Below are 171,022 nucleotides of genomic sequence, written 5' to 3'. Positions count from 1 at the left end.
GCCACCCCTTCGCCGAGAGGCCCACCGTTCATCGAGAGGCCCGGCGATTCGGGCCGAATTCGGCCCGAATCGCCGGGCCTCTCGATGAACGGTGGGCCTCTCGGCGAAGGGGTGGCTAGGTGCGGGCGTCGGTTGCGACGTTGACCGCGGGCATCACGTGATCGGCGTATGCCGCCAGGGTGTGCTCCTTGTCGTCGTGCTGCAGGTAGACCGCGAACTGGTCGACTCCCAGTTCGCGCAACTCCTCGACCCGCTTGATGTGCTCCTCGGGCGGTCCGATGATGCAGAACCGGTCGACGATCTCGTCCGGCACGAAGGTCGTGTGCGTGTTGCCCGCCCGGCCGTGCTGGTTGTAGTCGTAGCCCTCGCGTGCCTTGATGTAGTCGGTCAATGCCGTTGGCACACCGGAGGATTCGCCATACCGGCTGACGATGTCCGCGACGTGGTTGCCGACCATCCCACCGAACCAGCGGCACTGGTCGCGCGCGTGCTCGGCGGCTTCGGCGCTGCCGTCGGTGATGTATGCCGGTGCCGCCACACAGATCGTGATGTCGTCCGGATCCCGACCGGCGTCCCTGGCGGCGGACCGCACCGCCTCGACCATCCACGCGGTGATCTGCGGATCGGCGAGCTGCAGGATGTAGCCGTCCGCAACCTCACCGGTCAGCTTGAGCGCCTTCGGGCCGTATGCCGCGACCCAGACCTCGAGCTCCGACTTGCTCGCCCACGGCAGTCGAAGCGTGCTGTCGCCGTAGGCGACGGACTCGCCGGATGCCAGACCTCGTATGACGCCGACCGCGTCACGCAGCACCTTGAGCGTGCTGGGTCGACCGCCCTCCACCCGGACCGCGGAGTCGCCGCGGCCGATGCCACAGACTGTCCGGTTGCCGTACATCTCGTTGAGCGTGGCGAAGAGCGACGCGGTGACCGTCCAGTCACGAGTGGTGGGGTTGGTGACCATCGGCCCGACCATGACACGTCGGGTGTGGTCCAGGATCTGCCCGAAGATCGGGTAGGGGTCCTGCCACAGGATGTGACTGTCGAAGGTCCAGACGTGATCGAACCCGAGCCGGTCGGCTTGCACTGCCAGATCGACCACCCGCGCCGACGGGGGAGTGGTCTGCAGGACGATGCCGAAATCCATCAGATGAGGTACTGCGACAGGGAACGCTTGACGAACTGGCCGCGACCCGGCGATCCGGTGAATTCACCTGCGGTCAAGACGATTTCGCCGCGAGACAGCACCGTCTCGACCTTGCCGGTGAACTCCCACCCCTCGTAGACCGAGTAGTCGACGTTCATGTGATGGGTCTGCGCGGAGACCGTCTGCTTCGCCTCGGGGTCGTAGATCACGATGTCTGCGTCGGCGCCCGGCGCGACGACTCCCTTCTTCGGGTACATGCCGAACATTCGCGCCGGCGTGGCTGCGGAGATCTCGACCCAGCGGGCCAGGCTGATCTCGCCCTTGGTCACCCCCATGTGCAGCAGGTCCATCCGGTGCTCGACGCCGGGCAGGCCGTTGGGTATGGCGCGGAAGTCGTCCTTGCCCAGCTGTTTGTCGGGGACGAAACAGAAGGGACAGTGATCGGTCGCGACGACCGACAAGTCATTGGTGCGCAGCCCGCGCCAGAGCTTGGCCTGCTCCTCGGCCGGTCGCAGCGCGGGCGTGCAGACATACTTCGCACCTTCGAAATCCGGGCGTGCCAGATCGGATTCGTCGAGGAAGAGATATTGCGGGCAGGTCTCGCCGAAGACATTGCGGCCGGCGTCCCGAGCCTCGGTCACCACATCGACGGCGGCGCCGCTGGACAGGTGCACGAAGTAGAGCGGTGCCCCGGTGACATCGGCCATCTGGGTCGCGCGGTTGACCGCTTCCGCCTCCAGGGCGATCGGTCGGGTCAGCCCGTGGTACTTCGGCGCGGTGTGCCCGGCGGCGATCGCGCGCTGCACGATCTGGTCGATGGCCGTGCCGTTCTCGGCGTGCATCATGATCGTCGCGCCGTTGTCGCTGGCGCGGTACATCGCCTGGATGATCTGGTCGTCGGTGGACAGGAAGACGCCCGGGTATGCCATGAACAGCGTGAAGCTGGTGACGCCCTGGTCGACGAGGCCGTCCATCTCCTTCAGCGATGTCTCGTTGACGTCGGCCAGGATCGCGTGGAATCCGTAGTCGATGCAGGCCTTTCCCTCGGCCTTGGCGTGCCAGGTGTCCACCGCTTCCTGCAGCGACCCGCCCTTCTTCTGCACCGGGAAGTCGACGATCGTCGTGGTGCCACCCCAGGCAGCCGCGCGGGTGCCGGTCTCGAAGTCGTCGACGCTGAACGTTCCGCCGAACGGCATGTCCATGTGCGTGTGCACGTCGATGCCTCCTGGCAGGACGTACTTCCCGGATGCGTCGATGGTCCGGTCAGCGGTGACCCCGAGCGTCGCCGCTGTCCCTGGTGCGAGGACGGCCGAGACCGTCTCGCCGTCGATCAGGACATCGGCTGCCGCGGCACCCTGGGGTGAGACGACCCGGCCGCCGGTGATGAGTGTTGACGTCATACTGTGACTCCTTCTTCGTCCTCTTCGACTTCCAGTGCCGAATCGTCATACGAGACAGGTGCTTTCAGCAGTTTCATAAAGACCGTGTGCAGGATCGCACCGGCGACGAGGCCGATGATCCAGCCGTAGTCCGCGAGCGATTTCAGGAACGGGATGATGCCGTCGACCGGGAACGGGCCGGTCTTGTCGCCCTTGGCATTGACGTTGGAGTAGGAGCCACCACCGGCGAGGATCGCGGCGACCGCGAACGATGCGACGGCGATCCAGTTCCACCCGCCGCGGTACCAGTAGAGCCCGCGTCCGCGGGTGTAGAGATCACGGATCACCAGGTGCTTGCGGCGCACGAACCAGTAGTCGGCGAGCAGGATCCCCGCCACCGGCCCGAGGATCGCTCCGACGAAGTTGAGCCAGGTGAAGATGTAGATGTCCGGGTTGGACACCAGCTCCCACGGCATGATCAGCACCGAGAGCACGCAGGTGAGCAGTGCACCGCGCCGGAAGTTGATGCGCTTGGGGACGGCGTTGGCGAAGTCGTATGACGGGCTCACCAGGTTGGCCGCGATGTTCACCGCCAGGGTCGCGACCATGACGGTCGCGAGTGCGAGCAGGGTGCCGACCCAGTTGTCGATCCGTGCGGCGAGTTGGATCGGGTCCCAGATGACTTCGCCGTAGACCTTCTCCGACGCCGAGGTGACGAAGACCGACAGCAGCGCGAAGAACGTCATCGTGGTGGGCAGTCCATAGGTCTGCCCGAGCGCTTGTTGTTTCTGCGACCCGCCGAAGCGCGTGAAATCGGAGATGTTGAGCGACAACGTGGCCCAGAAGCCGATCATCCCCATCAGGGCGGGGCCGAACGCCTTCCAGAAGTCGCGGCCGTGCAGGGTGCCGGGCTGCGACAGGATGTCGCCGACGCCGCCGGCCTTGATCCACATGTAGATCAGCAGGGCGACCGCGGCGACCAGGACCACCGGAGCGGCCCAGTTCTCGAAGTGTTTCAGGGTGTCGATGCCACGGACGATGATCGCGATCTCCAGCAACCAGAAGACGAAGAAGCTGAGCCACTGGGTCCACGGGAAGTCGCCGATGTGCCCGGCGTTCGCCCATCCGTCGCCGAACATCTTGCCGGCCAGCAGGAAGATGCCCTCACCACCGATCCAGGTCTGCACGCCGAACCAGCAGGTCGCGGCGAGGGCGCGGATCAGTGCCGGCAGGTTGGCGCCGAAGATGCCGAACGACGAGCGTGCGAGCACCGGGAACGGTATGCCGTACTTCGTGCCGCCGTGACCGTTGAGCAGGATCGGGATCAGCACGATGACGTTCGCCAGCAGGATGATGAAAACCGCCTGTTGCCAGGACATCCCGGCGGCGACCAGACCCGAAGCGAGCAGCCACGACGGGATGTTGTGGCTCATCCCCACCCACAGCGCGGTGTAGTTGTAGGTGTGCCAGTTGCGCTCGGCCACCGGCACCGGCTTGAGGTCCTCGTTGGCCAGTCCCGGGTCGTTCAGGACCGACGTATCTCGCAACTCGACCCGTCCGTCTGGACTGGCTGCTTGACCGTCGCGGACAGCTGTCGACTCGATCGCCATACCCGGCTCCTAGGCAGTTGGAGAATGCCGGTCACGGTATCGGCGCTCGAACCGCTCGGACTCGTTCACCGTGTCACGCATCTTCCCGGCCACGTTCCGTCTTGTATCGGCATAGAACAGCCGCATGCGAGCGCCGGATCAGGAAGAGTAAAGGGAGCAGCGTCCGATGTGAGGTGTAGGTGACGTGCGCCCGAGACCGATGCGAGGCCGAGAGGTGTTCCGATGCAGCCGATGACACTCGGCGACGTGATCGAGCTGGCAGCCAGCCGGGAGGGACAGCCTGAGGTCATGCACGGGCATGACCAGCTCTCGGAGTCGGTGCGTTGGTGTCACGTCGGCGAGGTGCCGGACATCGGGACGATGCTCACCGGTGGCGAGGTCGTGCTCACGACCGGGGTGATGCTGACCAGTGACGAGGACCAGGTCGAGTATGTCGAGAAGATCGCCGCCGCAGGTGCGGCGGCGGTGTTCCTCGGAATCGGCCGAGCGTTCGACGACGTGCCGCGTGCCATGTTGCGCGCCTGCCGCTCTGCCGACCTACCGCTGGTGGTGATGTGGCGGCCGGTCGCCTTCGTGACGATCACCGAAGAGGTGCAGAGCGCGATCCTCGCACGGACCACGAGTCGGTCCGCGGTCTCGGAGAGCGTGCGAGACATGTTGCACCAATTGACGATTCAGCGAGCGCCGATGCAGGCGCTGGTGGATGAGATCGCCAGTTTCGCCGGGTGTCCGGTCGTGGTGGAGAACACCGCGAGGCAGGTGCAGTTGGCCGCCGGGGAAGCAGGGCTCCGGGAGGTGTTGCGGGACTGGACGCGACTGTCGCAATACATCTCCCGATTCGCCGACGACCGTGATGTGCACATCACGCCGGACGGGATCGTTGCCGCGACGCTGACCGAAGAGGGACGCCCATGGGGGTCGCTGATCCTCTTCGCACACGGCGAGCCGGAGGAGCGCTCCGAGGTGGTGGCCAGGTGCGGTGTCGAGGCGCTCAACCTGTACAAGCTCGTCTCACCCAGCACCGGTGACTGGCAGCGAGAGGCGCAAGAGGTGCTGCTGGCGGACCTGCTCGGCGGTCACGGCGGCACCGACCTGCTCGAATTGCGTGCGAGGGCTTCAGGGTTCAGGGTCCGGCACCGTCGGCTGACGCCGCTGGTGGTTCGACTCGCGCGCAGCCGGAGCGAATGCTCGATGCTCTTCGACCGGGCGCGGTCGGTGGCGGGCCGGTGCGGTGTCGACGCGCTCCTCGGGCCGATCGAGCACCGCACCATGCGGATCCTGGTTTCCTCCGACCCGTCCGACGATGCGACCAGCACCGTCGACGACTTCGGCCGACACCTGGCCGCCGAGTCCGACGGGCGGGTCATGCTCCTCGCAGCGGGCGATGCGGTGGAGGATCTGCGCGGCCTCGGGCAGTCGTTCGTGCGGGCTCGACAGACACTGAGCGCGGCGACCCGGCTCGGCCGGTGCGATCCGGTGGTGATCCGCCTGGCGGACCTCCGGCTCCCGGGGCTCGTCGAGGTGTTGGCGGTCAACCACGACGTCCAGGACTTCGTCGATCGTGAGCTCGGGCCGCTGTTGGACAGCCCGGAGCTCATCGACCTGTTGGAGAGCTACATCGCCGGCGGTCTCAACAAGTCCTCGACGGCCCACGCACATCACCTCTCGCGCCCGGCGGTCTACCGCAGGCTCGAGCAGATCACCGAACGGCTCACCATCGATCTGGATGACGTGCGTGCCGTCGCCGGCCTGTATGTCGCACTGCTCGCGCTGCGCGCTCGCGGCCGCTGACCCGTCTAGCTGGCCGAGTAGGGCGAGCCGCTAGGCGAGCCCGTATCGAGGCCCCGTTCGTCCTTTCGAGACGGTCGCTCGTGCCTCACGACCTCCTCAAGGACCTTTGTTCAAGCTGGTCGAGTAGGGCGAGCCCGGTCAAGCTGGTCGAGTAGGGCGAGCCGCTAGGCGAGCCCGTCTCGAGGCCCCGTTCGTCCTTTCGAGACGGTCGCTCGTGCCTCACGACCTCCTCAAGGACCTTTGTTCAAGCTGGTCGAGTAGGGCGAGCCCGGTCAAGCTGGTCGAGTAGGGCGAGCCGCTAGGCGAGCCCGTATCGAGGCCCCGTTCGTCCTTTCGAGACGGTCGCTCGTGCCTCACGACCTCCTCACGGACCTTTGTTCAAGCTGGTCGAGTAGGGCGAGCCCGGTCAAGCTGGTCGAGTAGGGCGAGCCGCTAGGCGAGCCCGTATCGAGACCCCGCCATACGCCTCACTTCTCGGTGATCGAGGTGTAGGTGTCCGGTCGGCGGTCGCGGTAGAACGCCCAGGTGGCCCGCTGCTCGCGGATCGCGTCGAGGTCGAGGTCGCGGACGAGCAACTCTTCGACCTGGTCGGAGGCGACGTCGCCGACGAACGCGCCACGCGGGTCGGCGAAGTATGACGTGCCGTAGAAGTCGTCATCACCCAGCGGCTCGATGCCGACCCGGTTGAGGGCACCGACGTAATACATGTTCGCGGCGGCCGCGGCGGTCTGCTCCAGCTTCCACAGGTGGTTGGACAACCCTCGCGAGGTGGCCGACGGGTTGAAGACGATCTCCGCGCCGGCCAGGCCGAGCCCGCGCCAGCCCTCCGGGAAGTGCCGGTCGTAACAGATGTAGACGCCGACCTTGCCGACCGCAGTCTCGAAGATCGGCCAGCCGTCGTTGGCGCCGGGGCGGAAGTAGAACTTCTCCCAGAAGCCGTGCAGCTGCGGGATGTGCGTCTTGCGGTACTTGCCGAGGTACTTGCCGTCGGCGTCGATCACCGCGGCTGCGTTGAAGAGCACACCCGGCTGCACCTCTTCGTAGATCGGCAGGATCATCACCTGGCCGGTCTCCTTGGCGACCGCGCTGAAGCGCTGCACGATCGGGCCGTCCGGAATGGCCTCGGCGTACTCGTACCAGGCCTTGTCCTGGACCTGGGCGAAGAACGGTCCCATGAACAGTTCCTGGAAGCAGATCACCTGGTTGCCCTGGCTCGCTGCCTGGTGCGCTGCCTCCTCGTGCGCGTCGAGCATTTTGTCCTTGTCCCCGCGCCAGTGGGTCTGGAACAGGGCGGCTTTGACAGTGGTCATGGGCAGGCTCCTCGATCGCCTCGGTCGATGTCGGCCCGACGCTAGTGCGGCGTGTTCGCGCGGTGACCCACCGTCATGTCACGAGAATCCGAAGTGGTGTTACACGGTGTCGAGGTCAGGGTCGACGAGGAGACGGCTTCGAAACGTCAATCGAGTTGGTGGGCGGCGATGTGGGCGAATAGACTGCGGGCAGCAGCGTTCGAGCCGTCATCAGCGGCGAGCTTCCGGAAGAACGGCGTTTCGCGCCCGGTAGAACCGGACGGGACGAGCCCGTCACAGCTCATGCAGAGCGGTTGTATGACGAGAAGCCTTTCGCCATACGACAAGCGAGGTGGTACCGCGGTGCCGGCCCGACGGGCAGGCGTCGTCCTCGAGCAGGACGAGCCGACCGCGAAAGAGAACCACCGCATGACCTACCCGAAGGTCGATCTGACCTCACCCGAACCGCATGGAGTTTCGTCGTCCGCGGACTTCCCGGCGATCGAGAAGGTCGTGCGGAAGTACTGGGATGACGACGACACGTTCCGCGCGTCCGTCGAGCAGCGCGACGCGGGCGAGAACGGCAGCAACGAGTTCGTCTTCTACGACGGACCGCCCTTCGCCAACGGCCTGCCGCACTACGGCCATCTGCTCACCGGCTACGTCAAGGACCTCATCCCGCGCTACCAGACGATGCGCGGCAAGCGGGTCGAGCGCCGCTTCGGCTGGGACACCCACGGGCTGCCGGCCGAGCTGGAGGCGATGAAGCAGCTCGGTCTGAAGACCAAGGACGAGATCCTCGAGATGGGGGTCGACAAGTTCAACGACGCCGCGCGCGCCTCGGTGCTGCGCTACACCGACGAGTGGCGTGAGTATGTCGAGCGGATGGGCCGTTGGGTCGACTTCGACAACGACTACAAGACGCTGAACCCCGACTTCATGGAGTCGGTGATCTGGGCGTTCAAGCAGCTCTACGACAAGGGGCTGATCTACGAGGGCTTCCGCGTGCTGCCCTACTGCTGGAACGACGAGACCCCGTTGTCCAACCACGAGCTGCGGATGGACGAGGACGTCTACCAGCAGCGGCAGGACCCGGCGGTGACCGTCGGATTCCGTTGCACCAGCAGCAAACTCGACGTTCTGCAGGGCGCCTACTTCCTCACCTGGACCACCACCCCGTGGACCTTGCCGTCCAACCTCGCGGTGATGGTCGGGCCGGATATCGAGTATGTCGTCGTCGAGACCGACGTGCCCACCGGCAGCGCGCAGCGGTATGTCGTGGCGCACGCGCGCGTCGCGGCATACGCCAAGGAGCTGTTCGGTGACGCCAAGGCGGACCCGGAGCCGCACATCGTCGCGCGGCTCACCGGGCGTGACCTGCTGGAGTCGGTCTACGCGCCGCCGTTCAGCTACTTCGCCGACCACGAGAACGCCTTCCGCGTCGTGCCGGCCGACTTCGTGACGACCACGGACGGCACCGGCCTGGTGCACAGCGCCGGCGCCTTCGGTGAGGACGACATGATCGTCACCGAGCGCGAGGGCATCGCACCGGTGATGCCGGTCGGACCCGACGGGCGTTTCACCTTCCCGGTCGCGGAATACGAAGGCATGCAGGTCTTCGATGCCAATCCGCACATCATCGACGACCTCAAGGCGGCGACGCGGGGCCTCGAGACGACCTCCGCTAGCGCTCCGGTCTCCTCGGCCACCTCGTCTGTGACGCCCGGCACGGTGCTGCTGCGCCGCGAGACCTACGAGCACTCCTACCCGCACTGCTGGCGGTGCCGGAACCCATTGATCTACAAGGGAGTCAGCTCCTGGTTCGTCAGCGTCACGTCCTTCAAGGACCGCATGCTCGCGCACAACCAGGAGATCAACTGGGTCCCGGAGAACGTCAAGGACGGTCAGTTCGGCAAGTGGCTGGCCAACGCCCGCGACTGGTCGATCACCCGCAACCGCTTCTGGGGAAGCCCGGTGCCGGTGTGGAAGTCCGACGACCCGGCATACCCGCGCCTCGACGTCTATGGCTCCTTCGAGGAGCTCGAGCGCGACTTCGGTGTCAAGGTCGACGACCTGCACCGCCCCGGCATCGACCAGTTGACGCGCCCGAATCCCGATGACCCGACAGGGAAGTCGACGATGCGCCGCGTCGAGGACGTGCTCGACGTGTGGTTCGACTCCGGGTCGATGCCCTACGGGCAGGTGCACTACCCCTTCGAGGACGCCGACTGGTTCGAGCACCACTTCCCGGCCGACTTCATCGTCGAATACATCGGGCAGACGCGCGGCTGGTTCTACATGCTGCACATCCTGTCCACGGCGCTCTTCGACAAGCCGGCGTTCAAGAACGTCATCTGCCACGGCATCGTGCTGGGCAGCGACGGGCAGAAGATGTCCAAGTCGCTGCGCAACTACCCGGATGTGTCCGAGGTCTTCGACCGCGACGGCGCCGACGCCATGCGGTGGTTCCTGATGAGCAGCCCGATCCTGCGCGGCGGCAACCTGATCGTCACCGAGCAGGGCATCCGCGACGGCGTGCGGCAGGTGCTGCTGCCGCTGTGGAGCAGCTGGTACTTCTTCAGCCTCTATGCGAATGCCGCTGGGGCAGAAGGACATTGGCGCACCGACTCGACCAATGTCATGGACCGCTACGTGCTGGCCAAGACCCGTGAGCTGGTCGAGGCGGTCCGGATGACGCTCGACGAGCTCGACGTGGCCGGGGCGTGCGACGCGGTGCAGGGCTTCCTCGACGTGCTGACCAACTGGTACATCCGCCGGTCGCGTGAGCGCTTCTGGGGGACGGCCGAGACCGAGGGCGACACTCAGGCCGCCTTCGACACGCTCTACACCGTGCTGGAGACCGTATGCCGCGTCGCGGCACCGTTGCTGCCCTTCGTCACCGAGCAGGTATGGCGCGGGCTGACCGGCGGCCGGTCGGTGCACCTGACCGACTGGCCGGTCGCGACCGACCTGCCCGCCGACACACAACTGGTCGAGGCGATGGACCGAGCTCACTCGATCTGCTCGACGACGTTGTCGGTGCGCAAGGCGCAGCAACTGCGTGTGCGGCTGCCGCTTGCGTCGCTGACCGTCGTGGTGGACGGCGCCGAGTCGCTGACCGACTTCACCGCGCTGATCGCCGACGAGGTCAACGTCCGCGACGTTCGACTGATCGATCTCGCCGAAGCCAGCGAGGCCGACTTCGGCATCGAGCAGAAGCTCACGGTCAACGCCCGCGCAGCGGGTCCGCGGCTGGGCAAGGACGTGCAGAAGGCCATCAAGGGCAGCAAGTCCGGTGATTGGTCCGTCGCCGACGACGGCACCGTCACCAGCGGCGGATTGGCTTTGCAGGAAGGCGAATTCACCCTCGAGTCGGTCGTCACCGATCAGTCGCGGGCCGACCAGGTGCCGGCGATGCTGCCCGGCGGCGGGTTCGTGGTCCTCGACACCGACGTCACTGAGGAGCTGCGGATCGAGGGCCTGGCCCGCGACATCATTCGCGCAGTGCAGCAGGCGCGCCGTTCGGCGGGACTGGACGTGAGCGACCGGATCAGCCTGGGCGTCACCGGCGACGATGACGCGTGGCAGGCGACGGTCACCCATCAGCAGCTGATCATGCGTGAGACGCTTGCCGTGCAGTTCGGTTCGGCCGGCGCGGGTCACGAGTTGCCCGATGCGGTCGAGGCGGATCTGGGCGGCGGCAAGCACGTGTCGATCTCGGTCAAGCGCGTCGAGCCGGCAGGCGAGGCGGCGAAGTGATGCGGGCGATGAAGGGGACGACGCTGTTGAAGGGGACGTCGAAATGAAGATAGCCAGCGGTGTGTTGCTACGGGCTGCGACCGGCGACGACCTGCAGGGCGTGATCGACGTCGGCCAGCAGACCTGGCCGGCGACCTATGGGCCGATCGCGGGCAAGGACTACGTCGCGATGGGCCTGGCGAAGTGGTGGACCGCTGACGCGACGATCCCCGCCATACGCGCTGGGCGGGTCACCGTCGCGGAGTACGACGGTGACATCGTCGGTATGACGTCGGTCGGCCCGCTGGACGGCAACGTGGCGTTGTGGAAGCTCTACGTGCTGCCGGAGTTCCAGAGCGCCGGCGTCGGCGGCATGCTGATGCGTGCCGCGATCGCCAAGGCCAAGGCCGACGGGTATGACGAGATGGTGCTGTCCTACCTGGACGGCAACGACAACGCCCGTGGCTTCTACGAGCACTACGGGTTCACCGAGACCGGGCGCGAGAGCACCGGTGGCGGCGTTCCCGACTCGGTCTGGATCCACCTCCCACTGAAGGATGATGAAACGCATGGCTAGTGGTCGTCCGGACGCAGCCGCTCGCGAGGCGGAGCGCAACCTGGAGTTGCGCAAGCGGCTGCGAGAGGTCGAGGCGGCCATCCTCGGGCGCACGCCGGAGTCGAGTCCCGAGCCGTCGCTGGAGCGGGTCCGCCGCATCATGGAGCTGCTCGGCGACCCGCAGCGGTCGTTCCCGGTCATCCACCTGACCGGCACCAACGGCAAGACGACCACCACGCGCACCATCGAGCGGATCGTGCGTGAGACAGGACTGTCCACCGGGCGCTTCACCTCGCCGCACCTGCACAACGTACGGGAGCGAATCGCGTTGAACGGCAGGTCGATCGACCCCGAGCGGTTCATTGCGACATACGACGACGTGCTGCCGTATGTCGAGCTGATCGACAACGAAGCACGCGAGGCGGGCGAGCCGACGACGACCTACTTCGAGATCCTTGTCGTGATGGCCTATGCCGCCTTCGCGGACGCACCTGTCGACGTCGCGATCGTCGAGGTCGGCCTCGGTGGCGAGTGGGATGCGACCAACGTCGCCGACGGTCAGGTCGCGGTCGTCACGCCGGTCTCGCTGGACCACACCCGGTTGCTCGGCTCGACGGTCGAGGAGATCACCCTGGAGAAGCGGGGCATCATCAAGCCGGGGTCGATCACCGTCGTGGGCGAGCAGGAGCCGGCGGTCGACGAGCTGATCGCCGAGCGTGTCGCCGAGGTGGGCGGTGCGGCCAAGCGCGAGACGATCGACTTCGAGGTGCTCGAGCGCGACCAGGCCGTCGGCGGCCAGCAGCTGACCGTGCAAGGACTCGCGGCCACCTACCCCGAGCTCTACGTCCCCCTCTTCGGCGAGCACCAGGCGCACAACGTCGCGACCGCTGTCGCCGCTGCCGAGGCATTTCTCGGCGGGGGAGAGCAGCCGCTGGACATCGACCTGTTGCGGGCCGCGCTGGCCGATCTCGACTCGCCGGGCCGGCTGGAGATTGTGCGGCGCTCGCCGACGGTGCTGGTCGACGGTGCGCACAACGCTGCCGGCATACGGGCGCTGCGCAATGCGATGAGCGACTCGTTCAACTTCGCGCGCCTGGTCGGTGTGCTGGCGATCTTCGCCGACAAGGACGCCGACGACATGTTGTCGACGCTTGAGCCGGTGCTGGATCACGTTGTGATCACCCGCAATTCGAGCCATCGCAGCATGCAGCCGGCTGCCCTGGGTGCCATCGCGGTGGAGATCTTCGGCGAGGAGCGGGTCGACATCGTCCCGAACCTGCCGGACGCCATCGATCGCGCGGCCGAGCTCTCCGACGAGGGTGGTGTCGCCGGTGGTGTGCTCGCGACCGGGTCCATCCAGACCGCCGCCGACGTGCGCGCGCTGCTCGGGGTGACGGACTCCTAAATGATCGGCACTGTTCTGATGTACGGAGTCGGCGACCGTATGACGCGCCGGTTCGCCGGCATGGTGGTCGGCTCGCAGAGCGTCGTGGTCTTCCTCGGCGCGCTCGTCGCCTGGGCGATCGCGAAGTCGCAACACGACACGGCCCACACGTCATACCTCGTCGTCGGGATCGTGCTCGCGGTCCTGTGCATCGTCGCCGCAGGCACGCTCAGGCGTCCGTGGGGTGTCACGTTGGGATGGATAGTCCAGATCGCTACAGTCCTGGCAGGTTTCGTCGTGCCGATGATGTTCCTGGTCGGCCTGATGTTCCTCGCCCTGTGGGTCACCGCACTCGTCCAGGGTCGCAAGATGGACGCCTTGACCACTCGCCGTGAGGAGAGTTCCGGATGACCTGGTTCGAAGCTGTGGTGCTCGGGATCGTGCAGGGCCTGACCGAGTTCCTGCCGATCTCGTCATCGGCGCACCAGCTCATCTTCGGCCGGTTGTTCTGGGACAACGACGGCGGCGGCTCGGCATTCACCGCCGTCAACCAGCTGGGCACCGAGACTGCGGTCATCGTCTATTTCTGGCGCGACATCGTGCAGATCATCAAGCAGTGGGCGCTGTCGGTCGCCGGCAAGGTGCCGCGCAGTGACCCGGACGCCCGGATGGGCTGGCTGGTCATCGTCGGCACCATCCCGATCGGCATCCTCGGCCTGGTGTTCAAGGACTTCATCGAGGGAGACCTGCGCAACCTGTGGGTCACGGCCAGCATGCTGCTGATCTTCGCGATCGTGATCGCGGTGGCCGACGCGACGGTCGACCACGACGAGCAGCACGGGCACGAGCAGGACGAGCAACACGGGCGCAAGACCCTCGACGACCTGACCGTCCGCGACGGCATCTTCTACGGCCTGTGGCAGGCGCTCGCGCTCATTCCGGGCGTATCCCGTTCCGGCGGAACGATTTCCGGTGGTCTGTTCATGGGCTACACCCGCAAGGCCGCGGCGCGCTATTCGTTCCTGCTCGCCATACCGGCGGTCGTGATCTCCGGCCTCTTCGAGCTGAAGGACATCCACGGCAGCGGGGGCGACGGCTGGGGCCAGATCGCGGTCGCGACGGTGCTGGCGTTCGGCGTCGGGTATGCCGTGATCGCGTGGTTCATGCGCTACATCTCGACCCACACGTTCCGGCCGTTCGTCTACTACCGGATCGCCCTCGCAGTCTTCCTCTTCGGCATGCTCGTCCTCGGCAAGATCGCGGCCTGACGCAACCCCGACACCCCGTCACTGGGCGAGGGGAGAGGCTGCGAGGAGGGGAGCGGCATACCGGCCGTTCGACCGAATGCGCCGTCCGATTGAATGGGCGTCATGGAACGCACCCTCGTCATTGTCAAGCCCGATGGATTCGCGCGCGGTCTGACCGGAGAGGTCCTGCGCCGCATCGAGGCGAAGGGCTACACGCTCGACACGCTGCAGATCATGACTCCCGACCGGGACCGGCTCGCCCAGCACTACGCCGAGCACGAGGGCAAGCCGTTCTACCAGCCGCTGGTCGACTTCATGGCGAGCGGTCCGGCGACCTTCGCGATCGTCACCGGTGAGCGCGTCATCGAGGGTTTCCGCGCACTCGCCGGCGCCACCGACCCGACCGCCGCGGCACCGGGCAGCATCCGGGGCGACCTCGGCCGCGACTGGGGGCTGGCCGTGCAGCAGAACATCGTGCACGGCTCGGATTCACCGGAGTCGGCCGAGCGCGAGATCGGCATCTGGTTCGGCGGTAGCGGTCGTTGAGCTCGTCCCCTTGTGGTCGTTGAGCCTGTCGAAGCGACGCGGTGACCTCGACGAGCTCGGCCACCACCACGCGGTAAGCTCCGCACTGGACGCAATAACTGCAGGGAAAGCCGGTGCGACTCCGGCGCTGACCCGCAACCGTGTGCAGGCCGGGACCTTGGTTCCGGTCGGCGAGCCGGAGCACCTGCGCGTCCGCGAGTGATCTCGTCGCGGCTCCGCGAGGTCAATCGACGGGACTTCGACGGGCCGCGCGATCTCGTGGAAGGTTCCCAAAAGCAATGACCACAACTCTTCGCGCACGTGCGGGTCTCACGGGCGCCATCGCGCTTGCGTGTGCCGGGCTGACCGGCATCGCCGCGCCGGCCCACGCGGCCACACCGACTGTCGACACCGGCGCGCATTTCCTCTCCGGCGAGTTGACTGCAGGCGGCGACCATCTGTCGATCAGTGCCGGCGGCAGCAGCTACCCCGACTACGGCCTGACCATCGACGCCGTGCTCGGACTCGACGCGGTGCAGACCGGTCAGTCCGCCGCGCAGCGGGCGGCGACATACATCACCAAGAACTCCGCGGCCTACACCACTGGCGGCACCGAGGGTGAGCAGTATGCCGGTGCGACTGCCAAGTTGCTGGTGTTCTCCCAGGCGCAGGGCCTGCCGACCAGCAAGATCGTGGCGGACCTGAAGGGGCTCGAGACCGACAACGGGCAGTTCAAGGACAAGTCGACCTACGGCGACTACTCCAACACGATGGGTCAGTCACTGGCGGTCGTCGGCTTGACCCGTGCCGGCCAGCCCGACACGAAGGCCGTTGATTTTCTGCTCAAGCAGCAGTGTGACGACGGTGGTTTCCGGATCACGTTCACCGGATCGTGCACCGGTGACACCGACGCGACCTCGCTGGCTGTGCAGGCGCTGAGCGCCGCCGGCGGCCACGACGCGCAGATCGACAAGGCCATCGGTTTCATCTCCGGCAAGCAGGAGGCCAACGGTGGCGTCGTGGAGCCCGGCGCGGAGAACGGCGGCCCCAACACCAACAGCACCGGCCTGGCAGCCGTGGCGTTCAGCCTGGCCGGCAAGACCACGCAGGCCGCGAAGGCCAAGTCGTATGTCGAGAGCCTGCAGTTCGGGTGCAGCGCGCCCGCGGAGCTGCGCGGCGGTTACGCGTTCGACGACAAGACGTTCGCCGAGCAGCGTGCGAAGGGCAGCAAGGCGACGGTGACCGATCAGGAGTTGCGGGCCACCCCGCAGGCGCTGTTGGCCATCAGCCAGCAGCCCTACCTGAAGATCACCGCCGGCGGCTCGGCTGCGGCGCCGGCGCTCGACTGCTCGGCAGCCCCGGCCCCGACACCGACGAGCAGCTCGACCGGCACTGCGACCGCCAGTGCGACCGCTTCGTCCACGACGACCGGGCCGGCAGTCATCACCGACGGCCCGTCCGACGGGGGCAACAACGGACTGCTGTTCGGCGGCGTCGCCGCGCTCGGTGGAGTCGCCCTGGCCGGTGCCGGCCTGCGTCGCCGACTGCGCTCGAACGACTGACCGTCACCCGAACCGAGCGGACACACAAACGCCGAGCGGACACGAAAATACGCGCGAAATCGCGCGGATTTCGTGTCCGCTCAGTGGCGTTCGTGTCCGCTCGGTGAGGAGTGGGTCTACTTGAGAGCGTCGTCGAGGCCGGCGATGGCCAGCTCGAGCAGGTGGGCGAGCTTGTCACGCTGCCCCGCGGGAAGGTGCGACAGCACGTCGGACTCCACCATGTCGGAGTGGCGGACCACCTGCCGGAACATCTCCCAGCCGTCCCGGGTGAGATGCACCAGGATCCGGGTGCGGTTGTCCTGGTCGGGCTCGCGTTCGATGAGGCCGCGCTCGGCCATCCGGTCCAGCCGGTGGGTCATCGACGACGGTGCGACAGCGGCGGTCTCGGCCAGCTGCGACGGGGTGGAGATGTGGTCGTCTGCTTCGGCGGCGAGGTGCCGGATGACTGCCCACTCCCCGGCGGTCAGGTCCAGGTCGGAGAGGTTCTGGGTGTACCACTGCGACAGTCGGCGGGCCAGCCCGTGCACCGCGGTGATGACACGCTGAACCTGCTCGTCGCCACCCGCCTCGACATACGCGGCGACCTCGGCTTCGTAGCGGCTTCGCTCGCTCTTCGCAGTCCGGCTCATCGCTTCCATTAGAGCGTATGACGTCCGCTGCGCGGAGCACGGCCTCCGGCGCCCGCTTCGATTAGGGGCGGGCCGGTACGTGCTGATAACCTGACCCTTGCCGTGAAACCGGCCGCGGACCAAGAGCGCCCTGGTGGACATGCCCAGGAGCACCGCGCAACCAAGAAGACGAACGGAGATCGCCCACTCATGCCTCTGGATACCGCCACCAAGGCGCAGATCATGACCGAATACGCGACCAAAGAGGGCGACACCGGTTCGCCCGAGGTGCAGATCGCGATGCTCACCCAGCGCATCACCGACCTCACCGAGCACTCCCGTCAGCACCCTCACGACCACCACAGCCGGCGCGGCCTGCTGCTCCTGGTCGGTAAGCGCAAGCGCATGCTGCGTTACCTCGAGGACGTCGACATCGAGCGCTACCGCTCGCTGATCAAGCGCCTCGGCCTGCGTCGCTGACGTTTGACCCACAAGACTTATGCCGACAAGGCGGTTACCCATCCGGTAACCGCCTTGTTGTCGTAGGCGGGTGTTTTCCGCCGGCCCGACAAGGATGCGGCCGACCCGCGGCATACACCCGTAGAAGAAGAGCACCGCGCACAACGACGATGTGCGGTCCGAAAAAGAACAGGAGGGCCCAATGGAGGGTCCAGAGATCACTTTCGCCGAAGCCGTCATCGACAACGGCAAGTTCGGCACCCGCACGGTCCGATTCGAGACCGGGCGGCTGGCCAAGCAGGCCGCCGGTGCGGTCGTCGCCTACCTGGACGACGAGACCACCTTGCTGTCGACCACTGCCGCGGGCAAGCAGCCCAAGGACCATTTCGACTTCTTCCCACTCACCGTCGACGTCGAGGAGCGGATGTATGCCGCGGGCAAGATCCCGGGCAGCTTCTTCCGTCGTGAAGGTCGTCCGTCGACCGACGCGATCCTGACCTGCCGGCTGATCGACCGCCCGCTGCGTCCGGCCTTCGTCAAGGGCCTGCGCAACGAGGTCCAGGTCGTCATCACCGTGCTGGCCCAGAACCCCGACCACCAGTACGACGTGCTCGCGATCAACGGCGCCTCGGCGTCGACGCAGATCTCGGGTCTGCCGTTCTCCGGTCCGATCGGCGCCACCCGCGTGTCGCTGATCGACGGCCAGTGGGTCGCGTTCCCCAACTACTCCGACGCGGAGCACTCGACGTTCGACATGGTCGTCGCCGGTCGCATCGTCGGTGACGACGTCGCGATCATGATGGTCGAGGCCGAGTCCAACGAGTCGACCTGGGACCTGGTCAAGAACCAGGGCAAGCAGGCGCCGACCGAGGAGATCGTCGCGCAGGGTCTGGAGGCCGCCAAGGGCTTCATCCGCGTGCTGTGCGAGGCGCAGAGCAAGCTGGCGAAGGAAGCCGCCAAGGAGGTCCAAGAGTTCCCGCTGTTCCTCGACTACGAGGACGACGTCTACTCCGCCATTGACGGCGCTGCGACCGAGAAGCTGCGTGGTCTGCTGTCCATCGCGGACAAGCAGGACCGTGAGTCCCAGCTCGACTCCTACAAGGAGGAGCTGAAGGCCGAATACGCTTCTGAGGGAATGCAGTTCGAGGGCCGGGAGAAGGAAGTCTCCGCGGCATACCGCGCGGTGCAGAAGAAGCTCGTGCGCGAGCGCATCCTGCGCGAGAAGGTCCGCATCGACGGCCGTGGCCTGGCGGACATCCGTGCGCTGTCGGCCGAGGTCGAGGTGCTCCCGCGGGTGCACGGTTCGGCGCTGTTCGAGCGCGGCGAGACCCAGATCATGGGTGTCACCACGCTGAACATGCTGCGCATGGAGCAGCAGTTGGACACGTTGTCGCCGGTGTCGCGCAAGCGCTACATGCACAACTACAACTTCCCGCCCTACTCCACCGGTGAGACCGGCCGCGTGGGTTCGCCCAAGCGCCGCGAGATCGGCCACGGTGCGCTCGCCGAGCGTGCCCTGATGCCGGTGCTGCCGACGCGTGAGGAGTTCCCCTACGCGATCCGCCAGGTGTCGGAGGCGTTGAGCTCCAACGGTTCGACGTCGATGGGTTCGGTCTGCGCCTCGACTCTCGCGCTGCTCAACGCCGGTGTGCCGCTGCGCGCACCGGTCGCCGGCATTGCGATGGGTCTGGTGTCCGCCGAGGTTGACGGCAAGACCGAATACGCTGCAATGACAGACATTCTCGGTGCCGAGGACGCGTTCGGCGACATGGACTTCAAGGTCGCCGGCACCCGTGAGTTCGTCACCGCGATCCAGCTGGACACCAAGCTCGACGGCATTCCCGCCGACGTGCTGGCCGGTGCGCTGACCCAGGCTCGCGACGCGCGCCTGCACATCCTGGACGTGATGCACGAGGCGATCGACGCTCCCGACGAGATGTCGCCCTACGCCCCGCGCGTCATCGCGGTGAAGATCCCTGTCGACAAGATCGGTGAGGTCATCGGCCCGAAGGGCAAGATGATCAACCAGATCCAGGAGGACACCGGCGCCGACCTGTCCATCGAGGACGACGGCACCGTCTACATCGGTGCCACCGACGGCCCGTCCGCCGAGGCTGCGCGTGCCGCGGTCAACGCGATCGCCAACCCGCAGATGCCCGAGGTGGGCGAGCGCTTCCTGGGCACCGTCGTGAAGACGACGACCTTCGGTGCGTTCGTCTCGCTACTGCCGGGCAAGGACGGCCTGCTGCACATCTCCGAGGTGCGCAAGCTGGTCGGCGGCAAGCGGATCGACGCTGTCGAGGACGTGCTGAAGATCGGCCAGAAGGTCCAGGTCGAGCTCAAGGAGATCGACCCGCGCGGCAAGCTGTCGCTCGCGGTCGTGCAGGAGAGCGGTGACGACGCCGCGGCCTCGGACGAGGGAGAGGCTCCTGCCGCTCCTGCGCCGGCCGAGTCGTCCGACGAGGAGAAGTCGGACCGCGAGCCGCGCAAGCGCAACCGCCGTCGCGGTGGTCGCGGTCGTGGCAAGGACAACGCCGAGGGCGGCGAGGAGTCGGGCAACGCCGACGCCGAGCCGGTCGCTGCGGAGGACTGATTTCGACCCCCAGGTGGCCGAGTAGCTCGTGAGGAACGAGCGAGCGTATCGAGGTCACTGAGGCGGCCCGGTCGGCGCATTGTGCGCCGGCCGGGCCGTTTCGCTTTTGCTGGACCTAACCTTCGACGGTCGAGGTTTAGGTGGGCTGGCGGCGACGTTGGGCGTTCCTAACCTTCGACGGTCGAGGTTTGTGGCGCCGCTAGGCTCGCCGGTATGACGACCCCGCTGCTGCTGACGTGTCCGGTGGGGTTGGAGGATCTCGTCCGTGGGGATCTGCGCGACCGCGACGGGGTGCGGTCAGAGCTGCTCGGACCGGGCGTGATCCGGTGCACCGACCCGGTGCAGCTGAACCAAGTGCCCGCGATGGTCGACCGGGTGAGTATTGCGCTGTCCGGGATCGATTCGGCGATCGACGCGGCCGGCTTCCTCGGCATCCAGCAACCGACCTTCCGTGTGCAGGCACAGGATCCGGCCGTCCGCTCCGACTGGATCGGGCGGCTCGCGGCACTGGGGTGGGTCAATGAGCCCGGCGACTGGATCCTGAACGTCGACACCGATGCCCAGGTGATCGACCTCGGGCCGTGGCACTGGTCGCGACGGATCGGACACTTGCGTCGGCTGCCGGCGACCACCCCCGGACCGGTGGCCGCCGGGTTGCTCCGGCTCGCCAAACTCCGGCCGGGGGACCGGCTGCTCGACCCGTGCGCCGGCGTCGGCACTGTGCCGATCGTCGATGCGCTGCTGCGCGGCGGCCCGTCATACAGCATCGATCAGGACCCGGAGTCGACCCGCATGGCCGCTGAGAACATCGCGAATGCCGGTGTGCAACAGGCTGTTTCGGTGCTCGAGGGAGACGCGGCCGACCTGCCGATCGACGACGGGAGCATCGATCGAGTGGTGAGCGACCTACCGTTCGGCAAGAGGATCGGCAGCAACGAGCTCAACAAGACCCTCTATCCGGCGATCCTGCGTGAGGTCGAGCGGGTGCTGACCGCAGACGGACGCTGCGTGCTGTTGTCCGACGACAAGCGCGTCTTCGTCGAATCCGTCGCACACGCAAGGGGTTTGAAGATCTCGGGGGAGAGAGTCATCCGGTACAACGGGGTGACCCCCACGGCCTACATCGTGCGGCGCAGCCGTCGGCCGAAGAGGGGACGGGCATGACCCGCCACCAGCACGCGCGAGGGGAGCGCATCCGCCTTGCTGAGTCTCCTGAGCGTGTCCGTCGGTGGGTTGCGAGTCGCGTCGGCGAGGTGGCGTCGGTTGTCGACTGCGTCGGCGGTATGTCGCCCGGGCCGGCCGCCCGACTCCGGACAACCTCGCGGACAACGGCTTTCGTGAAGGCCTGTGGCCCGGAGCTCAACCCGATGACGCCGGCCCTGCTGCGATCCGAGCTGCGGCTGCTCGCCGAATTCCCGTCCCATCGGAGCCTGCCGCGGCTTCTCGACACCTATGACGACGGTGAGTGGGTGGCCATGCTGCTCGAGGACCTGCCGGGCGAGTTGCCTCAGGTGCCGTGGTCGGCCGGCGACCTGGCGCGCGCCGGCGCTGTGCTGTCAGGGCTGCGGCCGGTGCTTGATGACATCAGTGCTGACGGTTTGGCACCGGCCAGCGAGTCGCCCCTGTTCAGCACCGGTTGGAAACTGCTTGCCGATCGGCTCGACTGGTTCGACCCGTGGTGGGCGGAGCATCACGTTCGCCTGGTGTCACACGCCGAGCGGGCCGTCGGCCTGATCACCGGAGAGACGCTGCTGCATTGGGACGTTCGCGCCGACAACCTGATATTCGGTGCGGACCGTGACGTGCTGATCGACTGGGGCCAGGCCCGCCGTGGCGCGCCATGGGTGGACCACGCGATGCTCGCGATGGACTGCGCGATGAGTGGCAGTGAGGTCTCGGCGCTGGAGTTCTTCGCACACGAACCGGCGCTCGCGGATCGCGACCCGTCCGACCTGGTGGCCCTGATGGCGGCCGTGGCGATGACGCTCCAGGCGCGATCGATGGACGACCCGCCGCCAGGGCTGCCGACGATGCCGGCGACCCGTGCTCGCTGGGCGGAGAACCTGCGCCGCGAACTCGAGACCGTCCTCTGACCGAGAGGCGTACAAAATGATCGAGAGGCGTACGAATTCGCCCCCGATATGTGGTCCTCTCGGTCGATTGGTGCTCCTCTCGATCATGGAGGGTTGGGGGCGGGGCAGCCGAGCTCACACCAGGTCGAGTTCGAGCGCCCGCAACACTGCGCGGGTCCGGTCACGCACGCCGAGCTTGGCCAGCACTGTTGACACGTGGTTCTTGACCGTGCCCGGCGCCAGATGCATCGCCGAGGCGATCTCCTTGTTGGAGAAGCCGCCGACCAGCATGCGCAACACCTCGCGCTCGCGCGTGGTCAAGTCGATGTGCACCGGCAGATCCGTTGGGGCCGTGGTGGTTTCGGCCGATCCGAGCCGGTCCAGCAGACGTTGGGTCACCGCGGACGACACCATTGACCCGCCGCCCGCGACAACCTCGACGGCAGCGACGAGGTCCTCCAAGGAGACGTCCTTGAGCAGATAGCCACGCGCACCGGCCCGCAGCGCCTGCAACACCTGCTCGTCGTCCTGGAACGTCGTCAGCACCAGGCACGGCGGCGGGTCGTCCTGCCGGGCCAGCTCGTGCAGCACGGCGATGCCGTCCAGCACCGGCATCCGCAGGTCCAGGAGTATGACGTCAGGCCGCTCGATCTCCAGCGCCTCCAACGCTTTCCGGCCGTCCGCGGCGGCCCCGACCACGTCGATCCGGTCGCTCAGCTGCAGCAGGCCGACAATGCCGTCGCGCACGATGGTCTGGTCGTCGACGACCAAGACCCGGATGGGGACGCCTGTCGTCATACCTGCTCCTTGGTGGTTGCCGGCTGATCGGCCGATGTGGGTCGAAGTGGTGCCGATGCCTGGACGATGAAGCCGCCGGTGGGCGCGCCGCGCCATACGACAGATCCGCCCAGCGCGTCGAAACGCTCTCGCATGCCACGCAATCCGTTGCCTTCCACCGCAGTCGGAGCGCCCGCACCGTTGTCACGGACGACGACGGTGAAGGTCTCGTCGGCGGTCTCGAGGGTCACCCAGGCATGGCCGGCAGCGCCGTGTCTGGCCGCGTTGGTCAGCGACTCCTGGACCAGTCGCACAGTGGCGTGGCGCAGCGCGTCCGGTGCGCTGTCGAGCAGCTCGGCGTCCGTGATCGACACCTGCATACCGGGCCACGCACGTGCGAGCTCGGTGAGCGACGACGCCTCGGCCGAGTCGGCGTCGCGCAACTCACTCACGACAGTGCGCACCTGGGCGAGCAGCTCCTTGCCCGTGCGATGAGCGCTGTCCAGGTAGTGCTGCGCCTCGGCGGGTGGCAGGTGGCGGGCGGCCTCGAGAGTGAGCGTGAGACCGGTCAGCCGGTGCCCGACGACATCGTGCAACTCCCGCGCGATCCGCAGCCGTTCTTCGGCCGCGCTGTGCTCGCGCAGTCTGGCCTGTGCCTCCCGCAGCGCGCGATTGGCCGCCTCGGACTCCGCTCGCGCGCGCTCCACGGCCGCGGTCTGCTCGACGCCGATCAGCACGAACGCCGCGACGATCAGCGTGAGCACGGCATACCAGGTGCAGGTCAGCACCGATGCCTGCCCGTTGACGAGCGCCATGAGTGCCGTGCTGGCGGGCAACAGGACCGCAATGGTGAGGATCGAGACACGCAACGGGACGAAACTGGCCCACACCGCGGTGGTGACGGCCAGCAGCATGATGCTGAAGCCGTATGTCGAGCCCAGCGCCGCGCCCGTGTATGCCGCCAGGACGAACAACCCCACCAGCAGGTAGGTGCGGGTGTCCCGCCGGAAGACGACGGGGGAGCCTGCCACCAGCAGAAAGATGAGTGCCACGAGCGCGACACAGACCCAGTAGACGATCCGGAATGGCGCGGGCAGGTCGGGCAGGCCGCCCAGGAAGAGCGGTGCCACCGCGAAGATCGCAATGGCAATCAGGCCATTGACGAACTGCAGCCGCTCCACCACTCGCACACTCCGACTCTAGGGCGCGATGGAGCGGCAGAACCGTGCCGAAGGTCATCCTGTGAACGCTTTCGACACCGGTTTCGCAGACCGCCTATGGTTACCGCCCGTGAGTTCCTTGCATCCTTCCTTCAAGCCGATGTTCGACGACGTCCTCGCCCGGAACCCGGGTGAGTCGGAGTTCCAACAAGCGGTGCACGAGGTCATGGAGAGCCTCACGCCGCTCGCGGACAAGCACTCCTACTACACGCAGTGGTCGATCCTGCAGCGCATCTGCGAGCCCGAGCGGCAGGTCATCTTCCGTGTCCCGTGGGTGGACGACAGCGGCGAGGTGCGGGTCAACCGCGGTTTCCGCGTCGAGTTCAACTCCGCGCTCGGCCCCTACAAGGGCGGCTTACGGTTCCACCCGAGTGTGAACCTGTCGATCGTGAAGTTCCTCGGCTTCGAGCAGATCTTCAAGAACGCCCTGACCGGCATGCCGATCGGTGGCGGCAAGGGTGGGTCCGACTTCGACCCCAAGGGCTGCAGCGACGCCGAGGTCATGCGCTTCTGCCAGTCGTTCATGACCGAGCTCTACCGGCACGTCGGCGAATACACCGACGTCCCGGCCGGTGACATCGGTGTCGGCGGCCGTGAGATCGGCTACCTCTTCGGTCAGTACAAGCGCATCACCAACCGCTACGAGTCGGGCGTGCTCACGGGCAAGGGGCTGTCGTGGGGCGGCTCGCAGGTGCGCACCGAGGCGACCGGCTACGGCACCGTCTTCTTCGCCCAGGAGATGCTCACCGCACAGGGCTCCTCGCTGGACGGCATGACCACCGTGATCTCCGGCAGCGGCAACGTCGCCATCTATGCGGTGGAGAAGGCCCAGCAGCTCGGCGCGAAGGTCATCGCGGTCTCCGACTCCGGGGGCTATGTCGTGGACGAGCAGGGCATCGACCTCGAGGTGCTGCAGGAGATCAAGGAGGTCCGTCGCGGGCGGATCTCGGAGTATGTCGACAAGGTCGGCAGCCGTGCCCGGTTCGTCTCCGACGGGTCGATCTGGGACGTGCCGTGCCAGGTCGCGCTGCCCTGTGCGACGCAGAACGAGCTCGACGAGACCGGCGCGAAGACGTTGGTGGCAAACGGTGTTCGGTTGATTGCCGAGGGCGCCAACATGCCGACGACTCCGGAGGCGGCGAGTGTGCTGCGCGACGCGAAGGTGCTTTTCGCGCCGGGCAAGGCCGCCAACGCCGGTGGTGTCGCAACCAGTGCGCTGGAGATGCAGCAGAACGCCAGCCGCGACTCCTGGAGCTTCGAGCGCACCGAGCAGCGGTTGCAGGAGATCATGCGAGACATCCACCGCACCTGCGTGACGCAGGCGGAGGCCGTCGGCCACCCCGGCGACTACGTCATCGGTGCCAACCTCGCGGGCTACATCAAGGTCGCCGACGCGATGGTGGCCCTCGGCGTCATCTGATCACCGTCATCTGATCACCTTCGTGCCGACAGGCCCCCGGTTCACCGACAGGCCCCTCGATTTGCGCCGATTTCGGCCGTAATCCGGGGCCTGTCGGCGATCGAGGGGCCTCTCGGCGTGGATGGTGGCACCCCTGCACTCCCTGCACTCCCTGCACTCCGCTCCTCCTCCGCTCTTGGCCCATGCCATTGGTCATGGGTGACATCCGTGCCCGGTGACACTGCCGGGCCGCGGCACACCCGGCGAGAGTGGCGGCCATGGAAACCATGGCAGTCATGCGCGGCGTCAGCCGCACCTTCCGCGGCGCGACCGCGGTCGACAACGTCGACCTGACGCTGCGACCGGGCGAGATCGTTGCGCTGCTCGGTCCGAACGGCGCGGGCAAATCCACTCTGCTGGACATGCTGCTCGGGCTGCGCGACCCCAGCTCCGGCTCCGTCCGTGTCTTCGGTATGTCGCCCACCTCGCGCCGGGCGCGTGCGCGGATGGGGGCGATGCTGCAGGACACCACCGGACCGGTCGGGCTGACCGTGGTCGAGACCGTGCGGCTGACCCAGCACCTCTATCCGCGCAGGGCCCCGCTGGCCGAGCTCCTCTCGCTGGTCGGGCTGGCGGACAAGGCGGACCGCCGCGTGGGGGAGTTGTCCGGCGGTGAGCGACAGCGGCTCTCACTGGCCCTGGCACTGGCCGGGACACCGCAGCTGCTGATCCTCGACGAGCCGACGGCCGCGCTCGACGTGGCCGGCCGCCGCAGCCTGCTGGGAACGATCCGGGAGCTGGCGGTGCAGGACCGCGCGATCGTGCTGGCCACCCACGACCTGCGGGAGGCACAGGCGGTCGCCGACCGCGTCGTCGTGTTGCACCACGGCCGGAAGATCGCCGACGCCGCCACTGCCGAGATCGTCGGCCGGGTCGGAGTGCGCCGGGTGCAGCTGCGCATCGCTTCCGGGGGGCTGTGGTTGGCGAATCAACCTGACATCTTTGATGTTTCGACCCTGCCCGATGGTCGCCTGGACTTCCTGTCCCGCGATCCGGAGGCATTGCTGGAGCGCCTCTTCCGCGGCGGCCACCGGGTCAGCGAGCTGAGCATCGCCGACGCGGATCTGGAGTCGGCGTTCGTCACCCTGACCGAGGAGCGGACGGCATGACCGATCTGGTGACCGGCACAACGACAACAACAGACGAGCAGCGTATGCCGCTGGGCTTCGCTGCCATGTTCGCGCTCTTCCGGGCCGAGTGGCGGGGTGGCTTCCGCAGCGGTTGGTTCTTCGGCCTGGTCGCGATGCCGATGGTGCTCTTCGTGCTCTTCGGCACGACAATCCGCGGTGACCTCGAAGGCGGCCTGCCTGTCGCGGCGATGCTGATGACGTCCTTCACCTGCTTCGGGGTCGTCAACCTGGCGATCTTCGCGGTGGGCGTGTCCGCGGCGGCACAGCGTGGCATGGGTTGGATCCGTCGACTGCGTGCCTCCGCGATGCCGCTGTGGTCCTTCTTCAGCGGCAAGGTGTTGCTCGGATTCGCAGCTGCGACAACGATTCTGGCGGGCAACACGCTGATAGCCCGGCTGGTGGGTGCCGACCTGCCGCTGGGGAGCCTGCTGCGGCTGTGGGCTGTCATTCTCTTCGGGACGCTGTGCCTGGCTCCCTTCGGCTTCGCGCTGGCCTACTGGGTGCGACCGGAAGCTGCGAACGTCATCGGCAACCTGATCTTCCTGCCGCTGTCCTACACGTCCGGGTTCGTCATGTCTCCCGACACGTTGCCGGGGCCGGTCGCGGCCGTTGCGGCATACCTGCCGACATCGCACTGGGGCAGCCTCGCGTGGGGTGCTGTCGCCACTCCGCATCAGGCTGCGGATTTCGGTGCGACGCTTGGCAATCCGGTGCATGACGTGCTGATCGTCCTGGGCTGGGCGGTCGCAGCATCGCTGGTCGCCGCTGCCGGATGGCGCCGGGACCTCGGCAGGGACCGGATCCGCGGCTGAGTAAGCACTGCGCCCTCACCGGGCGAGTGACCCGCCGACACGCGCCGCGCTGCCGAGTGCGGACGCCACCTGAGCGACGTTCGTCGCGACGAGTCCGGCGGTGACTCGGATGTGCGGCACCTGATCGTCCGTGCCGACCGTGACGTGGAAGGGCGAACCGGCAGCGGCACCAATGCCGTTCGCGGCCAGGCTCTGCAGTGCCGACACCTCGTGCAGCACTGGCACCCAGATGTTGATGCCGTCGTCGCCGCCCACCGTCACACCTTCGGCGGCCAACGCCTCGACCAGCTCCCGCCGCCGCGAGGAGTATGCCGCCCGCGCGGCCTGCACCTCTTGCAGACTCGCGGGATCGCTCAGCAACCGCACCAGCAGGCGCTGCAGCAGCCGGCTCGACCAGCCCTGGCCGAGCTGGCGACGCTCCTGCAGCGGTCCGACCAGCTGGGTCGGTCCGCCGATCGCGGCCAGCCGCAGGTCGGGCCCGTAGGCCTTGGAGAAGCTGCGGATGTGCAGCACTCGGTCGGGCAACAGCGTGCTCAGGCTGACCAGGGGAGTGGCCGCGATGCCGTCGAGCGAGTCGTCCTCGATGACGTGCACCGAGGTCGGCGCGATGATCTCGGCGAGCTCGCGAGCCCGCTGGGCCGTGAGCGAGACGCCGGTCGGGTTCTGCCCGCGGGGTTGCAGCACCACCAGCTCGGCTCCGTTGGTCAGCGCCGCGTGCAGGCTGGCCGGGACGAGACCGTGCGCGTCCAGCTCCACCGGGATCGGGCGCATCCCGTAGGACTCCAACAGGTCGAGAAACGGTGGGAACGCTGGGTTTTCGATGGCGACCCGGGTGCCGAAACCGCCCAGCTGAGCCAGGATCGCCGCCATCGCGTCGGTGGCGCCGTCGGTGATCGTGAGGCGCTCGGGGGAGCAGGGCCAGCTGCTGAGGACGATCTCGGCGAGCTCGGGCACGACCGGGTCGTCCAGATAACTGTGCATCGCGGGGCCGTCCCCGAGAGCACGCAGCGCGTTGCCCCAGGACGGCAGCAGTCGCTGGTCGGGCACTCCCGTCGACAGGTCGAGGGCGAAGCGCACCGGGTCGCCGACCGCGCGCCGGTAGCGGCCGTTCGGCCGGGCATCGGCGCGCTCGGCGATGAACGAGCCGTGGCGTCCCTGGGTGCGGATGGTGCCGGCCCGCCGCAGGATCGCCCACGCCGAACTCACCGTCGTCGGCGACAACTGCAGTCCGTCGGCCACCGAGCGGATCGGCGGCAGCCGCGCTCCGCGATCGACCGATCCGGCGGCCACGGCGCCGGCCACGGCATCGGCGAGGCCACGCGCGGTCGGCTCGGACAGGCGCTGGGAGAGTTCCTCGATCACTTTTGTGACACTACATAATTGCTATTGTGCGGGCAATGCGTGACACGTAATCTGCGTGGCATGGAACACGTGCAGCACTGGATCGACGGCCAACTCACCGCGGGGAAGTCCGACGCGACCGCGCCCATCCACAATCCGGCGACGGGAGAGCAGACCGCAGAGCTCGCGCTCGCCTCGACAGCGGACGTCGATGCGGTCGTCGCGTCGGCCCGCACCGCGGCCACCGCGTGGCGCAGCGCGTCGCTGGCGACACGCACCAAGGTGCTCTTCGCCTTCCGCCAGCTGCTCGCCGAGCATGCCGACGAGTTCGCGGCGATCGTCACCGCCGAGCACGGCAAGGTGCTGTCCGACGCCGCCGGTGAGGTCGCGCGCGGGCTGGAAAACGTCGAATACGCCTGTGGCGTAGCCGATCTGCTGAAGGGCGACTTCACCGAGCAGGCCTCCACAGGCGTCGACGTTTACTCGATCCGGCAGCCGGTCGGCGTGGTCGCCGGCATCACGCCGTTCAACTTCCCGTTGATGGTCCCGTTGTGGATGTGCGCGAGCGCGATCGCGTGCGGCAACGCGTTCATCCTCAAGCCGAGCGAGAAGGACCCCTCCGCGTCACTGCTGTTGGCGCGGCTGTGGCAGCAGGCAGGTCTGCCCGACGGCGTTTTCAGCGTGCTGCAGGGCGACAAGGTCGCGGTCGACGGTCTGTTGCAGCACCCGCAGGTCGACGCGGTCAGCTTCGTCGGCTCGACGCCGATCGCGCGCTACATCTACGAGACGGGCACCAAGGCGGGCAAGCGCGTGCAGGCGCTCGGCGGCGCGAAGAACCACATGATGGTGCTGCCCGACGCGGACATCGACGTCGCGGCGGATGCCGCGGTGTCGGCGGCTTACGGCGCCGCCGGCGAGCGCTGTATGGCGATCTCGGTCGTCGTTGCCGTCGGTGCTGTCGCCGACCCTCTGATCGACGCGATCAAGACCAGGATCCCGGGGCTGCGCATCGGACCGGGAGATCAGGACGGCACCGACATGGGTCCGCTAATCACCGCTCAGCATCGCGAGAAGGTCGTCGACTACATCGATCGCGGCGAGCGCGAAGGCGCCACCGTCGTGGTCGACGGGCGCGGAAACTCCAGTGAGAGAGGCTATTTCCTCGGGTGCACACTGCTCGACGACGTGGAGCCGGACAACGTCGCCTACACCGACGAGATCTTCGGCCCGGTGCTGTCGATCGTCCGCGTCGACACCTATGAAGAGGCCCTCGCCCTGATCAACGATCACCCGTTCGCCAACGGCACCGCGATCTTCACCCGTGACGGTGGCGCGGCGCGACGTTTCCAGTTCGACGTCCAGGTCGGCATGGTCGGCGTCAACGTGCCGATCCCGGTGCCGGTCGGCTACTACTCGTTCGGCGGCTGGAAGTCCTCGCTCTTCGGCGACACCCACATGTACGGACCGGAGGGCATCAACTTCTGGACGCGGCGCAAGGTGGTCACCAGTCGGTGGCCGGACCCGGGCAGCTCCAAGATCGACCTCGGCTTCCCCACGAACGGCGACCACTGACATGACCACCGAAACCAGCGCTGACGCTGCCGCTGCACAGCGGGTCAAGGACGACGACCGCAACCACGTCTTCCACTCCTGGAGCGCACAGGCACACGTCGACGTGCTGCCCATCGCGGGCGGATCCGGTTCGTACTTCTGGGATTACGACGGCAACCGCTATCTGGACTTCTCCTCACAGCTGGTCAACCTCAACATCGGGCACGGCCACCCCAAGGTCGTTGCCGCCATCCAGGAGCAGGCCGCGAAGCTGGCGACGATCGCCCCTGCGATGGGCAGCGACGTGCGCGGTCAGGCGGCACGAATGATCGCCGAGCGTGCACCGGGCGACCTCGACCGGGTGTTCTTTACCAATGGCGGTGCCGACGCCAACGAGCACGCCATCCGGATGGCCCGGCTGCAGACCGGACGGCCGACAATCCTGTCGGCATACCGCAGCTATCACGGTGCGACCGGTGGTGCGATCGCGCTGACCGGTGACCCGCGGCGCTGGGCGAACGAAGCGACCGGGCAGTCCGTGGCGCACTTCTTCGGCCCCTACCCCTACCGGTCGGCGTTCCACAGTGCGACCGAGCAGGAGGAGTCCGAGCGTGCGTTGCAGCACCTGCGCGACGTCGTGCAGTTGCAGGGTCCGGACACGATCGCGGCGATCATCCAGGAGTCGGTGGTGGGCACCAACGGCATCCTCGTCCCGCCGCCCGGTTACCTGGCCGGGGTGCGCGAATTGTGCGACGAATACGGCATATTGCTCATCGCCGACGAGGTGATGGCCGGTTTCGGGCGGTGCGGTGAGTGGTTCGGCATACAGCACTGGGACGTCGTGCCCGACCTGATCACCTTCGCGAAGGGCATCAACTCCGGTTACGTCCCGTTGGGCGGTGTCGTGCTCGGGCCGAAGACCTACGAGCGGTTCGCCGATCGGCCCTACCCGGGTGGGCTGACCTACTCGGGGCACCCGCTGGCCTGTGCCGCAGCGGTCGCGTCGATGCAGGCCTTCGAGGACGAGGGGATCCTGGACAACGTGCGCAAGCTCGGCGAGACCGTCGTCGAGCCGCGGCTGCAGGAGCTCAAGGCGAAGCATGCGAGCGTCGGGGACGTGCGCGGGTTGGGGTTGTTCTGGGCGATCGAGCTGGTCAAGGACAAGGAGACCCGTGAACCGCTGGTGCCCTTCAACGCAGCCGGCGACGCTGCCGCGCCGATGGGTGCCTTCGCCGCCGCGTGCAAGAAGGGCGGCCTCTGGCCGTTCACGCACATGAACCGCACGCACGTCGTCCCGCCGTGCACGATCAGCGAGGACGAGCTCGTCGCCGGCCTCGACATCATCGACGCGGCGCTCGAGGTCGCAGAGCAGCACGCCGGATCCTGAGCATTCGCAACAGGATCGAGCGGACCGCGCCCTGACCGACCGGGGCGCGGTAGGCGTGGCGATCTCCAGCTGCTGTCGATCGCATTGCGCGCCCGCCAGTCGATGACCCTGTGGATGACGCTGTGCGCCGACTATGCGCAGTGTGCTTGACTCCCTGACGCTTCGATCAGTCAATCAGGGGAGTTTCGATGAGCAAGCGAGTCCGTGCAGCAGCAGTGGGGATCGGTGCCGTGCTGGCACTGGCCGGTTGTGGGTCCGGCGGGTCCGCCGGTCCGGCATCGCAGGCCGGTGGTGGGTCGGCTACACCGGCTGCGGCATCGAGCACGGCCGACTCCGCTGGCGCGGTGTCGGTGGCACAGGCGCAGAAGATCCTGCGTGCCTACGACACTGCCAACAACGCCGCCATCAAGGCGGCCAAGAGCCCGGCGTATGACGAGAAGGCGTGGCGGTCCGCCGACGCCGGCCCCACGCTCGCGGGCGATGTCTTCAGCACGCGGCTGGCGAAGCACAGTCACGACAAGTCCGACTCGAAACCCTTCACCCACACCGTGACTCGCGCCTACGGCAGCACGACGCGTAGTTCGGACGGGCAGGCACCCTGGCTGCTGGTGACTGGGATCATCCCCTCCGTCGGCGACGACGGGAAGCCGCAGGACTTCGCGTCCGTCTTCGTCAAGGAGCCCGCCGGATGGCGCATGTGGGCAAGTCTGGGCGGCGACCTGACGTCGCTTCCTGAGCCTCCGAGCACGGTGCAGTCACTGACGGCTCCGCAGCGTCAGGCAGCCGCGAACGGCATCGCGGCGCTCGGCCGCGCCGTCGGCACCGGCTCGGTGGACGGGATCGGAAAGGGTTCGGTGATCACGGACTACCGCACGGCGTTGCACAAGGGTTTGCGCGACACCATCATGACGGTCTCCTCGAGGCCGTGGGGGACGCCGGTGGACACCGACCTCTCGACGGCGACGGTCGTGGGGACGCCGGCGGCTCATCTGCTCCGGGTCGGCGGGAAAACGCTCGGTCTGGTGTCCTTCGAGAACACCATCACCTACGAGACGGACGACGGCTCGGCCAGCATCGTCCTCGACGCGGACCATGCAGCTGTCGAGGGCGGTGACACCAAGCCGAAGAAGCTGGCGAAGCGACGCACCTATCAGACGATGCTCGTCACGATCGCCGACGACGGCAAGCCGACCATCGTCGGCTCCAACGACGGCCTACTCGCCAAGGCGTAGCCGGGCGACCTCCCGCGCGACGTTGGCGTTGGCCTGATGGGTCCACGCCGCCCGCGCGTGCGTCGTTCGATAGACCTCGGGGCGGTCGACGAGTGCCTCGAGGATCTGTCGGCGCCCTGTCGCGTATGCCGCGTCCGGCACATGCGCGTACTCGTCGCGCACCTGTCGGCAATATTCGTCGAAGCGCTCCGGCGGCGCCGCGAGGATGGCCAGGTCGGCATCGGTGAAGACGTCGGCGAGGGACCCCGGCAGCTGCGTGCCGTGGTCGATGGTCAGCAGGATGAGCTGCTCGACGGTGTGACTGTCGGAGGACGCAACACCCAACGACGACAACATCTTTCGGGCTAGGGCTGCACTGTCGCGTTCGGGGCCGCCGGGGTCGACGTGCACGTCATACACCGCGTCGTGCAGCCAGGCGGCGACCCGGGCGATGCAGGTGTCGCGCGGCTGCAGCCTGGTTGCGTCGGCGAGTGTGTCGATCGCGGACAGCATCTCGGTGAGGTGTTGCCGGGTGTGATAGCTGCGGTGCGGTTCGTCCCATCGGGCCAGCAGGGTGATCCCTTCGCGGCGTGCGGCCGGCGGATCGACCGACGGTGCGAGGTGGCTGAGGCCGGCGACCCAGTCGTCGAGCAGTTGCGCATCGGACATGCGTCAATCGTGCTGTTTGCCGAAGCGGTCCGCCAGTCGGGGATCGCTGAGCCACCAGGGCTGGTCCGGCGGCGGTGCTTCGGCAACGACTGCCTCGTCGAGCGCACCGCCGGCCGCCCCGGAGACACGGCGCTGCGCATCGGCTCGGTCCAACTCGGCGTCCGCGTCCCGCGCATCCTCCGCGTCGCTGCGCATCCACTCGATGAAGACTGCAGCGATCATCGGGATGCCGATCGCCTCCGCCACGGCGAGCAGGGTGCCGCCAGCATACTTCTGGTCCAGTGTGTGGCTGAGGCCGCCGCGCAGCGCGTCGGCCGCGGGTGAGAAGCCCGGGAAGTGCGGCAACAGAAGGGAATTCGCGGTCATCACCAGGACGCCGGGCACCGCATCGGCGACGCCGTCGAGGAACGCCAGGAAGGTCCGGATCGGCGGAGTCGCCCAGGCCGGCAACAGATCGTCACCGAGGGTCGGCAGCACATACAGCAGGCCGACGATCAGCAGCTGCAGGATCAGCAGGGTGCCGACCGTCGTGGAGTGGACGGCGCGGTCGCCATACGGCGTGAAGAAGATCGCCAGGATGCCGACCAGGTCGAGCAGGAAGCTGACCGTCGGGAAGGTCAGCACCCGCGCGATCCGGGACTTCAGTGCCCGGTGAAGGGCGGTGTCGGTGCTTCCGTGCACCGCAGCGAGCAGCCGCAACGGGTCGCCGATCGCCAGGGCGACTGGAGTGACCGTGCCGAGCACGCCGACCTGCGCCGCGAACATCCACAGGAACGTCTGCCGATAGACGCCGACGGCCCCGCAGGTGACGTAGACCAGCGTGCCCACACCGAGCACGAGGTATGACGCGACGCGCCACCACGGCCAGCGCACGCCTCGCCGCCGGCCGAGGACCAACAACCAGAGGTAGGGGACCGCGACGAGGAGGGCGAGGACGATGCCGACGGCGTCGAACCGCCAGGCCGTCAGCCACCGGGATACGTCGAAGGGCTCAGCGGCCAGACCGGTCACGGGACCAGTGTCACCGGCCAACCACAACGTCCGCTGAAGGCGCGGAGCCACGATGAAATCGTGCGATGTAGCTGATCGAAGCGTGGACGGGCGGTCGCGATGCTCGCGTGCGCACTAGCCTGGCCGGGTGACTACTTCGCTGTCCGTAGCTGTCATCGGTGCCGCCGGCCGCATGGGCTCGGCGGCCTGCACCGCGATCGAGGAGGCGCCCGATCTGTCCCTGGTCGGTCGGTATGACGCCGGCGACGACCTGGGGGACCTCGGTGGCGCCCAGGTGGCGGTCGACTTCACCGTGCCGGACGCATCGCCGGCCAACGTGCGGCACTGCGTCGAGCACGGAGTGCATGCGGTGGTCGGCACCACCGGCTGGAACGCCGAGCGCCTGGCGGACCTCGAGCAGCTGCTGGCCGAGCACGACTCCGTCGGAGTGCTCATCGCACCGAATTTCGCGATCGGTGCGTTGCTGATGATGTCGTTCGCGCGGCAGGCGGCGCGCTTCTACGAATCGGTCGAGATCGTCGAGACGCATCACCCCGACAAGGTCGACGCACCGTCCGGGACCGCTGCGCGCACGGCCGCGATGATCGCGGCGGTCCGCGCCGAGGCAGGTCTCGGCCCGGTGCCCGACGCGACCAAGAGTGATCCCGACGGCGCGCGCGGCGCGGACGTCGACGGCATCCGGGTGCACGCCCAACGGATGCGGGGACGTGTTGCGCACCAGGAGGTTTCGTTCGGTGGCGAGGGGGAGGCGCTGACCGTGCGGCACGATTCGTTCGACCGGATCAGCTTCATGCCCGGTGTGCTGAGCGGCGTCCGCGCCATACCCGAACACCCCGGACTGACAGTCGGTTTGGAGCATTTCCTCGGGCTCGACTGATCGGCCTTCGGGCTTGTGCTTGGGTGGATGGATGACGACCTCCACCGACACCGTGACACTGACCGTCATCCGCAACGACTCCGGCAGCGGTCCCGGCCGCATCCTCGACTGGGCCGAGAGCGAGGGCGTGCCGGTCGACCTGATCAAAGCTGACGAGGGTGACGAGATCCCCTCTTCCGCAGACGATCTGGACGCGGTGATCATGCTCGGTGGCGGCTTCCTGCCGGATGCGGACGACGAGCACCCGTGGCTGCCGGCCGAGCGCGCGCTGGTCCGACAGTGCCTCGACCGGCAGGTCCCCGTGCTCGGCATCTGCCTGGGTGCTCAGCTGCTGGCGCATGTCGGCGGTGGTGAGGTGCAGGGCGACTACGGCATGCCGGAGAAGGGCGTCACCGAGCTGACGCCTCAACCCGATGTCGCGGATGACGTTCTCTTTCAAGAGTTCTCGGCGCCCACGGTCGGCATCGAGAGCCACCGTGATCAGATCACGAAGCTGCCAGACGGTGCCCGCCGGCTGATGTCGAGCGTGCGCTGCCGCAACCAGGCGTTCCGCCTCGGTGACCGGGCATGGGCGACGCAGTGGCACCCCGAGTCCAGCGCCGCCCGGGTCGCCAAGTGGGAAGACGGCAAGCTGCGCGATCTCGGATTCGACCCCGCCGAGATCAAGCAGGTGGCTCAGGAGCACGACGAGCAGCTGGAAACCACATGGCGTGCGTTCTTCGGTCGTTTCTTGAACGTCGTCCGCACGGCCGGAGTTCGTTGAGCGCCATACGCGAACTCCCGAGTGACGGTCCGTTGACCGAGTGACGGCGTCATTGCGCCGTCACTCGTCGAGGAAGCCGTCATTGGGCGATAGACGGACGGACGGGGGTCAGCGGATCACGATGACCCGGAGGGTGCGTGGACCATGGACGCCCTCGACACGGGACAGCTCGATGTCGCTGGTCGCGCTGGGTCCGCTGATCCAGGTCAGCGGTCGGCCCGCCTGGACCGAATCTGCCAGTGCCGCAACGGCTTCGGGCACATCGTTGACCAGTTGGTCGGCGTGCACGACGCACACGTGTAGGTCGGGCACGAGCGACAGTGCGCGCCGGCCCTGGCCGGCGTCGTGGTCGAGCACGATGGTGCCGGGCACCGCAATGCCGACCGTCGCGCCGGTCACCACGGCGTCGATCCGGTCCAGCGCGCTCGCGGTCAGGCCGTCGTCCGTCACCTGAGTGGCCGTGACGTCCGAGAGCCAATCCTGCGGGATGCCTTCGGGGACCACGACGTCCGCACAGCCCTTCAGCACATCGGCGACCGCTGCCGCAAGACCGGAGGCCGCGACGACCTGCACCTCGGCCTGGTAGTCGGCGACCCGCTCGACGAAGAGCTCGACGAGGGCGTCGACATCTGGTGTCGGTGGCACGCTTGGCGGCGTGGGCAAGGGGTAGTCCGCTTTGTCCACAGTCTGATTCGCGCGGCGGATCCGGTCCAGGATCTCCTCGCGCGCGCTGCTTGTCGGCGTCGTGCTCATGGCCGGCCCACCTGCTCGGAGTGGGTGCGCGCCCACCACTGACGGAACGTCTCGCGGGGCGGGCTCGGCGCGTCACGCGAGTCGGTCCATGCGCGCAGCGGACCCGGCATCGGCCAGGGCAGTGCCCCGATCGGCCTGCCGCGCAACGCTTTCGCGGCCAGTGTTACACCCTGCTGGGCCAGCGCCAGGCGACTGGACTTGCCCAGCACCCACTGCCCGCCGCGCATACTCGCGCCCTCGGCGCTCGGCACACCGCCGCGGTGCTCGTCGACGACTCGGGTGCGCATCGCCACCAGCATCCGCGGGATGTCGATCCGCACCGGGCACGCGTCGAAGCAGGCGCCGCACAGGCTGGAGGCGAAGGGCAACGACTGGTCGAGTTTGGTTGCGGTGCCGCGCAATGCGGGTGTCAGCACCGCCCCGATCGGGCCGGGGTAGACCGAGCCGTAGGCGTGCCCGCCGACCTGTTCGTAGACCGGGCAGACGTTGAGGCACGCAGAGCACCGGATGCAGCGCAACGCCGTCCGGGTCTCCTCGGACTCCAGCACCGCGCTCCGCCCGTTGTCGACGAGCACGACGTGCACGTCCTGCGGCCCGTCGTCGTCGGTGGCACCGGTCCACATCGAGGTGTAGGGATTCATCCGCTCGGCAGTGCTGGACCGGGGGAGCAGCTGCAGGAAGACATCCAGGTCGGACCAGGTGGGCAGCACCTTCTCGATCCCGACCACCGAGATCAGCGTCTCGGGAAGTGTCAGGCACATGCGACCGTTGCCCTCGGATTCGAGCACCACCAGGGTGCCGGTGTCGGCGATCGCGAAGTTGGCCCCAGAGATCGCGACCTTCGCCCGCAGGAACTTCTCCCGCAGGTGCAGGCGTGCTGCATCGGCCAGCGCGGCCGGATCGTCGGTCAGCCCCTTCGGCGCCGGGCGGCCGACCTGCGCCATACGGCGCTCGAAGATCTCGCGAATCTCCTTGCGTCCCTTGTGGATCGCCGGCACCAGGATGTGCGACGGCCAGTCGTCGCCCAGCTGCACGATCAGCTCGGCAAGGTCGGTCTCCCAGGCGTGTACACCGGCCGCCTCCAGCGCTTCGTTGAGGCCGATCTCCTGCGTGGCCATCGACTTGACCTTGACGACCTCCTCCTCGCCGGTGTCGCGGACCAGGTCGGTGACCAGCCGACAGGCCTCGTCGGCGTCGCGGGCCCAGTGCACGGTTGCGCCGGCGGCGGTGAGCTTCTCCTCGAGTTGCAGCAGGTAGTCGTCCAGTTGCGCGAGCGTGTGGTCCTTGATCCGTGCTGCGCGCAGCCGGAGGTCCTCCCACTCGGGCACCTCGGCGACCGCCGCGGCTCGCTTCTCCCGGATGGTGTGCGTGGCGTGGTGCAGGTTGCGGCGCTGCTGGTCGTTGCCCAGCTCGCGCTCGGCGGCGTCGGGGAAGGGCGGCATACCGAGGAAGAGCTCGGTGGTCACGCCGACCGGGTTTGTGGTCGTCATCGGACGTCCTCCCTCGTGCCGGCGAGCACCTCGGCCAGGTGGATCGGGCGGGCGACCGGACCCTGGCCGACGCCGCTGGTCCGACCGCGTCGTCCGAGCAGGCCACCGATCTGCGCCAGGCACGAATTGTCGCTCGCGACAACGTATTCGGCGTGTGTGCTCTGCACGTTGTCGACCTTCCGGGTGCCCATCGCCACCGACACCTCGGAGTTCTTGACTGCGAACGTCCCGCCGAAACCGCAGCACTCCTCGGCGTCGGGGAGCTCGACCAGGTCGATGCCTTCGACGGCACGCAGCAACCGCAGCGGCCGGTCGCCCACGCGCAGCATGCGCAGCGAATGGCAGGTCGGGTGATAGGTGACCCGGTGCGGGAAATACGCGCCGACGTCGGTGACCTGCAGGACGTCGACGAGGTATTCGCTCAGCTCGTGTACCCGGGGCGCCAGCTCCGTCACGGCCCGTTGCAGACCGGGGTCGCCGGCGCGGTGGGCGAGCGTTTCGTATTGCTCGCGCACCGACCCGACGCACGAGCCGGAGGGCGCCACGATCGCGTCATACGAGCCGAAGGTGTCGACGAAATTGCGCACGAGGGGGATCGCCTCGTCGGCGTAACCGGTGTTGGTGAACATCTGGCCGCAGCACGTCTGGCGCTCCGGGAAGCGCACGTCAACGCCGAGCCGCTCCAGCAGTTGCACTGTCGCCTTCGGAGTGTCGGGCCACATCGTGTCGTTGAAGCAAGTCGCGAACAGCGCAACGGAGTCGGTCATTCGACGAGTTTGGCACGCAATCGGTCGATCTGCGGCTGGGTCCAACCGACGCTGCGCAACCAGCCCGCGACGGATCCGTAGTCGGCGTCGATCGCCTCGAGCACCCGGGTGATGGTCTCCGGCCGGGAGTGGTGGGCCGTCATCGGGATGTCGCGCAAGTTGTCGGAGTAGCCGGGCAACGACACCAGCCGTTGCACGATCCGCTCCGTGCGCTCGGTGCTCGCGGTGTAGTCGACCACGATCTCGTCCCGAGGGACGCCGGCGACGCTCAACGCCATCGCGGTGATGGTGCCGGTGCGGTCCTTGCCCGCCGCGCAATGGACGACGGTGGCGCCCTCGCTGGTCGCGATGACGTCGAGCGCGGCCGCGACCGAGTCGGGCCGGCGGGCCAGGTAACCCAGATAGTGGCTGGCTCGTGGGTTGGCGTTGCGCTGGGGCTCGTCGGCGTCGTGCCAGGGCAGCACCAGCACGTCACGTGCGTCGATGTCCTTGTCGTCCGGGAAGAGCGAATGATGGTGGTGCGTCACCGAATCCACCTCGCGCAGTGGCCCGGGCCCGGTGATCTTCAACTCGACGTCGCTGCGCAGGTCGACGACGTCGGTCACGCCGTGCTCGTCGAGGAGGGTGTTGATGTCGGACGGCGTCAGGTCCTGCAGATTGTCCGAACGCAGCAGGCGATCCGGCTGCACGCTGCCGCCGTCGGCGGTCGGCAGGCCACCCAGGTCGCGCATGTTCACGACGCCGTCGAGGTCGATCCAGGAAGGGGTAGTCGTCACCCCTCCACCGTAGAACGTCAGCCGATGCCGGCCGCGCGCAGCAGTGCCGCCGTCGCGGCTGCAGCGACCACCACGACGAGGAAGGGTGCGCGCAGCAGCAGACACACGATGGCGACCGCCAGGCCGGCGGCGCGCGCGTCGATCGCGAACGCTCCGCTGCCGGAGGTGAAGGTCTGCACCGCGATCAGCGCGGCGAGCAGGGCGACCGGCAGGTAGTGCATGACCCGGTCGGTGAGCGGGTGGTCCAGCACGGCCTGCGGCACGACATACCCGGCGTACTTGATGACGAACGACAGCGCGCTCGCGAGCAGCACGGTGGTCCAGAGGTTCATATTTTCTCCGCCGAGCTGATCGAGCGGTCCGGCAGGAAGCCGGCCACAACGGCGGCCAGCGCCGCGACGAGCACCGGTATGCCGGAGCCGGCGTGCGGCGACACCACCAACGCGATGACTCCGGCACCGACCGCCACCAGCTGGGAACGCCGGGTGGTCAGCCGTGACCGGACCAGGGCGCAGAACGCCGCCGGCGCAGCCGCGTCGAGACCGAACCGCGCGGGGTCACCCATCGCGTTCCCCAGGATCGCGCCGACGGCCGACATGGTGCCCCACAGGACGTAGACCGAGATGCCGGTCCACCAGAAGCCGACCCGGGACAGGTCGCGGTTCGGCTGGGTGATCGACACCGCCGTCGACTCGTCGATCGTCAGTTGCGCCGCGAGCGCCCGGCGCCACCCGGTCACCTGCAGCAGCTTGCTGACCTGCAGCCCGTAGAACCCGTTCCGCAGGCCGAGCAGGGTTGACGTGCCGACGGCACTCGCGCCCGTGCCACCTGCGCCGAGGACGCCGATGAGTGCGAACTGCGAGCCGCCGCTGAAGAGCAGCAGGGACAACAGCACCGACTGCCAGATGTTCAGCCCGGCGGCGACTGCGAGTGCGCCGTAGCTGATGCCGTAGGCGCCGGTCGCCACCCCGACCCAGATCCCCTTGCGGGCGACGGACCTGGCTGCCTGCGCGGCGGTGGGGGAGGCGCTGTCGGCTGCCCGAGCGGCTTCGTCGGTCACGTCGCTTGGTCGGTCATGTTGCTCGCTTGCTCAGGTCGTTTCGGTGGCTACGCGGGAGCGTCGGAGTCGGCCAGTGACGCGGTCAGCCGCACCTCGCGTGCGGTCCGGCCGTCGGCCGCGATGACCCGATCACGCCACGCGCCGTCCGGCTGGAGGCCGGACGATGCGACGAAGGCACGGGTGGCCTCGTCCTGCGCCAGCAGCCACACCGTGACCTCCTGGAAGTCGCCGGCGCGCAGGGTGTCGACGGCGGCATTGAGCAGCCGGGAGCCGTGTCCCGCACCGCGGCGATCGGGGGCGACCCCGAAGGTGTAGATCTCGCCGACGGTCTCGGTGGGGGTGTCGGCGATGTCGCCCGTGGGAGCGGCCGGCCCCTCGGCGTGCTCGACCGGGCCGATCGCGGCGAAGCCGACGACGGTGTCACCGGCCGTGGCCACCAGCAGGCGGTGCAGCGGGGACGGGGGCTCCTTCAGCGACTGGCGCCACGACCCCTCGAACGCGGCCGGCGTGAAGGCATCGCGGACCTCCGCATCGACCAGTGAGCCGTAGGCGTCGCGCCATATGGCTGCCTGCACGTGTGCCACCGCGGGCACGTCGTTGCTGCGGGCCGTTCGGACCGCTGCGTCGCTGGTGGGGGGAGTCATGCGACCAGCTTTCCACCAGCTCGGAACGTCCCGACAACCGGCCGCTCTCGCGTCCCCGGGACGGATCTGAGAAGCTTCCGTCGTTGTGAGCCTGTTGAAGTCCACCGGTGTGCGCCATCGCCGCCCTCGGTTCCACCCACTCACCGTGGCGACCGTCGAGCGGCTGACCGAGCGTGCCGTCGCAGTCACCTTCGATGTCCCTGACGACTTGCGCGAGATCTTCGCCTTCGAGCCGGGGCAGCATCTGACGCTGCGCGCCGAGATAAACGGCGCCGACGTCCGCCGGTCCTACTCCATCTGTATGTCGCGCGCCCAGGCCGCCGTTGACGGCCGGTTGCGGATCGCCTCCAACGAGGTCGACGGTGGCGCGATGTCGGCCTGGCTGAACCGCGTGGTGCGTCCCGGTGACCAGATCGACGTCCTGGCGCCGCTGGGCGACTTCGTCTGCCCGCCGGTCGACACCGAGCGGGAGTTGGTCGCGGTCGCTGCCGGGTCGGGCATCACGCCGGTGATCTCGCTGGTCCGCACGATCCTGGAGGAGGAGCCGGGCTCGCAGGTGACGCTCATCTTCGGCAACCGCACTCCCGAGACCATGATGTTCCGGGAGGAACTGCACTGGCTCGCGGACAACTGCGCTGCCAGGTTCGACCTGATCGAGGTCTTCTCCCGGGCCCCCGAGGCTGCCGCGGATCCGCTACTCACCGGCCGGATCGACGGTGAGAAAGTGCGCCAGATCCTGCGCCGAGCAGGCGTGGCCGTCCCGGAGGTGGACGGGTGGTTCCTCTGCGGCCCGATCGGCATGATTGACGACGTGCGCACGGCGATCGTTGCGGACGGAGCCGACCCGGCGACGGTGCAGCACGAGGAGTTCTTCCAGGATCCGCTCCCGGACGCCTGATCCGCTGCTGCGCGGACGCGACGGCCGACTCGGTGTCAGTCGAAAAGCGTTGTGGCAGAGTCGGTTTCGAAGAATGCGCGCACGAGCGGTCGGTGCGCCGGGATGATCGGCAGGCGTGCCGCCTCCGCCGCGGTGAACCACGCCGACTCGGTGACTTCGTCCGAGACGCCGGCCGTGCCGTTGACGATGTGTGCACGGAAGCAGACCCCGAAGATCGCGCGCCGACGGCCGTCGGGATAGACGATCACGATGTCGGGCCGGCTGTATGCCGCCAGCACCGAGTCAACGGCGACCTCCAGCCCAGTCTCCTCGCGGGCCTCCCGGACGGCGGTCTCCGACCAGGTCTCACCGATCTCGGCGCCGCCACCCGGCAGACACCACAGGCCGTTGTCCTCCCGCCGGGTCAACAGCAACCGGTCACCGTCGCCGATGGCACAGGTCGCCCCGGCCTTGATCTCGGTGGCACCGGCCTCGGCCGATGCGGCGATGCGCGGACCGACCTCGACCTGCGCGCGCGGCTTGCGCCGCTCGTAGATCACCACGGTCCAGCCGTCGTGCGGCTCGCGGGACGCCTCGCGCCATACGGGGGAGTCGGTGAACGGCCAGCCCGGGAAGACCGTGTCGCCGTCGGGCTCCAGCGGGATCTCGGACAACACCATTCGGTCGGCGTATGGCGCGAAGAGCGCCCAGATCTGCGCCCCGCCGGTGACGAAGAAGTCCTCGTCACCGGCCAGGAAGAGCGCCTCGTCGACGGAGTGCGCGACCTCGACGCCCTCGGCGGACCAGTCGCGGTCGCGGGTGAGCACGATGTGCCGCCGGCCCGGCAGCAGGCCGTGCGACTCGAAGGTGCGCCGGCCCATCACCATCGGGTGGCCCATGGTGGCGGCCTTGAAGCCCTTCTGCTCCCCGGGGACGCGCCACGGCATCGTGCCGTCCTTGCCGACCACGCCGTTGCGCGCGACGGCGGCGATGAAGCTGATAGTCATGCGGGGGTGCTCATACGGCGATCGGCGCCTTGATGGAGGGCTGTGCAACGTAATCGTCGAGCGTGATGTCCGGCAGGTCGAACGCGTCGATCTCGCGGATCTCGGGATTGAGCCGCAGCGTCGGCAACGGGCCGGGCTCGCGGGTGAGCTGCAGCCGTGCCTGGTCGAGGTGGTTGAGGTAGAGGTGCGCATCGCCCATCGTGTGCACGAACTCGCCCGGCACCAGGTCGGTCACCTGCGCCACCATCGCCGTGAGCAGCGCGTAGGACGCGATATTGAACGGGACACCCAGGAAGATGTCGGCGGAGCGTTGGTAGAGCTGGCAGGACAGCGACCGGCGACCGTTGGCGGTCTCGGCACCGACGTAGAACTGGAACATCGTGTGGCACGGGGGTAGTGCCATGTCATCGACGTCCGCGACGTTCCAGGCCGAGACGATGTGCCGACGGGAGTCGGGGTTGCTGCGCAGTCCGTCGATCAGCCGGGTGATCTGGTCGATCGTGCCGCCGTCCGGCGTCGGCCAGGACCGCCACTGGTGGCCGTAGATCGGGCCGAGGTCGCCGTGCTCGTCGGCCCACTCGTCCCAGATGGAGATCTTGCGGTCGTGCAGCCACTGCACGTTGGTGTCGCCGCGCAGGAACCACAGCAGCTCGCCGATGATCGAGCGCAGGTGCAGCTTCTTGGTGGTCAGCGCAGGAAAGCCCGCGGCCAGGTCGAAGCGCATCTGGTGCCCGAAGACCGACAGCGTGCCGGTGCCCGTGCGGTCGTCCTTGCGAGTGCCTTCGGCGATGACCCGATCGAGGAGGTCGAGGTACTGCTTCACGGCGTCAGACGCTATCAGCGTGGTCCGACAGACTGGTGCTGGTCGAGGCCGCAGAGCTGGTTGAGCCTGTCGAAACCCTGACCTCGACAAGCTCGGCCAGCTAGGTCGACTCGAGGCACTCGACATACAACGTGGACGGTCGTTACAGATTGTGACCTAGATCACATTGGGCACCTGTAACGCTTTCGTGGCCCGCACGATGTAACCGTTGATCGCGTCGTCACCCGGACCCCCGAGCGGGTGACGACGCGATCTATCATTTCAGGCACCGATGCAGCCGCCGAGCTCGTCGCTTCTGTGCCGATCCAGCCGGAGGATTTGCTGCCGTAGCGCCGCCCCGGCATACATTTTGAAGGTGCTGTTCGCCACCCGGAAGGTCTGCGTGCACCGTCCACCGTCGCCGCTAGCCTTGACGCCATGACGCAGCCTTCCAGCAACCCTTTCGGCACGATGATCACCGCAATGGTCACGCCCATGCATGACGACGGGTCGCTGGACCTGGACGGCGCTCAGAAGCTCGCGGCGCGGCTGGTGGACCAGGGCAACGACGGTGTTCTGGTCAACGGCACCACCGGAGAGTCCGCGACCACCACCGACGAGGAGAACAACGACCTCGTCCGCGCCGTCGCCGAGGCCGTCGGCGACCGGGCCGTCGTCATGGCCGGCGTCGGCACCAACGACACGGCGCACTCGGTCGCCGCTGCGCGCAACATGGCGGCCGCGGGTGCGACGGCCGCGCTCATCGTGACGCCCTACTACAACAAGCCGCCGCAGGCCGGCGTCCTCGAGCACTACCGCACGGTCGCCGAGGCCACGGACCTGCCGGCGATGGCCTACGACATACCCGGACGCACCGCGACGGCGCTCGCCCCGGACACCATCCGCGCGCTCGCGGAGATCCCGAACATCAAGGCGCTCAAGGACGCCAAGGGCGATCTGGCGACCAGTGCGCCGCTGATGGTCGAGACCGGTCTGCTGTGGTATTCCGGTGACGACGCGCTCAACCTGCCCTGGCTGGCGCTCGGCGCCACCGGCATGGTCAGTACTGTCGGCAATGTCGCCAGTGAACGACTGGTCGCCCTGTTGCGCGCTGTGGTGGCGGGGGACCTGCCGGCGGCACGTGCCATCAACCACGACCTCGGCCCGGTCATCGCGGCGGTCATGAACGTGACCCAGGGGACCATCCAGGCCAAGGCCGCTCTGCGCCTCATGGGCGTGCTCGACTCCGACTTCTGCCGGCTCCCATTGGTGCCGGCGCCGCAAGACCATCGTGCGATCCTGCGCGATGCACTCTCGAAGCAAGGACTGATGTGAGCCATCCCCACCCCGAACTCCAAGATCCTCCCGCGCTGCCCCGCGGCGGTGTGCGCGTAGTCCCGCTCGGCGGGCTCGGCGAGGTCGGCCGCAACATGACGGTCGTGGAGTATGACGGGAGGCTGCTCATCGTCGACTGCGGTGTGCTCTTCCCCGAGGACCACCCGGGCGTCGACCTGATCCTGCCGGACTTCGAGTACATCAAGGACCGGTTGGACGACATCGAGGCGATCGTGCTGACGCACGGTCACGAGGACCACATCGGTGCCGTGCCCTACCTGCTGCGCCTCAAGTCGGACATCCCGCTGATCGGGTCCACGCTGACCCTGGCACTGGTCGAGGCCAAGCTCAAGGAGCACCGGATCAAGCCCTACACCCTCGCGGTGAAGGAGGGCGGCAACGAGAAGCTCGGGGCGTTCGACTGTGACTTCATCGCGGTCAACCACTCGATCCCGGACGCGCTCGCCGTCTTCGTCAAGACCGGCGGCGGCAACCTGCTGATCACCGGCGACTTCAAGATGGACCAGCTGCCGTTGGACGGACGGATCACCGACCTGCGAGCCTTCGCCAAGGCGGGGGAGGAGGGCGTCGATCTCTTCCTGACCGACTCCACCAACGCCGAGGTGCCGGGCTTCACCACCCCCGAGCGCAACATCGCTCCCGCGATCGAGCGCGTCTTCCAGCACGCGTCGCGGCGGATCATCGTGGCGTGCTTCTCCTCGCACGTGCACCGCGTGCAGCAGGTGCTGGATGCCGCCGCGCTGCACAAGCGCAAGGTCGCCTTCGTCGGCCGGTCGATGCTGCGCAACATGGGAATTGCGGCCGAGCTGGGCTATCTGAACGTGCCCGACGGTGTGCTGGTCGACCTGAAGAAGATCGACAACTTCGCCGACAACCAGATCGTGCTGGTCTCGACCGGATCCCAGGGTGAGCCGATGGCCGCGCTGTCCCGGATGGCCGGCGGTGACCACAACACCATCGAGATCGGCCCCGGCGACACCGTGCTGATGGCGTCGTCGCTGATCCCCGGCAACGAGAACGCCGTCTACCGGGTCATCAACGGACTCATGCGACGCGGCGCGAGCGTCATACACAAGGGGAACGCTCTGGTGCACGTCTCCGGGCACGCCAGCGCCGGTGAGCTGCTCTACTGCTACAACATCGTCAAGCCGCGCAACGTCATGCCGATCCACGGCGAATGGCGCCACCTGGTCGCCAACGGCGACCTGGCCGTCGCGACCGGTGTGCCCGCCGAGCGGGTGCTGCTCGCCGAGGACGGCGTCGTCGTCGACCTGGTCGACGGGCGCGCGGACATCGTCGGTGCGGTGCCCTGCGGATATGTGTATGTCGACGGCTCCCTCGTCGGCACGACCGACGAGACGATGCTCAAGGACCGCCGCATCCTGCGCGACGAGGGTTTCGTGACGATCATCGTGGTGCGCGACGCCGACACCGGCAAGATCGTCAGCGGCCCGGAGATCCAGACCCGTGGCTTCGCCGAGGACGACGAGGTCTTCGACAAGGTGCGCCCCAAGCTGGAGGCCGCGCTCGAGGAGGCCCGCGAGAAGGGCATCAGCGACACCTACCAGTTGCAGCAGGTCATTCGCCGTGCCGTCGGTGGGTTCGTCGGCGGCAAGCTGCGCCGTCGGCCGATGATCATCCCGATCGTCATCGACGCGTGATGGGCCGGGGCGGCGAATAACTCGCGACTGTCGCGAGTTATTCGCCCCGATCGCTGGTTCCGAGCGAACAACTCGCGACAGTAGCGGCTTCGTCCGCCCAGCCCGTCGGGTCGTCACCGGGCGGGACCATCGCCAGGGAGAACCACAGCACCAGTGGGCCCCACCAGGACAACTCGGCGTCGGTCAGCCGGCATACCGACCGATAGCCCTCGAGGAAGGTCTCCCGGACCTGCGGCGTGACCGGACCCCAGTCGTGGAATCTCGTGCCCAGCAGCACCGCCGACCGCGCGAGCTCAACGATGCGGTGCTCGATGGCCGCGTCCTCGAAGTCCAGGACGGCAGCGACATCCCGGTCGTTCATCAGCAGGTTGGCCGCGCGGAAGTCACCGTGCACGAGTTGCGCGGGCCGGCCGGGTGCCGGGAGTTCGTTGACCTGTCGTTCGAGCGCAGCCAGCGCACCCGATGGCAGGTGTGGGTGGTCGTGTCCGAGCCAGTCGCCGATCCGGTCCGGCAGCGGACGGTCCGGGGGAGCAAGCTCCGGGATCTTCGCTGAGTCGTATGCCGCCAAGGCCTCGTGCAGCCGCGCGAGCATCGCACCCGCCGCAGCGACCTGGCCAGGATCGGCGACATCGAGCCATTCGCCCCGCAGCTGCCGCTGCACGCCCAGCGACACACCATCGACCTCGACCTGACGTCGATGGTCCTGGGCGGGAATCGGCGCGGACACCGGCAGGCCGTGCTCGTCGAGCCGGCCGGTCAGCTCCGCGAGAGCCGCGAGGCGAGCGAACCGGTGCCGCGCGATCGACCACTTGGCGAGCAGCGGCCCCTCCGACGTCCGGATCCACGCAAGCGCGTTCGCGAAACTGAGCACGATCCGTTCGCACGAGGTCACCTCAATGCCCCAGTGGCGACTCAGCGTCGCGGTCACCCAGTCACTTGCGGCCTCGGTGGTCGCGAATCCGAAGCGCTCGTCGAGCGCGGCTCCCGGGTCGGTGGACTCCCAGAGCATCTCGACGCTCGGTGAGTTCGTTGTCGTCATACGACCAGCATCACATCGCAGCAGCACATCGCGCGGGGTACGACGAAGGCCCCGCCCCACCGAGTGGTGGAACGGGGCCTTCGGGTTGTCAGCGCCGAGTAGGCGGTGACGGACGATCAGATCAAGCCGGCAGGTTCAGGTGCTGGCCGACGAAGATCAGGTTGGCGTTGTTCACGGTGCCCTTGTTGGCCGCGAACAGTGCCTGCCAGCCGCCCTTGACGTTGTAGCTCTGTGCGAGCTCGCTCAGGGTGTCGCCGGACTTCACCGTGACGGTCTTGCCCGAGAGGGCGACCTTCGGCGCGGTGTAGACCTTCTTGGGCGCCGTGTAAGTCTTCTTGGGCGCGGTGTAGGTCTTCTTCGGGGCCGTGTAGGTCTTCTTCGGAGCCTGCGCACGCTCGTTGGAACGCGAAACCTTGGGGGTCGTGTTCTTCGGCGCGGTGTAGGTCTTCTTCGGAGCCGGCTTCGGGGCCGGGGCCGGGTTCACGTTCGGCGAACCGCCGCCCTGGGTCAGGCCAGCGCGCACCGAGCAGACCGGCCAGGCGCCGGGACCCTGGGAAGCCAGGACCTTCTCGGCGACCGAGATCTGGGCCGACTTGGACGCCATGTTGGCGTTCGACGCGTAGGCGCCACCGCCGAAGGCGATCCAGGTCGAGTGGGTGAACTGCAGGCCACCGTAGAAACCGTTGCCCGTGTTGATCGACCAGTTGCCACCGCTCTCGCAGGCAGCGACGCGGTCCCACGTGGAGACCGAGGCTGCGTGAGCGTCACCAGCGGTGGCGACGCCGGCAGCGGCAAGGGCTGCGGCGGCGGCAACCCCGATGCCGACGGCGCGGGTCTTGTTGCTGAAGTTCTTGCTGAGGTCCATTGATTCCTCTCCTGACGTGCGCATACGGGGTTAGCTGTCGGGTCGGGCTGTCAGGTGCCCGGCAGGTTTTTGGCCTGCTCTCACCCCAAGACCGCTGTCACGGCCAAATTGGGTTCCCCATCCTCGTCGTGCCTCCGGGACCGTCCCGGATCTTGGTGACTGCTCGACGAGGTTGTGCGCAGCAAGTCACAGGCAGGGGGCGAAGTCATGCCGGGTTGCAAGACTTCGTCGATGGAAGGTTCTTCGCCAGGGGGACGAAATTTCAACCACCGATCGTCGAAGGTACGTGGTCGAAGGACGATTGCCAAGTTGAAACGTGACCATTTCGTGACTTTTTTTTGAAGTGTCGCGAGAGTCACACGAATCGTGTTGCATGCGTCACAGGAATCACATCCACCACATGCGTCAGGCGTCCCTGTGTGGTGAGAATACGACTGTGCCCCAACTGGATCCGATGCCTCGCCGCGTATGGCGTGCCGAAGCAAGCACGGTCTGCTGGTGGGTGCTGGCCGTGCTGCAGGCGTGCGTAGGCCTTGCGGCCGCGGCGCGGTGGGCGGACCTTACCTGGTTGGTGCCGTCGCTGCAGGCCCTTTTCCCGATCGTTGGAATTGCAGCGGTCGTGACGCTCGTGGCCGCTGTCGCACTGCGGTTCCGCTGGCTGGCCGTAGGCGCCCTCCTCGTCGCCATACCGCCGCTGGTGCTGGGCGCCGGAGCGTTGCGCAGCGACACCGTCCCGGCCGGCCCGCACGACGAGACCGTCATGACGATCAACCTGGAGTATGGCGGCGCCGACCCCGGCCGCGTCGTTGCAGCGGTGCGGGAGCAGCACGTCGACACCCTGGTGCTGGAGGAGTGCACACCGCAGGAGTTGGCGGCGCTGCGCCGCCACGGACTCGGTGCGGCCCTGCCGCACCAGGCCGGCCGCGCCGCACCGGGCATCCGGGGGACGGTGGTCCGCAGCACCCACCGCGTGCATCTGGTGTCCGAGAACGCGGCGGGCCGCTTCCCGAGCAGTCCCGACGTCAGGGTGCACACGCAGCGCGGCACCTACCGGCTGCGCGCGGTGCACATGCCGGCCCCGCTGCCGGAGATCGTCGGCGACTGGCGCGCTGCGCTGCACGAGTTGGCCAGGTGGCGTGCGCAGCGACCTGCTGGGCAGCCGCTCGTCCTCGCCGGCGATTTCAACGCCTCCTCGGCCATGCCCGCCTTCCGGCAGGTGGCCGACGGGTTGACACAGAGCAGCCGCGCGACCGGATCCGGCTGGCGCCGGACGTGGCCGAACGACAGCTGGCTGCCGCCCTTCATCCAGCTGGATCACGTGCTCAGCCGAGGCTTCGGTGTGGTTGCCGACGGAACGGTGCAGGTGCCCGGCACCGATCACCTGGCCTACTGGACCCGGTTGCGGATGCTCACCAGGGCAGCGGCTCACTGAGGTCGCGCGGATCGGCCGGAGCCGACCAGCCGTCCGGCGTGTGCACGTAGGACAGCGCCGGACCCTGCTCGACCAGGCGGCGGACCGCGCAGACCAGCCGCTGGACGTGCTCGGCGGTCGTGGCCAGGCCCAGGCTCGCCCGGACAGCGGTGGCACCGGCGCCGAGCAGGGAGTCACACAGCAGGTGCGCGCAGAACCGACCGTCTCGCACCGCGATGCCGTGCTCGTCGGCCAGCACCTGCGAGACCAGCGAGGGTTCGTAGCCGTCGACCGTGAAGGTCACCACGCCGACGTTCGGCCGATCGCCGAGCGCGCCGACGACCTGGACACCGTCGATCGCAGCCAGCCCGGCCCTCAACGTCGAGTAGAGGTTCGCCTCGTGTGCCGCGATGACCGCGCGGTGTTCCCGCAAGGTGGCGCATGCGGCGGCGATCGCGATCGCCCCGGCCGCGTTGGGTGTCCCGCCCTCGTGGCGTGCCGGTCCGGTCTGCCAGTCGGTGCGTTCCGCTGTCACCGCAGCAGTCGCACCGCCCGCGGGCAGGTATGGCGCTGCGGCGTCCAGCCAGTCGCGGCGGCCGGCGAGCACGCCTGCGCCATACGGGGCATAGAGCTTGTGCCCGGAGAACGCGATCCAGTCGACGCCGAGGGTGTCCAGGTCGATCGGGACGTGCGGTGCGAACTGTGCGGCGTCCAGCACGGTGCGGGCACCGAACTCCCGCGCCACGTCGGCCAACTCGGCCACCGGCCAGATCTCGCCTGTCACGTTGCAGGCGCCGGTGATCACGACGAGCTTCTCGCGACCGGATGACACGTCGGCGGATGCGGCGAGCGCGGTGCGCAACAGGTCGACCGCGTCGCTGGTGCCGGTCGGGACCGGCAGTCGGGTGGTGTTCGCGGCCGGCCAGGGGAGCAGGGCTGCGTGGTGCGCGGATGCCCAGGCGAAGACGTGCGTCTCGGCCGGCAGGCAGTGCCCCAGCAGGCGCAGCGCGTCGGTGGTGTTGCGGGTGAAGACGACCTCGTCGCCCGGGCGGGCGCCGATGAAACCGGCGACCTCGGCGCGTGCCGCCTCGAACCAGCCGGTGGTGACCCGGCTGGCGTATCCCGCGCCGCGGTGGACCGAGCCGTAGCGCCGCTGGGCGTGCTCGACCGCCTCGGCGACCGCGACCAGTGCCGGTGCGGTCGCGCCGTGGTCGAAGTTGGCGTAGTCGGTGACGGTGCGGTGCACGGTGGGCACGCCCAGTTGCGCGGAGACGGTGCTCGGCACACCGTCGGTGAACCGCGGGGCACGCCGCGGTCCGGGGGCCGGCACCGCCGACGGTCGGGTGCTGGTGCGGGATGCACTTGGGGATGCAGCGGCGGACGTGCTGGTGCCGGTGGTGTCGTGCTGGGGTTCGATGCTGACAGTGCTCAACGGGCGCTCCTCGGCCGATCAGGGATCGACGAGAGCTGGTGCAGAGCCGATCCGCGCTTGCCGACACGTTGTCGCGCCGGCCCGGTCGTCACCCGGAGCACCCCACCGCGGTGGAGGGTTGCCGCTCAGCAAGCCGGGGCTTCGCGCTGAGTCTCATGACCTGCTGGCAAATATAGAGGTATGGCGGGAGTCGCCGCCAACATTGTCCGAGTCGTGGAAAGCAGGCGACCGCCCACCTGGCCGGCCACTGTCCGGTCAGTGTCCGACCGATCGAGAGGCGTACAAAACGACCGAGTGGAGCACGAAACAGGGTCGGATTTGTACGCCTCTCGGTCCGGATGTGCGCCTTTCGGTCAAGTGGCAACGGAAGGCGCCACCGCGGGTCGGAACAACGTAGGCGCAGGGCGGGAGCAGTCGCTCGGCGGCGTGTTTCCTATGGGACAGGAGTGACAGTCGCGTACGGTGTTTTCGTGGCTACCCGTCCGTCCTCGTCGACAACGACCGTTCGCGCGACCCGCAGCAAGTCCGGATCGAAGGCGTCCGGTTCGCGCTCGCGTCCCGCGTCGGGGCGCACTTCGACGCGGCCGCCGGCCAAGAAGGCCACCGGTGCGAAGTCACGGACCGGTGGCAAACCGGCCGGAGGCGGTCTGCCCTTCCCGTTACGCGCGGCGCGCGGCACCTGGATGGGTGTCGCCCATGTGGCGGGAGGTGCTGCCCGTCGGGTCGGACACTCCACCAGCGAGTTGGAGCCTGAGCTGCGCCGTGACGGTCTCGGCTTCGCGCTGATCGCGGCGGCCGTCGTCGTCGCTGCCCGCGAGTGGTGGGGCCTCACCGGCAACGCCGGTGCCGTCATACACGCGATCGTTGCCGGGACCTTCGGGCTCGGCGCCCTCGTGCTGCCGTTGGTGCTCGTGCTGATCGGCGTGCACCTGATGCGCTCGCCGCGCGGCGACCAGGGCACCAACCGGGTGATGGTCGGGCTCGCGCTCTTCGCGATCGCGGTGTGCGGGATCACCAGCATCGCCAAGGGTGTTCCGCAGCCCAGCGAGACCGAGCAGTTGCGCGGCGCCGGCGGCATCATCGGCTTCCTGGCCAGCAGTCCGGTCGTCGCTGCGGTCCACACCGTCGGCGCGATGGCACTGCTGATCATCCTGTTGGTCTTCAGCGTGCTGGTGATGACCGCGACCCCGGTCACGATGATCCCTGAACGCCTCGCCCTGCTGCGTGATCGACTCTTCGCCCGCGGCGGTGCCTATGACGACGAGGACGCCACCGTCGACGCCGTCGCGCAGGACCTGCACGGCGACCAGATCGACGGCGGCAAGCGCAAGCGGCGCCGCAGCACCAAGACGCACGACAACACCGACCCGAGTCTGGACGGTGACGAGCCCTTCGAGCAGGCGGCGACCGTCGCGCCGCGGCGGACCAAGAGCGGCCGGGTGCTGCGACCCGGTGAGAAGGACCCGGGCACCGACGACGTCTATGACGTCGACGGCGACAAGTCGAACGGTGGCACGGCTGCCGGGGGCAAGACGGGCGGCGTCACGAAATCGACCGCCGGGCAGCCGGATCGCGCCGGCGACGCCCCGATGCCGTTGCCGGGCACGACCGGCACACCGCCGGAGTCGATCTCGACCGCACCGGGGCTGCAAGCCCCGCCGACGACGCCGTTGCCCCAGCGGGTCGAGCAGTTGCAGCTGGCCGGGGACGTCACCTACACGTTGCCCGCCAACGACGTGCTGCGGCCGGGCACCCCGCCGAAGGCACGCTCGGCGGCCAACGACCGGGTCGTCGAGGCGCTGACCCAGACGCTCGACTCCTTCAACGTCGACGCTCAGGTCAGTGGCTTCACCCGCGGACCGACGGTCACCCGTTACGAGGTCGAGCTCGGTCAGGGCACCAAGGTCGAGCGCGTCACCGCCCTGTCCAAGAACATCGCGTATGCCGTGGCATCCGCCGACGTCCGGATCCTGTCTCCGATCCCCGGCAAGTCCGCGATCGGCATCGAGATCCCCAACACCGACCGCGAGAAGGTCAGCCTGGGTGACGTGCTGCGTAGCGGCGCGGCACACGGCAACCCGCACCCGATGGTGATGGGCGTCGGCAAGGACGTCGAGGGCGGCTACGTCGTCGCGAACCTCGCGAAGATGCCGCACATGCTGGTGGCCGGTGCCACCGGCGCCGGTAAGTCGTCCTTCGTCAACTCGATGATCACCTCGATCATGATGCGGGCGACCCCCGACGAGGTCCGGATGGTGCTGGTCGACCCCAAGCGCGTCGAACTCACGGCATACGAAGGCATTCCGCACCTCATCACCCCGATCATCACCAACCCGAAGAAGGCCGCGGAGGCGCTGCAGTGGGTCGTGCGCGAGATGGACACCAGGTATGACGACCTGGCTGCGTTCGGCTTCAAGCACATCGACGACTTCAACAAGGCGGTGCGCGCCGGCAAGCTGACCCCGCCGCCGGGGTCGGAGCGGGTCATGCAGACCTACCCCTACCTCCTGGTGATCGTCGACGAGCTCGCCGACCTGATGATGGTCGCTCCGCGTGACGTCGAGGAGTCGATCGTCCGCATCACCCAGCTGGCGCGTGCGGCCGGCATCCACCTGGTGCTGGCGACGCAGCGCCCGTCGGTCGATGTCGTCACCGGTCTGATCAAGGCCAACGTGCCCAGTCGGCTGGCGTTCGCGACATCCTCGCTCGCCGACTCGCGGGTCGTGCTCGACCAGCCCGGTGCCGAGAAGCTGATCGGCCAGGGCGACGCGTTGTTCCTGCCGATGGGCGCGTCCAAGCCGATGCGCGTGCAGGGCGCGTGGGTGACCGAAACCGAAGTGCAAGAGGTGGTTTCACACGTCCGGGGGCAGTTGAAGCCGCACTACCGCGAGGACGTGCAGGTCACTGCTCCCAAGAAGGAGATCGACGAGGACATCGGCGACGACCTCGACCTGCTGCTGCAGGCGGCCGAGCTGGTCGTCAACAGCCAGTTCGGGTCGACGTCGATGCTGCAGCGCAAGCTGCGGGTCGGTTTCGCCAAGGCCGGTCGCCTGATGGACCTGATGGAGAGCCGCGGCATCGTCGGCCCGTCGGAGGGGTCGAAGGCGCGCGACGTGCTGGTCAAGCCCGACGAGCTGCCGACCACGCTTGCCCTGCTGCGGGGTGAGGACCCGCCCGGTGCCGAGCAGCCGTATGACGCTGCGGCGGACGGCGATCCGGGCGAGTCGGACGGCAGTGAGGACGCGTGGCAACTCACCGACCGGCAGGTCTGACCCCCGCGCCACGCGGCAACCTGCTGCAGCAACTGCGGGCACTGCCGTGTGCGGTGCTGCTGGTGGTGCAGCTGCTCGGGATCCTGGTCTACCCGTTCACCTCGGAGTCGTCGGCCGGTCGCACGCTCTTCTCGTTGGTCCAGTTGGTCGTGCTGGGCCTGGCGGTCGCCGCCGTGCGGCTCACCCCGGCGCTCACCTGGATATCGATGTCCATCGGTGCGCCTGCCGTCATACTCACCGTGCTGACGGCGGTGTTGCCCGACAACGGTCCGATCGCGCTGCTGTCCGATTGCACTCATGCGATCTTCTACTTCTATACGGCATACGCGTTGATCCGCTACATGTTCGCGGACAACTTCGTCACCCGCGACGAATTGTTCGCAACCGGAGCGTGTTTCACGGTCGTCGCATGGGCGTTCGCCTACACCTACGGCATCGTGCAGACGATCTGGGGGACCGGGCAGTTCGTGTCCGGCAGCGACCACGAGCTGCACTGGGTGGAGCTGCTCTTCCTGTCGTTCACCACGATGACCAACACGGGGCTGTCCGACATCGCGCCCGGTGGCGGGCACGCACGGTCGGTGATGATGCTGGAGCAGCTCGCAGGCGTGAACTATGTTGCGCTGGTGGTGGCACGGCTCATGGGGCTGACGCTGGCCCGGTTCCAGCGGAAGCGGGACACGACCGGTCACGAAGAGCGGACAGTGACGGCAAGCGACAGCGGCGAGCAAGCAAAGCCAGCGATAGGGGCGAGCGATGAGTGACGACAACGACAGCACGCAGGAGATCCCGCGCGATCCGGACCGTTATTCGCCTGCTGGGCAACAGGATTCGGGTGCGCCGCGGCGTGATCGCAGCGACGACACGGCGGTCCTCGGGCATCCGCGCGGGGCCGCGTCACCTGCCGGCGGCGAGGGGCAGGGGGCCCGCCAGTTGCCGGGGTCGGGGCAGGCGCCGGGGGCCGGGCAGAGTCCGGCACCGGGCAGCTACCCACCGCCCGGGGGTGGCTATCGTCCGGCGGCCGACCGGCCCGGCGCGCCGGCGGCGCCATACGGTCAAGCCGGGCAGCCGGCACCGGCTGCATCCTGGGGCGGAGCACCGATGCTGCCCACCGATCGGGGTTCGGGCGGGTTCCCGGCAGCGATCATCGGCGCAGTGGTGGCGACCCTGATCGCTGCCGTGACCGCCTTCGGCGCCCATCAGATCCTCACCGACCACTCGAGCATCGACAGTCGGAAGCTGCCGGGATTCGTGACCTACCGCATGTACATGCTGCCGTGGCCCGCCCACGGCGGCGATCTGACGACGGCGTTCGTGGTGGGCGCGCTCATCGTGCTGGTGGTGACCTTGCTGCTGATGATGGCTGCGACGATGTCGACGCGAGCGGGCACCGGCGGCTTCGCAGTCTTCCTCGCCGGCTGGATGGCGACGGTGATCGCCGGCGGGATCGCCCGCCCGGTCGCCGGTGTGATCACGGCGAACGGGTCCACGCCGGACGGGGTATGGCAGAACGACCTGAGCATCGGCGTGCAGTGGGGCGTGCTCTTCGGCTGGATCGCGGCCCTGGTGCTGGTGATCGTGCACGCCATGCGCCGCAAGGGCGGCGTGGGTAGAGCTGCCTGACAGGCGCTTCGCGTCTGACGTGCAACTCTGCCCAGATCCGTACCTGCTCCATTTCTGACTGACGGCAGCTCCATTTCTGACTGACGGCAGCCGTTCAGCCGGGTCGGTGTCATGGTCCTGCAGGAAGTGCGCTGGGGCGCACGTGTTGCTGGTCCTTAATCCGTCCGGGAGGGTATCCACTGTCCTGGTCCTGCAGATGGTGCGGGAGATCGCCGCACTTTGTGCCGGACCTGGCGTCTGTAGCTGACCTCGCGGGTCATCCACATCCCGCCATCCGGTGTGCGACCGTCCACAGCTATGTCGAGTCTGGCTTCCCGACCTGTCGAGCTCGCCTGAATCGTCTTCGTATGACGCAAGAGTCAGTTCGGGCCCAACACGTTGTCGTCGGCCGGCCGCGAGTGTATGGCGCGAGCCGACGTGCGATCGCCCGCGATCTCGCCGCAGTTCACGACGGAGTGGTCCACCGGTTGGCGCTGGCCGAGCACGGGATAGATCGGTTCGCGGTCCGCAACGAGGTCAACGCCGGGCGCTGGTTCAAGGTCGGCCGGCATACCGTCGCCGTCCGGTCACCGGAGTTGAGTGAGCCTGCGCAGTGGTGGCGCGCGGTGTGGGAGAGCGGCTCTGGGGCGCGGTTGGACGGCGCCGGCGCGCTCCTCGCTGCGGGCATGACGGGTTATACGGCGTCGGTGATCGATGTGACATTGCCCAAGACGAGTCACACCCACTCGGTGGAGCGCGTTCGCCTGCACCTGCCGCGAGTGCCCGACCCGGTCTCCGGTGCCGGCATCCCGAAGGTCGCGCCAGACATCGCGACGATCCACGCAGCACAATGGGCGATCAGCGACCGGCAGGCTGCGCTGGTGGTCTGCCTGCCGCTACAGCAACGCCTCACCACGCCAGCGCGGATGTTGTTGGCATGGCGTGGGATTCGCCGTTCGGCTCGACGGAAGTTCCTCAACGAGGTCATCGCCGATGTCGCGGACGGCGCGCACTCGCTGGGTGAGCTCGACTTCACCCGGATGGCACGCAAAGTGGGGCTGCCGCCGCCGTCGCACCAGTCCTTGCGTGAGGGACCCGACGGCCGGATCTATCTAGACATCTCGTGGGCCGACGTTGGATTGGTGGTCGAGATCGACGGCGGACATCACGCGTTGGCGCTCAATCCGATCGATGACGCGCTGCGGCAGAACGACCGCGTCGCTGCTGGTGAGCACGTGCTTCGGGTGCCGGTCATCGGACTACGGCTCGAGTCGCAACGGTTCATGCTGCAGATTCGCCACACCTATGACGTGCTGCTTGCCGAAACCCGCCAGTCGGGGCGCCGCGCCTGAGCAGGACACGTCTCAACGCCCTGCAGGAGGTGCGGTGGGGCGCACCTGTTGCTGGACATAGTTGCTCGATCCGGCTTGCGCGCGCCGGGCCTGCATATGGTGCGGAGAAGGACCGCACGATCTGCGGGTCGCAGGGCCGGTGTGGTGGATGTATGGCGGGGTCCGTGTCACGGTCCTGCGGGAGGTGCGGTGGGGCGCACGTCCTGCTGGTCGTAATTCCTCGGCAGAGGTTCCCGGTTGCGGGTCCTGCAGATGGTGCGGAGCGTCGGCGCACGATCTGCAGGTCGCAGGTCGCAGGTCGCAGAGCCGCGCAGCGAAATGACTCGACCCGCGACCCGGCCCCGATCCGACTCAGCCGTCGAGCTCCTCGATGGTGGCCACACTCGGGCCACGCTTCTGCTGCAGGTCACGCGCCACCGCCTCAGCGTCACGCAGCACACGCAGCACGTTGCCACCGGCGACCTTGGCGAGGTCCTCGTCCGACCAACCGAGGTCGGCCAGGGCCGCGAAGAGCTTCGGGTATGACGACACGTCGCCCATGCCCTCGGGCAGCACCGACACACCGTCGTAGTCGCCGCCCACACCGATGTGATCGATGCCGGCGACCTCGCGAATGTGCACGAAGTGCGCGATGACGTCGTCGAGGGTGGCGACCGGCTGAGGATGCTCCTGCGCCCAGTCGGCGGAGAACTTCTGGAAGGCCGCAACGTCGGTGGGGGCGATGCCCGCCTCACGTGCGGCGTCGCCGGCGTCCTTGCGCCACTGCGCGCAGGCCTGCGACACGAAGCCCGGCACGAACGTCGACATGATCACGCCGTTCTTGTCGCGCAGCGTCTCCAGCACGTCGTCGGGAGCGTTGCGTGGTGAGTTGCACACGGCCCGGGCGGAGGAGTGGCTGAAGATCACCGGCGACTCGGAGGCGGCCAGCGCGGCGCGCATGGTGTCGGCGTGCACGTGGGACAGGTCGACCAGCATGCCGATCCGGTTCATCTCGCGGACCACCTCGACGCCGAAGCGGGTGAGGCCGCCGTGCGCCGGCTCGTCCGTCGCGGAGTCCGCCCACGGGTTGTTGTCGTTGTGGGTCAGCGTCATGTAGCGCACACCGAGCACATAGAGCATCCGCAGCGCGGCGAGGGAGCTGTCGATCGACTGCCCACCCTCGGCGCCGAGCAGCGACGCAACCCGGCCGGACGCGAAGACCGACTCGACCTCGTCGGCGGTGCGCGCGATCCCGAACGACTCCGGCCACCGGCCGACCATCTGGTGTACGGCGTCGATCTGCTCCAGCGTCTGGGTCAGCGCCTCGCTGCCGGGCTGGTTGGACGGCACATAGACCGACCAGAACTGCCCACCGAGGCAGCCTTCCCGCAGCCGCGGCACATCGGTGTGCGTGCGCCCGTCGGTGCCCGCTTCGACGTCCAGCTTGTCGAAGTCGTAGCGCACCAGGTCGCGTGCCGCCCAGGGCAGGTCGTTGTGCCCGTCGATCAGGGGGTGCTTGGCCAGGAGATCACGGACGCGGTCGAGAGAGGGGGAGGAGTCGATGTTCGCCATACCGGCCATCACATCATGAAGTTGATCGGGCACAGGCGGCGTTCCGGCGGAGTGGTGAGCGTCGACGGCGGAGAAGCTAGTCACGCGGCCGAAAGATCACGCGGTCACGAGCAGTGCGCGGCGTCCCATACAGTTGGGTGCATGGAATCCCGCAGCGTCGCTCTGGTCACTTTGGGCTGCGCTAGGAACGAGGTCGACTCCGAGGAGCTGGCCGGTCGGCTGGCCGACGAGGGCTGGACCCTCGTCGACGACGCGGCGCAGGCCGATGTCGCGGTCATCAACACCTGCGGCTTCGTCGAGCAGGCCAAGAAGGACTCGATCGACGCGCTCCTGGAGGCGAACGACCTCAAGGATCACGGCCGCACCCAGGCCGTCGTCGCCGTCGGTTGCCTGGCCGAGCGGTATGGCGAGCAACTGGCCGCACAGTTGCCCGAAGCCGATGCCGTGCTCGGATTCGACTCGTATGTCGACATGTCCAGCCACCTGCGGGCCGTGCTCGACGGGCACGCGCCCGCATCCCACACGCCCTCCGACCGGCGCAAGTTGTTGCCGATCAGCCCAGTCGACCGGCAGGGCGCGGACGTCGCACACCCCGGCCACGGTGACGTCCGCGAGCCGGGTGCCACCGACATCGCGTCCCCAGCGTCGTCGCCGCGCGTCATCCGCGCCAGGCTCGACGGGCGCCCGTGGGCGCCGCTGAAGATCGCCTCCGGGTGCGACCGCCGGTGCTCGTTCTGCGCTATCCCGTCCTTCCGAGGGGCGTTCGTGTCGCGCCGCCCTCACGACGTTCTGGCGGAAGCCCGCTGGCTGGGGCAGCACGACGTCCGCGAGGTCTTCCTCGTCTCGGAGAACTCCACGTCATACGGCAAGGACCTGGGTGACCTGCGGCTGCTGGACACGATGCTGCCGGAACTCACTGCGGTTGAAGGTATTTCGCGCGTCAGAGTGTCGTACCTACAGCCCGCGGAGCTACGCCCCGAGCTGCTGGACGTGATGACCGAGACGCCCGGCGTCGTCCCATACTTCGACATCTCCTTCCAGCATGCGAGCGGTCCGCTGCTGCGGCGGATGCGCCGCTTCGGTGACAAGGACTCCTTCCTTCAGCTGCTGGCGGAGGTGCGGTCGCGGGCGCCATACGCCGGGATCCGCAGCAACGTCATCGTCGGCTTCCCCGGGGAGACCGACCAGGACATGGCCGAGCTGGAGAGCTTCCTGACCCAGGCGCAGCTGGACGTCGTCGGTGTCTTCGGCTACTCCGACGAGGACGGGACCGAGGCGGAGACCTATGGCGCCAAGCTGCCCGATCACGAGGTGGCCGACCGGCTCGCGCACTTCCAGAGCCTGGCCGAGCAACTGAACGAACAACGCGCCGCCGACCGGATCGGCGAGACCGTCGAGGTGCTGGTCGAGGCCGACGGCACAGCCGAAACGGACGACGGCGAGGTGCGTGGCCGTGCCGGGCAGCAGGGCCCCGATGTCGACGGCGAGACGATCCTGGAGGTCGAGCCCGGCAGCGTCGCGATCGGCGACGTCGTCACTGCTCGTGTCACCAGCACCATCGGCATCGATCTGGTAGCAAGGCCCGCATGAGCTCAGAGCGCCGAGACGGGCGGCCGGGCGCAGATGCGGAGTTGCCGCAGGACAAGCGGCAGCATGCCACCGCACGACACGAGCTCGAACGCCGACGGGCGCAGACCCGCGAGGAGATCGAACGGCGTCGAGCGGAGTTCGAGCGACGCAGGGCGGAGTTCGAGCGACGTCGCGCTGCGGGGGAGCCGCTGCTGGCACCGCCGCCACCGGACCCGGCGTCCGCACCGAGCAGCGGCGTGAGCAACTGGAACATCGCCAACTACCTGACGATGTTCCGGATCGTCCTGGTGCCGTTGTTCGGCTGGTTGCTGCTGGCACACGGCGGCGACAACACCGGCTACCGGATCGGCGCCGTCGTCGTCTTCGCGATCGCGTCGATCACCGACCGCATCGACGGCGACCTCGCGCGCTCCCGCGGACTGGTCACCGACTTCGGCAAGATGATGGACCCGATCGCCGACAAGGCGCTCATGGGTATGGCGCTGGTCGGCCTGTCGATCATCGGGCGACTGCCGTGGTGGGTCACCGGGATCATCCTGATCCGCGAGATCGGCATCACCCTGCTGCGGCTGTCGGTGATCCGGCACGGCGTGCTGCCGGCGAGCCGCGGCGGCAAGCTCAAGACCTTCCTGCAGGCGATCGCCATCGGTGTCTTCTTGCTGCCGATCGACGGCTGGTTCGACGTGGTCGCCTGGATCGTCATGCTCGTGGCGCTCGCGATCACGGTCGCAACGGGAGTCGACTACGTCTTCCGGGCGATCAAGCTCCGGGCCAACAGCGAGCGGTCCCGGCAGCGCCGGGCGCGTCGCGCTGCACGACGGGAGAAGTGAGTGGCCACGCAGTCTGCTGAGTCGGCACCCGGGCGGGATGCGGCACTGATCACGGCACTGATCCGGCACGACGACACCGTGGCGGTCGCGGAGTCCCTCACCGGCGGGCTGGTGTGCGCGGCACTGACCGCAGTGCCCGGCGCGAGCGCTGTGGTGCGGGGGAGCGTGACGTCATACGCGACGGACGTGAAGGCGGGTGTCCTCGGCGTCGATGCGCAGTTGTTGCGCGCCGGCGGAGCGGTCCAGGCCGAGGTCGCGCGACAGATGGCGCACGGCGTGCGCCGGCTGCTCGGTGCGACACACGGCATCGCGACGACCGGTGTTGCGGGCCCGGACCCGCAGGACGACGTGCCCGTCGGCCGGGTCTTCGTCGCGGCGGCATGGGACGACGCGCCCGGCATCCCGGTCGACGAGGTGCGCATGCTCGACCTGACCGGCGACCGCGCCGCCATCCGTGCGCAGAGCGTCGATGCGGTCCTTGACCTGCTGACACGCTGCATCACCGGTGCGGGGAATGCATAGCCCACGCGGCGTGGTTGCAACCAACGAGCCGGTTTTCCCCATGCCGCACCGGGCACGTGTTGGTGCCGAGGGTTAAGCTGGCACCACAGAGCAATCGTCGAAGTCACTGGGAGGCCGCCATGATCCTGCTCCGTCGTGAGCTCGGTGATGTGTTGCGCGGCGTCCGCCGTGAGCAGGGACGCACCCTGCGCGAAGTCGCTCAGGATGCCCAGCTGTCGCTCGGTTATCTCTCCGAGATCGAGCGCGGTGAGAAGGAAGCCTCCTCGGAGTTGCTGGCCGCCGTGTGTGACGCACTCGGTGTCCCGATGTCCGAAGCACTGCTGAGCGTGTCGCAGCGGATCGCCGCTGCCGAAGGGCTGGCCGCGCCGGTCCCGCTGCCCGTGCCCGACCGCGCGTCGGTCGTCTCGTCCGCCGCCTGAGTCCTGCCGGTTCGGTCAGCTGATCTGGCAGCCTGGGCAGAAGCCGAGCGTCCGCTGTTCGGGCTGCTCACCGACCGGCCCGGTCCGCAACAATCGTCCGCACCGAGGGCACGGTTGACCCGCTCGCCCGTATGCCGCCACCTGCTGCTCGAAGCCCGGGCGTTCCGCAGCGGCGGACAGCAACCGGTGCACGGTGGACAACACCGCATCGAGGCGTTCGTCGGCCAGGTCGGCGATGACCGCCCAGGGGTTCACCTGCTCGTGGAAGAGCGTCTCCGTCGTCCAGATCGTGCCGAGACCAGCGAGGTTTCGCTGGTCCAGCAATGCGGCGCCGATCTGCCGCGCTGGCTGTCGGCGCAGCAGGGCCTTCGCGCGCTGCGGGTCCCAGTCGTCGCCGAGCAGGTCCGGGCCGAGATGCCCGACAAGCGTGCGTTCGTCGCGGGTATCGACCAGGTCGAGCATCCCCAGCCGATAGCCGATGGCAGTCCACTGCGAGGTTGCCAGCAACACGCGAATCGCCTTGCTGCGCACCGCATTCGGCGTCATCCGCGCGGTTGCCCGGAGCTGCCAGCGACCGTCCATCCGCAGATGACTGTGCAGCGTCATACCCGAGTCGAAGCGGTGTAGCAGGTGCTTGCCACGGCTGACCACCTCGACGGTTGTCGTGCCGTGCAGGGAGCGCCCGGCAAGGGTCGGCCAGCGCAACTCGCAGCCGACCAGCTCCTCGCCGCGCAACGCCCGGTCCAACTGTTGCGCGGCCCGGCGGACGACGTCACCCTCGGGCACGGCAGCTCCACATGTCTCGCATCATCTCAACACTCGTATGACGATCGGGGCGCTGCGTCCTCCGTACGCTGACCTGCATGAGCGAGCCCGCCGAACATCTGACCGCGCCCTGGTGGCAGCGGCACCTGCTCGACGTCCTCGTGGCGGTCGGCGTCCTGGCCGTGCTGGGGTCCGCCTCGCATCTCGATGTCCACGGCACGGAGCGGCGCATCGACGCAATCGCGATCACGCTCGGCCTCGTCGGGCTGGCCGCGGTCCTCGCGCGCCGTGTGTCGCCGCTGGTCAGCCTCGTCGTGCCGGGTGCGGCGATGGCGACCTATCTGCTGATGCACTACCCGAACGGCCCGACCTACTTCCTGCTGCCGCTCGGCGTCTTCGCATTCGGCTTCCACGGCGATCGGTGGTTGGCGCGCCGGCTGAGCCCGGTCGTCATCCTCCTCGTGGCGATCTGTGCGTATGTCGGCGGCGGCCAGAACACCGGTGTGCGGGTCACGATCGTGCTGAGCTGGGGCATCGCTGCCGCGGTCCTCGCCGAGTGGTTGCGCACTTTGTCCGACCGGGCCGCTGAGCGGCGAATCGCGTTGCAGCAGCAGCAGAAGCGCGCGGCCGTCGAGCAGCAGCTGGAGCTCGCGCGTGACCTGCACGACAGCGTCGCCCACGCCCTCACCGCGATCACCGTCCAGGCCGCGCTCGCCGAACGGCTGGCCACGGATCAGCCGGAGCGCGCTGCGGAGGCAGCGCATGCGGCCAGTGTCGCCGGCCGGGAGGCGCTCGCGGATCTCAACGCGATCGTGGGGTCGCTGCGCGAGCCGGGTGCAGCGCCGACGCGTCCCCAGCACGGCGTGGACGAGATCGATCAGCTGGTGGAGCGGGCGCGGGAAGCAGGTCTGCGGGTCGACGTCGAGCGTGCGGCGGCGCAGCCGTCGGACGGGGTGCAGTTGTCGGACGGGGTGCAGGCCGCGGTCTACCGCGTGGTGCAGGAGGGGCTGACCAACGCGGTGCGATATGCGCCCGGCACGCACGTCCGGCTCGTCATACATGGTGAGGGCGGTGGTCTGCAGGTGTCGCTGACCGACGACGGGGCTGCCGACGGCGGCGCCGTTCAACCAGCCGGTGGTGGCCACGGCCTCGTGGGTATGGCGGAGCGGGTCCGCGCGACCGGCGGCGTGCTGCGGCACGGGCCACTGCCGGGCGGCGGCTACCAGCTCGAAGCACGTTGGGAGACAACATGATTCGCGTCGTCATCGCTGATGACCAGGCGTTGGTGCGCAGCGGTTTCGCCGCGCTGATCGGCCTCGAAGACGACATCGAGGTGGTCGCCGAGGTGACCACCGGCCTGGAGGCGATCGCAGCCGCGCGCGAACACCGGCCGGACGTGCTGCTGATGGACATCCGGATGCCCGACCTGGACGGGCTCGAGGCGACCCGGCAGATCACCACAGACCCGGACCTCGGCGGGGTGCACGTGGTGATGCTCACGACCTTCGACCTCGACGAATACGTCTTCCAGGCCTTGCGATTCGGCGCCAGCGGGTTCCTGGTCAAGCACACCGACCCGGACGAGTTGATCCGCGCGGTGCGGGTGGTGGCCGGTGGCGAGGCCCTGCTCTCGCCGACGGTCACGCGTCGGTTGATCGCCCGCTTCGCGACCGCCGAGTCCGATATCGGGCCGGACTCGCCGGGCGTGCGGCAGGCATCCCCGCTCGCCGGCCTGCTCACCGAGCGCGAACGCGAAGTTGTCGGCCTGGTCGGGCAAGGCCTGTCCAACGACGAGATCGCCGGCAAGTGGTTCGTCAGTCAGGCGACGGTGCGCACCCACGTCAGCAGGGCGATGACCAAACTGCACGCGCGCGACCGCGCCCAACTGGTCGTCATCGCCTACCAGCACGGGCTGGCCGAGCCGCCTGCACCATGACGGCACCCGCATGACCGACCCCGGCCCCTGATACCGAGCGGACACGAACAGCACCGAGCGGACACGATATTCGGACGGATATTCGTGTCCGCTCGGTCGTTGTGTGTCCGCTCGGTGATGGCCTCAACACCTGACGTATGACGATCTCCACGCCGACGCGATGTGCGCTAGCTCCGAAGACGACAGCGTTGAGGGCATGGGAAATCAGCAGAATACTCAGGGAAAGAACGACGGCTTCGAAGTCGTCGCGGTGGAGGGCCTCACCAAGAAGTACGGCCGCCGCGCCGTGGTCGACGATGTCGACCTCCACCTGGCGGCCGGATCAATCACCGGGCTGATCGGGCCGAACGGAGCCGGCAAGACCACCATCATGTCGATGCTGCTCGGACTGGTCCGACCGAGCGCCGGACGTGGCACCGTGCTCGGGCACGACCTGTCCCGCCCGGCCGCCTACCTGCCGCAGGTCGGTGCTTTGATCGAGGGCCCCGCGTTCTTCGGCAACCTGTCCGGCCGCGGCAACCTGGACTACTTCGCCCGGCTCGCCGGCCACGACCGGTCCGGCATACCGGACGTGTTGGACCTGGTGGGATTGCAAGGGCGAGAAGGGGATTCGTTCTCGTCATACAGCTTGGGCATGAAGCAGCGGCTCGGCATCGGCGCCGCACTGCTGGGTGATCCGCAGCTGGTCATCCTGGACGAGCCGACCAACGGTGTGGACCCCGCCGGGATGCGTGACATCCGGGCGATGGTCCGACGCATCGCGGCCGACGGGCGGACCGTGCTGATCTCCTCGCACCTGCTGGCCGAGCTGGAGCACATCTGCGACCGGGTGATCGTGCTGGACCAGGGCGGTTTGCGCTACTCCGGGCCGCTCACCGAGCTGCCCACGTCTCGCGCGGAGGTGATCCTGCTGCGCGGCGCCGGCCGTGCTGACGACGAGGCCCTGCATCGGATGCTGAGCGGCGAGGGACTCACGGTCGAACGCCGGGCCGACGGATTCGCGGTCGAGGTCGGTGAGGTCGATCCGGTGAAACTCGCCGGCAGGCTCAATCGGCGCGCTGCCGAGCACGGCGTGCACCTCGTTGAGGTGCACCACCAGAAGCAATCACTCGAAGACCGGGTGCTCGACCTGGTCGGAACAGGGAGTCGGTCATGACAACTCAGACACAGACGCAGGTCGTCCATGTCGCGGGCGACGGGCGGCCGAAAGTGAGACCCGCGTTGATCCGGGCATTCGTCGCGGAGTGGATCCGGTTGTCCAGCAAGCGGATCTGGCTCATCACGCTCGCATCCACCATCGTCTACTCGGCGGTGCTGACCGTCGTGATGATCAACACCGCGCCGGAGCGCGCGCCCGCCGGGTTGAGCCTCCAAGCCCTCGGCGAGGCGGGCGGCGGGACACTCGCCGTCCGCACCGCCAGCGCCTTCACCTCGGTGCTCATCCTCGCGGTGTTCGTCGGCATGAGTGCGGGTTCCTTTGCGCGCGGCACGTGGCGCGCCTCTCTGCTGCAGCAAGCGCGACGACTCACCCTGGCGGTCGGCACCTTCGGTGCCCGGATGGCCGTCGGCGCGATCATCGTGGCAGTGCTGTTCGGGGCAGGGCTGGTGACGTCATACCTGGTGGCGCCGGGGCAGGACATCGACACGGGGTCATGGCTGAGCGGCCAGTCGTTGGGCATCGCAGCGGATGACTATCTGCGGGTGATGGCCTTCGTGGTCGGCTGGGGTCTGCTAGGCACCCTCATCGGCATCCTGACCCGGTCGGTCGCGGTCGGCCTCGGGGTCGGCATCCTCTGGGCCGGTCCGATCGAGAACCTGCTCGGCGACAACCTGTCTTTCGGGGCGAACTGGTTCCCGGGACTGTTGCTGCGGTATGTCGTGGCGCCCGAGTCGGCTCCTGTCGACGGTGACATCGTGGTCGTCCGACTCGTCACCTATGCGCTGGTCGGCCTGGCGCTCGTCGGGCTCATCCTGCACCGGCGTGACGTGTCCAACTGAGGCCGCTGACGAGGCGTCCGACCTCGGGAGAATCCGAGTTCAGCGGCGGATGCGTAGACCCTTGGGCGAGGTGTGGAAGCCGTTGTCCGTCAAGGCATTCGCCAACGGGTGATCGGACCCCAGCGCGGGCTTGCCGTCGATGCTCTCGACGGTGAGCCCGCGCAGTCGTGGGATGCCTCGCGCGTCCGGCGGGAGAACGACGGTGCGTGCGAGCGCCGCACCGGCCGCGGCAAGCCGGCCGGCATCGGTGCTGAAGGTCAGCACCTTCCGGCCGCCGCGCTCGACATACAGGACCAGCTCGCCCTCGACCAGCACCACCATCGCCCCGGCCCGGCGGCTGGGGCGATGCTCGGCGCCGTCAGCATCACGGTCGGGCCACGGCAGCGCAGCGCCGAAGGGGTTGGCGGGGTCGGCCGCGGCCAGCACCAGCGCGGTCTCTGGCTCGGGTGGCGCGACGTCCCACGGGTTGCGGGGAGGGGCCGCTGCCCGGCCGGCCGCACGCAGCCGGTCCACCGCGCCGGCACTGCCGAACTGCGCGGCACCCAGACCTTCGATGAAATAGCCGCGCCGGACCCGGCCGGTCTCCTCAGCGGCGGCCAGCACGCGGTAGACGGTGGCGAACCCACCGGTCACCGACTCGGCTTGCACGGCCCCACGCGTCACGATGCCGTGCCGGTCGAGCAGGACTTCGGCGAGCGCGAACGCCCTTGCGGTCTGGTCGGTTTCGAGCTGAGGCAAGCGTGACCAACGGCCCGAGACAGTCGGCGGCGCGGAGCGTTGTGCCGACGCCGGGCGGGCCAAGCCGCTGCGTGACCCGCGCAGTCCGCCGATGCGTCCGTGGCGTGCTTGTCGCGGACCCTGGGACCGGGACTTGTGCGCGGTCCGCCCGCCCGCGAGCAGCGCACGGACCGGCGCGAAGGTGTCACCGCTGACGTGACCGGACCAGACCAGGTCCCACAGGTAGGCCTGCAGCTCGCTGTCGGTGCCGCGGGACTCGGTCGCGTTGACCGCATCGGCAAGGGCGCGGAAGAAGAACGAGCCGCCACCGTCGAGGGTGGTGAGCATCTCCTGATGTGCCGGGCCGAGGTCCACGGTGTCGTCGGGCGCGGCCAGCGTGAGCGGCGCGGTGTCGGCCACGTGCAGCGATACCCAGCCGTCGTCGCCCGGTAGCGCGGCGTGGCCCTGCCAGAGCACCTCGCCACTCGCCATCAGCTCGTCGAGCATGCCGGGGTGGTATGACGTGACGCGCCCGGGCAGGATCAGCGTCTCCAGGGCACTCGCGGGCACGCGCGCGCCGCACAACTGCTCGATCGCGCGCAGGAGGCCGTCGGTGCCGCGCAGGCCTCCGCCAACGCCCTGCCAGGCCGGCAGGAAGGAGGCCAGCTGCTCCGCCGGCACCGGCTCCACCTCGGCACGCAGCGATGCCAGCGAGCGTCGCTTGATGGTGCGCAGCACCTCGGGATCGGCGTAGTCCGTGCCGTGCACGCCGCCACCCAGCTCGGTCGGCCGCAGCTCGCCGTCGACCAGTCGTCCCGAACCCACCAGCCGGCGCAGCGTGTCGTGCGCGACGGCGCGCCCGATGCCCAGCGCGGTGGCCACCTCGGTCTCGGGGAACGGCGCGTGGGTGCGGGCGTGCCGCGCGACGAGCTCACCGAGCGGATCCTCGGTCGGCTCCAGGAACACTGCCGGTATGCCGGCAGGAAGTGCCAGGCCCAGAGCGTCCCGCAGGCGGGCGGCGTCCTCGATGGCGGCATACCCGGTGCCGCCGGCCCACGGCACCTCGATCAGCCGGCGGTCGGCGACCAGCCCGTGCAGCCAGTCGGCCACCTCGCCGCGCGAGTCCTCCCGGGTGCGCGCCTCGATCTGCTCCCGGCTGAGCACCCCGAGCACCCGCACGAGATCCGCCACGTCCTCCGCGTCGCGCGAGTGCCGCTCGGGAGTGAGTCGTTGCAGTTGCTGCTCGAGCTGCGAAACCACCTCTGCATCAAGCAGATCGCGCAGTGAGGCGCCCTCGCCGGTGCCGAGCAGGTCGGCCAGCAACGAAGGGTCGAGCGCCAACGCGGCAGCGCGCCGCTCGGCCAGCGGCGAGTCGCCCTCGTAGAGGAACTGGGCGACATACCCGAAGAGCAGGCTGGTCGCGAAGGGTGACGGGCTCTCGGTGTCGACCTGCACGACCCGGATGCGCCGCGCGGTGATGTCGCGCATGAGCTGCTCGAGGCCGGGGACGTCGAAGACGTCCTGCACGCACTCGCGCACCGCCTCGAGGACGATCGGGAACGACGGGAAGCGTGAGGCGACCTCCAGCAGCTGTGCCGAGCGCTGCCGCTGCTGCCACAGCGCCTGTCGGCGGCCGGGGTTGCGACGGGGCAGCAGCAGTGCGCGAGCCGCGCACTCGCGGAATCGCGCTGCGAACAAAGCGGATCCGCCGATCTCCGAGGTGACGATCTCGGCGATCTCGTCGGGATCCTGCACGATGAGATCGACCAGTTGCTCCGCTGCCGTCGCATCCGTGTCGGGATCGGAGTCGGGGAGTCGGAGCACGATGCCGTCGTCGCCGTGCATCGCCTGCACCTCGACGCCGAACCGCTCGCGCATCCGGGCCGCGATGGCCAGTGCCCAGGGTGCGTGGACCGGCGCGCCATACGGCGAGTGCACGACGACTCGCCAGTCGCCGAGTTCGTCGCGGAACCGCTCGACGACGATCGCCTTGTCGTGCGGCACCTGGCCGGTGGTTTCCTGCTGCTCGTGCAGGTAGGCGAAGAGGTTGTCGGCGGCCCACTCGTCGAGGCCGGAGGCCCGGACCCGCGCACGGGCGGTGTCGTCGGGCAGCGCGATCAGCTCGCGGACGAATCCGCCCACGGCAGTGCCTAACTCGAGCGGACGGCCGGGGGAGTCGCCCTTCCAGAAGGGCAGTTTGCCGGGTTGTCCCGGAGCCGGCGAGACGCGCACCTGGTCGTGGGTGATGTCCTCGATCCGCCAACTGGTGGTGCCCAGGGTGAAGACGTCGCCGACGCGTGACTCGTAGACCATCTCCTCGTCGAGCTCGCCGACCCGACGGCCGGGACCTTCGCCGGCGGCGAGGAAGACGCCGTAGAGGCCACGGTCGGGGATGGTGCCGCCGCTGGTCACGGCCAGGCGTTGCGCGCCGCGTCGGCCGGTGAGGGTGCCGGTGATGCGGTCCCACACGATGCGTGGACGCAGCTCGGCGAAGTCGTCGGACGGGTAGCGACCGGCGAGCATGTCGAGCACCGACTCCAGGATGCTGCGCGGCAGGCTCGCGAAGGACGCAGTGCGGTGTGTCAGCTGCTCCAGGTCGTCGACGGCCCAGTCGTCCATGGCACACATCGCGACGATCTGCTGGGCGAGCACGTCGACGGGATTGCTTGGGACCGCGAGGGACTCGATGAGCCCTGCCCTCATCCGGTCGACGACGACGCAGGTCTGCACGAGGTCGCCGCGGAACTTCGGGAAGAGCACTCCGCGACTGACCGCGCCCACCTGGTGGCCTGCGCGACCGACCCGCTGCAGCCCGCTGGCCACACTCGGCGGCGACTCGACCTGTATGACGAGATCGACCAACCCCATGTCGATGCCGAGCTCGAGCGAGCTGGTGGCGACGACGGCCGGCAGACGGCCGGACTTGAGCGCATCCTCGATCTCGCCGCGCTGCTCCTTGCTGACCGATCCGTGGTGCGCGCGCGCCAGAACGCCTGGTGCGCCACTGGATCGGCCGGCTTGAGCCATCACCTCAGCAGGTGCCCGCGTCGGTGGAGTCGTCGCGCCGTCGGTCATGTCGGTGCGCTCGGCCCAGATCTCGTTGAGCCGGGCGGTGAGTCGCTCGGCGAGCCGACGCGAGTTGGCGAAGACGATCGTCGAACGGTGCTGCGCGATCAGGTCGACGATGCGCTCCTCGACATGCGGCCAGATCGACGCACGCTCAACGGGATCCGCTTCATCCGACGGGCCGGTCAGGTCATCGGTCACCCGGCCCAGCTCGGTCAGGTCCGGCACCGGCACGACGACCTCGAGATCCCAGGACTTCTCGGCCGGCGGCTGGACGGTGGTGACGGGGCGCCCACCGGCCAGGTAGCGCGCGACCTCCTCGACCGGCCGTACTGTCGCCGACAGCCCGATGCGCTGCGCCGGCTGCGGGAGCAGGGCGTCCAGCCGCTCCAGGGACAGCGCGAGATGTGCACCGCGCTTGGTGCCCGCCACGGCGTGCACCTCGTCGATGATCACCGTCTCGACACCGGCGAGCGCCTCTCGCGCGCCGGAAGTCAGCAGCAGGAAGAGCGACTCCGGCGTCGTGATCAGGATGTCGCTCGGCCGTCGCGCGAAGGCCCGCCGCTCGGTGGCCGGAGTGTCGCCGGACCGCACCGACACCGAGACATCCGGCTCGGCCAGACCCAGCCGGTCCGCCGCATGCTGTATGCCGACCAGCGGCGATCGCAGGTTGCGCTCGACGTCGACAGCCAGCGCCTTCATCGGCGAGACGTAGAGCACCCGGCACCGGCGCAGCGTCTCCTGAGGTGGCGCCGTCGCCGCCATCCGGTCGATGGCCCACAGGAATGCCGACAACGTCTTGCCCGACCCGGTCGGCGCCACGACCAGCGTATGGTCGCCGTTGCTGATCGCATCCCACGCGCCCGCCTGCGCGGGCGTTGGCGCGCTGAACGACCCCTCGAACCACGCGCGCGTGGCAGGGGAGAAGCGCTGCAGGACATCGTCGGTCATTGCACGCCTAGCTTCGCATTAGACACAGACACCGGTCCGCAAGCTGGTCGAGCTGTGTATCGAGCCCCTTGCATCCAAGCTGGTCGAGTAGCGGTGAGGGACGAGCCGCGTATCGAGACCCTTGGCCGAGTACCCGTGCGGTCACCGTGGCGGCGCCGGCTACGCCACCGTCCCGGTCTCACTCCGTCGCTGCGCTAGCGCTCCGCTCCTCCATAGGCCCGGGCCGACGACGCAACCGACGCCGTCTGTGGTCAGGTCATCCTGTTGGTAGCTCGCCTTGATCCGTTCCGTCGCCCGACGACCAAGCTCCTTGAGGAGCTCGTGAGGGACGAGCGAGCGTCTCGAAAGGTGCGACCGCCACCTGGACTCACCTTGGTTCGTCGGGCGTGACTCGCAACGTTTCCAGGGCAGTGGCCAGCATGCGGTAATGCCCTGCGAGCAAAAGGAATTCGACACAACCACGGTCGCCCAGATGGCCGTGCAATCGGCTCCACATGTCATCGGACAGGTCGTCGTCGGCGATGAGCTCGCCGGTGGCGTCGATGAGGGCCTGCTGCCGCTCGCTGAAGTATGACGACTCGGGCCCGTCACCGATCAGCTGCTCGACCTGGTCCGCGGTGAGTCCGGCGCGGCGGGCGATCGACCGGTGGTGTGCGATCTCGTAGTCGCTGCCCCGCAGGCGCGCGACCCGCAGGATGACCAGCTCACTGTCGGAGCGCGGCAGTGAACCACCGGGCATCAGGGTTCCGGCGAAGGCCAGCCAGCCCCAGAAGGTCCGTCGGCCACGCCCCAGCGTGGTGAAGATCGCCGGTGGTGCCGTGCGGGTGACCCGGCCGGCCAGCTGCGCGAAACCCGCAGCGAGCGGGCCGTTCGTCCGCCAGGTGCCCGGGCTGATGCGTGGACCGGTGGTGCGGGTGTGAGCGGCAGCGGATGCTTCGACGTCGTGCACGCCGCTCGTCATACCTTGCCCTCGATCCGCGAATCCGGCTGTGTGGTGGTGAATTCCGTCTTCTCGTCGCGTGCCAGTTGCAGTGCGCGCTGCAGACCCGGCATCGGCTTGAGCTCGGCGACCCGCTGGGCGATCATCCGGCCCGGCAGCAGCGGCGCGATCCACCACGGCGCCCAGATGAAACGCGCCCGGCGGTTGATGCCGCGCTCCAGTGCGTTGATCGCCGCGGACAACGGCGTGATGACGGTGGCCGACTTGCGACCGCCCAACAGCGTCGACCCGGCCTGCGTGCTGAAGCCGCGACTGGTCATGTCCGTGTCCAGCTCGGCGTAGTAGGCGACACCGACCCGCGCGCCGGTGCCGTGCAGCTCCCAGCGCAACGTGTTGCCGATGGCCTCGACCGCGGCCTTCGACGCGGAGTAGGCGCCCATCAGCGGGGCGTGGACGGCGGCGGCCAGCGACGACGTCGCCAACGCATAGCCGCCGTCGTGCGCGATGTGCGGTGCCGCGGCGCGCAGCGTGTAGTAGGTGCCGAGCGTGTTCACGGCCAGGGTCTGCTCCATCACCTCCGGGTCGCCGCCTGCGATCGGGAGTTGCTTGGCAATGCCGGCGTTGGCGATGACGATGTCGAGGCCGCCGAGCTCGGCGACGAGCTCCTCGACGACGCTGTCGACCTGCTCGCGGTCGGCGACGTCGAGCTCGCGCCACGGCCCGCCCACCTTGTCAGCCACCTGCTCCAGCAGCTCGGGTTCCAGGCCGGCGAGCGCGACGTGCGCGCCGCGCTCGGACAGCCGCTCCGCCAGCGTGGCGCCGATGCCGCGCGCGCCGCCGGTGATGAGAACTCGTTTTCCGGAAAGTCGATCGGTGCTCATGTGCGCCCAACCTACGTGTCGGTAGCCTCCCTCGGCCAGGGAGGAGCCTGCGCAACCTTCGACGGTCGAAGGTTAGGTTCGAGTCCGAGCCGTTTCGGGTCCCCAACCTTCGGCGGTCGAAGGTTAGGTCTGGGTGGAGCGGGCCGCAGCCGCTGTCAGACCTCGCGCCGGTGCTCAGGCTTGATCGGGTCGGCCAGCGCGGCATACGTGTCGGGGCGCCGGGTGGCGAGGAACGGGAAGAGGTCCAGCCAGTCCTTGCGCTGCGCGATGTCGAGGTCGGCCACCAGCACCGCGGTCGTGTTGCGCGGTGCCTGTGCGAGCACGCGGCCATAGGGGTCGACGATGAAGCTCGAGCCGTAGAAGGTGATCATGCCCTCGGTGCCGCAGCGGTTGGGGACCACGATGAACAAACCGTTGGCGATGGCGTGCCCGGTGATCGTGGCCTGCCACAGCGGCTCGGTGTCGAAGTCGGGGTGGTCCGGCTCGGAGCCGATCGCGGTGGGGTAGACGAGCAGATCCGCGCCGCCGAGTGCGTAGGAGCGTGCGACCTCGGGGAACCACTCGTCCCAGCAGGTCGGCATACCGACCTTGACACCCAGATCGTCAACGGGCACAACGGGATAGGCGTCGTCGGGCGGACCCGGTCGGAAGTATTTGTCCTCGTAGTAGCCGGCCGTCACCGGGATGTGCGTCTTGCGAGTGCGCGCGACGATCTCGCCGCTCGGGGCGACGAGCACGGCGGTGTTGAAGCCGAGTCCGTCACCCTGGTCGTTCTTCTCGTAGAGCGACGCGTGCACATGTATGTCGAAGTCACGCGCCGCCTCCCGCGCGAATGTCACCGTGGGCCCGCTCTCGAGGTCCTCGGCGATGTCCGACGGAGTCCCGGTCGGCAACGTGTCGGCGGGGTAGCGCGACAAGGTGAGCTCCGGAAGGAAAACTACCCGGGCGCCTGCGCCGGCTGCCTGCTCGATGCCACCACGCAATGTCGAGATGAGTTCGTCGCGGTCCTCGAGCCACTCGTGCTGGACGAGCGCGACCCGCAACGGCGGCCCGGACGGCTGCTCGACACGGGCCGGGGACGGCGGGACCTGCTGCGCGACGATGAGCTCCATGGGCGTCAGCGTGGCACATGTCCAGCGGCGGCGACACGTACCCTGGCGAAGTGAAGCATTCGGAGTACCGCCGCCTGATGACCGACGAGTTCGGCTCGGCATACGCCGCCGTCCTCGGCAACAGTCACGTGCTGCAGGTGTTGGGCAATCGGACAGCCGACGAGGCGCTCGCCGACGGCGTCAAACCGCGCGATGTGTGGGTGGCGATCTGCGACGACCTGCAGATACCCGAGGAGCGCCGGCTCGGCCGCGATATACCCATCAAGGAGCGTCGCGACGTCTGACGGGTCCGCCCAATGACGGCTCCCTCACCGAGTGACGGCGAAATTTCGCCGTTGCTCGACGAGGAAGCCGTCGGTCGGTGCACGTCCGGCTCGGTACATTTGACGGCATGCCGTCAGCCCCTCCCGACCGCGTGCGTGCCTGGGATCCCGGCATCGCCGGGATCCGCGAGGTGCTGCACGCATCATGGGCTCATCACAGCTACCCGGCGCACACCCATGACGCGTGGACGCTGCTGATCGTCGACGACGGCTTCATCGGGTATGACGTCGCTCGACACCGCGACCGCGCGGACGCCGGGGTGGGTGTGACGCTCCTGCCGCCGCACGTCACTCACGACGGGCATCCGCTGACCTCCAAGGGTTTTCGCAAGCGGGTCGTCTATCTCGAGGAATCGGTGCTCCCGGAGCACTTCATCGGCAGGTGTGTCGATGCGCCCTTCGTGCCCGATCCTCTTCTGCGGCAGTCGGTTTCGTCGTTGGATCGCGCGTTGTCCGCGCACGACCTGCCGGCAGCGGAGTCGCAGCTGGCGCTCGTCACGGACGCACTGCAGTGGCACCTCATCGGACGCCCGGGTGCAGCGCGCGTCGATGCCACCCGGAGTGCGCAGATCGCCGGACGGGCGCGTGAACTGCTCGACGCCGACCCGATCGGTGCGCCGTCGGTGACGGCGCTGGCCGACCGGTTGGGCGTCGGTCCGGCATACCTGATCCGTTGCTTCACAAGGGAGTTCGCCATACCGCCGCACCGCTACGTGACCGGTCGACGACTCGACCTGGCGCGGCGCCGGTTGCTCGACGGCGAGCCCGCTGCATCCGTCGCGGTCGCCACCGGCTTCTACGACCAGGCGCACTTGCACCGGCACTTCCGCAGACTGCTGCGCACCACTCCTGGCAGTTACCAGGCGTCCATGGCCCAGTCTGTCGACCCGCCGTCATGGAAGATGACCGGCGTTTCGACGTTCATCCCGAGCGAAGGGCAACCATGACCGAGGTCGGCACCGTTCGGTCGACATTCTTCGGCACGTCATCGATCTACCTCACCGACGACGAGCACGGCATCTTCATCGACGGCTTCCTGTCCCGGCCGCCGCTGCTCCGCATCGGTTTCGGCCGAATCAGTCCCAACCTGAACGCGATTGCACGCTCGCTCGAGCGGGGGAACGTCACCACGCTCGACGCCGTCTTCACCGCGCACTCGCATTTCGACCATGCGATGGATTCGGCGGAGGTCATCGCGCTGCGCGGCGGCGCGTTGTACGGCTCGGAGTCGACGCTGAACATCGGACGCGGCGCCGGCCTGGCCGAGCGGCTGTTGCATGTCATCGGCGACGGTGACGAGTTCCGGTTCGGTGACTTCGCCGTCCGCGTGTTCGAGGGCGTCCACAGTCCCGGCAACCGTTACCCCGGCGCCATCGACGAGCCGCTGCGTGCGCCGGCGAAGGCCGATGCGTTCAAGGAGGGCGGCTGCTTCTCGTTCCTGATCACGCACCCCACGGGGTCGATGTTCATCCACCCGAGCGCCAACTTCGTGCCGGACAAGTTCCTCGGCGTGCACGCCGAGGTGCTCTACCTCGGCGTCGGTGCGCTCGGCGCCCAGGACGTGCGGTTCCAGGAGGACTACTGGCGCCACGTCGTGGAGCCGATCGGTCCGAAGGTGATCCTGCCCGTGCACTGGGACAACTTCGGACGCCCGCTGACGAAGCCGTTGCGACCGCTGCCGCGCTTCCTGGACAAGTTCACGCGCACCGAGCAGTTCCTCGAGCGCAAGATCGTCTCGAGCGAGGCGACGCTGAAGTGGCAGGACGCGTTCGAGACGATCACGCCTTTCGAAGGTTGACGCGGATCTCCGAAGTCGCACTCGAAGCTGTCCGGGGTGCGCCATACCCGGTGGCGAGCAGATCAACTCCGTACAAGACGGCGTCCACCAGTTCTTCGCACGATGTCCGCATGTATGACGACAACGTTTTTGACGACAATCAGGACCTGTTGACACCGCCGTTCGCCACCAAGATCGCGATCCTGCTGCGCGATGACCTCGCCGCGTGGCAGCGGATGAACGTCACTGCCTTCCTCGCCGCCGGCATCGCTGCCGCGAACCCGGAGCTGGTGGGGGAGGACTACCGCGACGGCGACGGCGGCACCTACCTGCCGTTGCTCGGGATGCCGGTGCTCGTCTTCGAGGGGAGTGCCCAGAACCTCGCGAATGCTCGCAGCCGCGCCGTCTCGCGCGGGTTGCGGCCGGCGATCTACACCGACGACATGTTCAAGACGGGGTATGACGCCGCCAATCGCGCGGCCACCGCCGACATACCGGCGGAGGAGTTGAACCTCGTGGGGCTCGCGGTGCACGGCCCGAAGAACGGTGTCGACAAGATCCTCAAGGGCGCGCACCTGCACCCGTAGGCGCGGGCGTTCGCCGCCGCCCTAACCTTCGACGGTCGAAGTTTGTGCGGCTGTATGGCAACACGCCACGCCGCAAACCTTCGTACGAGTGTTCGGGTAATTGGGCTAGGCTCATCCACAAGTCCTCGAACGACGACCCGTTGTCCACAGTGCACGGACGGCACACTCACGGGTTGTCGGTGCGGGGTCCTAGCGTCTGACTCGTTCCAAAGCCCGACTCGCACTGACGGGTGGCGGACGGTCGCCGGTGGACGCGACCCACCTACAACTCTTGAAGGAGTGCCGCACATGGCAGCAAAGACTGCAGGCGCCGCCGGCGCCGGTGACAGCAAGCTCAAGACTCTCGACACCGTGCTGTCCCAGATCGAGAAGGCTCACGGCAAGGGCGCGGTCATGCGCCTGGGCGACGACGTCCGGCCGCCGATCGACGTGATCCCCACCGGCGCCATCGCCCTGGACGTCGCGCTCGGCATCGGCGGGCTGCCGCGCGGTCGCGTGGTCGAGGTCTACGGTCCGGAGTCCTCCGGTAAGACCACCGTCGCCCTGCACGCGGTCGCCAACGCGCAGCGCAACGGCGGCATCGCGGCCTTCATCGACGCCGAGCACGCGCTCGACCCCGAATACGCCAAGAAGCTCGGTGTCGACACCGACGCACTGCTGGTCAGCCAGCCCGACACCGGTGAGCAGGCACTCGAGATCGCCGACATGCTGATCCGGTCCGGCTCGCTCGACATCATCGTCGTCGACTCCGTTGCGGCACTCGTGCCGCGCGCCGAGATCGAGGGCGAGATGGGTGACAGCCACGTCGGTCTGCAGGCGCGACTGATGTCGCAGGCGTTGCGCAAGATCACCGGCGCGCTCAACAGCACCGGCACCACGGCGATCTTCATCAACCAGCTGCGCGAGAAGATCGGCGTGATGTTCGGCTCGCCGGAGACCACGACGGGTGGTAAGGCACTGAAGTTCTACGCCTCGGTCCGCCTGGACGTGCGTCGCATCGAGACGCTGAAGGACGGCACCGACGCGGTCGGCAACCGCACCCGCGTCAAGGTCGTCAAGAACAAGGTGTCCCCGCCGTTCAAGCAGGCGGAGTTCGACATCCTCTACGGTCAGGGCATTTCGCGCGAGGGCGGCCTGATCGACATGGGTGTCGAGCAGGGCTTCGTGCGCAAGGCCGGTGCTTGGTACACCTACGAGGGCGACCAGCTCGGCCAGGGCAAGGAAAACGCGCGCAACTTCCTCAAGGACAACCCCGACCTGGCCGACGAGCTGGAGAAGAAGATCAAGGAGAAGCTCGGCGTCGGGCCGCAGGCCGACAAACCGGCCGAGGAGGAGGCTCCCGTCGTCACCGCGGTCGACTTCTGATCCGTCGTCTCGGCCACTGTTCCCTCGTGGGCTTCCGTTCGGCGTTCGGTGGCCGAGACGAATCTTCTTGTATGACGGGACGTGTCCCTGTGCGTATGACGGGGCAAGTCCGCTGAGGGAGGCTTCGACATCGTGAATCCCTTTGACAGTGCACCGGATTCACCACCGGACTTCGTCGATCCGGCCGAGGTGATTGTCGGCCCGTGGGCCGGTTCCTCGTCGCAGGCCGGACCGGACGCCGATGGTGCGACCGAGCGGGAGCGGCCTGCGGCCGCCCGGGGCCGATCCCGTCGTGGCTCACACCCTGCCGGCAGTGCGCTCGGACGACGCACCGCACGGCAGGCCCGCAATGATCGTGAGCCTCCGCCGGACAAGGGTGGCCCCGACGCCGATCCGCACGACGTGGCTCGCACGATCGTGCTCAAGCAGCTGACCGCCGCGCCCCGCAGCCGCAAGCAGCTCGCCGACAAGCTGCGCGAGCGCGGTTGTGAGGACGAGGTTGCCGCCGAGGTCCTCGACCGGCTCGAGGAGACCGGGTTGATCGACGACGCGGCCTATGCGGCCACCTTGGTCCGCTCGCAGCAGGAACGCCGAGGCCTCGCGCGGCGCGCGATCGCCCAGGAGCTGCGTCGCAAGGGCGTCGACAGTGACGTCATCAACGAGCAGCTGGACACCATCGACGACGATGACGAGCGGGAGCGAGCGCGAGCACTCGTCGACAAGAAGCTGCGCTCGATGCATGGCCTCGACGCAACGGTGCAGGCCCGCCGACTCGCGGGAATGCTTGCGCGCAAAGGCTATTCGTCATCAATCGCCTGGAGCGTCATTCGCGAGGCGATCGCTGACGCGCCGGAGCATCAGCCCGACTGATCACGGCCGCACTGGGTCGTCGACGGGCGAGTCGACGGGCAGAGACCGACCCGACGGGATAGTAGAAAACGCAAAACGTTCGCTATAGTGAACGTATGGCGTCATCACTTTCCGGCATCGCGGCCTCCGCAGGTGCCCAGATCCGTGCCCGGCGCGAGCAACGCGGCATGTCGTCGGCCGAGCTTGCCCGACGTGCCGGCCTGTCCAAGGCAACGCTGTCCGGACTCGAGTCCGGCCGGTCCAATCCCACGATCGACACGCTCGACTCGGTCGCGGTCGCACTTGGTGTGCCCTTGACGGATCTACTTGTCCCAGCGGCGGATTCAGGTCCTCAGGTCGTGCGGGCAACACCGGTCGCCGACAGTCCGCAGCAGGAAATGCTGCGTCGGATCAGTGGCGGACACCAGGTCGAGATCTGGCGGCTGCGGCTGCCGGCTGACACGACGTACGACGGGGTCCCGCACGCCACCGGCACGCTCGAGCACCTGATGGTCGCGTCGGGCGAAGTCTCGGCAGGGCCGACGGATGCGCTGGTCGAGCTCGGGCCGGGGGACCTGCTCGCCTTCCCCGGGGACGCGCCGCACTCCTACCGCACGACGTCCGACCCCGCGGACATCACTGTCGTCATGACCTCTCCGATGATCGGGTGATTCAGATGCTCGCCGTTCTCCCTCTCCTGCTCGCCTGGCTGGTCGCAGTGATCAGCCCTGGCCCGGATTTCCTTGCCGTGCTTCGCACTTCGGCAGCGCACGGCCGATCCGCAGGCCTACGGGTCGGCTTCGGAGTGGTCTGCGGCATCGCCTCCTGGGCGACGCTCGCGATGTGCGGCCTCAGCGCGCTGCTGGCCCGTTATGAGCACCTCTACCTCGTGGTGCGTGGTGTCGGCGCGGTGCTGCTGATCGGGTATGGCGTCCACGTATTCCGGGCAGCCCGCAAGGCTGCCCCCGGCGTCGCCGACGCGCCGGCCGCGAAGGCCGGAAAGCACTGGCGACTGGGCTTGTTCACCAACCTGGCCAACCCGAAGGCGCTGGTCTTCTTCGGTGCTCTCTTCGCCACTCTGATGCCGCGACACGTGGGCGTGCCGATGCGTGTCGGTGTGTTGGCCGTGATGCTGGCGATGGCCGTGGCGTGGTTCGCCGGCGTCAGCTGGTGTGCCGGATCCCGGCCGGTCGTGGCGGCATACCGACGGCTGCAGCGCACCATCGACCGCATTGCGGGCGGACTGTTCACCGTGATCGGACTGACCCTCGTCCCGCGCTGACCGACGAACTCCGTGCGCATTAGCGTGAATGCATGGCCGCCAGCGACGAACCCAGCAACGGACTCACCGACGAACTCATCGACCTGCTCGGCACCTCCCGGGTGCTGACCGATGCCGACATGGTCGCGTCCTATGTGCACGACGAGGCCGAGTGGGCGCCATACGCCGCGCCGCTCGCGGTGGTGCGGGCGACGAGCGTCGAGGACGTGCAGCAGACCGTCCGCTGGGCTCTGAAGCATCGCGTCCCGGTCGTGCCGCGCGGTGCAGGCACCGGGCTGTCCGGCGGCGCCAACGCGACCGAGGGATCCGTCGTGGTCAGCCTCGAGAAGCTCAATGCCGTCCTCGAGGTCAACCCGCTCGAACGCATCGCTGTCGTGCAACCCGGCGTCGTCAACGACGATCTACGCAAAACCGTTGCGGAACAAGGGCTTTGGTATCCACCGGACCCGGCCAGCTCGCCCTGGTCGACGATCGGCGGCAACGTCGCGACGAACGCCGGCGGCGTCTGCTGCGTGAAGTATGGCGTGACGCGCGACTACGTCATCGGCCTACAGGTCGTCACGGGCACGGGTGAGGTGGTGCGACTCGGCCGTCGCACCGCGAAGGGTGTCGCGGGCCTCGACCTGGCCGGACTCTTCGTCGGATCCGAGGGCACCCTCGGCATCGTCACCGAGATCACCGTCAAACTGCGCCCGCTGCCCGACCCGGGACGCACCGTGCTCGGCTATTTCGACAACATCGTCGACGCGGGTGTCGCAGTGCGTGACGTCGCGGCGCGGGGACTGACACCGTCCGCGCTGGAGATCGTCGACCGCATCTGCCTCGAGGCGGTCGACGAGATGACCGGCATGGGTCTGGCGTCGGAGGCGAACGTCGTGGTCATCGGCGAGGTCGACGAACCCGGGGCGGCCGGCGAGCAGGCCGCCCACGAGATGGTGGCCGCGTTCGAGGCCGGGGGAGCGACGTTCGTCGCCGAGACCGCCGACGCCCAGGAGGCCGACGCGATGATGGCCGCGCGCCGGCTCGCCTACCCGGCGATGGAGCGCAAGGGCCCGCTGCTCACCGAGGACATCGTGGTCGCCAAGGAGCACGTGCCGGAGATGTTGCGCCGCATCGAGCAGATCTCGGCCGAGGTCGGCATCACCATCGCCAGCGTCGCGCACGCCGGTGACGGCAATCTGCACCCGCTGATGGTCGCCGGCCGCGATGACGACGACGAGCGCGAGCGGGCCCAGGCCGCGTTCGATCGGATCATCGACGAATGCCTGAAGCTCGGCGGGACCGTGACCGGTGAGCACGGCGTCGGCCTGCTGAAGATGCCCGGCGCTGCACGCGAGCTGGGTCCCGAGGTCGTCGCGATGCAGCGCGCCGTCAAGGCGGCGCTGGACCCGCACGGCATCTTCAACCCCGGCAAGGTGTTCTGACCAGAAGTGCCTGTGGACAACGGTTTTCGGGGTCCTCGGTCCGCTAGCTTCGTCCGCATGAGTCAACCGCCACGCGAGCCGATGCCGCCGTCCACAGCACAGCAGACCGCCCCGCCGCCGTGGCCACAGAGCCCGCCCGGCCGTCCGGGTGCGCACACCTTGCAGCCGCATCCGGGCGCCATACCGCCACAGCAGCAGTGGCAGCAGTGGCAACAACCCGGCCCGATGCCCCGGCCCGGCTTCCACCCTCTGCCGCCGCCGGCACGCGGTAAGGGGTGGTGGACCGGAGCCGGCGTGCTGGCGTTCATCGGGGCGGGCAGCGCCCTGAGCGTGCTGGGCACCATCGCGTTCCTGCTGGGTGTGTTCGGGCTGTTCGTGGCGGCCGAAGGCGGCGGGGAGGGCGTTGAACAGATCTCCGACGACTTCTTCAGCAACACGACCTGGTTGTTCTACCTCTTCCTGGTGATGCAGGTGGTGTCGATCGTGCTGGGCTTCTGGGGCGGGCGAAATTGCCTGCGCGGCAAGCCATCCGGCGCGATCATGGCCAGTCTGCTGGGCGTTCTCGGGGTGGCGGAGATCATCTGGCTCGGGCTGGCCTTCGGGGAGCCGGGACGCATGATCGTCGGCCTCCTCGCGGCGCTGGCGTTGATCGTCTGCCCGGTGATCGCGCTGCGTTTCCCGCAGCCGCAGCGCCGCTGAGCTGAGTCGATCGGGGCCGACCGGAGCCGATCGGCGGCAGCCGACGTCATACCCCCATGAACGATTGGGGGACGGACATGAGTTGGGAACGGTTGACGGGGCAGCTGCGAAACGGTGACGGGTGGCTCGTCGTGTCAGGGGTGGTGGCCGCCGGGACGGCGATCTTCACCGCCGTGGGAGCGGTGGTCGTCGGGATCACGCTGCTGCACCTCGCCGGTGATCCGGCCGAGGGGATCGGCGTGAAGCAATACGCCATGGTGATTTTCGGTGGGCTCACCGTGGTGCTGGTGTGCGCAGCGGTGATGTCGGCCGCGGCGGCGCTGGGTTGCCGGCGCGGTGAGGCGACGGCTCCGGGGATCGCGCTCGCCCCGTTGGTCGTGATCGGCCTGGGCTTCTACGCGGTCGTGCATCACACGGCGGGACGCCCCGCCTGGTTGTTGGTCCTGCCGGCTGCCGCATTCGCGGTGCACGTGGTTGCCCTGCTCCGGGCCGAGCGTGGGCCGGGGTCGCGGCACGTGCACGCGTCGCGAGTCCACGCGTCATACCGCTGACGATCGCGGTGTGGCCGGTCGGCCGGACTCAGCTCGCGCACGGGTCGACGCCGGGCTGACCCGGCCGCTCGATCCCGCGGGCGTCCAGGATCGACTCCAGCAGAGTCGGTTTGGCCGGCATCAGCCCGTCGACGCAACTGTCGAGCATCGCGTTGTAGGTCGCCGCGTCGTCGGGAGCGGTGCCGCTGAACCACACGTGCACGGCATATCCGTCGGCGTGCGCGCGAGCCACGAACGACTTGGTCACCACCGGTATGCCGGAGAAGGTGACCGGCACCTGAAGCGCGACCGTGCCGTCCATCGGCTTCACCCCGAAGAGGAAATACTGCAGCAACTCGTTCTGTCCCGGCGCGAGCGGGATCTTCGGCGCCAGCGAGTGGAAGTAGCCGAGCGCCTCGTCGTTGAACGACGTCACGATGACGTCCGTGCGCCCCGACTTGTTCAGCAGTTGCGCCAGCAGCCGGGCAGTGCGCTTGTATGACGCGACGTCCGAGTCGGACGTGCCCTTGATCTCGATGTTGATCGGGGTGTTCGGGAAGCGGTGCAGGACGTTCTTCAGCGTGGGGATCTCGAAGTCCTTGTTCTGGTAGCCCGGCACCTTCGGGTGACCGTGGCGCGCGCCGCGCAGCGTGTAGGCGTCGGCCGGCTGCCCGTGCTGCGCACTGTGGCCGGGCACGAACCAGTAGGCCGCATCGAGCTGCTTGATCTGGCCGAGGGTCTTGTCGACGACGTAACCGTGGCCGTTAGTCGTCTGGTCCACCGTGGCGTTGTGTATGACGACGACGTGCCCGTCCTTGGTCGACTGCACGTCGAGCTCGATGTCGTCGGCCCCGAGGTTCACAGCGCGCTTGAACGCATACATGGTGTTCATCGGCGCCTCGTCCTCGCCGCCGGAGTGCGCCATGTTCATCACCCGGCGTTGCAGCCAGGGATTGTCAGGTGCAGTGCGGGCACCGGCGGCAGTTGCGCTCGCCGGAGTCAGGCACATCAGCAGGGACATCAGCATCGCCACGACGGTGGCCAGCAGAACACGCAGCCTCATCCGCCCGAAGATAGACCCGCGGCGGGCCCGGCGTGGCCGGAATGCTCGATCGGGTGCCGCAGATCCGATGTTGTGGACAGCCGATCCTGCGGTCGTTCGTCGGCTAGTTTCGTCGGCATGCAGCAACCGTCACCCGGGTCCGGACCATCGCCGGAGGTGCGCCAATGGGCAAACCAGTGGCAGCAACAGGGCTGGCAAACAGGTCAGCACGAGCCGCACAAGAGGCCGGCGGGCAGGGACTGGTGGATCGCCGCCGGCGTCTGCCAATTGCTGAACGTCCTCGTCTTCTCCGCTGCGGTCTGGGCCTGCGTGCACTGGCTCGTGCGGGTGCAGAGCAAGGAGTATTACGACGCGCACCCCGGCGCTGACCCCGACGGGATGATCATGCTGGAGCTGCTGATGTTCGGCGTGTGTTTCCTGGCGGCCTGCGCGGTCGTCTATGCCCTGGTGGGCACGATCGCGACGTTCGCCGGTTATCAGGCGGGGCCGGTCATGCTGTGGGCGTCGTTCCCGGTGACCGCGATCGCCGGGACGCTGGCGATCGCTGAGCTGTGCCGCGACAGGCCGGCCCTGTCCGAAATCATGAGGTTCGCACTCGTCGTGGTCGTCGGATGCAGTCTGTGTCTCGGGTTGATGGCGTGGCGCATGCCGCAGCGTGCGAAGCGTCCCAAGGGGCCGGCGGCGCGGCCGGCGCCATACGCGGGTGGCTCGCCATACCTGCGGCCACCGGGGTCCTGACGCCGCGGGCGGCACCTGCGATTCCGGCCGGGTCGGCGGGACCCCGTACCCTGGGACGGTCATGACTGGTGATCTGAAGACCTATGAAGTGCGCACCCACGGGTGCCAGATGAACGTCCACGACTCGGAGCGGATCGCCGGTCTGCTGGAGACCGCCGGGTATGTCGACCGGGCGGCCGTCGCCTTCGGTGAGCGGCCGGAGCACCCGGACGTCGTGGTCTTCAACACCTGCGCGGTGCGCGAGAATGCCGCCGGCAAGCTCTACGGCCAGCTCGGTCAGCTGCGCCCCGCCAAGGACGCCAACCCCGGCATGCAGATCGCGGTCGGCGGCTGCTTGGCGCAGAAGGACCAGGGCGACATCGTCCAGCGGGCGCCCTGGGTGGACGTCGTTTTCGGCACTCACAACGTCGGCTCGTTGCCCGTCCTGCTGGAGCGTGCACGGCACAACGCCGAGGCGCAGGTCGAGATCAAGGAGTCGCTGGAGACCTTCCCGTCGACCCTGCCGACGCGACGCGACTCGGCATACAGCGGCTGGGTCTCGATCTCGGTCGGCTGCAACAACACCTGCACGTTCTGCATCGTGCCGTCGCTGCGCGGCAAGGAGAAGGACCGCCGGCCGGGCGATGTGCTCGCCGAGATCCGGGCGCTGGTCGAGCAGGGCGTCGTCGAGATCACCCTGCTGGGCCAGAACGTCAACACCTACGGCGTGGAGTTCGGTGATCGCCTCGCGTTCGGCAAGCTGCTGCGCGCGTGCGGTGACATCGAGGGGCTGGAGCGCGTGCGCTTCACCTCACCGCACCCGGCGGCGTTCACCGACGACGTGATCGATGCGATGGCCGAGACACCCAACGTCATGCCGTCGCTGCACATGCCATTGCAGTCCGGCTCGGACCGGGTGCTGAAGGCTATGCGCCGGTCCTACCGGTCGGCGAAGTTCCTCGGCATCCTCGACCGCGTGCGGGAGAAGATGCCCGACGCTGCGATCACGACCGACATCATCGTCGGCTTCCCGGGCGAGACCGAGGAGGACTTCGCCGAGACGCTGCGGGTCGTGCGCGAGTCGCGTTTCTCGTCGGCGTTCACCTTCCAATACTCCATCCGACCGGGCACGCCGGCCGCCGACCTGCCCGACCAGCTCCCGAAAGCCGTGGTGCAGGAGCGTTTCGACCGGCTCATCGAGCTGCAGGAGGAAGTCTCCTGGGCGGGCAACCGCGAGCTCGAGGGCCGCGAGGTCGAGGTGCTCGTGTCACCCGGCGAGGGCCGCAAGGACGCCGAGACCCACCGCATGTCCGGCCGTGCGCGCGACAACCGGCTGGTGCACTTCGCCGTGCCGGAGGGCGCCGAGCGCCCGCGTCCGGGCGACTTCGTCACCGTCGGTGTCACCTATGCCGCGCCGCACCACCTGGTCGCAGACTCGGCCGTCGAAGGCGGCGCATGGTCGGTGCGCCGCACCCGCGGCGGCGACGCCTGGGCGGGGTTGCAGGACCAGGCCGCCGACGGTGCCACCCGCAAACCCGCGGTGTCGCTCGGTATGCCGAGCATCGGCGCTCCGGCGACGCAGCCCGTCGCAGAGGGCTGCGGCTGCAACTGAGCTATTCGACCGCCGCAGCAGCGGACTCGACCGACCTGACGTGCACCATCGGTGAACGCATCATGAGCACGATCGAGACGACCCCTAGCAGTCCGGCGACGACGAACGCGGCCCGTATGTCGATCGCTGTCGCGATGAGACCGCCGATGACTGCGCCGACCGGTCGCGAGCCGTAATTGATCATCGAGTAGGCGCCGGCCACGCGTCCTCGCATGGCGTCGTCGGTGACGGTGGCACGCACCGAGTTGTTGTTGATGTCGAACTGCATCACCGACCACGCTGCAACGAGCGCCCCGCCCGCCAGGCACACGAAACCCGTTGTCGGCCCGTGGACCAGGGCGAGCACGGCATACGGGATGACGGTGAAACCGCCTCCGACGACCATGGCGGGCCCGGTCCCGACCAGCGCACCGAACCGTCCGGCGGTGAGCGCGCCCGTCAGCCCGCCGACGGCGCCGAGACTCAGCGAGAGCCCGATGCTGCCCGGGGACATGTGCAGGTTGCGGGTTGCGAAGAGGATCAGCACGCCCCGAGCCGTGAAGTCGCCGAGATTCATTGCCGTCGAGGCCGCGAGGCTTGCGCGCAGGTAGCGATGCCGGAAGAGGTATCGGACACCTTCGCAGAGTCGGCGGCCGTAGGACGTGTGCGCGGTGGACGCTTCGGCGGCACCGACGCGGGTGCGAACGCGGCTGATCGCGACGGCTGACACGAGGAACGTGACAGCATCCACGACCACCACGTCCGCGGCACCGATCGCCTGGATGAGGACACCGGCGATCGCCGGGCCGACGAGCGCCGCGATGGAAAGCGTGCTGGAGAGCGCCGAATGCGCTTGCACGTACTGCGTTCTCGGCACCAGCCGGACGAAGAAGCTCTGGCCGGAGCAACCACCGAGCACACTGCCGGAGCCGAGAACGATCGCACATGCGTAGAGCATCGCCAGGCTCAACCCGCCGAAGGCGTAGGCCGTCGGAACGGCCGCAGCGCCGAGACAGCGACACACGTCGGCGCCGATGAGCAACCGTTGCTGGCGGCCGTGGTGGTCCACCCAGGTTCCGACGAACAATGAGAAGAAGTAGGGCAGCCACAGCAGGGCGGTCAGCACACTGACCTGCGCGGCAGACGCGTTGAGCACCACCACTGCCACGAGAGGCAGCGCGAGACCCGAAATCTGGTCGCCTACCGCCGAGACCGCATAGCCGGCCCAGTAGGTGACGAAACCACGGTCGGCCCAAATGTGTTGGGAGTCAGTCGGATCCGTGCTTGTCGTGGTCATTCTCGTGTCCGTCCCCGTGGTCATCGTCGCCGGCCTCCGGCATCGTGTATCGCAGGATCCGGACCGGTCCCGCATTGGCAGGCCGCTCGGCCGCCGGTCGCCTGGCGAGCGGCGCGAGCAGCTCCTCGATGGCGTCCTCGAGCGCCGCGATCTCATCCGGAGTCGCGTGGATGAGCGTGTTGTAGCGGCCGGACACCGCGAGCCACTCGGGAGCCAACGACGACCGTGTGCTGCGCCAGCGCTCGACGAGTCCGCCTTCTGATGCCTCGATGGCATCGCTGAGTGCGAGACCGGGCTCCGGGTTCTCCGGATCGACCTGGAAGCGGAAGCCGGATCCGACGGCTCGCCACCACCGGGATCGGCCGCCGCCGTGATCACCGGGATCGTCCTCCACCAGCCCGTGCTCGGCCAGATGCCTCAGGTGCCAACTGGTGACGGACGGACTCGCTCCGACATCCGGCGCAAGCCGGCTCGCCGTGGAGGGGCCACCCGCACGCAGGTTGGCGAGGATCGCCAACCTGACGGGATGGGCGAGAGCGCGCGCACCCCGTGCGTCGAGCTCGACGTCGTTCAGGCGATTGGCCACCGGGACCTCCATTGAGAGTGATGTATCGATAGAACACTCTCAATGCTGCCTTGTCAATCAGTAACCTTCTGCCGCAATGTCATTGCTCCGTGGCCAACGTGCGCACTCGGCGGGCCGGCTCGGACAGCGCGGCACCGCGAGCCCAGATGAGGCCGACCTCGCGAGCGGCGTCGACGCCGGTGACCCGGACGAGCGCCACACCCGCAGGTAGTCGCCGGTCGGGGGAGTCCGGCAACAGCGCGATGCCGATCCCGGCTCCGACAAGTCCCGCGACGGTGTCGAGCTCCTGACACTCCACGGTGATCCTCGGCTCGAACCCGACAGAGGCACACGCTTCGTCGAGCAACTGACGCATCCCGAAACCTGTTGCCATCGCCACAAATTCGCGCTCGCGCAGCTCGGCAAGATCGACGGAGTCACGCCGGGCGAGCGGGTCGGTGGACGGCACCGTGAGGTTGACCTGTTGCCGGAGCAGCCGCCGCCAGCTGACCGGTGCCTCGCGTGGTCGAGGCGAGACGATGCCCAGATCGAGATCACCGGAGACGACCTTGCCCGTGATGGTCTCGGCCGCATCCTGCACGAGCTCGAAACGGACACCAGGGTCGGTCTCGCGGGTCGTGCGGATGATCTCGGGGACCAGCCAGGTGCCGAACGAGTGCAGGAAGCCCAGGCGCACCACCCGCGGCCCGTGTGCCTGCAGCTCCCGGACGGCGAGCTCGCCCGCCGCCAGCTCGGCATGCGCGCGCCGAAGGTGCTCGGCATACAGGCGACCGGCGTCGTTGAGTTGGACCCGCTTGCCTATGCGGTCGAAAAGGGTGGTGCCGAGCTGGCGTTCGAGCCGGCCGAGGCGCCGGGACAGCGTGGGCTGGGGGACCTGTAGTCGAGCGGCGGCTGCCGTGATGTTCTCCTCCTCGGCGAGCACGACGAACCACCACACGGCATCACGCATCTCTCGAGCTTATGTCGTGAATGCATGAATATCGGCAAAAGCACTCATTTCCGTATGACGATTAGAGGCGCCACGATGATCGTGTGACGACCACGGAAGGCTGCACCCAACGCGCAGCGGGATACCGGCGCGGCGATGCCGGCTACCGGCGCATCACCACGGCGTTGTTCGCCGCGGGGATGACGACCTTCGTCGCGATGTATTGCGCGCAGGCCGTGCTCCCTTCACTGACAGACGAGTTCAACGTCAGCCCGGCCGTCTCCGCGCTGAGCGTCTCGGCGACGACGGGGCTGCTCGCGCTGGCGATCATCCCGGCGAGTGCGCTGTCCGAGCGCTTCGGCCGCACCCGGGTGATGACCGTGTCGGCGGTGGCGTCGGCGGTCATCGGACTGATCCTGCCGTGGTCGCCGTCGATGGGCGTGTTGATCGTGCTCCGAGCGTTGCAGGGCATCGCACTCGCAGGGGTCCCCGCGACGGCGATGGCCTATCTCGCCGAGGAGGTGCACCGTGGGCACCTCGGCGCGGCGATGGGCCGCTACATCGCCGGCACCACCATCGGCGGCCTGGCCGGCCGACTCGTCGCGTCGTTCTCACTGGAGGCAACGACCTGGCGGTGGGCACTGGAGATCGCCGCACTCGTCGCGCTCGGGTTCACCGTCGTCTTCGTGCGGCTCGCGCCGGCGTCGCGCCATTTCGAGCCGCAACCGGTCGGCATACGGACGACCTCGCGAGCTCTAGGTGAGCACCTGCGCACACCGGCGTTGCTCGGACTCTTCGCGACGGCGTTCCTGCTGATGGGCGGCTTCGTCTCCGTCTACAACATGCTCGGATTCCGTTTGCTGGCAGAGCCGTTCAACCTCTCCGAGGCAGTAGCCGGGTCTGTCTTCCTGATGTATTTGTCCGGCACCGTCTCGTCCACGCTCGCCGGCCGGCTGGCGGACCGGTTCGGCCGCGCACGGACGTTGCTCACCGCCGAGGTCGTGTCGGCCGTGGGGCTGCTGCTCACTCTCCCGAACAACCTGCCGTTGCTGCTGGTCGGAGTCTTCTGCTTCACCGCGGGCTTCTTCGCGGCGCACGCCACCGCGAGCGGCTGGGTCGGCCTGCTTGCTCGCGAGCACCGAGCGGAGGCCAGCTCGCTCTATCTCTTCGCCTACTACGTCGGCAGCTCCGTGCTCGGCGCCGTCTCCGGCCTGGCCTATGCCGCCGGCGGCTGGAACGCGTCCGTCGCGTATGTCGGAGCGCTGCTCCTGGTCGGTCTCGCCGTCGCGGTCGTGGTTGCCCGGCTGGCGCGCAGGAGCATGCGCTAACGTGGATCGCATGCAGCTCGTCAGCACTTCCTCGTGGTGGCCGCCATCCCCGGCGGCCCGCTGACGTAACCCGTTTCACCAAGAGCCGCCCGGTCGGGCGGCTCTTTTTCGTATGGCGCTCCCGGCCGGGCATCGACCCGAAGGAGCAAGACCATGACCGTCACCGACACCACCCAGGGCGCCGACACCACCGAAGACGCGGCCCTGCACGCCGATGCCTCGTATGCCGTGAGCCATGCCCGCAGCCAGACCTTGCACGAGTTGATCGACGACCCGCAGGCGCGCGGGCGTGACCGATTGCGCGTGCTCACCGGCGACCGGCCGACCGGCCCGCTGCACATCGGGCATCTCTTCGCGACGCTGAAGTCGCGAGTCGCCATACAGGACAAAGGGATCGATACTTTCATCCTGGTGGCCGACTACCAGGTGATCACCGACCGCGACAGCATCGGCGATGTCCGCGCAGCAACCCTCGGGCAACTCGCCGATTACCTGGCGTCCGGCATCGACCCGGAGAGGTCGACGATCTTCGCACATTCCGCGGTGCCGGAGGTCGGTCAGCTGACGCTGTCGTTCCTCTCCCTGGTCAGCGATGCGGAGCTGCGGCGCAACCCGACGGTGAAGGATGAGCTCGCCGCGACCGACGGGCGCCCGCTGTCCGGTCTGTTGCTCACGTACCCGGTGCACCAGGCGGCCGACATCCTGTCGGTGCACGGCACCGTCGTGCCGGTCGGCCGCGACCAGCTGCCGCACGTCGAGCAGACGCGCGCGATCGCGCGTCGCTTCAACCAGCGGTATGCCGCGGGGGAGCAGTACTTCCGAGCTCCCGACGCGTTGCTGACCGAGCTGCCGGTGGTGCCCGGCCTGGACGGCAAGAAGATGTCGACGAGCCGGGGCAACGGCATCTCCCTCGGTATGACGGCCGACGAGACCGCGGCACGAATCCGCAAGGCGCGCACCGACTCCGAGCGGCGCATCACCTTCGAGCCGGACCGCCGGCCGGAGGTCGCGAGCATGCTGCGCATCGTCGGACTCTTCACGGGCGAAGCCCCGGAGGCCGTCGCCGCGCGCATCGGGGACGGGGGAGCGGCGGTCCTCAAACGTGAGCTGACGGCCGCGGTCAACGACGGACTCGCGCCGCACCGCGAGCGTCGGGCAGCGCTGGCCGCGGACCCGGCATACCTGGAAAGCGTGCTGCGAGAAGGCAATGCGCGCGCCCGTGAGGTCGCGACCCGCACGCTGGACGACGTGCACGACCGGCTCGGTCTGCACTACTGACCGAGCGTCAACGGTGACGTCGACCCTCAGTCGCCCTTGACGTTGACGATCTGCCGCAGGGTGTGCCGGACCTCGACGAGGTCGGCAGCATCGGCCATGACCACGTCGATGTCCTTGTACGCCTGCGGGATCTCGTCCAAGAACGCATCGGTGTCGCGGTATTCGATGCCCTCCATCGCCGCCCGCAGCTGGTCACTGGTGAACGCCTTCCGGGCCGCCGACCGCGAGTAGGCCCGGCCGGCACCGTGCGGTGAGGAGTTCAGCGCGACCGGGTTGCCCTTGCCCACCACGACGTATGACGCCGTGCCCATCGACCCCGGGATCAGGCCGGGCCGACCCGACTCGGCGTTGATCGCGCCCTTCCGGGACAGCCACACGTCCTTGCCGAAGTGCCGCTCCTTCTCGGTGTAGTTGTGGTGGCAGTTGATCCGCTCCTGCTCCATCACGTCCACACCGACCCAGTGCGACACATCGTGCACGACCCGGTCCATCATCTCCTCCCGGTTGAGCAACGCGAAGTGCTGCGCCCACCGCAGCTCCCGGAGGTAGGCGTCGAACTCCGCAGTGCCCTCCACCAGGTAGGCAAGATCCTTGTGCGGCAACGGGATCCACCACTGCTCGCACAGCTGCCGTGCGACCTTGATGTGGTGCTGGGCGATCCGGTTGCCGACACCCCGCGACCCGGAGTGCAGGAACAGCCAGACCCGGTCCTGCTCGTCGAGGCTGACCTCGATGAAGTGGTTGCCGGACCCTAGCGAGCCCAGCTGCACGTCCCATTTCTTGGCGTATGACGCTGGGTCGAAGCCGGCGTCCTGCGCCATCGCGGACAACTCGTCGAGCCGAGTCTGCGTGTGCTCGCGCGTGATCCGCCGGTTGTAGCCGCCCGCGGACAGCGGGATGGACCGTTCGATGCTGTGCCGGACCACGGACCGGTCCTCCGGCAGGTCGCCGGCGCTGAACTGCGTCCGCACGGCGATCATGCCGCAGCCGATGTCGACGCCGACGGCCGCCGGGATGATGGCCCGGAGCGTCGGAATGACCGAGCCGACGGTCGCGCCCAGGCCGAGATGCGCATCCGGCATCAGCGCGAGATGCGGGTGGATGAACGGCATCGTCGCCGTCACCTCCGCCTGCTGTCTCGTGTTGTCCTCGAGCAGTGAGGCCCAGTTGACGAGCCTGTCGTTGATCTTCTCCATGATGAATTCCTTTGCAAGTCATAAAAATATGGCGTCGGTCAGGGACCGACGCCGTGATGGTGCGGGTGTCGGTCAGGCGCTGTTCTCCTGCAGGCGAGGGTCGCCCAGGGTGCACTCGGGTCGCCCGGTGACTTCGCGCTTCAGGCACAAGGGCAGCAGGAATTGCGTGCCGAGCGCAGCAGCCGCGGCACGCACCGGGACGGTGACGTGGGTCGATGCGGTGTAGGAAGTCATGCGCACAGGATGGCGGACGCGGAAGGGTGTGAGCAACCGAATTAGCAGTCGGATCAGGCGGATTCGGCGATACCGGTCAGGCGGGCGTATGCCGTTACGCAAGCTGCGCATGCGCATGCGTCGCTGGCGTGCATGGACCGCGCGTTGCGCACCGTGCCGGGCGGGAGCAGCGGCTCGGGCTGCCAGCCGGGGAACGAGAACGTCTGCAGCACAACGGGTTCGGCAGGATCACACTGGTCGTCGCGGCAGCACCGGCACGAGGTGTAGCCGGCGCAGCGCGGTGCATGCCAGGCCTGTTGGTGGCCACACGCCCGGCAGAAGTGCACGAGGACGCTCATGCGCGAGTCGGTCTGCGGTGCGCGGTTGTCGTCATACAGCTGAGTGTGGACCTTCAGGCTGGCTGAAGGTCAAGGAGCGCACCCGCGCTGTGGCACGGGTGCGCTGAGGCGGCGGGAGGAGATCAGTCCTCGCCGTCCTCGCTGTCGTCTTCAATCGGCTCGTTCCAGTCGTCGCGGTGGGGGAGCAGCGGCATGCCCTCCTCGGTCGCGACTTCCTCTTCGGCGCGGTCGTAGTCGTCGCTCTCGGTATTCATGTCTCCACCATCCCGCACTCCGTGTCAGGAAGGAACAGCTCCGGGGAGTTTGAGCCATCCGGATCGGCTGCGCATGTGCCCGCCTGCCTGCCAATGCGCCAGGATGGCCCGCTCCAGGCGGCTGGATGCGGTGAGGTCGGCCGGGTCGGCATACGGGCGACGGAAGACGAAGTCCCGCACCGACGCGTCCCCGTCCGTGGCAGGGCCGATCGGCCGCCAGCGCGCGCAGAAGCGGGCGATGTTGCTGCCCGGCACCATGTCGATGAGTTGCTCGTCCAGCAACCAGCTCATGCAGTGAGCTGTGGAGATCGCCGGCAGCTCGGGGAAGTGCCGGGCGAAGAACGGGCGGATGCCGGCCAGCGCTGCGTCCACCGCGTCCGGTCGCAGCGGACCGCTGTCCGGGATGTGCACGCCGGCGACGACCGAGCCGGTGACGACCGGCGCCTCCGCAGCGCGCAATTGGTCGGCCGGAGCGTCGAGCCGCTCCAGGTTCGCCTGCAGCCGGCCGAAGTCGTAGATCAGTCCGCGGAAATGCAGCGAGAACCAGTCCTGCACGTGCAGTCCGGTGCGCCCGAAGGTGCGTTCGAAGACCCGCAGATGCCGCCCGACGTCGGCGAGGATCGCCCGGGAGGCGCTGTCCGGGATCGCGCGGGTCCGGTGGAAGGCCAGCGTGTCCGGCAGCGTCGCGGCGAAGGCGACCGGATAGAAGAAGCGCGCCTCGACCTGTGCGGCCCGGTCCTGCGGGTCGAACGCAGCCGGCAGCTCGGGTTGCTTCCACGCCAGCAGCCGGCCCATGCCGTCCCACAACCGCGCCACGATCTCCGCCACCTGGGCGCACATGTCGGCGTCGTCGTGGATGCGCTGCGCAGCCGCCCGGAAGTCAGTCCGGTCCGGCTCCTGCACCGCGAAGTAGTCGAACGCGCGCTGCAGCGCCGAGCCGCTGATGCGGGCGCGGACCTGGTCATTTGTGGGCATGTTGGTGGTCGGCGGGGTCACCGGATCATCGTAGGGAGGGCGGACAGGCGGCCAACGGTGCTCGGCATTTTGGGACACTGGCCGGTATGCCGGACACCCTCCCGATCATCGCCGTCGTCGGTCAGACCGCGACCGGCAAGTCGGACCTCGGTGTGGCGCTCGCGCAGGCGCTCGACGGAGAGGTCGTCAACGCCGACGCGTCCCAGCTCTACCGCGGCATGGACATCGGCACCGCGAAGCTGACCGTCGAGGAGCGAGCGGGAGTTCCGCACCGCCTGCTCGACGTGCTGGACGTGCGTGACGAGGCGACCGTTGCGGCATACCAACGGGATGCGCGGGATGTCATCGCCGGCATCCGCTCCCGGGGGAGAGTGCCGATCATGGTCGGAGGCAGCGGTCTCTACGTGCGGGCCGCGTTGGACGACCTGCGCATCCCGCCGACCGATCCGGAAGTGCGCGCGCAGTGGGAGGAGCGACTGGACACCTCCGGTTCGCACGCACTGCACGCGCAGCTGGCGTCCGCGGATCCCGAGGCGGCGCAGCAGATCCACCCTGCCAACGGCCGTCGCGTCGTGCGCGCCCTCGAGGTCATCGAGCTCACCGGCGAGCCGTTCAGCGCAACCATGCCGAAGCGCGAATTCGTCGACCCCACAGTGCTGCTCGGCCTGCAGATCGACCGGCAGACGTTGTCCGACCGGGTCGTCACCCGGGTGCAGCGGATGTGGTGCACGGGCCTGCTGGACGAAGTCCGCGAGCTGGACCGGCACGGGCTGCGCGACGGGCGCACCGCGAGCCGGGCCATTGGTTACGCACAGGCTCTGCAGCAGCTGGACGGTGCCCTCGACGAGGCCGCAGCACAAGCGGAAACCATCATGTTGACAAGGAAATTCGCGCGCCGTCAGCGCTCCTGGTTCGGTTCCGACCCACGCATCCACTGGTTGCCGTATGACGCGCCGGACCTGCCGGCCCGGGCGCTCGACATCGTGCGGACCGCGGCCGACGGGTCCAGGCACTGACATCGGGATGACGCCGCACCGCCGGATGGTCTTGGATGGACGGGTGAGGACCATCAGTTTCGTCAAGGGCCACGGCACGCAGAACGACTTCGTGCTCGTGCCCGCGCTCGACGGCACGCCGGAGCTCAGCGCGGACGACGTCGCGTTCCTCGCCGACCGGCGCGCCGGTGTCGGTGGTGACGGTGTGATCCGGGTGACCCCGGTGGAGCACGCACCGGACGAGATCCGTGCCGGGGCCGGTGCCGCCCACTGGTTCATGGACTACCGCAACCAGGACGGCTCGGTCGGCGAGATGTGCGGCAACGGCACCCGTGTCTTCGCCAAGTACCTCCTGGACAACGGACTCGAGCAGGGCACCGAGTTCGACATCGCGACCCGGGCCGGCGTCAAGCGGATGCGTGTGGTGACCGGCGGCTTCGAGGTCGACCTGGGCCGATGGCGGCTGGCGCGCGACGCCGAGGCGGAGGAGCACGGCTCGGACAGCGTCGTGCAGGTCGTCGGCGCACCGGACCCGCTGCCGGCGTTGAGCATCGACATGGGCAACCCGCACACCGTGGTCGCCATGCCGCCCGAATTCGACCTGGCCACACTGGATCTGACCCACCAGCCACGTGTCGACCCGGTGCCGGAGCACGGCACCAACGTGGAGTTCGTCCGCGCGGTGGAGCCGGGACACATCGCGATGCGTGTGCACGAGCGCGGCGTCGGCGAGACCCGCAGCTGTGGCACCGGTGCAGCGGCGGCGGCCGTCGCGACCTGGTGGTGGGCCGGGCACCTGCTGGATCAATTGCAGTGGCGCGTCGACGTGCCCGGCGGCCGCCTGGGTGTCCGCATCGACGGCGACCGGGTGCTGTTGTCCGGTCCGGCCGAGATCGTCGCCGCCGGGACGGTCGACCTCCCGCACTGACGTCAGTCAGTGGATCGCGGCCGGACGTGCAGGATCCGGAAGCCCTTGACGCTGGTGAAGCGTTCGGCCGGGAAGCCCTGGTCGATCAGCCAACGCTGCAGCGAGTCCGACCCGAGGTTGCGCTGTACCACCAGGTAGGCCTCGCCGTCGTCGGTCAGGCGCGGCAGCCAGGTCAGCAACAACTCGTGCAGCACGCCCTTGCCCACCCGGATCGGCGGGTTGGACCAGATCAGGTCGAAGCGCACGTCGTCGGGCACGTCGTCGGCGAGTCCGACACGCACGTCGGTCAGACCGAGCGAGGTGGCGTTGTCGCGCGCCAGGTCGAGCGCTCGCTCGTTGACGTCAACCCCCCACACCGTCGCGTCCGGGGAGAGCAGCCCGAGACTGAGCGCGATCGGCCCCCACCCGCAACCCAGGTCCAGGAACGTCCCGGTCACCGGCGGCTCCGGCGCATGCTCCAGCAGCACGCGGGTGCCCTGGTCGAGCCGCTCCGCGGAGAAGACTCCCGGGGCCACCTGCACCGCGCGCGTCATACCGGCGAGCGGCACGTTGATGGTGCGTCGCTCTGCCGCGCTCGCGGGTTGCGCGGTGAAGTAGTGGTCGCCTGTCCCGGTCATCGGGCCCGAGGCTACCCACACCGTCACGATGAGTTTTCCGCCGACCGCCCGTCATGACTTCTGTACGGCATACACCCGAACGACAAGGATGATGATCATGGCAACCGGAACCGCTCCCGTCGGAGCCGACGAGCAGGAATTCCTGGCAGTCGCCCGTAGCGGTGACACCGCGGGATTCGCGATGTTCACCGAGCGTTATCGCCGGGAGTTGCAGGTGCACTGCTACCGGATGCTCGCGTCCTACGAGGACGCGCAGGACCTGACCCAGGAGACCTTCCTGCGCGCCTGGGACAAGCGTGCGAGCTTCGAGGGACGGGCCGCGTTGCGTGCCTGGCTCTACCGCATCGCGACCAACGCCTGCCTCGACCATCTCGAGAAGCGACGCGACCGGACTCCGCTGCCCGTCGGGCCGGACGACCAGGACACCGAAGTGCTGTACCTGCAACCGTTCCCGGACGATCCGCAGGACACGGCCGTGGCGCGGGAAACGATCGAGCTCGCGTTCATCGTGGCCGTGCAGCACCTCTCGCCACGCGAGCGGGCGGCGCTGATCCTGCGTGACGTGCTCGGCTGGACCGCGAATCAGACGGCGCAGGCACTCGACCTCACCGTCGCGTCGGCCAACAGCGCGTTGCAGCGGGCACGCGACACCATGCGGCAACGGCTGTCCGACGCACGGCTCGACTGGCGGCGGCCGCGGACCCGGGACATCGGCTCCGAGGAGCGTGCTCTGGTGCAGTCCTACATGGCAGCGCAGGAGGCGCTCGACTTCGAGCAGCTGGGCTCGCTGCTGCGCGAAGAGGTGCGTTTCTCGATGCCGCCGCAGCCCGGCACCTGGGTCGGCCGCAGTGCCGTCCTCGCCTGCTGGCAGGAGGGACTCGCGGACAACGAGCCCGGCGACTTCAGATGCGTCGCGACGACGGCGAACCGCCAGCCGGCGGTGGCGGTCTATCTGCGCACGGCGGGGGAGCCTGCGTTCCGACCGATGGCGCTCGACGTGCTGCGGATCGTCGACGAGCTGGTGGACGACGTCGTGACGTTCGGCCCTGAGGTCTTCGGTGGCCTCGGACTGCCGCCAGCGCTGAACGGCGACGGCACCCCGGGCGCCTACAGTGAGTGCGGGCAATAAACCATTCGCTTCCGGCGTTGTGCTCTGAAACGCTCAACAGGAAATTCAAGGGGAACATGACCGAACGCAAGACCGATGGAGGCGCGATGACCGCCCGTTCACACGTGCTCGACGGCCGCGCCGAGGCGCTGGCCGACGGCCTCGACCGAGACCCGCGGTATGACGCCGACGGCTTCCTCGTCGGAGAGTCCTACGAGTCCTATGACGGTGACCAGTTCGACCGTGAGGACCGCGCCGCCCTCCGCCGCGTGGCCGGTCTGTCCACCGAGCTCGAGGACGTCACCGAGGTCGAATACCGCCAGCTGCGCCTGGAGCGTGTCGTGCTGGCCGGTGTCTGGGGTGAAGGCACCGCACAGGAGGCCGAGCACTCCCTGCGCGAGCTGTCCGCGCTCGCCGAGACCGCCGGGTCGACCGTCCTCGCCGGGGTGCTGCAGCGCCGGATGAAGCCGGACCCTGGCACCTGGATGGGTTCCGGCAAGGCCGCGCAGCTGCGCGACATCGTCATCGAGGAGGGCGCCGACACCGTCATCGCCGACACCGAGCTGACACCGAGCCAGCGCCGTGGCCTGGAGGATGTCGTCAAGGTCAAGGTCATCGACCGCACCGCGCTGATCCTGGACATCTTCGCCCAGCACGCCAAGTCCAAGGAGGGCAAGGCGCAGGTCGAGCTCGCCCAGCTGCAGTACCTGCTGCCGCGGCTGCGTGGTTGGGGTGAGTCGATGTCCCGTCAGGCCGGTGGTCAGGCCGCCGGTGGTCAGGGCATGGGCTCGCGTGGTCCCGGTGAGACCAAGATCGAGCTGGACCGTCGCCGCATCAACACCCGCATCGCCAAGCTGCGTCGCGAGCTCAAGGGCATGAAGACGATGCGCGACACCAAGCGCGGCTCGCGTCGCGCGGGTCACGTGCCGTCTGTCGCGATCGCCGGCTACACCAACGCCGGCAAGTCCTCGATCCTCAACCGGCTGACCGGTGCCGGCGTGCTGGTCCAGAACCAACTCTTCGCCACCCTGGACCCGACGGTCCGTCGCGCCGAGACGACCGACGGCCGCGGCTACACGCTGGTCGACACCGTGGGTTTCGTGCGCGAGCTGCCGCACCAGCTGGTCGAGGCCTTCCGCTCGACGCTGGAGGAAGTGGCCGACGCGGACCTCGTGCTGCACGTGGTCGACGGCTCGCACCCCGACCCCGAGTCGCAGATCACCGCGGTGCGTTCGGTGCTGGCCGACGTCGGTGCGCATGACGTCAAGGAGGTCATCGTCGTCAACAAGGCCGACGTCGCCGACCCCGAGGTGATCGACCGGATCCTGCGCGCTGAGAAGCACGCGATCGCCGTATCCGCCCGGACCGGTGCGGGATTCGACGATCTGGCAGCGGTGGTGGCCGACGAGCTGCCACGTCCGGAGATCCGGATGGAGCTGCTGCTGCCCTACGACCGCGGTGACCTGTTGTCGCGCATTCACGACGACGGTGAGGTGCTGTCCAGTGAGCACACCGGCGAGGGCACTCACGTGCACGCCAAGGTCACCCCGACGATGCAGGCGGAGCTCGCCGACTTCGCTGTCTAGATCACCCCACGTTCAGAGCCGGCTGGCACCATCGGTGTCGTGACGTCACCAGCAGCCGGCTCTGAACAAGCACGCATCGCTTCCTCGCCGCACGCGGGTGACCCCTGGAGGTTGTGGGGACCATATGTCTCCGCACGCCAGTGGGGCACCGTGCGGGAGGACTACTCCGCAGACGGAAACGCCTGGGACTACTTGCCTTTCGACCAGGCGCACCGTCGTGCCTATCGCTGGGGCGAGGACGGTATGGCGGCGGTCTGCGACCGCTTCGGTTTCCTCAATCTCGGCATCGCGCTGTGGAACGGCAAGGACGACCGGCTCAAGGAACGCCTCTTCGGGCTGACCAACGCCCAGGGCAACCACGGTGAGGACGTCAAGGAGGTCTGGTGGCCGACCGACGCCACACCGACGCACTCCTACGCCGGCTGGCTCTACCGCTACCCGCAGGAACCCTTCCCGTATGACGAACTCGTGGCCGCGAATGCCGCACGGGGCAAACAGGATCCGGAGTTCGAGCTGACCGACACCGGGGTGCTCGACGACGACCGGTTCTTCGATGTCGCGGTGACCTATGCCAAGGCCGGACCGACGGACCTGCTGCTGCAGGTCGACGTGACCAACCACGGTCCCGACACCCACGACCTGCACCTGATCCCGCAGGCGTGGTTCCGCAACATCTGGGCGTTCGGACGCGACGATCGCACCCCGACGATGCGGCTCGCCGACGGGGCCGTCGAGCTGCAGCACGACTGGCTGGGCACCTACCGGCTCGAGACCGACAGTGATCCGCGAATCGTGTTCTGTGACAACGAAACCGACAATGTGGGTCTCTGGGGAGCGGAGCCACGCACCGACTGCCCCAAGAACGGCATCGACCGGGCGGTCGTGCACGGCGACGAGTCCGCTACCCGCGCCGACCACGGCACCAAGGTCGGCTTCTGGTGGCAACTGGACGACATCGCGCCAGGGGAGACCCGCACCGTCCGGCTGCGCATGTCCGCGGTCGCCGAAGGCCCCGGACGGGAGCATGCGTTCTTCGACACAGCAGCGTCCGGCGGTTTCGCCGACTTCGAGCATGTGCTGCAGCAGCGAGCGGACGAAGCGGACGAGTTCTACCGGGGCGTCATACCTGCGACCGCGAGTGAGGAGGACACGCTCATCGCCCGGCGGGCGTTCGCGGGCCTGTTGTGGGGCAAGCAGCTCTATCGCTACGGCGTCGACGAGTGGCTGGAGGGAGACCCGGCAGGCCCGCCCCCGCCGGCGCAGCGCCGCCGACCCGGTGGCCGCAACATCGGTTGGTCGCACCTCGACCTCGCCGACGTCATCTCGATGCCCGACGAGTGGGAGTATCCGTGGTTCGCCTCCTGGGACCTGGCCTTCCACACCGTGCCCCTCGCGCTGATCGACCCTGCGTTCGCCAGGGACCAGATCGAGCTGATGGTGCGCGAGTGGGCACAGCATCCCAACGGTCAGTTGCCCGCCTACGAGTGGAACTTCGACGACGTCAACCCACCGGTGCACGCCTGGGCCGCCTGGCAGGTCTACTCCCTGGCGAAAGACGTTGAGGGAGAGGCGGATCGGGAGTTCCTTGCACGGGTCTACAGCAAGCTGCTGATGAACTTCTCCTGGTGGGTCAACCGCAAGGACGCCGACGACTCCTACCTCTTCGAGGGCGGCTTCCTCGGCATGGACAACATCGGCCCGTTCGACCGCTCGAAACCGCTGCCCGACGGTATGCGGCTGGAGCAGTCGGACGCGACCAGCTGGATGGCGTTCTATGCGTTGTCGATGCTGCGGATCGGGGTCGAGCTGGCACGACATGACCGCAGCTGGAGCGGGTCGGTGCGCACCTTCTTCGAATACTTCCTGCGGCTGGCCCGGGCGATGACCAACTTCGGCAGCACCGGCATCTCGCTCTGGGACGAGAACGACGGGTTCTACTACGACGCGATCGTGCGCGCCGACGGGTCCAGCGAGCGGCTGCCGGTGCGTTCGCTGGTCGGCCTGATGCCTTTGGTCGCAGTCGAATCCGTGCATCCCGTGGTCGCCCGGCAACTGCCTGATCTGCTCAGCGAGGTGCACTGGCTGGAGCGGCGCGACACCGGCCTGGCCGACGTGCTGGCCCATCACCAGCAGCACGACGACAACCGCATCACGATGGCACTGGTGCCGGCCGAGCGGCGTGCCCGGCTACTCGCCCGGATGCTCGACGAGCGTGAGTTCCTGGCGCCGCACGGCATCCGGTCGCTCTCGGCGGCATACCGCACCCCGTTGACGGTCGACGTCGACGGCGCCGACTTCTCGGTCGGCTACACGCCGGCCGAGTCCGACAGCGCACTCTTCGGCGGCAACTCCAATTGGCGCGGGCCCGTGTGGTTCCCGATCAACTTCCTGCTGCTCGACGCGCTGGCGACGTATGCCGAGGCCGATCCCGACGAACGGGTCGAGCACCCGACCGGCTCGGGGCAGCAGCGCACGCTCGCCGCGGTCACCGCCGACCTGATGGACCGCATGGTCGGGCTCTTCCGCGCCGATGCGTCCGGCCGTCGACCGGGCACGCCCCGGTGGTATCCGAGCGGACCGTTGTGGGACGAGCACCCCACCTTCAGTGAGTATTTCGACGGCGACGACGGATCGGGCCTGGGTGCGACCCACCAGACCGGCTGGACCGCCCTGGTCGCCTACCTCATCTGCCGCGGCACCGCCGAGACCCCCTGATCGACCGGCATACCCCTGCATTGACCGGCACACCGATTCCGCGTTGATCCGTATGCCGCTTGTGCATGCGGTATGCCGGTCGAGCGGTGGGGTTGTGGACGGTGCGATCGGCAGGACGGCGACGGCATACCCTGTGGGGATGCCTGCCGACCTCGATGCCCTGATGCACGCAGCCGTCGGTGGAGTCGGCGGCACCGATCGACCCGGGCAGCAGCAGATGGCGCGCGCCGTCGACCAGGCGGCCGGCGACGGCTCGCACCTGCTGGTGCAGGCCGGCACCGGCACCGGCAAGTCCCTGGCCTATCTGGTGCCGGCGATCCGGCATGCGGTCGAGTCCGGCCGACCGGCGATCGTCGCGACCGCGACGCTCGCCCTGCAGGCCCAGATCGTCGACCGTGATCTGCCGCGGATCGCCGATGCACTCGCGCCGATCCTCGGCCGCCGGCCCACCTACGGCCTGGTCAAGGGACGCCGAAACTACCTGTGCCTGCACAAGATCGAGGGCGGTTACCCCGAGGAGGAGGACGCGCTGCTCGATGTCGGCGAGGTGGACCGCAACGCCGGCAAGCTCGGTGAGGAGGTGCTCCGGTTGCGCGAGTGGGCGCAGGAGACCGACTCCGGCGAGCGGGACGAGCTCGTCCCCGGCGTGAGCGAGCGGGCTTGGCGGCAGGTCTCGGTGTCTGCCGAGGAGTGCCTCGGCTCCAAGTGCCCGATGGTGACCGAGTGCTTCGTGGAGCGGTCACGCGCCGCTGCCAAGGAGGTCGACGTCGTCGTCACCAACCACAGCTTCATGGCGATCGACTCGTTCGAGGGGCGGCAGATGCTGCCCGAGCACGACCTGCTGGTGGTCGACGAGGCGCACGAGCTGGTCGACCGGGTCACCTCGACGATCACCGACGAGGTCACCGGCGGGATGATCTCGACGGCGGCACGCCGCTGCGGGCGTATGGCGGACGCCTCGACCATGCGCGAGGCCGGCGAGATGCTGCAAGAGCTGCTGAACGGCATGCAGGAGGGCCGCCTGCTCGGCATACCGGACAACCTCGGGCTGGCCCTGACGCGCGTGCGTGACGCCGCCCGCTCGGTGCAGAGCGAGCTCAAACCGGCATCGCCGGCGGACAACGACGCGTCCCGCCAGGTGGCCCGTGCCGCGATCGACGAGATCTTCGACAACTGCGACCGCATCCTGGAGGGCCGGGAGCTCGACGTGGTCTGGGTCAGCCAGGACCAGCGCCGCGGCGCGATCCTGCGCGTTGCGCCGATGAGCGTCGCAATGTTGTTGCGGGACAAGGTTTTCGGCGATCGCACGGTCATCATGACGTCCGCGACGCTCGAGCTGGGCGGCTCGTTCGACTCGGTCGCCGGGACCCTCGGACTGCGCGGTGAGGGCGGTCCGCGGTGGACCGGCCTCGATGTCGGGTCACCCTTCGACTACCCCCGGCAGGCCATCGCGTATGTCGCCTCGCAGCTCCCGCCGCCGGGTCGTGACGGCACCTCGACGCAGGCGATGGACGAGATCGAGACGCTGGTGCGCGCCGCCGGCGGACGGACCCTCGGGCTCTTCTCCTCGACCCGCGCAGCCCGCGCCGCGGCGGAGGAGATGCGCTCGCGGTTCGGCGACGACATACCCGTCCTGTGCCAGGGCGATGACCAGATCCGCACCCTCGTGGCCCAATTTGCCGCCGACCCGCGCACGTGCCTCTTCGGGACGCTCACCCTGTGGCAGGGGGTCGACGTGCCCGGCCCGTCCTGCCAACTGGTGATCATCGACCGCATCCCGTTCCCACGACCGGACGACCCGCTGGCGTCGGCGCGATCGCAGGAGATCGCCCGCCGCGGTGGCAACGGCTTCATGTCCGTGTCGGCCACGCATGCCGCACTGCGGTTGGCTCAGGGTGCCGGGCGGCTGGTGCGCAGCAGCGACGACCGGGGCGTCGTGGCATTCCTCGACACCCGGATGATCACCGCGCGGTATGCCGGCTTCCTGCAGAAGTCGCTGCCGCCCTTCTGGCCGACGACGGACCGTGCACTCGTGTTGAAGGCGCTCCGGAGGCTCGACGAGACCGCGTCCGAGCACTCCGCGCCGACCGCCGCGCAGGACACGCCCATCGTCGAGCGGGCCGCGACCGAAGCAGCGGAAGTGGCCGCGGACGAGACCCACGACGAGCCGGCCGAGCTCACCCCCGAGGTCACCCCGGAGATGGCCACGCAGGTGACAGCCGAGCCGGAGCCTGCACCGGAGCCGGCCGCGGCCGCCCCGCCAGTCTCCGGCTGGTCTGCCGAGGACGACGAGGAGTTGCGGGACGGCGCCGACCTCGGGCTCGACCCGCAGGAGCTCGCCGAGCACCTCGACAAGCCGCTGGACGACATACGAAACCGGTTGGTGCAGTTGGGGATCGGCTGACCGTGACAGTCAGCTCGGCGCGGCCCCTGCGGCGGTCACTTCGTGGGTGACGGCACCTTGGTCGAGACCTTGCCGTCGACCGCAGCAACCAGCTGCGGCACATAGCGCTGCAGCAGCCACGGGATCGACAGGGGAGTGACCAGGCTGAAGGCCGTCGCGTAGGTGCTCATCTTCTTGCCGCCGGAGACCGAGGAGGGGATGAAGATGCCTCGGCCCTCCTTCGCCGCCGTCGTCTTCTCCCAGAGCCCGCCGGTCCCCTTGTCGACCTCGGACTTGGAGTTCAGCCAGACCACCACGTCGAAGTCGACCTGCGTGGCCCGCTCGGCGCTGATCGAGCCGCCGAAGGAGTTCTTCCCACCGATGTTCTTGAACTTCGCCGGGTAGGAGAAGCCGAGCTCGTGCAGGATCACCGACCGGGCATCGGCAGGCGCGTAGAGGTAAATGCCCTCGTAGGTCGTGGCGACCACGGCGTCCTTCCCGTGGAACTGCGGATGGTCCTTCTTGGCCTTGGCCAGCTTCGCCTTGACCGAGGCGACCAGCTTCTTGCCCTCGGCGCCCTTGCCGATGGCGTCGGCCGTCATCTGGGCCGTGACGTCCCATGGCGTGCCGTAGTCCGGGGTGCCCTTCTGCTGGGCGACCGTGGGAGCCAGGTGACTCAGCTCGTCGTACTGCGCCTTGGTGAGTGCGGAGTAGGTCGCGAGGATCAGGTCGGGCCGCAGCGCCGCGATCTTCTCGGGGTTGAGCTTCTGCCCGTCGAGCACCTCGGGCAGCGGCGCCGAGCCGAGCTTGTCCTTGGCCCAGGGGTAGATCTCACCCGGGGCGCCGCTGACGTAGGAGGTGACCCCGACAGGGACCACGCCGAGCGCGAGCAGTGTGTCCTGCTCTGAAACTCCAACGCAGACAACGCGTTTCGGAGCCTTCTTGACGGTCGTCGAGCCGTACTTGTGCTTCACGGTGACCGGGAACGCCCCGGACGAGGGAGCCGATCCCTCACCGGAGGAACTCGACGTCCCGCCGGAGTCACTGCCGCAGGCAGCCAGCAAGGTGCCGAGGGCGAGGACAGCACTTCCGGACAGCAGATGACGACGGGAGGGTTGCATGGATTTCCTGACTGTGGTCGCGTGCGGGGGAGAGGTATCGGTGTGAGTCCCGCGGGGCGGGTGATTCCGGACACATCGTCGGGACCGGGTCGCGTCTCACATTTGGTAAGGCTAACCTTGCTGACTGTACGACGACGACCACCCCCGGCCGTCAGTCCCCGCCGACGGAGCACGTGTGACCATCCTCGACAAGACCGAACCAGCGAATTCGCCTCCGGCACAGTCTGATTCGACTGGGCCGAAGGCGCGCACGGGTTCCTGGTTCGTGATCGGAGCGCTCGCGGTCGCGGTCCTCCTGTGCGGGGTGCTGAGCCTGATGGTCGGCAATGTCGGCATCAATCCGGTGCGCAGCGTGCACGTCCTCTTCGACGCGGACAACTCACAGGCGTCGGCGATCATCCAGCAGCTGCGACTCCCGCGGACGCTCCTGCTGCTCGTGGTCGGCCTGGCGCTCGGTTTCTCCGGTGCGCTGATGCAGGGACAGTCACGCAACCCGTTGGCCGACCCGGGTCTGCTCGGGGTCTCCGAGGGTGCGTCGCTCGCCGTCGTCCTGGCGATCTTCTGGCTGCACATCGGTTCGCCGGCGGCATACACCTGGTTCGCGCTGCTCGGAGCGGGTGTCACCGCCTGGGTCGTCTTCTCCATCAGTGCCGTCCGTGGCGGGCCGTCCCCGCTGACACTGATCCTGGCCGGTGCGGCCGTCAGCGCGCTTGCCCAGGCGATCATCACCTCGATCATCACCTCGAACGTCTCGACCCTGGATCAATACCGCTTCTGGGTCGTGGGATCGGCGAGCGGCCGCGGCATCGAGGTCTTCTGGCAGGTCATCCCGTTCATCGGGCTGGGGGTGGTGCTGGCCGCCATCTGCACCCCCGCGATCAATCTGCTGCAGCTGGGTGACGACTCCGCACGCGCGCTCGGCGTGCGCCCCGGGCTGCACAAGTTCCTCGGGGTGTGCGCGGTCATGCTGCTCACCGGTGGTGCGGTCGCGGCGTGCGGACCGATCGGCTTCCTCGGCCTGGTCGCACCGCATGTGGCGCGCTTCTGGTGCGGTCCCGACTACCGGTGGATAGTGCCCTACTCCGGCCTGATCGGCGCCATGGTGCTGACCCTCGCCGACGTCCTCGGCCGCGTGATGGCCGGCGGCGCCGAGGTGCAGGTCGGCATCGTGATGGCGCTCATCGGTGGCCCGGCGTTCGTCCTCCTCGTCCGACGAGCCCGGTTGGTGCAGCTGTGATCACCGCAAGCACGTCGCGGGAGGAGACCCGTGAGCTCGGGACCGGCGACAGCTCCGCCGGTGCCCGGTCCGGCCGGTTGCGACCCGCCCTGCGCGTCGGTCCCGCATCGTGGCGGGTCCACCCCCGCGCGGTGCTGTGCGCAACGGTGGCAGCGGTGCTCGTCCTCGTCCTACTGGTCGTCGACCTCGCCTATGGCGACCTGCAGATCCCCTTCGTCGATGTGGTCCGCGCCCTGCTGGGTGACAGTGAGGGCGTCAACTCCTTCATCGTCCGAGGTGTCCGCTTCCCCGAAGCCGCGGTCGCCCTGCTGGCCGGGCTCGCCCTGGGCCTGTCGGGTGCCCTGATCCAGACCATCGCCCGCAACCCGCTGGCCAGCCCCGACGTGATCGGCGTCAACGCCGGCGCAGCCGTCGGGGCGGTCGGCTACATCGTGTTGTTCGCAGCCGCGGACAGCAGCGTGCCGGCCGGGGTCTCGGGCGATCTTGCGCTGCCACTCGCGGCGTTCTGCGGTGCCCTGCTCGCCACCGCCCTGCTGTATGTCGCCGGCTGGCGACACGGTCTCGACGGTCGGCGGCTGGTGCTGGTCGGCATCGGGATCGCCGCCGCGCTGACCGCCTGCACCTCATGGCTGCTGGTGACGGCGCGCCTGCAGACCGCCGCGTCGGCGCAGGTGTGGCTGTCCGGGTCGCTGACCGGTGCGACCGGCAGCAACGTCGAGTGGCTCGTGGTCGTGATCGTGCTGGTCGCGCCGCTGGCCCTGTGGCAGGGCTCGGGGCTGAACATCGTCGAACTCGGTGACGACACGGCGCACGCGCTCGGTGTCCGGCCGGCGCGGGCTCAGGCGGTCGCGCTGCTGTGTGCCGTGCTGCTCGCCGCCGTCGCAGTCTCCGCGGTCGGACCGATCGGCTTCGTTGCGTTCGTGTGTCCGCAGATCGCGCGCCGGCTCGTCGGCACCTCGCGGCCGCCGCTGCTCACCTCTGCCCTCGTCGGCGCAGTGCTCGTCCAGGGCGCGGACGTCATCACCCGGCTCTGGCTCACCGGCCTCGCCGTCGGCGTCGTCACCTCGCTGGTCGGCGCGCCGTACTTCATCTATCTGCTGATCCGCACCCAAAGGCAGGACAACGCATGACTCAGACAACCGTGCACCCCCGTGAGCTGACGCAGTCTGTGCCGACCGGCCGGCTGGTCGCCGACGGCATCACTGTCGGGTATGGCGACGAACCCGTCGTCCACGATGTGTCGCTGTGTGTCCCGGACGGCAAGGTGACCACCATCATCGGACCCAACGGCTGCGGCAAGTCGACGCTGTTGCGCACGCTGTCCCGGCTGCTCAGCCCGAGCGAGGGCAGTGTGCTGCTCGACGGGGCGCCCATCGGCTCGCGATCGGCCAAGCAGCTCGCCCGGACCCTGGCGCTGCTGCCGCAGAGCCCGCTCGCGCCCGAGGGCCTGCTGGTGCGCGACCTCGTCGGCCGGGGGCGGCACCCGCACCAGCGGTGGTTCCAGCAGTGGTCGCACGGTGACGAGGAGGTCGTCACCGAGGCGATGCGCTGGACCGGCATCCTCGACCTCGCCGACCGTCCGGTCGACGCGCTGTCCGGCGGTCAGCGGCAGCGGGTCTGGATCGCGATGACACTGGCACAGGACACCGACCTGGTGCTGCTCGACGAGCCCACGACCTACCTGGACCTTGCGCATCAGGTCGACGTACTGGACCTGGTGTGCCGGCTCAACCGGGAGCGTGGTGCCACCGTCGCGATGGTCCTGCACGACCTCAATCTGGCGGTCCGCTTCAGCGATCACGTCGTCGTCATGTGCGGCGGTCACGTTGTGGCACAAGGGGATCCGGCCGAGATCATCGATGCGGTGCTGCTGCAACGGGTCTTCGGACTGGACGCCGACATGGTGGCCGATCCGCGCACCGGCATCCCGATGGTGGTCCCGCGCGGTCAGAAGACGAGAGGCTGAATCCTCAGCGCAGGACGACGGTGCTGGGGCCGTTGACGAAGACCCGGTGCTCGGCGTGCCAGGTGACCGCCCGGGCGAGCACCTGGGACTCGACGTCACGTCCGGCGACAACCATGTCGGCAGGGGAGTAGCCGTGGTCGATGCGCGCGACGTCCTGCTCGATGATCGGGCCCTCGTCGAGGTCCGGCGTCACGTAGTGGGCGGTCGCCCCGATGAGTTTCACGCCCCGCTCGTGCGCCTGGTGATAGGGGCGCGCTCCGCGGAAGCTGGGCAGGAACGAGTGGTGGATGTTGATCGCACGACCGGCGAGGCGCTCGCACAGGTCGGGTGAGAGCACCTGCATGTAGCGGGCGAGGATCACCAGCTCGGCGCCGCTGCCGTCGATCAGCTCCAGCAGGCGTGCCTCGGCAATCTCCTTGGTGTCCTTGGTGATCGGGACGTGGTGGAACGGTATGTCGTGCGACGACACCAACTTCTGGAACGTCAGGTGGTTGGAGCCGACCGCCACGATGTCGATGGGCAACGACCCGACCTGCTGTCGGTAGAGCAGGTCGTTGAGGCAGTGCCCGAGCTTCGACACCAGCACCAGGGTCTTGACGGGCTGCTGCGCGGGGAAGAGGCCCCACGTCATACCGAACCGGTCGGCGACCGGAGCCAACGACGCCCGCAGGGTGTCCTCGTCGACCGGCCCGTGCACGCCGGCGCGGATGAAGAACCGCCCGGTCTGCGGGTCGCCGAACTGCTGGCACTCGTCGATGTTCGCGTCGTGCCGCACCAGCTCGCGGCTGATGGCGGCGATGATCCCGGGGCGGTCGGCGCAGGACGCGGTGACGACGAAGTGCGAGCTGTCGGTCATGGCGCGAACCCTACGGTTTCGCGCGCCGGAGGACCGTAACCGTCCGGCCCTCGACACGTGGTCGGTGCCGGATGGCACAGTTAGCGCCATGACGGACGTCCCGCCGCTGGTGCTGATCGCCGGGCCCGAGCAGATCCTCGCCGAGCGTGCGGCCGAGAGCACCATTGCACTGTTACGCGAAGGCGATCCGCAGGCGGAGCTCGTGCGCATCGAGGCAGCGAGCTACGAGGGCGGGGAGCTGCAGCTGCACACCAGCCCCAGCCTGTTCGGCGGCAGCAAGATCGTGCTGGTGCGCGACCTCGACGAGGGCCGCGAGGAGTTGATCTCCGACGTCGTCGACGTGGTCAAAGGGCTGCAGGACGGACCAGCCGACGCGACGCTCATCGTCCAGCACAAGGGTGGCATGCGCGGCAAGAAGGCCCTCGACGCGCTGAAGAAGGCCGGTGCTCGGGTCATCGACGCTCCGGCGATCAAGAGTGATCGCGACAAGTCCGCGTTCGTCACCAATGAGTTCCGGACTGCCGGGCGCAAGGCGGCGCCGGACGCCGTGCGGGCGCTGCTGGAGGCCGTCGGCAAGGACCTGCGTGAGCTTGCTTCCGCGTGCAAGCAGCTGGTGGGCGACACCGAGGGCCTGGTCACCGTCGACGTCGTGGAGCGCTACTACGGCGGCAAGGTCGAGGCCACCGGCTTCCGGGTCGCCGACGCCGCGATCCGCGGTGACCTGCCCGACGCGCTGCGCCTGGCGCGGCATGCGCTCGCCTCCGGGCTGGATCCGGTGCCGATCGTCGCGGTCCTCGCCAGCCAGTTGCGGCAGATCGCGCGGGTGGCGACCGCAGGGCGTGGCCCGTCCGGCCAGCTGGCGAAACAACTCGGTATGGCGCCCTGGCAGGTCGACCGAGCGCGCCGCGATGCGCGAGGCTGGGACGGCGAGCGGCTGGGCCGCGCCATACAAGCAGTGGCGGCAGCCGACTTCGACGTCAAGGGCGGTGGTCGCGATCCGGTCTACGCCCTCGAGCGGGGCATCATGACGATCACCGCCGAGCGCAACGGCTGACCGCGCAAGCTGATCGAGTGCCGTGAGGGACGAGCGGCGTATGCCCGCGCAAGCTGATCGAGTGCCGTGAGGGACGAGCGGCGTATCGAGATCCCGATTTGGGCGGAATGACGCGCCGCTGGTAACTTTGGTTCTTGCGTGCGCGCTCTGGTCGTGCGCGCATGCGAGCACCATCGCGCAGACGGCATCGCCCGAGTGTCCCCACGCTCCATCCGCCGGTTGCGCGCGTCAACCCTCATTGACAACCAACATCGTTTCGACCAAGGAAGTACTACACGTGGCAAACATCAAGTCGCAGATCAAGCGGGTCAAGACCAACGCGATCCGCACGGAGCGCAACCGCGCCTACAAGTCGGAGCTGCGCACCTGGATCCGGCACACCCGCGCCGCCGTTGAGGCGGGCGACAAGGCGAAGGCCACCGAGATGCTGGCCGCCGCGTCCAAGAAGCTGGACAAGGCCGTGAGCAAGGGCGTCATCCACAAGAACCAGGCCGCCAACAAGAAGTCGGCGCTGGCGAAGGCCGTCAACAGCCTCGACGCCTGATCGGCTCCGCACGACACGAGGTCCGGTGCCGTCCCTGCAAGGGGGCGAGACCGGACCTTCGTCGTACCCCGAGAGCCGTGCGGTAATCTGAATGCCGTGCGGCAGTTGCTTCTTCTTAGCCGGCCGCGTCGACGCTAGGCGGACTTCGACGCGGCTGACCCCTCTGTGCAACGAGGGGTCTTTTCATGTGACGAGTCCGACGCGCACGTAGAGCTTTGACCTGAAGGACGGACGAATGACCGACGACCAGCCCGCACACCGCTATTCAGCGGCCCTGGCGAACGACATCGAGCGCACGTGGCAGGACCGCTGGGAGGAGCAGGGCACTTTCCACGCGCCCAACCCGGCCGGCCCCTGGGCCGACCCCGAGGCGATCGACGGCCGCCCGAAATACTTCCTGCAGGACATGTTCCCCTATCCCAGCGGCGCCGGCCTGCACGTCGGCCATCCGCTGGGCTTCATCGCGACGGACGTCTACGCGCGTTATCAGCGGATGTCCGGCAACAACGTGCTCTACACGATGGGCTTCGACGCCTTCGGCCTGCCGGCCGAGCAGTATGCCGTGCAGACCGGGCAGCACCCGCGCAAGACGACCGAGGACAACATCGTCACCTACACCCGGCAGCTGCGGCAACTGGGCCTGTCCCACGACAAGCGTCGGGCGTTCGCGACGATCGACCCGGAGTTCTACAAGTGGACGCAGTGGATCTTCCTGCGCATCTACAACGCCTGGTACGACGAGCGCGCCGGCAAGGCCCGACCGATCGAAGAGCTGGTGTCGGCGTTCGAGTCCGGTGACGTGCCGACGCCCGACGGGCGTGCGTGGGCCGACCTGTCCGAGGCGGAGCGCCGCGACGCGATCGACGACCACCGGCTGGCCTACAAGAAGGAAGTCCCGGTCAACTGGGCTCCCGGACTGGGCACCGTGGTGGCCAACGAGGAAGTCACCAACGAGGGGCTGACCGAGCGCGGCGACATGCCGGTCTTCCAGCGCAACCTGCCGCAGTGGATGATGCGCATCACCGCGTATGCCGACCGGCTGATCGACGACTTGGACCGGCTGGACTGGCCGGAGTCGGTCAAGTCGATGCAGCGCAACTGGATCGGCCGATCCGGCGGCGCTGCAGTGCAATTCGCGGTCGACGGTGTGCAGGACCGCATCGAGGTCTTCACCACCCGGCCGGACACCATCTTCGGGGCCACCTTCATGGTGCTGGCGCCCGAGCACCCGTTGGTCGACGCGCTGGCCGCGGACGCGTGGCCCGAGGGCACCCAGGACGCCTGGACCGGTGGAGCCGCGACCCCCGGGGCGGCCGTGGCGGCATACCGGCTGGCGGCGTCGCGCAAGTCGGAGCTGGAGCGGCAGACCGAGGACGCCAAGGCCAAGACCGGCGTCTTCACCGGCGCGTTCGCGACGAATCCCGTGTCGGGTGAACGCATTCCGGTCTTCATCGCCGACTACGTGCTGATGGGCTACGGCACCGGTGCGGTGATGGCGGTGCCGGCCGAGGACCCGCGTGACTGGGACTTCGCCAAGAAGTATGAACTGCCCTACCTGCGCACCGTGCAACCCGCCGAGGGGCACGACGAGGACACGGCATACACCGGCCCGGGCGCCAAGATCAACTCCTCCAACGAGCGGATCTCGTTGGACGGCAAGGAGATCGACGAGGCGAAGCAGATCGTCACCGACTACCTGGAGCAGCGGGGCGCGGGTCGCGGCACGATCACCTACAAGCTGCGTGACTGGCTCTTCAGCCGGCAGCGCTACTGGGGCGAGCCGTTCCCGATCGTCTATGACGAGGACGGCGTCGCGCACGCACTGCCCGAGTCGATGCTGCCGGTCGAGCTGCCGGAGGTGGCCGACTACTCGCCGAAGACCTACGCGCCGGACGACGCGGAGTCGATGCCGGAGTCGCCGTTGTCCCGTGCGGAGGAGTGGGTCGAGGTCGAGCTGGACCTGGGTGACGGGCCGAAGAAATACCGCCGCGAGACCAACACCATGCCCAACTGGGCGGGTTCGTGCTGGTACGAAATCCGTTACACCGACCCCTCCAACACCCAGCGGTTCGTCGACGCCGAGTGCGAGCGCTACTGGATGGGCAAGAACGACAAGCCCGGTGACACCGGCGGCGTCGACCTGTATGTCGGCGGTGTCGAGCACGCGGTCCTGCACCTGCTCTACGCACGCTTCTGGCACAAGGTGCTGTTCGACCTGGGCTACGTCAGCTCCGAGGAGCCGTTCCGCCGACTGTTCAACCAGGGTTACGTGCAGGCTTTCGCCTACCGCGACCACCGCGGCCAGCCGGTGCCGGCCACCGAGGTGGAGGAGCACGGCGAGGGCGACTCGATGACCTTCACCTGGCAGGGTCAGCCGGTTTCGCGCGAGTTCGGCAAGATGGGCAAGTCGCTGAAGAATGTCGTCACACCCGACGAGATGTGCGCGACGTTCGGCGCCGACACCTTCCGGGTCTACGAGATGTCGATGGGTCCGCTGGACCAGTCACGGGTCTGGGAGACGCGGGCCGTCGTCGGCGCGCAGCGATTCCTGCAACGCTTGTGGCGCAACGTGATCGACGAGGAGACCGGCGCGGTGCGGGTCACCGACACAGACCCGTCGGAGACGTTGAGCAGGGCCGTGGCCAAGGCGGCGGACGGCGTGGCCAAGGACTACGACGCGCTGCAGTTCAACACCGCGATCGCCAAGCTGATCGAGCTGAACAACACGCTGACCAAGGAGGCCGCCGACGCCGGGTCACCGCGCGCCGTCGTGGAGCAACTGGTGCTGATGACCGCACCGGTCGCGCCGCACATCGCCGAAGAGCTGTGGTCCCGGCTCGGCCACGAGTCGTCGCTGGCGCACGAGCCGTTCCCGGTCGCCGACGAGTCGCTGCTGGTCGATGAGACCGTGACCTGCGTGGTGCAAGTGCAGGGCAAGGTGCGTGACCGTCTGCAGGTGTCTCCGTCCATCTCCGACGCCGACCTGGAGGCGCTCGCCCGTGACAGCGAGAAGATCCGGAACGCCGTGGGGGACAAGCAGATTCGCAAGGTGATCGTGCGCGCTCCGAAGCTGGTCAACCTGGTGGTCGGGTAGTCCCGTGTCCGTTGCAGTGGTGACCGACTCGACGGCATACCTGCCGTCGGGGGTCGCCGCGGCCAACGGCATCTCAGTGGTGCCGATGCGCCTGGCGATCGGTGGGGAGTCCTACGACGAGGGCCGTGGCGTCACCCCGGAGGAAGTGGCCAGGGCGCTGCGCGACTTCGTCCCCGTGTCGACCTCCCGGCCGTCACCGGCGGTCTTCACCCAGCTGTATGACGCCCTGGCCGACGCAGGACACGACGCGATCGTGTCCGTGCACATCTCGTCCCAGATGTCGGCGACGCTGTCCTCGGCGCAACTCGCAGCGCGAGACTCGCGCATCCCGGTGACCGTCATCGACAGCGAAACCATCGGCATGGCAATGGGTTTCGGGGTCATCGCGGCCGCGGAGAGCGCGGCTTCCGGCGCCGATGCGGCGGATGTCGCGGCGACCGCCCGGCGCCATACAGGTGCCTCGACGACCGTCTTCTACGTCGACACGCTGGAGCACCTGCGCCGGGGCGGGCGCATCGGCCGGGCCTCCGCGCTGATGGGTTCGGCACTGTCCATCAAGCCGCTGCTGACCGTCCGCGACGGGCACATCGAGCCGTTGGAGCGAGTGCGCACCAGGAACAAAGCGCTCGCGCGACTGGTGCAGCACGCGGTCGACACCGTCAACGATCTCGAGGAGCACGACGACCTCGACGGTATCGATGTAGCGGTCCATCACCTCGACTCCCGCGACCGTGCGGAGATGCTGATCGAGCAGTTGGCGGAGAAGCTGCCCGCGGCACGACGGATGCTGCTGGTCGAGTTGGGTGCGGCCGTCGGTGCGCATGTCGGCCCGGGCACGCTCGCAGTCGTGGTGACTCCTCGGTTCACCGGGCGCACGCGCATCGTCGGATCCTCTGAGTGAGCCCTGATTGAACTCTGCTTGACCTGGTTGTCCACATCCCCTCGTCACGCGCTGGTTTTCCACAGGGTGAAGCGCTCACCGGGGCGTGGGATCCGTTCTGCCACATACAGTTCCGCACATGGCACGCTCACGTGGGGAGGAAGGCACGCCGGACCGGTTGGCGGCGGTGCTCGAGGAGCTCGAAGCGGTGCGACGGGCACCCGGATGGGTGCCGTCGCAGGACTCGGTCGTTGACGAGCCGCGTTCGAAGGTCGCCGACCTGCCGCGTCGGGTCGCCGCCACCCGACGCGCCGAGCGGACTGAGCGCGCTGAGCGCACGAATGGCGCCGACTCGACCCGCAGGGGCAGGCACGCCGCGGGGGTGACCAGCGACGAGGTCCGCCCCCGTGAGCCGCTGCTGCGGCCGCCGGAGCCGCTCCTCGGGGCACAGGTGGCGCCGAGCAGGCTCGCGGTCATCGGTGCGCTGGTCCTGGTGTCGGTCGCGGCGCTGGTTTTCGGTGGCCGGGTGTTGTGGGCGCGCGCATCCGCGCAGCCGCATCCGGTGACCTCGACGGCTTCTGCGCAAGGTTCCGCGCCGCGCAGCACCGCAGGCTCGACCGCCGCCGGCAGCGCGGCCCCCGCCGGTGCCGGCAACTCGGCCAGACAGGGGTTCGGCGCAGCCGCCACCCCGTCCTCTTCGGCGTCGCCGACCACCCTGGTGGTGCAGGTTGTCGGTCAGGTGCACAAGCCCGGCGTCGTGCACGTCAAGCAGGGGTCGCGGGTGCAGGACGTCGTGTCGGCTGCGGGTGGGGCGCTGTCCAGCGCCGACCTGTCTGCGATCAACCTGGCACGTGTGGTGTCCGACGGTGAGCAGATCCAGGTGCCCAAGCCGGGAGAGCACCCGACGCCGCCACCGCAGGGATCACCGGCGAGCAGCGCCGTGGGTGGTGCCGGCGAGTCCGGGTCAGCGGGCGGGCCGGCAAGTGTTGTCGACCTCAATACCGCCGACCAGGCAACGCTTGAGAGCCTGCCCGGTGTTGGCCCGGTGACCGCACAGCGCATTCTGCAGTGGCGTGCGGACAACGGCCGGTTCAGCACCGTCGACGAGCTCGGTGAGGTCAGCGGCATCGGTGACAAGACCCTGGCGCAGCTACGGCCGCACGTCAGTGTCGGCTGAGACGACGTGTCACGTCTCTCCGAAGGCGCGGCCAGGTCTGTCAGGGAGCGTCTTCGCGGGCTGACCGAGCGCAGCAACTCGGCAGGGCACGGCGTGTTGGATCTGCGGTTGTTCACCGCAGCGGCTGTCGCCTGGCCGGTCACGCTGGTCATGCTTCGGCTGCCTGCCGGCGCCAGCGCGTGCACAGCGGTCGTGGGTGGCGTGACCGCCGCCGTGCTGGTGCTGCGGCACCGGCAGCCCGGGGCCGACCCGCCTGCTGCGTCGGGTCGTCGCCGGCGGCTGACCGAGACGATCGCCCTCGCTGCCGCCGCAATGGCGCTGGTCAGTGCCGCGACCGCCGGACACATGATGACCCGGCAGGCGGGACCGGTGGACCGGCTCGCCGCGCAGCGGGCAACCGTGCGGGTCGAGGCCGTGGTGACCTCCGACCCGCGACCCGTCGGCGCCGGGCTGCACGGCAGCGAGAGTCTGGTCATCGCCAAGGTGTCGGTGCGGCAGATCACCGGGCGCGGGATGCGCAGCGCACCGCGTACCCCGGTGCTGGTCATCGGCGACGAGCGATGGCTCGCTGTGCACTGGCACGAGCGCGTCGAGGTCGGTGGCCGCCTGCAACCTGCCGACCGGGGCGACGACATCGAGGCCGTGCTGATCGCTCACGGCTCGCCCCGGGTCGTCGGCGACGCGGGCATGCTCCTCGACGCGGTGGAGTCCGTCCGCGCGGACACTCGCGCGGCGACCGACGGGTTGCCCGCCGACGCCCGCGGCCTGGTGCCGGCACTGGTCATGGGCGACACCTCCCGGCTGCCGCAGGACCTGAACGACGACATGCGGGCCACCGGGATGACGCATCTCAATGCGGTGTCGGGCTCCAACGTGACGATGGTGCTGCTGGCGAGCATGTGGGTCGCCGGATGGTTCCGCATCCGCGGCAGATCGCGCTTGGTGATGGCAGCCGTCGCGCTCGGCCTGTTCGTCCTGCTGTGCCGACCGGAGCCCTCGGTGGTCCGGGCGGCAGTCATGGGTGTGGTGGGTCTGGTCGGTATGTCGTTCGCCCGCCGCGCGGCCGGCCCGCCGGTGCTCGCAGCTGCGGTGTTGCTGCTGCTGGTGATCGACCCCTGGCTGGCGGCGTCCTACGGATTCGCCCTGTCCACATTGGCGACCGCCGGGTTGCTGTTCTTCGCCAGACCGTGGGCGGACCGGATGGCCATGTTCCTACCCCGGCCACTGGCTCCGCTGGCGGACGCGGTCGCGATCCCGATGGCGGCGCAGGCGATGTGCGCTCCGGTGATCGTGCTGCTGCAGGGTTCGGTGAGCCTGGTCGGCATACCGGCGAATGTGCTCGCAGCGCCGCTGGTCGCCCCGGCGACGATGTGCGGCGTGCTCACCGTGCTGATCGCGCCGGTGAGTGTGCGTCTCGCGACGGCGACCGCGTGGTGCGCAGCGCTGCCGACAACGGGGATCGCGTGGATCGCGCATACCTGTGCTCGGGTGCCGCTCGGCACACTGCCATGGCCGGACGGCGCGGCCGGGGCGTTGTTGCTCGCGGCACTCACCGTGGTGGCGCTGTGTGCCGGAGTGTGGCTGCTGCGCACCCTGTGGGTCCGGCCCTACCTCGCGGGCGCGGGCGCGGTGCTGGCCGCAGCGGCATGGGCGCCCACACCGGTGAGTGCGTGGCCTCCGCCGGGGTGGGTCTACGTCGCATGTGACGTCGGACAGGGCGACGGCGGGGTGCTGGCCACCGGACCGGGCCACGCGTTGGTCGTCGACGCGGGTCCCGATCCGGGCCTCATCGACGACTGTCTCGATCGGTTGCAGATCGGCGTCGTGGACGCCGTGGTTCTCACCCACTTCCACGCCGACCACGTCGGTGGCCTGGCCGGTGTTTTCAGCGGGCGACGGGTGGGGCCGATCTATGTCACTCCGGTCTCGTCCGGGACCGCAGCCGACACCGATGCCGAAGCGACCGAGGAGCCCCTCGTTCGTGCGCTCGCGGCGCGACACGACGTGTCACTCCGCACTCTCGCAACCGGCGACGTGCTTGACCTCGGTCAGGTGCATGCTCTGGTCCTGGGACCTACCCGGACCATCCGGGCCGGCTCGGTCCAGAACAACGCGAGCATCGTCCTCGACGTCCGCAGCCGCGGCCTACGACTGGTGCTCACCGGGGACATCGAGAAGGAAGCAGCAGCGCTGGTGATCAGCACACTGCAACGGTTGCCGGACGCACCGCCCGTCGACGTGCTGAAGGTGCCGCACCACGGATCCGCGAACCAGGACGATCGACTCGAACACCTTCTCCACGCGCCCATCGCGGTGATCAGCGTCGGTGCGCACAACGACTACGGCCATCCGGCGCCGCGCACGCTCGACCTGCTGCGGGACAGCGGCTCAACGGTCGAACGCACCGATCGTGGCGGCGACATCGCGATCGTCGCGCAGCACGGCAGGCCGCTCGTCGCCCGGCCGTGACCGACAGCGCAGCCGCCGGGGAAGAGCGTCAGCTGCAGACGCCCTTGGCGCTGGCCGCCTCGCACAGCGCATCGAGCGTTGCGGCGACGGCAGGCACCCGCTGCAGGTCCGGGGTGGTGACGGCGTAGACCGCACGGCGTGAAGCCGGGTCCATCGGCAGGGTGACAACGCCGGTGTTTCCGGCCGAGCGGCGGATCAGATCGGGGATCAGTGCCACACCGAGGCCCTCCGACACCAGGCCGAGCACGGCGACGTAATCCTCGGTCTCGAAGGCGACATCGGGGTCGAAACCGGCTCGCGCCGCGAGCGACAACAAGTGGCCGCGACATCGTGGGCAGCCGGCGATCCACGGCTCCCCGGCCAGGTCGGCGAGCTTGACCTTCTTCGCCTTGGCCTTCGGGTGGTTCAGCGGAAGAGCCAGCCGCACCTCGTCGTCGAGCAGCTTGCGGGTGATGAACGCGTCGATGTCCTCCTCGCCGCGCGCCAAGTCGGTGCCCTCGTAGGCGAACGCGACGGCGACGTCGCACTCTCCGGAACGCAACGCGGCCAGTGACTCCGGCGGCTCCGCCTCGGTGAAACTGACCTCCACGTCCGGGAAGCGCTGCTTGACCAGTGCCAGCGCTCGCGGCACCAGCGTCGAGGATGAGGACGGGAACGCCATCAGCCGCACCCGCCCGGCCCGTAGCCCCGCGATCGCGGCCACCTCGGACTCGGCCGCGTCGAGCGCGGCGAGCACCGGGTTGGCGTGTCGGGCAAGGACCTGGCCAGCTTCGGTCAGCCGGACGCTGCGGCCGAGGCGCTCGACCAGCACGGTGCCCGTGCGGTCCTCCAACCGGCGCACCATCTGGGAGATGGCCGGCTGCGAGTAGCCCAGCGAGGCGGCCGCGGCGGTGAAACTGCCGTGGTCGCTGATGGCCTTGATGACACGGAGGCCGGCTGCGTCGATCATGTGCTCAAGAATAACATTTCGTTATTGCGCCACGACCTGTCGCTTTCATCGCTAATTGCTGCCGAAATTGCTGGCGGAGTTGCTGGCGAAATTTGCGGCCGATATACATCGCGCGGTGGATGCCCGAAGCTCGCGTCATGCCTAGCGTGGCCGACATGTTGATCTGCGAGGAACTCCTTCTGGTGGCGACCGGCGGCGACGGCAAGCCGGTCACCGCCAAGTCCCGGCTCGACCTGGCGCTCGCGGGCGCGACGTTGTGCGAGCTGGCGGCCTGTCAGCGGGTCGGGGTCAAGAACGGACGCGTGGCGGTGCTGGACTCTCGACCCGGCGGCGATCCCCTCCTCGACAACGCATTGGCGATCTTCGCGCGACGGGACGGAAAGAAGCCGGCGAAGGTGCTCCCGGAGGTCGCGAAGGGGATGACCGACCGCACCTATCAGCGGCTCGTCGACACGGGTGCGGTGCAACATGTTGGTGGCGGTTTCCTTCACCCGTCCCGATATCCGGTGCTCGACGTCGCCGCCAGGGACGCACTGGTGGCCGGCGGCGGTCGCGTGCTGGCCGAGACTGCCGCGCCGGACCTGCACAGTGGCAGTCTGATCGCGCCGCTTGCTGCCGCCGACGCCGTCACGAAGGTCTACGACAGCCACAGCTTCGGGTTGTCCGGTCGCGAACTCAAGAAGCGCGCCAAGGCAGTTGGCGAGCAGGACTGGGCCGCCGGAGCTGCCGCCGCGGCCGTCAAGAGCGCGCAGGACGCGATGACTGCCGCGATGGTGGCGGTCACGACTGCCACGACGGCCGGCGTGATCAGCGGCTGACGCCGATCGACAGACTCCGGTGTGAGAGTTTTGACCGGTGATGGCGCGTGACCTGGCAGCCCTGACCGACCTGCTCGGTGACGGGGGAGTCGTGGCGCTCACCGGGGCGGGCCTGTCGACCGAGTCCGGCATACCCGACTATCGCGGGGCGGACGGTGAGCGCAGGTTCCAGCCGATGACCGCTCAGGAGCTGCTCGCCGATCGCGAGGCCCGGCGTCGTTATTGGGCGCGGTCCTACGTGGGCTGGCCGAGGTTCGCCTCCGCACGCCCGAATGACGGCCATTACGCCGTTGCGGCCCTGCAGGCGGCCCAGGTGATCGGTCCGATCATCACCCAGAACGTCGACGGTCTGCACCAGGCGGCAGGGGCCGTGGACGTGGCGGAGTTGCACGGCAGCCTCGAGCAGGTGGTGTGCATGCAGTGCGGGGAGCGGTATGCCCGGGCCGCCGTGGACGAGTGGCTGCAGCTGGCCAACCCGGACTTCGACCGATCGGCGGACGGGCCGCTGCGCCCGGACGGCGACGTCGCGATCGCGGAGTCGCTGATCTCGGGGTTCCGGCTGGTGCACTGCGTCGTCTGCGGCTCGGACCTGCTGAAACCGGACGTGGTGATGTTTGGTGAGTCGGTGCCGAAACCACTTGTCGAGCAATGCTTTTCGGCCGTCAAGTCAGCGCGCGCCGTGCTGGTGCTCGGCTCGTCGCTCGCCGTGATGTCCGGCTATCGCTTCGTCCGGCGGGCTGTGCGGGAGGGCATCCCCGTCGCCGTCGTCACCCACGGCTGGACGCGCGCGACCGACGAGGAGGTGTCGGTGCGCATCGACGCGCCGCTGGGCGAGACGCTGGCCGCGCTGGCCGACGCCCTCCCCGGCTGATCAGACCCGGCGCAGGACCGCGGTGACTTTGCCCAGGATCGTTGCGTCGTCGCCGTCGATCGGGTCGTAGGCCTCGTTGTGCGGCATCAGCCAGACCTTGCCGCGAGTGCGTTTGAAGGTCTTGACGGTGGCCTCGTTGTCGAGCATGGCCGCGACGACATCGCCATTGGTCGCGGTCGGCTGCTGCCGGACGACGACCCAGTCACCGTCGCAGATCGCCGCGTCGACCATCGAGTCGCCGACCACCTTGAGCAGGAACAGGTCGCCCTCGCCCACGATCTGCTTGGGCAACGGGAAGACGTCTTCGACGACTTCCTCGGCCAGGATCGGGCCGCCGGCAGCGATCCGGCCGACCACCGGAATGTATGACGCCTCCGGGCGCTGGTCACCGAGGCCGGTCTCGTCGATGCCGGACTCCTGCGCACCCTGCACGCTCGACCCGCCGCGGTAGCCGCGGGTGTCGGTCGCGTCCGGGTCGATGACCTCCATGGCACGCGGCCGGTTGGGGTCGCGGCGCAGGTAACCCTTGCGCTCGAGCATCGTCAGCTGGTGTGCGACAGAGCTCGGACTGGTCAGTCCGACGGCATCGCCGATCTCCCGCAGACTCGGCGGATATCCGCGCCGGTCAACGGAATTGCGGATCACCTGCAGCACCTTGCGCTGCCGCGTAGTCAGGCTCTCGCCCGTCCGGTCGGGAAGTTCGTGCACCTGTGCCATCGCTGTCATCTCCTCCTCGGCGAACTGTTCGCGCGAAGCGATCGGCGAGCGGTGCGGACGGACGCGTCCGCGGCCGTTGTCGGTGGTCGGTGCTTGCCTTGGCTTCGTGAAAACAGCGTATGGGTTTCGGACACAGTTTCCAAACATCTGTACGACGCGTGTCTCGGCGATGGTCTCGACGCGGTCGAACGTTCGTGCTATACATCCGACAGATGTGCGATCGCACGCCTGTTCGCATCGGACGCCAGGTCCGGGTGGTCTGTCACAGGGCGCGCGCCGGATCGCAGCGGAGTTTCAGGAGGAAGAGATGAGTGCAGCAGTGCAGTGGGATGCGCCGGCCGACCCGGGTCGAGGGCGCCGGCATCTGCGAGCCGTGCCGACGGGGCCGTCGGCACGTGGCGGTGGGCCGGCGGTCGGTGTGCGGGTGGCGGCGGACGGCCTGCGGTTGACGGCGCGCGGGCGCCGTCTGCTCGGCGTGCTGATCGTCGTGACGCTGCTCGTCGGCGCGGGCGCTGCGGCCCGTGCCTGGGCGGCGCCGTCGACGCCGGTCACGCACACGGTCACGGTCCAGCAGGGCGACACCCTGTGGGCGATCGCACACCGTGCCTACCCGTCGATGGAGACCTCCGAGGCGGTGGCCAAGGTCGCGCTGGCCAACGACCTCAACGGCCTGAATGTGGTCGCAGGTCGACAGCTGCAACTCCCGGACTGATTGGCCGTCGGGTCGGGGTCGGAATCTGGGCGGACACGCCGTGTCGCGGGCCGCTGACCAGCGGTTTCGCCACCCGCGTTCACGGGTCTTGCACTTGGGGTGCGATCGGCTTAATATCCCTATATGTAGTAGTTACACGGATGGCATTCGTCCACATGTAGTCCACAACACATCGGCCGCCATCCCCAGTTCGTCCACCGATTACCCACAGCTTCGTCCACAGCTTTCGCCCGGTTCGCCGGCGAGCTTCGTCCCCGTAGGAGGCAGTCGTGCATTGTCCGTTCTGCCGTCACGACGACAGTCGCGTCGTCGACAGCCGCACCAGTGAGGACGGCACCTGCATCAAGCGGCGCCGCCAGTGCCCGAGCTGTGGCAAGCGGTTCTCCACCACCGAGACGGCGAGCCTGACCGTGGTGAAGCGATCAGGTGCGAGTGAGCCCTTCAGTAGGCAGAAGGTCCTGGTCGGTGTGCGCAAGGCATGCCAGGGCCGTCCGGTCAGTGAGGATCATCTCGCGCTTCTCGCCCAGGAGGTCGAGGAGGCCATCCGGGCGCAGGGCGCCGCCGAGATCGATGCCCACGACGTCGGTCTGGCCATCCTGGGCCCGTTGCGCAGCCTCGACGAGGTGGCCTACCTCCGGTTCGCATCGGTCTACCAGGCCTTCGACGGTCTCGAGGATTTCGAGGAGGCGATCACCCTGCTCCGGGCCGAGCGACCACCCACGGCCGTCGAGCCCGATCATCAGCGCGCCGGCGACTGACACGGCGACGGACTGAACGTCTCGTCGCAGAACTCATCGCACATTCCGCCGGGTCGATCCCGCTCAGCATCTTCGAGCCGGCACCGCAACACAGCAACACCGCACATCTCGCAGCAGAGTCGACCACCTTGAGGTGGAAAGGAAGTTGGACATGACCGACACGGCAGACGCCGGCCAGCACACACGGCGCGGCGCACGCAGGGGACTGACCGTCGAGCGCATCTTCACGACCGCTGGAGTGCATCCCTATGACGAGGTGACCTGGGAGCGTCGCGACGTCGTCCAGCAGAATTGGAAGACCGGCGAGACCATCTTCGAGCAGCGTGGGGTGGAGTTCCCGGAGAGCTGGTCGCTGAACGCCTCGACCATCGTCACGACCAAATACTTCCGCGGCGCCATCGGCACACCGCAGCGCGAGAGCAGCCTCAAGCAGCTCATCGACCGGGTTGTGCTGACCTATGTCAAGGCCGGCAAGGAGCACGGCTACTTCGCGACCGACGACGACGCCGAGATCTTCGAGCACGAGCTGACCTGGTCGCTGCTGCACCAGGTGTTCAGCTTCAACTCGCCGGTGTGGTTCAACGTGGGCACCAAGTCGCCGCAACAGGTTTCGGCCTGCTTCATCCTCTCGGTCGACGACTCGATGGACTCGATCCTCAGCTGGTACAAGGAAGAGGGCTTCATCTTCAAGGGCGGCTCCGGCGCCGGCCTCAACCTCTCCCGCATCCGCTCCTCCAAGGAGCTGTTGTCCTCCGGTGGCACAGCCTCCGGCCCGGTGTCGTTCATGCGCGGTGCAGACGCCTCGGCCGGCACCATCAAGTCCGGTGGTGCGACCCGTCGTGCGGCCAAGATGGTCGTGCTGGACGTCGACCACCCGGACATCGAGGAGTTCGTCGAGACCAAGGCGCGCGAGGAGGACAAGATCCGCGCGCTGCGCGACGCCGGTTTCGACATGGACCTCGGCGGCAAGGACATCACGTCGGTCCAATACCAGAACGCCAACAACTCGGTCCGGGTCACCGACGAGTTCATGCGGGCCGTCGAGGACGGCACGTCCTTCGGCCTGCGTGCCCGTCACACGGGTGAGGTCATCGAGGAGGTCGACGCACGGACCCTGTTCGACAAGATCAACAAGGCGGCGTGGGAGTGCGCCGACCCGGGTCTGCAGTACGACGACACGATCAACGACTGGCACACCAACCCCGAGACCGGTCGCATCACCGCGTCCAATCCGTGCTCGGAATACATGTCGCTGGACAACAGCTCGTGCAACCTGGCGAGCCTCAACCTGCTGAAGTTCCTGCGCGAGGACGACACGTTCGACGCCGAGACCTTCCAGAAGGTCACCGAGCTGGTCATCACCGCGATGGACATCTCGATCTGCTTCGCGGACTTCCCGACCGAGTCGATCGGCGAGACGACGCGTGACTACCGCCAGCTGGGCATCGGTTACGCCAACCTCGGCGCACTGCTGATGGCGACCGGCCACGGCTACGACTCCGAGGGCGGCCGCTCGCTCGCAGCCTCGATCACCTCGCTGTTGACCGGTGCCTCCTACAAGAGGTCCGCGGAGCTGGCCGGGATCGTCGGGCCCTACAACGGATACGCCCGCAACGCCGAGGCGCACCGACGCGTCATGCGCAAGCACCAGGCGGCCAACGACGCCGTTCGCACCCTCGGCGCCATGGACTCCGAGGTGCACCGCTACGCGACCAAGGCCTGGGCCGACGTCGTCGAGCTCGGCGCCGAGAACGGCTTCCGCAATGCGCAGGCGTCTGTGCTCGCGCCGACCGGCACCATCGGCTTCATGATGGACTGCGACACCACAGGCATCGAGCCGGACTTCTCGCTGGTCAAGTTCAAGAAGCTGGTCGGCGGCGGCTCGATGCAGATCGTCAACCAGACCATCCCGCGCGCGCTGAAGAAGCTCGGCTACCAGACCGAGCAGATCGAGGCGATCGTCGAGCACATCGCCGAGCACGGTCACGTCATCGACGCTCCCGGACTGAAGCCCGAGCACTACGAGGTCTTCGACTGCGCGATGGGGGAGCGGGCGATCGCTCCGATGGGTCACGTGCGGATGATGGCGGCGACACAGCCGTTCCTGTCCGGCGCGATCTCCAAGACCGTCAACCTGCCGGAGTCGGCGACGGTCGAGGACATCGCCGAGGTGCACCTGGAGGGCTGGAAGCTCGGCCTGAAGGCACTGGCGGTCTACCGCGACAACTGCAAGGTCGGCCAGCCGCTGTCCGACGGCAAGAAGTCGGCGAAGTCCGACGGCGCCGACGAGGCCGCGCCGGAGAAGGTCGTCGAATACCGCCCGGTCCGCCGCCGGCTGCCCAAGCGCCGCAAGAGCGAGACGACCTCGTTCGCGGTCGCCGGCGCCGAGGGTTACCTCACCGCCGGCACCTACGAGGACGGCAAGCTCGGTGAGCTCTTCCTCAAGCTCGGCAAGCAGGGTTCGACCCTCGCGGGCATGATGGACGCGTTCTCGATCGCGATCTCGGTCGGCCTCCAGTACGGCGTGCCGCTCGAGACGTATGTCGAGAAGTTCACCAACCTGAGGTTCGACCCCGCGGGCATGACCGACGACCCGGACGTCCGGATGGCGCAGTCGATCATGGACTACGTCTTCCGCCGGTTGGCCCTGGACCACCTCGACTTCGAGACCCGGAGTTTTATGGGCATCCACACGGCCGAGGAGCGTGCTCGCCAGCTCGAAACCGGTTCTTACGCACCGGAGCCCACCGAGGAGGACGTCTCCGACGAGTTGGAGTCCTACTCGCAGTCGATCGGGGCCACGACGCGCCGTGACGAGGAGGAGGCCGTCGCCGACGAGTCTGTCGAGGACGCTCCGGAGTCGACATACAAGTCCGGTTCCGGTGCCGCCGATGCCCGCACGGTGACCGGCGAGATCCACTCGTCGCAGGACCTGATGGAGCGCTTCCAGGGCAAGGCTGCAGATGCGCCGATGTGCATGACGTGCGGCACCAAGATGCGCCCGGCCGGCTCCTGCTACGTCTGCGAGGGCTGCGGCTCGACCAGCGGCTGCAGCTGACGGCCCGAGCGGCCGCCGCGCCCGAGTGACCGACGAACCCGCCCCGCGACCACGCGTCGCGGGGCGGGTTCGTCGATTGTCCGGCGAAGAAATGCGAGAAATCGATTTCTCGGAGTAGAGTCCGATGCGGGTGGACGGCCGAGTAACTCAGGGTCGTGTCGGCGTAACGAGGAGGAGCATCATCGTCACCATCAAGGACGTGGCCGCACATGCTGGTGTCTCGGTGGCGACGGTGTCGCGAACGCTGAACAACCAGGAGACCGTCGATGCGGATCTCGCGGATCGGGTGCGCAGCGCTGCAGCCGAGCTCGGCTACCGCCGCAACGGCCTGGCGCGCAGCCTGCGGCTGCAACGTGCCGACGTGTGGGCACTGATCATCTCCGACATCGCCAATCCGTTCTTCACCGCGATCGCGCGAGGTGTCGAGGATGTCGCGCACGGCAAGGGGTACTCGGTGGTTCTGTGCAACACCGACGAGGACCCGGCCAAGGAGGCGCAGTACCTCCAGGTCGCCGAGCAGGAGCAGGTCAGCGGCGTCATCCTGTCGCCCAACGAGATCGGAAGTGACATCTCGCAGCTGACCCGGCTGGGCGTCCCGGTCGTCGCCGTCGACCGTCCGTTGCGCGAGCGGGTGGACTCGGTGCTGGTGCGATCGGCCGCCGGGGCACAGGAAGCCACCGAGCATCTGATCGACGCCGGCTGGCGGCGTCCGGCCTGCATCACCGGGCCGGCGACGGCGCAGACCGCCATCCAGCGCCTCGCCGGATATCGCAAGGGGCTGATCGCCCGGAAGAAGCGCCCGGCAGCGAGTCTGGTGCGGCATACCGACTATCGAGCCGATCGGGCCGCGGCGGCCACCGCCGAACTCATGGACAGCCGCAATCCACCGGACTCGTTCTTCGTCTCCAACTCCGAGATGGCGCTCGGTGTGCTGCAGGAGTTGCGGCGACGCGGCCTGACCGTGGGAGAGGACGTCGGCCTCGTCGCATTCGACAACGCGCCGTGGACCGCGTTCACCGACCGTCCGCTGTCGGTGGTGGCGCAGCCGGCCTACGAAATGGGCGCGCTGGCAGGAGAATTGCTGCTGGATCGGGTCGGGGTGCCACTGGACCAGCAGCCGGCGCCGCGGGTGCGACGGTTGCGCACCGAGCTCATTGTGCGCGGGAGTTCGCAGCGCCACTGAGGCGACGCGGTGGCTATTTCAGGCCGCTGCTCTTCATCGACTCGACCAGCCAGCGCTGCCCGAGCAGGAAGACGATGATCGTCGGCAGCACCGCGACCAGCGAGCCGGCGAGCACGTAGTTGTATGCCGAGGCGTACTGCCCCTGCAGACTCGCCATGCCGGTCTGCACGACATACAGGTCGGGGTCGGAGGTGATGACCAGCGGCCAGAGGAAGGCGTTCCAGTTCGCCAGGAAGAACAGCACGGACAGCGACGCGAGTGCCGGTCGCGACAGCGGCAGGACGACGTGCCAGAACAGCCTCGGGTAGCCGCAACCGTCGAGCGCGGCGGCATCCTCCAGCTCGGTCGGGAAGTTGAGGTAGTACTGCCGCAGCAGGAAGATCCCGAACGCGTTGAAGATCATCGGCACGATCAGTCCGGCGAAGTTGTCCAGCATGCCCAGTGTCTTGGCGATGAGGAACAACGGCACCAGGATGACCGGCAGCGACACCAGCATGGTCGACACCATCGCGCCGAGCACCAGGCCGTTGCCGCGAAAACGTAGGCGTGCCAATGCATACGCCGCCATCGAGTGAAACAGAAGGGCCGCGACGGTGACCACGACCGAGACGATCGCGCTGTTCATCAGGTAGCGCGGGAACGACACCTCTGTCAGGACGTACTTGAGGTTGTCCCACGTCCAGTGCGACGGCAGCCCGGAGGAGAACGACTCGCCGGACGGCTTGAAGGCGGTCAGCAGTAGCCACAGCACCGGGAAGACGGTGAGCAGCGCAAGTGCCCACGCCACCACGGCACGCACGGTGGTGCCGCTGAGGCGGCGACGCGATCGGTGGACCTGGGTGTGCCCGTCAGCGAGCATGGAAGCGGCCTCCTCCGGTCGCCTTGAACAGCATTCCGGTGACGGCCACCAGGAAGACCACGAGCATCACCGTGATGGCGGCCGCATATCCGAAATGACCGAAGCTGAATGCCTGTTGGTAGATGTAGAAGACCACCGTGGAGGTCTGGTTGTCCGGTCCGCCCTTGGTCAGCACATAGACCAGGTCGAAGGCCTGCAGGCCGGTCACCGAAGCGACCAGCGAGGTGACCAGCACGAAGAAGCTGGTAGGACCCAACAGCGGCCAGATGACGTGTCGGAATCGTTGCCACGGACCCGCGCCGTCGACACGTGCGGCGTCCAGGTGCTCTCCCTCGATGTCGTTCAGGCCGGCCATGAACAGCAGCATCTGGTAGCCCATCGAGTACCACACACTGATGAAGACGTAGGTCGGCAGCGCCCACTTGGGATCACCGAGGAACGACACGTCTCCCAGCCCGAAGGGGCGTGCGACATGGGTGAGGACACCCTGTTTGTCGACCAGTAGGAACTGCCACAGCAGACCGATCACCACGAGGCTGAGGGCGTTGGGCAGGAAGAACAGCGTGCGGACCGCCGCGACCCCGGGGAATTTGTTCCACACCAGCAGTGCGAGCCCGAGCCCCGCGACGAACGACAGCGGGACGAAGAACACGACGTATTTCAGTGTCACGCCGATGGATCGGGCGAGCATCGGGTCCGACAGCATGCGATGGAAGTTGTCCAGACCGATCCACCGATAGTTGCCGAATCCGTCCACGTCGAAGAGGGAGAGGCCGAGCGCGAAAACCATTGGCAGCGCTACGAACAGGAGTAGTCCGATGGCGTCCGGCGCGAGGAACAACCATGCTGCGCGGCTTTCCCTGCGTTGTCGGCCGGTGGCCTTCTTCCGCGGCGCGCGGGTCGACGCGGATGCTGACAGGGTTGCTTCTCTGGTCGTCACAGGATCGAGCCGCCTCGGTAGGTCAGCAGAAAGTTGTCGATGATGTCGGATGCTTCGCGTGCCGCTCGCTTCGTGTCCTTGCCACTGAGCTGAGTGCCTTGTATGGCGTCCGAGATCGCCTTGTAGACCTCGGGCGGATAGCGCGGCTCGGCGCGCAGCGTCGGGGCGATCTCGGTGGCGAAGGTCTTGAGCACGCCCGAAGTGAACGCACCGTGCTCCTCCGCGGCCTTGCGCACGCTGGTGCGTGGCGGCAGGTTCGTCTTGGCGACGGTGTTCCACTTGCGGGCCCGGTCGACGCCGGCACGGTCGGTGGCGGCCAGCGCCCAGGCGACGAACTTCGCTGCCGCCTGGGGGTTCTTGCCGCGGGCATTCACGGCGAACGCCCAGCCCCCACCGGCGGTCACCGGCTTGCCGCCGTCGGGTAGTGGCAGCGGGAAGATGCCGTAGTCGAACTTGGGAGCTTGCAGCTTCAGGTCTGCCACGGCCCAGATGCCGGACTGTTGCATCGCGCAGTACCCGGCCGCGAGGTTCGACGGGGTGTCGCCGGAGCCGCCGCCGAGCGCGGACTTGGGGGCGAGGTGTCGGCGCTGCGTCTCCTGCCAGAAGCCGAGCGCGTTGCGTGCCGCGGCGGAGTCGAAAACGCTCGTGTCGTCCTCGACGGCTCCGCCACCGCCCTGCCACAGGAACGGATACCAGACGAAATTCTGGTAATAGCCGGGGAGTGTCTCGAACATCGCCCCGAAACGACTTCCAGTGGTGAGTTTGCTCGCCAGGGACAGGAATTGATCCCAGGTCTTGGGCAGATCACCCTCTGCGACATGGGCCTTCTCGAAGGCGCGCTGGTCGTAGTAGATGACCAGCGGCTCGATCTCCATCGGCAGCGCGTAGATCCGCCCGTCGACGGTGCGGGTGTCCAACGCGCCGCGCACGTAGTCCGCTCGCGCGCCCTCGGGCAGGTATGGCGTCAGGTCCAGCAGTGCGCCGCCGTTCTGGTAGCGCAGGAAGTCTCCCGGGCTGAGCAGGAAGATGTCGGGGCCGGCCCCGGACGAGAACGCCGTCTGCAGGGTGTTGCCGTTGATGTATGCCGCATTGGCGATGAACCGTGGTCGGACCTTCACCGTGTTGTTGCGATTCCACTCATCGGTCACGGCAGTGAACCAGTCGCTGGTGGGGGACGGTGTCGGACTCGGTCCGTAGAAGTTCCAGAACGACAACTCGTCAGCGCTGTCGTCACGGCACGCACTCAGCAGCGCCGCCGCGCTCGCCCCGGCGGCGGAGCCGAGGATCGCGCGTCGGCTGGGGCGGGAGGTGCGGTGGTCCGTGGATCTGGCCGGTTTCGCCATGTGTCAGAGAACCTCAAGATGTGAGAAAACGATTACTGACCATAAGGGCGCCGCAGTGCCCGGTCAAGGCTTTTACGTGATCCAGTTCACTCGAAACGGTTGACGCGGACCGCAGGACTGCTATCTTCGGATGCTGATGAGAAAACGATTTCTCATCAGCACTGTCGCCGCACGAGCCACCTACGGAGATGCCATGACAGACAACGAGTCGCTGCCGCAGTCGAGGCCACAGTTGAGGTCACTTCGCCACCCGAGCAGGCGCTCGGTGTTGCAGTTGCTGGGCGCTGGAGCCACCGTGCCCGCGCTCTCCTCGCTGGCCGCGTGCGGAGGCTCCAGCGGCGGTCCGCAGCAGGCCGGCAAGGGCGAGCTGTCACTGGTCTACCTCGGTGACGCCACGCAGCAGAAGGCGTTCAAGCAACTGTTCGACGCCTTCCACAAGGACCACCCAGACATCAAGATCAAGGCCAACGGCATCGCTGCCAAGGACTGGGGTTCGTTCGCCAACACGGTGTCGACCCAGATCGCAGGCGGAAAGATCCCGGACATCGTCGACGTCGCGACCGAGGGCCAGCAACTCTTCTCCTCCAAGGGTCTGCTCGAGCCGCTGGACGACTACATCAAGAAGGACAAATCAGTCACCGACGCCTTCTACGAGGGCATCGACCCGCACTTGAAGCAGTGGACGACGAAGTACGGGTCGCCCGACGGCAAGACCTACTTCATCCCCGGTGGCTACAACACCGTGGTGATGTACTGCAACACCGAGGTTTTCGACAAGGCGGGCGTGGATCTGCCGGCGGCGGACTGGACCTGGGACGAGTTCGAGAAGGCGGCCAAGCAGATCAAGGAGAAGACCGGCGCCTACATGCTCGGCATCGGTTACGGCTTCCCGTTCGTCGACATCATGCCGTGGTTGCTCACCAACGGTGCCTCGACCATGGACGCAGACTGGAAGAAGGCCACCTTCGACTCACCCGAGGCGATCGAGGCGGCCAAGTTCGTCAAGAAGCTGGTGGACGCGGGCTATGCCCCGAAGCCGGGTGGCACCTTCGACGCGCCCTCGGCATACGCCAAGGGCAAGCTGGCCACGATCGGTGGTGGCCGGTGGCCGACACTCGACATCCGCCGGGTGAAGATGGTCGACAAGACGCGGATCGTGAACTGGCCCAAGAACTCCGAGAACGGCTCGCCCGTCGGCTGGGACGGCTGGCCCATCCTCAAGGCGTCCAAGAAGAAGGACATGGCCTGGACCTTCCTGAAGTGGCTGATGAGCAAGGAAGCAGGGGAGTTCTACGCAAGTATCGGCGGCACCAACGTGCCGGCGCTGACCTCCGTCGCACAGAGCAAGACCTTCACGAAGGACGCACCGAAGGGCTCCAAGCTGCTGTCCGAGGCGGTGTCGTTCGGCACGCCGATCCCCAGTCCCGCCAAGGGTGCCGAGGTGCAGACCGCGGTCACCAAGGGCTGGCAGGCCGCGATCACCGGAACGTCGTCGGTCGAAGCGGCGCTGAAGAAGGCGAACACCCAGATCCAGGGATTCCTGTGACCGCAACCGCCGGTGAGCGGGTCGCCACGGCGGGCGCCGGGCACCGCAGCTGGGTCGGAGTCGCGTTCGTCAGCCCGGCGGTGCTGCTCTTCCTGGTCTTCATCCTGGGGCCGTTCGTGGCTGCCATCATCCTGTCGTTCTACAGCTGGGACATGCTCACCCCATCGCAGTTCAACGGCGTCGGCAACTTCACCGAGATGCTCAGTGACTCCACGCTCTACAAGGCGCTGGCGAACACGTTCATCTTCTCGCTCGCGTCGGTCGTCACCCACCTGATCGGCGGGTTCCTGCTTGCGCTCGGGGTGAATCGCCTTGCCAGCAAGTCGCTTTCGTACTTCGTGCGTACGTCGCTGTTCTTCCCCTTCGTCATCTCCTGGGCCGCGGTCGCGCTGCTGTGGAAGTACGTGCTCGACCCGACCTTCGGGATCGTCACCTACTACCTGAGCGAGATCGGCATCCACTCGCCCGCGTGGTTCACCGACCCGCACTGGGCACTCCCGGCGATCATCGCGATCGACTGGTGGCACACCATCGGCTTCACCTTCATCATCATGCTGGCCGGTCTACAGACGGTCCCGGGTGAGCTGGTCGAAGCTGCCCGATCCGACGGGTGCAACGGCTGGCAGGTGCTGTGGAACGTGACGATCCCGCTGATGTCGCCGACCATCTTCTTCGCCGGGGTGATCACCTTCATCGGCGCGTTCCAGATCTTCGACCCGGTGCAGATCATCACACCCAACGGTGGTCCGGACAACGCGACGTTGACGATCGTGATGTACCTCTACCAGAAGGGTTTTCAGTCCTTCCAGGTCGGTTATGCCTCGGCGGTGTCGTTGCTCGTCTTCGTCATCATGGCGGCGGTCACGGCGCTGCAGTTCTGGCTGAGCCGGAAGTGGGTGTACGAGACATGAGCACCGCTCCGCTGCGAAGCTCGCCGCACAAACGGCGCCGTCGGTTCTCGCCCGGTCAGCTCCTGCTCGGCCTGGTCCTGGCCGTCATCGGGGTCGTCATGCTCGCACCGCTGGTGTGGTTGCTGGTGCAGAGCTTCACGCAGGAGAGTGACGCCTTCGGCATACCGCCCGGGTGGTTGCCCAAGCCCTTCACGACGCAGAACTTCCAGGACATCGACGGTCTTATCCCGTTCTGGCGGATGGCGCTCAACAGCGCGATTGTCGCAGTGATCTCGACCGGCGGCTCGATGCTGGTGAGTGTCCTTGCGGCATACGGCTTCTCACGCCTGCCGTTCCGTGGCAGGGACCGGCTCTTCGCGGTGCTGCTCGCGGCGCTGATGGTGCCGGTGCAGATGACGGTGATCCCGGTCTTCATCCTGATGCGCAACCTGCACATGATCGACACGCTGCAGGCGCTGTGGCTGCCAGCGCTGATCAACGTCTTCTCGATCTTCTTCTTCCGGCAGTATTTCAACACCATCCCGAAGGAACTCGACGAAGCAGCTCGCATCGACGGCGCCAGCCATCCGTGGATCCTCTTCCGGCTGATCGTGCCGCTCAGCGGACCGGCGTTGGCGGCGATGGCGATCCTGACCTTCGAGGCCTCGTGGAACAACTACTTCGGTCCGCTGATCTTCCTGTCCAGTCACGACAAGATGACATTGCCGATAGGACTGGTGACTCTGCAAGCAGGACAAGGTGGTTCGTCGGTCGTGGTGTTCGCCGCGATCACCGCAGTGGTCGTGCCGGTGCTGGTCGTCTTCCTGGTCTTCCAGCGTGCATTCATCGCGAGCATCGCATCGGCGGGGATCCGCGGATGACTGTCGCGACTGCTCACCGGGTGCTGCTTCGCCGCTCGATGCGGGGGATCTGGCCGCATCTGCCGCTGCTCACCTTGGGCAGCGCTGCGGTCTGCGCCTGCGCGTGCCTCGCAGCGCTGATCGCGCCGGGGGTGACGCCACCGGCGTTGGTGCTGAGTGCGATCCTCGTCGCCCCGTCGGTCACCGCACTCGCAGCGATCGCGAACACCGTTGTCGGACAGGATGATTCCGACATCAGATGGTGGCTGGCGGCGTGGTCCGTCGGCGTCCGGCGCGGCATACCCGCTGTGCTCCTGCCAGCCGTTGCGGGTGCACTCCTCCTCGTCGCGGTCCAGGTGTGGCAACACACCGGCGCGCCCGTCGTGCTCGTCTCGGTCGGCGTCTCCGGAGCAGTGACCGCAGGACTGGTGCCGCTCAGTGTGGCGGTGCTGCACACGACGTGCGCCCTGCCGGAGCGCACCGCACTCGGGCAGTGGCGGACTGCCGCCGAGCTCCTGGTGCGGTGGCCGGTGCGCTTCCTGGCAGCGCCCGTGCTGCTGGGCCTCGGCGTCTGGGCGGCCACCCAGCTCAGCGTGTCGTTGTTGCTGCTCGTGCCCGCCCCAGTGACGCTCGTCGGAGCTGCAGCGCTCTGGACGAGTGCAGTGGAGACCGGCGACCTGATCGTCGAAGACCTGACTGAGAACGACCTACTGGAAAGGGAATCCGCATGATTCACCATCTCGCCCGGCTCCGTGACGTGCAGACCTGGTCGATTTCGCCGGAGAACTTCGACGGCCGAAAGGCTGGTGGTGCCCGCACGACGGAAGGCACCGGTGCCGCGTGTGCGGCCGAGCTCGGCGTGGGCTGGAAGATCTCGCCCAGCGTCGAGATCGAGGGCGGCCAGACCTTCGAGATGGCCGCCATCGATCAACCCGCCACGATCACCCACATCTGGCTGACGACCCACCGCGACAACTGGCGGAGCCTCGTGCTGCGCGCCTATTGGGACGGATCGGACGAGCCGGCGATCGAGGTCCCGCTCGGCGACTTCTTCGCCAACGGCTGGGGCCGCTTCGCGCAGGTGTCGTCGAGCATGATCGCGGCCAACCCCAATGGCGGGTTCAACAGCTACTGGCCGATGCCCTTCGCGAAGTCGGCACGTATGACGATCGAGAACCTCTCGCCCGAGACTGCGACCGTCTACTACCAGGTCACCTACGAGACGGGTGGCGACCAGGACGGCGCAGGCTACTTGCACGCGCAGTTCCGTAGGTCGAATCCGTTGGCGCGCAAGCAGACTCACCCGATCGTGACGGATGTGCAGGGTCACGGACACTTCGTCGGGACCTATCTGGCCTGGGGTGTCAACAGCCCGGGCTGGTGGGGCGAGGGCGAGATCAAGTTCTACCTCGACGGGGACGCTGCCGAGGGCTACCCGACGATCTGCGGCACCGGCACCGAGGACTATTTCGGCGGCGCCTGGAACTTCGACGTGCCGGGGAACGGCTACACGGCATACAGCACGCCATACCTGGGTATGCCGCAGGTGCTCGCGCCCGACGGGCTCTACCACTCACAGCAGCGGTTCGGCATGTATCGCTGGCACGTGCTGGACCCGATCCATTTCGCGCAGGACCTGACGGTGGACATCCAGGCGCTCGGGTGGCGGCCCAACCACCTCTATCGCCCGCTGTGCGACGACATTGCCTCGACGGCGTTCTTCTACCTCGACCGGCCGGCGACGAGTCGGCCGGACTTCCCGAGCACCGAGGAGCTGGAGCTCACCGGTGAGCCGATGGAGGCACTGCGATGAGAAGCCATCGCACGACCCGGATCGTCGGCACGGTGGTGGCCGCAGTCGTCTCGTGCTCGGCGTGTGTCGGTGCTTCCTCGGCAGCACAACCGTCGGATCGCCCGAGCAGCCCGCACTCGTCGACGCGGGTGGACGTCGCGGACGCGCCGACGGTGGACGCGGGCGCGGACGGCGACCTCTGGCCCAACTGCTGGGCAGCCGACGGGCAGCTGTATGCCGCCTACGGTGACGGCAAGGGTTTCGGTGACTCCTTCTCCGACATCGGTGTCACCCGCATCACCGGCACCCCCGAATCCGGCCTGCACGGTGGGAACCTCGCCCATGGCGACGAAGTCGGTCAGGTGTGGTCCGGCGCTGGGCACACCCGCAAGCCCACCGGTATGGCGTGCGTGGGCGACACGAAGTACCTGGCCGTCGAGGACCTGGCGAGCGACTTCAACCAGGCCCCCGCGGCGACGATCGCAGAGTCGCAGGACGGGGTGCACTGGACCTGGGACCATGACCGGCCGATGTTTTCCGACGGGGTCTTCACCACGGTGATGTTCCTCGACTACGGCAAGGGCTATCGGCGGGCTCCCGGCAACTACGTCTATGCCTACGGTCTCGACGGCAACTGGCGTGACTCCTACAGCGACGTGGTCCCGGACCCCACCGAGCTCTTTCTCGCCCGGGTGCCGCGCCAGCACGTCACCGACCGGTCGAAATGGGAGTTCTACCAAGGGATGTCGCACGGTCGCCCGAGTTGGACCGAGCAGATCGACGACAAGCAGCCGGTGCTGACCGACACGCGGCGCAGTCCGCTCGGCCACTCGGTGATCAGCCAGGGCGGCATCGTCTACGTGCCCGCGCTGGACCGCTACATCTACACGTCCTGGACCGAGAACACCTTCGAGTTCTATGCCGCGAAACAACCGTGGGGTCCCTGGAAGCACACCAACTCCGTTGATTTCGGGCCCTACCCCTGGACGACGAAGAAGTTCGGCGGCTATGGGCTGTCGTTGCCGTCGAAGTTCATCGCCAAGGACGGCAGGTCGGCGTGGTTGCAGTCCAACGTCTGCCCGTGCGCGCCGGCAGGCATGTCGAACTATGACTTCTCCCTGCGGACAGCCCGATTGGTGGCTCGATCGCACCGATGAGACTCAGCGAATGGCCGGTCGTGCGCTCGTTCGACGGTGCGAAATGTCAGCACATCGCGATGCCGGTCGGCGGCATCGGGACCGGGACGATCAGTTTCGGCGGTCGCGGGCAGCTGCAGGACTGGGAGCTGTTCAACCGGCCGGCGAAGGGGCACGACCCTGGTGCCTTCCTCATGTTGCGCACCGACGACGGCGAACATGTGGTGCAGCGTGCGCTCGAATCATCGCTGCTGCCAGGCGATCTCGCCGGATCCTGGGGGAGCCCGACACCGCACGGGGGACTGCCTCGCTTTGCCGATGGCAGCTTCGAAGCGGCATACCCCTTCGGGCAGGTGCACCTGCGTGACGCGCAGGTCCCGCTGGAGGTGGGCGTCGGCGCGATGAACCCGCTGGTGCCCGGGGACGCGGATGCCAGCGGCATGCCGCTGATGTTGCTGCGCGTCTCGCTGCACAACCCGGGCAGCCGGCCGGTCGACGCGTCGGTGTGCCTCAGCGCTCCGAACATCGTCGGCTTCGTGCCCGGTGCGCAATTGCCGGACGGCAACACGTTCACCGTCGAGAAGCTCGACGGCGCAACGATGCTCGTCGGTCGGAGCGACGAGGTCGCGGTCGATGCGGAGTCCTGGGGGACGCTCGCGCTGGCCACGGTCGGCAGGCCGGCTTCGAGTGCCCGCACGACGTGGGCACGCCGGTCCTGGGGCGACTCCCTGCTCGACTTCTGGGACGACCTGCTGGCCGACGGACAGCTCGACGAGCCGACCGAGCCGGCCAGGGTCCCGACCGGTTCACTGGTGCAACACGCCGTCGTCGCGCCGGGGGAGAGCGTCGAGCTGGTGTTCGCGGTCGCGTGGCACTTCCCGAACCGCCGTGCCTGGTCCCACTCCTTCGAGCCGGCACCGCGCTTCGGCTACGGCGACGACATCGTGGGCAACCACTACACCGAGTTGTATGCCGACGCCGCCGACGTGCTCCGCCGCGAGCTCGGCCGCATCGACGAGTTGGAACGCAGGACGAGCGAATTCGTGCGACTTGTCGCCGGGTCCGACCTGCCCGTGCCGGTGTGTGACGCGGTCCTGTCGACACTCGCGGTGCTGAAATCGACCACGTGTTTCCGGATCGCGGACGGCACGTTCCTGGCCTGGGAGGGCAGCAACGTCGACCACGGCAGCTGTCACGGCAGCTGCACCCATGTGTGGAACTACCAATACGCGCTGGAAGCGCTCTTCCCGGACTTGGCGTGGAGCATGCGGGAGGTCGAGCTGCAGCACAGCATGGACGACCGCGGGATGATGAGCTTCCGGGTGGGACTTCCGCTGCAGACGCAGGGCACGGCGTGGCGGGTCGGTGCCGCCGACGGTCAGCTGGGGGCATTGGTCCGGTTGCACCGCACCTGGCTGCTGACCGGTGACACCGACCGGCTGCGCACTCTGTGGCCGGCGGCGCGGCGTGCACTCGAATTCGCCTGGATCCCCGACGGCTGGGATGCCGACCGGGACGGGCTGATGGAGGGATGCCAGCACAACACGATGGACGTGGAGTATTACGGCCCCAACGGGGTCGGGCAGTCGTGGTATCTCGCGGGCCTCGGCGCGATGGCCGCACTCGCAGACACACTCGGCGACGCCGAATTCGCCTCTCGCTGCAGGGAAATCCGCGACCGCGGGGCGAGTGCGACCGATGCGCAGCTGTTCAACGGCGACTTCTACGAGCAACGGATCATGCCGCCGGGGGACGACAGCCACATCGCCGAGGGGCTGCGGATCCGGCACACCGGGGACAACCCGGACATGGGCTCGGACGACCTGGTCGACCCCGACCTGCAACTCGGGCCGGGACTGGCCGGCGATCAGTTGGCCGGCGTCGCGCTGGCCGTTGCCGCAGACGTCGAGCACGGCCTCGCGCCACAGCACGTCCGGCGTGCGCTGCTGAGCGTCTGGGAGCACAATCACCGCGACGACTTCACCGGCCATTTCAACCACCTGCGGACGTTTGCGTCCGGCACAGATCGAGGACTGCTCAACTGCACCTACCCACGCGGCGGTCGCCCGGAGCGGCCGTCGCCATACAGCAACGAGGTGTGGACGGGCATCGAATACACCGCGGCGACCGGGCTGGCGCAGCTGGGCGAGCGGGAGATCGCTGAGCGCATCGCCTCGGATGTGCGGGCGCGTTACGACGGCACGGCGCGCAACCCGTTCAACGAGGTCGAGTGTGGCAACCACTACGTGCGCTCGATGGCGGCGTTCGGCATGGTCACCGCCTGGCCGTGTATGACGATCGATGTGGCACGCGGCCGCATCGTCGCCGACCGCGTCCCCGGTCGCTGGCCGGTCATCGCCGGTGCGCGGCAGGGGACACTCACCATCACCGACGAGGACGCGAGCTACACGCCACTCCGCGGTCCCTCGTTGACGGTGACGATCCGAGAGGAGCAGACACGATGAGCGAGGTGTTCCTCGGCGTCGACATCGGCACGTCGAGCAGCAAGGGCGTCCTGGTGGGTGCCGGCGGAGAGGTGCTGGCCTCCGCCACCCGAGCCCACGACGTGCAACGTCCCTCAACCGGTCAGGTGGAGATGGATGCCGACGTGTGGTGGGACGAATTCTGCTCGCTGGCACGGGAATTGGCTGGATCATCGATCCACCGGGTCGTCGCGGTGGGCGTCAGCGGGATGGGGCCCTGCGTGCTGCTGACCGACGAGGACGACCGGCCGGTGCGACCCGCGATCCTCTATGGCATCGATACGCGCGCTGCGGAGCAGGAGCGTGAGTGCACCGACCGCTACGGCGCCGACGAGATCCTGCGCCGGTGCGGTTCGGCGATGTCCAGTCAGGCTGCCGGGGCCAAGGTCGCCTGGGTCGCAGCGAACGAGCCGGACGCCTATGCACGCGCACTCCGCCTCTTCATGCCGGCGTCGTGGCTGGCACGCAAGCTGACCGGCGACTACGTGCTCGATCACCACTCCGCCAGCCAGTGCACCCCCATGTACGACGTCCACGCCCAGGACTGGCTCCGACCGTGGGCAGGTGAGGTGGCACCGGGGATCGAGTTGCCACCGCTGCGCTGGGCGGACGAGACAGCGGGGCAGGTGACCGCATCAGCCGCGGCGGAAACCGGTCTGCCGCACGGGATTCCGGTGATCACCGGCACCATCGACGCCTGGTCGGAAGCACTCAGCGTCGATGCGCACAACACCGGCGACCTGATGCTGATGTACGGCACGACGATGTTCCTCATCAACACCGTCGCCGAGCCGATCCGCGTGCCCGCGCTCTGGGGTCCGGTCGGCGCACTCCGCGGCACCCACAGTCTCGCCGGCGGCATGGCGACCTCGGGTGCCATCACTGCGTGGCTGCGGGACCTCGACGGCGGAGTCGACTACTCGCAACTGGTGCGCGAGGCGGCAGACGTGCCGGCCGGCGCCGGGGGTCTGCTGATGCTGCCCTACTTCGCGGGGGAACGCACACCGATCATGGATCCCGACGCCCGCGGCGTCATTGCCGGCCTGACGCTGTCCCACCGCCGCGCGCACATCTACCGAGCTGCCTTGGAAGGCACCGCATTCGGCGTCCGGCACAACATCGAGACGATGCTCGACGCCGGGGCACGAGTGGATCGCGTGGTCGCCGTCGGCGGCGGTGCCACCAGCGATCTCTGGCCGCAGATCGTCACCGACGTCACCGGGGTCGAGCAGGTGATCCCGGAGCGAACCATCGGGGCGGCATACGGCGCGGCATACCTCGCGGCGACCCAGGTGCGTGACGTCGCGATCAGTGAGTGGAACCCGCCGCGCACCGTCTGCCGGCCACGCCCCGAAAACCGGCGGCTCTACGACGAGCGCTACCGCCTCTACCGGCAGCTCTACGACAGCACGCGCGACATCGTGCACGACCTCACCTCAGCAGAAGGAGATTCGAAATGACCACGTATGACGTGCCGGTCGCCCGACCGGAGGCCACGGCGCAACCGCATGAGGTGTGGACCGTCGCCAGCGGTGACCTCCGACCCGCCGCCAACGAGACCTGCTGGCCGGTGCAGCAGCAGCTCGAGCACGACCTCGGCGCAGCCGTCGAGGCGCTGGGCTGGTCCGTGCACCGCGCACATCCCTACGACGAGACGAAGAAGCACGGCTTCATCGACAGCCAGCGGGCCGGCATCGAGGTCTTCAAGCAGGTGCCGCCGGATGCACCGCTGATCGTCGTCGAGGCGGTCTGGCAATACAGCCACCACGTCCTGGCGGGTTTGCGCACGCATCGCGGGCCGATCCTGGTGGTTGCCAACTGGGTCGGTGACTTCCCGGGGCTGGTCGGCCTGCTCGGCCTCACCGCGAGCATGACCAAGGCCGGCGTCGAGCACTCGGCACTGTGGAGCAAGGACTTCACCGACGACTGGGCCCGTGACGGTCTGCGCACCTGGCTCGAGACCGGTGTGGTCGAGCACGACCAGAGTCACGTGCACGACCTCGGCGAGCAACCGGCGAGCCCCGAACGTGAGCTCGGCGTCGCGCTCGCGCAGCAGCTTCGGGCCGACAAGGCCATCGCCGGCGTCTTCGACGAGGGCTGCATGGGCATGTACAACGCCATCTTCGACGACGAGCTGATCAACCCGCTCGGCATCTACAAGGAGCGGCTGTCGCAGAGCGCGCTGGTCGCCGAGATGCAGCACGTCACCGACGAGGAGGCCGAGGCCGTCCACCAGTGGCTGGTCGATCGCGGCATGACCTTCCACCTCGGCACCGACGAGGCGACCGAGCTGACCAAGGCGCAGCTGATCAGCCAGTACAAGATGTATGTCGCAGCGCTGCGGATGGCCGACGACTTCGGGCTCGATGCGGTCGGCATCCAGTACCAACAGGGCCTGAAGGACACCGTCCCGGCCAGCGATCTGGCCGAGGGGCTGCTCAACAACGTGCAGCGGCCCCCGGCATACAGCCGGGACGGCAAGCGCGAGTTGTATGCCGGCAAGGCCCTGCCGCACTTCAACGAGGTCGACTGGGGCGTGGCGGTGGATTCCCTTGCCACCAACCGGATTTGGACCGCGATGGGTCTCGATCCGGCGACGACGCTGCACGACATCCGGTGGGGTGAGGAGTATGACGGGCAGTTCGTCTGGGTGCTGGAGATCTCCGGGTCGGTGCCGGCCGCTCACCACGGCGGCTACGACAAGTCCTACTCCATGCGGCAGAACCCGATGTTCTTCCCGCTCGGCGGCGGGACCCTCTCCGGCGTCTCCAAACCGGGCGAGGTGGTGTGGTCGCGGGTCTTCATCATGGACGGGGTGTTGCACGCCGACCTCGGCCGGCTGACCGCCGTCGGGCTGCCCGCGGAGGAGACCCAGCGGCGGCTGGACGCCACCAACCCCGAGTGGCCGATCATGCACGCGGTGCTGCACGGCGTGACCCGCGACCAGTTCATGGCCCGGCACAAGGCGAACCACCTGTGCGTCGCCTACGCGCCGGACGCCGAGACCGCCGACCGGGCGCTGGCCGCGAAGGCCGCGATGTTCGACGAGCTCGGCATCCAGGTCCACCTCATGGGCGACGCTCGGGTCTGATGCCGTCACCGTGTCCGACATACGGGCTCGATGCTCGTATGTCGGACGCGGTGACGGTCGCACCGGGCGCCAGTGGGAGACTGCCGCCTGTGAAGGCCCTTCTCCTGGAAAGCATCCACCCGTTCGCCGAGTCGATCCTGCGTGAGGCGGGCTTCGAGGTCGAGACCCGAACCGGGGCGCTCGACGAGCCCGAGCTGATCGACGCACTGCAGGGAGTCGACGTCGTCGGCATCCGCTCCAAGACCGAGATCACTCCCACGGTCCTGGAGAAGGCCGGCGGCCTGACCGCGATCGGTGCGTTCTGCATCGGCACCAACCAGATCGCGCTGGACGACGCAGCCACTCGCGGGATCGCGACGTTCAACGCGCCGTTCTCCAACACCCGCAGCGTCGTCGAGCTGGCGATCGCCGAAATCATCGCGATGGCACGGCGATTGACCGAGAAGGACAGCTCGCTGCACAAGGGCGTCTGGGACAAGAACTCCAAGGGGTCGCACGAGATCCGCGGCCGCAAGCTCGGCATCGTCGGCTACGGCAACATCGGCTCGCAGCTGTCCGTGGTCGCCGAGATGCTCGGCCTGCAGGTCTACTTCTACGACACTGACGACAAGCTGGCGATGGGCAACGCACACCGCTGCGGCAGCCTCGACGAGCTGCTGGAGACCGCCGAGGTCATCACGCTGCACGTCGACGGCCGGGCCGGCAACGCGGGCTTCTTCGGCGCCGAGCAGTTCGCGAAGATGCGCCCGCGGTCGTTGTTCCTCAACCTGTCCCGCGGCTTCGTCGTCGACTACGACTCGCTGCGCGAGAACCTCCTGTCCGGGCACATCGCCGGTGCCGCGGTCGACGTCTTCCCGACCGAGCCCAAGAAGCGCGGCGAGGCGTTCGAGTCGCCGCTGCAGGGCATCCCGAACGTCATCCTCACCCCGCACGTCGGCGGCTCCACCGAGGAGGCGCAGGAGGACATCGGCCGGTTCGTCGCCGGCAAGCTGCGCGACTACGTCGAGCGCGGCACGACGACACTGAGCGTCAATCTGCCCTCGCTCACTCTCGAGGAGCGGGCCGGCGCCGGCGAAGGCCGCCGCATCACGCACCTGCACCGCAACACCCCGGGTGTGCTGGCCAAGGTCAACAGCATCCTGGCCGAGCACGGTGTCAACATCGAGGGCCAGCTGCTCAACACCCGCGGCGAGAACGGCTACGTCGTCACCGACGTCGCACAACTGCCCGACGCCGCGATCACCGACCTGCGTGCGATGCCCGAGACGATCCAGCTGCGAATCATCGGCTGAAGGAAACCAAGCGGTCGGCGATCTCGCCGACGACCGCGTGCGACGTCGCGAGCGTCAACCGCAGGAATCCCGCTGTGCCGCAAGCGGATCCGTTGGTGCCGAGCACACCCGTGCGCTTGGCCACCTCGCCGGGACCGCCGTCGACGTCGCGCAGGTCCAGCCAGTGGATGTATGTCGCGGCCGGCGCCGTGTAGCCGATCGTCGGCGCCTGCGCCATACGCCCGGCGAACAGGTCGCGACCGCGCTGCAGGTAGTCGACGACGGCGTCCAGGTGAGCGACACCCTCGGCGCTGTATGCCGCTGTCGCCGCGACCGCGCCCACCGGGGAAGTGCCGTGCCGGACGACGAACGGCGAGTCGGTCCAGCGCCGCCGGTGCTCGGCCGAGGTCATGATCAGCTGCGCGCAGGCCAGGCCGGGCAGGTTCCAGCCCTTCGATGCCGAGACGGCCGTCACCGAGTGTGCCGCCGTGCGCTCGTCGAGCGAGGCGTAGGGGATGTGCTGATGCTCGGAATAGACCAGGGGAGAGTGGATCTCGTCCGCGAAGACGGTCGACCCGGTGCGCTCGACGACGTCCGCGATCTGCAGCAGCTCGTCGCGAGTGGCGACCTGGCCGGTCGGGTTGTGCGGGTTGATCAGCACCAGCAGCGCACCGCCCTCCAGGCTCGCGGCGAGCCGGTCGGGGTCGATCGTGAAGCGCCCGTCGACCTCGTCCATCGGCAGCGTGCGCAACTCGTTGCCGACAGCGCCGGGCAGCTCGAGGAACGGCATGTATGCCGGCGTCGGCAACACCACGGGCGTGCCGGCGTCGACCAGGTGCCCGAGCGTGAACGCGAAGGCGCCCAACACGTCCGGCAGCAACTGCACGTGCTCCGGATCGACCGGCCAACCGAACCGCCGCTGCTGGAACGCCGCACAGGCGGCCGCGGTGTCGGCACCGACGTGGCCCGGCAGGTAGCCGGTCAGGCCGCGGCCGACGGCTTCGGTGATGGCGTGCTGCACCGCGGGGGCCAGCGGGAGATCGGACTCGGCGATGAACGCGCCGAGCTGATCGCCACTGGTGGCCGACCACTTGACCGAGCCGCGTGCCCGCAGTTGCCCGACGTCGACCTGCTGCATCGCCGCATCGATCGCATCGATTTCGGCGTGCTGGTTCCCGCCTTGTTGTGTGTCCACCCTGCCGAGGCTAAACCCTGCGTCGGTCAGTCGAACTCGATCAGTCGAACTCGATCAGTCGAAGTCGATGTCTTCCTCGTCCGTCGGGTCGACATACGGCACGGCATACCCGCCGATGACCTGGATCCGCTCGTCCTCGGTGCCGTTCCAGGCCACGTGGAGGTCGTTGGCGGTGAACGCCTGCGCGATGCGTTCCCCGATCTGGACGGCGCCGGCGCCCGTCTCGTCGAAGACCCCGAAGGCCACCGAGAGTTGCTGCTGCAGGATCATCCGCTCCACGTCGGCAATGGTGCTGAAGCAGTAGCCGTGGATCGGAAACCCTTGTTGTGCCAGCGTGTTCGCGGCATGCGAGATCGCGGTGAGGGACTCCTGGACGTCACGGGCCTCGCCGAAGCCGAAGACGATCCCGCTCTCAGTCAGCTCGTCGAACGCCGTGATCAGGCCGTGCGCGGTCTGACTGGGGAAGTGCACCTGGGTGTTGTGATCCTGGATCAGCCACTCGACGACGTCCGGCACTGACTCCGCGGTGATGTCGGCCTCCCGCAGGGCGGCATCCTGGGTCACCTCCTCGAGCAGCAGATCCTCCAGCTCCTGCCGGGTGTCGGTGCCGATGCAGATGCGCATCATCACCCGTCCGAGGGCGGTGGTCGGGTCCGGCGGGAACGAGCCGGTGAAGTTGACGTCGGTGGGTAGGTCGGTCGGTAGGGTCGTAGCAGGCACGGACCCATGGTGCCAAACACTGGTCGGCAGGTGGACCGGTTCGTATTGCTTTGGTCTCGCTTCCGTATGGGCCTGGTGTATTGCCCGTCGGACGAGACGGCACGTCCCGTAGGCTGGACGGCGGTCTTTCCCTCCCCTTGTTCCCTTCTGCGACTTCGGAGTTGTCAAGAAAAGTGGCCCTCGCCGACATCACCCGAGACGATGTGCTCGCTGCACTACAAGAATGGCAGTCCCAAGGTCGCGAGTCCTTCCTGGCGGCATACGGATTCGCGCCCGACATCGATCACGTCCTGCACGAGGACGGTGCGGTCTATGACGCCACGGCCGTGGTGGCCGCGGCACACGGTTTCGCCCGGGCCGAGTTCGGTCCGTTGACGCCGGTCTCGATGCCGTCCGCCGACGCGGTGAGCGAGCACCTGGTCGGCCTCGGGTTCGAGGTGAAGCGTGCGCAGCGCGCCAATACCCCGAGCCCCGGGCGACAGCGCGACCTGCGGCGTTGGAAGGCGACCTACGAGCTGATCAAGGTCGCCGCCAACAACGACCCGGCAGCGCAAACCCTGTGGCACCAGGTCGATTCGCTGCGTGAAGAGCGGGTCGCGGAGGCTCGCGAGTTGCTGAGCACCCTCGCGGTGGGGCGCGACCTGCATGCGTTCGTCGAAGGCTTTGCGGTGTGGTCCCGGCGCCCCGGTCCCTTCGCCCAGCACGCGGCCAGCCTGCCCACCTGGCTCGGCCAATTGCGCAGCACCGCCGACGGATTCGAGCGTGACCTGGCCGATCTGCTCGTCGAGACGACCCAGACACCCCGCGACGACGACGAGGCCGCGTTGCGCATCCGCGCGCTGGAGGAATACACCGACGGCAAAGTCGACGGCTCGCGGGTGCCGACCGCACTGTCGGTCTTCTGGTCGACCGACGAGGGCGGCGCCTGGCCGACGCTGTGGCCCGGCGGTGCCGAGCCGTTCCAGACACTCGGCTGGATGGGCCGGCACCTGAGCCACTCCGAGCGCTACGTCGCGTTCGCCGAGTTGTGCCGCAGCTTCGAGCCCGACGACCCGCGACTGGCAGAGCGGCTGGTCGGTTACCTCGGGTCCAAGCAGTCGTTCGTCGGACTGGGCGCACCGCTGCCGGACATCTGCGAGGAAGCCGCCGAGCTGATCTCCGGATACAAGCCGGGGCTGGGTTACCCGGACGCCGACTCCGAAGCACGCGCGGCCGCGCTCGCGCTGCAGCTGCGCGGCGTGGCGACGCTGACCGTGCGCTCGCTGCACCAGCCACTGCGCGACGCCACCGGCCTGCGCCTGCAGGAGACCAACCTGCAGACGCGGACCGGGCAGTCCAAGGACGCGCCATACCGCGTGGACGCCCACGCGACCTGGGCGCTGCCCGGCGGCACCGGTGCACCGGGTTTCCGCCTCTGGGTCACCCGGTCGGGTGTTGCGGTCGGCCTGCACTCCGGCTGGGACGGCCCGGGGTCGGGTGCACGGCACGAGGAGATCGGCGGCGTCGTCCAGCAGCACCTGCCCGAGGGAATGCGCTTCTTCCACCTGCGGCAGACCAGCAGCCCCGACCGGGTCGAGCCGGTCGACCGCGAATACCCCGGCGGTGAGGTGTATGTCGGGCGCTGGTGGCCCCACCCGGAGTCCCTCGGCCGCGCCGACTTCGCCGACGACATCGTCGACACGGTCCGCCGGCTCGCGCCGCTGGTCGAGGTGATGTCCGGCAAGGAGCCGACACCGACCGGGCCGGTTGACCTCGACCTGCTCGCCCAGCTGGAGCGGTTCGTCGCCGAACGTCCCTACCCGGGCGACCGGGACAGCTGGCACCAGGAGCAGCGGCGCACGCTGGCCCAGGCACTGGAGCCGGCCGGCCTCGACGCCTTCGACATGGCGGCGTTCCGACGGTTGCTCAGCGGACGCGCCTACGGCCACCCCGGCACCCACTCGGTGCTGCAGGCGAGCCTGTCCACGATGGACGCCGCGAGCCTGGACAACTTCGCGCGCTCGCTGAAGGAGCTGCTGTGGGGTGACGGTGACGACGTCGCCCGCATCGAGCACATCCTCGGCGACGGCATGCCCGCGCCCGGCCTCGGCGAGGCCGTGGTGATGAAGCTGATGTCGATCGCGCACCCGGGCCGCTACCTGCCGATCCACTCGCTCGGCGGTGCGGACGGCAAGATCGCCGTCGCGCGTGCGATCGGTGTCGAGCTGCCGAAGATCGACAGCCCGAATCGCGCCCGGCTGCATGTGGTGATCAACGACCGGCTGCGTGCCCGCCTGGAGCCGCTGTTGCCCGGGGACCCTTGGGGTCAGGTGCAATTCGCGCTCTGGATGCTGCACAAGAGCGAGTCGGTCGCCGACCCCGAACGCGACCTGATCGCCGAGGCCGCGGCCGAGCTGCTCGTCGACGAGGACTTCCTGCGCGAGGTGCACGGCCTGCTGGAGGACAAGAAGCAGATCATCTTCTACGGCCCGCCCGGCACCGGCAAGACCTACCTCGCACAGCGGCTGGCCGCCGCACTGCAGCCGGACTCCACCAAGCGGCAGGTCGTGCAGTTCCACCCCTCGACGTCCTACGAGGACTTCTTCGAGGGCTTCCGGCCTCGACTGGACGCCGACGGCCAGATGGTCTACGAGCTGCGCAAGGGCCCGCTGGCCGTGCTGGCCGAGGCCGCCGAGGCCGACCCGACGACGCCGCACATCATGCTGATCGACGAGATCAACCGCGCCAACCTGCCGCGCGTCTTCGGTGAGTTGCTCTACCTGCTCGAATACCGCTCGCAGTCGGTCATGACGTCATACCGACCGGACGAGGGCTTCGAGCTGCCGCCGAACCTCTACTTCATCGGCACCATGAACACCGCGGACCGGTCGATCGCGCTGGTCGACGCGGCGCTGCGGCGGCGCTTCCACTTCGTGCCGTTCATGCCGCACGAGGGGCCGATGGAGGGACTGCTGCGCCGCTGGCTCGAAGCACACAACGGCCCGGTGTGGGTCGCCGGCATCGTCGACCTGGTCAACGACGAGTTGCGGCGTGCGCTGCGCGGTCCGCACCTGCAGATCGGGCACAGCCACTTCATGGTCGAAGGGCTGACCGACGCTGCGCTGCAACGGATTTGGACCTACAGCATTTATCCGTTCATCGAGGACCAGTTCTACGGTCGCGAGGACGTGCTGCGCACCTTCACCTGGCAGAGCGTGCTGGAGCGGCACGGGCACAAGGCCCGTGCGGCCGCCGGTGAGGAGCCGCCGCCCGCGGCCAACCCGTCGGCATGAACCAGATCGTCCTGCGCGAGCACGGCGAGAGCGCACCGATCCGGCTGTCGTCCGCCGCACGCTCGGCACTGCTGGAGGCCGCGGCCGACAAGATCACGATCGTCGCGACCGCCGACCCCGAGCGGGTGATCCTGCGGACCGGCTCCTGGGTCGGCGCGCTCGCAGTGCCCGACTGCACCATCCGGGTCGAGCCCGGCGCACCGATGGAGAACCTCTTCACGATGTTCTCCGCCGGGCTGCCGTCGGACGCGTGGGGGAGTGACGCGGTCGGCTGGGCCGGTGACAGCGAACTCGTCGACGGTGTGGCGGCGTTCCTGCTGCGCGCGATCGACAACGCGACGCGGCGCGGGTTGCTGCACGGTTACGTGACGTTGGAGGAGGACACCAGCGTCATACGGGGACGGCTGCTGGTCGACCAACTCGCGACCCGGCCCTGGGCAGCCGCGACACCACCGTGCCGGTATGACGAGTTCACCCCGGACATCGTCGAGAACCGCCTGCTGCTGTGCGCCGTCCGGCAGGTGCTCACCTGGCCGGACCTGCCACCGCTGGTGCGACGGGACGGCCTGCGGCTGGTGCAGCGCTTCGAAGGCGTGCGGCTGACGAACCCGGACGAGCACCGTGGCGACATACCGATCACCCGCCTGAACGAGCACTACGAGCCGGCGCTCGACTTGGCCCGAAAAGCGTTGGACGGCATCACGATTCGGCACTTGGAAGGCTCGCAGACAGCCCACGCCTTCATGGTCGACATGGACGATCTGTTCCGCCGGTGGATCACCGTGGAGCTGAGCAACCGGCTGTGGCCGGAGATCAGTCTGGAGGAGCGCCCGCAATACGCGCTCGACGTGCACGACCAGTGGCACTTCACCCCAGACCTGTTGCTGCGCCGCGACCTGCAACCGGTGCTGGTCGGCAACGTTGCCTACCACCTGGCCGCCGACCGCCGCAGCGGGTCGGACTTCTACCCCCTGCTGACCTACGCGTCCGCGCTCGGGCTCGAAGCCGGGCTGCTGATATACGCGCACGCCGATGAGCCACCGGCCCCGGAGGTCGTGGTGCGCAGCATCGGCACCCGCCTGTTGTGTGTGCCGCTACGACTCAACGTCCCGGCGGCGCGGCTCGCCGGCTCCCTGGACACCCTGGCCGAACTGGTGCGGGTGGTGTCCTACCCGCGGCAGCCGTCCTTCGCGCGCTGACCATCCGCCCCGGGGACAGGTCGGCTCGGCATACTGGGAGGTGTGTTGGCCAAACTCGTCCTGGTGCTGCTGATCATCATCGTCGGCTCGTTCATCTGGTATTTCGTCAAGGGCAAGGTCTCGAACACCCACCAGCAGGTGCGTGATCGGGCGATCGAGGGCAACTTCGGCCGGGCGATCGCGGCCGGCCCGGCCACCAAGCACCTGGCGATGATGGGTCGCACGCTCACGCTGGGGGCCGACCCGACCCGTGCGGGCGAACTCATCGTCCACGTTGCGCAGTCCGACGATCGGGTCACCGACGTGCGCTCGGAGGAGGGCGCGGTCGTCATACAGATCGACGGGTCCTATCCACAGGCACGCGCGCAGCTGATGCCCGATCGCACCGTCATCGGAGTGGACGCAATGACCTGGGAGATGGGGTTCCCACAGGGGGCCGCTGTCTGGGACCGGATCGCGACGGCGATCAGCCAGGCCGCGACCCACCAGGGGATCCCGGTCGGGGAAGGCGCACGCGAGTTCGCCAAGGACGAGTCAGCATCCGGCAAACCGGAGTTGTGGACCGTTCGCGTACCCTGAGCCAGCGCGGGTATGCCGGCGGCCTCGCCGGGCGCATCATCGAGGAGAAGATTCAGGGACATGACGCACACCGCATTCCGCCGCGTGGCGCTCGGCGCCGCTCCGGTCATGCTGATCGCCGGCGCGTTGGCCGGCTGCAACAACGACGGCGCGCCCGAGGTGCAGGCGCCGCCGGCGACGTCGGGAGCTTCGTCGGACGGGTCGAGCAACTCGGCGGCCGAGCCGACCGCGCCGTCGACCGGCCAGAGCACCGACGAGCCGGTGCCCACCGACACCGGAGTGCCGACGGTGTCTCAGGCGCCGTCGTCGTCCTCGGCCACGGGGGACAAGTCGAAGGTCTGCACCGAGCAGGAGGACTTCCTCACCCCGGGCGTCGTGGCACCGAGCACGAAGAAGGCGAAGTGGGGCAAGCCGCTGGACCTGAAGCAGAAGTACAGCGGTGTCGTGACGGTCACCCCGCACAAGCCGAAGGCCAAGAAGCCGGGCTCGGACGACCTCTTCGGCCCCGACGAGGGGCAGACCAACCTGCTGGTCAAGGTCGACGTGAAATACAAGTCCGGCAAGAGCAGCCTCATCGCCGGCATCTATTTCACTCTGCGGGACCAGAAGAACAACCTGTGTGACTTCAACTCGCTGACCCAGGCGATCCCGAAGCAGCAGCAGTTCGACGACGCGACCTTGAGCAAGACCAGCAAGACCTACTCCGGCACGCTGGTCTTCACGGTGCCGGAGGGTCAGGACTACTCGAAATACACGTTGCTCTACCGGCCGGGCACCTACAGCGAGGGCTCCGACGCCTCGGTTGCGTGGACCAAGTGAACCGCAGGCGAGAGCAGGGTCGAGCACGCGGTCTGCGTGCTGCCGCCGTCGTCCTGCCCGGACTGCTCGTCATCGGTATGACGGCCGGTTGCGGCACCGACGAGGCGCCGACTGCGAAGGCTCCGACTGCGACGTCTCCGAGCAACCCTCCGTCCGCCGCGACCAGCGCTGCACCGTCCTCGGGAGCAGCAGCGTCCGGCGCGGTGCCAACGGTGGCAACCGCGCCCAGCACACCCGCCGGACCCGACCCGTCGAAGGTGTGCACCTCGGATGCGGACGACGACTCGATGGCGCACGGGGTGGGCAAGAAGACCCAGCACGGGCCGTGGGGCAAGGCGTTGCGGTTGGACGTTCCCTACGCGGGAACGCTGAAATTGACAGCCGCGAAGCCGACGAGCAAGAAGCGGCACCCGTCCAACACGTACGGGCCCAAGGCCGGCCAGGCCTACCTCCTGGTCAAGATCTCGGAGAAGTACGTCTCCGGTAAGGCGAGCACCGTGGCCGACGGGTTCGTGTTGCGCGACCCGAAGGGCAACATGTGCGACCCGGCCTCGCCGACCGGGATCGACGGCGTCGTCCCGCAGCAGCAGGTGTTCGCCGGCAACACGATCAGCAAGTCCACCAAGACCTACTCCGGGACGCTGGTGTTCATCGTCCCGGCCGGCCAGGACTATTCGAAGTTCTCGCTGCTCTACCCACAGGTGGATGCGACGGGCAAGAACCCGGACGCTGCGCTCGCGTGGACTTCCTGACGACTGCATCCGACGCGGGTATGGCGCTCAGCCCCGCCGACCTCGAGCGCCGCAGCCGGCTGCGGAAAATGCGGCTGGTCGCCACGTCGCTGCTGGTCGTTGCGGCGATCGTCTTCGTCGTGACCCACGGACACGACGGGGTGTGGGGTTATGTGAACGCCGCATCGGAGGCCGCAATGGTCGGTGCTGTCGCCGACTGGTTCGCGGTCACTGCGCTCTTCCGGCACCCGCTGGGTCTGAAGGTGCCGCACACGGCGATCATCCCCGAGCGCAAGGACAGCATCGGGCACAGTCTCGAGGACTTCGTCACCGACAATTTCCTGACGGCCGAGAACGTCCAGCAGCGGCTCGCGACCGCGCAGGTGCCGCTGCGCGTCGGCCGGTGGCTGGCCGAGCCGGCGAACGCGCGCCGCGTGGTGACCGAGTCCGCGCCGTCGCTCGCCAAGGGCATCGACTCGATCAGCGACGCCGAGATCGGTGACTTCCTCGGCCGGGTGCTGCTGCCCCGGCTGGCCCGCGAGCCGGTGTCACCGATCTTGGGCAGCCTCCTCGAGGGCGTGGTCAAGGACGACTCGCACCGCCAGGTCGTCGACCTGGTCGTGCGGGAGTTGCACGACTGGGTCCGCGACAACGAGGCGACGGTGACCTCGCTGATCGGCAGCCGCGCGCCGTGGTGGTCACCCCGCTGGCTGGACGACACGGTCGCCGCGCGGCTGCACGTCGAGCTGGTCCGGTGGCTGGCCGACATACGTGACACACCCGACCATCAGGTGCGGGTCGCGGTCGACGACCTGCTCGCCAAACTTGCCGACAACCTGCAGAACGACCCGGCCACGATGGAGCGCGCCGAGCAGCTCAAGGTCCGGGTGTTGTCGCACCCGTCGGTGGGTGACTCATTGGTCGGGATGTGGCAGTCGGTCAAGCGGGTCCTGGTGGAGTCGCTCGAGGATCCCGAGAGCGACCTGCGGGCGCGACTCGTGCGCGCATTGACCGATCTCGGCGGGCGACTCGTCTCCGACGATGACCTGAGGGCATCGATCGATCGCCGGCTCGGTGAGGTCACCGGGCACGTCGTGACGACATACGGCCACGAGATCTCGACGGTGATCTCGCAGACCATCGAGCGCTGGGACGGCGACGAGGCCTCCAAGCGGATCGAGTTGCACGTCGGGCGCGACCTGCAGTTCATCCGGATCAACGGCACCGTCGTCGGTGGGCTGGTCGGTCTGGTGATCTACTCGTTGGCGCAGTTGCTCTGATCGACCCGCTCAGGAAGTTGCGCCGGCAGCGCGTGTCAGCCGTCGGGCGTCGACGGTGGTGGGCGTGGGTCGAACCGGACGAGCGACAGGTGGAGCTTGTCGTTGGTGGGTCCGGCATACGGCGCCCAGCGCGCTGGGTGGTGTGGGTCGGACTTGGATGTGTCGGTGCTCGATCTAGCCGTGCTCGATCTGCCGGGTGGCGGATAGGTGCGGTAGTCGGGGCCGATCCGGGTGCCGTCGCGGGCGGTGAAGGTGACGCCGTCGGGTCTGGTCGGGTCGCCGACCATGACGAAGGTGCCTCGGTGGTGCTCGTCATGGTGGAACGGGCAGAGCATGATCATCCGCTCGGCGTCGGTGCGGCCGCCGTTGATCCAGTGGTCGAGGTGGTGGCACTCCAGGTGGTGCAGTGTCAGGCAGCCGGGGAACCGGCAGCCGCGATCTCGATCCTCCAGGAGGCGTCGGGTGCGGGCGGGCACGATGCGCTGGGCGCGGCCGACGTTGACCGGCTTGCCCTCGGTCTCCCAGACCGGTTGGATCACGCCGTCGCACAACACCCGGTCGCGCAGGTTGGGTGGCAGCGCCGACTGCTTGTGCAGCCAGCCGTTGCCTTTGGTGTCCAGGTGCAGGTAGACGCGGTAGCGGCTCGCGCGTGAATGTCCCAAGGGTGCGCCGTCGTCGAGGGAGCGTTGTGCCATCAGGCTCATTGCCTCGCCGAACGACACACCGCCGTGGGTCCTGCTCGCATCGGCCGAACCCTCCCCGCAAGCGGCCGCTCCGGTCGGACGGGGCTCGCTCATCGATCTGGTGTGCAGGTGGAACAAGCTGTCCTTTGCCTCCAGCAGTGCCTGCTCGACGAGCGCACCGATGTCGGCGGGTGCGTCGTAGGTGAGCTGGAATCGGCCGCCGGCATAACGCATCTGCAGACGTGGCGGTGCGGCGGTCGGGTCGAAGGCTCCGGGCGCGGCCGACTGGGCTGCGTCGGTGGCCTCCTCGACCCGGTCGGCGTCGTCGGCCGCGTCGCCGGGCAGGAATGCGCTGCTGTCGTCCTGCTCGGTAGCCTCCTCGGCGGCAGGTTCGGCGGAAGAGTCGTCGTTACTGTCTTCGTCGTTACTGTCCTCGTCGCCACTGTCCTCGTCGGCGGTCGTGGCGTCGGCGTTGAATTGGTAGCGGCACAACGCCCGGCGGAGCTGGGTCACTGTCGTGTATGACGCGAACTCTGCCACGTCGGCGTCATAGGCAGCGGGCGTGTGTTTGGCGATGACCGCGGCGAGTCCGAGTGTCAGCCGGCCGTCTTCGAGGAGGCGTTGCATTGTCGGCAGCTCGGCGCAACGCTCCGCGATGCGCACCACGTCGTGGGCCGAGGACCAGGTCAGTCCGGCATACGCCGTCAGCCACTGCTCCGGTGACCGGAAACCGACGCCGCACCACAACTCCTCGGCCAGGACGTGGCGCATCAACGCGATTAACCGGGTGTGCCCGTTGTTGAGCTGGGCCCCGATGATCGCCAACTCCTCACGCGCGGCGGACATCGACCGTTGACCGGACGGCTCGAAGGTGGACGCGACGGAGTCCCGGCCGTGGCCGGAGTCAGCGGCCATCGACGACGGAACCGTCATGCGCTCTTCGATCATGTGTCCAGTAGAACATCGAGCACCGACAAAGGTCGGTTTTCCCCGGAATTCTGCGGAAGATGGGTCCTTTCCCGCCGTGGTTCGTAGGTCGATCTTGTGCCCAATTGCGCAGATCGACGATCTTGCGCAGATCGGACGTCCCTGGCGGTTGCGACAAAGCCGGAGGCGGTGGGTGCGAGCATGGACGTGTGGCTGATGCGGTGATCGACATACGACCTCTGGTGCCGGCCGATCGTGAAGCGGTGCTCGGGTTGGCCGATCGGTTGACGATCGGTGTCGCAGAATGGCGCTCGCGAGAGCGAGTGCTCGCCGCGGTGCGGGCATGGGTCTGCGATGCGGTCGAGCACTGCGGCACCCGGGACGGCCGGTGTGACCGGGCGCTGTTCGTTGCCGCGGATGATGCCACCGTTGTGGGATTCGTCTCGGTCAGTGAAGACGTGCACTGGTCGGGTGATACCGATGCATACATCGGTGAGCTCGTCGTTGCTCCTGACCGCGAAAAGCAAGGCATCGGAAGCGAACTCGTTGCGGCGGCGGAGGTCTGGGCGGCGTCACGCGGACTCGCCCGAATCCGCCTGGCCACCGGCGCGGCCAATATCGGCGCGCTGTCGTTGTATGCCGAGCTGGGTTACCGGCACGAGGACGTGACGCTCAGCAAGCCTGTTTCGGGCCGAGAGGGCCCGGAGCGCTGACCGCGCGGTGCGCGGCGACCGCCGAGAGCAGCAGCGCGCCCGCGAGCAGGAGGTAAGCGACCAGGAAGGATGAGTCGCCGCTGCCGCCGCTGATCAGCACGCCACCGACGGCGCCGCCGGTGAGGCTGCCGAACGACTCGGTGGAGATCGCAGCCGCGGCCGCCCGCTCCTCGCTGAAGCCGGCGGTCGGCGTCGTCGCCGCCAGATAGGTGGACGGATAGAAGATGCCGACGCCGATACCGCTGAGCAGCCAGCACACACCGCCGACCGGCCAGGGCGCGCCGAGGCTGCCGGCGACGCACGTCCCACCGACACAGATCGCCACCAGAAGCATCGCCGCACCGGGAGATACGTTGCCCAGCAAGGGAATTCGGGTGAGAGCCACACTCGTGACGCCCCACGCCGCGGAGGCCGTTCCGAGCACGATCCCGGCGACGGCGAGGGTGGCGCCATACACATCGGTGAACAGCAGGGTGAGCAGCTCGCTGGCGCCGAAATAGCCGAGTCCGAAGAGCGTGAGACCGAGCAGTGCCGCGGGTGGTCCACGTCGCGCGCTCAGTGTCCCCGGCGGCATCAGTGATCGGAATCCGGCGCCGGCGACGAGCAGGAAGCACCAGCGCAGCGGTCCGCCCTCGAGGAGGAGGAAGCCGGCAATGCCGAGTGGTACCAACAGGGTTCGCGCCTGTGGGCGACGTGCTGCCGCGGGTTGCACCGGTGGCACGCTGCGGAAGATGACCACTTGCGCGGCCACGACGAACGGCACCGGCAGCAGGAGGGTCCACCGCCAGCCGATCAGGTGCTCGGCCAGCACGATCAGCGGGGGAGCGACCAGTCCCGGCAGGATCCACATCGCCGAGGACAGGGCGATCACGGTCCGGCGCGTCGAGTCCTGCAGGTGCCGCACCGCGGCGCTCACCCCGAACACCGCGAGCAGCCCGCCGGCGAACCCTGCGATCAGCCGCCCGCCGGCAAAGAGCCACACGTCGCTCGAGATCGCCGAGAGGACCCCGCCCAGGACGGTCAGCGTGGCGCCGGCGATGAGCGTCCGGACGGAGCCGAGCGCAGCGAGCAACTGGTCGGCGAGCGGGAGCGCGAGGAACAACCCGATCGCGCTGCCGCTGACCACGACTCCGACGCGGCGTCCGGCGTCGAATTCGTCGACCACCACTGGCAACAACGTGGCCGCGACGAAGGTCGTCACCGCAGCCATGAACTCCAGCAGCACGACGCTCGCACCGAGGACCTGAGCCGCTCGCCCCGTCAGCAGGGCGTCCTGCTGACGAGTCACTGCGCTGCGGCGTGCACCTGGATCTGCTGACCGTCCGGGTCGACGATGGTGACGAAATCACCGACTTCGGACTTCTCGAGCTGCGCCTGCGCGCCGACGGATGTCGCCCGCCGCACGATTTCGGGCAGGGGAGTGGCCGTCTGGAACGTCAGTTGTATGGCGAAAGGGCCTGGCACGATGGGGAGTTCGTCCGAATAGATGTAGTGCAGCCCGACCGAGCCACCGGCGTCCGGGAGCTCCAACTGGGTGAAGTAGCGGCTCGCCTCGCCGGCCACGGTGAAGCCGAGCGACTCCAGCAGCCGACGGTCGGATGTCTGGTCGTCGACGAAACGGATCGGCGTGACGCGCAGGTCACCCGTGTCCGGTCCGGCCGAGACTCCGGTGCTGGTGTAGCCGTAGAGGTCCTCGGAGCGGCCGTTGATGGTCATCTCCTCGCCGTTGACGGTGATCGAGATTGCCCGGCCGTAGGCCTCGTCATACACCATCGACTCGGCGGGGTGTTCGTCGTTGCCGAAGCCCTGCTCGGTGAGCCGGTGCGCGACAGCGTCCAGGTCGTCCGCCTCGAAACACAGGGTGGTCTGGCCCTGCGTGGCACCCGATGTCGCACCGGATGCGCTGTGCAGCGCGACCGTGCCGGCGCGGCCGGCGAGCACGACCCAGCCACCCTTGTCACTGGTGATGCTGACTGACATCCCGAGCGCGCTGAGCAGGCGGGTCATCTCGTCGATGTTGTCGGTGAAGCGCAGGGGCTGCACGGTGAGGGTCATCGGGTCTCTCCTTGGTCGAGGTAGTCGCGCAGTGCCTGCTCGACGAGCACAGACAGGCTCAATCCGTCGTCGATCGCGCGGTGCTTCACCTCGCGGATCACGTCGGTCGGTAGATAGACGTTGAACTGCGTCTTCGTCTTCGCGGACGCTTTATCACTTGCTTGCATGCTAGCAATATAGAAAGATGGCAATCCGGTCGTCAAGACCTCCCGCGCCGGATCGGCCACGCATAACGCGGCAAGGAGTCCACAGTTAGAGACGGTTATGTATCAACGGGTGGGCAGAGCTACCATCACGAGCAGGTCATGAGTGTCAGCGATTAGGCCCCGGCTCGCTGGCCGGCAACCCTCCTCCGCGGTGGGGTGCCCCGGGTGAGGACCAGGCCACCGGTGCGGATCGCCGTGTGGCAAGCGCGGACATCACGAACGTGGGTCCGCCGCCGAGGGCGGCTGTCGTCCCCGGCGAACCTTTTGCACGGAAGGTCATGATGAGCACCGACGCCACCCCCAACTGGTCCTTCGAGACGCGGCAGATTCACGCCGGACAGAGTGCCGACCCGACGACCGGCTCGCTCGCGCTGCCGATCTACCAGACCACGTCCTACCAGTTCAACGACGCCGACCACGCGGCAAACCTGTTCGGACTCAAGGAGTTCGGCAACATCTACACCCGCCTGATGAACCCCACGACCGACGTGGCCGAGAAGCGCATCGCGGACCTCGAGGGCGGCGTCGGCGCACTGCTGGTCGCCTCCGGACAGGCGGCCACCACGCTGGCGATCCTCAATGTCGCCGGCGCCGGCGACCACATCGTCGCCAGCCCGAGCCTGTATGGCGGCACGTTCAACCTGCTGAAGCACACGCTGGCCAACCTCGGCATCGAGACGACCTTCGTCGAGGACCGCACGGATGCGGCCGGCTGGGAGGCGGCGTTCCGGCCCAACACCAAGCTGGTCTTCGCCGAGACGGTGTCCAACCCGAAGTCCGAGGTCCTGGACATCGAGTTGGTCGCCGGCATCGCGCACGAGCATGGTGTGCCGCTCTTCGTGGACAACACGATCGCGACACCATTTGTGCTGCGCCCGATCGAGCACGGTGCGGATGTCGTGATCCACTCGGCGACGAAATACCTTGGCGGTCATGGCAACTCGATCGCCGGTGTCCTTGTCGACAGCGGCAACTTCGACTACGCCAAGGACCCGGAGAAGTTCCCCGGCTTCAACACCCCGGACGAGGCGTACCACGGCCTGGTCTACGCGCGCGACCTCGGTGTCGGCAGCGACCTGGGTGCCAACCTCGCCTTCATTCTCAAGGCGCGGGTGCAGGGGTTGCGTGACCTCGGCTCCGCGGTCTCGCCGTTCAACGCGTTCCTCATCGAGCAGGGCATCGAGACGCTGAGCCTGCGCGTCGAGCGGCACGTGTCCAACGCGCGCAAGGTCGCCGAGTGGCTGCAGGACCACGAGCAGGTCGAGTCGGTCCGCTGGGCCTCGCTGCCGGGCAACGAATACTACGAGTTGGCGCAGAAATACACGCCGCTCGGCGCCGGTGCGGTGCTCGCGTTCGAGATCAAGGGCGGAGTCGACGCGGGCCGGAAGTTCGTCGAGGCGCTGAGCCTGCACTCCCACGTCGCCAACATCGGTGACGTGCGCTCGCTGGCGATCCACCCCGCATCGACGACCCACTCGCAGGGCCCCGACGAGGACCGCCTCGCGGCGGGTGTGACGCCGGGTCTCGTGCGCCTGTCGGTCGGCATCGAGCACATCGACGACATCATCGCCGACCTGGAGCAGGGCTTCACCGCGGCGAAGGTCTGACGGTGCGCCGCTGATCGAGCGGCATACCTCCGCATTGAGCGGCATACGGATTCACCCCGAATCCGTATGCCGCTCAATGCTTTTGTACGCCGGTCAATATGGGTGGGTCGGAAAATCGGTTGACCGGCATACGTCGCGACCGGGATCTTGGTCGCACACGTCACCGGCGGCATCCGGCTGCAAACGGTGGACCCGAGGGAAGGAGTCAGTGATGACAGAAGTTGAGGGCGTGCTGCCCGCTTCCAGGCTCTTTCTCGATCGGAGTTCCCCGTATGTCGCAACACCGTATGTCGCAACACCCGGAGGTTCCTGCCTCCTTCATTGATCCCCGTTTCACCTTCGACTACCAGCAGATCGGCGACCTCGAGGACGGCCAGCGCTGGTCGACCTGGGGCCGCTGTGAGCCGCTGAGTCGCGGCCCCGAACCGTGGCCGGAGTGGGTGATCACCGACGACGCCGCCGTCGACACCGAGCTCGGTGTGCTCAAGACTGGCAAGGAGGCCGACGTTTTCCTGCTGGAGCGCTCGGCGCCGCTGGACGATCGCAGCGTGGTGCTCGCCGCCAAGCGATACCGCGACAGCTCGCACCGGACGTTCCACCGCAACACCGCCTACACCGAGGGACGCAAGCTGCCCAGGAAGGGTGGTCGCGAGGCGCGTGCGATGGCCAAGAGCACGACCTTCGGCAAGTCGGTCGCCGCGGGCATGTGGGCACGGGCGGAGTGGGAGGCGTTGGTGCGCTGCCACGACGCCGGCGTCCCGGTGCCGTACCCCGTGCAGATCGACGGCACCGAGATCCTGATGGAGCTCGTCGTCGACGGCGAGGGTGCGCCTGCACCACGGCTGGCCTCGACCCGGCCGGACCGAAACCTCTTGGAATCACTGTGGTCCCAGCTCGCCGACGCGATCACCGGACTGGCCTCGCTCGGCTGTGTCCATGGCGACCTGTCGGCATACAACCTGCTGGTCGCGGGGGAGCGGTTGGTCCTGATCGACCTGCCGCAGACGGTCGACCTCTTTGGCAACCCACACGGCATGGAGCTGCTGCAGCGCGACTGCGTCAACGTCGCCACGTGGTTCGCGGCCCGCGGACTGCCCGTGGACGGCGAAGAGCTCTTCGGCGAGGTCGTCGCCCGCTCGATCTGAACCGCGACAACCGAGCCGCGAGAATGCTTTCGACGTATGCCGCAAGCGTTTGCGACAATGGTCGAGATCACCATGACCTCACCTGACCCCGCCGCGCCCGCCAACCGTCGCTCTCGCGGCCGTCGCGGACGAGGCGCTGGTCGTCCGGGCAACAGCCGCCTGCAACTGCGCGAGACTCCCGAACAACGGGAGGCACGGCGTGAGCACCGTCGCACCCTCGTCCCCGCGATCAGTTATCCGCAGCAGCTGCCGGTCAGTGCGGCCAAGGACGAGATCGCCGCGGCGATCCGCGACCACCAGGTCGTTGTCATCGCCGGCGAGACCGGCTCGGGCAAGACGACCCAGCTGCCGAAGATCTGCCTGGAGCTGGGCCGCGGTCTCGGCGGGCTGATCGGGCACACCCAGCCGCGGCGCATCGCGGCCCGGTCGGTGGCCGAGCGGATCGCCGAGGAGCTGGACGTCACGCTCGGCGAAACCGTCGGCTATCAAATGCGATTCGCCGATCACACGAGCAAGGACTCGCTGGTCAAGGTGATGACCGACGGTGTGCTGCTCGCCGAGCTGCAGCGTGATCGCGACCTGCGCCGCTACGACACGCTGATCATCGACGAGGCGCACGAGCGGTCGCTCAACATCGACTTCATCCTGGGCTACCTGCGGCAGCTGCTGCCACGCCGGCCGGACCTGAAGGTCATCATCACGTCGGCGACGATCGATCCGCAGCGGTTCGCCGACCACTTCACCATCGAAGGGCAGCCGCCGGTCCCGGTCATCGAGGTGTCCGGACGCACCTACCCGGTCGAGGTGCGCTATCGGCCGCTCATCCGTGAGGAGGGTGAGCAGGAAGTTGACATCGACCAGGTCACCGGCATCAGTGACGCGGTCCTGGAGTTGTGGACCGAAACGCCGCGCTCATCCGGGGTCCCCGCGAAGTATTCGGAGGAGCGAAGCGGGGGAGAAACTTCGTGGGGTGGTGGAGATGGCGGCCCGCAGGACATCCTCGTGTTCTGCTCCGGCGAGCGCGAGATCCGTGACGCTGCAGACGCATTGACCGCTCTCGAGCTGCCGGCGACCGAGATCCTGCCGCTCTACGCGCGGTTGTCGACCGCCGAGCAGCACCGCGTCTTCAAGCGGTCGGGCAAGCGCCGGATCGTGTTGGCCACCAACGTCGCCGAGACGTCGCTGACCGTTCCCGGCATCCGGTATGTCGTCGACACCGGCACCGCGCGCATCTCCCGTTACAGCCAGCGCACCAAGGTGCAGCGCCTGCCGATCGAGCCGATCTCCAAAGCGTCCGCGCGGCAGCGCTCGGGCCGCTGCGGTCGTGTGGCCGACGGCGTGTGCATCCGGCTGTATGCCGAGGAGGATTTCGACGCCCGACCGGACTTCACCGACCCGGAGATCCTGCGCACCAACCTCGCGTCGGTCATCCTGCAGATGACCTCGCTCGGCCTGGGCGACGTCGCCCGGTTCCCGTTCGTCGAGCCGCCGGACCCGCGGCAGGTCACCGACGGTGTGCGGTTGCTGGAGGAGCTCGGCGCCGTCGAGACACGCGGCACGCAGCAGCGCCGGAAGCTCACCCGCACCGGCCGCACTATCGCCGCGTTGCCCGTCGACCCGCGGATGGCACGCATGCTCGTGGCCGCCGCCGAGAACGGCGCGCTGCGTGAGGTGCTGGTCATCGTCGCCGCGCTGTCCATCCAGGACGTGCGGGAGCGGCCGGCCGACCTGCAGGCACAAGCTGACCAGTCACACGCGCGCTTCAAGCACGAGACCAGCGACTTCCTCACCCTGCTCAACCTCTGGCGCTATCTCAAAGAGCAGCGGAAGTCGTTGTCCAGCAGCGCTTTCCGTCGCATGTGCAAGCGCGAATACCTGCACTACCTGCGCATCCGCGAGTGGCAGGACCTGCACGCGCAGCTCAAGCGGGTCGCCAAGCAGCACGACCTCACGCCGAGCGACAACCCAGCGGGAGAGGACGCCATACACCAGGCGTTGCTGGCGGGGCTGCTGTCCCAGATCGGCCTGCGCGATCCCGACAAGCGCGACTACCAGGGGTCCCGCAACGCGCGCTTCTCCATCCAGCCGGGCTCCACCCTCTTCCGGCGACAGCCCGACTACGTGATGTCCGCCGAGCTGGTCGAGACGACCCGCCTGTGGGCACGCACCAACGCCCGCGTCGACCCCGCCTGGGCCGAGCGACTGGGCGCGCACCTGGTGAAAAGGCAATACGCAGAGCCGCATTGGTCGCGCAAGCGTGGCAGCGTGATGGCCGCCGAGCGCGTCACCCTGTATGGCGTCCCCCTCGTCGCGGGCCGACAGGTCGCCTACGGGCGCATCAACCCGGAGCTGTCCCGCGAGCTGTTCATCCGCAACGCGCTCATCGAAGGCGACTGGGAGACCCGCCACGCGTTCTTCCGCGACAACACCCAGTTGCTCAAGCGCATCGCCGACCTGGAGGCCCGTGCCCGCCGCCGCGACCTGCTGGTGAGCGACGACGAGCTCTTCGACTTCTACGACGCGCGCATTCCCGAGTCCGTCATCTCCGCAGCACATTTCGACACCTGGTGGAAGACCGAGAGTCGCAAGGACCCGAAGCTGCTGACGCTGACCGAGGACGTCCTGCTGCGCGACGACGCCGCGGCCGTCGACGCCACGGACTACCCGAAGTCCTGGCGCCAGGGCGACCTCAAGCTGCGGCTGACCTACCAGTTCGAGCCGGGCTCGGACGCCGACGGCGTCACTGTGCACCTGCCGCTGGATCAGCTCAACCAGGTGACCGCGGACGGCTTCGACTGGCTCGTGCCCGGTGTGCGCGAGGAGCTGGTCACGGCGCTGATCCGCGCTCTTCCCAAGGCGATTCGCCGCAACTTCGTCCCCGCGCCGGACCACGCACGCAAGGTGCTGCCGCAGCTGGACCCCGACGCCGGGTCGATCACCGACGAGCTGGGCGCAGCCCTGCGCGCGCAGACCGGCATCGCGGTGCCGGCCGCCGACTGGGACTGGTCACGCGTGCCGGACCACCTGCGGATGACGTTCCGCGTCGAGGACTCCCGCGGCCGCCGACTGGCCGAGGGCAAGAACCTGGAGGCGCTGCAGGAGCAGCTGGCCGGCAAGGTGCGCGGCGCCGTCTCGCGTGCCGCCGCCGACATCGAGCGGACCGGGTTGACCGCGTGGGGTGACCTGGGCACGCTGCCCGCGACATACGAGCAACGGCACGGCAAGCGCACCGTGCAGGGCTTCCCCGCACTGGTCGATCACGGCGATGCCGTGTCGCTGGAGGTGCTGCCCACCGCATCCGAGCAGGCGCACTCCACCCGTGAGGGCATCCGCCGGCTCATCCTGCTCAACGTCGACGTGCCGTGGAAGCGCATCGAGGGCCTCTTCACCACGCGCCAGCGCCTCGCGCTCGGCACCAACCCGCACGGGAGCATGCGCGCGCTGATGGACGACGTGCTCGCCGCCGCCGTCGACGACATCGTGGCGCGCGACCTGCCGGACGGCACCGTGCGCGACGGCGCACAGTTCGACGAAGCCCTGCGCGTCGTCCGGCAGCAGCTCGCGCCGCGCGTGGTCGCCGTGGTCGAGGCGCTCGCACCGGCGCTGGACCACGCGCGCGAGGTCCGCCTCGCACTGGACGCGATGACGCAACCGTCCGTCGAGCAGCTGCGTGCCGAGCTGGAGGCTCAACTGACCGAGCTGGTGCACCCCGGATTCGTCGCCGACACCGGCCTGGCCCGGCTGCGCGACCTGGACCGCTACCTGCGCGGCATGCTCGAGCGCATCGACAAGGCGCCGTCGGACCTGGCGCGCGACCGGCAACGCGCCGACGAGGTCGCCGCCGTCGAGGAGGAGCGCCGCAAACTGCTCGCACACGTCCCGAAGGCCCGGCACACCGACCCCGACGTGGTGGACCTGCGCTGGCAGGTCGAGGAGCTGCGCGTCAGCCTCTTCGCCCAGCGCCTCGGCACACCGCGCCCCGTCTCGGTCAAGCGGATCTTCAAGGCGATGGACAGCGTCGAGGACGCCGTCGCGCGGTGACGGGAATCCTCCCGCGGCCCGTGGCGTTCTCCCCAGGGAAGCCAACAACTCCAGGAGTATGTCGTGCAAGACCCGCGTGAGCTCTACCAGCTCGAGACCGACACCCACGCCAGTGCGCTGGGTGCGCACACCATGGTGGTGTCGCTCGGCGGCCTGATCGATGCCGGGAACACACAACAACTGCTGACCGCACACCTGCTCGGCGCGCTCGAGCACACCGTGGTCGCATCCTTCGACGTGGACCAGCTGCTGGACTACCGCGGCCGGCGTCCGGTGATGACCTTCGACCGTGACCGGTTCACCGACTACGCCGACCCGTCACTGCTGCTCTACCGGATGATCGACGGCGAGGGCACGCCCTTCTACCTGCTCGCCGGCCCGGAGCCCGACTACCAGTGGGAGCGGACGATCGAGGCGATCCGGCAGCTGATCCGGCGCCTCGGCGTGCAGCTGGTCGTCAGTGCACAGGGCATCCCGATGGGTGTCCCGCACACCCGGCCGATCGGGATGACCCGGTTCGCGAGCAAGCCGTCGCTGATCCCGGAGAATGACGCGGTCTTCGGCTCCGTGCAGGTCCCGGGTTCGCTGGAGAGCCTGCTGCACCTGCGGCTGGGCGAAGCCGGCGTGGACACGGTCGGGTTCGCGATCCACGTCCCGCACTACCTGGCGCAGATGGATTTCGGGGACGCTGCGGTGCAGGCCCTCGGCGCCATCACCGGCGTGACCGGCCTCGACATACCCACGCACGAGCTGGCGGCGCTGGCCGGACTGCACCGTGCCGAGATCACCAAGCAGGTCGGCGAGAGCGACGAGGTCGGCGACGTCGTCCACGGGCTTGAGGAGCAGTACGACGCGTTCACCGAGGGGCTGCAACGCCAGAACCTCCTGGCGACCGAGATGTCCCAGCTGCCCAGCGCCGATGAGATCGGTGCCGAGCTCGAGCAGTTCCTGCGTGAGGAGGAGCCGGCCGACGACACCGAGGATCGCGGCAAGGGCTCGGACGGCCCGGACTTCCTGCGTTAGAAGGTGGTTGAGTAGCGGAGGAGCTAGTCCTTCGCCTCCGACCACCGGTGGATGACGCGCGTGTCCGCGACGAACCGCACCGGCGCACCCTGCGACCAGCGGCGCGCGGCCGCCTGCAACGCGTCGTCCACCGCACGTGCCGTCTCCTGTGCGTATGCCGCAGGCGCGTGCACCAACAGCTCGTCGTGCAGGCACAGCACGATCCGCCCGCCCAATGGGCGGACGGCGTCCCGCACGGTCAGCGCCCACGCCTTGAAGAACTCCGCGGCCGCGCCCTGCACCACCGCGTTGCGGGTGAATCTGCCCACGGCCCGCCGTCCCAGCTGATCGGCAGCCGCCCGACCGGGCACGAACCGCCCGCCGTAGGTCACCACGGGCTCACCGCGCTCACCACGGTCGGCGGCGTCCTTCAGGTAGCGCAGCGCGCGCGGATAGGTGCGCTCCATCCGCCGCAACGCGTCGGCTGCCGGGCCGGACGTCTGGCCGTACATCGCCGCGAGCACCGCGATCTTGGCCGCCGGCCGGTCCAGGTTCAACTGCGCTGCGACCGTCGCATAGAGATCGTCCTCGGCGGTCGCCGCCGCGAAGTCCGGGTCGCCGGAAACCACTGCCAACACACGGGGTTCGACCTGCCCGAGGTCGGCCCGCACCAGGATGTGGTCGCGGTCGGCGGCAACGCCGGGGCGCAGCGGAGTGGGCAGGCTGTGCAGCCCCGCGCCCGCCGTCATCCGTCCGGCGCCGCCGTCGCACGCCGTCCAGGTGCCACGCAGGCGGTCGTCCGCGCCGACGAAGCGGTCCAGCCACGACCAGCCGTAGGTCGTGGCGATGCGCTCGGCCTTGCGCCAGTCGAGCAGCGCGGCCACCGCCGGGTGCACGTCGCGATAGGGCTCCAGGTGCCAGGCGCGGGTGTCCTCGACCTGAACACCCAACGACCGCAACAGGTCCCGGACGTGTGCAGGGTTGCGCAGGTCCGTCGTGCCACGTCCGGGCGTATGCCGCAACACCAGGTCGTCCCGTGCCGCACGCAGCTGTATGGCGTGCTGGTCGTCCCGTGGCCGAGGCCCGGCAATCGCGGTGATCAGCTCTTCGAGCGCGACCCGGTCGACCGGCAGGCCCTGCTCACCCAGCTCCACGCACAGCAGCGCAGCGCCGGACTCACTGGTCGCAGTGCTGACACCTCGCGGCCGGCGTGACAGCAGCGCCTCCTGCCGACGCGCGACGACCAGCGCGAGCCGCGCCAACTCCGGCAGATTCTCCAGACACCAATCCGGCCCCGAACTGGACGGATTGAGATAACCGTCCGAGCGCACCGCAGCATCGGCATCGGGTGTGCCACGGACATCGAAGAGGTCGCCCATGACCGGTGCGGGGCGACCGGCCGGGTCGAGCTCGGCCGCGACCGCCCAGATCTGCTCGGCATCGGTGTCGAACCCGCCGGCCAGCAGCCGGTGCGCCTCGGTCAGGTCCCAGCAGCGCCGCAGGTGCACGCCCGCGTGCACCAGGGGAGTGGCGGCTTCGGCAGCGGACCACCACACCCACCGCGGGGCATCCGTCGCGTGCTCCCGCTCGGTCGCCGCGACGAAGGCGATCAGGTCGGCCACCGTCCCGTCCATCACCGTCCCGTCGGCCATCTCATCGCTGGACGCGGCATCGCTGACACACACCGCCCGGTCGCCCTGGACAGCGACGGCATACAGCGAACCCCGCACCGCACCCCGCACCCGATGTGCCTCCCGCCCGACGAACGATGGTGGTCGCACCCCGAGCGGGGCGCGACCACCATCATGGCGGCTCGGTGTGACGCCGGTCAGTTCGCGGTCGCCGTCCAGTGCTGTCCGTCGGTGCCGGCGGCGATGTCGAAGACGTGGAACGCCGAATTGGACGGCAGCGTCACCGCGGCGACCTGCTTGTCCGGGTCGATCTGCATCGTGGAGGTGTAGACGCGGTACTCCGTGGTGGGATAGGCCGGGCCGTCCGGGGTGTTCTTCCCGAGCGTCCGGATCGCCACCTCGGCCCCGTAGCTGTCCTGCGCGAGGCAGCACCAGTTCGGCATACCGACCGTGCCGGAGTCACTGGTCCCGTCGGTGTAATAGACCGTCGCGGCGCCTCCGGCGGACGCGCTCGTGCCGGTGCCGAGGAACGCCAGCGCGTTGCCCTGCCCGCTCACCGAGATCGTCTGGCCCGCGCCGGCGATGTTGTCCTTCGTGCCGGGCTGCGCGTCCGGCCAGGTGAAGTCGAAGCCGTTCGCGGAGACCTTCGCGCCGGGGGAGGCACCCTCGGCCGCGAGCTTGTCGGCCAGGAAGCTGGAGCCGCCGCCGTCGAGGTTGCCCGGTGCCGGATCGTCCGACGCCGTGGTGCCGACGTTGTTGTATGCCGACGCCGTATCGGCATACGCGACAGTCGTGTTCGTCCGATCGGTCACCGTGTGCGACGTCCCGTGCACCCGGTAGGTCGCGGTGGCTGTGAGGTCCACCGTGCCCGGTTCGACACTCGCCGGAGGCGTCAAGGTGTATGTCGCCGTGAACGTCGCACCGTCGGCCAGCTCGTCCGTCGTGGTCGGTCCGTCGGCCTGCACGGTCCAGCCCTTCGG

General features: G+C 68.3%; 147 protein-coding genes and 3 riboswitches (1 of these 150 cut by a window edge). Of the genes, 94 read left to right on the top strand and 53 right to left on the bottom strand.

All coding sequences use genetic code 11. The features are described 5' to 3' along the window. Positions 1-115: 115 nt before the first annotated feature. From ACSZL9_RS04915 to ACSZL9_RS04905, 3 genes are read right to left on the bottom strand one after another with little or no spacing between them, the layout of a single operon-like run. Positions 116-1,144, bottom strand: coding sequence for a TIGR03842 family LLM class F420-dependent oxidoreductase (locus tag ACSZL9_RS04915; protein ID WP_446664355.1), 1,029 nt, complete (start codon positions 1,142-1,144; stop codon positions 116-118). After that, positions 1,144-2,544, bottom strand: coding sequence for a dihydropyrimidinase (hydA, locus tag ACSZL9_RS04910; protein ID WP_446664354.1), 1,401 nt, complete (start codon positions 2,542-2,544; stop codon positions 1,144-1,146). The genes ACSZL9_RS04915 and hydA overlap by 1 nt, the downstream gene beginning before the upstream one ends. Next, positions 2,541-4,133 carry an NCS1 family nucleobase:cation symporter-1 gene (locus ACSZL9_RS04905; RefSeq protein WP_446664353.1) on the bottom strand — a complete coding sequence of 531 codons (1,593 nt, stop codon included), beginning with the start codon at positions 4,131-4,133 and terminating at the stop codon, positions 2,541-2,543. Before ACSZL9_RS04905 ends, hydA begins: the two co-directional genes overlap by 4 nt. 222 nt (positions 4,134-4,355) lie before the next feature. Between ACSZL9_RS04905 and ACSZL9_RS04900 the strand changes: the two genes are divergently transcribed. Continuing rightward, positions 4,356-5,924 carry a PucR family transcriptional regulator gene (locus tag ACSZL9_RS04900; protein ID WP_446664352.1) on the top strand — a complete coding sequence of 523 codons (1,569 nt, stop codon included), beginning with the start codon at positions 4,356-4,358 and terminating at the stop codon, positions 5,922-5,924. Positions 5,925-6,391: 467 nt separating this feature from the next. On the opposite strand, the gene ACSZL9_RS04895 is transcribed toward ACSZL9_RS04900, so the two are convergent. Then, entirely contained in the window at positions 6,392-7,234 is an 843-nt protein-coding gene (locus tag ACSZL9_RS04895; RefSeq protein ID WP_446664351.1) for a nitrilase-related carbon-nitrogen hydrolase, read from the bottom strand. Between the two features lie 408 nt (positions 7,235-7,642). Between ACSZL9_RS04895 and ileS the strand changes: the two genes are divergently transcribed. From ileS to ACSZL9_RS04855, 8 genes are all read left to right on the top strand, one after another. Further along, entirely contained in the window at positions 7,643-10,972 is a 3,330-nt protein-coding gene (gene ileS / locus ACSZL9_RS04890) for an isoleucine--tRNA ligase (RefSeq protein WP_446665103.1), read from the top strand. Positions 10,973-11,015: 43 nt separating this feature from the next. Continuing rightward, positions 11,016-11,528, top strand: coding sequence for an N-acetyltransferase family protein (locus ACSZL9_RS04885; protein ID WP_446664350.1), 513 nt, complete (start codon positions 11,016-11,018; stop codon positions 11,526-11,528). Next, entirely contained in the window at positions 11,521-12,912 is a 1,392-nt protein-coding gene (locus tag ACSZL9_RS04880; protein ID WP_446664349.1) for a bifunctional folylpolyglutamate synthase/dihydrofolate synthase, read from the top strand. The genes ACSZL9_RS04885 and ACSZL9_RS04880 overlap by 8 nt, the downstream gene beginning before the upstream one ends. Continuing rightward, positions 12,913-13,302: a DUF4233 domain-containing protein gene (locus ACSZL9_RS04875; protein WP_446664348.1), complete on the top strand. Its 390-nt coding sequence runs from the start codon at positions 12,913-12,915 to the stop codon at positions 13,300-13,302. It abuts the gene before it with no gap. Next, complete coding sequence (locus ACSZL9_RS04870; protein ID WP_446664347.1) at positions 13,299-14,159, top strand: undecaprenyl-diphosphate phosphatase; 861 nt, start codon at positions 13,299-13,301, stop codon at positions 14,157-14,159. Before ACSZL9_RS04875 ends, ACSZL9_RS04870 begins: the two co-directional genes overlap by 4 nt. 102 nt (positions 14,160-14,261) lie before the next feature. Beyond that, a complete protein-coding gene (ndk, locus tag ACSZL9_RS04865; RefSeq protein ID WP_446664346.1) occupies positions 14,262-14,684 on the top strand; it encodes a nucleoside-diphosphate kinase in 423 nt (140 codons plus the stop codon). A 19-nt stretch (positions 14,685-14,703) separates the two neighbouring features. After that, complete coding sequence (locus ACSZL9_RS04860) at positions 14,704-14,886, top strand: hypothetical protein (protein WP_446664345.1); 183 nt, start codon at positions 14,704-14,706, stop codon at positions 14,884-14,886. Positions 14,887-14,962: 76 nt separating this feature from the next. Then, a complete protein-coding gene (locus ACSZL9_RS04855; protein ID WP_446664344.1) occupies positions 14,963-16,225 on the top strand; it encodes a prenyltransferase/squalene oxidase repeat-containing protein in 1,263 nt (420 codons plus the stop codon). A 116-nt stretch (positions 16,226-16,341) separates the two neighbouring features. Here the strand turns inward: ACSZL9_RS04855 and ACSZL9_RS04850 are convergent, their stop codons facing one another. Continuing rightward, complete coding sequence (locus tag ACSZL9_RS04850; protein ID WP_446664343.1) at positions 16,342-16,854, bottom strand: MarR family winged helix-turn-helix transcriptional regulator; 513 nt, start codon at positions 16,852-16,854, stop codon at positions 16,342-16,344. A 189-nt stretch (positions 16,855-17,043) separates the two neighbouring features. Here ACSZL9_RS04850 and rpsO point away from each other — a divergent pair, with 189 nt between their 5' ends. The 4 genes from rpsO to ACSZL9_RS04830 all read left to right on the top strand — a co-directional run bounded on the left by rpsO (position 17,044) and on the right by ACSZL9_RS04830 (position 21,978). Then, positions 17,044-17,313: a 30S ribosomal protein S15 gene (gene rpsO, locus ACSZL9_RS04845; protein WP_446664342.1), complete on the top strand. Its 270-nt coding sequence runs from the start codon at positions 17,044-17,046 to the stop codon at positions 17,311-17,313. A 181-nt stretch (positions 17,314-17,494) separates the two neighbouring features. Then, a complete protein-coding gene (locus ACSZL9_RS04840) occupies positions 17,495-19,885 on the top strand; it encodes a polyribonucleotide nucleotidyltransferase (RefSeq protein ID WP_446664341.1) in 2,391 nt (796 codons plus the stop codon). A gap of 213 nt (positions 19,886-20,098) precedes the next feature. Then, entirely contained in the window at positions 20,099-21,049 is a 951-nt protein-coding gene (locus ACSZL9_RS04835; RefSeq protein ID WP_446664340.1) for a TRM11 family SAM-dependent methyltransferase, read from the top strand. Then, positions 21,046-21,978: a phosphotransferase gene (locus tag ACSZL9_RS04830; RefSeq protein WP_446664339.1), complete on the top strand. Its 933-nt coding sequence runs from the start codon at positions 21,046-21,048 to the stop codon at positions 21,976-21,978. Before ACSZL9_RS04835 ends, ACSZL9_RS04830 begins: the two co-directional genes overlap by 4 nt. A gap of 114 nt (positions 21,979-22,092) precedes the next feature. Here the strand turns inward: ACSZL9_RS04830 and ACSZL9_RS04825 are convergent, their stop codons facing one another. Both ACSZL9_RS04825 and ACSZL9_RS04820 read right to left on the bottom strand, forming a co-directional pair. Continuing rightward, positions 22,093-22,755, bottom strand: coding sequence for a response regulator (locus ACSZL9_RS04825; RefSeq protein ID WP_446664338.1), 663 nt, complete (start codon positions 22,753-22,755; stop codon positions 22,093-22,095). Beyond that, the gene (locus ACSZL9_RS04820) at positions 22,752-23,924 is read right to left on the bottom strand and encodes a histidine kinase (protein WP_446664337.1); all 1,173 of its coding nucleotides are present in this window, start codon (positions 23,922-23,924) and stop codon (positions 22,752-22,754) included. The genes ACSZL9_RS04825 and ACSZL9_RS04820 overlap by 4 nt, the downstream gene beginning before the upstream one ends. A gap of 130 nt (positions 23,925-24,054) precedes the next feature. Here ACSZL9_RS04820 and gdhA point away from each other — a divergent pair, with 130 nt between their 5' ends. The 3 genes from gdhA to ACSZL9_RS04805 all read left to right on the top strand — a co-directional run bounded on the left by gdhA (position 24,055) and on the right by ACSZL9_RS04805 (position 27,355). Then, entirely contained in the window at positions 24,055-25,374 is a 1,320-nt protein-coding gene (gene gdhA, locus ACSZL9_RS04815) for an NADP-specific glutamate dehydrogenase (protein WP_446665102.1), read from the top strand. 257 nt (positions 25,375-25,631) lie between these two features. Continuing rightward, a complete protein-coding gene (locus ACSZL9_RS04810; protein ID WP_446664336.1) occupies positions 25,632-26,522 on the top strand; it encodes an ABC transporter ATP-binding protein in 891 nt (296 codons plus the stop codon). Further along, positions 26,519-27,355, top strand: coding sequence for an ABC transporter permease (locus ACSZL9_RS04805; protein ID WP_446664335.1), 837 nt, complete (start codon positions 26,519-26,521; stop codon positions 27,353-27,355). The genes ACSZL9_RS04810 and ACSZL9_RS04805 overlap by 4 nt, the downstream gene beginning before the upstream one ends. 15 nt (positions 27,356-27,370) lie before the next feature. On the opposite strand, the gene ACSZL9_RS04800 is transcribed toward ACSZL9_RS04805, so the two are convergent. Beyond that, entirely contained in the window at positions 27,371-28,717 is a 1,347-nt protein-coding gene (locus tag ACSZL9_RS04800) for an aminotransferase-like domain-containing protein (RefSeq protein WP_446664334.1), read from the bottom strand. 60 nt (positions 28,718-28,777) lie between these two features. On the opposite strand from ACSZL9_RS04800, the gene ACSZL9_RS04795 reads away from it, so the two are divergent. From ACSZL9_RS04795 to ACSZL9_RS04785, 3 genes are all read left to right on the top strand, one after another. Beyond that, positions 28,778-30,268: a CoA-acylating methylmalonate-semialdehyde dehydrogenase gene (locus ACSZL9_RS04795; protein ID WP_446664333.1), complete on the top strand. Its 1,491-nt coding sequence runs from the start codon at positions 28,778-28,780 to the stop codon at positions 30,266-30,268. A gap of 1 nt (position 30,269) precedes the next feature. Then, a complete protein-coding gene (locus ACSZL9_RS04790) occupies positions 30,270-31,634 on the top strand; it encodes an aminotransferase class III-fold pyridoxal phosphate-dependent enzyme (RefSeq protein WP_446664332.1) in 1,365 nt (454 codons plus the stop codon). 188 nt (positions 31,635-31,822) lie between these two features. Then, a complete protein-coding gene (locus tag ACSZL9_RS04785; RefSeq protein WP_446664331.1) occupies positions 31,823-32,866 on the top strand; it encodes a hypothetical protein in 1,044 nt (347 codons plus the stop codon). Here ACSZL9_RS04785 and ACSZL9_RS04780 read toward each other — a convergent pair. Both ACSZL9_RS04780 and ACSZL9_RS04775 read right to left on the bottom strand, forming a co-directional pair. Then, positions 32,849-33,514, bottom strand: a complete 666-nt coding sequence (locus tag ACSZL9_RS04780; protein ID WP_446664330.1) for an HD domain-containing protein — start codon at positions 33,512-33,514, stop codon at positions 32,849-32,851. The genes ACSZL9_RS04785 and ACSZL9_RS04780 overlap by 18 nt on opposite strands. 3 nt (positions 33,515-33,517) lie before the next feature. Then, positions 33,518-34,576, bottom strand: a complete 1,059-nt coding sequence (locus ACSZL9_RS04775) for a cytochrome c oxidase assembly protein (protein ID WP_446664329.1) — start codon at positions 34,574-34,576, stop codon at positions 33,518-33,520. Positions 34,577-34,652: 76 nt separating this feature from the next. Here ACSZL9_RS04775 and dapB point away from each other — a divergent pair, with 76 nt between their 5' ends. Together dapB and ACSZL9_RS04765 are read left to right on the top strand one after the other, a co-directional pair. Beyond that, entirely contained in the window at positions 34,653-35,402 is a 750-nt protein-coding gene (gene dapB, locus ACSZL9_RS04770; RefSeq protein WP_446664328.1) for a 4-hydroxy-tetrahydrodipicolinate reductase, read from the top strand. 31 nt (positions 35,403-35,433) lie between these two features. Further along, entirely contained in the window at positions 35,434-36,165 is a 732-nt protein-coding gene (locus ACSZL9_RS04765) for a type 1 glutamine amidotransferase (RefSeq protein WP_446664327.1), read from the top strand. A gap of 108 nt (positions 36,166-36,273) precedes the next feature. Here the strand turns inward: ACSZL9_RS04765 and ACSZL9_RS04760 are convergent, their stop codons facing one another. From ACSZL9_RS04760 to ACSZL9_RS04730, 7 genes are read right to left on the bottom strand one after another with little or no spacing between them, the layout of a single operon-like run. Next, positions 36,274-36,918, bottom strand: a complete 645-nt coding sequence (locus ACSZL9_RS04760) for a LutC/YkgG family protein (RefSeq protein WP_446664326.1) — start codon at positions 36,916-36,918, stop codon at positions 36,274-36,276. Further along, entirely contained in the window at positions 36,915-38,408 is a 1,494-nt protein-coding gene (locus ACSZL9_RS04755; protein WP_446664325.1) for a lactate utilization protein B, read from the bottom strand. The genes ACSZL9_RS04760 and ACSZL9_RS04755 overlap by 4 nt, the downstream gene beginning before the upstream one ends. Further along, entirely contained in the window at positions 38,405-39,175 is a 771-nt protein-coding gene (locus tag ACSZL9_RS04750) for a (Fe-S)-binding protein (protein ID WP_446664324.1), read from the bottom strand. The genes ACSZL9_RS04755 and ACSZL9_RS04750 overlap by 4 nt, the downstream gene beginning before the upstream one ends. Further along, the gene (locus ACSZL9_RS04745) at positions 39,172-39,951 is read right to left on the bottom strand and encodes a tyrosine-protein phosphatase (RefSeq protein WP_446664323.1); all 780 of its coding nucleotides are present in this window, start codon (positions 39,949-39,951) and stop codon (positions 39,172-39,174) included. The genes ACSZL9_RS04750 and ACSZL9_RS04745 overlap by 4 nt, the downstream gene beginning before the upstream one ends. Before the next feature lie 17 nt (positions 39,952-39,968). Next, positions 39,969-40,283, bottom strand: a complete 315-nt coding sequence (locus ACSZL9_RS04740; protein ID WP_446664322.1) for an AzlD domain-containing protein — start codon at positions 40,281-40,283, stop codon at positions 39,969-39,971. Further along, a complete protein-coding gene (locus tag ACSZL9_RS04735) occupies positions 40,280-41,011 on the bottom strand; it encodes an AzlC family ABC transporter permease (RefSeq protein WP_446664321.1) in 732 nt (243 codons plus the stop codon). Before ACSZL9_RS04735 ends, ACSZL9_RS04740 begins: the two co-directional genes overlap by 4 nt. 47 nt (positions 41,012-41,058) lie before the next feature. Then, the gene (locus ACSZL9_RS04730) at positions 41,059-41,655 is read right to left on the bottom strand and encodes an N-acetyltransferase family protein (protein ID WP_446664320.1); all 597 of its coding nucleotides are present in this window, start codon (positions 41,653-41,655) and stop codon (positions 41,059-41,061) included. A 145-nt stretch (positions 41,656-41,800) separates the two neighbouring features. On the opposite strand from ACSZL9_RS04730, the gene ACSZL9_RS04725 reads away from it, so the two are divergent. Then, on the top strand, positions 41,801-42,553 hold the full coding sequence (locus ACSZL9_RS04725; protein WP_446664319.1) for an FAD-binding oxidoreductase: 753 nt from the start codon (positions 41,801-41,803) through the stop codon (positions 42,551-42,553). A gap of 35 nt (positions 42,554-42,588) precedes the next feature. Here ACSZL9_RS04725 and ACSZL9_RS04720 read toward each other — a convergent pair whose 3' ends face one another. Both ACSZL9_RS04720 and ACSZL9_RS04715 read right to left on the bottom strand, forming a co-directional pair. Then, the gene (locus tag ACSZL9_RS04720; protein ID WP_446664318.1) at positions 42,589-43,539 is read right to left on the bottom strand and encodes a dihydrofolate reductase; all 951 of its coding nucleotides are present in this window, start codon (positions 43,537-43,539) and stop codon (positions 42,589-42,591) included. Between the two features lie 10 nt (positions 43,540-43,549). Further along, positions 43,550-44,362 (bottom strand): thymidylate synthase, encoded by an 813-nt coding sequence (locus ACSZL9_RS04715; RefSeq protein ID WP_446664317.1) that lies wholly within the window; start codon positions 44,360-44,362, stop codon positions 43,550-43,552. Between the two features lie 417 nt (positions 44,363-44,779). Between ACSZL9_RS04715 and dapA the strand changes: the two genes are divergently transcribed. After that, the gene (dapA, locus tag ACSZL9_RS04710; RefSeq protein ID WP_446664316.1) at positions 44,780-45,676 is read left to right on the top strand and encodes a 4-hydroxy-tetrahydrodipicolinate synthase; all 897 of its coding nucleotides are present in this window, start codon (positions 44,780-44,782) and stop codon (positions 45,674-45,676) included. Continuing rightward, complete coding sequence (locus tag ACSZL9_RS04705) at positions 45,673-47,358, top strand: ribonuclease J (protein ID WP_446664315.1); 1,686 nt, start codon at positions 45,673-45,675, stop codon at positions 47,356-47,358. Before dapA ends, ACSZL9_RS04705 begins: the two co-directional genes overlap by 4 nt. A gap of 37 nt (positions 47,359-47,395) precedes the next feature. On the opposite strand, the gene ACSZL9_RS04700 is transcribed toward ACSZL9_RS04705, so the two are convergent. Both ACSZL9_RS04700 and ACSZL9_RS04695 read right to left on the bottom strand, forming a co-directional pair. After that, on the bottom strand, positions 47,396-48,397 hold the full coding sequence (locus tag ACSZL9_RS04700; protein ID WP_446664314.1) for a phosphotransferase enzyme family protein: 1,002 nt from the start codon (positions 48,395-48,397) through the stop codon (positions 47,396-47,398). A gap of 121 nt (positions 48,398-48,518) precedes the next feature. Beyond that, positions 48,519-49,262: a transglycosylase family protein gene (locus tag ACSZL9_RS04695; protein ID WP_446664313.1), complete on the bottom strand. Its 744-nt coding sequence runs from the start codon at positions 49,260-49,262 to the stop codon at positions 48,519-48,521. 4 nt (positions 49,263-49,266) lie between these two features. Further along, positions 49,267-49,411, bottom strand: a riboswitch (cyclic di-AMP (ydaO/yuaA leader). A 287-nt stretch (positions 49,412-49,698) separates the two neighbouring features. Here ACSZL9_RS04695 and ACSZL9_RS04690 point away from each other — a divergent pair. Beyond that, positions 49,699-50,694: an endonuclease/exonuclease/phosphatase family protein gene (locus tag ACSZL9_RS04690; protein WP_446664312.1), complete on the top strand. Its 996-nt coding sequence runs from the start codon at positions 49,699-49,701 to the stop codon at positions 50,692-50,694. Here ACSZL9_RS04690 and ACSZL9_RS04685 read toward each other — a convergent pair. Then, complete coding sequence (locus ACSZL9_RS04685; RefSeq protein ID WP_446664311.1) at positions 50,672-52,105, bottom strand: aminotransferase class V-fold PLP-dependent enzyme; 1,434 nt, start codon at positions 52,103-52,105, stop codon at positions 50,672-50,674. The two genes, ACSZL9_RS04690 and ACSZL9_RS04685, sit on opposite strands and share 23 nt — an antisense overlap. Before the next feature lie 48 nt (positions 52,106-52,153). Beyond that, positions 52,154-52,266, bottom strand: a riboswitch (SAM riboswitch). 522 nt (positions 52,267-52,788) lie between these two features. Here ACSZL9_RS04685 and ACSZL9_RS04680 point away from each other — a divergent pair. The 4 genes from ACSZL9_RS04680 (at position 52,789) to ACSZL9_RS04665 (ending at position 58,331) form a co-directional block, all read left to right on the top strand. Then, a complete protein-coding gene (locus ACSZL9_RS04680; RefSeq protein ID WP_446665101.1) occupies positions 52,789-55,377 on the top strand; it encodes a DNA translocase FtsK 4TM domain-containing protein in 2,589 nt (862 codons plus the stop codon). Further along, positions 55,350-56,141 carry an ion channel gene (locus ACSZL9_RS04675; RefSeq protein ID WP_446664310.1) on the top strand — a complete coding sequence of 264 codons (792 nt, stop codon included), beginning with the start codon at positions 55,350-55,352 and terminating at the stop codon, positions 56,139-56,141. The genes ACSZL9_RS04680 and ACSZL9_RS04675 overlap by 28 nt, the downstream gene beginning before the upstream one ends. Further along, entirely contained in the window at positions 56,134-57,000 is an 867-nt protein-coding gene (locus ACSZL9_RS04670; RefSeq protein ID WP_446664309.1) for a hypothetical protein, read from the top strand. The genes ACSZL9_RS04675 and ACSZL9_RS04670 overlap by 8 nt, the downstream gene beginning before the upstream one ends. 347 nt (positions 57,001-57,347) lie before the next feature. After that, positions 57,348-58,331: a hypothetical protein gene (locus ACSZL9_RS04665; RefSeq protein ID WP_446664308.1), complete on the top strand. Its 984-nt coding sequence runs from the start codon at positions 57,348-57,350 to the stop codon at positions 58,329-58,331. Between the two features lie 351 nt (positions 58,332-58,682). Here the strand turns inward: ACSZL9_RS04665 and ACSZL9_RS04660 are convergent, their stop codons facing one another. After that, positions 58,683-59,966 carry a dipeptidase gene (locus ACSZL9_RS04660; protein ID WP_446664307.1) on the bottom strand — a complete coding sequence of 428 codons (1,284 nt, stop codon included), beginning with the start codon at positions 59,964-59,966 and terminating at the stop codon, positions 58,683-58,685. Positions 59,967-60,023: 57 nt separating this feature from the next. Between ACSZL9_RS04660 and rimO the strand changes: the two genes are divergently transcribed. From rimO to ACSZL9_RS04640, 4 genes are all read left to right on the top strand, one after another. Further along, complete coding sequence (gene rimO / locus ACSZL9_RS04655) at positions 60,024-61,472, top strand: 30S ribosomal protein S12 methylthiotransferase RimO (RefSeq protein ID WP_446664306.1); 1,449 nt, start codon at positions 60,024-60,026, stop codon at positions 61,470-61,472. Continuing rightward, the gene (gene pgsA, locus ACSZL9_RS04650) at positions 61,469-62,302 is read left to right on the top strand and encodes a CDP-diacylglycerol--glycerol-3-phosphate 3-phosphatidyltransferase (protein WP_446664305.1); all 834 of its coding nucleotides are present in this window, start codon (positions 61,469-61,471) and stop codon (positions 62,300-62,302) included. The genes rimO and pgsA overlap by 4 nt, the downstream gene beginning before the upstream one ends. Further along, a complete protein-coding gene (locus ACSZL9_RS04645) occupies positions 62,303-62,824 on the top strand; it encodes a CinA family protein (RefSeq protein ID WP_446664304.1) in 522 nt (173 codons plus the stop codon). A 119-nt stretch (positions 62,825-62,943) separates the two neighbouring features. Next, positions 62,944-63,243, top strand: a complete 300-nt coding sequence (locus ACSZL9_RS04640) for a helix-turn-helix domain-containing protein (RefSeq protein ID WP_446664303.1) — start codon at positions 62,944-62,946, stop codon at positions 63,241-63,243. Between the two features lie 15 nt (positions 63,244-63,258). Here the strand turns inward: ACSZL9_RS04640 and ACSZL9_RS04635 are convergent, their stop codons facing one another. Continuing rightward, positions 63,259-64,029, bottom strand: a complete 771-nt coding sequence (locus ACSZL9_RS04635; RefSeq protein ID WP_446664302.1) for a DNA-formamidopyrimidine glycosylase family protein — start codon at positions 64,027-64,029, stop codon at positions 63,259-63,261. Between the two features lie 77 nt (positions 64,030-64,106). Between ACSZL9_RS04635 and ACSZL9_RS04630 the strand changes: the two genes are divergently transcribed. From ACSZL9_RS04630 to ACSZL9_RS04615, 4 genes are all read left to right on the top strand, one after another. Further along, on the top strand, positions 64,107-65,261 hold the full coding sequence (locus ACSZL9_RS04630; protein WP_446664301.1) for a sensor histidine kinase: 1,155 nt from the start codon (positions 64,107-64,109) through the stop codon (positions 65,259-65,261). Next, entirely contained in the window at positions 65,258-65,944 is a 687-nt protein-coding gene (locus ACSZL9_RS04625) for a response regulator (RefSeq protein ID WP_446664300.1), read from the top strand. Before ACSZL9_RS04630 ends, ACSZL9_RS04625 begins: the two co-directional genes overlap by 4 nt. A 196-nt stretch (positions 65,945-66,140) precedes the next feature. Continuing rightward, positions 66,141-67,100, top strand: a complete 960-nt coding sequence (locus ACSZL9_RS04620; RefSeq protein WP_446664299.1) for an ABC transporter ATP-binding protein — start codon at positions 66,141-66,143, stop codon at positions 67,098-67,100. Further along, complete coding sequence (locus ACSZL9_RS04615) at positions 67,097-67,942, top strand: hypothetical protein (protein WP_446664298.1); 846 nt, start codon at positions 67,097-67,099, stop codon at positions 67,940-67,942. The genes ACSZL9_RS04620 and ACSZL9_RS04615 overlap by 4 nt, the downstream gene beginning before the upstream one ends. Positions 67,943-67,981: 39 nt before the next feature. On the opposite strand, the gene ACSZL9_RS04610 is transcribed toward ACSZL9_RS04615, so the two are convergent. The 4 genes from ACSZL9_RS04610 to ACSZL9_RS04595 all read right to left on the bottom strand — a co-directional run bounded on the left by ACSZL9_RS04610 (position 67,982) and on the right by ACSZL9_RS04595 (position 75,609). Beyond that, positions 67,982-72,676 carry an ATP-dependent helicase gene (locus ACSZL9_RS04610; RefSeq protein WP_446664297.1) on the bottom strand — a complete coding sequence of 1,565 codons (4,695 nt, stop codon included), beginning with the start codon at positions 72,674-72,676 and terminating at the stop codon, positions 67,982-67,984. Positions 72,677-73,043: 367 nt separating this feature from the next. Continuing rightward, entirely contained in the window at positions 73,044-73,637 is a 594-nt protein-coding gene (locus ACSZL9_RS04605) for a carboxymuconolactone decarboxylase family protein (protein WP_446664296.1), read from the bottom strand. Further along, positions 73,634-74,497 carry an SDR family NAD(P)-dependent oxidoreductase gene (locus ACSZL9_RS04600; RefSeq protein ID WP_446664295.1) on the bottom strand — a complete coding sequence of 288 codons (864 nt, stop codon included), beginning with the start codon at positions 74,495-74,497 and terminating at the stop codon, positions 73,634-73,636. Before ACSZL9_RS04600 ends, ACSZL9_RS04605 begins: the two co-directional genes overlap by 4 nt. Positions 74,498-74,652: 155 nt before the next feature. After that, a complete protein-coding gene (locus ACSZL9_RS04595) occupies positions 74,653-75,609 on the bottom strand; it encodes a nitrilase-related carbon-nitrogen hydrolase (protein WP_446664294.1) in 957 nt (318 codons plus the stop codon). Positions 75,610-75,659: 50 nt separating this feature from the next. Here ACSZL9_RS04595 and ACSZL9_RS04590 point away from each other — a divergent pair, with 50 nt between their 5' ends. From ACSZL9_RS04590 to ACSZL9_RS04540, 11 genes are all read left to right on the top strand, one after another. Continuing rightward, positions 75,660-75,893, top strand: a complete 234-nt coding sequence (locus tag ACSZL9_RS04590; RefSeq protein ID WP_446664293.1) for a DUF3046 domain-containing protein — start codon at positions 75,660-75,662, stop codon at positions 75,891-75,893. Between the two features lie 107 nt (positions 75,894-76,000). Further along, positions 76,001-76,879, top strand: a complete 879-nt coding sequence (locus tag ACSZL9_RS04585) for an AraC family transcriptional regulator (protein ID WP_446664292.1) — start codon at positions 76,001-76,003, stop codon at positions 76,877-76,879. Further along, positions 76,876-77,730, top strand: a complete 855-nt coding sequence (locus ACSZL9_RS04580) for an MBL fold metallo-hydrolase (protein WP_446664291.1) — start codon at positions 76,876-76,878, stop codon at positions 77,728-77,730. The genes ACSZL9_RS04585 and ACSZL9_RS04580 overlap by 4 nt, the downstream gene beginning before the upstream one ends. A gap of 110 nt (positions 77,731-77,840) precedes the next feature. Beyond that, on the top strand, positions 77,841-78,296 hold the full coding sequence (locus ACSZL9_RS04575; protein WP_446664290.1) for a DUF2000 family protein: 456 nt from the start codon (positions 77,841-77,843) through the stop codon (positions 78,294-78,296). Between the two features lie 54 nt (positions 78,297-78,350). Further along, positions 78,351-79,661: a recombinase RecA gene (recA, locus tag ACSZL9_RS04570; protein WP_446664289.1), complete on the top strand. Its 1,311-nt coding sequence runs from the start codon at positions 78,351-78,353 to the stop codon at positions 79,659-79,661. A gap of 132 nt (positions 79,662-79,793) precedes the next feature. Next, on the top strand, positions 79,794-80,531 hold the full coding sequence (locus tag ACSZL9_RS04565; protein ID WP_446664288.1) for a regulatory protein RecX: 738 nt from the start codon (positions 79,794-79,796) through the stop codon (positions 80,529-80,531). A 95-nt stretch (positions 80,532-80,626) separates the two neighbouring features. Next, a complete protein-coding gene (locus tag ACSZL9_RS04560) occupies positions 80,627-81,181 on the top strand; it encodes a helix-turn-helix domain-containing protein (RefSeq protein WP_446664287.1) in 555 nt (184 codons plus the stop codon). Between the two features lie 5 nt (positions 81,182-81,186). Continuing rightward, positions 81,187-81,792 (top strand): LysE family translocator, encoded by a 606-nt coding sequence (locus tag ACSZL9_RS04555; protein WP_446664286.1) that lies wholly within the window; start codon positions 81,187-81,189, stop codon positions 81,790-81,792. Between the two features lie 32 nt (positions 81,793-81,824). Continuing rightward, the gene (locus tag ACSZL9_RS04550) at positions 81,825-83,216 is read left to right on the top strand and encodes an FAD-binding oxidoreductase (RefSeq protein ID WP_446664285.1); all 1,392 of its coding nucleotides are present in this window, start codon (positions 81,825-81,827) and stop codon (positions 83,214-83,216) included. A 57-nt stretch (positions 83,217-83,273) separates the two neighbouring features. Then, the gene (locus ACSZL9_RS04545) at positions 83,274-83,915 is read left to right on the top strand and encodes a hypothetical protein (protein WP_446664284.1); all 642 of its coding nucleotides are present in this window, start codon (positions 83,274-83,276) and stop codon (positions 83,913-83,915) included. Positions 83,916-83,992: 77 nt separating this feature from the next. Next, positions 83,993-84,466, top strand: coding sequence for a hypothetical protein (locus ACSZL9_RS04540; protein WP_446664283.1), 474 nt, complete (start codon positions 83,993-83,995; stop codon positions 84,464-84,466). 28 nt (positions 84,467-84,494) lie between these two features. Here the strand turns inward: ACSZL9_RS04540 and ACSZL9_RS04535 are convergent, their stop codons facing one another. Beyond that, positions 84,495-85,508 (bottom strand): glycerophosphodiester phosphodiesterase, encoded by a 1,014-nt coding sequence (locus ACSZL9_RS04535; RefSeq protein WP_446664282.1) that lies wholly within the window; start codon positions 85,506-85,508, stop codon positions 84,495-84,497. A 117-nt stretch (positions 85,509-85,625) separates the two neighbouring features. Here ACSZL9_RS04535 and ACSZL9_RS04530 point away from each other — a divergent pair, with 117 nt between their 5' ends. After that, on the top strand, positions 85,626-86,246 hold the full coding sequence (locus ACSZL9_RS04530; RefSeq protein WP_446664281.1) for a hypothetical protein: 621 nt from the start codon (positions 85,626-85,628) through the stop codon (positions 86,244-86,246). 61 nt (positions 86,247-86,307) lie between these two features. Continuing rightward, on the top strand, positions 86,308-87,837 hold the full coding sequence (gene miaB, locus ACSZL9_RS04525) for a tRNA (N6-isopentenyl adenosine(37)-C2)-methylthiotransferase MiaB (protein ID WP_446664280.1): 1,530 nt from the start codon (positions 86,308-86,310) through the stop codon (positions 87,835-87,837). 1 nt (position 87,838) lies between these two features. Here miaB and ACSZL9_RS04520 read toward each other — a convergent pair whose 3' ends face one another. From ACSZL9_RS04520 to ACSZL9_RS04510, 3 genes are all read right to left on the bottom strand, one after another. Then, a complete protein-coding gene (locus ACSZL9_RS04520; protein WP_446664279.1) occupies positions 87,839-89,113 on the bottom strand; it encodes an MFS transporter in 1,275 nt (424 codons plus the stop codon). Next, positions 89,085-89,699: an ArsR/SmtB family transcription factor gene (locus ACSZL9_RS04515; RefSeq protein ID WP_446664278.1), complete on the bottom strand. Its 615-nt coding sequence runs from the start codon at positions 89,697-89,699 to the stop codon at positions 89,085-89,087. The genes ACSZL9_RS04520 and ACSZL9_RS04515 overlap by 29 nt, the downstream gene beginning before the upstream one ends. 79 nt (positions 89,700-89,778) lie before the next feature. Then, positions 89,779-90,648, bottom strand: a complete 870-nt coding sequence (locus ACSZL9_RS04510) for a LysR family transcriptional regulator (RefSeq protein ID WP_446664277.1) — start codon at positions 90,646-90,648, stop codon at positions 89,779-89,781. An 83-nt stretch (positions 90,649-90,731) separates the two neighbouring features. Here ACSZL9_RS04510 and ACSZL9_RS04505 point away from each other — a divergent pair, with 83 nt between their 5' ends. Both ACSZL9_RS04505 and trpS read left to right on the top strand, forming a co-directional pair. Beyond that, on the top strand, positions 90,732-91,955 hold the full coding sequence (locus ACSZL9_RS04505; protein WP_446664276.1) for an MFS transporter: 1,224 nt from the start codon (positions 90,732-90,734) through the stop codon (positions 91,953-91,955). Positions 91,956-92,108: 153 nt separating this feature from the next. Further along, positions 92,109-93,233, top strand: a complete 1,125-nt coding sequence (gene trpS / locus ACSZL9_RS04500) for a tryptophan--tRNA ligase (protein ID WP_446664275.1) — start codon at positions 92,109-92,111, stop codon at positions 93,231-93,233. A gap of 26 nt (positions 93,234-93,259) precedes the next feature. On the opposite strand, the gene ACSZL9_RS04495 is transcribed toward trpS, so the two are convergent. From ACSZL9_RS04495 to ACSZL9_RS04475, 5 genes are all read right to left on the bottom strand, one after another. Continuing rightward, complete coding sequence (locus ACSZL9_RS04495) at positions 93,260-94,429, bottom strand: RtcB family protein (RefSeq protein WP_446664274.1); 1,170 nt, start codon at positions 94,427-94,429, stop codon at positions 93,260-93,262. A gap of 72 nt (positions 94,430-94,501) precedes the next feature. Further along, positions 94,502-94,663 carry a hypothetical protein gene (locus ACSZL9_RS04490; protein ID WP_446664273.1) on the bottom strand — a complete coding sequence of 54 codons (162 nt, stop codon included), beginning with the start codon at positions 94,661-94,663 and terminating at the stop codon, positions 94,502-94,504. Between the two features lie 53 nt (positions 94,664-94,716). Next, positions 94,717-95,001: a hypothetical protein gene (locus ACSZL9_RS04485; RefSeq protein ID WP_446664272.1), complete on the bottom strand. Its 285-nt coding sequence runs from the start codon at positions 94,999-95,001 to the stop codon at positions 94,717-94,719. 122 nt (positions 95,002-95,123) lie between these two features. Then, on the bottom strand, positions 95,124-95,255 hold the full coding sequence (locus tag ACSZL9_RS04480; RefSeq protein ID WP_446664271.1) for a hypothetical protein: 132 nt from the start codon (positions 95,253-95,255) through the stop codon (positions 95,124-95,126). 24 nt (positions 95,256-95,279) lie between these two features. Continuing rightward, a complete protein-coding gene (locus tag ACSZL9_RS04475) occupies positions 95,280-96,251 on the bottom strand; it encodes an acyltransferase domain-containing protein (RefSeq protein WP_446664270.1) in 972 nt (323 codons plus the stop codon). Positions 96,252-96,316: 65 nt separating this feature from the next. On the opposite strand from ACSZL9_RS04475, the gene miaA reads away from it, so the two are divergent. Both miaA and dapF read left to right on the top strand, forming a co-directional pair. After that, positions 96,317-97,246, top strand: coding sequence for a tRNA (adenosine(37)-N6)-dimethylallyltransferase MiaA (gene miaA / locus ACSZL9_RS04470; RefSeq protein WP_446664269.1), 930 nt, complete (start codon positions 96,317-96,319; stop codon positions 97,244-97,246). 43 nt (positions 97,247-97,289) lie between these two features. Then, positions 97,290-98,153 carry a diaminopimelate epimerase gene (dapF, locus tag ACSZL9_RS04465; RefSeq protein ID WP_446664268.1) on the top strand — a complete coding sequence of 288 codons (864 nt, stop codon included), beginning with the start codon at positions 97,290-97,292 and terminating at the stop codon, positions 98,151-98,153. Positions 98,154-98,155: 2 nt separating this feature from the next. On the opposite strand, the gene ACSZL9_RS04460 is transcribed toward dapF, so the two are convergent. Continuing rightward, positions 98,156-98,770, bottom strand: a complete 615-nt coding sequence (locus ACSZL9_RS04460; RefSeq protein WP_446664267.1) for a class I SAM-dependent methyltransferase — start codon at positions 98,768-98,770, stop codon at positions 98,156-98,158. A gap of 97 nt (positions 98,771-98,867) precedes the next feature. Here ACSZL9_RS04460 and ACSZL9_RS04455 point away from each other — a divergent pair, with 97 nt between their 5' ends. The 4 genes from ACSZL9_RS04455 to ACSZL9_RS04440 all read left to right on the top strand — a co-directional run bounded on the left by ACSZL9_RS04455 (position 98,868) and on the right by ACSZL9_RS04440 (position 106,583). Then, positions 98,868-99,899: an RNA polymerase subunit sigma-70 gene (locus ACSZL9_RS04455; RefSeq protein WP_446664266.1), complete on the top strand. Its 1,032-nt coding sequence runs from the start codon at positions 98,868-98,870 to the stop codon at positions 99,897-99,899. Positions 99,900-99,985: 86 nt separating this feature from the next. Further along, positions 99,986-101,464, top strand: coding sequence for a GTPase HflX (hflX, locus tag ACSZL9_RS04450; RefSeq protein WP_446664265.1), 1,479 nt, complete (start codon positions 99,986-99,988; stop codon positions 101,462-101,464). Positions 101,465-101,503: 39 nt separating this feature from the next. Then, positions 101,504-104,179, top strand: a complete 2,676-nt coding sequence (locus tag ACSZL9_RS04445) for an MGH1-like glycoside hydrolase domain-containing protein (protein ID WP_446664264.1) — start codon at positions 101,504-101,506, stop codon at positions 104,177-104,179. A gap of 139 nt (positions 104,180-104,318) precedes the next feature. Then, positions 104,319-106,583 (top strand): ATP-dependent DNA helicase, encoded by a 2,265-nt coding sequence (locus tag ACSZL9_RS04440; protein ID WP_446664263.1) that lies wholly within the window; start codon positions 104,319-104,321, stop codon positions 106,581-106,583. A 35-nt stretch (positions 106,584-106,618) separates the two neighbouring features. On the opposite strand, the gene ACSZL9_RS04435 is transcribed toward ACSZL9_RS04440, so the two are convergent. Then, positions 106,619-107,683, bottom strand: a complete 1,065-nt coding sequence (locus ACSZL9_RS04435; RefSeq protein ID WP_446664262.1) for an ABC transporter substrate-binding protein — start codon at positions 107,681-107,683, stop codon at positions 106,619-106,621. A 175-nt stretch (positions 107,684-107,858) separates the two neighbouring features. Here ACSZL9_RS04435 and ACSZL9_RS04430 point away from each other — a divergent pair, with 175 nt between their 5' ends. Genes ACSZL9_RS04430 through ACSZL9_RS04420 form a run of 3 tightly spaced genes read left to right on the top strand, consistent with a single transcriptional unit; the run spans position 107,859 to position 110,886 of the window. Beyond that, complete coding sequence (locus ACSZL9_RS04430) at positions 107,859-108,920, top strand: FecCD family ABC transporter permease (RefSeq protein ID WP_446664261.1); 1,062 nt, start codon at positions 107,859-107,861, stop codon at positions 108,918-108,920. Next, positions 108,917-110,050 carry a FecCD family ABC transporter permease gene (locus ACSZL9_RS04425; protein ID WP_446664260.1) on the top strand — a complete coding sequence of 378 codons (1,134 nt, stop codon included), beginning with the start codon at positions 108,917-108,919 and terminating at the stop codon, positions 110,048-110,050. The genes ACSZL9_RS04430 and ACSZL9_RS04425 overlap by 4 nt, the downstream gene beginning before the upstream one ends. Next, the gene (locus ACSZL9_RS04420; protein WP_446664259.1) at positions 110,047-110,886 is read left to right on the top strand and encodes an ABC transporter ATP-binding protein; all 840 of its coding nucleotides are present in this window, start codon (positions 110,047-110,049) and stop codon (positions 110,884-110,886) included. The genes ACSZL9_RS04425 and ACSZL9_RS04420 overlap by 4 nt, the downstream gene beginning before the upstream one ends. A gap of 4 nt (positions 110,887-110,890) precedes the next feature. Here the strand turns inward: ACSZL9_RS04420 and purU are convergent, their stop codons facing one another. Then, positions 110,891-111,742 (bottom strand): formyltetrahydrofolate deformylase, encoded by an 852-nt coding sequence (gene purU / locus ACSZL9_RS04415; RefSeq protein ID WP_446664258.1) that lies wholly within the window; start codon positions 111,740-111,742, stop codon positions 110,891-110,893. 88 nt (positions 111,743-111,830) lie between these two features. On the opposite strand from purU, the gene holA reads away from it, so the two are divergent. From holA to ACSZL9_RS04385, 6 genes are all read left to right on the top strand, one after another. Beyond that, the gene (holA, locus tag ACSZL9_RS04410) at positions 111,831-112,796 is read left to right on the top strand and encodes a DNA polymerase III subunit delta (RefSeq protein ID WP_446664257.1); all 966 of its coding nucleotides are present in this window, start codon (positions 111,831-111,833) and stop codon (positions 112,794-112,796) included. 277 nt (positions 112,797-113,073) lie between these two features. Next, on the top strand, positions 113,074-113,340 hold the full coding sequence (rpsT, locus tag ACSZL9_RS04405; RefSeq protein WP_446664256.1) for a 30S ribosomal protein S20: 267 nt from the start codon (positions 113,074-113,076) through the stop codon (positions 113,338-113,340). Between the two features lie 235 nt (positions 113,341-113,575). Beyond that, positions 113,576-116,434, top strand: coding sequence for a leucine--tRNA ligase (leuS, locus tag ACSZL9_RS04400; protein ID WP_446664255.1), 2,859 nt, complete (start codon positions 113,576-113,578; stop codon positions 116,432-116,434). A 4-nt stretch (positions 116,435-116,438) separates the two neighbouring features. Beyond that, entirely contained in the window at positions 116,439-117,335 is an 897-nt protein-coding gene (locus ACSZL9_RS04395) for a DegV family protein (protein ID WP_446664254.1), read from the top strand. 118 nt (positions 117,336-117,453) lie between these two features. Then, positions 117,454-118,491, top strand: a complete 1,038-nt coding sequence (locus tag ACSZL9_RS04390) for a helix-hairpin-helix domain-containing protein (RefSeq protein ID WP_446664253.1) — start codon at positions 117,454-117,456, stop codon at positions 118,489-118,491. Between the two features lie 6 nt (positions 118,492-118,497). Beyond that, positions 118,498-120,960: a ComEC/Rec2 family competence protein gene (locus tag ACSZL9_RS04385; protein WP_446664252.1), complete on the top strand. Its 2,463-nt coding sequence runs from the start codon at positions 118,498-118,500 to the stop codon at positions 120,958-120,960. Between the two features lie 28 nt (positions 120,961-120,988). Here ACSZL9_RS04385 and ACSZL9_RS04380 read toward each other — a convergent pair whose 3' ends face one another. Next, on the bottom strand, positions 120,989-121,909 hold the full coding sequence (locus ACSZL9_RS04380; protein ID WP_446664251.1) for a LysR family transcriptional regulator: 921 nt from the start codon (positions 121,907-121,909) through the stop codon (positions 120,989-120,991). Positions 121,910-122,046: 137 nt separating this feature from the next. On the opposite strand from ACSZL9_RS04380, the gene ACSZL9_RS04375 reads away from it, so the two are divergent. Together ACSZL9_RS04375 and ACSZL9_RS04370 are read left to right on the top strand one after the other, a co-directional pair. Beyond that, a complete protein-coding gene (locus ACSZL9_RS04375) occupies positions 122,047-122,727 on the top strand; it encodes a GOLPH3/VPS74 family protein (protein WP_446664250.1) in 681 nt (226 codons plus the stop codon). A 40-nt stretch (positions 122,728-122,767) separates the two neighbouring features. Beyond that, entirely contained in the window at positions 122,768-123,598 is an 831-nt protein-coding gene (locus tag ACSZL9_RS04370; protein ID WP_446664249.1) for an NAD-dependent protein deacetylase, read from the top strand. Here the strand turns inward: ACSZL9_RS04370 and lexA are convergent, their stop codons facing one another. Next, a complete protein-coding gene (gene lexA / locus ACSZL9_RS04365) occupies positions 123,599-124,315 on the bottom strand; it encodes a transcriptional repressor LexA (RefSeq protein ID WP_446664248.1) in 717 nt (238 codons plus the stop codon). Between the two features lie 307 nt (positions 124,316-124,622). Between lexA and ACSZL9_RS04360 the strand changes: the two genes are divergently transcribed. The 4 genes from ACSZL9_RS04360 to ACSZL9_RS04345 all read left to right on the top strand — a co-directional run bounded on the left by ACSZL9_RS04360 (position 124,623) and on the right by ACSZL9_RS04345 (position 130,026). Continuing rightward, the gene (locus ACSZL9_RS04360; RefSeq protein ID WP_446664247.1) at positions 124,623-125,027 is read left to right on the top strand and encodes a LysM peptidoglycan-binding domain-containing protein; all 405 of its coding nucleotides are present in this window, start codon (positions 124,623-124,625) and stop codon (positions 125,025-125,027) included. Between the two features lie 269 nt (positions 125,028-125,296). Beyond that, positions 125,297-125,785 carry a transcriptional regulator NrdR gene (nrdR, locus tag ACSZL9_RS04355; RefSeq protein ID WP_446664246.1) on the top strand — a complete coding sequence of 163 codons (489 nt, stop codon included), beginning with the start codon at positions 125,297-125,299 and terminating at the stop codon, positions 125,783-125,785. A gap of 151 nt (positions 125,786-125,936) precedes the next feature. Then, positions 125,937-128,843, top strand: coding sequence for a vitamin B12-dependent ribonucleotide reductase (locus ACSZL9_RS04350; RefSeq protein WP_446664245.1), 2,907 nt, complete (start codon positions 125,937-125,939; stop codon positions 128,841-128,843). A 199-nt stretch (positions 128,844-129,042) separates the two neighbouring features. Beyond that, entirely contained in the window at positions 129,043-130,026 is a 984-nt protein-coding gene (locus ACSZL9_RS04345; protein ID WP_446664244.1) for a LacI family DNA-binding transcriptional regulator, read from the top strand. 13 nt (positions 130,027-130,039) lie between these two features. Here ACSZL9_RS04345 and ACSZL9_RS04340 read toward each other — a convergent pair whose 3' ends face one another. The 3 genes from ACSZL9_RS04340 to ACSZL9_RS04330 are packed head-to-tail and all read right to left on the bottom strand — an operon-like array spanning position 130,040 to position 133,168. Next, positions 130,040-130,885 carry a carbohydrate ABC transporter permease gene (locus tag ACSZL9_RS04340; RefSeq protein ID WP_446664243.1) on the bottom strand — a complete coding sequence of 282 codons (846 nt, stop codon included), beginning with the start codon at positions 130,883-130,885 and terminating at the stop codon, positions 130,040-130,042. Then, positions 130,875-131,825 carry a carbohydrate ABC transporter permease gene (locus ACSZL9_RS04335; protein ID WP_446664242.1) on the bottom strand — a complete coding sequence of 317 codons (951 nt, stop codon included), beginning with the start codon at positions 131,823-131,825 and terminating at the stop codon, positions 130,875-130,877. The genes ACSZL9_RS04340 and ACSZL9_RS04335 overlap by 11 nt, the downstream gene beginning before the upstream one ends. Then, entirely contained in the window at positions 131,822-133,168 is a 1,347-nt protein-coding gene (locus tag ACSZL9_RS04330; protein ID WP_446664241.1) for an ABC transporter substrate-binding protein, read from the bottom strand. Before ACSZL9_RS04330 ends, ACSZL9_RS04335 begins: the two co-directional genes overlap by 4 nt. A gap of 193 nt (positions 133,169-133,361) precedes the next feature. On the opposite strand from ACSZL9_RS04330, the gene ACSZL9_RS04325 reads away from it, so the two are divergent. The 10 genes from ACSZL9_RS04325 (at position 133,362) to serA (ending at position 146,258) form a co-directional block, all read left to right on the top strand. Then, complete coding sequence (locus ACSZL9_RS04325; protein ID WP_446664240.1) at positions 133,362-134,714, top strand: ABC transporter substrate-binding protein; 1,353 nt, start codon at positions 133,362-133,364, stop codon at positions 134,712-134,714. Further along, on the top strand, positions 134,711-135,625 hold the full coding sequence (locus tag ACSZL9_RS04320) for a carbohydrate ABC transporter permease (protein WP_446664239.1): 915 nt from the start codon (positions 134,711-134,713) through the stop codon (positions 135,623-135,625). The genes ACSZL9_RS04325 and ACSZL9_RS04320 overlap by 4 nt, the downstream gene beginning before the upstream one ends. Then, positions 135,622-136,485: a carbohydrate ABC transporter permease gene (locus ACSZL9_RS04315; RefSeq protein ID WP_446664238.1), complete on the top strand. Its 864-nt coding sequence runs from the start codon at positions 135,622-135,624 to the stop codon at positions 136,483-136,485. The genes ACSZL9_RS04320 and ACSZL9_RS04315 overlap by 4 nt, the downstream gene beginning before the upstream one ends. Next, positions 136,482-137,195, top strand: a complete 714-nt coding sequence (locus ACSZL9_RS04310; RefSeq protein WP_446664237.1) for a hypothetical protein — start codon at positions 136,482-136,484, stop codon at positions 137,193-137,195. The genes ACSZL9_RS04315 and ACSZL9_RS04310 overlap by 4 nt, the downstream gene beginning before the upstream one ends. Then, on the top strand, positions 137,192-138,277 hold the full coding sequence (locus ACSZL9_RS04305) for a glycoside hydrolase family 172 protein (protein ID WP_446664236.1): 1,086 nt from the start codon (positions 137,192-137,194) through the stop codon (positions 138,275-138,277). The genes ACSZL9_RS04310 and ACSZL9_RS04305 overlap by 4 nt, the downstream gene beginning before the upstream one ends. Next, on the top strand, positions 138,274-139,413 hold the full coding sequence (locus ACSZL9_RS04300; RefSeq protein WP_446664235.1) for a DUF4185 domain-containing protein: 1,140 nt from the start codon (positions 138,274-138,276) through the stop codon (positions 139,411-139,413). The genes ACSZL9_RS04305 and ACSZL9_RS04300 overlap by 4 nt, the downstream gene beginning before the upstream one ends. Then, complete coding sequence (locus tag ACSZL9_RS04295; RefSeq protein WP_446664234.1) at positions 139,410-141,857, top strand: GH116 family glycosyl-hydrolase; 2,448 nt, start codon at positions 139,410-139,412, stop codon at positions 141,855-141,857. The genes ACSZL9_RS04300 and ACSZL9_RS04295 overlap by 4 nt, the downstream gene beginning before the upstream one ends. Next, entirely contained in the window at positions 141,854-143,335 is a 1,482-nt protein-coding gene (locus ACSZL9_RS04290) for an FGGY-family carbohydrate kinase (protein WP_446664233.1), read from the top strand. The genes ACSZL9_RS04295 and ACSZL9_RS04290 overlap by 4 nt, the downstream gene beginning before the upstream one ends. Then, positions 143,332-144,966: a fucose isomerase gene (locus ACSZL9_RS04285; protein ID WP_446664232.1), complete on the top strand. Its 1,635-nt coding sequence runs from the start codon at positions 143,332-143,334 to the stop codon at positions 144,964-144,966. Before ACSZL9_RS04290 ends, ACSZL9_RS04285 begins: the two co-directional genes overlap by 4 nt. Before the next feature lie 89 nt (positions 144,967-145,055). Next, complete coding sequence (gene serA, locus ACSZL9_RS04280) at positions 145,056-146,258, top strand: phosphoglycerate dehydrogenase (RefSeq protein ID WP_446664231.1); 1,203 nt, start codon at positions 145,056-145,058, stop codon at positions 146,256-146,258. Here serA and ACSZL9_RS04275 read toward each other — a convergent pair. Both ACSZL9_RS04275 and ACSZL9_RS04270 read right to left on the bottom strand, forming a co-directional pair. Then, positions 146,248-147,432, bottom strand: a complete 1,185-nt coding sequence (locus ACSZL9_RS04275) for an aminotransferase class I/II-fold pyridoxal phosphate-dependent enzyme (protein WP_446664230.1) — start codon at positions 147,430-147,432, stop codon at positions 146,248-146,250. The genes serA and ACSZL9_RS04275 overlap by 11 nt on opposite strands. A 54-nt stretch (positions 147,433-147,486) precedes the next feature. After that, on the bottom strand, positions 147,487-148,152 hold the full coding sequence (locus ACSZL9_RS04270; protein ID WP_446664229.1) for a DUF6891 domain-containing protein: 666 nt from the start codon (positions 148,150-148,152) through the stop codon (positions 147,487-147,489). A gap of 173 nt (positions 148,153-148,325) precedes the next feature. On the opposite strand from ACSZL9_RS04270, the gene ACSZL9_RS04265 reads away from it, so the two are divergent. From ACSZL9_RS04265 to ACSZL9_RS04240, 6 genes are read left to right on the top strand one after another with little or no spacing between them, the layout of a single operon-like run. Then, entirely contained in the window at positions 148,326-151,424 is a 3,099-nt protein-coding gene (locus ACSZL9_RS04265) for an McrB family protein (RefSeq protein WP_446664228.1), read from the top strand. Further along, entirely contained in the window at positions 151,421-152,623 is a 1,203-nt protein-coding gene (locus ACSZL9_RS04260; RefSeq protein ID WP_446664227.1) for an McrC family protein, read from the top strand. The genes ACSZL9_RS04265 and ACSZL9_RS04260 overlap by 4 nt, the downstream gene beginning before the upstream one ends. Before the next feature lie 42 nt (positions 152,624-152,665). After that, the gene (locus tag ACSZL9_RS04255) at positions 152,666-153,202 is read left to right on the top strand and encodes a hypothetical protein (protein WP_446664226.1); all 537 of its coding nucleotides are present in this window, start codon (positions 152,666-152,668) and stop codon (positions 153,200-153,202) included. Positions 153,203-153,262: 60 nt separating this feature from the next. Next, positions 153,263-154,021, top strand: a complete 759-nt coding sequence (locus ACSZL9_RS04250) for a DUF4352 domain-containing protein (protein WP_446664225.1) — start codon at positions 153,263-153,265, stop codon at positions 154,019-154,021. After that, a complete protein-coding gene (locus ACSZL9_RS04245) occupies positions 154,018-154,773 on the top strand; it encodes a hypothetical protein (RefSeq protein WP_446664224.1) in 756 nt (251 codons plus the stop codon). Before ACSZL9_RS04250 ends, ACSZL9_RS04245 begins: the two co-directional genes overlap by 4 nt. Beyond that, positions 154,761-156,032: a DUF445 domain-containing protein gene (locus tag ACSZL9_RS04240; RefSeq protein ID WP_446664223.1), complete on the top strand. Its 1,272-nt coding sequence runs from the start codon at positions 154,761-154,763 to the stop codon at positions 156,030-156,032. The genes ACSZL9_RS04245 and ACSZL9_RS04240 overlap by 13 nt, the downstream gene beginning before the upstream one ends. A gap of 35 nt (positions 156,033-156,067) precedes the next feature. Here the strand turns inward: ACSZL9_RS04240 and ACSZL9_RS04235 are convergent, their stop codons facing one another. Then, positions 156,068-157,663, bottom strand: coding sequence for an HNH endonuclease signature motif containing protein (locus ACSZL9_RS04235; RefSeq protein WP_446664222.1), 1,596 nt, complete (start codon positions 157,661-157,663; stop codon positions 156,068-156,070). Positions 157,664-157,851: 188 nt separating this feature from the next. Between ACSZL9_RS04235 and ACSZL9_RS04230 the strand changes: the two genes are divergently transcribed. Then, positions 157,852-158,355, top strand: coding sequence for an N-acetyltransferase family protein (locus ACSZL9_RS04230; protein WP_446664221.1), 504 nt, complete (start codon positions 157,852-157,854; stop codon positions 158,353-158,355). On the opposite strand, the gene ACSZL9_RS04225 is transcribed toward ACSZL9_RS04230, so the two are convergent. Genes ACSZL9_RS04225 through ACSZL9_RS04215 form a run of 3 tightly spaced genes read right to left on the bottom strand, consistent with a single transcriptional unit; the run spans position 158,315 to position 160,577 of the window. Next, positions 158,315-159,643 (bottom strand): MFS transporter, encoded by a 1,329-nt coding sequence (locus ACSZL9_RS04225; RefSeq protein ID WP_446664220.1) that lies wholly within the window; start codon positions 159,641-159,643, stop codon positions 158,315-158,317. The two genes, ACSZL9_RS04230 and ACSZL9_RS04225, sit on opposite strands and share 41 nt — an antisense overlap. After that, positions 159,640-160,410, bottom strand: coding sequence for a VOC family protein (locus tag ACSZL9_RS04220; protein WP_446664219.1), 771 nt, complete (start codon positions 160,408-160,410; stop codon positions 159,640-159,642). The genes ACSZL9_RS04225 and ACSZL9_RS04220 overlap by 4 nt, the downstream gene beginning before the upstream one ends. Beyond that, positions 160,407-160,577 carry a ribbon-helix-helix domain-containing protein gene (locus ACSZL9_RS04215; RefSeq protein WP_446664218.1) on the bottom strand — a complete coding sequence of 57 codons (171 nt, stop codon included), beginning with the start codon at positions 160,575-160,577 and terminating at the stop codon, positions 160,407-160,409. The genes ACSZL9_RS04220 and ACSZL9_RS04215 overlap by 4 nt, the downstream gene beginning before the upstream one ends. Before the next feature lie 134 nt (positions 160,578-160,711). After that, positions 160,712-160,829: riboswitch (SAM riboswitch) on the top strand. A 68-nt stretch (positions 160,830-160,897) separates the two neighbouring features. Between ACSZL9_RS04215 and ACSZL9_RS04210 the strand changes: the two genes are divergently transcribed. The 4 genes from ACSZL9_RS04210 (at position 160,898) to ACSZL9_RS04195 (ending at position 168,432) form a co-directional block, all read left to right on the top strand. Further along, positions 160,898-162,223 carry a bifunctional o-acetylhomoserine/o-acetylserine sulfhydrylase gene (locus ACSZL9_RS04210; protein WP_446664217.1) on the top strand — a complete coding sequence of 442 codons (1,326 nt, stop codon included), beginning with the start codon at positions 160,898-160,900 and terminating at the stop codon, positions 162,221-162,223. Positions 162,224-162,495: 272 nt separating this feature from the next. After that, positions 162,496-163,368, top strand: a complete 873-nt coding sequence (locus ACSZL9_RS04205; RefSeq protein ID WP_446664216.1) for a serine protein kinase RIO — start codon at positions 162,496-162,498, stop codon at positions 163,366-163,368. A 72-nt stretch (positions 163,369-163,440) separates the two neighbouring features. Then, complete coding sequence (gene hrpA, locus ACSZL9_RS04200; protein ID WP_446664215.1) at positions 163,441-167,409, top strand: ATP-dependent RNA helicase HrpA; 3,969 nt, start codon at positions 163,441-163,443, stop codon at positions 167,407-167,409. Positions 167,410-167,472: 63 nt separating this feature from the next. Continuing rightward, positions 167,473-168,432, top strand: a complete 960-nt coding sequence (locus ACSZL9_RS04195) for a PAC2 family protein (RefSeq protein WP_446664214.1) — start codon at positions 167,473-167,475, stop codon at positions 168,430-168,432. 23 nt (positions 168,433-168,455) lie between these two features. On the opposite strand, the gene ACSZL9_RS04190 is transcribed toward ACSZL9_RS04195, so the two are convergent. Further along, positions 168,456-170,141 (bottom strand): DNA polymerase, encoded by a 1,686-nt coding sequence (locus tag ACSZL9_RS04190; protein ID WP_446664213.1) that lies wholly within the window; start codon positions 170,139-170,141, stop codon positions 168,456-168,458. 98 nt (positions 170,142-170,239) lie between these two features. Continuing rightward, positions 170,240-171,022 carry the final stretch of a TIM-barrel domain-containing protein gene (locus tag ACSZL9_RS04185; protein WP_446664212.1) on the bottom strand. It continues 2,454 nt past the right edge of the window, so the window shows 783 of its 3,237 coding nt (coding positions 2,455-3,237); the start codon falls outside the window, past its right edge; it ends in the stop codon at positions 170,240-170,242.

The sequence above is a fragment of the Flexivirga sp. B27 genome (assembly GCF_052905685.1).
This window is presented reverse-complemented; position numbering and strand designations above follow the sequence as displayed.

What these genes read in the sequence shown, in the direction of transcription:
- ACSZL9_RS04915 (WP_446664355.1), bottom strand. Translation starts at nt 1,144, where the DNA reads ATGGATTTCGGCATCGTCCTGCAGACCACTCCCCCGTCGGCGCGGGTG.
- hydA (WP_446664354.1), bottom strand. Translation starts at nt 2,544, where the DNA reads ATGACGTCAACACTCATCACCGGCGGCCGGGTCGTCTCACCCCAGGGT.
- ACSZL9_RS04905 (WP_446664353.1), bottom strand. Translation starts at nt 4,133, where the DNA reads ATGGCGATCGAGTCGACAGCTGTCCGCGACGGTCAAGCAGCCAGTCCA.
- ACSZL9_RS04900 (WP_446664352.1), top strand. Translation starts at nt 4,356, where the DNA reads ATGCAGCCGATGACACTCGGCGACGTGATCGAGCTGGCAGCCAGCCGG.
- ACSZL9_RS04895 (WP_446664351.1), bottom strand. Translation starts at nt 7,234, where the DNA reads ATGACCACTGTCAAAGCCGCCCTGTTCCAGACCCACTGGCGCGGGGAC.
- ileS (WP_446665103.1), top strand. Translation starts at nt 7,643, where the DNA reads ATGACCTACCCGAAGGTCGATCTGACCTCACCCGAACCGCATGGAGTT.
- ACSZL9_RS04885 (WP_446664350.1), top strand. Translation starts at nt 11,016, where the DNA reads ATGAAGATAGCCAGCGGTGTGTTGCTACGGGCTGCGACCGGCGACGAC.
- ACSZL9_RS04880 (WP_446664349.1), top strand. Translation starts at nt 11,521, where the DNA reads ATGGCTAGTGGTCGTCCGGACGCAGCCGCTCGCGAGGCGGAGCGCAAC.
- ACSZL9_RS04875 (WP_446664348.1), top strand. Translation starts at nt 12,913, where the DNA reads ATGATCGGCACTGTTCTGATGTACGGAGTCGGCGACCGTATGACGCGC.
- ACSZL9_RS04870 (WP_446664347.1), top strand. Translation starts at nt 13,299, where the DNA reads ATGACCTGGTTCGAAGCTGTGGTGCTCGGGATCGTGCAGGGCCTGACC.
- ndk (WP_446664346.1), top strand. Translation starts at nt 14,262, where the DNA reads ATGGAACGCACCCTCGTCATTGTCAAGCCCGATGGATTCGCGCGCGGT.
- ACSZL9_RS04855 (WP_446664344.1), top strand. Translation starts at nt 14,963, where the DNA reads ATGACCACAACTCTTCGCGCACGTGCGGGTCTCACGGGCGCCATCGCG.
- ACSZL9_RS04850 (WP_446664343.1), bottom strand. Translation starts at nt 16,854, where the DNA reads ATGAGCCGGACTGCGAAGAGCGAGCGAAGCCGCTACGAAGCCGAGGTC.
- rpsO (WP_446664342.1), top strand. Translation starts at nt 17,044, where the DNA reads ATGCCTCTGGATACCGCCACCAAGGCGCAGATCATGACCGAATACGCG.
- ACSZL9_RS04840 (WP_446664341.1), top strand. Translation starts at nt 17,495, where the DNA reads ATGGAGGGTCCAGAGATCACTTTCGCCGAAGCCGTCATCGACAACGGC.
- ACSZL9_RS04835 (WP_446664340.1), top strand. Translation starts at nt 20,099, where the DNA reads ATGACGACCCCGCTGCTGCTGACGTGTCCGGTGGGGTTGGAGGATCTC.
- ACSZL9_RS04830 (WP_446664339.1), top strand. Translation starts at nt 21,046, where the DNA reads ATGACCCGCCACCAGCACGCGCGAGGGGAGCGCATCCGCCTTGCTGAG.
- ACSZL9_RS04825 (WP_446664338.1), bottom strand. Translation starts at nt 22,755, where the DNA reads ATGACGACAGGCGTCCCCATCCGGGTCTTGGTCGTCGACGACCAGACC.
- gdhA (WP_446665102.1), top strand. Translation starts at nt 24,055, where the DNA reads ATGTTCGACGACGTCCTCGCCCGGAACCCGGGTGAGTCGGAGTTCCAA.
- ACSZL9_RS04810 (WP_446664336.1), top strand. Translation starts at nt 25,632, where the DNA reads ATGGAAACCATGGCAGTCATGCGCGGCGTCAGCCGCACCTTCCGCGGC.
- ACSZL9_RS04805 (WP_446664335.1), top strand. Translation starts at nt 26,519, where the DNA reads ATGACCGATCTGGTGACCGGCACAACGACAACAACAGACGAGCAGCGT.
- ACSZL9_RS04795 (WP_446664333.1), top strand. Translation starts at nt 28,778, where the DNA reads ATGGAACACGTGCAGCACTGGATCGACGGCCAACTCACCGCGGGGAAG.
- ACSZL9_RS04790 (WP_446664332.1), top strand. Translation starts at nt 30,270, where the DNA reads ATGACCACCGAAACCAGCGCTGACGCTGCCGCTGCACAGCGGGTCAAG.
- ACSZL9_RS04785 (WP_446664331.1), top strand. Translation starts at nt 31,823, where the DNA reads ATGAGCAAGCGAGTCCGTGCAGCAGCAGTGGGGATCGGTGCCGTGCTG.
- ACSZL9_RS04780 (WP_446664330.1), bottom strand. Translation starts at nt 33,514, where the DNA reads ATGTCCGATGCGCAACTGCTCGACGACTGGGTCGCCGGCCTCAGCCAC.
- ACSZL9_RS04765 (WP_446664327.1), top strand. Translation starts at nt 35,434, where the DNA reads ATGACGACCTCCACCGACACCGTGACACTGACCGTCATCCGCAACGAC.
- ACSZL9_RS04760 (WP_446664326.1), bottom strand. Translation starts at nt 36,918, where the DNA reads ATGAGCACGACGCCGACAAGCAGCGCGCGCGAGGAGATCCTGGACCGG.
- ACSZL9_RS04755 (WP_446664325.1), bottom strand. Translation starts at nt 38,408, where the DNA reads ATGACGACCACAAACCCGGTCGGCGTGACCACCGAGCTCTTCCTCGGT.
- ACSZL9_RS04750 (WP_446664324.1), bottom strand. Translation starts at nt 39,175, where the DNA reads ATGACCGACTCCGTTGCGCTGTTCGCGACTTGCTTCAACGACACGATG.
- ACSZL9_RS04740 (WP_446664322.1), bottom strand. Translation starts at nt 40,283, where the DNA reads ATGAACCTCTGGACCACCGTGCTGCTCGCGAGCGCGCTGTCGTTCGTC.
- ACSZL9_RS04730 (WP_446664320.1), bottom strand. Translation starts at nt 41,655, where the DNA reads ATGACTCCCCCCACCAGCGACGCAGCGGTCCGAACGGCCCGCAGCAAC.
- ACSZL9_RS04720 (WP_446664318.1), bottom strand. Translation starts at nt 43,539, where the DNA reads ATGACTATCAGCTTCATCGCCGCCGTCGCGCGCAACGGCGTGGTCGGC.
- dapA (WP_446664316.1), top strand. Translation starts at nt 44,780, where the DNA reads ATGACGCAGCCTTCCAGCAACCCTTTCGGCACGATGATCACCGCAATG.
- ACSZL9_RS04700 (WP_446664314.1), bottom strand. Translation starts at nt 48,397, where the DNA reads ATGACGACAACGAACTCACCGAGCGTCGAGATGCTCTGGGAGTCCACC.
- ACSZL9_RS04695 (WP_446664313.1), bottom strand. Translation starts at nt 49,262, where the DNA reads ATGGACCTCAGCAAGAACTTCAGCAACAAGACCCGCGCCGTCGGCATC.
- ACSZL9_RS04680 (WP_446665101.1), top strand. Translation starts at nt 52,789, where the DNA reads ATGGGTGTCGCCCATGTGGCGGGAGGTGCTGCCCGTCGGGTCGGACAC.
- ACSZL9_RS04670 (WP_446664309.1), top strand. Translation starts at nt 56,134, where the DNA reads ATGAGTGACGACAACGACAGCACGCAGGAGATCCCGCGCGATCCGGAC.
- ACSZL9_RS04665 (WP_446664308.1), top strand. Translation starts at nt 57,348, where the DNA reads ATGACGCAAGAGTCAGTTCGGGCCCAACACGTTGTCGTCGGCCGGCCG.
- rimO (WP_446664306.1), top strand. Translation starts at nt 60,024, where the DNA reads ATGGAATCCCGCAGCGTCGCTCTGGTCACTTTGGGCTGCGCTAGGAAC.
- pgsA (WP_446664305.1), top strand. Translation starts at nt 61,469, where the DNA reads ATGAGCTCAGAGCGCCGAGACGGGCGGCCGGGCGCAGATGCGGAGTTG.
- ACSZL9_RS04640 (WP_446664303.1), top strand. Translation starts at nt 62,944, where the DNA reads ATGATCCTGCTCCGTCGTGAGCTCGGTGATGTGTTGCGCGGCGTCCGC.
- ACSZL9_RS04630 (WP_446664301.1), top strand. Translation starts at nt 64,107, where the DNA reads ATGAGCGAGCCCGCCGAACATCTGACCGCGCCCTGGTGGCAGCGGCAC.
- ACSZL9_RS04625 (WP_446664300.1), top strand. Translation starts at nt 65,258, where the DNA reads ATGATTCGCGTCGTCATCGCTGATGACCAGGCGTTGGTGCGCAGCGGT.
- ACSZL9_RS04620 (WP_446664299.1), top strand. Translation starts at nt 66,141, where the DNA reads ATGGGAAATCAGCAGAATACTCAGGGAAAGAACGACGGCTTCGAAGTC.
- ACSZL9_RS04615 (WP_446664298.1), top strand. Translation starts at nt 67,097, where the DNA reads ATGACAACTCAGACACAGACGCAGGTCGTCCATGTCGCGGGCGACGGG.
- ACSZL9_RS04610 (WP_446664297.1), bottom strand. Translation starts at nt 72,676, where the DNA reads ATGACCGACGATGTCCTGCAGCGCTTCTCCCCTGCCACGCGCGCGTGG.
- ACSZL9_RS04605 (WP_446664296.1), bottom strand. Translation starts at nt 73,637, where the DNA reads ATGACGAGCGGCGTGCACGACGTCGAAGCATCCGCTGCCGCTCACACC.
- ACSZL9_RS04600 (WP_446664295.1), bottom strand. Translation starts at nt 74,497, where the DNA reads ATGAGCACCGATCGACTTTCCGGAAAACGAGTTCTCATCACCGGCGGC.
- ACSZL9_RS04595 (WP_446664294.1), bottom strand. Translation starts at nt 75,609, where the DNA reads ATGGAGCTCATCGTCGCGCAGCAGGTCCCGCCGTCCCCGGCCCGTGTC.
- ACSZL9_RS04585 (WP_446664292.1), top strand. Translation starts at nt 76,001, where the DNA reads ATGCCGTCAGCCCCTCCCGACCGCGTGCGTGCCTGGGATCCCGGCATC.
- ACSZL9_RS04580 (WP_446664291.1), top strand. Translation starts at nt 76,876, where the DNA reads ATGACCGAGGTCGGCACCGTTCGGTCGACATTCTTCGGCACGTCATCG.
- ACSZL9_RS04575 (WP_446664290.1), top strand. Translation starts at nt 77,841, where the DNA reads ATGTATGACGACAACGTTTTTGACGACAATCAGGACCTGTTGACACCG.
- recA (WP_446664289.1), top strand. Translation starts at nt 78,351, where the DNA reads ATGGCAACACGCCACGCCGCAAACCTTCGTACGAGTGTTCGGGTAATT.
- ACSZL9_RS04560 (WP_446664287.1), top strand. Translation starts at nt 80,627, where the DNA reads ATGGCGTCATCACTTTCCGGCATCGCGGCCTCCGCAGGTGCCCAGATC.
- ACSZL9_RS04555 (WP_446664286.1), top strand. Translation starts at nt 81,187, where the DNA reads ATGCTCGCCGTTCTCCCTCTCCTGCTCGCCTGGCTGGTCGCAGTGATC.
- ACSZL9_RS04550 (WP_446664285.1), top strand. Translation starts at nt 81,825, where the DNA reads ATGGCCGCCAGCGACGAACCCAGCAACGGACTCACCGACGAACTCATC.
- ACSZL9_RS04545 (WP_446664284.1), top strand. Translation starts at nt 83,274, where the DNA reads ATGAGTCAACCGCCACGCGAGCCGATGCCGCCGTCCACAGCACAGCAG.
- ACSZL9_RS04540 (WP_446664283.1), top strand. Translation starts at nt 83,993, where the DNA reads ATGAGTTGGGAACGGTTGACGGGGCAGCTGCGAAACGGTGACGGGTGG.
- ACSZL9_RS04535 (WP_446664282.1), bottom strand. Translation starts at nt 85,508, where the DNA reads ATGAGGCTGCGTGTTCTGCTGGCCACCGTCGTGGCGATGCTGATGTCC.
- ACSZL9_RS04530 (WP_446664281.1), top strand. Translation starts at nt 85,626, where the DNA reads ATGCAGCAACCGTCACCCGGGTCCGGACCATCGCCGGAGGTGCGCCAA.
- miaB (WP_446664280.1), top strand. Translation starts at nt 86,308, where the DNA reads ATGACTGGTGATCTGAAGACCTATGAAGTGCGCACCCACGGGTGCCAG.
- ACSZL9_RS04520 (WP_446664279.1), bottom strand. Translation starts at nt 89,113, where the DNA reads ATGACCACGACAAGCACGGATCCGACTGACTCCCAACACATTTGGGCC.
- ACSZL9_RS04510 (WP_446664277.1), bottom strand. Translation starts at nt 90,648, where the DNA reads ATGCGTGATGCCGTGTGGTGGTTCGTCGTGCTCGCCGAGGAGGAGAAC.
- trpS (WP_446664275.1), top strand. Translation starts at nt 92,109, where the DNA reads ATGACCGTCACCGACACCACCCAGGGCGCCGACACCACCGAAGACGCG.
- ACSZL9_RS04495 (WP_446664274.1), bottom strand. Translation starts at nt 94,429, where the DNA reads ATGGAGAAGATCAACGACAGGCTCGTCAACTGGGCCTCACTGCTCGAG.
- ACSZL9_RS04490 (WP_446664273.1), bottom strand. Translation starts at nt 94,663, where the DNA reads ATGACTTCCTACACCGCATCGACCCACGTCACCGTCCCGGTGCGTGCC.
- ACSZL9_RS04485 (WP_446664272.1), bottom strand. Translation starts at nt 95,001, where the DNA reads ATGAGCGTCCTCGTGCACTTCTGCCGGGCGTGTGGCCACCAACAGGCC.
- ACSZL9_RS04480 (WP_446664271.1), bottom strand. Translation starts at nt 95,255, where the DNA reads ATGAATACCGAGAGCGACGACTACGACCGCGCCGAAGAGGAAGTCGCG.
- miaA (WP_446664269.1), top strand. Translation starts at nt 96,317, where the DNA reads ATGCCGGACACCCTCCCGATCATCGCCGTCGTCGGTCAGACCGCGACC.
- ACSZL9_RS04460 (WP_446664267.1), bottom strand. Translation starts at nt 98,770, where the DNA reads ATGACCGGGACAGGCGACCACTACTTCACCGCGCAACCCGCGAGCGCG.
- ACSZL9_RS04455 (WP_446664266.1), top strand. Translation starts at nt 98,868, where the DNA reads ATGGCAACCGGAACCGCTCCCGTCGGAGCCGACGAGCAGGAATTCCTG.
- hflX (WP_446664265.1), top strand. Translation starts at nt 99,986, where the DNA reads ATGACCGCCCGTTCACACGTGCTCGACGGCCGCGCCGAGGCGCTGGCC.
- ACSZL9_RS04440 (WP_446664263.1), top strand. Translation starts at nt 104,319, where the DNA reads ATGCCTGCCGACCTCGATGCCCTGATGCACGCAGCCGTCGGTGGAGTC.
- ACSZL9_RS04435 (WP_446664262.1), bottom strand. Translation starts at nt 107,683, where the DNA reads ATGCAACCCTCCCGTCGTCATCTGCTGTCCGGAAGTGCTGTCCTCGCC.
- ACSZL9_RS04420 (WP_446664259.1), top strand. Translation starts at nt 110,047, where the DNA reads ATGACTCAGACAACCGTGCACCCCCGTGAGCTGACGCAGTCTGTGCCG.
- purU (WP_446664258.1), bottom strand. Translation starts at nt 111,742, where the DNA reads ATGACCGACAGCTCGCACTTCGTCGTCACCGCGTCCTGCGCCGACCGC.
- holA (WP_446664257.1), top strand. Translation starts at nt 111,831, where the DNA reads ATGACGGACGTCCCGCCGCTGGTGCTGATCGCCGGGCCCGAGCAGATC.
- leuS (WP_446664255.1), top strand. Translation starts at nt 113,576, where the DNA reads ATGACCGACGACCAGCCCGCACACCGCTATTCAGCGGCCCTGGCGAAC.
- ACSZL9_RS04390 (WP_446664253.1), top strand. Translation starts at nt 117,454, where the DNA reads ATGGCACGCTCACGTGGGGAGGAAGGCACGCCGGACCGGTTGGCGGCG.
- ACSZL9_RS04380 (WP_446664251.1), bottom strand. Translation starts at nt 121,909, where the DNA reads ATGATCGACGCAGCCGGCCTCCGTGTCATCAAGGCCATCAGCGACCAC.
- ACSZL9_RS04375 (WP_446664250.1), top strand. Translation starts at nt 122,047, where the DNA reads ATGCCTAGCGTGGCCGACATGTTGATCTGCGAGGAACTCCTTCTGGTG.
- ACSZL9_RS04370 (WP_446664249.1), top strand. Translation starts at nt 122,768, where the DNA reads ATGGCGCGTGACCTGGCAGCCCTGACCGACCTGCTCGGTGACGGGGGA.
- lexA (WP_446664248.1), bottom strand. Translation starts at nt 124,315, where the DNA reads ATGGCACAGGTGCACGAACTTCCCGACCGGACGGGCGAGAGCCTGACT.
- ACSZL9_RS04360 (WP_446664247.1), top strand. Translation starts at nt 124,623, where the DNA reads ATGAGTGCAGCAGTGCAGTGGGATGCGCCGGCCGACCCGGGTCGAGGG.
- ACSZL9_RS04350 (WP_446664245.1), top strand. Translation starts at nt 125,937, where the DNA reads ATGACCGACACGGCAGACGCCGGCCAGCACACACGGCGCGGCGCACGC.
- ACSZL9_RS04340 (WP_446664243.1), bottom strand. Translation starts at nt 130,885, where the DNA reads ATGCTCGCTGACGGGCACACCCAGGTCCACCGATCGCGTCGCCGCCTC.
- ACSZL9_RS04330 (WP_446664241.1), bottom strand. Translation starts at nt 133,168, where the DNA reads ATGGCGAAACCGGCCAGATCCACGGACCACCGCACCTCCCGCCCCAGC.
- ACSZL9_RS04325 (WP_446664240.1), top strand. Translation starts at nt 133,362, where the DNA reads ATGACAGACAACGAGTCGCTGCCGCAGTCGAGGCCACAGTTGAGGTCA.
- ACSZL9_RS04315 (WP_446664238.1), top strand. Translation starts at nt 135,622, where the DNA reads ATGAGCACCGCTCCGCTGCGAAGCTCGCCGCACAAACGGCGCCGTCGG.
- ACSZL9_RS04310 (WP_446664237.1), top strand. Translation starts at nt 136,482, where the DNA reads ATGACTGTCGCGACTGCTCACCGGGTGCTGCTTCGCCGCTCGATGCGG.
- ACSZL9_RS04305 (WP_446664236.1), top strand. Translation starts at nt 137,192, where the DNA reads ATGATTCACCATCTCGCCCGGCTCCGTGACGTGCAGACCTGGTCGATT.
- ACSZL9_RS04300 (WP_446664235.1), top strand. Translation starts at nt 138,274, where the DNA reads ATGAGAAGCCATCGCACGACCCGGATCGTCGGCACGGTGGTGGCCGCA.
- ACSZL9_RS04295 (WP_446664234.1), top strand. Translation starts at nt 139,410, where the DNA reads ATGAGACTCAGCGAATGGCCGGTCGTGCGCTCGTTCGACGGTGCGAAA.
- ACSZL9_RS04290 (WP_446664233.1), top strand. Translation starts at nt 141,854, where the DNA reads ATGAGCGAGGTGTTCCTCGGCGTCGACATCGGCACGTCGAGCAGCAAG.
- ACSZL9_RS04285 (WP_446664232.1), top strand. Translation starts at nt 143,332, where the DNA reads ATGACCACGTATGACGTGCCGGTCGCCCGACCGGAGGCCACGGCGCAA.
- ACSZL9_RS04260 (WP_446664227.1), top strand. Translation starts at nt 151,421, where the DNA reads ATGAACCAGATCGTCCTGCGCGAGCACGGCGAGAGCGCACCGATCCGG.
- ACSZL9_RS04250 (WP_446664225.1), top strand. Translation starts at nt 153,263, where the DNA reads ATGACGCACACCGCATTCCGCCGCGTGGCGCTCGGCGCCGCTCCGGTC.
- ACSZL9_RS04235 (WP_446664222.1), bottom strand. Translation starts at nt 157,663, where the DNA reads ATGATCGAAGAGCGCATGACGGTTCCGTCGTCGATGGCCGCTGACTCC.
- ACSZL9_RS04220 (WP_446664219.1), bottom strand. Translation starts at nt 160,410, where the DNA reads ATGACCCTCACCGTGCAGCCCCTGCGCTTCACCGACAACATCGACGAG.
- ACSZL9_RS04215 (WP_446664218.1), bottom strand. Translation starts at nt 160,577, where the DNA reads ATGCAAGCAAGTGATAAAGCGTCCGCGAAGACGAAGACGCAGTTCAAC.
- ACSZL9_RS04210 (WP_446664217.1), top strand. Translation starts at nt 160,898, where the DNA reads ATGAGCACCGACGCCACCCCCAACTGGTCCTTCGAGACGCGGCAGATT.
- ACSZL9_RS04205 (WP_446664216.1), top strand. Translation starts at nt 162,496, where the DNA reads ATGTCGCAACACCGTATGTCGCAACACCCGGAGGTTCCTGCCTCCTTC.
- hrpA (WP_446664215.1), top strand. Translation starts at nt 163,441, where the DNA reads ATGACCTCACCTGACCCCGCCGCGCCCGCCAACCGTCGCTCTCGCGGC.